Annotated in this window: 198 protein-coding genes and 1 tRNA gene (1 of these 199 cut by a window edge); 64 read left to right on the forward strand and 135 right to left on the reverse strand. The window is 46.6% G+C overall.

Annotated elements, in window-relative coordinates; genetic code table 11:
- Window positions 1–384: 384 nt before the first annotated feature.
- Both groL and EKG39_RS13905 read right to left on the reverse strand, forming a co-directional pair.
- Entirely contained in the window at window positions 385–2037 is a 1653-nt protein-coding gene (gene groL, locus EKG39_RS13900; protein ID WP_126506357.1) for a chaperonin GroEL, read from the reverse strand.
- 100 nt (window positions 2038–2137) lie between these two features.
- Window positions 2138–2428, reverse strand: a complete 291-nt coding sequence (locus tag EKG39_RS13905) for a co-chaperone GroES (protein WP_012140990.1) — start codon at window positions 2426–2428, stop codon at window positions 2138–2140.
- Between the two features lie 231 nt (window positions 2429–2659).
- Between EKG39_RS13905 and EKG39_RS13910 the strand changes: the two genes are divergently transcribed.
- From EKG39_RS13910 to EKG39_RS13930, 5 genes are all read left to right on the forward strand, one after another.
- Window positions 2660–4015, forward strand: a complete 1356-nt coding sequence (locus EKG39_RS13910) for an MATE family efflux transporter (protein WP_126506358.1) — start codon at window positions 2660–2662, stop codon at window positions 4013–4015.
- 233 nt (window positions 4016–4248) lie between these two features.
- Window positions 4249–4905 (forward strand): Qnr family pentapeptide repeat protein, encoded by a 657-nt coding sequence (locus EKG39_RS13915; protein ID WP_126506359.1) that lies wholly within the window; start codon window positions 4249–4251, stop codon window positions 4903–4905.
- 240 nt (window positions 4906–5145) lie between these two features.
- Entirely contained in the window at window positions 5146–5544 is a 399-nt protein-coding gene (locus EKG39_RS13920) for a c-type cytochrome domain-containing protein (RefSeq protein WP_126506360.1), read from the forward strand.
- A 209-nt stretch (window positions 5545–5753) separates the two neighbouring features.
- Complete coding sequence (locus tag EKG39_RS13925) at window positions 5754–6296, forward strand: hypothetical protein (RefSeq protein WP_185817608.1); 543 nt, start codon at window positions 5754–5756, stop codon at window positions 6294–6296.
- Window positions 6297–6357: 61 nt separating this feature from the next.
- Window positions 6358–6717, forward strand: a complete 360-nt coding sequence (locus EKG39_RS13930; RefSeq protein WP_126506361.1) for a hypothetical protein — start codon at window positions 6358–6360, stop codon at window positions 6715–6717.
- A 98-nt stretch (window positions 6718–6815) separates the two neighbouring features.
- On the opposite strand, the gene EKG39_RS13935 is transcribed toward EKG39_RS13930, so the two are convergent.
- Together EKG39_RS13935 and EKG39_RS23415 are read right to left on the reverse strand one after the other, a co-directional pair.
- A complete protein-coding gene (locus EKG39_RS13935; RefSeq protein WP_126506362.1) occupies window positions 6816–7106 on the reverse strand; it encodes a hypothetical protein in 291 nt (96 codons plus the stop codon).
- A gap of 894 nt (window positions 7107–8000) precedes the next feature.
- Window positions 8001–8168 (reverse strand): hypothetical protein, encoded by a 168-nt coding sequence (locus EKG39_RS23415; RefSeq protein ID WP_185817609.1) that lies wholly within the window; start codon window positions 8166–8168, stop codon window positions 8001–8003.
- A 230-nt stretch (window positions 8169–8398) separates the two neighbouring features.
- Here EKG39_RS23415 and EKG39_RS13940 point away from each other — a divergent pair, with 230 nt between their 5' ends.
- Complete coding sequence (locus EKG39_RS13940; protein WP_012140981.1) at window positions 8399–8944, forward strand: helix-turn-helix domain-containing protein; 546 nt, start codon at window positions 8399–8401, stop codon at window positions 8942–8944.
- Between the two features lie 426 nt (window positions 8945–9370).
- Here EKG39_RS13940 and EKG39_RS13945 read toward each other — a convergent pair whose 3' ends face one another.
- The gene (locus tag EKG39_RS13945) at window positions 9371–10318 is read right to left on the reverse strand and encodes a LysR family transcriptional regulator (RefSeq protein WP_012140980.1); all 948 of its coding nucleotides are present in this window, start codon (window positions 10316–10318) and stop codon (window positions 9371–9373) included.
- A 265-nt stretch (window positions 10319–10583) separates the two neighbouring features.
- On the opposite strand from EKG39_RS13945, the gene EKG39_RS13950 reads away from it, so the two are divergent.
- Window positions 10584–11663 carry an efflux RND transporter periplasmic adaptor subunit gene (locus tag EKG39_RS13950; protein ID WP_126506363.1) on the forward strand — a complete coding sequence of 360 codons (1080 nt, stop codon included), beginning with the start codon at window positions 10584–10586 and terminating at the stop codon, window positions 11661–11663.
- Window positions 11664–11731: 68 nt separating this feature from the next.
- Entirely contained in the window at window positions 11732–14809 is a 3078-nt protein-coding gene (locus EKG39_RS13955; RefSeq protein ID WP_126506364.1) for an efflux RND transporter permease subunit, read from the forward strand.
- 133 nt (window positions 14810–14942) lie between these two features.
- Here EKG39_RS13955 and EKG39_RS13960 read toward each other — a convergent pair whose 3' ends face one another.
- The 3 genes from EKG39_RS13960 to EKG39_RS13970 form a co-directional block, all read right to left on the reverse strand.
- Complete coding sequence (locus EKG39_RS13960) at window positions 14943–17351, reverse strand: zinc-dependent metalloprotease (RefSeq protein WP_126506365.1); 2409 nt, start codon at window positions 17349–17351, stop codon at window positions 14943–14945.
- 223 nt (window positions 17352–17574) lie between these two features.
- Window positions 17575–21270, reverse strand: a complete 3696-nt coding sequence (locus EKG39_RS13965; protein ID WP_126506366.1) for a response regulator — start codon at window positions 21268–21270, stop codon at window positions 17575–17577.
- Window positions 21271–21952: 682 nt separating this feature from the next.
- Entirely contained in the window at window positions 21953–23347 is a 1395-nt protein-coding gene (locus tag EKG39_RS13970; RefSeq protein ID WP_126506367.1) for a PhoH family protein, read from the reverse strand.
- Window positions 23348–23890: 543 nt separating this feature from the next.
- Here EKG39_RS13970 and rapA point away from each other — a divergent pair.
- Together rapA and EKG39_RS13980 are read left to right on the forward strand one after the other, a co-directional pair.
- Entirely contained in the window at window positions 23891–26797 is a 2907-nt protein-coding gene (gene rapA / locus EKG39_RS13975; protein WP_126506368.1) for an RNA polymerase-associated protein RapA, read from the forward strand.
- A gap of 123 nt (window positions 26798–26920) precedes the next feature.
- Window positions 26921–27814, forward strand: coding sequence for a DUF3530 family protein (locus tag EKG39_RS13980; protein ID WP_126506369.1), 894 nt, complete (start codon window positions 26921–26923; stop codon window positions 27812–27814).
- A 25-nt stretch (window positions 27815–27839) separates the two neighbouring features.
- Here the strand turns inward: EKG39_RS13980 and EKG39_RS13985 are convergent, their stop codons facing one another.
- Window positions 27840–28712: a crotonase/enoyl-CoA hydratase family protein gene (locus EKG39_RS13985; protein WP_126506370.1), complete on the reverse strand. Its 873-nt coding sequence runs from the start codon at window positions 28710–28712 to the stop codon at window positions 27840–27842.
- A 410-nt stretch (window positions 28713–29122) separates the two neighbouring features.
- Between EKG39_RS13985 and EKG39_RS13990 the strand changes: the two genes are divergently transcribed.
- Window positions 29123–30118, forward strand: a complete 996-nt coding sequence (locus EKG39_RS13990) for a response regulator (protein WP_126506371.1) — start codon at window positions 29123–29125, stop codon at window positions 30116–30118.
- Between the two features lie 14 nt (window positions 30119–30132).
- A complete protein-coding gene (locus EKG39_RS13995) occupies window positions 30133–31104 on the forward strand; it encodes a GGDEF domain-containing protein (RefSeq protein ID WP_126506372.1) in 972 nt (323 codons plus the stop codon).
- Window positions 31105–31198: 94 nt separating this feature from the next.
- On the opposite strand, the gene rraB is transcribed toward EKG39_RS13995, so the two are convergent.
- The 6 genes from rraB to EKG39_RS23650 form a co-directional block, all read right to left on the reverse strand.
- Window positions 31199–31609 carry a ribonuclease E inhibitor RraB gene (gene rraB, locus EKG39_RS14000; RefSeq protein ID WP_126506373.1) on the reverse strand — a complete coding sequence of 137 codons (411 nt, stop codon included), beginning with the start codon at window positions 31607–31609 and terminating at the stop codon, window positions 31199–31201.
- A gap of 103 nt (window positions 31610–31712) precedes the next feature.
- Window positions 31713–32435 carry a 1-acylglycerol-3-phosphate O-acyltransferase gene (locus EKG39_RS14005; RefSeq protein WP_126506374.1) on the reverse strand — a complete coding sequence of 241 codons (723 nt, stop codon included), beginning with the start codon at window positions 32433–32435 and terminating at the stop codon, window positions 31713–31715.
- A gap of 242 nt (window positions 32436–32677) precedes the next feature.
- Window positions 32678–33487, reverse strand: a complete 810-nt coding sequence (locus tag EKG39_RS14010; protein ID WP_126506375.1) for a metal ABC transporter permease — start codon at window positions 33485–33487, stop codon at window positions 32678–32680.
- Between the two features lie 107 nt (window positions 33488–33594).
- Window positions 33595–34509, reverse strand: coding sequence for a metal ABC transporter solute-binding protein, Zn/Mn family (locus tag EKG39_RS14015; protein WP_185817610.1), 915 nt, complete (start codon window positions 34507–34509; stop codon window positions 33595–33597).
- Window positions 34493–35680, reverse strand: coding sequence for a hypothetical protein (locus tag EKG39_RS14020; RefSeq protein WP_126506376.1), 1188 nt, complete (start codon window positions 35678–35680; stop codon window positions 34493–34495). Before EKG39_RS14020 ends, EKG39_RS14015 begins: the two co-directional genes overlap by 17 nt.
- Before the next feature lie 104 nt (window positions 35681–35784).
- The gene (locus EKG39_RS23650; RefSeq protein WP_126506377.1) at window positions 35785–36090 is read right to left on the reverse strand and encodes an ABC-type zinc uptake system zinc chaperone; all 306 of its coding nucleotides are present in this window, start codon (window positions 36088–36090) and stop codon (window positions 35785–35787) included.
- Window positions 36091–36366: 276 nt separating this feature from the next.
- Between EKG39_RS23650 and EKG39_RS23750 the strand changes: the two genes are divergently transcribed.
- Window positions 36367–36492, forward strand: coding sequence for a hypothetical protein (locus EKG39_RS23750; RefSeq protein ID WP_263053380.1), 126 nt, complete (start codon window positions 36367–36369; stop codon window positions 36490–36492).
- 254 nt (window positions 36493–36746) lie between these two features.
- Here the strand turns inward: EKG39_RS23750 and EKG39_RS14030 are convergent, their stop codons facing one another.
- Window positions 36747–37082: a hypothetical protein gene (locus EKG39_RS14030; RefSeq protein ID WP_126506378.1), complete on the reverse strand. Its 336-nt coding sequence runs from the start codon at window positions 37080–37082 to the stop codon at window positions 36747–36749.
- A 192-nt stretch (window positions 37083–37274) separates the two neighbouring features.
- Between EKG39_RS14030 and EKG39_RS14035 the strand changes: the two genes are divergently transcribed.
- Entirely contained in the window at window positions 37275–38915 is a 1641-nt protein-coding gene (locus EKG39_RS14035; protein ID WP_126506379.1) for a mechanosensitive ion channel family protein, read from the forward strand.
- 47 nt (window positions 38916–38962) lie between these two features.
- Here EKG39_RS14035 and EKG39_RS14040 read toward each other — a convergent pair whose 3' ends face one another.
- The 4 genes from EKG39_RS14040 to EKG39_RS14055 form a co-directional block, all read right to left on the reverse strand.
- Window positions 38963–40675 carry a formate--tetrahydrofolate ligase gene (locus EKG39_RS14040; protein ID WP_126506380.1) on the reverse strand — a complete coding sequence of 571 codons (1713 nt, stop codon included), beginning with the start codon at window positions 40673–40675 and terminating at the stop codon, window positions 38963–38965.
- Between the two features lie 266 nt (window positions 40676–40941).
- Window positions 40942–41775, reverse strand: a complete 834-nt coding sequence (locus EKG39_RS14045; RefSeq protein WP_185817617.1) for a MaoC family dehydratase — start codon at window positions 41773–41775, stop codon at window positions 40942–40944.
- A gap of 326 nt (window positions 41776–42101) precedes the next feature.
- The gene (locus EKG39_RS14050; RefSeq protein WP_126506382.1) at window positions 42102–42731 is read right to left on the reverse strand and encodes a chemoreceptor glutamine deamidase CheD; all 630 of its coding nucleotides are present in this window, start codon (window positions 42729–42731) and stop codon (window positions 42102–42104) included.
- Window positions 42732–42886: 155 nt separating this feature from the next.
- Entirely contained in the window at window positions 42887–43768 is an 882-nt protein-coding gene (locus EKG39_RS14055; protein WP_126506383.1) for a TraB/GumN family protein, read from the reverse strand.
- A gap of 55 nt (window positions 43769–43823) precedes the next feature.
- Here EKG39_RS14055 and EKG39_RS14060 point away from each other — a divergent pair, with 55 nt between their 5' ends.
- A complete protein-coding gene (locus EKG39_RS14060) occupies window positions 43824–44135 on the forward strand; it encodes a prephenate dehydrogenase (RefSeq protein ID WP_126506384.1) in 312 nt (103 codons plus the stop codon).
- A 168-nt stretch (window positions 44136–44303) separates the two neighbouring features.
- Here EKG39_RS14060 and EKG39_RS14065 read toward each other — a convergent pair whose 3' ends face one another.
- Entirely contained in the window at window positions 44304–44828 is a 525-nt protein-coding gene (locus EKG39_RS14065; protein ID WP_126506385.1) for a DUF3016 domain-containing protein, read from the reverse strand.
- Window positions 44829–45237: 409 nt separating this feature from the next.
- On the opposite strand from EKG39_RS14065, the gene EKG39_RS14070 reads away from it, so the two are divergent.
- From EKG39_RS14070 to EKG39_RS14080, 3 genes are all read left to right on the forward strand, one after another.
- Complete coding sequence (locus tag EKG39_RS14070; RefSeq protein WP_126506386.1) at window positions 45238–45543, forward strand: hypothetical protein; 306 nt, start codon at window positions 45238–45240, stop codon at window positions 45541–45543.
- Between the two features lie 175 nt (window positions 45544–45718).
- A complete protein-coding gene (locus EKG39_RS14075) occupies window positions 45719–46012 on the forward strand; it encodes a hypothetical protein (RefSeq protein WP_126506387.1) in 294 nt (97 codons plus the stop codon).
- 416 nt (window positions 46013–46428) lie between these two features.
- A complete protein-coding gene (locus EKG39_RS14080) occupies window positions 46429–46740 on the forward strand; it encodes a hypothetical protein (protein WP_126506388.1) in 312 nt (103 codons plus the stop codon).
- A gap of 91 nt (window positions 46741–46831) precedes the next feature.
- Here EKG39_RS14080 and EKG39_RS14085 read toward each other — a convergent pair whose 3' ends face one another.
- Complete coding sequence (locus tag EKG39_RS14085) at window positions 46832–47341, reverse strand: DUF4240 domain-containing protein (protein WP_126506389.1); 510 nt, start codon at window positions 47339–47341, stop codon at window positions 46832–46834.
- A gap of 125 nt (window positions 47342–47466) precedes the next feature.
- On the opposite strand from EKG39_RS14085, the gene EKG39_RS14090 reads away from it, so the two are divergent.
- The 5 genes from EKG39_RS14090 to EKG39_RS23420 all read left to right on the forward strand — a co-directional run bounded on the left by EKG39_RS14090 (window position 47467) and on the right by EKG39_RS23420 (window position 50881).
- Window positions 47467–47859 carry a hypothetical protein gene (locus tag EKG39_RS14090; protein WP_126506390.1) on the forward strand — a complete coding sequence of 131 codons (393 nt, stop codon included), beginning with the start codon at window positions 47467–47469 and terminating at the stop codon, window positions 47857–47859.
- Window positions 47860–47956: 97 nt separating this feature from the next.
- A complete protein-coding gene (locus EKG39_RS14095) occupies window positions 47957–48754 on the forward strand; it encodes a response regulator (RefSeq protein WP_126506391.1) in 798 nt (265 codons plus the stop codon).
- Window positions 48755–49013: 259 nt separating this feature from the next.
- Complete coding sequence (locus EKG39_RS14100; protein WP_126506392.1) at window positions 49014–49286, forward strand: HU family DNA-binding protein; 273 nt, start codon at window positions 49014–49016, stop codon at window positions 49284–49286.
- A 274-nt stretch (window positions 49287–49560) separates the two neighbouring features.
- Window positions 49561–50253, forward strand: a complete 693-nt coding sequence (locus tag EKG39_RS14105) for a TorF family putative porin (RefSeq protein WP_126506393.1) — start codon at window positions 49561–49563, stop codon at window positions 50251–50253.
- A 454-nt stretch (window positions 50254–50707) separates the two neighbouring features.
- Window positions 50708–50881 (forward strand): hypothetical protein, encoded by a 174-nt coding sequence (locus EKG39_RS23420; protein WP_185817611.1) that lies wholly within the window; start codon window positions 50708–50710, stop codon window positions 50879–50881.
- A gap of 277 nt (window positions 50882–51158) precedes the next feature.
- On the opposite strand, the gene EKG39_RS14110 is transcribed toward EKG39_RS23420, so the two are convergent.
- The 4 genes from EKG39_RS14110 to EKG39_RS14125 are packed head-to-tail and all read right to left on the reverse strand — an operon-like array spanning window position 51159 to window position 55880.
- Window positions 51159–52265: a hypothetical protein gene (locus tag EKG39_RS14110; protein ID WP_246028502.1), complete on the reverse strand. Its 1107-nt coding sequence runs from the start codon at window positions 52263–52265 to the stop codon at window positions 51159–51161.
- A gap of 16 nt (window positions 52266–52281) precedes the next feature.
- Complete coding sequence (locus EKG39_RS14115; protein WP_126506395.1) at window positions 52282–52617, reverse strand: cytochrome c3 family protein; 336 nt, start codon at window positions 52615–52617, stop codon at window positions 52282–52284.
- Window positions 52617–54122, reverse strand: a complete 1506-nt coding sequence (locus tag EKG39_RS14120) for a flavocytochrome c (RefSeq protein WP_126506396.1) — start codon at window positions 54120–54122, stop codon at window positions 52617–52619. Before EKG39_RS14120 ends, EKG39_RS14115 begins: the two co-directional genes overlap by 1 nt.
- A 57-nt stretch (window positions 54123–54179) precedes the next feature.
- Window positions 54180–55880 (reverse strand): aromatic amino acid lyase, encoded by a 1701-nt coding sequence (locus tag EKG39_RS14125; RefSeq protein ID WP_126506397.1) that lies wholly within the window; start codon window positions 55878–55880, stop codon window positions 54180–54182.
- A gap of 259 nt (window positions 55881–56139) precedes the next feature.
- On the opposite strand from EKG39_RS14125, the gene EKG39_RS14130 reads away from it, so the two are divergent.
- Complete coding sequence (locus EKG39_RS14130) at window positions 56140–56973, forward strand: LysR family transcriptional regulator (RefSeq protein WP_126506398.1); 834 nt, start codon at window positions 56140–56142, stop codon at window positions 56971–56973.
- 90 nt (window positions 56974–57063) lie between these two features.
- Here EKG39_RS14130 and EKG39_RS14135 read toward each other — a convergent pair whose 3' ends face one another.
- The 4 genes from EKG39_RS14135 to EKG39_RS14150 all read right to left on the reverse strand — a co-directional run bounded on the left by EKG39_RS14135 (window position 57064) and on the right by EKG39_RS14150 (window position 62238).
- Window positions 57064–57324: a hypothetical protein gene (locus EKG39_RS14135; protein ID WP_246028503.1), complete on the reverse strand. Its 261-nt coding sequence runs from the start codon at window positions 57322–57324 to the stop codon at window positions 57064–57066.
- A gap of 125 nt (window positions 57325–57449) precedes the next feature.
- Window positions 57450–59015 (reverse strand): FGGY-family carbohydrate kinase, encoded by a 1566-nt coding sequence (locus EKG39_RS14140; protein WP_126506400.1) that lies wholly within the window; start codon window positions 59013–59015, stop codon window positions 57450–57452.
- Window positions 59012–60583, reverse strand: a complete 1572-nt coding sequence (locus EKG39_RS14145; RefSeq protein ID WP_126506401.1) for a glycerol-3-phosphate dehydrogenase/oxidase — start codon at window positions 60581–60583, stop codon at window positions 59012–59014. Before EKG39_RS14145 ends, EKG39_RS14140 begins: the two co-directional genes overlap by 4 nt.
- Window positions 60580–62238, reverse strand: coding sequence for an FAD-binding oxidoreductase (locus EKG39_RS14150; protein ID WP_126506402.1), 1659 nt, complete (start codon window positions 62236–62238; stop codon window positions 60580–60582). Before EKG39_RS14150 ends, EKG39_RS14145 begins: the two co-directional genes overlap by 4 nt.
- A gap of 92 nt (window positions 62239–62330) precedes the next feature.
- On the opposite strand from EKG39_RS14150, the gene EKG39_RS14155 reads away from it, so the two are divergent.
- Entirely contained in the window at window positions 62331–63416 is a 1086-nt protein-coding gene (locus EKG39_RS14155) for an AraC family transcriptional regulator (RefSeq protein WP_126506403.1), read from the forward strand.
- A 63-nt stretch (window positions 63417–63479) separates the two neighbouring features.
- Here the strand turns inward: EKG39_RS14155 and EKG39_RS14160 are convergent, their stop codons facing one another.
- From EKG39_RS14160 to EKG39_RS23755, 7 genes are all read right to left on the reverse strand, one after another.
- A complete protein-coding gene (locus EKG39_RS14160; protein ID WP_126506404.1) occupies window positions 63480–64940 on the reverse strand; it encodes a methyl-accepting chemotaxis protein in 1461 nt (486 codons plus the stop codon).
- Window positions 64941–65108: 168 nt separating this feature from the next.
- Entirely contained in the window at window positions 65109–65672 is a 564-nt protein-coding gene (locus tag EKG39_RS14165; RefSeq protein ID WP_126506405.1) for a chalcone isomerase family protein, read from the reverse strand.
- A 101-nt stretch (window positions 65673–65773) separates the two neighbouring features.
- The gene (locus tag EKG39_RS14170) at window positions 65774–66631 is read right to left on the reverse strand and encodes a hypothetical protein (protein WP_126506406.1); all 858 of its coding nucleotides are present in this window, start codon (window positions 66629–66631) and stop codon (window positions 65774–65776) included.
- Between the two features lie 137 nt (window positions 66632–66768).
- Window positions 66769–67947 (reverse strand): DUF5692 family protein, encoded by a 1179-nt coding sequence (locus EKG39_RS14175; protein WP_246028504.1) that lies wholly within the window; start codon window positions 67945–67947, stop codon window positions 66769–66771.
- Between the two features lie 68 nt (window positions 67948–68015).
- Window positions 68016–68924, reverse strand: coding sequence for a hypothetical protein (locus EKG39_RS14180; RefSeq protein WP_126506407.1), 909 nt, complete (start codon window positions 68922–68924; stop codon window positions 68016–68018).
- Window positions 68925–69935: 1011 nt separating this feature from the next.
- Window positions 69936–71315 carry an alanine/glycine:cation symporter family protein gene (locus tag EKG39_RS14185; protein ID WP_126506408.1) on the reverse strand — a complete coding sequence of 460 codons (1380 nt, stop codon included), beginning with the start codon at window positions 71313–71315 and terminating at the stop codon, window positions 69936–69938.
- An 841-nt stretch (window positions 71316–72156) separates the two neighbouring features.
- Window positions 72157–72279, reverse strand: coding sequence for a hypothetical protein (locus EKG39_RS23755; protein WP_012140932.1), 123 nt, complete (start codon window positions 72277–72279; stop codon window positions 72157–72159).
- Between the two features lie 588 nt (window positions 72280–72867).
- Between EKG39_RS23755 and EKG39_RS14195 the strand changes: the two genes are divergently transcribed.
- Window positions 72868–74295 (forward strand): hypothetical protein, encoded by a 1428-nt coding sequence (locus EKG39_RS14195; RefSeq protein WP_126506410.1) that lies wholly within the window; start codon window positions 72868–72870, stop codon window positions 74293–74295.
- A gap of 492 nt (window positions 74296–74787) precedes the next feature.
- Window positions 74788–76665, forward strand: coding sequence for a GGDEF domain-containing protein (locus EKG39_RS14200; protein ID WP_126506411.1), 1878 nt, complete (start codon window positions 74788–74790; stop codon window positions 76663–76665).
- A 185-nt stretch (window positions 76666–76850) separates the two neighbouring features.
- Here EKG39_RS14200 and EKG39_RS14205 read toward each other — a convergent pair whose 3' ends face one another.
- From EKG39_RS14205 to pmbA, 7 genes are all read right to left on the reverse strand, one after another.
- Window positions 76851–77342 (reverse strand): GNAT family N-acetyltransferase, encoded by a 492-nt coding sequence (locus EKG39_RS14205; RefSeq protein ID WP_126506412.1) that lies wholly within the window; start codon window positions 77340–77342, stop codon window positions 76851–76853.
- A gap of 870 nt (window positions 77343–78212) precedes the next feature.
- On the reverse strand, window positions 78213–79490 hold the full coding sequence (gene arsJ / locus EKG39_RS14210; RefSeq protein WP_126506413.1) for an organoarsenical effux MFS transporter ArsJ: 1278 nt from the start codon (window positions 79488–79490) through the stop codon (window positions 78213–78215).
- A 140-nt stretch (window positions 79491–79630) separates the two neighbouring features.
- Entirely contained in the window at window positions 79631–80641 is a 1011-nt protein-coding gene (locus EKG39_RS14215; protein WP_126506414.1) for an ArsJ-associated glyceraldehyde-3-phosphate dehydrogenase, read from the reverse strand.
- A gap of 98 nt (window positions 80642–80739) precedes the next feature.
- The gene (gene arsB, locus EKG39_RS14220) at window positions 80740–81786 is read right to left on the reverse strand and encodes an ACR3 family arsenite efflux transporter (RefSeq protein WP_126506415.1); all 1047 of its coding nucleotides are present in this window, start codon (window positions 81784–81786) and stop codon (window positions 80740–80742) included.
- Between the two features lie 202 nt (window positions 81787–81988).
- Complete coding sequence (locus EKG39_RS14225; protein ID WP_126506416.1) at window positions 81989–82333, reverse strand: metalloregulator ArsR/SmtB family transcription factor; 345 nt, start codon at window positions 82331–82333, stop codon at window positions 81989–81991.
- 266 nt (window positions 82334–82599) lie between these two features.
- Window positions 82600–83100, reverse strand: coding sequence for a type II secretion system protein (locus EKG39_RS14230; protein WP_126506417.1), 501 nt, complete (start codon window positions 83098–83100; stop codon window positions 82600–82602).
- A 155-nt stretch (window positions 83101–83255) separates the two neighbouring features.
- Window positions 83256–84596: a metalloprotease PmbA gene (gene pmbA / locus EKG39_RS14235; RefSeq protein ID WP_126506418.1), complete on the reverse strand. Its 1341-nt coding sequence runs from the start codon at window positions 84594–84596 to the stop codon at window positions 83256–83258.
- Window positions 84597–84827: 231 nt separating this feature from the next.
- Here pmbA and yjgA point away from each other — a divergent pair, with 231 nt between their 5' ends.
- On the forward strand, window positions 84828–85367 hold the full coding sequence (gene yjgA, locus EKG39_RS14240; protein WP_126506419.1) for a ribosome biogenesis factor YjgA: 540 nt from the start codon (window positions 84828–84830) through the stop codon (window positions 85365–85367).
- An 85-nt stretch (window positions 85368–85452) separates the two neighbouring features.
- The gene (locus EKG39_RS14245) at window positions 85453–88065 is read left to right on the forward strand and encodes an Ig-like domain-containing protein (protein WP_126506420.1); all 2613 of its coding nucleotides are present in this window, start codon (window positions 85453–85455) and stop codon (window positions 88063–88065) included.
- A gap of 225 nt (window positions 88066–88290) precedes the next feature.
- Here EKG39_RS14245 and EKG39_RS14250 read toward each other — a convergent pair whose 3' ends face one another.
- The 36 genes from EKG39_RS14250 to EKG39_RS14425 all read right to left on the reverse strand — a co-directional run bounded on the left by EKG39_RS14250 (window position 88291) and on the right by EKG39_RS14425 (window position 133270).
- Window positions 88291–89442, reverse strand: coding sequence for an ABC transporter permease (locus EKG39_RS14250; protein WP_126506421.1), 1152 nt, complete (start codon window positions 89440–89442; stop codon window positions 88291–88293).
- Window positions 89439–90602 carry an ABC transporter permease gene (locus tag EKG39_RS14255; RefSeq protein ID WP_126506422.1) on the reverse strand — a complete coding sequence of 388 codons (1164 nt, stop codon included), beginning with the start codon at window positions 90600–90602 and terminating at the stop codon, window positions 89439–89441. The genes EKG39_RS14250 and EKG39_RS14255 overlap by 4 nt, the downstream gene beginning before the upstream one ends.
- 18 nt (window positions 90603–90620) lie before the next feature.
- On the reverse strand, window positions 90621–91592 hold the full coding sequence (locus EKG39_RS14260) for an HlyD family secretion protein (protein ID WP_126506423.1): 972 nt from the start codon (window positions 91590–91592) through the stop codon (window positions 90621–90623).
- A complete protein-coding gene (locus tag EKG39_RS14265) occupies window positions 91582–93003 on the reverse strand; it encodes a TolC family protein (protein WP_126506424.1) in 1422 nt (473 codons plus the stop codon). Before EKG39_RS14265 ends, EKG39_RS14260 begins: the two co-directional genes overlap by 11 nt.
- A 135-nt stretch (window positions 93004–93138) precedes the next feature.
- A complete protein-coding gene (gene tldD, locus EKG39_RS14270) occupies window positions 93139–94587 on the reverse strand; it encodes a metalloprotease TldD (protein WP_126506425.1) in 1449 nt (482 codons plus the stop codon).
- 81 nt (window positions 94588–94668) lie between these two features.
- Window positions 94669–95514: a carbon-nitrogen hydrolase family protein gene (locus EKG39_RS14275; RefSeq protein ID WP_126506426.1), complete on the reverse strand. Its 846-nt coding sequence runs from the start codon at window positions 95512–95514 to the stop codon at window positions 94669–94671.
- The gene (locus tag EKG39_RS14280) at window positions 95438–99784 is read right to left on the reverse strand and encodes a YhdP family protein (protein WP_126506427.1); all 4347 of its coding nucleotides are present in this window, start codon (window positions 99782–99784) and stop codon (window positions 95438–95440) included. Before EKG39_RS14280 ends, EKG39_RS14275 begins: the two co-directional genes overlap by 77 nt.
- Window positions 99784–101292: a ribonuclease G gene (rng, locus tag EKG39_RS14285; protein ID WP_185817613.1), complete on the reverse strand. Its 1509-nt coding sequence runs from the start codon at window positions 101290–101292 to the stop codon at window positions 99784–99786. The genes EKG39_RS14280 and rng overlap by 1 nt, the downstream gene beginning before the upstream one ends.
- Before the next feature lie 103 nt (window positions 101293–101395).
- The gene (locus EKG39_RS14290) at window positions 101396–101992 is read right to left on the reverse strand and encodes a Maf family protein (RefSeq protein ID WP_126506429.1); all 597 of its coding nucleotides are present in this window, start codon (window positions 101990–101992) and stop codon (window positions 101396–101398) included.
- Between the two features lies 1 nt (window position 101993).
- Window positions 101994–102482, reverse strand: a complete 489-nt coding sequence (mreD, locus tag EKG39_RS14295) for a rod shape-determining protein MreD (RefSeq protein ID WP_126506430.1) — start codon at window positions 102480–102482, stop codon at window positions 101994–101996.
- A complete protein-coding gene (gene mreC, locus EKG39_RS14300; RefSeq protein WP_126506431.1) occupies window positions 102479–103384 on the reverse strand; it encodes a rod shape-determining protein MreC in 906 nt (301 codons plus the stop codon). Before mreC ends, mreD begins: the two co-directional genes overlap by 4 nt.
- 138 nt (window positions 103385–103522) lie before the next feature.
- Window positions 103523–104572, reverse strand: coding sequence for a rod shape-determining protein (locus tag EKG39_RS14305; protein ID WP_126506432.1), 1050 nt, complete (start codon window positions 104570–104572; stop codon window positions 103523–103525).
- 216 nt (window positions 104573–104788) lie between these two features.
- Complete coding sequence (locus tag EKG39_RS14310; protein WP_126506433.1) at window positions 104789–109120, reverse strand: DUF6701 domain-containing protein; 4332 nt, start codon at window positions 109118–109120, stop codon at window positions 104789–104791.
- Between the two features lie 633 nt (window positions 109121–109753).
- Entirely contained in the window at window positions 109754–112384 is a 2631-nt protein-coding gene (locus EKG39_RS14315; RefSeq protein ID WP_246028505.1) for a DUF6701 domain-containing protein, read from the reverse strand.
- Window positions 112377–112850, reverse strand: a complete 474-nt coding sequence (locus EKG39_RS14320; protein ID WP_126506569.1) for an MSHA biogenesis protein MshP — start codon at window positions 112848–112850, stop codon at window positions 112377–112379. The genes EKG39_RS14315 and EKG39_RS14320 overlap by 8 nt, the downstream gene beginning before the upstream one ends.
- A 64-nt stretch (window positions 112851–112914) precedes the next feature.
- Window positions 112915–113745, reverse strand: a complete 831-nt coding sequence (locus EKG39_RS14325) for a PilW family protein (protein ID WP_126506434.1) — start codon at window positions 113743–113745, stop codon at window positions 112915–112917.
- Window positions 113745–114341 (reverse strand): type II secretion system protein, encoded by a 597-nt coding sequence (locus EKG39_RS14330; RefSeq protein ID WP_126506435.1) that lies wholly within the window; start codon window positions 114339–114341, stop codon window positions 113745–113747. Before EKG39_RS14330 ends, EKG39_RS14325 begins: the two co-directional genes overlap by 1 nt.
- A complete protein-coding gene (locus EKG39_RS14335) occupies window positions 114331–114792 on the reverse strand; it encodes a pilus assembly FimT family protein (protein WP_126506436.1) in 462 nt (153 codons plus the stop codon). Before EKG39_RS14335 ends, EKG39_RS14330 begins: the two co-directional genes overlap by 11 nt.
- A 251-nt stretch (window positions 114793–115043) precedes the next feature.
- On the reverse strand, window positions 115044–115568 hold the full coding sequence (locus EKG39_RS23760; protein WP_126506571.1) for a prepilin-type N-terminal cleavage/methylation domain-containing protein: 525 nt from the start codon (window positions 115566–115568) through the stop codon (window positions 115044–115046).
- Window positions 115569–115575: 7 nt separating this feature from the next.
- A complete protein-coding gene (locus EKG39_RS14345; protein WP_126506437.1) occupies window positions 115576–116097 on the reverse strand; it encodes a prepilin-type N-terminal cleavage/methylation domain-containing protein in 522 nt (173 codons plus the stop codon).
- A gap of 169 nt (window positions 116098–116266) precedes the next feature.
- Window positions 116267–116905, reverse strand: coding sequence for a type II secretion system protein (locus tag EKG39_RS14350; RefSeq protein WP_246028506.1), 639 nt, complete (start codon window positions 116903–116905; stop codon window positions 116267–116269).
- Between the two features lie 89 nt (window positions 116906–116994).
- Entirely contained in the window at window positions 116995–117516 is a 522-nt protein-coding gene (locus EKG39_RS14355; protein ID WP_126506439.1) for a hypothetical protein, read from the reverse strand.
- 129 nt (window positions 117517–117645) lie between these two features.
- Complete coding sequence (locus tag EKG39_RS14360) at window positions 117646–118866, reverse strand: type II secretion system F family protein (RefSeq protein ID WP_126506440.1); 1221 nt, start codon at window positions 118864–118866, stop codon at window positions 117646–117648.
- Window positions 118867–118957: 91 nt separating this feature from the next.
- Complete coding sequence (locus EKG39_RS14365) at window positions 118958–120712, reverse strand: GspE/PulE family protein (RefSeq protein WP_126506441.1); 1755 nt, start codon at window positions 120710–120712, stop codon at window positions 118958–118960.
- Window positions 120709–121944: a tetratricopeptide repeat protein gene (locus EKG39_RS14370; protein WP_126506442.1), complete on the reverse strand. Its 1236-nt coding sequence runs from the start codon at window positions 121942–121944 to the stop codon at window positions 120709–120711. Before EKG39_RS14370 ends, EKG39_RS14365 begins: the two co-directional genes overlap by 4 nt.
- Window positions 121941–122849, reverse strand: coding sequence for an ExeA family protein (locus EKG39_RS14375; protein ID WP_126506443.1), 909 nt, complete (start codon window positions 122847–122849; stop codon window positions 121941–121943). Before EKG39_RS14375 ends, EKG39_RS14370 begins: the two co-directional genes overlap by 4 nt.
- Before the next feature lie 3 nt (window positions 122850–122852).
- Window positions 122853–124550 carry a pilus (MSHA type) biogenesis protein MshL gene (gene mshL / locus EKG39_RS14380; RefSeq protein WP_126506444.1) on the reverse strand — a complete coding sequence of 566 codons (1698 nt, stop codon included), beginning with the start codon at window positions 124548–124550 and terminating at the stop codon, window positions 122853–122855.
- Window positions 124547–124897 carry an MSHA biogenesis protein MshK gene (locus EKG39_RS14385; protein WP_126506445.1) on the reverse strand — a complete coding sequence of 117 codons (351 nt, stop codon included), beginning with the start codon at window positions 124895–124897 and terminating at the stop codon, window positions 124547–124549. The genes mshL and EKG39_RS14385 overlap by 4 nt, the downstream gene beginning before the upstream one ends.
- Window positions 124884–125534: a type 4a pilus biogenesis protein PilO gene (gene pilO, locus EKG39_RS14390; protein ID WP_126506446.1), complete on the reverse strand. Its 651-nt coding sequence runs from the start codon at window positions 125532–125534 to the stop codon at window positions 124884–124886. Before pilO ends, EKG39_RS14385 begins: the two co-directional genes overlap by 14 nt.
- Complete coding sequence (locus EKG39_RS14395; RefSeq protein WP_126506447.1) at window positions 125531–126142, reverse strand: PilN domain-containing protein; 612 nt, start codon at window positions 126140–126142, stop codon at window positions 125531–125533. The genes pilO and EKG39_RS14395 overlap by 4 nt, the downstream gene beginning before the upstream one ends.
- A complete protein-coding gene (locus EKG39_RS14400; protein WP_126506448.1) occupies window positions 126142–127053 on the reverse strand; it encodes an MSHA biogenesis protein MshI in 912 nt (303 codons plus the stop codon). The genes EKG39_RS14395 and EKG39_RS14400 overlap by 1 nt, the downstream gene beginning before the upstream one ends.
- A gap of 350 nt (window positions 127054–127403) precedes the next feature.
- Window positions 127404–129314 carry an RNase E specificity factor CsrD gene (gene csrD / locus EKG39_RS14405; RefSeq protein WP_126506449.1) on the reverse strand — a complete coding sequence of 637 codons (1911 nt, stop codon included), beginning with the start codon at window positions 129312–129314 and terminating at the stop codon, window positions 127404–127406.
- A 283-nt stretch (window positions 129315–129597) separates the two neighbouring features.
- The gene (locus tag EKG39_RS14410; protein WP_126506450.1) at window positions 129598–130845 is read right to left on the reverse strand and encodes a malic enzyme-like NAD(P)-binding protein; all 1248 of its coding nucleotides are present in this window, start codon (window positions 130843–130845) and stop codon (window positions 129598–129600) included.
- Window positions 130846–131012: 167 nt separating this feature from the next.
- Window positions 131013–131873, reverse strand: coding sequence for a thermonuclease family protein (locus EKG39_RS14415; protein ID WP_126506451.1), 861 nt, complete (start codon window positions 131871–131873; stop codon window positions 131013–131015).
- 130 nt (window positions 131874–132003) lie between these two features.
- Window positions 132004–132216: a 50S ribosomal protein L31 gene (gene rpmE / locus EKG39_RS14420; protein ID WP_126506452.1), complete on the reverse strand. Its 213-nt coding sequence runs from the start codon at window positions 132214–132216 to the stop codon at window positions 132004–132006.
- A 238-nt stretch (window positions 132217–132454) separates the two neighbouring features.
- The gene (locus EKG39_RS14425) at window positions 132455–133270 is read right to left on the reverse strand and encodes a LysM peptidoglycan-binding domain-containing protein (protein WP_126506453.1); all 816 of its coding nucleotides are present in this window, start codon (window positions 133268–133270) and stop codon (window positions 132455–132457) included.
- An 86-nt stretch (window positions 133271–133356) separates the two neighbouring features.
- Here EKG39_RS14425 and priA point away from each other — a divergent pair, with 86 nt between their 5' ends.
- The 9 genes from priA to EKG39_RS14470 all read left to right on the forward strand — a co-directional run bounded on the left by priA (window position 133357) and on the right by EKG39_RS14470 (window position 146283).
- On the forward strand, window positions 133357–135552 hold the full coding sequence (gene priA / locus EKG39_RS14430; protein WP_126506573.1) for a primosomal protein N': 2196 nt from the start codon (window positions 133357–133359) through the stop codon (window positions 135550–135552).
- A 168-nt stretch (window positions 135553–135720) separates the two neighbouring features.
- Window positions 135721–137466, forward strand: a complete 1746-nt coding sequence (gene argS / locus EKG39_RS14435) for an arginine--tRNA ligase (RefSeq protein ID WP_126506454.1) — start codon at window positions 135721–135723, stop codon at window positions 137464–137466.
- 113 nt (window positions 137467–137579) lie between these two features.
- Window positions 137580–138146 carry an SPOR domain-containing protein gene (locus EKG39_RS14440; protein ID WP_126506455.1) on the forward strand — a complete coding sequence of 189 codons (567 nt, stop codon included), beginning with the start codon at window positions 137580–137582 and terminating at the stop codon, window positions 138144–138146.
- A gap of 263 nt (window positions 138147–138409) precedes the next feature.
- Window positions 138410–138934, forward strand: coding sequence for an ATP-dependent protease subunit HslV (hslV, locus tag EKG39_RS14445; protein WP_126506456.1), 525 nt, complete (start codon window positions 138410–138412; stop codon window positions 138932–138934).
- Between the two features lie 73 nt (window positions 138935–139007).
- Window positions 139008–140333 (forward strand): ATP-dependent protease ATPase subunit HslU, encoded by a 1326-nt coding sequence (gene hslU, locus EKG39_RS14450; protein ID WP_126506457.1) that lies wholly within the window; start codon window positions 139008–139010, stop codon window positions 140331–140333.
- Window positions 140334–140581: 248 nt separating this feature from the next.
- Window positions 140582–142615 (forward strand): methyl-accepting chemotaxis protein, encoded by a 2034-nt coding sequence (locus EKG39_RS14455; protein WP_126506458.1) that lies wholly within the window; start codon window positions 140582–140584, stop codon window positions 142613–142615.
- A gap of 150 nt (window positions 142616–142765) precedes the next feature.
- The gene (locus EKG39_RS14460) at window positions 142766–143158 is read left to right on the forward strand and encodes a gamma-butyrobetaine hydroxylase family protein (protein ID WP_126506459.1); all 393 of its coding nucleotides are present in this window, start codon (window positions 142766–142768) and stop codon (window positions 143156–143158) included.
- Window positions 143159–143551: 393 nt separating this feature from the next.
- A complete protein-coding gene (locus tag EKG39_RS14465) occupies window positions 143552–145408 on the forward strand; it encodes a cytochrome c3 family protein (protein ID WP_126506460.1) in 1857 nt (618 codons plus the stop codon).
- Between the two features lie 71 nt (window positions 145409–145479).
- A complete protein-coding gene (locus tag EKG39_RS14470) occupies window positions 145480–146283 on the forward strand; it encodes a response regulator transcription factor (RefSeq protein ID WP_126506461.1) in 804 nt (267 codons plus the stop codon).
- A 105-nt stretch (window positions 146284–146388) separates the two neighbouring features.
- On the opposite strand, the gene EKG39_RS14475 is transcribed toward EKG39_RS14470, so the two are convergent.
- On the reverse strand, window positions 146389–147324 hold the full coding sequence (locus tag EKG39_RS14475) for a carbon-nitrogen hydrolase family protein (RefSeq protein ID WP_126506575.1): 936 nt from the start codon (window positions 147322–147324) through the stop codon (window positions 146389–146391).
- 223 nt (window positions 147325–147547) lie between these two features.
- On the opposite strand from EKG39_RS14475, the gene EKG39_RS14480 reads away from it, so the two are divergent.
- A complete protein-coding gene (locus EKG39_RS14480; protein WP_342775530.1) occupies window positions 147548–148735 on the forward strand; it encodes a methyl-accepting chemotaxis protein in 1188 nt (395 codons plus the stop codon).
- 155 nt (window positions 148736–148890) lie between these two features.
- On the opposite strand, the gene EKG39_RS23425 is transcribed toward EKG39_RS14480, so the two are convergent.
- Complete coding sequence (locus tag EKG39_RS23425; protein WP_185817615.1) at window positions 148891–149061, reverse strand: hypothetical protein; 171 nt, start codon at window positions 149059–149061, stop codon at window positions 148891–148893.
- Window positions 149062–149139: 78 nt separating this feature from the next.
- Between EKG39_RS23425 and EKG39_RS14485 the strand changes: the two genes are divergently transcribed.
- A complete protein-coding gene (locus EKG39_RS14485; protein WP_126506462.1) occupies window positions 149140–149616 on the forward strand; it encodes a DUF3859 domain-containing protein in 477 nt (158 codons plus the stop codon).
- A 219-nt stretch (window positions 149617–149835) separates the two neighbouring features.
- On the opposite strand, the gene EKG39_RS14490 is transcribed toward EKG39_RS14485, so the two are convergent.
- Window positions 149836–150801, reverse strand: a complete 966-nt coding sequence (locus EKG39_RS14490; RefSeq protein WP_126506463.1) for a LysR family transcriptional regulator — start codon at window positions 150799–150801, stop codon at window positions 149836–149838.
- 478 nt (window positions 150802–151279) lie between these two features.
- Here EKG39_RS14490 and EKG39_RS14495 point away from each other — a divergent pair, with 478 nt between their 5' ends.
- From EKG39_RS14495 to EKG39_RS14515, 5 genes are all read left to right on the forward strand, one after another.
- The gene (locus EKG39_RS14495; RefSeq protein ID WP_126506464.1) at window positions 151280–151768 is read left to right on the forward strand and encodes a DUF2726 domain-containing protein; all 489 of its coding nucleotides are present in this window, start codon (window positions 151280–151282) and stop codon (window positions 151766–151768) included.
- 231 nt (window positions 151769–151999) lie between these two features.
- Complete coding sequence (locus EKG39_RS14500; RefSeq protein ID WP_246028509.1) at window positions 152000–152320, forward strand: cytochrome c3 family protein; 321 nt, start codon at window positions 152000–152002, stop codon at window positions 152318–152320.
- 12 nt (window positions 152321–152332) lie between these two features.
- A complete protein-coding gene (locus EKG39_RS14505) occupies window positions 152333–153022 on the forward strand; it encodes a 4Fe-4S dicluster domain-containing protein (protein WP_126506466.1) in 690 nt (229 codons plus the stop codon).
- The gene (gene nrfD / locus EKG39_RS14510) at window positions 153019–153960 is read left to right on the forward strand and encodes a cytochrome c nitrite reductase subunit NrfD (protein WP_126506467.1); all 942 of its coding nucleotides are present in this window, start codon (window positions 153019–153021) and stop codon (window positions 153958–153960) included. The genes EKG39_RS14505 and nrfD (EKG39_RS14510) overlap by 4 nt, the downstream gene beginning before the upstream one ends.
- 22 nt (window positions 153961–153982) lie before the next feature.
- The gene (locus tag EKG39_RS14515) at window positions 153983–154273 is read left to right on the forward strand and encodes a cytochrome c3 family protein (protein WP_126506468.1); all 291 of its coding nucleotides are present in this window, start codon (window positions 153983–153985) and stop codon (window positions 154271–154273) included.
- A 741-nt stretch (window positions 154274–155014) separates the two neighbouring features.
- Here EKG39_RS14515 and EKG39_RS14520 read toward each other — a convergent pair.
- Together EKG39_RS14520 and EKG39_RS14525 are read right to left on the reverse strand one after the other, a co-directional pair.
- A complete protein-coding gene (locus EKG39_RS14520; protein WP_126506469.1) occupies window positions 155015–155551 on the reverse strand; it encodes a hypothetical protein in 537 nt (178 codons plus the stop codon).
- Window positions 155552–155561: 10 nt separating this feature from the next.
- A complete protein-coding gene (locus tag EKG39_RS14525) occupies window positions 155562–156485 on the reverse strand; it encodes a C-GCAxxG-C-C family protein (RefSeq protein WP_126506470.1) in 924 nt (307 codons plus the stop codon).
- 190 nt (window positions 156486–156675) lie between these two features.
- Here EKG39_RS14525 and EKG39_RS23890 point away from each other — a divergent pair, with 190 nt between their 5' ends.
- Window positions 156676–156861, forward strand: coding sequence for a transposase (locus EKG39_RS23890; protein ID WP_425470178.1), 186 nt, complete (start codon window positions 156676–156678; stop codon window positions 156859–156861).
- Window positions 156862–157378: 517 nt separating this feature from the next.
- Here EKG39_RS23890 and EKG39_RS14535 read toward each other — a convergent pair.
- From EKG39_RS14535 to EKG39_RS14545, 3 genes are all read right to left on the reverse strand, one after another.
- Entirely contained in the window at window positions 157379–158323 is a 945-nt protein-coding gene (locus EKG39_RS14535; protein WP_126506471.1) for a LysR family transcriptional regulator, read from the reverse strand.
- A gap of 675 nt (window positions 158324–158998) precedes the next feature.
- A tRNA-Ser gene (locus tag EKG39_RS14540) sits at window positions 158999–159089 on the reverse strand.
- A gap of 175 nt (window positions 159090–159264) precedes the next feature.
- Window positions 159265–160467: an aromatic amino acid transport family protein gene (locus tag EKG39_RS14545; protein ID WP_126506472.1), complete on the reverse strand. Its 1203-nt coding sequence runs from the start codon at window positions 160465–160467 to the stop codon at window positions 159265–159267.
- Window positions 160468–160827: 360 nt separating this feature from the next.
- Here EKG39_RS14545 and EKG39_RS14550 point away from each other — a divergent pair, with 360 nt between their 5' ends.
- Window positions 160828–161328: a TlpA family protein disulfide reductase gene (locus EKG39_RS14550; protein ID WP_126506473.1), complete on the forward strand. Its 501-nt coding sequence runs from the start codon at window positions 160828–160830 to the stop codon at window positions 161326–161328.
- A gap of 39 nt (window positions 161329–161367) precedes the next feature.
- On the opposite strand, the gene EKG39_RS14555 is transcribed toward EKG39_RS14550, so the two are convergent.
- Window positions 161368–161592: a hypothetical protein gene (locus EKG39_RS14555; RefSeq protein ID WP_126506474.1), complete on the reverse strand. Its 225-nt coding sequence runs from the start codon at window positions 161590–161592 to the stop codon at window positions 161368–161370.
- 90 nt (window positions 161593–161682) lie between these two features.
- Complete coding sequence (locus EKG39_RS14560) at window positions 161683–163131, reverse strand: aminotransferase-like domain-containing protein (RefSeq protein WP_126506475.1); 1449 nt, start codon at window positions 163129–163131, stop codon at window positions 161683–161685.
- A gap of 164 nt (window positions 163132–163295) precedes the next feature.
- Between EKG39_RS14560 and EKG39_RS14565 the strand changes: the two genes are divergently transcribed.
- Window positions 163296–163829 (forward strand): GNAT family N-acetyltransferase, encoded by a 534-nt coding sequence (locus tag EKG39_RS14565; RefSeq protein ID WP_126506476.1) that lies wholly within the window; start codon window positions 163296–163298, stop codon window positions 163827–163829.
- Entirely contained in the window at window positions 163826–164398 is a 573-nt protein-coding gene (locus EKG39_RS14570) for a GNAT family N-acetyltransferase (protein ID WP_126506477.1), read from the forward strand. Before EKG39_RS14565 ends, EKG39_RS14570 begins: the two co-directional genes overlap by 4 nt.
- 95 nt (window positions 164399–164493) lie before the next feature.
- Here EKG39_RS14570 and EKG39_RS14575 read toward each other — a convergent pair whose 3' ends face one another.
- Window positions 164494–165474, reverse strand: coding sequence for a chemotaxis protein (locus EKG39_RS14575; RefSeq protein WP_126506478.1), 981 nt, complete (start codon window positions 165472–165474; stop codon window positions 164494–164496).
- Between the two features lie 290 nt (window positions 165475–165764).
- The gene (locus EKG39_RS14580; protein WP_126506479.1) at window positions 165765–166256 is read right to left on the reverse strand and encodes a hypothetical protein; all 492 of its coding nucleotides are present in this window, start codon (window positions 166254–166256) and stop codon (window positions 165765–165767) included.
- Window positions 166257–166459: 203 nt separating this feature from the next.
- Between EKG39_RS14580 and ubiD the strand changes: the two genes are divergently transcribed.
- Window positions 166460–167941, forward strand: a complete 1482-nt coding sequence (gene ubiD, locus EKG39_RS14585; protein WP_126506480.1) for a 4-hydroxy-3-polyprenylbenzoate decarboxylase — start codon at window positions 166460–166462, stop codon at window positions 167939–167941.
- A 73-nt stretch (window positions 167942–168014) separates the two neighbouring features.
- Entirely contained in the window at window positions 168015–168725 is a 711-nt protein-coding gene (gene fre / locus EKG39_RS14590; RefSeq protein WP_126506481.1) for an NAD(P)H-flavin reductase, read from the forward strand.
- 154 nt (window positions 168726–168879) lie between these two features.
- On the opposite strand, the gene EKG39_RS14595 is transcribed toward fre, so the two are convergent.
- The 22 genes from EKG39_RS14595 to EKG39_RS14700 form a co-directional block, all read right to left on the reverse strand.
- A complete protein-coding gene (locus EKG39_RS14595) occupies window positions 168880–170163 on the reverse strand; it encodes a winged helix-turn-helix domain-containing protein (protein WP_126506482.1) in 1284 nt (427 codons plus the stop codon).
- A 281-nt stretch (window positions 170164–170444) separates the two neighbouring features.
- Complete coding sequence (locus tag EKG39_RS14600; protein WP_126506483.1) at window positions 170445–171275, reverse strand: ABC transporter permease; 831 nt, start codon at window positions 171273–171275, stop codon at window positions 170445–170447.
- Window position 171276: 1 nt separating this feature from the next.
- Window positions 171277–172179: an ABC transporter ATP-binding protein gene (locus EKG39_RS14605; protein WP_126506484.1), complete on the reverse strand. Its 903-nt coding sequence runs from the start codon at window positions 172177–172179 to the stop codon at window positions 171277–171279.
- 26 nt (window positions 172180–172205) lie between these two features.
- Window positions 172206–173495, reverse strand: coding sequence for a nitrous oxide reductase family maturation protein NosD (gene nosD, locus EKG39_RS14610; RefSeq protein WP_126506485.1), 1290 nt, complete (start codon window positions 173493–173495; stop codon window positions 172206–172208).
- 6 nt (window positions 173496–173501) lie between these two features.
- Window positions 173502–173990: a nitrous oxide reductase accessory protein NosL gene (locus tag EKG39_RS14615; RefSeq protein WP_126506486.1), complete on the reverse strand. Its 489-nt coding sequence runs from the start codon at window positions 173988–173990 to the stop codon at window positions 173502–173504.
- A gap of 170 nt (window positions 173991–174160) precedes the next feature.
- A complete protein-coding gene (gene nrfD, locus EKG39_RS14620) occupies window positions 174161–175108 on the reverse strand; it encodes an NrfD/PsrC family molybdoenzyme membrane anchor subunit (RefSeq protein WP_126506487.1) in 948 nt (315 codons plus the stop codon).
- A gap of 2 nt (window positions 175109–175110) precedes the next feature.
- Window positions 175111–175821 carry a 4Fe-4S dicluster domain-containing protein gene (locus EKG39_RS14625; RefSeq protein WP_126506488.1) on the reverse strand — a complete coding sequence of 237 codons (711 nt, stop codon included), beginning with the start codon at window positions 175819–175821 and terminating at the stop codon, window positions 175111–175113.
- Window positions 175822–175884: 63 nt separating this feature from the next.
- A complete protein-coding gene (locus EKG39_RS14630; protein WP_126506489.1) occupies window positions 175885–176607 on the reverse strand; it encodes a tetratricopeptide repeat protein in 723 nt (240 codons plus the stop codon).
- A 60-nt stretch (window positions 176608–176667) separates the two neighbouring features.
- Window positions 176668–177459 (reverse strand): FKBP-type peptidyl-prolyl cis-trans isomerase, encoded by a 792-nt coding sequence (locus EKG39_RS14635; protein ID WP_126506490.1) that lies wholly within the window; start codon window positions 177457–177459, stop codon window positions 176668–176670.
- 62 nt (window positions 177460–177521) lie between these two features.
- Complete coding sequence (locus tag EKG39_RS14640; RefSeq protein WP_126506491.1) at window positions 177522–177950, reverse strand: rhodanese-like domain-containing protein; 429 nt, start codon at window positions 177948–177950, stop codon at window positions 177522–177524.
- A 78-nt stretch (window positions 177951–178028) separates the two neighbouring features.
- Window positions 178029–180059, reverse strand: a complete 2031-nt coding sequence (locus EKG39_RS14645) for a multiheme c-type cytochrome (RefSeq protein ID WP_126506492.1) — start codon at window positions 180057–180059, stop codon at window positions 178029–178031.
- Window positions 180060–180666: 607 nt separating this feature from the next.
- Window positions 180667–181950 carry a winged helix-turn-helix domain-containing protein gene (locus tag EKG39_RS14650; protein ID WP_126506493.1) on the reverse strand — a complete coding sequence of 428 codons (1284 nt, stop codon included), beginning with the start codon at window positions 181948–181950 and terminating at the stop codon, window positions 180667–180669.
- Window positions 181951–182242: 292 nt separating this feature from the next.
- Window positions 182243–183082 (reverse strand): ABC transporter permease, encoded by an 840-nt coding sequence (locus EKG39_RS14655; protein WP_126506494.1) that lies wholly within the window; start codon window positions 183080–183082, stop codon window positions 182243–182245.
- A 10-nt stretch (window positions 183083–183092) separates the two neighbouring features.
- The gene (locus EKG39_RS14660) at window positions 183093–184001 is read right to left on the reverse strand and encodes an ABC transporter ATP-binding protein (RefSeq protein ID WP_126506495.1); all 909 of its coding nucleotides are present in this window, start codon (window positions 183999–184001) and stop codon (window positions 183093–183095) included.
- Between the two features lie 7 nt (window positions 184002–184008).
- Entirely contained in the window at window positions 184009–185256 is a 1248-nt protein-coding gene (gene nosD, locus EKG39_RS14665) for a nitrous oxide reductase family maturation protein NosD (RefSeq protein WP_425470179.1), read from the reverse strand.
- A 119-nt stretch (window positions 185257–185375) separates the two neighbouring features.
- The gene (locus tag EKG39_RS14670) at window positions 185376–185864 is read right to left on the reverse strand and encodes a nitrous oxide reductase accessory protein NosL (RefSeq protein WP_126506497.1); all 489 of its coding nucleotides are present in this window, start codon (window positions 185862–185864) and stop codon (window positions 185376–185378) included.
- A 230-nt stretch (window positions 185865–186094) separates the two neighbouring features.
- Window positions 186095–187042, reverse strand: a complete 948-nt coding sequence (gene nrfD / locus EKG39_RS14675; RefSeq protein ID WP_126506498.1) for an NrfD/PsrC family molybdoenzyme membrane anchor subunit — start codon at window positions 187040–187042, stop codon at window positions 186095–186097.
- A gap of 2 nt (window positions 187043–187044) precedes the next feature.
- On the reverse strand, window positions 187045–187749 hold the full coding sequence (locus EKG39_RS14680) for a 4Fe-4S dicluster domain-containing protein (protein WP_126506499.1): 705 nt from the start codon (window positions 187747–187749) through the stop codon (window positions 187045–187047).
- 52 nt (window positions 187750–187801) lie between these two features.
- On the reverse strand, window positions 187802–188509 hold the full coding sequence (locus tag EKG39_RS14685) for a tetratricopeptide repeat protein (RefSeq protein WP_126506500.1): 708 nt from the start codon (window positions 188507–188509) through the stop codon (window positions 187802–187804).
- A gap of 33 nt (window positions 188510–188542) precedes the next feature.
- Window positions 188543–189331, reverse strand: coding sequence for an FKBP-type peptidyl-prolyl cis-trans isomerase (locus EKG39_RS14690; RefSeq protein ID WP_126506501.1), 789 nt, complete (start codon window positions 189329–189331; stop codon window positions 188543–188545).
- 53 nt (window positions 189332–189384) lie between these two features.
- Window positions 189385–189813, reverse strand: a complete 429-nt coding sequence (locus tag EKG39_RS14695) for a rhodanese-like domain-containing protein (protein WP_126506502.1) — start codon at window positions 189811–189813, stop codon at window positions 189385–189387.
- Window positions 189814–189879: 66 nt separating this feature from the next.
- Window positions 189880–191919 (reverse strand): cytochrome c3 family protein, encoded by a 2040-nt coding sequence (locus EKG39_RS14700; protein WP_126506503.1) that lies wholly within the window; start codon window positions 191917–191919, stop codon window positions 189880–189882.
- Window positions 191920–192468: 549 nt separating this feature from the next.
- Between EKG39_RS14700 and EKG39_RS14705 the strand changes: the two genes are divergently transcribed.
- The 3 genes from EKG39_RS14705 to EKG39_RS14715 are packed head-to-tail and all read left to right on the forward strand — an operon-like array spanning window position 192469 to window position 195429.
- A complete protein-coding gene (locus EKG39_RS14705; protein WP_126506504.1) occupies window positions 192469–194439 on the forward strand; it encodes a heme lyase CcmF/NrfE family subunit in 1971 nt (656 codons plus the stop codon).
- A 47-nt stretch (window positions 194440–194486) separates the two neighbouring features.
- Complete coding sequence (locus EKG39_RS14710; protein ID WP_246028507.1) at window positions 194487–194858, forward strand: cytochrome c-type biogenesis protein; 372 nt, start codon at window positions 194487–194489, stop codon at window positions 194856–194858.
- Entirely contained in the window at window positions 194851–195429 is a 579-nt protein-coding gene (locus tag EKG39_RS14715) for a TlpA family protein disulfide reductase (protein WP_126506506.1), read from the forward strand. The genes EKG39_RS14710 and EKG39_RS14715 overlap by 8 nt, the downstream gene beginning before the upstream one ends.
- A 144-nt stretch (window positions 195430–195573) precedes the next feature.
- Here the strand turns inward: EKG39_RS14715 and EKG39_RS14720 are convergent, their stop codons facing one another.
- Window positions 195574–195786, reverse strand: a complete 213-nt coding sequence (locus tag EKG39_RS14720) for a helix-turn-helix domain-containing protein (RefSeq protein ID WP_126506507.1) — start codon at window positions 195784–195786, stop codon at window positions 195574–195576.
- A gap of 18 nt (window positions 195787–195804) precedes the next feature.
- On the reverse strand, window positions 195805–196320 hold the full coding sequence (locus EKG39_RS14725) for a DUF2975 domain-containing protein (protein WP_126506508.1): 516 nt from the start codon (window positions 196318–196320) through the stop codon (window positions 195805–195807).
- A gap of 186 nt (window positions 196321–196506) precedes the next feature.
- Here EKG39_RS14725 and EKG39_RS14730 point away from each other — a divergent pair, with 186 nt between their 5' ends.
- Window positions 196507–198573 (forward strand): S9 family peptidase, encoded by a 2067-nt coding sequence (locus EKG39_RS14730; RefSeq protein ID WP_126506509.1) that lies wholly within the window; start codon window positions 196507–196509, stop codon window positions 198571–198573.
- A 48-nt stretch (window positions 198574–198621) separates the two neighbouring features.
- Here EKG39_RS14730 and nhaC read toward each other — a convergent pair whose 3' ends face one another.
- Window positions 198622–200139, reverse strand: coding sequence for a Na+/H+ antiporter NhaC (gene nhaC, locus EKG39_RS14735; RefSeq protein WP_185817616.1), 1518 nt, complete (start codon window positions 200137–200139; stop codon window positions 198622–198624).
- Window positions 200140–200587: 448 nt separating this feature from the next.
- On the opposite strand from nhaC, the gene EKG39_RS14740 reads away from it, so the two are divergent.
- Window positions 200588–201166, forward strand: coding sequence for a nucleoside triphosphate pyrophosphohydrolase family protein (locus tag EKG39_RS14740; RefSeq protein WP_126506510.1), 579 nt, complete (start codon window positions 200588–200590; stop codon window positions 201164–201166).
- Between the two features lie 262 nt (window positions 201167–201428).
- Here EKG39_RS14740 and EKG39_RS14745 read toward each other — a convergent pair whose 3' ends face one another.
- The 8 genes from EKG39_RS14745 to EKG39_RS14780 form a co-directional block, all read right to left on the reverse strand.
- Window positions 201429–202541, reverse strand: a complete 1113-nt coding sequence (locus EKG39_RS14745) for a hypothetical protein (protein ID WP_126506511.1) — start codon at window positions 202539–202541, stop codon at window positions 201429–201431.
- 212 nt (window positions 202542–202753) lie between these two features.
- The gene (gene ubiA, locus EKG39_RS14750; protein ID WP_126506512.1) at window positions 202754–203614 is read right to left on the reverse strand and encodes a 4-hydroxybenzoate octaprenyltransferase; all 861 of its coding nucleotides are present in this window, start codon (window positions 203612–203614) and stop codon (window positions 202754–202756) included.
- An 83-nt stretch (window positions 203615–203697) separates the two neighbouring features.
- Window positions 203698–205863, reverse strand: coding sequence for a DNA helicase II (uvrD, locus tag EKG39_RS14755; protein WP_126506513.1), 2166 nt, complete (start codon window positions 205861–205863; stop codon window positions 203698–203700).
- A 271-nt stretch (window positions 205864–206134) separates the two neighbouring features.
- Window positions 206135–206488, reverse strand: a complete 354-nt coding sequence (locus tag EKG39_RS14760) for a RidA family protein (RefSeq protein ID WP_126506514.1) — start codon at window positions 206486–206488, stop codon at window positions 206135–206137.
- Window positions 206489–206658: 170 nt separating this feature from the next.
- On the reverse strand, window positions 206659–207105 hold the full coding sequence (locus tag EKG39_RS14765; protein WP_126506515.1) for a hypothetical protein: 447 nt from the start codon (window positions 207103–207105) through the stop codon (window positions 206659–206661).
- Between the two features lie 122 nt (window positions 207106–207227).
- On the reverse strand, window positions 207228–208163 hold the full coding sequence (locus EKG39_RS14770; RefSeq protein ID WP_126506516.1) for an SPFH domain-containing protein: 936 nt from the start codon (window positions 208161–208163) through the stop codon (window positions 207228–207230).
- A complete protein-coding gene (locus EKG39_RS14775; protein ID WP_126506517.1) occupies window positions 208160–209107 on the reverse strand; it encodes an SPFH domain-containing protein in 948 nt (315 codons plus the stop codon). Before EKG39_RS14775 ends, EKG39_RS14770 begins: the two co-directional genes overlap by 4 nt.
- Before the next feature lie 211 nt (window positions 209108–209318).
- Window positions 209319–209774 carry an NfeD family protein gene (locus EKG39_RS14780; RefSeq protein ID WP_126506518.1) on the reverse strand — a complete coding sequence of 152 codons (456 nt, stop codon included), beginning with the start codon at window positions 209772–209774 and terminating at the stop codon, window positions 209319–209321.
- A gap of 446 nt (window positions 209775–210220) precedes the next feature.
- On the opposite strand from EKG39_RS14780, the gene EKG39_RS14785 reads away from it, so the two are divergent.
- Window positions 210221–210973, forward strand: a complete 753-nt coding sequence (locus tag EKG39_RS14785; RefSeq protein ID WP_126506519.1) for an outer membrane protein OmpK — start codon at window positions 210221–210223, stop codon at window positions 210971–210973.
- A 116-nt stretch (window positions 210974–211089) separates the two neighbouring features.
- On the opposite strand, the gene udp is transcribed toward EKG39_RS14785, so the two are convergent.
- Window positions 211090–211848 carry a uridine phosphorylase gene (gene udp / locus EKG39_RS14790; RefSeq protein ID WP_126506520.1) on the reverse strand — a complete coding sequence of 253 codons (759 nt, stop codon included), beginning with the start codon at window positions 211846–211848 and terminating at the stop codon, window positions 211090–211092.
- A 449-nt stretch (window positions 211849–212297) separates the two neighbouring features.
- Between udp and EKG39_RS14795 the strand changes: the two genes are divergently transcribed.
- Complete coding sequence (locus tag EKG39_RS14795) at window positions 212298–212519, forward strand: HP1242/YdcH family protein (RefSeq protein WP_126506521.1); 222 nt, start codon at window positions 212298–212300, stop codon at window positions 212517–212519.
- A 78-nt stretch (window positions 212520–212597) separates the two neighbouring features.
- Here the strand turns inward: EKG39_RS14795 and EKG39_RS14800 are convergent, their stop codons facing one another.
- Complete coding sequence (locus EKG39_RS14800) at window positions 212598–213062, reverse strand: hypothetical protein (RefSeq protein WP_126506522.1); 465 nt, start codon at window positions 213060–213062, stop codon at window positions 212598–212600.
- 220 nt (window positions 213063–213282) lie between these two features.
- Between EKG39_RS14800 and EKG39_RS14805 the strand changes: the two genes are divergently transcribed.
- Window positions 213283–214116 carry a mechanosensitive ion channel family protein gene (locus EKG39_RS14805; RefSeq protein ID WP_126506523.1) on the forward strand — a complete coding sequence of 278 codons (834 nt, stop codon included), beginning with the start codon at window positions 213283–213285 and terminating at the stop codon, window positions 214114–214116.
- A gap of 70 nt (window positions 214117–214186) precedes the next feature.
- Here the strand turns inward: EKG39_RS14805 and EKG39_RS14810 are convergent, their stop codons facing one another.
- The gene (locus EKG39_RS14810; protein ID WP_126506524.1) at window positions 214187–215125 is read right to left on the reverse strand and encodes a radical SAM protein; all 939 of its coding nucleotides are present in this window, start codon (window positions 215123–215125) and stop codon (window positions 214187–214189) included.
- 267 nt (window positions 215126–215392) lie between these two features.
- Here EKG39_RS14810 and EKG39_RS14815 point away from each other — a divergent pair, with 267 nt between their 5' ends.
- Window positions 215393–215638, forward strand: coding sequence for a hypothetical protein (locus tag EKG39_RS14815; protein WP_126506525.1), 246 nt, complete (start codon window positions 215393–215395; stop codon window positions 215636–215638).
- Between the two features lie 85 nt (window positions 215639–215723).
- Here EKG39_RS14815 and EKG39_RS14820 read toward each other — a convergent pair whose 3' ends face one another.
- The 3 genes from EKG39_RS14820 to EKG39_RS14830 all read right to left on the reverse strand — a co-directional run bounded on the left by EKG39_RS14820 (window position 215724) and on the right by EKG39_RS14830 (window position 218972).
- A complete protein-coding gene (locus EKG39_RS14820) occupies window positions 215724–216191 on the reverse strand; it encodes a GNAT family N-acetyltransferase (protein ID WP_126506526.1) in 468 nt (155 codons plus the stop codon).
- Window positions 216192–216317: 126 nt separating this feature from the next.
- Window positions 216318–217910, reverse strand: a complete 1593-nt coding sequence (locus EKG39_RS14825; protein WP_425470177.1) for a DHA2 family efflux MFS transporter permease subunit — start codon at window positions 217908–217910, stop codon at window positions 216318–216320.
- Between the two features lie 3 nt (window positions 217911–217913).
- Window positions 217914–218972 (reverse strand): HlyD family secretion protein, encoded by a 1059-nt coding sequence (locus EKG39_RS14830; RefSeq protein ID WP_126506527.1) that lies wholly within the window; start codon window positions 218970–218972, stop codon window positions 217914–217916.
- A 97-nt stretch (window positions 218973–219069) separates the two neighbouring features.
- Between EKG39_RS14830 and EKG39_RS14835 the strand changes: the two genes are divergently transcribed.
- The 3 genes from EKG39_RS14835 (at window position 219070) to EKG39_RS14845 (ending at window position 222270) form a co-directional block, all read left to right on the forward strand.
- A complete protein-coding gene (locus EKG39_RS14835; protein ID WP_126506528.1) occupies window positions 219070–219999 on the forward strand; it encodes a LysR family transcriptional regulator in 930 nt (309 codons plus the stop codon).
- A 114-nt stretch (window positions 220000–220113) separates the two neighbouring features.
- The gene (locus EKG39_RS14840) at window positions 220114–220842 is read left to right on the forward strand and encodes a YebC/PmpR family DNA-binding transcriptional regulator (protein ID WP_126506529.1); all 729 of its coding nucleotides are present in this window, start codon (window positions 220114–220116) and stop codon (window positions 220840–220842) included.
- Window positions 220843–221226: 384 nt separating this feature from the next.
- Window positions 221227–222270 (forward strand): DUF4382 domain-containing protein, encoded by a 1044-nt coding sequence (locus tag EKG39_RS14845; protein WP_126506530.1) that lies wholly within the window; start codon window positions 221227–221229, stop codon window positions 222268–222270.
- A gap of 85 nt (window positions 222271–222355) precedes the next feature.
- Here the strand turns inward: EKG39_RS14845 and EKG39_RS14850 are convergent, their stop codons facing one another.
- The 4 genes from EKG39_RS14850 to zntR form a co-directional block, all read right to left on the reverse strand.
- On the reverse strand, window positions 222356–224335 hold the full coding sequence (locus tag EKG39_RS14850; protein ID WP_126506531.1) for a S9 family peptidase: 1980 nt from the start codon (window positions 224333–224335) through the stop codon (window positions 222356–222358).
- 340 nt (window positions 224336–224675) lie between these two features.
- Window positions 224676–226523 carry a multiheme c-type cytochrome gene (locus EKG39_RS14855; RefSeq protein ID WP_126506532.1) on the reverse strand — a complete coding sequence of 616 codons (1848 nt, stop codon included), beginning with the start codon at window positions 226521–226523 and terminating at the stop codon, window positions 224676–224678.
- A 526-nt stretch (window positions 226524–227049) separates the two neighbouring features.
- Window positions 227050–228351, reverse strand: coding sequence for an SO_0444 family Cu/Zn efflux transporter (locus EKG39_RS14860; RefSeq protein WP_126506533.1), 1302 nt, complete (start codon window positions 228349–228351; stop codon window positions 227050–227052).
- 2 nt (window positions 228352–228353) lie between these two features.
- Entirely contained in the window at window positions 228354–228833 is a 480-nt protein-coding gene (zntR, locus tag EKG39_RS14865; protein ID WP_126506534.1) for a Zn(2+)-responsive transcriptional regulator, read from the reverse strand.
- Window positions 228834–229259: 426 nt separating this feature from the next.
- Between zntR and purH the strand changes: the two genes are divergently transcribed.
- A protein-coding gene (gene purH / locus EKG39_RS14870) for a bifunctional phosphoribosylaminoimidazolecarboxamide formyltransferase/IMP cyclohydrolase (protein WP_126506535.1) crosses the window boundary here: on the forward strand, window positions 229260–230686 show its 5' portion. Its footprint extends 178 nt past the window's final position; the window shows 1427 of its 1605 coding nt (coding positions 1–1427); it begins with the start codon at window positions 229260–229262; its stop codon lies beyond the right edge, outside the window.

Raw genomic sequence — 230686 nt, forward strand, 5'->3', positions numbered from 1 at the left:
AGAGCATACAAGGATAAGAAGTTGAGGTTAGTAAAGGCGCATTGGCAAGCTGCGATACAGTCACTACTGGATTTAGTCAGGGATCCACAAGCATGCTATTAAATTCGTGGGGATCCCACAGGGTCAGAGTAAATTTAACTAAAAGCTAGATTCCGGCTAAGAGCATCGCCGGGATGACGGCAAAGAAAAAGCCCCGATATCGTTAGATATCGGGGCTTTACTATTCTTTTTCAAGAAGTTCGGTTCTAAGCTTTTGAGCTACAGACCAACATAACCATCTAACGCAGGAAAAATCGCTTTAGAGCAAGGCTTCTTGCCACGACGTTTAGCTTTCTTAAACGAGTGGCAAGGTAACGCCGCTATAAACGATTTTAACCAGTTAGATTACATCATGCCGCCCATACCGCCCATACCACCCATTCCGCCCATGCCACCCATATCAGGTGCACCAGCCGCTTCTTGTGGAACTTCACCAACCATAGCTTCGGTAGTGATCATAAGACCTGCGATAGACGCTGCGAACTGTAGCGCGCTACGGGTTACTTTAGTTGGATCAAGGATCCCCATCTCCAACATGTCACCGTAAGTGTCGTTACCCGCGTTGTAACCGTAGTTACCAGAGCCGTTCTTCACGTTGTTAGCAACAACTGAACCCTCTTCACCCGCGTTAGTCGCGATTTGACGAAGTGGTGCTTCCATAGCGCGTAGTGCGATAACCACACCGTGCTTCTGGTCTTCGTTGATAACGGAAACGTCACCAATCTTGCTGGCAACACGTACCAGAGCAACACCACCACCGGCAACCACACCCTCTTCAACAGCGGCGCGAGTCGCGTGTAGTGCATCTTCTACGCGAGCCTTCTTCTCTTTCATTTCAACTTCAGTCGCAGCACCGACCTTGATAACGGCTACGCCACCAGCAAGTTTAGCCATACGCTCTTGAAGCTTCTCTTTGTCGTAGTCTGACGTTGACTCTTCAGCCTGGATCTTGATCTGTGCAACACGTGCTGAGATCTGCTCCTGCTCACCGGTACCGTCGATGATAGTGGTGTCATCTTTAGTGATGATAACGCGCTTAGCCGTACCCAGATCTTCCAGGGTCGCTTTCTCAAGCTCTAGACCAATCTCTTCGGCGATAACAGTACCACCAGTCAGGATTGCGATATCTTGTAGCATAGCCTTGCGACGGTCACCGAAACCTGGCGCCTTAACGGCTGCAACTTTAACGATACCACGCATGTTGTTCACAACCAGTGTCGCTAATGCTTCACCTTCAACGTCTTCGGCAACGATAAGCAATGGCTTACCTGTTTTAGCCAGACCTTCAAGGATAGGTAGTAGTTCACGGATGTTAGACACTTTCTTGTCAACAAGCAGGATGAACGGGCTTTCCAGCTCAACACTGCCAGTCTCTGGCTTGTTGATGAAGTATGGAGATAGGTAACCGCGGTCGAACTGCATACCTTCAACGACGTCCAACTCGTTTTCAAGAGCCTGACCTTCTTCAACTGTGATCACACCCTCTTTACCGACTTTTTCCATCGCTGTTGCGATGATTTCACCGATAGTCTCGTCAGAGTTAGCCGAGATAGTACCAACCTGAGCGATAGCGTTAGTGTCTGCACACTCTTGAGAAAGTGTCTTTAGCTCGGCAACAGCAGCAACAACCGCCTTGTCGATACCGCGCTTAAGATCCATTGGGTTCATGCCAGCGGCAACGGCTTTAAGGCCTTCAGTAACGATAGACTGAGCAAGAACGGTAGCGGTAGTGGTACCGTCACCGGCAGCATCGTTGGCTTTAGAAGCAACTTCTTTAACCATCTGTGCGCCCATGTTTTCGAACTTGTCTTCAAGTTCGATCTCTTTGGCCACTGACACACCATCTTTAGTGATTAGTGGAGCACCGAAGCTCTTGTCCAGAACGACGTTACGACCCTTAGGGCCTAAGGTTACTCGAACTGCGTTTGCCAGTACGTTAACGCCTGCAAGCATTTTTACGCGTGCATCGTTACCAAATAATACTTCTTTAGCTGCCATCTTTTATTGTCCTTTAAATTCTTTTTAAATTACCTATGCGTTATCGTCATCTAAGCTCGAGCAACGCATCAGCATTGGAAAAATGTCTAAACGAAGTGATTTAGCTCACTACAGCCATTAGATCAGATTCTGAAAGGATCAGAACTTCTTCACCATCAATTTTTTCTTTCTTCACGCCGTAACCTTCGTTGAAGATAACGATGTCACCCACTTTTACGTCTAGTGGCTGTACAGAACCATTTTCAAGAATTCGGCCATTGCCTACTGCAAGAACTTCACCGCGTGATGACTGCTCGGCTGCACTACCTGTAAGTACGATGCCACCAGCTGACTTTGATTCAACTTCAGAACGCTTAACTATGACGCGGTCATGTAATGGACGAATATTCATCTATGGATGCTCCTAATGATTTTTTAGCCCAACAAAGGTTGGCATTTTTATTAAGTTCGACAATAATTTACGCATAAATTATTGTCGCTTGATGTTCGATATATGGGGGTCAAAGCGCCCAGATCCAAGGCCTTTACAAAAAAAATGTCATTTTTTTTAACTCCGGTTTATAAAAGCAGACTCAATCCTGATAGAATTGCCCTCCTTCTGTAGACTAGGCAAGACTTCCCCATGAAAGACAGACACGGGCTGCTTACACAGCCAATTGGTCGTGTACTGCTAAATATGAGCCTCCCAAACCTGATCGGTATCTTAACCGTTCTGGGGTTCAGCCTCGTCGACACTTTTTTTATCAGCCAGCTAGGCACAGAGTCTCTGGCTGCGATCAGTTTTACTTTCCCGGTAACCTTAGTGATATCCAGCATAGCCATAGGTATAGGTGCCGGAGTATCGACTAATCTGGGCCGGCTTATCGGCAGCGGACAGGCACCGAAAGCTAAGGTGTTTTTACATGACTCGCTGCTGCTGACCTTCTTTTTAACCGCATTTATCTCCCTGCTGGGTAGTCTGTGCATCGGCCCGCTGTTTACTCTGCTCGGTGCCAATCAATCCAGCTTGCCTTTGATCTATGATTACATGTTTATCTGGTATTTTGGGGCCCCTATCTTAGTGCTGCTCATGGTAGGGAATCAGGGGCTGCGTGCCACCGGCGATACCCACTCTCCGGCACAGATAATGATGCTGGCGGCTCTGATAAACCTGATATTAGATCCCTTATTGATTTTCGGAATAGGACCTTTCCCACGCTTAGAGATCCAAGGCGCAGCCATTGCCAGCGTGATCTCCTGGGTCGTGGCCCTGTCGCTGTCGAGTTACCTCTTGATATTCAAGCGCCATCTGGTGGAGTTCGCAGCGCTTAATCTGAGCAGACTCAGATGTAACTGGAAGCAGTTGGCTCATATCGCTCAGCCTGCCGCCTTGATGAACCTGTTAAATCCACTGGCTAATGCCATGATCATGGCCATGTTGGCGCGTATCGATCATGGTGCGGTTGCCGCCTTCGGTGCAGGTACAAGACTCGAGTCGGTACTCTTGATCGTCGTGATGGCACTCTCCTCCAGCCTGGTGCCCTTTATCGCACAGAATCTTGGAGCCGGACAGACCGAGCGCGCACGTCAGGCGCTGCTGTTATCGCTACGCTTTGTGCTGGTATTTCAAACCTTGCTGTATCTGCCCTTATGGTTTTTTGCCGAGCCTATCGCACATATTTTCAGTAGTGACCCTCAAGTCATCGAGTGGTTAACCTTCTATATCTTAATGCTGCCGGCCGCCTACGGTCCGCTCGGTATCGTGATTCTGATGGCGACCTCACTCAACGCCTATCACAGGCCCATGTGCTCGCTGGTACTCAATGTGTGTCGGCTATTTTTGATCATGTTGCCGTTAGCCGCATTGGGCTCCTATTTAGGTGGGGTAAAAGGCCTGCTATTGGCATTGCCGATAACGAACACCGTCATGGGTATCGCCTGCTATATTCTGGCTACTAAGGTATCTGAACCCGAAAAGAGCCCTCAGCACTCTGAGTAGAGCCCCCAACCGAAGTAAGCACTAACGATTCGTGCCCTCAGCACGAGCCTTCAGCAACTTGTAGAAATAAGAAGCAAAGAGCCATCAGCGGCTTTTATAGAGAGCTTTCAGCGCAGAGCCCTCAGCGACTTTTGGAAACAAAGAGCCCTCAGCGGCATTAATAGAGAGCCCTCAGCGAATTGTAAAGGGTAAAATAGAGAGCCTTCAGCAGCTTTTAACGAATAAGGAAGATCATGCAGGCTACAAACCAAACTTTCATCGACAGCAATTTCAGTGAAGACGATCTGCAGGATGCCATATTCGAACGTTGCGAGTTTTACCGCTGTGACTTCAGCCGCGCCGATCTCAGTGATGCCAGCTTCATCAACTGTAAGTTTATCGAGCAGGGCGAAACCCAGGCTTGCCGTTTCAACTACGCCACCTTAACCAATGCCAGCTTCAAACACTGCAACCTGAGCATGGCAATTTTCACCGGCGCCAAATGCTTCGGCATCGAGCTTAGAGAGTGCAATCTGCAAGGCGCCGACTTCGCTCGGGCCAGCTTTGCCAATCACATAACCCATAAGACCTTCTTCTGCTCTGCGTTTATCACCGCCTGTAATCTGGCCTATGCCAACCTGGAGAGTGCCTTACTGGAAAAGTGTGAGCTGATGGACAATCGCTGGCATGGCGCCACCCTTATCGGAGCATCGATGAAGGGCTCAGATCTCAGTGGCGGCGAGTTCTCGTCATCCCAATGGGGCACCTTCGAACTTGAGGGCTGTAACCTATGTAGGGTAGAGCTGGAGGGGCTGGATCCCCGTAATGTCAAACTTGAGGGAGTCATGATAAACCAATGGCAGCAGGAACAACTGCTAAGCCCCTTAGGCCTTATCGTCACGCCGGATTAGCCTTGAGGGGCGAGGAAGCCAGGAATCGAGAAACGAGGAGTGGCTAGCTCCTAATCCCTCGGGATCTCGAACCTTCTCCGTAACCTTCTCTTGCCACTGAGTTTCTCATTCCAGCTGTATATTAGGGACAATTGTTAAACCGGAAAGATAATCCAGATATCGCCAACTATACTGATAGATAGAGTTCATCACAGTGCTGTAGTGATTGTAACTGATTTGGTATGAGTACAGGAGGCGAAAATGTCCATTAAGAAAGGCTGTATCCTATCCGCACTTATCCTGCCGGCGCTGCTAACCGGTTGCGAACGCCCCGTCAGCTTTGAGAGTGACGTCATGCCGATACTTCAGGCCTCATGTGTCAGCTGCCACTCAGGTTCCGGTGAGGGCATACAGCTGACCGAGTTGAATCTTACCAGCTATGGACAGGTCATGCAGGGCACAAAGCTGGGAGAGATCGTCGTACCGGGAAGCGCCGCCTCCAGCACACTTTATCTGGTAATAGACCATAAGGTGGACACTAAGATTCAGATGCCCCCTCACCATGATGATAAATTCCCTCAGGGAGAGGGGAAACCACTGAGTACAGAGCAGATAGCGGCAATCAAGCGCTGGATCGACGAAGGCGCGAAGAATAACTAGTCATCTATCGCCAGCTCATCAATTTAGTACCTACAGGTTTATGTGTTCATCACTTAACTGTTTTACTCTCTTTGACCTTTCAGTGGCCACATTCACGCTATGTTAGTGGCCACTATCTTCTTGCTATGATGCTTGTCAGCGGCACGATGGCTGAGTTACATTATTTCTCTGTATGTAATTATCCCCCCCCACTATAGAGGACCCGACGAATGATGAGAGCCTCAGCCAAAACTGCCGCCGCTTTTATATTGTCCTTCGCCTGCTTGCTGCCGTTACAGGCGTTTGCCGGCATATCAATTACCTCCTATCTGTCGGCGCAAGAACCTGTCTTCTCAACACCTAAGACGGTCTCAAAAGAGGCTGAGCTCTTAAGCGAAGAGCTCTTAAGCGAAGAGCTCTTAAGCGAAGAGCTCTTAAGCGAAGAGCTCTTAAGCGAAGAGCTCTTAAGTGAAGAGTATAAGATTGGCGTCATGGTTAAGGCACTGTCCCGGGCTATCGCCTCACCAGATGCGCCGGATTCGCTACAAATCATTACCCGATACGGCACCGATTCGCGATATTATGTGATGATTCGAGGCTGGTTAGTTCAGGAGCTATCGGGGGTGCAGAGTCAGCTCGACGCCACCAAGGACCATAAAACCAAGGGCCATAAAACCAATGACCATAAAACCAAAGACGATAGTGCCAAGACAGCACTGATTGAAAGAGTCTCATTTTTAACAAAGGCTATTCGCCGCATCGATCTGGAATGATTTACCTTTAGATATCACGTCAAAAGTTAAGATTTTTACGTCTAAAGCTAAGAGAATAAACATGAACAAAGCTATTAAGGCCGCCCTTATCTCGGCCTTTGTCTGCCCCGGCGGCGGTCACTTTTACCTGAAGCAATACACTACTGGCACACTGATCTCAGTCGCTATGCTTGGTGGATTGCTATATCTGCTCAATCAGGCCGTAGAGAGGGCGCATCAGATATCGGATAAGATATTGAGCGGTGAACTCCCACTGGATCTTAACGTCATCTATCCGCTGATAACGCAAGCGCCCGCCCCTTCGCAGGCGAGTATGATAAACATAGCCACTTGTGTGTTTTTCATCGCCTGGTTCATAGGAGTAGTAGACTCCTATCGGGTGGGTCGTGGCATGGATAAAAAAGCAGTCAGAAATTCATGATCTCTGACTGCTTCATCTTTGTAGGCTCATCGCTCTCTGGTTACATCAAGACTATCTATTAACTATTAGCGACTAACCATTAGCAGTTAGCCTTCCTTTCAGAATGCTGCAGTTTTAGAGAAGTCGTGCTGTGTCGATGGCTTAGGTTTAGTCTCAACAGCGGACCGGTTTTTAGAAAAATCATATTGGCTTGTCGCAGCCAAAGTTTTAGAGAAGTCATGTTGCGACGATCCGCGTTGCAATTGATTGCCTGTCGCAGGCTTATTTTGAGAGAAATCATAACTTGCCTTGGCCGCATTCGTCTTCGAGAAGTCGGGCTTCTCGGCGAAAGCAGACGCGGAAGCAAACACGAGTAGGGCAGATAAGGTCACGCTGGTTAACATCTTCATATAGAACTCCAATCTTTTTGACCACAAATGATTAACATACAGCTTAAATTAAATTACATCATCAGTGAACAAATGAATCAAATATTATGCAAATTGATACATACCTGTATGATAATCAGGTATAGACGTAGAGGAAACTGCTCACTTTTTAGCTAATAAAAACAGCAGCTAACCTCAGAATCAGGTTGGAGTTAAGCTATTGGAGGACGATAAACAGGTGAGGAGTCTGTCGTTTGGGCAGACCAGAGCGCCACACTATTTTGCGGGCTCCTGCCGGGTCGGTACTTTGTTAATGAAGGCTCGATAAATATACCGGTTAAAGACACACAGTGGCTAACACAGTGACCGCTCGCCAACATGGTACATGCCTCTGCACATTTAAACCCACTAAAGTCAGCCAAGCTTTGATTAGAACCGCTTGAATCAGAAGTGCTTTGATTTGATCCGCTTGAAATAGCGGAGCTGAGATAGATGGAGCTTGGTTGAAGAGAACCTGAAGTTAAGGACGTTGAATTGTCTAAGGTATCTGAAGAGCTAAGTATCACCTTCTCCCCGGTAGTATCAATTGTATGTAACAGGTCATGCATAGCCAAAGCCGGAGAGATAAAATTCTGCCCAACTAAGGTTATCAATAGCAGTACTTGCACGATACGTTGAATCACAAGCGAACACTCAGGCCTTTCAATTAAATTTAGCTACATAATATTTATCGACATATCTCTAGACCCGCAATAGCGTGATTAGTTGCAGCAGTGACGATTTTTATCTCCCTGATTAATATCCAAGTGCATCACTCACTAAATAGTTCTTCAGACATAAAAAAACGCCTTACTCCACGAGTAAGGCGTTTATAAATTTCAACTTGCCGAATAGACTTCGGCAGAGAGAATCAACTTACAGATCGCAAGTCTTCTCTTCAAGAATTAGGTTCGCTTCAACGGCATCGATCGCTTTTTGATCGTGATCGTTAGCAGGGCAACCACAAGCGTGCTCACTTGTTGCGTGAAGACGAGCCTGTTCGATGTGCCACTGTGCTACTTTCAAATGCTGATCTACGTTCATTTTATAACTCCGGAAAAATGATGATATATGAATTCTGGCGCTAAAATATCATCGCCAGATGGAGAGATACAAGCCCTGCCGGGGGTAAAATGCTAAATTATCAGAAATATGTTTTAATATTAGAATTCCGTTCGAGATGATGTTGATATCTTAGCTATAAGCCATGAGGAGCGAGCTTAAAACTTAAAACTTAAAACTTAAAACTTAAAATCTGAACACAAGGAATCACCATGGCCAACCCCATCAACGAAGGTATCAAGCGCCTGCGTGCCCAGCATAAGCTGACTCAAATAGAGCTGGCCGAGATGGCCGGGATCCCCCGAGCGACTCTTGCCAATATGGAGGGGGCTAACAGCAATCCCAGTATCAGCGTCGTGATGAAGGTCGCTCAGGCACTTGGAGTCACGGTCGACGACCTGATCACCCGCAGACAATCTGTGCATGTCACTAAGGTCGAAAGAAAGGATATGCCGGTATCTCATCAACACGACGGCAAGTTTATCAGTACCCGCACCAGCCCCATCAGCACCCAAAACCTGCAGATCAATGATGTGATCATGATGCCCGGCTGCAACACCAAAGGTGTGCCCCATCCCGAAGGCAGCCATGAACTATTTCTCTGTCTGGAGGGCACTGCCACTTTAGAGGTTCAGGGAGAGATGTTCGAGATTGAGGCGGGAAATCTCACCTATTTTAAGGGTCACCTTCCCCACCAGTACGGCAACGCCAGTTTAAAACCAGTTCATGCCGTTGTTGTCGTATTTATGCAGAAGTAAGTGGCTCAAACCTGTTCATGACATAATCGTGTTATTTATGCTGAAGTAAGTGGCTCAAACCTGTGCATGACATAATCGTGTTATTTATGCTGAAGTAAGTGGCTCAAACCTGTGCATGACATAGTCGTGTTATTTATGCAGAAGTAAGTGGCTCAAACCTGTGCATGACATAGTCGTGTTATTTATGCAGAAGTAAGTGGCTCAAACCTGTGCATGACATAATAGTGTTATTTATGCAGAAGTAAGTGGCTCAAACCTGTGCATGACATAATCGTGTTATTTATGCTGAAGTAAGTGGCTCAAACCTGTGCATGACATAATCGTGTTATTTATGCTGAAGTAAGTGGCTCAAACCTGTGCATGACATAGTCGTGTTATTTATGCAGAAGTAAGCGCCTGGAGTAACCTTGAGTTATAAACATATATTTATCCATGCCAAGACTTGATTGCCCCCCGCAATCTCTCTTCTCTGCCGCAGCCTCTGCCTGAGTTACAACGCTCAAGCGCGGCCATCATATGGTCGATAAATCGCTGACTCGCTAAGCTGATAAAACGTCTGGAGGGATACACCAGGTAGCACTTGCCGATATAGGGCTCTACATCCTCAAACAGCATAGTCAGCTCACCCCGCTCAACATACTCATGAGTCGCCTCTATGGGCAGGAAGGCGATCCCGCGGCCACTTAAGGTCGCTTGTAAACAAAGCTCAATGCTATTGAGGCACAAATTGCCTTTCACCGCTATGGTCCTATCATTACCGAACGGAACTTCATTGAAGATCCGACCATTAGGGTAGCGAAACAGGATTGAGTTGTGGTTCGAAAGTTCTTCCGGAAGGACTGGCGTGCCAGCCTTTGCCAGATACTCAGGGCTGGCGACAAAATGCAGCACTTCACTGAGCATCTCCCTTGCCACCATCTCATTTTCGTTAAATGCGTCCTCAACCATAAAGGCCAGATCGATTTTGTTACGGATCATATCCTGAGGCTCGGTACTGACAATCAGCTCGACGGTTAGATCCGGGTTGTGATCCATAAACTCAAAGATACCAGTAACGATATCCTGTAACTGAGGTACCGGGAAAATGAGGATACGCAGGTGACCTCCAATCTCGGCCTCTGTATCGGTGAGTTCCACCATGGTCTGTTCAAGATCACCGAGAATTGACTGGGTCTTATCGTAGAAGTGACTTCCCGAAGCCGTTAGCGTCATGGAGCGACTCTGACGATGAAATAACTTCACCTTCAGATCATCCTCTAGCGTTTGCAGGCGACGACTCACGGTCGACTTGGGAAGATTCAGCAGATCTGCCGCGTCCACCAGGCTGCCTGTTTCTACGATGCGGTGAAACAGGGAAATATCTTCAGTTTTCATAACTCACTCTCACATTCATATTCACACTCAATGTCACTGTCACACATTCAGTCACTCATTGGCTGCAGGCATAACCACTATCCCGATCAGATAGTCCAAATTGATAACCCGGAACGATCATGCACATGGTTAGGTTTTACAATCAAGAATAGATAGTTTCAATTTATGGAACTGATGATTCCATACATTCCCATTTTCTTCAATATTAGATACTGCTATCTTAGCGGCAATTGATACACTCTGTCGCAAATATGGAACTCGCTTTATGAAGCATCTACAAAAAACACTCATCACTCTAATGACCACAGCAATACTTGCCGGCTGCAGCGCAGAGTCTACCGAGGTTGCCCCGCAACCGATAAGACCGGTGAAGTTGTTGGAAGTCACAGATGTTAATGCCGCTTCTATCCGGGATTTTCCGGCAAAAATAGCCGCCACTAAACAGGCCGATCTTGCCTTCAGAGTATCTGGTCAACTGATTGACTTCACTCTGGTAGAGGGCCAGCAAGTCAAGAAAGGCACAACCTTAGCGCGTCTGGATGACAGAGATGCCCGCAACACCTTGCTTAACCGCGAAGCCGATCATGAACTGGCGACTGCCGACTATAAGCGTAAGGGCGAGCTTCTGCGTCGCGAACTGATCTCTCAGGCCGATTATGATCTGGCCAAGGCTCAGCTAAAGTCTGCCACAGCGGCCCTTGCCAATGCCCGTGACCAATTAAGCTACACCCGATTAACAGCCCCCTATGATGGCACCGTCGCTAAGATCACTATGGATAATTTCCAGATGGTTCAGGCAAACCAGCCGGTTTTAGTGTTACAAAAAGATCGTAATATCGATGTGGTCATTCAGGTACCTGAGTCTATGGCGGGCCGCGCCATTAAATTTAACCCAAACGCCGAGTTTCAGCCTGAGGTGCGTTTCAGTACCCAGCCCGATTTAAGCTACAAGGTAAGCCTGAAGGAACACGCGACCCAGGTCACTCCTGGCACTCAGAGCTATGAAGTGGTGTATACCCTTCCAAGACCCACACAGATTAACGTACTTCCGGGTATGAGTGCGGAGCTGACATTAGACCTCTCATCAGGCAATGAACTAAGCAAAACTGTCGTTCCTGCAAGTGCGGTAATGAAGCGCGATCTCGATGGTGAGAATATCGTCTGGATCTACCATGACGATACCGGCAAGGTGATGCCTCAAATCGTCACCTTAGGCCGTGTGACAACAGATGGGGTCGAAATTCTACAAGGATTATCCTTAGGCGATCAATTCGTTGTCGCTGGCGTGCAATACCTGTCGGCCGAACAAACCGTGAAACCACTCCGCTGGCAACGTGGGGTGTAATAGCTCCCGGTATTGCCTCTATCCTCTCAAAATTTAATTAATCGCTTTCGCCTGCAAGGATTTAACCTGTGAATTTCGCTCAATACTCAATCGAACATAAAGTTGTCAGCTGGATGTTTGCCCTGCTACTGCTCGTTGGGGGCAGTATCTCATTTCTTGGCCTTGGCCAGCTCGAATTCCCCGAGTTCACCCTCAAGCAGGCACTTGTGGTCACCGCTTACCCCGGAGCCTCCCCCGAACAGGTGGAGGAGGAGGTCACTCTTGCCCTGGAAGACGCTATTCAACAGCTCGATGCCGTCAAACATATCACCTCGGTGAACAGTGCCGGCCTGTCTCAAATAGAGGTAGAGGTAGAAGACCATTACGATGCGACAGAGCTACCACAGGTATGGGATGAGCTCCGCCGTAAGGTCAACGACAAGATAAGTGAGTTACCTCCCGGGGTAATGACCCCCAGCGTCATCGATGATTTCGGTGATGTTTACGGTATCTTGCTTAACGTCACAGGTGATGGCTACACGAGTCGTGAACTGCAAAACTATGCCGACTTTCTAAGACGTGAATTGGTACTGGTCGATGGCGTAAAAAAGGTCAATATTGCCGGAAAAATTACCGAACAGGTTGTTGTTGAGATATCACAGCAAAAGCTCAATGCCTTAGGTCTTGACCAAGACTATATCTATAGCCTGATCAACAGCCAAAACGTCGTGTCTAACGCTGGCAGCATCCGGGTCGGCGATAACCGTATCCGTATCCATCCAACCGGTGAGTTTAATCAGGTTAAGCAGATGGAACGTCTGCTTATCAGCGCACCGGGCAGCACTAAGCTTATCTACCTTGGCGATATTGCTAAGATCTATAAAGATAACGATGAAACGCCAAAAGATATCTATCACGGTAATGGCGAGGCGGCGCTATCGGTTGGTATTGCATTTTCCGGCGGCGTGAACGTGGTCGATGTAGGTGCAGCTATCAACCAAAGGCTTGCAGAACTTGATAATCAACGCCCTATCGGACTGGAGCTGGTTACAGTCTATGACCAGAGTAAGATGGTTGACCAAACTGTCTCAGGCTTCTTAGTCAATCTGGCAGAATCTATTGCCATCGTGATCGGCGTACTGCTGATATTTATGGGAGTGCGGGCGGGCCTGCTGATGGGGCTGGTGCTGCTACTGACTATATTAGGCACCTTTATCGTGATGAATGTGCTCAATATCGAGCTACAGATCATCTCGCTGGGCGCGCTGATCATAGCCCTGGGTATGTTGGTAGATAACGCCATCGTGGTTACCGAAGGGATCCTTATCGGCATAAAACGCGGTCAATCCCGACTGGAAACAGCCAAAGAGGTGGTGTCACAGACTCAGTGGCCACTACTGGGTGCCACTGTTATCGCCATCCTTGCCTTCGCGCCTATTGGCTTGTCCAACACGGCAACCGGTGAGTTCTGTGTATCCCTGTTCCAGGTACTGCTGATCTCTCTGTTTATCAGCTGGATCACCGCCATGACACTGACCCCGTTTTTCTGTCACCTGATGTTTAAAGACGGTGAAGCCAGCATTGATGAAAATGACGACCCTTACAAGGGCTGGATATTTCAGTTATACCGTGGTGCCTTAAACCTGGCGATGCGTTTTCGCGCCATCACCATACTTATGGTTATCGCCGCCCTGATTGCCTCGGTAATGGGATTCGGACATGTAAAAAATGTCTTCTTCCCCGCCTCGAATACACCTATGTTCTTTGTCGATGTGTGGATGCCTGAGGGCACAGATATTAAGGCAACCGAGCACCTGCTCGGACGCATCGAACAAGACTTGATGCAGCAGCAAGAGGTCCATGATATCGGCTTGGTCAATCTGACCAGCGTGATAGGTCAAGGGGGACAAAGGTTTGTGCTCTCCTATGCTCCGGAGAAAGGCTATAGTGCCTACGGTCAGCTGTTAATTGAGATGACAGATCTCACCACCTTGAATCAATATATGCGCACTCTGGAGCGGGAGCTCAGCCTCAAGTATCCGGAAGCTGAATATCGCTTCAAATATATGGAAAATGGACCAAGTCCGGCGGCTAAGATAGAGGCACGCTTCTATGGTGAAGATCCAAAAGTGCTGCGCCAGCTGGCGACTCAGGCCGAAGCTATCTTAGATGCTGAGCCGACAGCCGTGGGCGTCAGACATAGCTGGCGCAATCAGGTGACCCTCATTCGTCCGCAGCTTGCACTGGCTCAGGCACGTGAAACCGGGATCAGCAAGCAAGATCTCGATAACTCTCTGCTGGTTAACTTCAGTGGTAAGCAAGTGGGTGTCTATCGTGAAAACAGCCATCTGTTGCCAATCATTGCCAGGGCGCCAGCCGAAGAGCGTTTAGATGCGGACAGTCTGTGGAAGCTGCAGGTCTGGAGCTCGGAGAACAATGTATTTGTACCGGCAACTCAAGTCGTGTCTGAGTTCACCACCGAATGGGAAAACCCGCTCATCATGCGTCGTGACAGAAAACGTATGCTGGCCGTGTATGCCGACCCGATCAATGGCACCGATGAGACTGCCGACTCGGTATTTCGAAAAATCAGAGCCGATATTGAAGCCATCGAGCTTCCAAGTGGCTATGAGTTGGAGTGGGGCGGCGAGTTTGAAACCGCCGGCGAGGCTCAGGTCTCGGTATTCAGCTCAATTCCTATGGGTTATCTGGCAATGTTTCTAATCACGGTACTGTTGTTTAACTCGGTGCGCCAGCCATTGGTTATCTGGTTTACCGTGCCACTATCACTCATAGGTGTAGTATCAGGACTATTGCTGTTCGATGCACCATTTAGCTTTATGGCCCTGCTCGGCCTGTTGAGTCTTACGGGGATGATCATCAAGAATGGCATAGTGTTGGTTGACCAGATTAATCTGGAGTTGAGTCAGGGCAAGGAGGCTTATCTTGCTGTCATTGACTCATCGGTCAGCCGCGTACGCCCCGTGCTGATGGCTGCCATCACGACCATGCTGGGTATGTTACCGCTGCTGAGTGATGCCTTCTTCGGCTCCATGGCGATCACCATCATCTTTGGCTTAGGCTTTGCCTCGGTATTGACGCTTATCGTATTGCCGGTGACTTACACATTGGCATTTAGAATTCCCTATCCACGTCGAGGAGGTTAATGAGGTCTGATTAATTAACAAGAAAGCTTGATGAATTGATAGCTTGACAATTTGATAAAAAATGCTTCCCGGCACTCCCGGCTCGCTGATGCGAGTCGGGATTTTTATTTCACCGGTTAACTTTGCAGATCATCTAGATAGGCGATCCCGGTGGCATCTTAAGTGGCTTAGGAATGAGTTTCACCTTAGCGTCTTTAAGTCCCCTCTCCACCCCATCGGCTAACCAGGCAAAATGTGCCGCCTCATAGGCACTGGCACGTTTAACTTTGCGTTTAAGTTGCTTAAGGGTATAACGCAATCTATCGGCAACTTGTGCCTTAACTTCCGGGCGAGTCCGCTCATCATGGTATGCCGATAACAGCTCATCTATGATGACGCTATTGACGCGCATCCAGACTCCCAGCTTACTCCCTGTGGGAATATCCGCGTACAGGGTGCTGCCGAGCAACTTGTCTACGATAGCGGGAACCGAAAGCTGCTCCTCCCTGTCATTCAGGTAGGCCTGATTCACCCGATTTAACCGCTCGGATGCCAGAAGTTGCTGTACGGTATGACGGCTCAATACTTCGGCCATCCCCATAGGATCGCTTATGACTCCCAGGCCGGAATCGAAACTTTCCCGACTGCGATTATAGTTGCCCGATTTAGGCACTAAGGCTTCCTGCAAGGGTTGAGAGATTGCCAGCGCCGATGGTTGCAGAGTTTGTACCAAAGCATCCAGCGCACTTTTCTGCAGCTGTGGAGCAAGGTAATGCCAGGACTCACCGTCCATGCCATCATAATAATTGTAATCGGTACCACCGATAAACTTAGCCGCTGCAGCTATCTGATAACGAGTCAGCAAGTAGACCGGCACAAAGGTGTCACTAAGCTCTCCCATCGGCTGCTTAGCTAACAGCGCCAGATTTGAAAAATCCTCAATCGCCTGTGCCCGCACCTTACCGAGTCGGATCAGCTCGGCGACGGGATCGCTACCGTTATCCCAGAGACTCGCATAGGCATGGCTTGCCCCCTTAGCGCGGGAATCCGCCTCCCCGATAAAACGTAGACCATCCAGTTGCACCTTTTTCATTAGTGCCGAAAGCTGAGTCGACGCTTCAACTTCATCGGCAAACTCGCCGTAGCCGTACTCGACGATAAAGGTGTCCCAGGCACCAAGTCCAGTACCATAGGGAGCCGAAATGTCGATTTTACCTCCCTGCAGGGTCGCCTGTGGATGGGGGTAATCCATCACAGACGCATTGTCATTACTCGAGGCGGCGAAGTTATGATCGAATCCAAGAGTATGTCCTACCTCGTGGGCCGCAAGCTGACGTATTCGAGCCAGAGAGAGTGACATAGCCGCTTCATCGGCCGCCGCTCTGTCTTCCCAACCCGCCGTTAAGCCACGAGCGATGAGGTGATCCTGACGTACGCGTTGACTGCCGAGAGTGACATGTCCCTTGATGATCTCACCGGTTCTGGGATCGGCCACTGCCGAGCCGTAAGACCAGCCACGGGTTGCCCTATGTACCCACTGGATCACGTTGTAACGCACATCCTGGGGATCGGCATCCTCGGGAAGCAGTTCAACTTTGAAACCATTGATAAATCCTGCCTGTGTAAACGCCTCTTCCCACCAGCTTGCCCCCTCTAACAGGGCACTACGGATCGGCTCCGGCACACCGGGATCCAAGTAGTAAGTGATAGGCTTAACTACTTCGCTGGGCGCATCCCCAGGGGTCACCTTCTGCAACCTATGGCGCAAGAGGTGATGCTGACGAATATCCTCATCAACCTCACTGCCATGATCGAGATACTCATCCGAGAGATAACCACTCATGGGATGATAATCACGGGCGGTATAGCCCTCTTCAGGCAGCGCGATAAATGAATAACGCAGGCGCACCGACATATGTTTGCCATCTGGGGTAACCTGAGCGACATACTCTCCGGCTTTTTTGCTGTTAAATGAAAGCAGCACATCGACGTCGCTGTTACGCTCGAAGGACTTGACCCCTTCGGGTAAAATAACCGACCGCGCCTTGTCGAGCTGGTAACTGCCCTGCTTTGTCTGCTCCAGAGTCTCGGCTATTCCGTGGAGATCGCTCACAACCAACTCATTGATCGATACCAGATCCCTCTTACCGTCAATCACCTTCCCACGCCACAGAACAGACTCGGCGAACGCCTCTTTAACGGCTCTTTGCTCGGCACTGTTATCTGTACTGGCCCGATATTGAGTATTGAGTTGCTTAAGTAGCAGGTAAGGCCCGTGGCGCTCGAACTGCACCATTCGCGTATAACCCAGCTGGCCGCGATCGAGTCCGATATCGTTAGAACCGACCCCCTGGGGTAAGCTGGTCAGCAACAGAAAGGGCTGATTAAGCTTGTTAGCCTCCAGATATAACTCACCGTCGGCTTTAGAGTAAAAGAGATTGATAAAACCTTTGGCTGACTGGCTCTTTTTAATGATGGTGGCGGTATTTGTCGGCGCGGCAATAACGTTGGCGGCAGGGATAGACATAAGTGCAATTGCCAAGGCGATGTTATAGGGCTTCATTTGCTCTCCTTGAAAGGGGGACTACAGCTTAAATACTTTTAGTTCTTGTTGTTGGCTGCAGAGATGAAATGTTGATGAATAAAACGAGCTTAAACTGCTCGCGAGTCAGTCTCAAGTGCAAATAATTCAATGACTACCGCCGATGGAAATAACACTATCTCCATCAGCGGATAAATCTCCCGATGCGAGCAAGAATTTGCCTTTCAGGATACAAGTTTGCTAATTAATTTTTCTCATTTATCCAATGACTTAATGTATCAAATAATTCATTAAGCACGATTGGCTTGGTTATGTGCGCATTCATTCCGGCCGACAAACTCTTCTCTCTGTCACCTGACATAGCATGTGCAGTCATGGCGATAATAGGCAACTCAGTCGAACTGTAGTGCTTACGCAGCTCTTTCGTTGCCGTCAACCCGTCCATTACCGGCATCTGGATATCCATAAGCACGGCATCAAACGCTTTATCTTCGATCATATCGATAGCGATCTGACCATTTTCGGCCACATCCACCTCATAACCCGCACTCTTAAGTAGCTCAGTGGCAACCTGCTGGTTAATAAAGTTATCTTCGACTAACAAGACCTTGCCGGCGTGCTCGTCTACTTCCTCTTCCGGCAACTCGGCAACCGGGTTGAGTTTTGGTTCATCGGCAAAGGCCGAGATGATCTCATCGAATAGTGCCGATGCTTTAAATGGCTTTTGCAACATGGCGAAAATATTCGACTTCTCAACATCTTTTTGCAGGGGTTCGGCCGCGTATGCCGTCATCATGATGACGATAGGACGCTTATCTAATCGACCATCGGCAACCATACGATCCAGCTCTTCTATCACAGCGATCCCGTCCATCTCCGGCATCATCCAGTCAAGCAGTAACAGATCCACCGAAGATCTGCCTAGCTTGTAGATAGCCTCTGAGCCACTCGCCGCCGTGTCCACCTCGAAGTGGAAATCTTGCATAACCGAAGAGTAGATCTGCAGTGCAGTCGGATTATCATCCACCACTAAGGTCTTAAGATTGCCTAATTTTTCAGGAACGATCATTGGCTTAACTTCTGCCTCTTCGGCGATCTCGAAGCTAATGGTAAAGCTGAAGGTACTGCCAACCCCCATCTCACTCTGAACCTGCATCTTACCGCCCATCATAGACACCAGATGCTTACTGATAGATAGACCCAGCCCCGTACCACCATACTTTCTGGTGGTAGAACCATCGGCCTGAGCGAAGGCATCAAACAGGCTGGCCTGTTGCTCTTTACTGATACCAATACCGGTATCGCGCACCCAAAACTTAAGGGTGATTCTATGGTCGCGTTCGCCCACATCCTCACAGCCAAGCTCAATCTCACCACTCTGGGTAAACTTAACCGCGTTAGAGAGCATGTTGATCAGAACCTGACCCAGACGCAGGGGATCCCCTTCCAGAATAAGTCCTGCCGTCACCGGCGCATAGAGCAGTAGTTCAACACCTTTTTGCTGCGCTTTTAAGGCATTGAGATCGAGTGCATGATCCAATACCTTGTCCAGCGGGAACCCGACTCGCTCCAACTCTAATTTACCCGCTTCAATTTTAGAGAAGTCGAGAATGTCATTGATAATTCGCAGCAGTGATTGCGCCGAGAACCCGGCCTTATCCAGATAATCTTCCTGCTGTGGCGTCAGCGACGTGCGCTGAGCGAGCTGGAGCATACCGATAATCGCGTTCATAGGGGTACGAATTTCATGACTCATATTAGCCAGGAATTCACTCTTATAGAGGTTAGCGGACTCGGCATCTTGCTTCGCTTCCAGCATGGCCACTTCGTTACTCTTATGGCGGGTAATGTCTTTATGGGTTCCCACCATACGTTTAGGTTGGCTATCGACAGTAAACTCGACCACTCGACCACGTGAGAGCACCCAGTGGTACTGACCACTCTTACCACGCATTCTGAACTCGATATCGTAGGCACCGATAGGATCTGCCAGGTACTGGTCACGATACTCTTCGACACGGATACGGTCATCGGGATGAATCAACTCATCTAAGGTTGAAACCAACGCGGGGAACTCATTACTCTTGTAGCCCAACATAGAGTAGTAGGCCGGATTACAGATGATCTGCTCAGAGTCTAAGTACCAGTCCCATAATCCATCTTCTACCGCATCCATGGCCAGATGATAACGCTCTTCAGACAACCTTAACTGCTCGGCCGACTCATATTCCCGGGTCACATCACGCCATACGGCAATCAAGCCCAGCAATTCGCCACGTCGATTATAAAAAGGCAGTTTCAGGGTATCGAGCAGTACCGGCTTGCCCGCCAGCTCGACTTTCTCCTGATAACGTAGCGGCGTTCGTTCAGACAGCACTCGCTCATCTTCGGCCTTAATCCGCACCGACTGCTCATCGGTCGTCAGCCTGATGCTCTCCTGCCCTATCATCTCACTCTCGGTGTAGCCCAGCATGCGCTCGGCAGACTTGTTGCAGCCTAAGTATTTGCCCTCTTTATCCTTAAACACAATCGCTTCAGGAATGGAGTCGAACAGCGAACGTAGTAGTGCGTATTCTCGTTCACGCCGCTCGGTGGTCTCTTTTAGCCTCTCGGTACGACGCGCCACCAGCTTATCCAGGCGACGGTTCTGCTCCGCCAGGTGCCTCGTGTACTGCTGGTTTTCTTCGAAAATGCGACTCACCAGCAGGAACCAGGGCTCCCAGCCCGGAGTGATGGTCTCAGGTGGCTTTCTCGGCTCCTGGGAACAACCTTCGAGGTGAGTCAGCAGGCGGGAGGCGGGGTTCACGAAAGAGCGCCGCGTTTGCCAGTGAACTATGGTGACCAGGATCGACAGCGCGAGTACCACCAAGATAAAGGTCAGCTCCAGTTTCTCCCAGGAATCCATGAAGAGCTCGTCTTCATCTTGCAGGTATAGCAAACGCCAGGGGGTATTCTGTAATGCCACCGAGTGGATATAGTAACCATTGCGGATTATCCCTTCATGGGCATCGAATAGTTCAGATTCCGGTATCGAGTGAAGCTCGGACGGGATCTTCTGGCTGATATGAAATACACGGCTGATATTTGTCGCATCATTACCGTTATGGGAGAGAATATTGTTGTTCTGATCCAGCAAGATAACCGTACCGGGCATCTTAAAATAGAGCCTGATCTGTTTAGACAGTGATGCCAGCGTCATATCCAGATTAATGGAGCCGATAAACTCATCCTGCAGATAGATGGGCACACCAACTGTCGTCAATAACCCTTTATCGGTCGGATCGACATAAGCCGGACTCCAGAACACGCTGCGCTGTGGGTTCATCGCCGGTGTAGCTAACTGAAACTGGTTCTTGTTGAGTAGCTCTTCCCTGAATCTTTGCTCATCCGATGGCCAGGGAAAATAGGACATGATACGGCGCTTAGAGATGTAATAGATCGACGAGGCTTTGGGCGCGGCCTCTGTCGCAACGGGAAAAGAGAGTGACAGTTCAAACAGCATCTCCAGCTCTTGATAAAACTTGTCACTGCGGCCGTTGAGCGACCCCGCTCCGGTGATACGCCCCATGTTGGTAAACGGTTCACCGGTTTTGGCATAACTGGGCTCTAAGGTAAAGAACTGCCCGCTCTCATTGAATTTTTCATACTGAGGCAATCTGTCGGTACGAACGAGTTCGCCCAGCCGCAAATGATCGACCGCCACGTTCTTGAGGCTTTTTACCGCGCGTATACTGGACTCGAGCAGCAGGTCGATTTGAAGAACGTGACGTTCAACTTGCTCCTCTCTCATCTCCATCAGGTGCGTTTTTTCTCGCTCGAAGAAAAACCATGCCGTAACCAACGCCATGATGATGACACCTATATAGGTATAAAAAACAGCACGATTATAGTTTTTCTGTATCGGCGACTTCAGTTGAAGATCCTGCTCAGTCGGTTTCATTCATGACCCTTGAATAAAGCGATATCTCCCCGGCATCTCCCGCCAGGGCCATATGAATTCATTAACTATACCCAAGCTACTTCAAAATGCTCGTTTCAGAGCTCCCGTAGGATAACTGAACAAGGCAGTGATGAAGAGAATGGTTATTCCCTTTTCAATATCACTAACGCAGTGCAGGGATTCTACGGAAGCTCCCGAAGGGCAAGCCGAGAAGCAACCTTCCTCTGCATTCTTTATTTATAAGAAAAAATATTGAATTAGAATGACTAGTACTGCAATTTCATGAAGACCACCACGGATGGTGGAAATGTCGTTAATGCAGGAGCAACTAACGACCTTCAACTCTGTCACTTCTCGACATGCTGAATTCTGCATTTCGAGGTTGTTTGAGTATATATAGTATCAGGAAGATAGCGGGTTGGAATACATTATATTAGTATAAAAAGCTAACCCAGGTCAGATAAACGACTTTTCGCAAACGAAGGCCTTACAGTTTGATACAGAGGTGATTAGAGTTTTAATGGCATGAAATCGGAGTGTTCATTAGCTTAAGTCACATTTGTTGCAGAATTTGCCTAAAAACAGGCATTCTAAAAATTCAAACTTATTCATATAGATAAAGCCCGGATTATCCCCGGGCCTCATTGGTTTTACATCAGACAGAAAACATTCATGTTCGACGCTACAAGTTTTCCTCGGCAAACTCGGCCAGACGTGAACGCACGACACCATTGAGATAGATATTGGCGCTGCCGTCGAAGTCTTTAAACCGCTCGACAATATAGGTTAACCCGGATGTGACCGCAGATAGATAGTTGGTATCGATCTGAGCCAGGTTACCGCTACAGATGAGCTTAGTGCCCTCTCCCATTCGGGTGATCATGGTTTTAATCTGCGACGCTGTCAGATTTTGACACTCATCCAGCAGCACCACCGAATTCTGGATAGAACGCCCCCGCATAAAGTTGATCGATTTAAACTGAATATTCGCCTTATCCATGATGTAATTCATACTGCCGCTGGGGTTAACATCGTTCTTGTGCAGCACCTCCAGGGTATCGGTAATTGCCGCGAGCCAGGGAGCCATCTTCTCCTCCTCGGTTCCGGGCAAGAAACCTATGGACTCGGCAATTTCCGGTGTATTACGGGTCACAATAACCTTTTCATACATGCCCCGCTCTACGACCAACTCCAATGCTGCGGCCATAGCTAATAATGTCTTACCACAGCCCGCCGGACCGGTCAGAATGACCAGATCGATATCGGGATCGAGCAGCGCCTGCAGGGCCATGCCCTGATAGATATTCTTGGGCCTTATCCCCCATGCATCGAGATTCATGAGTCTGTCTTTACCGAGATCCAGTAATTTCAGGTTCTTGTCATCACGTTCGACCACTCGGCCACAAAAGTTCGAATCTTCATCTAAAAGATATTGATTGCTATAGAAGTTTTCATCACCCACCTCGGCAGCCGGAACGGTATGGTAGGTGTGCCGGCCATGGGTTTCGGTTGAGACGTGCTCCTTTCTCTCCCAAAAATCGCCACTGAAATTATGAAAGCCTTTGGTTAAGAAACGAATATCATCGATCAACTGATCGGTACGATAATCTTCAACCAGTATGATCCCGGCACCCTTGGCTTTGAGGCGCATATTGATATCTTTCGTCACCAGGACAACGGTGCGAGGATGATGGAGTTTTTGCAGGTGTAACGCCGTGTTGATTATACGGTTGTCGTTATTGTTTAAGGGAAGTGATGATTCGGTCAGTTCGAGTTGATGATCGGGGAAGATAGCGAGTGTACCGCTGGCGTCGCCATGATCTTCTCGCCGGGGAAGTTTAACGCCCTGTACTATCTCCTCTGGAGTCGTTTTGCCACCTAGAATATCTTCGAGTGCTCTAATCGCCACCCGGGCATCTCTACTTACATCTCGTTTTCTATCTTTTATCTGATCCAGCTCTTCCAGAACTGTCATCGGGACCACTACATCATGCTCTTTAAATGAATAGATAGCTAAAGGTTCATGTAGTAATACATTGGTATCCAGTACAAACAACTTTCTGTCGTCTTGTTCCATGGCGCCTCCATAATTTCTATCGGTCTGATGTTTGGATCTTTGCAGCTGCTCCTGTGTGAACGGTATAACCAACAAGTAAGAATAAACTGTCGGTGAATGTAGCGATTTAAAGCTATCACCTGAATCCATACTGACACCAATACAGTAACGCATCAATCACTTACTTAGAACTTTCTATAATTTATAGCCCCTTGGTTATACCCAAGCCGTAGGCTGGTTTTCACAGCATAACGGCCAGTCCACCTGACTCAGGTTCAAGCTTAGCGTCAGTAATTCAGGCGGCTGTAACTCGTTTTTAATTGAGCAATAAGTACAAAAAACTTGCTACACTTAATGCCAGATGCCCCTCGCCCTGCGGGAGTTGGTCCGCTTGCCATGACTGCATCAGCACGACTGAAAAGGACTTGTTCCGAAACAAGGAGCATTAGCCCTAAAAGCTAGCCGATTTAGTTCAAGCGACCGGGCCTTGAGCCTTGCACTTTGAGGGAGTTTGGGTAAAAATACGCGCCCCTCGAGATTCACCCTGTAGATGAGAAATAAGTAATGCCCTTTTCCTTAGGTCAACGCTGGATAAGTGATACCGAATCTGAACTCGGTTTAGGTACAGTAGTCGCGCTGGAAGGCCGTATGGTCACCCTGATGTTTCCGGCAACGGATGAGAATAGATTATTCTCACGCACCGATGCTCCCTTAACTCGTGTTATTTTTAATCCGGGCGATAAAGCAGAAAGCCACGAAGGCTGGAGCCTGACCGTTAGTGAAGTCGAGGAGAAAGATAACCTCATTATCTATCATGGCATTCATAGCGAAACCGGTGAGCAGGCGAGTCTGAGAGAGACCTTGCTTAGCCATAACATACGTTTCAATAAGCCACAAGATAGACTCTTTGCCGGACAAATTGATCGCCTCGAACGTTTCGGCGTCCGCTATCAATGCCAGTTATTAAGACACAAGTTAGCGACCTCTGACCTTCTTGGCTTACAGGGCCCAAGAGTCGGTCTAATCCCTCATCAGCAGTGGATTGCCCATGAAGTCGGACGCCGTTTTGCCCCACGGGTATTGCTGGCCGATGAGGTAGGACTGGGTAAGACGATTGAAGCAGGCCTGATTATTCATCAGCAACTGCTTACCGGTCGCGCAGAACGCATTTTGGTAATCGTTCCCGATACACTACGCCATCAATGGCTGGTCGAAATGCTGCGTCGGTTTAACCTCAAATTCTCAGTCTTCGATGAAGACAGATGCATCGAAGCTTATGCCGATAATGATAACCCTTTCTATACCGAACAACTGGTTATCTGTTCACTCGAACTTCTGCGTAAAAAGAAACGCTTAGAGCAAGCCTTAGATGCCGACTGGGATCTGATGGTTGTCGATGAAGCTCATCACCTTGAGTGGACCGAAGATGCACCTAGCCGTGCTTATCGTGTCGTAGAGGCACTCAGTGAAGTCGTCCCGGGCGTACTTCTGTTGACTGCGACTCCGGATCAATTAGGTCATCAGAGTCACTTTGCCCGTTTACGTTTGTTGGACCCGGATCGTTTCTACGACTATGAGGCCTTCCTTAAAGAAGAGAGCAGCTATAAAGATGTTGCCAGTGCTGCCGACGCCCTTGCCAGCGGCAAAAAACTACCCGACGAGGCCATCAATAGCCTGACAGAGCTACTGTCAGAGAAAGATATCACGCCTAGTATCAATGTGATTCAGGCGACAGATATCGATCCCGATCAACAGCAGGATGCCCGCGATGAACTATTGCAGGAGTTACTGGACAGACACGGTACCGGCCGCGTCCTGTACCGTAACAGCCGAGCCTCGGTAAAAGGCTTCCCGACCCGTATCTTCAATGCCTACCCTCAGGCTATGCCATCTCAATATGTCACAGCCGCGCGCGTCGGTGCCATGATGAATGGCCATCTCGATACTCAGGGTAAAGTCAAACAAGCACTGAGCCCCGAAAAAATCTATCAGGATTTTGACAGCAGCAGTGCCAGTTGGTGGAAGTTCGACCCTAGGGTCGATTGGCTCATCAATTTCCTGAAAGAAAATCGCAGAAAGAAGGTGCTGATCATTGCCAGTCAGGCAGAGACGGCCCTCAGCCTCGAAGAAGCATTGCGTACCCGTGAAGGTATTCAAACGACTGTATTCCATGAAGGCATGTCTATCATTGAACGCGATAAGGCGGGAGCCTACTTTGCTCAGGAAACCGGTGGTGCTCAGGCTCTTATCTGTAGCGAAATTGGTTCGGAAGGTCGTAACTTCCAATTTGCCAGCCAGCTTATTTTGTTCGATCTGCCACTCAACCCGGATCTGCTCGAGCAACGTATCGGTCGTCTGGATCGTATCGGTCAGAACAATGATGTCGAGATCCACGTACCTTATCTCGAAAAAACGGCTCAAGAGTGCTTGATGCAGTGGTACCACAAAGGTCTTAACGCATTTGAGCAGACTTGTCCGAGTGGACATATTCTCTTCAGTGAGTTTTCAGAGCCTTTGCTAGATGTGCTGATTAATCAAGATGATGATTCGCTCACCGAGCTGCTTAATCATACCCAGACTCGATACAAAGAGTTGAAGGCTGTGATGGAGCAAGGTCGGGACAAGCTACTTGAGATTAACTCACATGGTGGCGAACGTGCGAACAAGTTAGTGCAAAGCCTGGCCGCCCGAGATGAAGATACTCAGCTTATCGGCTCAGTCATACGCTTGTGGGATGTTATCGGCGTCGAGCAGGAGGATTGCGGTGAAAACGCTATCGTCTTGAATCCGAGTGAACACATGATGTTCCCAACCTATCCGGGACTGCCCGAAGATGGCATCACAGTCACCTTCGACAGAGAGATGGCATTGTCGCGAGACGATATTGCACTAATCACTCAAGAGCACCCGATAGTCCAGACAGGGCTGGATCTGATCACTTCATCTGAGACGGGTACCACCAGTGTTGCCGTGTTAAAGAACAAGGCACTACCGGCCGGAACCATCTTCCTTGAGCTGATCTACATGGCCGATGCTTCGGCGCCTAAGTCCAGCCAGTTATACCGTTACCTGCCGCCAACCCCGGTACGTATCTTACTGGATAAGAACGGTAATAACCTGTCTGACAATGTCACCTATGAGAGCTTTAACAAGCAGCTCAGTGCGGTGAACCGTCATATAGCCAGCAAGCTAGTGAATGCGTCGCAGACGATTTTACATCCTCTGTTTGCCAAGGGTGAAGAGTTTGCCGAGGTAGAGCTAAATCTGTTAGCCGAGAGTGCCAGAGCCAAGATGACCTCTCAGCTCACTCTTGAGTTAGAGCGTCTCGAAGCCCTTAAAGCGGTGAACCCAAACATCCGTGATGAAGAGCTTGAACACATACGTGAGCAGATGAATGAACTCAACGGATACCTGGATGGCTGTCTGTTACAGCTCGATGCGATTCGCTTGGTGCTAGTAAGCCACGCTTAAGCTCAGGTACTAGGCGCTAGGTTTTAGGACCTAGAGCCTAGTTTCCGTTTCCTGAATTCTAGGACCTTCTTTTCCAACCTGTTATACTTGCTCTATCCCAGATTAACATTCAGTTCGGTCTCTATGAGTCTTATCCGCCTGTTTTCCTTCCGCTTTATGCTTATCTCTTTGGCTATTTCTACTGTATCTTCAACTATTTTTTCTACTGCATGGGCAGAAGATGCTGAAAGAGTATCGAAATATGACTACCTTCCCAGTGACGAAGTGATCTCAATCGATGTCGGTGAGCAAAAGTCTGAAGTGCTTATTCGCTCCTGGATAGGTAAGAAAAAACTGGGAGCGGCTATCATGTTTGCCAATACCGGCATGGATGCAGATGCGGCAGGATTGCAGGCATTTTTACGACGGGAATTAACTCATACGGGCTGGGCGACAATCTCGATAACCCCGCCCAACAGTGTTATGACACCCAATTTCGCTACCACCCCAGAGGAGGTCGCCAAGGCAGGGGAAGGCAAAGCGATCCAAAAGAGCAGTGAGCCCACCCAACAGTTCACCGAGGAAGATTGGCAAAAAATCAGAGAAAAGCAGGAACTGTTTGTCGTTACCTCGATGGACCAGCTCGATGCCTTGGGTAAACCCTACTCGGGAAAACGTATACTCATCACGACGGCTCAGGGCGCGGGCCTGACTATCTCACTCCTCAGTAAGAATAAGCTGCCAAAACCCGATATTTTAGTCGTTATCAACCCATTTATGCGTCAAACAGGTGAGAATCAGGCCCTCCCTAAATTGCTGGCAGAGTTAGATATCCCTGTACTCGATATTCAATCTAGGGATGGGCACAGGGCCTCTCTGGACACGGTAAAGATGAGGCGTGAGCTTTCTCCCCATAACTCACCCTACCGATATAGCCAGCAGCTGATGTCGCTGAACCTGAATCAGGAGACCGCCTGGCAAACCTGTCTGGAACTGATCGAAGGCTTTGCTCAACGAATTAACAAGGCATACCCTTAAAGAAAGTTATGCCTGTCCACTGAGCTTACCACCATGCCTGCCGTTGCTTGTACTCTGGCTTACTGCCCGGCTCTGGTTTACTACTAGAATCTGGTTTACTGTCAGACTCTTTTTTACCACCAAGTTTGGCTTTATGAGACTGTCTTTTTGCCGCAATGATCCGGTTTTGCCCTAAGAGTAGCCTGATCTGACTGATAGATTCACGTGACAGTAAACTTCGGACACTCGCGCCCCAGCTTCGGTTAATGCTCATCTTAATCGCGGCATTGGCATCCGGAGATGTATTGGCGATCTCATTGGCGAGGGTCAAGGCCCTTTGCATGGGATCGCTGTCGACCTCAGTGATCAAGCCTTTATTGAGAGACTCACGAGCCGACATAATTTTAGCGGTCATGGTTAAGAGCAGAGCCTGATCTTTACCGACCAACTCTCGCAGGGATACCAGACCTGCCATATCAGGCACTAAGCCCCACTTAGCCTCCATGATCGATAATTTAGTCTCTTCGGCTGCGATACGAATATCGGCGCCGAGTGCGATCTGCATTCCCCCACCAAAGCAGCACCCCTCTAACACGGCGATCACTGGAATAGGTAAATTTCGCCAACCAAAGGAGACTCTTTGGGCCAAGTTAGCATTGCCTGGTAGCCACTTAAACAGTAGCTTGACTGGTTGAATTGGCGATTGAATAACACTTTTTACATCGAGTCCTGAGCTGAAGTTTCCGCCAGCTCCCGATAAGATCACGACTCTAACCTTGAGATCTTTTCTCAAATCAGAGATAACATCGTCTAACTCCTTAAACATAATGAAGTTAAGCGCGTTGTATTTATCGGGTCGGTTTATAACGACCTGTGCCACTCCATTGTCTATATGTAACTCAATATACTTCCTTGCCATCGCATCCTCTCTAGCTCAAACTGGTCTGTCCAGATTTCAAGGTTAACATATTTGGAATATTTAACTAATAGCGTTAACATGCAGGGAAAATTTGACTCCAGTCAAATAAATGGCACTCTGATTTACTATTTGCATACAGAGTGATAGACAATGGTCAGATAGGTTTACCATGAATCGATAAAGCCCGAATATATTCAAGGCCTAAGAGGTATCTGTCGGGGCTTTCGTGGAATAGAGCCATAAAACACAGCAATAGTCTCGCCGAACACTTCACATTGAAATAGTTCGAAAAGAGTTGAGCCTCAAAAAAATTACAATAAATACTGCCCCATAATTCATCATTTGAACAACCTAGTTCAATAATAAGTGTTATCTTGAATATATGAGCAAATTAGGATGTTAAAAGAATAATGCCAATCCCAGTACTCATATGCGATGACTCTGCACTGGCCAGAAAGCAGATGGCCCGAACACTTCCCAAAGAATGGGATGTCGAAATCACCTTTGCCAACAATGGTGCCGAAGGCATCGAGGCTATTCGTGCCGGTAAAGGCGAAGTGGTCTTTCTCGACCTCAATATGCCAGTAATGGATGGCTATGAGGTGCTGCAAACCATCCAACAGGAAGACCTTCCAGCCCTAGTCATTGTGGTTTCCGGCGATATTCAAATCAAAGCCCATGAGCGAGTCAAAGCTCTGGGTGCTCTGGACTTTATTCAAAAACCAGTTAGCGCCGATGCCATCAGTAATATTCTGCAGGAATACGGCATACTCACCATAGCTCTGGGGGAGGAGGCGGCCGATACTCCCATGATCGAAGTCGATCTTAGGGATGCCTGTCAGGAGGTCGCAAATGTCGCCATGGGACGCGCGGCGGATCTTCTGGCAAAACTACTCGATGTATTTGTACTATTACCCATTCCCAACGTAAATGTGCTCGAAGTCAGTGAGCTAACCATGACACTCAAGGCCACCGAGGAGCGCAGTACCGTTTCGGCGCTGTGTCAGGGCTTTATCGGTGCAGGGGTGGCGGGTGAAGCCTTGTTACTGTTTCATGACTCTTCATTTAAAGACATGGCGAAGTTGATGGGACTGGCGAACCCCGAAGATAGAAATACCGAAGTCGAGGTGATGATTGATACCGGTAACGTCCTTATCGGAGCATTCCTGAACGGTATATCTGAACAGTTGCATATGAAGTTCAGTCAGAGTCACCCGGTCGTGCTGGGACGTCACTGCACGGTCAATGACCTGATCCATGATAACTCAGAAAAATGGTCACGCACTCTGGCAATGGAGATCAATTACCGCATCGAAGATCATGATATCCAATGCGATCTTCTTTTGCTGTTTACCGAAGACTCACTACCGACGCTTAATTTTAAGCTCGGTTACCTGTTTGAATAAGTTGGACCAATCATATGTCATATGACCAAAGCGCAATGAACGAACTCCACTGGTTGATAGATATGGTTCAAACCATTGAAGTAGGCTTAGTGGTATTAGATAGAAATTTTGATATTCAGCTTTGGAATGGCTTTATGGAGAACCACAGTGGTGTTTCTCCTAACTCCATTAAGGGCAGCAATCTGTTCGAGCAGTTTGACTACCTTCCGGCATCTTGGCTAAAACAGAAGATGGAATCGGTTTTCCTGCTTAAGAATCGCGCCTTTATCAGTTGGGAACAACGACCCTACGTGTTTAAGTTTAAAAACTATCGTCCAATCACAGGCAGAGCTGACTTCATGTACCAGAATGTCACTCTACTCCCGCTGTCATCGTTGACCGGGCAGATCACCCATATCAGTTTGATAGTCTATGACGTGACCGATGTTGCCATCAATAAGCTACAGCTAAAAGCAGCCAACGAACGTTTAGAGCACCTGAGCCAGACCGATGGTCTAACTCAGCTACATAACAGACGTCATTGGCAGATGTGTATGCAAAAAGAGTTCGACCGACATACCCGTTACGGTGATAAAACCAGCCTGGTCATGTTTGATATCGACCACTTCAAGAAGATCAATGACAACTATGGCCATCTGGCGGGTGATAAAGTTATTCAACATATCTCCCATCTGCTGAAACTATCTTTGCGTGAAACCGATTGTGCCGGTCGGTATGGAGGAGAAGAGTTCTCTGTGGTACTGGCTAATACTTGTGCCAAGGATGCACTTAACTTTGCGGATAGGTTGCGGAAGAAAATTGAAAAATCAGAGCTTGTTTTCGAAGGGAATTCGATAAAAGTCACGGTGAGTATGGGGATCTGTGATATTAGTGATCAACTTGAAAACAGCGGCCAATGGTTAGCCAACGCCGATCAGGCATTGTATAAAGCCAAAGAGTCCGGACGAAATAATTGCGTCATTTTCGATCAGGATTCTACTCTGTAAGCTCGCTGAAAAAGAACTCTAATAAAACACTGCCCAATAAAAATGCCCATCACAGATGGGCATTTTTATTATATGAAGTAGGTTTCATTCTCGATCAATGAACAGGTTTTTCCTCAAGCTCTTCATCGTCGTCAACATACTCTTCACCATCTTCACCGATGAAGTAAGTTCCCCAGCCATCATAATCAACTTTCTGCTTCGCAGCTAACACGAGTAGAGCTTCACAGGCTTTATCTAACATCTCAACTTCAAGCTTATGATGGGCGATGGCATCGAAACAGAAGATAACAGATCCATCTTCGAGCTCCATCTCTTCGGCATCATTTACCTCAAAACCCGCTTTAAAAGCATCAACCGCCGCTTTCTCCAGGCGATCGAAGTTAGTCGATGAAAAGTGATGCTCGATTGTGTACTCAGCATCAGGCTTAGAACCATCATCTAAGATAGCCGTAACGATCTCCAGATTTTCCTGCTTCTGTGCCTTAAGTAAACGATCAACTGACATGGATAACTCCCAATAAAAATTCTGGTGTGATTATACGCAACACAATTGAAAATGCGAGATACACTTGCCTATTTGGCGACATGCTTAACCCGCCGAGTTCAGGTTACTTAGCCATTAAGGCCGTAGCTTCCAGGTTGAGTTGAGTCAGTCTGGCCGACATCATTGTATGGATCCTGGATGAAAGCTCTTTGACTTGAGATTTTGCTAATCCTTTCGTTTCGATAGGATCCATCATCTCTATGATAACAACGCCATTGTTCCAGCGATTAAGTTTTATATGGCCTTGGTTAGAAGCAAGCACAGGCACCATAGAAACCCCAGCTTCTATGGCGGTGTGGAAGGCACCCGACTTAAATGGTAACAGGCCTTTGCCTCGAGAACGCGTTCCTTCGGGGAAAATCCAGATAGAGAGACACTTCTCTTTAATCTTTTTCGCCGTTTGAGCCATGGTGTCGAAGGCTCGGCTACGATTCTTTCTGTCGATCAAGATATTACCGGACAACCAGTAGATCTGACCAAAAAATGGTACCCAGGCTAAGCTTTTTTTACCTAAGCTCACAGTCCCTTTCGGCACTGCCGCAGTATGAGTGAACATATCGAAATTATTTTGATGATTAGCAAGAAAGACACAAGGTTCTTCGGTTTTTACTTCCGGTTTACGAACGATCACCTTGATGCCTAATACCGGCGCAGCAAAGGAAAATATTTTAGCGAACATGTGTACATTGTCTCGATGGCGCGGTCTGATTAAACAGAAAAGGCCACCAAAAACAAATGATAGCAGTAACATGACTGCTAAAATCAACGATCTGAGGATTAAAAGCACAACTAACTCCCTTGATATCAGTGGTGACAGTATAGCCAGCAAGGTGGTACGACTCAATATATTGTTTACATATGTAGACTGAGACGGCGTAATTTGCACCTAACCGGAACTAAGGTTTAACCTGGAAAATCTTTCAGTCGAAATAAGGCTAAATTTTAATTCCGATTAGACTTCACACCAGTCACTGAGACTATATAAGCTCAAGCTTAATCCTGGTTTAACAGCGCACGATTAACTTTGGTTTAGTTCTGGTTTTTTTCGAATTGAACCTCATCCGAACCACCGCTATGTTTCGGCTTTAATAGCCCCAACACCAGCCTGAACAATATGGCACTGACGGCAAGAGTTGCGACTATCGCCGCTCCGCTTGGCAGATCGAAGCTCGCCGATAGCACTAAGCCGAAGATATACCCGGTTAGTCCCACCAGATAAGCCGCCACTAAACGGTATTTACTGCCAAACTTATTAACCGCCAGTGCGGGTAATATAAGGGTACTGAACACCAAGTAAACTCCGACCAGTTCGACAGACAGGGTGATAACCAGAGCAAACATGATATAGAACCCACTTCCCTCAAGCAGTCGGGGTCTAAAGTAGATCGCAGCCAACACGATTGCCGAGACAGAAGCGGGAAGGATAAGTTGAGACCAGTTAACCCAGAGGATCTGACCAGACATCAACTGTTTCAGCATCTCTGCGCCATGGGGATCATTAGACAACATCAGCATCGCAGCTACAGCAGCGAGTACATAAAAACATCCTATGATGGCTTCCAGCTCATCGGCCATTCGTTTAGATAACCAGGCGATAAAAGCCGCTCCAGCTAGTGCAAACAGGGCAGGCATCCAGATATTTGAGAAGGGGAGATGCTCAATATCATGATTCAGGTGAGCGACAATTGCCCCCAGAGCAGCCACTTGAGCAATAGCCAGATCGATGAAAATGATGCCACGTTTTAACACCTGCTGTCCGAGGACAACATGGGTAGATAACACCAGTACTCCGGCAGCGAAAGCCGGTAATAAAATCGAGAGAAGATCGAGATCAAACATAACTGATTCTCTTTGATTGAAATCATTCGTATATAGAGAGAAAAATCGACACCTCTGTCTCAAATATGATCCAGAGGTGTCGATATCTTGAACTAAAACAAGCCTATTTACTTGCTCTTAACACCCAACAACAGATCTAACACACTGTCATAGAGGCTAAACAGATCTTGGCTCTGCTCATTTCCCCCCACCGACATAGGTAAGACCTGAACGGGAAGGTTCGCTCTTTCACCTAACCAGTTGGCACCGCGCTCATCCTGATAAGATGCCACGACAATAGCCATGATATCTCCGGCTTCGGTGCGCTTAAGCAGGCTTGCCAGATGACTGCTGCTTGGCGGCAGACCAGGTTTAGGCTCCAGATCGGCGACCTGCTCTATCCCAACCCAGCTGAACAGATAGCGAAAGCTTGAGTGGTAAGCGATCACTTTCTTGCCTCGCAGAGAAGCAGCCTTTGCTTCCCATACCGGTATCGCATCACTCCATCTCTTACTGAAGTCAGTCAGCGACTTTTGATATTCGGCTTTCGAGTCCGGATCCAGCTGAATCAGCTTATCCGTTAATGCCTGTGCAACCTTTAACACACGCTGCGGAGAAAAGTGCAGGTGCGGATTCCCCTGGGCATGTACATCTCCCATGCTACGATCGACAGACTCGAGCTTGTCTAATGTCGCCACCTGTTCCGCGGCAAAGAAGAGTCCCAGATCGGTCGAGCGAACCTTGGCATTAGAAGATTTCATCTGCAACATGGGCAACCAACCCACCTCGAGATCGGCGCCGGCACAAACCGCAAGATCCGCCTGGCGCATCTTGGCGATAAGGCTAGGCCTGGCTTGCACCTGATGTGGGTCCTGCATCGCCGTAGTCGCAGAGTAGATCTTAGCGTCGGGGGCTAGCTCTTTTGCGAGCGCACCATATTCTGGCTCACAGGCAAAAATATTCAGCCCGGCACTCGCAACACTGGAGTAACTTGCCATCAAGGCAAGCGCGGATATTTTAATCAGATTAGAATTGATGCGCACCGTGAGCCCCCAGAGTCATAACATATTGAAGAGTGATGACGTTATCATCTTCGATACCGTCGAAGTTAGTGCCTTTCTGGTTAGTATACTGCAAACGCACGGTAGAGAAGTGGCTGTGATGCCAGGCCAAGCTGACCTCACTCTCTTTCAGTTTCTGACCATGGAAGTGATCGCCATGCATCTCCTGAGTATCGACTTCACCATAACGTACACCCGCTGACCAGTTAGGAGAGAACTGGTAAACACCGCTGAGATACCAACCCTGCTGATCATCGACACTTTGCTCCGACAGGTGCTCATCTGCATGGACCGCCGGAGTAAAATCAGTCACCTTAAAGTACTCACCGCTGACTGTAAGATGCTGATATTTATAGTTACCATTCGGCGCCCATTTATAGACGAAATCGGCAATGTAGGTATTCTCACCGGTATAGTTAGCACTGTGGCTGTGATCATGACCATGGTCCTCATCACTATGCTCTTCGTGCTCCTCATGCTCGTCAGCGGTCAAGCGGCCATTTTCATTTCGCATATAGCTCAAACCTGCCTGCCAGGAACCGTTGGCGCCGATATCTCCACCTAACTTGGTATAAGCAGTATAGATGCCCAAATCCTTGAATTCACGCTCGCCGTGCTCATCCTCAGCACGCATATTGTCACCCTTGAAGGCTTCGATGCCCATGGCCCAATAGATATCTGTCGGCGCGACGTAAGTTAGACGAACACCGTCATCAAAATAGTGACTGCCCAAAAACGCGCGGTAAGCGGCTGGTCGATCGGAAAAGGCATCCGTATGTACATGTTGGTTGTTCAGGTATCCCACATCAGACAGGAAGCGACCCGCACGAACAGAGAAGCCGCCTGGCATACCGAGTGTCTGAATAAAGGCCTCTTCCAGACCCAGTTCAGTTTCACCGTCATGCATCTCAACCACGGCGGTCAATTTGCCATAAAACATATCATCGATGTTGGCGCTCATCGCCAGCTCGGTATGGCCTAAACCAAACCCTTCAACACGCTCCGCCATAGGACGCTCGGTATTTTGATAGTAGCCATCGAGGACGGCACTGATCGCAGGGTTGGTTAATGATGGGTCCTGTGCAAAAGCTGAAGTCGAAAACAGGGCACAAGCGGCGGCCACGAATGTGATGCGATTATTTAAAACGGTCATTTATTTCTCCAAAATACAGCAAAATCCCCCGCCTCTATTTTTGGGCAGGTGAACAAAATCAAAACGCTCAATAATCAAAATGGATTATTTGAGACTGTAAACTTCTATGAATTGAGTTTGATTGAGTGCTGAACCGGAGGGGCTCGACTTCGAAAGACGTTAACGTGCGCAGCGCGGTACCCGCAGGCTTGATAGTTAACAACTTCAAAGGTTGGAACTGAGACAGGAAAATTGAAAAGGCTGCTTGGCAGTAACTTATTTAACTGATGTTGATGAAAACAGAGGGTACAGTGACCCTGAGCGCCATCATCAATATGCTGAACACTATGGGCTGAAGCGGCAAACGACAGGCAGATCAATATGGCTGATAGCCAAATTGCAACTCCTCGTCTTACGCTACTTATCACCATAAAAATGCCCAAAGATAATTTTATTAAAACTTAATACCAACAGATCGCGCTCAAGTTTATGCAAACAGAAGGTTAAGTCAAGTTACCGTTTTAATATAAATGGCAACTATTGATACAATTAATGTAAGAAAAGGTAAGTTGCTCTCTACAGGAAGGTGATCCAGATCGATTGTTTTCGGCAAACAATTAATACTGACTTAAGCTGTACAGACTAATATTGCATCAGATACATTGATAACAGATGCTAAAATATACCCATCAGGGGAGTTAACGACCATGTTAGAATTCTTTCGCGAAAACTTTAAAATGATCCTTTGGACCTCAATTTTCTTCATTGCCGTTGGCGGTGGGATCTACTACGTCGAAGCGGCCTTAGAAGCACAGGTTCAGGTGATCGACTAAATTTAGTACTCTGCTAACGCTCACCTTTGGGTGACTGGCACCTCTGAGTGATAGCATGAATGTTCAGGTGGTTGTTCGAATATCGGCTATGCTGATAACGGCAACGACCTGAGTCATCTTATAGATTTGCCCTTGCCTCCACTTAAAACCTAAGCCTTTGTAGCAGAAAGCCAACTCCCTTAGAGCACATCTATCCCGACTCGGCTCGCAGCCGCTTGATTCAATTTAGAGAAATCTAGATTACATCTGCCCGGCTAACGATACTTACGCCTGTGTTCACTGTCATCGACAACTTCCCTTTCTGGGGCTTCGGTGACTTTCAGGTGATCCATCATATGGCTAACCAGTAAAATCATAGCCGAAAAAATTGCGACCGCGGTGGTAACGTTACGAAGTTCCGGAGTGAAATACCCATAGACTAAGGCGGCGAGACCGACATAAAACCCCAAAATTTTCAAACGAGATAGGGTTGGACTCTTACCTAACCAAGCCTCACAGTGGGGACACTGGATCTGAGAGTTTAGACCTTTACCTCGTTGATTTTTAACCTGGTCGACACCAAAAGGCTGACTACAGTGGGTACACAACACGTGTTGAGCCTCTACTTCTTACAAAAATTCGATGCGTGAGTCTAACAGAATCTTTATCAAAAATACGGTTTCCAGCTCGCCTAGGTTAGCCATTCATTTCAATAACTGATAATGAAAATTAGCGTTCTCAATTTACAGTAACGCTATCAACGTAATATTATAAGCGCCTACAAAAGGAACAGGAATTTACCTATGTATCGCATACTCTCTCTGGTGATGCTCGCAATAGTCGGGCTCAGCGGCATGCCTTCGCAAGCCCAAACCCCAACACCACCCACAACAGAACCCTCGGTTGAAGCCAAGACAAAAGCCAGTGAACTCTCTTCACTGCAGGATTCGATCACCCAAGACGTCAACCGCCTCAAACTGACGAAAGGGGAACTAACCAGCTTCACCGAATACAGAATCAAGAAAAATGCGCAGTTGTTGCACCTCAAGATCCAGGAGTTGATGGATGAGCCCCCTCTAAACAGCAAACTATTACTTCCGCTGGTTCGGGAACATCTGGAGTTCATCAATCGGGTAGATATCTATTACACAAACGACATTAAGCAGCTGAGAAGTGAACTTGGTAAAGATAATGACGCCGAGATCATGATGCAACTATCGCTCAGAGAGAGAGAGCGAGATGTACAATTGGAAGCAAAACTCGACACCCTCAAATGGGCAGAAAAGTTAGCGATAAATACAGGCGAACAGGCTGACCTCCTTACCCAAACACTGGTTAAGCGTGCGGATAAGCTCAATAGCCTGGTTCAATACACGCAAGAGAAGCTCCAGGTCGCAGTGAGCGAGGCAAGCCTTGCTGGCAGTGATGTTAGCTCGGAGCAGACTCTACTGGTCACTCAGCTCAACGAGAGACTGGCTCAGAGCAGCTCCAGCTTAGCCGTCGCTATCGGTCTGCTCGACATAGTGGGGCAGGACACCGCCGAATTAAAACAGACTCTGTTCAGTACTTCCGGGGACATCACTCAGGATGTGTTGAATATTGATGTCGCGTCCAGCCTGATTGAGCAGTGGTTTACCGCTGCTAAGACTCAGGCCATAGACAATGGACCCGGTGTCATATTTAAGCTGTTTATCTTCGTATTGATTCTGTTTGTCGCCAACCTGGCGGGTAAACTGGCTCAGAAAATCGTTAAGAAAACGGTGAGCAACTCCAAGCTGCAATTCAGCCTTCTTCTGCAGGAGTTCTTTATCTCATTATCGGGTAAGGCCGTATTCACCTTAGGTGTACTGATTGCCCTTTCTCAATTGGGGATAGAGCTCGGCCCTCTTCTTGCCGGTTTCGGTGTTGCCGGTGTGATTATTGGTTTTGCACTTCAGGACACACTATCGAACTTTGCCTCGGGAATGATGATCCTGATTTATCGCCCCTATGACGTCGGCGATCTAATCAATGCTGCAGGCGTGACGGGTAAGGTTAGCCATATGAGTCTGGTGTCGACCACTATTAAGACCTTAGATAACCAGAGATTGATTATTCCCAATAATAAGATCTGGGGCGATACCATCAACAACATCACGGTTGAACATCAAAGACGTGTTGATATGACCTTTGGTATTGGCTACAGCGATGATATTGAAAAAGCAGAACGGGTAATGAATGCGATCTTACTCGAACACCCTAAGGTGCTTAAAAACCCTGAGCCTATCGTTAAATTACACACATTAGGTGAATCTTCGGTAGATTTCGTTGTGCGCCCTTGGGCTAAGCCGGAAGATTATTGGGAAGTTTATTGGGATGTGACCCGCACCGTGAAGATGCGTTTCGATGCCGAGAACATCAGCATTCCATTCCCACAGCGCGATGTTCATATTTATCAGAACTAACACACTGTAGCATGAGTTCCTAGGACCTAGGCCCTAGGAACTTTTTTCTAAGCTAATCCAACTATCTCATCGTCTTGGTTAATATCCACATTCAGATATCCAGGCTTGATACCCAGTCCGGGCATTGTCATCACTTTACCGACTAAGGCTGTGATAAAGCCCGCTCCGGCATTAACTTTAAGTTGAGTGATAGGCAGTTCGAAATCGGTTGGAACACCTTTAACCTTAGGTTCATGGCTTATCGATAACGGGGTCTTTGCCACACACACTGCCAGGTTGTCCAACCCCATAGATTTGATATCTTGCAGCTGACTTTCGGCATCGATTGACAATTTTATCCCTGAGGCGCCATACCCCGCCTCGGCGATGGTAAGTAGTTTCGATTCTATACTCGAATCGAGCTGGTATAGGAATTTAAAATCAGACTTCTGCTCTGTTGCGCTGACAACGACTCTGGCCAATGCCTCTGCGCCTTTCGCTCCCTGACTGAAACCATCACAAATCTCACAGCCAAAAGCCGAAGTTTGTAGCACCTTGGCTTTAAGCCATGTCAGCTCCTCAAAGGTATCGGTTGGAAAGCGGTTAATCGCCACGACAACCGGAGCGCCATATTGACTCACGTTATCGATATGCCATTTCAGGTTAGCAAAGCCTGCTTGTAGACGCGCCATGTCGGGCTGATTGATATCATTTTGTGAATCTATACCCGAGTTGGCTTTCAGGGCTTTTAATGTCACCACGACAACGGCGGCATCGGGCGTCTTACCCGATACACGCGCCTTGATATTACAGAATTTTTCGAACCCCATATCGGATCCAAAACCACCTTCAGTCACCACGATATCGGCAAGTTTCAAGGCTATTCTGTCGGCGATAATCGATGAGTTACCGTGAGCAATATTGGCAAAGGGACCGGCATGAATAAGGCAAGGATCACCCGTTAATGTCTGCATAAGCGTAGGCTCTATCGCATCACTCATGATCACCGTCATAGCTCCGGCAACACCTAAGGTTTCAGCGGTTATCGGTTGCCCTTGGGTATCAAGTGCAAGCACGAGCTTTCCTATACGCCTGCGCATATCTTTTAAGTCCAGACTCAAAGCCAATATTGCCATCAGCTCTGAAGCGGCGGTAATATCAAACCCAGAGTCATGTATAGGGCCGTTATTGTCTCCGTATCCTACGGTAATATTTCTTAAACTGCGTTCATTATGGTCCACCACCCGGCGCCAGAAGATCTTCTCCGGATCGATATTAAGAGGCACTTGCCCCGACAGCTCTCGGTATTCCTCGGCCGTCATTCTGGACTCATGAAATAACCTGGCATCGATCGCAGCTGCGGCCAAGTTGTGGGCACTGCTCACGGCATGAATATCACCGGTCAGATGCAGATTCAACTCCTCCATCGGAACCACCTGGGAGTAACCGCCACCAGCAGCCCCACCTTTAATGCCAAAAACTGGTCCCATACTGGGCTGGCGAATACAGGCGCAGGCTTTCTTGCCCAGAGCATTTAACCCCTGAGTTAAACCTATACTGGTAACTGTTTTTCCTTCACCAAATGGTGTGGGTGTCACGGCCGTGACTACCACTAACTTTCCCTCTAAGTTGTCATCTAGGCGCTTAAGAATCGATAGCTTTACTTTAGCTTTAGCGTCGCCAAAGGGGACAAGTTCGGATGAGGTAATGCCGAATTGCTCTGCGATTTGGGTAATGGGTCGATGCTTGGTTTGACGAGAGATCTCAATATCTGTCAGCATTCTAATGTTCCCCTTTTTTAATAATATGTAGGATAGTTCTAGGTAGAATAAAATATGCGCCCCGAATATAGGGGATCTACGACGTGAGCTAAATAGCTGACTTTGAAATGCCTTACTTATTTAAGCTTTTATGAATCTAAATCAAGAAATGTGTCTCCGCTCGTTAGTGAGAGGTGACGTAAATGTAGTGAAGTGTAAAAAATAAAAGGCGCATTCACGCCTTTCATCATTCATTCTGATAAGAGCTATCTGATAAAAACTTAGGCCTAAAGAAACCTAAGCTCTCCGGAGAGATGTGGGCGGCGTCCGCGGGCATCTCTCAATTCAAACACTAAATTATCTTCGTTAATTTCGGCAGAAAAGCTCACATCGGAAGGCATGAAAAGTGGCAGCTTAAAAGCGACATCCACAGTGCAGGGACGATCGCCAATCTGAGTCATCATCTGTGCAATACAGCGGGCTTTAGACCACATGCCATGAGCCAGTACCCGGTCGAAACCAAACCGCTTAGAGAGCACCGGATGCAGGTGAATCAGATTGTAATCACCGGAAGCCTTCGCATAACGGCGTCCGAGATCATCGGACAAAGACCAGGCTTGGGGCGTTTCCCATGCCATGCCATTCCCTTTAGGCGGGCGAACACGGCGCGTGGCACCTTCGATACGATACAGGTAAGTCGATAATGACTCCCACACCAATTCACCATCGACGAAAGCACGGGAGACTAAATCAAATTCAAGTCCGGAATCAGTGACTTGACTATCGGTCAACTCGCACTCGAAATTGAATTTCTCATCGACATTGGCAGCTCTGTGCAAGGTGATGCTGTTTCTAAGGTGTATCATGCCAAGCAGTGGAAAGGTGATAGCCTGATGGGTAAAAATCACCGCATGCAGACGGAATGCCATCACATAGAGATAGGTCAGAGGTAATGTTTTACCATCGAAGTCGAAACCACATACAGAGGCATATTGCTCAACTTTTTCCCGAGACAGGCATACGCCTGAACTACTGACCTGGATTTTCGGTAATGCTTGTTCATTCCAGCCCGGCTTACGACCAAAGAAGATCTTGCGATACAAGGAGAACAGCGAAGGCATCGCCTTTAATTCAATCGAATACTCTTTTTCCACGCTTACCGAACCTTTCAAATTTCAAATCACCAAACGATATCAAGCGAGCGATTATACCCAAACAGAGTGAGTTTGTCCTTAGTTCCGACATTATGTGACCAGAAAGCGGATGTAACACCTGTGACTAACAGGCGTGCAAAATAAGCAGAACAACGAATTAAAGGCAATGATACAAATTCGTTACTCAGGACTCATCAATCAGATTGCAGTTTCCAAACTACGAGACTCTGGTTACGTGACTCTGATTACTAGACTCAAATTTCGAGGATAGGGTTACGAAGCGTGGGATGAATCTAATCAAATAACTCGACCTGATTATCTTCCTGCTCTGTGACAATACCTTTGAGATAGACCTTCTCCTCAGTCATCATCTGAGCGATTCTATCCGGCGACATGCGTTTCAGTAACACCTTACCGCTGTTGGGGTGAAAAAGTACTTTTCTCGGCCAGGGACCGCCTAAGTCCTCTGTTTCTATAGGGATATCTTCCAGCGCCAGGTAGTTTTTTACAAACTCAATATTAGATTGGCCGACATTAAGCACCGAAGTTCTTGTCATCTGTGCGCCGCCGAAAATTTTTGCCTTTAATCGGTGACGTTGACCCCCCGAGGTTAAGATACCATTGATTAACTGCTCCATCGCCAGATTCCCGTATCGACAGGAGTAACTGGTTAATTGGTGCCAATCTTCATGGAGCTCTCTTTCCGGAAGAAGAAAGTGGTTTAAACCGCCAATACCTAAGAGTGGATCCCAGATACAGGCCGCCACACAAGATCCGAGCCGGGTAAATATATATTCATCGTGGGAAGTTATATAAAAGGCTCCGGGATCTACTCTGGCAATCACTTTACTGTGTTTGTTGTCCCAGTTTCTCGGGATCGCCTCAAAGCCAGTTCGTGGCGGTGGTATCGCGACAGCTTGCATTCAGCCTCCCTGCTGTAGAAAGAATACTATTAAACACTGAACCTAAGCACTAAACCGATGAAGTCGTTTAAGTACACAGGCCAGCTTTCAGAGTATAGTCAGTTCCTCTTCAAGCTGCCTGTTATTTACCTGAAGCACGTAGCGCAGACAGCAATTTAATTGCAACTCTGTTGCCAGCAATTTGTGGTCTCAGCACCATGCTTTTGCATCTCAAGCACCATGCTTCGGTCACCGACAACATGCCCGGCTCCAACAGCTATAAACATAGGCTGTGGTGTGGCAGGGTCGAGCATGAGTTCTCTTATTCTTGCCGCCATGTCGATGTTTCTTTGCCATAAAATCTTCTCGAGCAACTGTTTATCGTCTCCATCAGACATCTGCCCCTCCATCAGCTCGGCAAGATGAAGTTCATCTCCTGTACGCCATGAGCTAATCAGGCCATGCATATCTTCATCGGGTCCCTCGATGGCCTCTTTAACCATGCTCCATTGAGTCTTATCATCGAATGAAGCCATAAGTTGAAACTGAAATTCGGTACTTTCCAACTCCAAAACAGGCCGCCCTTTGTTCTTTGAGATCAATACCTGTTCGACCCCATATACAGCGCTGTAACCCAAGGCTTCAAATCGGGCCATTCCCAGCTGCATCGACTGCAACCAAGGGGCGTAACCACTTAACGCTGCACACTCTCTGGCCCTTCTTTGACAATAACTATCGAGCACAGCCTGAGTCTCAATATCGATAGGCGCTTGGCCTACTCCGTACTTTCTGATCAGTGTGGCAATATCCGCGCTGGCCGCATCAGCTTCGACCACCAGGGACTCTGCCGAATCAAACAGAGATTCAATTTGATCAGGCATGGGATAAAAGTTTGCCTTACCCACATGAATCGAACCCAGCAGGTAGGACACCTTCCCCCTGTATTCAATTTTATAAAATGGTGGTGTATCCAGTGGCGCCGCCTGAGCACCAACTAGCCCCATAGCCATAAACATACATACCAATGCAACTAATCGCTTCAGTTGACTTGTTGCCATCTGCTTCGCCCCTTATAATCCCGACAATTAAAATTTATGTAAATGAGAGGCTGTTATGCCACACACACGTGTTATTGAACAACTGAAAGACAACTTACAAACAGCCTATCGCAAATCGATCGATGCCGACGGTAAGTTAGATGAATTAAAAAAAGCCGGTCACGTAAAATTTAATACCATCTTTACTCAAGAAGAGGGCTTCAGCACAAACAGCAACCGCTTCCGCCCCTATGTTCAAGAGCTTGCAGATGAACTGGACAAGATGCCGACCGATGCAGAAAAACTACCCGCGGCTTTAGAAAAATTTGTCCGTAAACTTGGTGTATTGCTGCAAACCCTGCAAGCGTTTAAAGAGCAATCAAAGTAAACTGTGAAATCCACGGGTGATTCGGTTACCTGACCATCATTTTAGCACCCTAGTGTTCTTGCTGTTTTGTTTATGATGATAACGGTAATCGACAAAAAAAGGCTAAACAAGCAGTCAGCTCATTTAGCCTTTTTAAACAACCCAATGACAGAATCGCTTAACTGTCCATTACAATTTAGGTTCGACCGTCTTTTTCAGCCAGTCAGCAAGCATTTTTGACTCGTATCTCATCGGCTTATCACTCGCACGTCCGACTCTTTGCATAAAGCCCATGTCGGTCAATTTCTCATCACCAGCCATAATAACCTTGTCTCCTTCGAGAATTTTATAGCTAAAAGTGATACGTGGAGGGTAGAGCTCTTCAACTAAGCGAATATCATTCATTGTGGCACCAAATGTAGGCCTGACATCCCCGGCAAGATCGAGATCAGTCACCAGCATCTCAAGCTTTTGCTCGCTCTTTAATGTTTTACCCGCCTCTTTATTCAAGTTCTTGGTCAGGAGCTCAAACGTTCTTTTTTCATAGCGGGATTGAATATCACCGACGGCTTTCACATCACGAAAGTTCTTAGGCTCTTGCCACTCAATTTTGACCATCCCTTGCTCGGTCACAGGATTCTCAACAATTTCATCTGCTGCAATTGCAGCAGTGGAAGTTAATACTCCCGCTAATAAGATGTAGGTTAACTTCATATGAGCCTCCTAAGGCTGAACTCGGATGTTTATAGCTAAATCTTTGTGACTGCCACAAATGTCGATATTAATATGGCACTCTTACGGTGCTGGTTTAATATACAAAACCTATCCTGAATATGGGCTTAATGCAAAAGAATTAATGCCTATCCAACTGTATAGCACACTATTGAAAATAGACCGTATCCCTCGCGATTTGTTCTCATCAATACCGGAAAAAACTGTATCAATACTTATCATGGCCAGATATATGATACCAACAAGGAAAGAGTCTTAAGGAGTACGCACTTCATCAATCACAGCCTTGAATTAGTTTGCCAAAAATACTCTGGGTAGCTCACTTTCTTATACCGGTTGGTATCACTTGGGTATAGAATATCCGCTCCTTCTATACAGGGCTGTTTCATAAATGAAAAACTCTCTACCCATTATCTTTGTTGTTACCCTTTTCATGACCCTTGGGCTCACGCTCTATCTGATTAACCAATCCGAAGCGTCTGATGAACCGGAAACCTGGTCCTCTTTTGTCTATACCAATGGCTATAATTCAGGTCGATATAAAAAGGTCGATGATTTCGAGGACTACCCCTCGTGCAGAGACTATTCATTAGAGAAGTCAGCAGAGAACGGACAAGCTCCATGGGAATGTGGTTTAAGGTGCCGTTTTGACTCTAGCCGCCAAGGGTTCCAATGCGAGACGATGGAAAATGAGTAGATGAAACGGTGTTAAATGCTGGTTCAGAGTAGCCAGCGTTATGTTTACGGCATTTTTATAACAAGAGATCACCACAGTTTCACTACCAATTCAGCAAATATTCAAGTTTCCGATGTTAATATCCCGCTTCCATATTTCGGAGGGCATCCCTCATTATGTGTATAGGAGCAACACTATGACATTTCGCATAAAAAACACCTTAATTATCAGCATCTTTACCTTCCCACTTTTGATGGGTGTTGGTGTGAGTGCAAACGCAAGCGAACTTATAAGTATTGAGGAGAGCGCAACGTCTGCCGATGAAATACTGTCACAATATGAAGCTCTCGCAGAAGATATGAGCGCAGATAAACAGTTAGAAGCTATTGAGAATCAACTCAAAGATGAAGAGCTTAACCTATTACAACCAATCTGCAGCGAATACAGTATCGACCTGAATACGGGCGAGGAAGTCTGTGTAGGGCAGTAATTGATGCATTAAATATAGAGAGGCTATATGGCCTCTCTTATATATAAGGCAAATTAAGTTAGCCATTCCCCCTCTTCGTTCGTCTCACCTTCAAGAATATAGATTCTGAAACAAGTTCAGAATGACGACTCAGGCTCGAGCATTCAAAACAGCGTGCAAAGAAGCATTCGCGGCCAGAGCCGCTTCTAAACCAGTTCATCTCTAACTCCAGCAATAATTGGTACTTCAAGCTCCAGACTCCAAAACTGTTCGTTTTTCATTCAGCTTAGGTACATCTTTTACCGGGTAATATACGCATTAATTAATCAAGACTAATAGCCTTAGGATGACACCTCTTATCCATATTTGTTGAAAGAGACAGGATCAAGAGAAAACGGTTCCATTATGGTCACAACTTCAAAATCTGGAGATTATTTATGAGCCACTCAATCACACAAACCAAGATCGCATTTTCAGGAAAGGTCGCCTTCATCGCTGCCTTGCTAATCGCAAGCGCATTTGTCGGGCAGGCAAAAGCAGATGAATTGACGCCAACAGAACAGGCTGCTGTGAATCACCACTTAGAGATTTTAGCCACACAACAGAGTAAATCAGAAAACTCTTTGATTGAGAGCCAGCAAGATGAATTTGATCTCGAATTGTCGACGGCTGAGGAGCAGTTTATGGATAAGACCTGTGATGACAACGGAATGCACTACGACAATGATGCCGAGGTCTGTTACGAATAACTATCGGATAAAAAAAAGAATCTATCAAAAGCGAGGATATCCTCGCTTTTTGTCTAATAACAGTAGATATAATACCAATTGGTAAAGCAGGCTAAAACGGAAATGTCTCACTCAATTGAGGATAGGTAGCTTTAAGTTGCTTCTTCTTGGTCGAGAACTTCTTTCCCTGAGGAGTCGCCATTCCCGAAGGTACGAAAGGTAACTCCCCATCCGTTCTCTCTTCAAAAATTTGTCCGGCTATCAGGTCATATTCATCTAAAAATGGATAAGCATAGCCATCTTTTTCCGGCCATTGAACAAGCTGTCCAAGATCATCCGGGTTAAGAACAACTTTGTCGTACCACTCTTTACCTAATGAGATAAGAAAACATCTGAACTCAGCAAAGGCATACTCTGAATCACACCCGGTAATGATATAGGCGGCTCCCCATACCGACCAGGAATATGACCGACGCATCTGTTGTCCAAAGAACTTATCAAACTCAATAAGCTGCTCATCACTAAGGGCCTCAAGTTTACCCTTTAAATTCTCGGCTAAACTGATCTGGTCTTGGTCAGATGTCGTTCTCGTTACTAGCTGCCAAAATTCTGTTTCGGTCATAAAACTCTCACTTTGTTTTCCTCACGCTATTCTAATCTATATCAGTTTGATTTTGACTCTTAACTCTGATTTTTTTACACTCGCCGGTCATTAACTCTACTAACGCGCTACCAAAGAGACACTCAATGAAAAAGCCTACTCCCGCACTCTCTATCATCATGTTGCTGTATGCGATCTTTGCCATTATCGCTATTTGGCGTGCGCTGAGCATTCAAGCCATAGACCTGTTCTCATTAGGCGTGATCCCTGTGCTGGTTGGATTGGCGATGAGAACCAGCTGGGCTGGTATCGCATTTAAAGTCTATCTTTTCATTCAGACATTAGGCTTAGCCGCGCTTGCAGGGGCCGCCATCATCGCTTATCAAATAACACCTGAAGATGTGAAGGTGGTGATCAATAATCAAGAGATCCCAGTACCATTAATCGCAGTCTCTGGTGTACTTCTATTAGCCTTTCAGTTTTGGGTCGCCTTCTCTAAAACAACAAAAGCATATCTGGTCAGTGGCACTACAGAATAAAGACGACCAGAGCCGGTGTGAACGGTGGGAAGTTGTTGCTAAGATGTTGTCTTTAGAGTAGTTTAGCCGCCACATACTAATAATAAGAATCGAGACTATGAGCACATTATTGCCTAGTGAGCTTTCAATACTTCTTGTAGAGCCTTCTGATACCCAGAGAAAAATTATCTGTAGCAGGTTAACCCATGAAGGCATCAGCAATATTCAAACCGCAACGAGTCTAACTGAAGCCCAAACTATCATTAGTCGCCATCATCCCGACCTAGTTGCCAGTGCCATGCATTTCGAAGATGGCACAGCATTAGATCTACTGAAACAGTTAAAAGAGACTGATGAATACAGAGACATTCAATTTATGCTGGTTTCGAGTGAATGCCGCCGTGAACAGCTTGAGGTTTATAGGCAGTCAGGCGTGGTTTCCATTCTTCCTAAGCCATTCTCATCTGAACACTTAGGTAAAGCCCTCAATGCCACAATCGACCTCTTAAGCCAAGATGAGCTCGATCTCAATCACTTCGATGTACATAACCTGAGAGTCCTTGTTGTCGATGACAGCAAGATGGCTCGAAATATCATCAGACGAACAATTTCAAATTTAGGCCTTCAGTTGATCACCGAGGCCGAAGATGGTGCGGAAGCCATCGAAATAATGAAATTGAATATGTTTGACTTAGTGATCACAGATTACAATATGCCCAGTGTCGATGGCTTAGCCTTGACCCAATTTATTCGTAATCATAGTCAGCAATCTCATATCCCTATACTTATGGTTTCCTCGGAGGCAAATGATACCCACCTCAGTAATGTATCTCAGGCAGGCGTCAATGCCCTTTGTGATAAACCCTTTGAACCTCAACTTGTTAAACAGATTCTCTATCAACTGCTCGATGAGTGACCACAAAACAGGGATTTAAAGAGAGGCAGCGGATAGCTAATTCCCCAGGAAAGCAGCTGAACGGCTCGGTAGAATGCTTGTTCATTAGTCCAACAAGTATGAATTGATCTATTTTTAGACAAATATTGACCTCAAAGGGCAATTCTGAGCGCTAAAGCACTTTTAATATGCCATGGCTTATGGCATGTTAGGTCCAGCGATTACTAAGTAATTAATGTGATTGGTATAATTAAATCTACGGAAAGAAGAGACTATTCAAATGAATAAGACTGAACTTGTTGCAAAAATGGCTGAGAATGCGGAACTGACTAAAGCAGAAGCTGCACGCGCACTGAAATCTTTTGAAGAGACTGTCACCGAAGCGATGAAAAATGGTGATAAGATCTCAATCGTTGGTTTTGGTTCTTTCGAAACTTCTAATCGTGCTGCACGCACTGGTCGCAACCCTCAAACGGGTAAAGAGATCCAAATCCCAGCAGCAACCGTTCCAAAATTTAAAGCTGGTAAGACTCTGAAAGATAGCGTTAACTAATCACGCTTTTTCATTGTTTATAAATAAAAACCTCCTTATGGAGGTTTTTTTGTATCCGCTTATCGAAACACTCTCCGCGCCCCATTCGGCTGCTATGCACTACTCGAGTGCATCTCCTGCTCCAATAATAACCATCTCACTCGCCACTCTAGAGTAAGCAAATATTAATCCATTGATAATATTGATAAAAAAACATGGCACAAGATTAGCAATCCTTTATAAAGCAGTAATAAAAAACAAAGATGAACTTACAGCTCAATGAAAGGGGATGAATATGAAACAAGCACTCAGATCTACCGTAATCCTGGTCTCAGGCCTATTAATGGCCTTTTGCGCCAATGCAAGTGTCACAGCTAATATCGGCGCCAGCTCTAACTACCTTTGGCGAGGAGTCACTCAGACTCAAGACGCTGTCGCCGTTCAAGCCGGCATCGATTATGAGCATGATAGCGGACTCTACTTAGGCACATGGGCTTCGAATGTAGATTTTGGTGATGATACGAGCTATGAAATTGATTTCTATGTTGGCTATGCTGGTTCAATAGGTGAAGACTTTGGTTACGATGTCAGCTATCTCTATTATGCCTACCCTGACAGCGACAGCAGTGTAGACTTCGGAGAGATCACGGCGGCATTAAGCTGGAAATGGTTCTCGGTAAGTTACTCCCAGATAGCCAATGCCGACAGTGATGTCGCATCAGATCCACTGGATGAAAAAGATCTCTCCTATATCCAGGCAGGTTTTTCATTCCCTTTCTCGGACACCTTAAGCTTAGATCTGCATTACGGCTACTCATCCGGCGATGTGAGTACCGCCTGGTTTGATGTCGACAACTACGCCGATTATTCACTCTCGCTGAATAAGGATACCGATATCGGCACTGTCTCCTTTATGGTGAGTGATACCGATCTCGACCAAGATGATCCCAAAGTGATCTTGGGGTACAGCTATAGCTTCGATCTATAACTTCGGGCTATATAACATCTAAACGAATTAACCCAGCAAATTGGTGTAGCGACCTGCTGTTGTTGAAAAACACCTTAAGCTAATACCAGAATTTCAATTTGTGATCTCAAGCTAGATGCGTCATCGCTAAAATAGCGATAGCGCATCTACAAAACATTTTTAATCCACTGATATATAGTAACATTTTATTCCTCATGGTTAGAAAGAAATCAAAAAGTTAGTTTTTTACTCTTCTACAGATAATGTTAAATCGATCTCACTTTTCCTCACAAGAGCCTGATATCTTTCTCATCAGCGCTTACTAATGTTTCCGACTCACCCGAGTTAACGTCTTAAGCTATAGCGCTTTTTTGTTGTTCTTTACATTAACTTTCTGACACCCGTAACGGTGTCATTTCTTAATCAATGGCACCTATTAAAATGCCATAAGTATTTCACAAGAGAGGAGTTGGTTATGGCTCAGATTATTGACCTTGTGCCCAACGATGCAGAGATAGAAGCGATGACGGCCCCAAAAAATCAACGGGCCGCCGATGATCTAAAACACAGACGTGAAGTAAAAAAACGCTTGGAAGAGCGACTCGCTGCAGCAGCACTTCAGCGAGCCATAGGCAGAGACTTTTATTAATCTGCTTACTACGACTTGAATCTAGGATTCTCCCCCTGGATTCAAGCTTATTTTACTCAGCAGCCCCTCAAACATCCTTTTGTAGTCAAGTGTAGTGAACTCCACCAGACTTCAATCATTACACACTCATCACCCCAGCTAATATCTGTATAAACATCTTAGATTTGTCTGCACCTGTGTTTCTGGGATACTGGTATTTTGATGAATTCAGCCCCGCCTGAAAGAGATGAAGGAGATTTACAGACGGGGTGATTATTCAGGGTAAAGCTAAGGACTCCTAAAAGTAATACCCGAAGTTAATATTGACCCGATAATCCCAATCATCACCAATCTCAGGCAGGCCAACGTGATCGTTGTTCGCTGTCGAGAAGGTCATGTTCTTACCGGCGATAAGATCAACCATGGTATAAGTTGGGCCTGCGGCAATTGCCATACCAGTTACATTCTGAAAGCTATTATCATAAGAGTCGTCTTCAACATCGGGAGTCAGTAAGCCAAAATCGTTATAGAACTTAACGCTGCCCCAGTCCGTAGCCATGGTTTTTGCTACGTTAAAGTTATAGATCTGGCCCTTAGCCGAAACTTCATACTGCCAGCCAACAACGGACACGCCGATCTTGTTTTCGTCTTCAGCATCTGCAGCATCAAATTCATAGTGCATAGCCTGCATCTGAACGTTCCAGGAACCGAAGTTACCATTTAAGTGAGCAGCAAGAGCAAAGCGGTCGCCTGTATTGCCAGTCCCGCTGTTATATATCTGACCATACTGCCCCGATGCACCGACCGTAACCCCGCTGAACGTCTGGGTATGGCGCAGGTTGAACTGATTAGTTTCTTCATTGTTGTACTCAGTCCCGTTGATAGTGCCTGTGAACAAATCTGCGGCGTATCTGGCGTTATTGCTAGCACCATATTCAGGACTCTTGAAGAAGGCAACGTCTGTCTGCATTCCACCTGTCTTGTAGACAGCTTTTACGCCAACATCGCGGTCATCTTCAAAGCCAAGGTAGTAAGGCAAGCCCATCCACCAAGAGTTTGATATGTAGCCATGGTTTCCGAAAGGAACATGGGTTACACCGGCCTGGATCTGCAACTCAGGTGACATGTCATAGGTCGCGTAACCTAAAATCAGATAGTCTGTACTATTGTTCAGTCGGTACTCGGAGGCAAAACCCCAGTTGCCGCTCTGACCGCTTGCTGTCAGCGATAGTGTGTCAAACGCGATATCGCCAAGCTTATCTTTTGATGACTCGCTGTAGTCGATGTAGCTGTAATTAACACGTACAGAACCGCCAATGTTGAGGTTTTCATTTATTTCCGCAGCCCCCGCAGGGACTGCAAGTACTGCTAGCAGGGACGCAGCAATCGCAGTAAATTTTGTCATAGTTTTGCCTATATTTTTATTTTAGGTTTGGAAATTCAACGATATGGCACTCTGAGCAAATAGCTCGTGAGGCTTTATGCTCTGAATGACAGGCTGTACACTCAAGCAGGTCTTCATAGTGGTGTGAACTGTGTGGGTTTTTATCCCAACGATTTGGATCTGTCGGGATCTCGCTCATCCCACCATGACATTCAATGCACGTTTCAGCCTCCGGACGCTGAAACTTACCTTTGGTTGTGTGGCAAGTACGGCAATCTAACGCATCCTCGTGATGAGGTTTCATGGTGTTGGCAGCATTAGCACCGAAAGAGAGTAGCATTACAGCAGCGGCTGCGATTAAAGAGGTTTTCATTACGCATTCGCCTTATATTTTGCAGCAGTACGACCTGCGATTTGACCAAACACTAAACCGTCAATTGACGAACAACCGCCCAGACGATCCATACCGTGAACACCACCAGCAATCTCACCCGCAGCGAATAACCCTTTGATCGGCTCACATGTCGTTGCATCGATGACCTGTGCATCTGGAGTAATCGCAACACCACCCATGCAGTAGTGCAGTACAGGTGACAAGCGGAATGAGTAGAACGGCGCTTTTAGCTCGGTTTTTACGTCCAATGGTTTGTTGAATGGGTCCGGTGCGCCTTTTACGATCTCATTCCAATCAGCGATAGTCTGTGTCAATGTTGCTTCGTCAACGCCGTGGCGCTTTGCCAGCTCGGCTACTGAGTCAGACTTCTTCACCGCACCGTCGCGATAAGCCGCATGAAACCCTTCAGCATGCTCGGTAGTTTCTTCACTGCAGAACGTAAATGGATAGTTTGGCGTCTCTTTGGTGCCTTTCTGCATCACAACTAATTCAGCTTCTGAACGGGTGCGACGAGATGAAAGCTCATTCACAAAACGTTTACCCGTCTTAGGGTCTACGGCAATCCCTTCACTGAAGGCATAATCAGAGAAGAAAGAACCCGGGCCTGCCGGGCGTTCATCTGGTGACCCCCATGGCCCTAACTGGTACATGTCTAACATAACCGGCAATGAACCCGCTGCCAGTAACGACTTAATCATGTCAGCCGTAGCACCCGACTGAGCAGTGGTTCTCAGGTCTGCATAAACCGGCATAGTGGTCTTCACGAACTGCTTGTCGCTGCCCCAGCCACCTGATGCAATCACTACACCGTGGCGTGATTTGTAGGTTAACTCTTTAGCAAACTTTCCTGTCCTAGAATCGAAGTCCGTTTGAACGGCAACACCGCTAACGCCGCTGTCGTCGCTGATGATCGCCGACACGTTTGTACGGTTCTGGAACTTAATACCTTTCTCAAGTAGATGCTTGTGCATAGGTACTACGATTCCACCGCCCGATGCGTTCGATGGGATGTGTCCTCTTGGCGCGCTGTGACTACCAAGGCGGAGCAGTTTATCTTTGAATTCAACACCACAGTCCATCATCATGTCGTAGGCTGTGCTGGCTTGGGTTGCCATCGTCATTGCAAGCTCAGGGTGGTTGAACCCACGGCCTACTTTAACCATGTCTTGCACCAATAGTTCTGCTGAGTCTTCGATGCCATGTTTCTCTTGTAGCTTGGTACCTGGCATACACACGATGCCACCACAGATAGCTGACGCGCCACCGTAGGCAATCATCTTCTCGATAATTAAGATGTTTTTCAGTCCCGCTTTATTCGCCGAGTAGGCCGCGGATAATCCAGCGAATCCACTACCTACAATGATAAGGTCATACACTTCGTCGAATGACATCTTCTCTTTTTTGTCGGCACTGGCAGCATGAGCCATACCTAACGTTGCCACAGGCAATATCGCCGCAGCCTTTAATAAGTCTCTACGTTTCATAATTTCTCTCTCGGGAAAGCTCCCCCCTCGATGAAGTAGAGGGGGGTTAAAGAACGATTACTCGTATAGTGATTCCAGCTGAAAGTTCTTGATGAACTGGACGCCGTTGTTGATATCTCTGGTGTAGGCTCTGTCTTTATCTACGAATGGAACAACTTTGCGGTAGGCTTTAAGCAGACGCTTGGTACCTTCGCCCAGCTCGTAGCCCTGCTCGTCTCTGCGCATTTGAGCCCCCTGAGTCATATGCAAGACTTCAAAAGATAAGATCTCAGCCCCCACGTTAGCCATCTGACGTAAGCGGTCCGCCGTTAGGTTGACGTTGCTATACATCTCCTCGATACCACCAGAGGTTGGCATACCGTAAAGCGTCACGTTATTGGTCAACGACATAGCTTCTGCATAAAGACCGACCATCGGCTGGCCAATGTTAGCAAAACCATCACCATGGACACCGTTAGTCACATTAGACTTAGCAGACAGATACTTACTCATATGGGTACGACGTGAGTCATCAACCTGCATGATTCTCCATCCCGAACCATGTAACAGATGTGCCATCGCCTTTATGGTACTTTCTGTTTGTAAGGCTATCTGAGTGAAATCAAAGGCTGAGTTCGAGTTGATGTAATCGCGTTTGGCACCGCTGGGGTCGACAGCATAATGCTTAACGACCGGAGTATCTGAATACCAAAGGTCACTCTTACCGGCAATCGTCACAAGAGGGTTATCTGACGTATGGTTAATTTGAATATTAACCAAATCCTTAAGGCGATCCATCTCATTCAATGCTGTCGCCAGAGTCCAGTGAGCACTACGAAATGATAGTGCATCTTGTAAACCACGCTGATCATTCTTATCCCACAGATAAGACCCCTTCAATGATAAAAGTATCGCTTCGGCAGCTTCATGTCCTTTCGGCATCCCCTTTCCCTCGACAGAATGCCACAGGAATGGGCTGACATTGCCATTAAGCGTTTCAAGGCCTGCAGCAATCAGATAGGGAGAGTAGTTGATGATCTTATCGGCCTTTTGCATCGCGTCGACCAGGATCGCCATAGAGACGTTAGCATTCGATAAGATTGAGATCCCATCCAGACCAAAAGGACGGAATTTTTTCATCCCAAGCGCTTTCAACACCTCCTTTGAGTCTCTTCGCTCACCCTTATAGTTAATGTCCCACTCACCCATAAGCGCTAAGCCGATATGAGTCGGCCAGGCTAAATCGTTTAACCCCATAGAGCCGCGACTAGGTATAAGTGGATTAGCATCGTTATTCACAAGCTGTATGAACGCATTGGCGGCGTCAGTCGTCATGCCAGTAAGCCCTGCAGCCATCTGGTTCAAGCGAATAATCATCGACATTTTAACGATATCATTGGCCAGGAATGGACCAACCCCAGCCGCTTGTATACGCATTTGACGCTCATTGAACGCGATGGATGCGCTTCTCATTGGCTCTTTAGTGACGTCACCGTTAACTACCTGTTGATCCTTGAGTTCACCAAAATTTACGTTAAGCCCATAAACCGTTTTACCATGTTTAGTGGCATCGATAGATATGTCATATGATTTCTTAATACGACTCCAGCCCGCTTTAGATATTCGAACATCGTTCCCAGGCTGTGCAGCTTCCCGAAGCGTCTCTACTGTCAGACTCTTACCATCCAAGGTAAATGTTTCGGCATAGCTGGCCGGAGCCATTAGAACGGCACCAATCAACACTGGTAGCGTGCGTGTAATCAACTTGCTCTTTGTCATCATCAAACCCTTTTCTTGCTTCTCATTAATTCTGCCGAGAATAATATTGGGAGGTGGACTAAGTTTATGTGATAAAAGTCTGGTATACCGACGCATAACTACAGCTTATACCTGACAGGGTGACAGAAGTTTGAACCGAGTCAGCCTAATAGCAAGCGGTTAGAGTCATAATCACAATTTCGAACCAATTGATAATTCCATTGGTATTTTGATGGAACTCACGCTTTTAACAAAACAATGACATAAGAAATACAATCACATGCTAAAGAACACAAAAATCCACTATTTCTACTACGCTGCTAAGTATTCATCTTTCTCCAAGGCAGCTGAATTTATGCAGGTTTCACAACCAGGTGTAAGCTCAAAAATCATCGCATTAGAAAAAGAGATAGGGATAAAGCTGTTTGAACGAGACAAGCATGGTGTCCACCTCACCAAAAAAGGGGCTGTCTTGTATGCCGAAGTCGAAAAGGCAATAAAGTCCTTTGAAAATATCGAACAGGGGATCAGAAGGATTAAGGGTAAGGCATTAATTAAGATAGCCACTCAGCCACGACTTTATGAAAAGTACCTTGAACCTAAGTTAACTAAAGAATTCCTGTCTGAGTTCTTTATGCAGATCAGTACCGGAGAGTTGACTACGATTAAAAACTGGATGGATTCAGGCGAGGTCGACGTAGTGATAACCGAAGGTATATTCAACGACCACCCCGTTTTCGAACACGCTGTTGAGCTGGATAACCTTCAATTTTACTGGGCAAAAAAGACAAATACAGAGTTCACTTCTCCCATCCCCACCTTCGTTCATTCAGATATCTGGAATCATTGGCACGACCTGAGTCAGTGCATGCCTGAGGGCGCAGATTATAAGCAGATAATGATCATCGATACCCCTGACTTTTCATCAAAACTCATCGAGAGAGGCATTGGGATTGGCCTACTCCCCGAACAGATGATACTGAAAAATGAAAATTTAGAAAAATGCGAAGGCCCAACTTCAGGTACTGTTGACGGCCCCATAGCGGTATACATAAACAGGGAGAAGTCTGCCGAGCTGGACGAATGTGATATCGTCAACAGAATCATGTCATAGACGCTAATTGCACTTTGCCGTACAGACAAAGTGCAATAAAAAACACAACAGATACCACTTTGTCTTTATTTAATAAATGGCTAGCATTTGCTATTTCCGGCGAGTTTGTTTAACCCATTGTATGACATAGAGCAGCAGGTAGAGTACTGTAACTATGAGCGCAGCATACATGAATGTAGGCACAAACCAGCTCGAAGCCGTATCAAAAACAAAATTCCAATTGGTACCATTCTTATCATGAAAGATACCGCCCGGGTTTTCGACCCACTCCCATACCAGAATAATTAATGTCACCAAAACTGATACCAGAGCGCCTATCACCAATCCAAAGGAGCAAAAGTTATATTTCATATCAGAGAGTTTCAATTTTTCACTTCCATTTATCCCTTAGATTTATCATCTGATTTAGCCAATATAACCTAACAAGGCACAATCCCCTTACTAAAAGTCAAAACGCCCACTCTGACGACCGGGCTTTATTCAGGGTAGCCCGTGATATCTCTGATCTTAGAGTAAAGAGGTTGCAGCTTCTTATAGATATTGAGATAGACCTCACCGTAGAGTCGCTGATACATCTTATAATGCTCATCGTCGGGCTCGAAGCGTTTGCCCTGATGCACCATGGCCTTAATTGCACTGTCGAAATCAGGATGCAAGCCCAGTCCTACCGCGGCATCGATGGCGGCGCCCAGTCCCGAAGTCTCCACCGTATGAGCCCTTACCGTGGTTAGACCGAACACATCGGCGGCAATCTGCATGGCCGCATCGCTCTGGGCACCGCCACCGGAGACCCTGAGCTCTTTTATTTTGCAGCCACTGCGCTTTTCGATGGCCTCAAGCCCCTCTTTAAGGCCGAACGCCAACCCCTCCAATATCGCCCGATACAGATGGGCCCGGGTATGAATATCACCGAAACCTATCACGGCGCCCTTAGCTTCAGGACCCGGTTGCTTAACACCAGGCCCCCAATAGGGCTGAAGCATCAAGCCCATGGAACCGGGGGGCACGGTATTGACCAACTCATCGAACAGCGCTTCGGCCTCTATTCCCGCCTCATCCGCTTTTGCCTTCTCGATATGCGCAAACTGCTCCTTAAACCAACTCACCATCCAGAAGCCCCGATATAACATCACCTCACTGCAGTAAGAACCGGCAATGGCTGACGGATAAGGCGGGAGAAAGCGCACCGCCTCAACATAACGCTTCATGGTGACATTTATGGTCGCGGTAGTACCAAAACTCAGGCAACCCACATCTGAGTGTTGACCGCCAGAGCCTAAGACCTCACATGCCTTGTCCGCCGCAGCGGCTATCACAGGTAATCCCTCCGGGATCCCGGTCAATGCACTAGCCTGAGCCGTGATCTCACCGATCCGATCGCCGGGATCCACCAGAGGCAACAGCTGATCTTCTCTCACATTCAGCGCTCGCCACTTCCAATCCCATTTTTTCGCCCACCTGTGCTTCTTATAATCGAATGGAAGATAGCCCACCTGGGAGCCCGATGAATCGAGCCACTCGCCGGTCAATCTATGATGAAAAAAGCCCGACAGAAAGGTAAATTTATAGGTTTTATCCCATAGCTCTCGCCTGGCCTGATAGAGCCAGTTAGGCTGTGCCCGGCTTCGAAAGGTGTTGATGGTTTCCTCAAGCCCCATCATTTTAAACAGCGGATCCCAGAAACCTCCCAGGCTCTTTTCTGGTTCGGCTTTACGCTGATCGAGCCATAAAATGGCGTCATGCAGTGGGTTGCCTTCGCTGTCCAGTGGCAGCATAGTGCCGCGCTGTGTGGTCACTGACATGCCTCTGATCCTGGTTTTATCTATCCCCTGAGCCCAGAGTGACTGGCAGGCCTGACACAACTTATCCCAGTAATATTCGCCACTCTGCTCACACCAACCAGACTGTGGTGACACGTAGGGAACAAGCTTCACCTGAGATTTGGCGACCAATTGCCCCTGTAGATCGAAGATCAATGCACGCACACTCTGAGTGCCATTATCGATAGCCAGTAGGTAGCCGTTATCTTTTTCATTCATCATAGACTGTCTGTACTTAGTAAGTTGTCTGTGTTTGGCAGAGAGTAGTATTTCGAAAAGATCTGCTCAAACCTGAGCCACTCCTGCTCAGCCTGTGACTGAGACCAGTTCAGTGATTGGCAGCACAGCGCGAGAATTTGCTCGCGATACTTTATGATGCCATCTCCTAACAATAATCCCAAACGGGTACGTCGCAGCAGGAGATCATCGAGATGCACCACACTCTCATGGGCCAGCGACCACTCCAGCTCACGCCACTGGCAGCGGCTTATGCCGATCTGCTGATTGTTTTTCATCTCAGAAATGCGTGTCGCAAAATGGCCAAAATACCCAATGAGCCGCTTGTCCGCATAACCCGTAGCAGGTTGACTGAACTTAGCCTGTTTAAGATCGCTCAACAGATCGGGAAATTGAGTCTTGATACTCTCCAATACCTCTTTTGACATCAGATGATAACCGGTGAGTTTGCCCCCGGTGACTGAGACAAGGCCGGGTTTAGACCAGATAACATGTTCACGGGACTCCTTAGAGGGTGCCGTATCGGTGGATGCGCTCAATATCGGCCTGATACCACTCCAGCAACTGATCACATCCTCCTCATCAATATCTTTATCAGGAAAATAGTGCCGGGCCAGTTGCAGCAGATAATCTACTTCGGTTGCAGATATTCCCGGCTCAGTTTCGACCCCCTGCTTATGATCAAGATCCGTTGTGCCGATCACAGTGCAGCCCTGCCATGGATAGATATAGACGGGGCGTTTATCTATGGGGTGAAAGAAGGTGATGCATGCAGAGACAGGAAGTCGCTCGAAAGGCAGTACCAGATGGCTGCCTCTCAACGGCCTGAGCAAGCCTTTCTCAAGTGGATGAAGCAGTGATGCCCAGCTACCGGTCGCATTGATGACGCACTTGGCGCCTATCTTATGCTTACCCTCGTCAAGCTTGAGTTCGATCCCCGAGACCCCACTCTCTGACTCGATGAGTCCTGTGACTTTGGCGTAATTAAGCGCCTGCCCCCCGGCGAGCACTCCATCCTGAAGCAGGCGCAACACTAAACGGGCATCATCGGTAACCCCATCGGCAAACAGACTCACCCCGGCTACCCCATCGAAAGAGAGATCTGACATCCAGGTTCGGGCTTTCTCGAGTGTAAGAGGCTTATGGTAATCACATCCGGCGAGTTTATCGTAGACTGACAGCACCCGCTTAAACAACGCCGCCGAAGGGAAATCCCCCTCCCGATGCAACATCATATAGGGCATAAGTTCCACCAAGCCCGGCAGCTCGGCAAGCAGAGCCTCCCTCTGTCTGGCCGTATCCCGCGTCATTCGCAATTGGCCACCAGCCAGATAACGTAGTCCACCATGGACCATCTTAGATGAGCGGCTCGATGTGCCCCATGAAAAATCCTGCTGCTCGACGAGCAGCACCTTTAATCCTTGGTTCGCAGCCAGGTGAAATATTCCCGCCCCGGTGATCCCGCCGCCGATCACGACAAGATCGTACTCACAGGCTTGTTCGGCGGCGAACGCCTGACGAGCAAGGGCTGATGCCTGACTCAGGGTATTCATTGTTCTTTCTCAGTGTGAGTCATCGGAGCATCCGCAGGCTTAGCCTTAAACAGCTTACCCGGATTCAACTGTTTATCGGGATCGAAGTAGTCGAAGCAGGTCTGCAGGGACGCCATCACATGCTCGCCTTTCTCCTTTGTAAGGTAGGGGGCGTGATCGCTGCCGACGCCATGCTGATGGCTGATGGTGCCGTTACTTTCCACGATCATCTTCGATGTCGTAGATTTCAGCTTCTGCCAGCGGCGGTAGGTTTCATCATAGCTATCCGCGACAGGAAACAGGTATGTGGTATAGATACTGGCGCCATCGCCATAGAGATGAGACAGGTGCGAGAATACATGTACCTTAGAGTCAAATTCGGTTAATCCATCTCGCAGACTATGCTCTATCTTGGTTGTCAGAGACTCGATATTCGACCAGTTCGTCGCCGTCTCCAGAGTATCGATGGCATAGCCCATCTGCCACAGCGTCTCCCTGAGATAGGGGAAGCTAAACCGCTTTTGAGCCCACTTCTTGCCCAGACGCTGCCCGGTATTAACCCCTTTGAACCGACGCAACACCTGCTTGAGTCGCTTATAGTTTTGTTTGTTGGCCTCTTTGTCTCCCGTAACGCCGTAGACCAACATACATTTCCCCTCACCGACGCCCTTGAGTGAGAGCAGGCGATTCAACCAGCTTCGCTGAGTCTCAGTCGCCGACAGAAATAGTTGAGTATGCGTCTCTTCGCTATTGCTGACCCGCAGCATAGACAGAGGTAGCTTTTGCTGAATGATCTCCCGGGCACAGTCGATGCCACTTCGCCAATCGGGCATAAAGGCCACACCGAAAAACTCCTCTTCGGCGACGCGGGTGACCCTCACCTTAGCCTCGGTCAGGATCCCCAGGTGCCCTTCCGAACCCAGCACCAACTGACGCCAGTCCGGCCCCGCCGATGATGCCGGCAAGGTTGGGATATCCACCGTGCCATTGAAAGTTTCTATCTCTCCACCCGCAAACAGATTTTCGATACGACCGTAACCCAGTGATTGCTGCCCGCTGGAGCGTGTCACTACCCAGCCGCCCAATGTAGACAGCTCGAAGGATTGAGGAAAATGCCCCAGAGTATAACCATGTGCCTGAAGTTGAGCCTCCAGGAAAGGTCCCTTCACCCCGGCGCCGAAGGTGGCGATCTGATCCACCCTGTCCAGTTCGAGGAGCCGATTCATCTTAGTCAGAGAGACGGTGATAACGGGCTTGTCTGACAGGCACGGCGTGATATGCCCCACCACAGATGTTCCACCCCCATAGGGAATAAGCTGCCAGCCATTCGCTTTTGCCTCTTTCATCAGGATGCGAATATCTTCACCGGATGTTGGAAACGCGACGGCATCGGGAAATACGCCAAACTCGCCACTCTTCATGGCCAGCCAATCGGGGAGACTCTGCCCACGGGCGTGGCGCAAGCGGATCTCTGCGTCGGTGGAATATAGCTGGCTGTCATTGAGTCTGGAATCGGGCACCTTATCGATCACCCGCGCCAGTGTCGACACCCCCAGAGGTTTAACCTTTCCAAGCTTCAGGCTGATAAAAGCCGCACCATCTGGTGACAGCTCCATGCGCTTTTCTCTGTCGCCCCAACCATTCCAATTTCGATTATCTTGCTGTGACTTGTCCATATTTCACCAACCCGGTTGCATCTATATTAGTTTATCCTACAATGTCACCATGGTTTGTCAGTGACAAATATGGACAAATATGAGTAAATTTTATGATAAAGAGACAGGCTAACCGCTCGTTAGGGACAACCTCAATTCCCCCGGTACAGCAGTTTTTGCAAGCGGGCAGGCACTGTAAAATTGACGTCTCTGCTGCATTAGTGCGTGCAGACATCGAACTATCGCAGCTTTATAAAGTCGATGGCAGGCTCAGCGGTGAGCAGTTCCAGCATCTGCTCCACTATCTTATCGAGCAGTCGAAACATCCACTTTTTGGTCTCTATAGCGCCCGATTTATCCAGCCGGATCGATTCTATATCTTAGGCCAGATAGGTCTTCATTCGACGGATCTGTCTCAGGCTTTGAAGGAGGCGATGCCATTAGAGAAGTTGGTCGGAGACATGGGGGTCACCGAAATCAGAGAGCATAGCGACGGCATCAAGATGGTCTGGCACTGCCAATACAGTCACCCGCTGGTGATCCCTCATCTTATCGATAATGTGCTCGCCTCCTGGGTCAACTTTGCCCGTTTCCTGCTCGCGGACAATCAGGCAAGGCCGCGAGCTATTCAGCTGCAAAGGGATAAGCCCTCCCAGGCCGAAGTGAAACAATATGAACAGCTCTTCGGCTGCCCGGTGCATTTCGCTCAAAAGGATAACGCCATAGTGATAGACAAGGCGCTACTGAGCCGCTCACTTCCCGGTGGAAACCTGAAACGATTGAGTCAGTTAAAGATAAGCGCCAACTTAAGGTTGAATAACATCGGTGATGTCGACGATCTGGAGTTAAAAACCGCCAGAGTAATACGCCAACTCCTGCCCCAGGGGAAAATTCAACGGGAGCTGGTTGGCAGCCACCTGCATATGGCCGGCAGGAGTCTGCAAAGACACTTAATTAAACAGGGGAGCAGTTACCAGACGTTACTGGATCAGATCCGCCATGAGATGGCAGATTACTGGCTCACCTGCAGTGAACTATCTATGGATGAGATAGCACTGCAACTGGGCTTCAGTGATGCCAGAGTCTTTTTTCGTGCCTACAAACTCTGGACCGGACACACGCCGGGTGTAACACGAATTGGCGCGTCGGGCGAAGATCCCGGAAGCGAAGAACGAGTATCCCGGCTCCTCAGCCACTAGCAAGCCTTAGTACCCGGATAAATTCGCTCCTCACTTTACGGAATGACGTAAAAATTCGTTTGTCTATGCCTCGGTCTTAGAGAGCATGGCGAGCCTGAGACCGTTGGCAAGGGTCTTCAATGTGTCGACCTGCTCCGTAAGCTGTTGACCCTGAGTCGCTACCGACTCAGATACCTGATTAGTCTGCACCACACTGTTGGCCACCTCGGCGCTGGCCGAATTCAACTCCTGCACCGCCTGAACCTGATGCACCATGGTATCGGCCAACTGATTGACGTCTGTGACCGTCTCACTTACCTGCTCTATGATGCCGGACAGCTCGGTGGCCGTCGCCTGTATCACCACCTGACCATGGTTGACCTCCTGTTTACTGAGATCCAGCAAGGCCCTAATTTCCACAGCCGATGCATTACTCTTTGCCGACAGTTCACGCACCTGCTCGGCGACGACGGCGAAGCCTCGCCCGTGCTCCCCGGCTCTGGCCGCCTCGATAGCAGCATTCAAGGCCAGAAGGTTGGTCTGATCCGCTACCGAGGTGATTAAGCCCGCTACCGACATGATTTTTTCATTACTGATTAATATTTTATCGATCGCATCGGTTGACGCTGCCAGCGATTCGGCACTGCTCTGCGCCTGGCGGTTAATCACCTCGCTGCGCGCTCTCATCTCTGTCACGAAGCGCTCAGATTGCTCCATGTCCGATGTCATTCTTAAAAGCTGCTGGCTCATCTGTTCGGCCGCACTCGCCTGAGACTCACAGTTTTGATTGAGGTTATTGACCTGTTGATGCAGATCCAGCGACTGACTCTCAAGCTCATCGGCCACCACAGAGAGTTGACCCGCATTATCACCCGCCTTGTCTAACACCTCAGATAGCTGCAACTCTCCCAGTTGAGCCCTTTCGGCCGTAGCTAAGGTGTCAAATTGTGCCTTCTCTGCGGCGTTCATCGCCTTGTTGCGTTGTTTAGCGGTAAAGCCTTGGGCGACCACGATGACCAGCAGCGGCATTAATAGCCCCGACCAGGTCTCGGTTGCCAGCGCGGACGGTGAAAGCGCCATCTGAGGCATAGCGATGCCATTCAGTGCATTCGCCACCATCCATGACGAGAAAAGAATAACCCCAAGGCTCCAGAGCGTTGCCATCAAGAGCTTAGCAGTAAGAAAAAAAGAGATGATCAACACCGGGATCCACAGGGTTTGAGTCGAGCTCAATACCCCTCCTCCCTGATAGATCATATTCAGTGCATGTATCACCATGCCAAAAAAACCGACGTTAAGAGCCAACACCGGCATACGGGCAAAGCGCACTATCGCCCCGGCTAAAAGCTCGGCGCCGATAAGAAGAAATGAGGTATAGATAAGGAGAGTGTGATCGTGTTGCAGCCATTTGAAAAGGCTATAGAGGCCGGTAAAAAGTGAGAGTAAGGTAAAGAACATCAAGGTATCGACGAAGCGTAACTGCTCCGCTCGCCATTGATGAGATTGGGGCATAAACATCGCCCGCCAAATTGCCAGTGGCGTCATATCACCATATCCTCCGGGCTTTTACCCCGTAATGAGCACAAACAAATCACGATGAAAAGTGAGACTATTTAAGAGACTTTCATGGCAGATGAGCAGCTGGGGGACACAGAAACTCCCCATCGCCATGAAACACCTTTTCAACCCTGAATAAGGTGGTCTCTCAATACTTTAGCCTTCAAGCATATCCTCTTTCAGGCCTTTATCTGTCGGGTTCTTACCTAACCAGATGGCCATAACGGCCTTACGGAAGGTTTCGCCACGAGTCACAGACAACTGCTTACCATTTTTATAGCTGATGACCCCTTCACCGGGCACGCTCAGCAGGGTAAATTGATCTCCCTCTTTAATTGGCTCTTCAAAGGTTGCGATAAACTCTGTGATACTCTCCTGGATCGAAGCAGGATCGCCATCTGTCGCACGATCGAAGCCTTCATTCATGGCATCGGTCATCTTCTCCGATGTGATCATACCTGAGGTGATATTCAGACGAATTGCCGCAGGTTGATCGCTATCGATAACCTTCGAGGCCTGATCGACCTGACCTACGGTGAAAAGAGAACCCACATAGAGGTCGATAAAAAACTTACTGCGAACGCCTGCGCCATTAAAGCTAAGCACCTTATCCTGCAAGGTGATGCTGTCGGGAAGGTTTACGCCGGAGATCTCGCTGCCAGCGACTGCGTTGCCACAGGCAAAGAGCATAGTACCGAGTACGAGTGCACGTTTAATCATGTAAGACTCCTGATAAAGTATTAATAATTAACAATAGATAAAACTGCCAATACATGGATGCAGGCAATGCATCGGCAGTATCAAAACTGATTGATGAGTAATTAGAACGCGTGGTTATACTCAATCCAGTAGCTATCATCGGTGCTATCGCTGTTATCAGTCTTATAGTTAACACGTACGTTTTGACGCTTGTTCATCTGGTAGGCCACCGAGATCTCACCGGAGAAGCTCGCCATCTGTAGTCCACCATCCATGATGTCATCGCTCCAGGATTTACCTTGTATCTCCTCTGTATATGAAGTGCTTAGCAGTGCCCAAAAGTTATCGTTGAAGGCATAACGCGCATAGACCATACCGGTCAGAATCAATGAAGGAACGTCGATGCCACTACTCGATACTGCAGTACTTCCCGCCATGTCAGGTGGAAGAATTTGTGACATATTATCTTCAATAACAACACCACCTGCGTACAAGATAGGCCAGATATAGAAGTTATCGGTTACAGGAATCGTCATTACCGGACCGGCTTGAACTACGGCCATGCTGCCGTAGAAAGGATGATCAGCCAAAATCGCATCGATAGACCAACCAGTACCGTTAGTAGTATTGATGGTACCGTAACGAAGACGATATGAACGCTTGCTGGTTTCATCGTTAAATGTCGGCACCATACCATATTCAGGATGCTGCACCATGCCAGTGAACTGAGGAGACTTATCCCCTTCATTCAAGATATTTTTGGCTTCGAAAATGATGCCTGTCTTCTGGCCAGAATTTGCGGTCTTTTCAGACAGCATCAACTGTCCCTTGAGGTTGGCACCTTCACTACCGTATGAAGCACCGATAGAGGTGTATACGTCGGTTGGGTTCGACATATCGATATCGGCGTCATCGGCCGCATAGGTTAAACCTGATGTCATTGAAGCAAGAATAGCAATGCTAAGAATACGCTTTTTCATAGTAACTCCATCATATTTATAATATTTTTAATAAATTATTTTAAAAAACAGTGTATCGTCCAAACGGGTTTACTCTGAGGGTTGCCCCTCTCAGCGCCATCGGTTGGTCTACCGACAGCACTGGCTATGGTTAATCTTTATGCGCTGGCTACCGCCTGACGCTGTCTGAATTTCTTACTGAAGAAGACGTAGGCATAGATGCCGTTGATGATGAAACTGGCTGCACCAGCCGCCAACATCAGCTCATCGTTACGTGGCATAGGCACTACGTTGCTTTCGTACATAAACGGACAGCTGAAGTAGTACATGAATGAACCCGCCAGGGTGAATGCACGCGCCTGTAACCAGGTGCCTTTCTTAATAAAGAGTGAAGGCAGGGTCGCTGCAATCAGAACCATCATCTGAGCGGTAGCTGAGCCCGGGAAGTTCAGATAGACAAATACGATATTCCAGACGTCATAGGCGATAATCCAGAAGGTAGTCATAGCAGGCCAGATCATATCTTGCTGCTTACTCTTATCGGCATGGATCATTGCCCAACCGGCTAAGGTGATAATTGAGAGCACACCACCGATAGCGTTAAGAATGTTAGCCATATTGCCCATGCTAAAGTCTTGCATTACCGCTTCTGAGATATTGATTGCAAGGAAGGCTCCGGCACCAAACTTGGCCCACTTCATATCCCCAACCTTGGTAAAACGGATCAGCGTAAACAGTGCCGCCGCGCCGACAACCGAGTAGAGCTTGACCCACTTAAACCAGTAAGAGATCTCATAGCTTGACCATAATGGAATTAATACAATCGGCAGAGCGAACCATAAGACATAGTTACTCCACTTGAAGTGGCGGCAAAGCTCGTTCAGTGCCATCAAACCAATGAGTACAAAAAGGACGTGAGCGAATGCACGGTACTTGTACCACTTGTGAATATTGAAGCCGTCACCATCGAGGGAGAAACGTATCTCCTCACTATCGACAAACGCCATGGATGCGCCATCGAAGTCGGTGATTTCGTCACCGGTGAGACTCTCGATCATTACCGAGTCACCATTGAGACTCCACTTCTGAGTCTCTGTCTTGTTAAAGCCACCAGACTGCTTGGTTACCTCAACATTATTGTCTGCATTGAACTCCAATCGATAAAACAGGCTACCTTCGCCGGGTTTACCATCACGGGTACCTTGCCATACCTCGCCCTGAAGTTTGTCGGCTCCGCCATCTTGACTCTGTATGGGTTCGGCCATTGCAACTGACCCCCAACACATCATCAATAACGCCAGCATCGCGGTATAGATACTTCTCGCCCTGAGTTTCATATCAACTACTCTCTCTATGAATTTGGTATCGGATACCTACCCATTAGGTATCCGATGTGACCTTTCGATCAGGCTGTAGTTAGCTTGCTCTCGTCATTCAACTTGGTGTCTGAATAATCTGAGATGAGCGGTGGTGGAGACTTCTCTCCAAATGGAGGTTCGTTGGTTTCACTCTTATTCTTAGTCTTGAAGTACCAGATAACGAACGGAATATGCATAGCCAGGTTAATCGCCCCCCAGTAGTAGACCACGCTGTCGCTGGCCCAACTCGAAGAGTCCATAATCGGAGTGAAGATGTCGCCGTTTGCACGAACAAGAATGTGGAACGCCAGGGTGTAGACTCGAGCGATGATATAAAGCTCGGGACGCCCCTTGATGATTGGGTAAAGCTCAGCAGCCATCAGGATACAGAATGAGCTGGCGAAGAAGCCTGGGTTCTCACCGAATACGAATGCCAGGTTCCAGGTGGTGTAGAGGAAGTTCCATGCCGCAGTTGAATAGAACAACAGGTCATTAGGCTTATCACGGCCTATCACCCAGTACAGACGCTTACCGTTCTTATAACGTGGGAACGGAATCGTGATACATAAGATGACACCACAGATAGCGTTGAAGTAGTTGGCGGTGGCGAAATCTTTAGCCGTCGCTTCAGCAATATTGAGGAAAAGTACCATGTAGAGCACTTTCAACACCCAGTCACCGCGGAAAAACGCGAGGAATTTGTTTGGGTTATCATGGTATAGCCAGGCAATTCTGGCGCCACCTACGACAATAGCAGTGGGGATAAGAACGCTGACCGTCTTAACCCAACGGAACCATCCATCAAGGTTGTCTGCCCATAGAGGCGCAGTTAAAAGGGACAGCAGCCAAAATGCGGCTGTCATTCTTGGTGCACGGCGCATGCCTTCCACCAAAACGAGCAAAAACACAATATATCCAGTCATCGAAACGACATATTGCCAGACAGGAATGTCCATAATGCCTCCAGGTACGAGTTATCTATCGATTCAGAACGTTTACCCTTCAGCAGCGCAAACATTCAATTAAAATGTTTATTTAAACAAACTCTTAAATTACATTAGAGTTAAAGCTCTAACTTAGAGCATTTACTCTAAATTAGAGTCTTTACTCTAAATCCGAAGTTAGTCGATAGTTTTGATCTAGATCATTTAAATGTTGCGTTTCAGTTACCCATAGGTGTGATTTCGAACGTATATGTGATGAAGATATCAAGATTCAGTAAATGGCACTCTGGCGAGAAAAAAAGCAATTAAGTGGTACGGCTGTTGCAGTTATAAGCAAGGGGATTAATAAAATTTGCGGGGAATTACTTTTAACATCACTGACATGGACTATGGTGAGAAGTGATTTCTGGTATAACACTCAACACAAAGGCATGATTTAAATAGCTTTAGCCGAAAGAAACAGAAAAAGAGATATAATATCAAACACATTTTGAGGTGAGCCACTACCTATCAATTATCTTGATCTTCAACCAGAGCACCTTCCACCAAGATGTTACAAACCTAGCCTAAAATACGTTATAACGTGACCATATATGAGCTGGAGCTGGAGCTACACCCAATCAGATCAGAGTCATATTGTCTGAATATTTGAAGAGCAATGACGGAAAACAAAAAAACATTACATCTCGATAACAAGAGACTTTAGATACTGTGAGTAATAGCGAGTCTATGATCCATATATCCTACTCCTGCGACACTTTATGTTTCCCTCCCAGATCATGCCTAAACAGGCTTAATGGATAAACTAAACATTGCCCCCCTTTAATAAAGATCATCCAAGCCGTCGTGCTTCGCGAAGACGAGATAAGTAACATGCGCTTCGATGCACTACGGCTTATCGACTCCATATTAATAGGTAGTAGCATCGCCTCGTGAATACTCAATAAACGACCCGATTTTCAGACAATAAAAAAGCGCCTCGCGGCGCTTTTACTCTTTATTAAACCAGATAACAGTTAACTTTTAGGCCTCGGCTTTCGCCTTGGCTTCATCTTCACGCTTCTTGATAAAATATTCACGGGTCAGACTAAACACCACAGGGCTTAGCAGCGCCAGCGCGATAAGGTTAGGAATAGCCATCATAGCGTTCAATGTATCGGCCAGTAACCAGATGAAGTCCAGTGAACTCACGGCGCCCAGCGGCACCACTATTATCCAAAGCACTCTGAAAGGCTTGACGGCTTTAACACCCAACAGATACTGGACACACTTCTCACTGTAGACGCTCCAACCTAAGATAGTCGTAAAGGCAAAAACTGACAGGGCTACGGCAACGACGTAGTTCCCCATTGGCAGGGCCGTCGAGAAGGCAAGCGAGGTTAGTGCAGCGCCATTCTCACCCGATGTCCAGGCTCCCGATACGATAATCGCCAGACCGGTAATACTACAGACAATTAGGGTATCGATAAATGTACCCAACATGGCAACTAAGCCTTGAGCCACTGGATTATTGGTCTGAGCAGAGGCGTGAGCGATCGGCGCACTACCCAGACCCGCTTCATTCGAGAATACACCACGGGCCACACCAAAACGGATCGCTGCCCAAACCGCAGCACCGGCGAAGCCACCTTGCGCCGCAACCGGGTTAAATGCGCTATGCACTATCATAGCGATAGCATCAGGAATAGCGGCGGCATTAACGGCCAACACGGCCAGGCCTGCAGTAATATAAAACAGCGTCATCAAGGGAACCAGCTTACCGGCCACATCGGCAATACGCTTGATTCCACCTACCAGCACAGCTCCTACCAACACCATCAGAACGACACCTGTCACCCAGGTCGGTACGCCGAAGTTACTGCTCAGTGCATCGGCAACCGAATTCGACTGCACAGTATTACCGATACCGAAACCGGCAAAGGAGCCAAATAGCGCGAAAGCGGTACCCAACCAGGCCCACTTACTTCCTAGACCGTTCTTGATGTAATACATGGGACCACCGATGTGGTTACCATTATCATCTACTTCACGGTACTTCACCGCCAATACCGCCTCGGCAAACTTGGTTGCCATGCCGACCAGCGCCGTACACCACATCCAAAACAGCGCGCCCGGTCCACCGATAAAGATGGCGGTAGCCACACCCGCGATATTACCCGTACCGATAGTGGCTGAGAGGGAGGTCATTAAGGCGTTAAAGGGGCTGATCTCCCCCTCCATGGTCTTATCTTTATCGGGGATCCTACCCGACCAGAGCAGTTTAAAGCCGGTTCCCAGCTTCAGGATTGGCATCAACTTCAAGCCAACCGAGAGGAACAGACCCACACCCAAGATCATGACCAGCATGGGGGTACCCCAAACGAAGCCATTGATCATACTTACAAATTCAGTAATTCCTTCCATTCAAACCTCGTCGACGCTTTATCATTATTGTTATATTCATTCCGTGATCTAATGCCCGGAATTTGTTGATTGCATCTCAGAGTACAACGAAAAGTGTACAAAATGAAAGCAAGAGTAAGGTTCTGCCATTTTTTGTAGTAAATAGTTATGCTTGATAGTTGTGGTTGATAGTTATAGTTGATAGTTGTCATTAGTGGCTGATTGGTAGGGATAATTGAAAGTCTCGCCTTCATGACTACCTATAGCCTGCGGCTTGTGCCATGCAGAGATGCATAAATGTCGTGGTGGCAGGATGCCAATAAACGATCTGGATGTGCAAACACGTCTTCGACACGGTGAATAGAAACCTTAGGTTTCTGAGTATATGAACGAGAGGCATGGATATCGCTCGAAAAGTTTCACCCTGTAAAACCTCACCATGAAACCGAAGGTCTCAGCCATGTTTACACTAGGGGAATAATCTCTTCGATTGGAGTTTATGCGTAACGGTTAGCTAAATTTTGAAGAAATGAAGTTAAGTCTAATGCTTTAGCTTAAGAGGATTGAATTGGGGGAGGATTGATTTGGAGAGAGCACAAGCGACTAACAGAAGGGCTAACCCGAAGTTAGCCCGACTCGACTTTTCACATTTGCCACATTTACCACATTTACCACATTTACCATGTTTGCCATGTTTGCCATGTTTGCCATGTTTGCCATGTTTGCCATGGCAATTGCCGGCAGACAGTAACAGAGACTCTTCGCTAGCTTTTAACTAGCGTTCCAATAACTATTTACGAACTCCTCACTCGCTCCTCACTAAAAAAAGAGTTTCGCGAATGGAGAGTCGCAGAAGAGAGGATTACTTTACGTTATCCAACAGGCCTCTGGATTCCTTTTTCGCATGTTTTGCCATACGTTTCTCTTTGGCCGTTTTCTGTGGCTGTTTCTTGCCTTCTTTACGAATACTTTTACCTTTACTCATATCTTGCTCCTGTGAATATTTGGGCGCCTTAGCTGGGCCAATCACGTAAGCTTAGTCATCTTGAACAAGCACATTGATGTCCGGATTAAGCGAGTTTACAGGTTACAGATCAATTAGGTATGAAATCTGATACCTCCTCGATCTTCCTACAACAGTATTATTTTAACACCTTTCGACTCCCCGCCCCACGAAGCCAATAGACCAGATAAACCTAAACAAGGCAGCCCCTAGACTTGGATAATCTATAGCCAGTTTTGAGGTGGTGCCAAGTGGTGAAGTCAAAGTCGAACTGACACGATGAGAGCCACAATGATGTAGAGATTGTTATCTTCGATTTGGAATGTTGAGAAAGCCTACTGGTATTGCTTAAGGTGGATTAACAAAAAATAGATTAGTAAGTGCCTGCTAACTCCAGAAGTTTCGATTAAAGAGCATCCACCCAACCGAATACTTATTTTAAGTGTGATCTGACCTCATAAACTCGCTGTATTTTTGATTTGGATTAAGTAACCAGTAGATAGCTCAATAACATAGCTAAAATTTGAGCGATAATGTTCAGCCACGGAGAGATAACTTTAGGTGACAAAAATGACAAAAATAACTCGCTTAATTATGATATGGATAGCCATAACCATGATGGGTGGTTGCGCAGTAAATGCTTCTAAAGACATGGGGCAAGAATTTAGGGCAAGTGAATCATCGCTCTTAGACAGTACTAAAGCAAAATTACTTTTATGGCGTAATGCTCGATTTATAAATGGCGGTGTCTACTCTGCTTTTTTCATCAATGACCAAAGAGTTGCAGAGTTTCGTAGCGGTTTGGTTGAAGTAGAATTAGAGCCAGGCAGTCACACAATTACCTTCGTTATACCATCCAACTACGTTGAATTATCTCAGACACCATCAGAAATAACTGACAGTCAATTTGTTTGTAACCTCAAGGCTGATTTTGACGCTGGAAATGTCTATAGCCTTTATTTTGATGAATCCCTCAGAAACCCAAACTTACCACGTGGCTGCCGTAGGTTAAGCGGGATTATTGATGGTGTCCATCCAGATGCTTATGGACAGACCGTCTATCAAACCGATGTGGCACTCATTATGAAACCTAGTGAAGTAATTGAGCATGCTAGACAGGAAAAGGCCACGTCGATTTCAGAGAAATCACATATTGAAAAAATTGCAGCAGTTACCAGCACCACCGGGGTAAGTACTAATAACATTGGGGTAACCACTGAGCTAGTCTCCCCTCTTACAAATGATACAGACCCAAGCACCGGTACAACTTTTAAAAGTGAATCACATCTGCCAGCAAGTGCGACACCGGACATATCAACCAAACCAACATCTTCACAGGGGAAGCATGAGCCTGTCGCTGCGCCAGAGAGTACAAAAGAACCAGAGAAAACTAAGCAACCAGCAAACTTAGCACCTGTTGTGGACTCTAATTCCATTACTGACGGCGGATACCAATGGAAGCAAACCCAAACGGAACTGAATAAACTCCCCGAAGTTCTTCGCGGAGGGTACCAATTATACAATGAGCTATTTTTCTATCCGGAAGGATACTTTTTACGCTTATCTTGGCGCTTGAATCCAAACAGCAACAAACAGGAAAATGGGTCGATAAAGAGTGGAGCTTGGAAAGTTAACAGCGATAAGCTGCGTACTCAAGAATACCTTTGGTCTCGTGGTAATCGATATGCGTATCGTGAAAATGTTTATCAAATAAATTCTGACCAGCTAGTACTCATATCCAATACTGTCTACCATATCGCTGATACTTCTAGTGGCAGTATAGGTCAGGCTGAAAAATACCCGAATGATAAGAATATCTGGGTAGCGACTAAAGGGGATGGTCCACGATTGTTCCACGAATATCTAAATGGTGAATTCAGTCAATACATAGGCGAAGAGACACGCAGACGTCTTAGTATTGAGCATGCAAAAGAAAAAGCGATCAGTCCGACTAAGTGGAAAGGGGACAACGCGATTCAACCTTGGGAAAACAGATAACTGTGGCAGTTTATTTCGGCTGATAGCAATCATAGACATTCCGCACTCCGGAATGTCTACAGCTCTGCTTTTTGTCACATACGTGACCACATTCAATCATTGCAAGGTGATCACTGCTAGCTTTTCATAACTTAAGCATTTCACAAGTATTTGCTTGTCCTTTCTCCTTCAATATTTCAATACATTGATCGTTAGGATGATAATGATTAATCCAAAAATAATTTCTAACAAATAATCTGTAAATTTCTGTACATCTTTCTAAATTAAATCAATTAAAACCAGTACTCAAACCCATAAATATAGTTTTTTATACTGTTATAAGCACTAATTACAAAATAAAAACGGGCCAATATGTTGCTAACTAAAAACAAACAATCTTTCTGACCACACTTACAATTAATGTAACTTTAAATCAACGTTTTAGCTTTAAATAATTACCATGTCGGTCTAGAATCGATATACTCCAAAAGGAGTATTAGCTGGAGGCTAAACATGTTTTTTTTACTGATGAAAAAGTGGCTGACTTGGTTGGGCTGCGTACTTTTCGTTTTTAGTACAAATGGATTTGCTAGTGATACGTTAACTGAATTAGAACGTGCAGCCAAAGCGGTTAGCCCGGCTGACGGTATCGAGTTGTTGAATAAGTTTGATCTAAAAAACAGCAAACTTGAAGCAGAGCAACAAGCTAAAGTGCACTTTCTCTATGGCCAGCTTTATGAGAAAACCCGTCAACTCGATCAATCAATCGACAGTTATGACAAAGGCATTGAATTAGTTAGATACCTGCCGATTACTGATGTGCTTATCGATAGTCATTTAGAACGTTCATTTGCGATATATTTGCAATCCAACGACCCAGCGGCATATTGCATCGATAGAAAAAAAGCCCTTGTTTATGCTCGCCAACACCACAATTCCGAATTACTTGCTAAGACCTTAACTCAAAATGCTTTTTGCTTTATCGAACCCACTTCGATACCTAAAGGGATTGCCTTGCTCGATGAAGCTATGGCCATTGTCGATAAAAACAACCTTAATGCAAACCGTAAAGCGCTGATTTATAACGCAACAGGTAGCTTATATCGCAAAGCTGGACTACATCGACGTGGTTATGACAGTTTTGAAAAAGCTTATCAAACATGGCAAAGCATTAATGACATTGAAGACATGTTTAATATGCAATACAACATGTTAAGTGAGGCGATTAGTCTAGGGCATTGGGATAAGGCAAATCAAAGTGTTAAAGCACAATTTTCTTTGGCAGGCATATCTACAGGCGATAATGATATGTTGTTTTTTTCGCACTTAAATGCTGGTCGTGTAGCATTGCGAACGTATGATTATGATAAGGCTGTTTTTCATTTAGAAAAGGCTGTTTCACTTAATCATACAACTCAAGAAAAATATTTTATTAGCAGTAACTACCTCTATTTAGGCCTAGCTTATATGCGAAGTGGTGAGGCTGTAAAAGCCGCTGATATGGCGCGAATCTTTAAACAAGATAAGAGCTTTGCTGCAAACCAAAAAGCGATGTTGCTCCAAGCTGATGCCATCATTGCACTTGATGATCATGACCCTGTTAGTGCTCTGAATAAGCTATTTCAAGTGATAGATATAGAAAGAGAGATTAACCAAAGTGTGATTGATAATGAGGTGATCAGGTCATCGCTCGATCATAACTCTGCATTGGCTGAGTTTGAAAATGAACTGCTGGGTAATCGTTTAGCCATTAATGAGTTGAGTTTAGCTTCTGTCAAAGATAAAGAGCGGATTAATGAGCTTAAGTTGAGTTTGTTTTTTGTTGTCGTCACCGTGCTATTTTGCATTGTACTACTTTTACTAATCTCACGTAGAACGCTTAAAGTGCGTGCGCAAACCGACTTTTTAACTGGGCTTGCCAATAGGGGACATACCTTCAAAAAAGGCCAAAAAATCATTGGGAAAACCATTAAAAAGCAACAACCAGCGTCAGTAATTATGTTTGATATTGATAACTTTAAATCTATTAATGATCGTTATGGACATCATATCGGTGATTTAGCGATAAAAGCGGTCTCCAAACGAGCCAGAAGATGGCTTAAGAAGCATGATTTAGTGGGCAGGATCGGCGGTGAAGAGTTTTTAATTGTGCTTGAAAACACCCCACAAACAGAAGCTTATAATATTGCAGACCGACTTAGACAAAGCATAGAGGAACAATTTTTTCAATTTGATGATGTGACTATCGAGTTTACCATTAGTTTAGGTGTCGCAACGTTAAATGAACATACAACAACCTTATTAGGGCTGATGAAACAAGCGGATGATGCGCTGTATCGAGCGAAATTCTCAGGTAAAAATAAGGTTTATTTAGCGGCTGAATGTGCTTAATGCATTCGAATTAAGCCGAGTTGAGATGTCTTGGTTCAGTAAGGCTCTACTTACTGGCTCAAAAGCATGCGCATTAAGGCTATTAGCTAGATCATATTTTGCATTTCGCTGCATAACCATGAAGGTACAAGCTTCAACAAGCTAGCTAACTTAGCCTAAACCAAAAATGGAAAACAAGTTCATTGCTAACTTGTAGAACCCTTTTCTTTCGTTTCCAACGTTTTTTGCATTGGAACACAATCTAAGCTTATGCCTCTCGGTGAGTGGTAAGTTGAGATCTCATCACCTATAAACCCGCATCGACGATAGAATGAAGCCGCATTGAGCGTAGACTCAAGTTTTAATGAACTAAGCCCCTTCTCTAAAGCCAGGCTTTCAAGAAAGGCAACCATCAATCTGGCAGCACCTTTACCGAAAAACTCAGGCTCAACGAAAATAGCATCTAGCATCCCGGTTTCAATCGTTAACTTGCCACTCCCTATTACCTGCCCATCACTCTCTGAGACATAAAATGAGTTTACGATATCGGTAATTAAACTCTCTGACACGCCACCTTTCGTCCAAAGTGATAGTTGCTCCGCACTATAATATCCCGAACACTCTTCAAGAATAGCCCGGCTTCTCAGATCATAAACAGCTTGAGCATCACTCTCAACCGCCTTTCTAATCAAAACCATCAAACCACCTTATGCTCGATATGGCCCATATTGCCCGCCTAAGCGGTGCAATAATGTTTGGTTATAATTAGCGAGGAACGAGCGTAAACCAAGCGTTTTACATCCGTTTTTGAGGTGTTTTCTAGATAGATTATGCTCCCAATTGATAAATAACTGCGGCACAACTAAATACAAATATAACAATAGACAATATCAATAGAACCTTGCCATAAGTAATTGCCTTTGATCCTTTATGTACGCTCCAATTACTCAACACATATGTATTTGGCGCTGGATATTGAGACACATAAATTGCCTTTATGGCATTCAAGATAGAAGTAAAACTGAATGTAACTATGGTGATCCATGATAGTGAAGTTATCACTGGCCACACTTGATCAAAAGGCAACAAAAACAATGAAATGGCAACAACAAAGAATATAGATGAAATTACAATTAAATAGCGAGTCACTGAAATAACTTTATATTCTGAATGTGATACTTTCATAGCTACCTACAGCTTATTAAGCATGAATTAAGACAAATACTCCATATACTGTAGTTCTGGTCGCGGAGCACAACTTATTCACAATGATTTTAGTAACCTATCAGTATGCTTTCAATGAAGCAATTACCACTTTTCCTAGAAAAATCGAGAGTTCAAATAATCGAAGAGAGAAACTTTTTGTAAGTCATCCGGTGGAAGTGAGATCGAGGACTTCGATTTCAGGGATGAAATCGCAGAGCGCCCAAGGATGGGTTTACAGCGTACCGAGAGATTACTTACACATAAGCACGCTGCAAGCGATAGATCCCCATGAAGGTTCGACCTTCAACAAACCTGCCAGACGCAAAAACAAAAAACGCTACCGGCCTTCATTCCAAGGCCGCCTACCTCTTTGGTAAGTAGACGCTAATCGCCACAGTCATGGCTAAGAAAACCGATGAGATCCACAAACAGGCCTCCAGCCCCGCGACCTGATAGACCCAGCCTGACAATATGGTGCCCAACAAACGACCCATGGCGTTGGCCATATAATAGAATCCCACATCGAGGGACACGCCATCGTCGCTGGCATAGCTGACAATCAGGTAACTGTGTAGGGAGGAGTTAATTGCAAACACGCCGCCGAAGAGCAGTAAACCTGATATGAGGACTAACTGAGGCGAGCTAGAGGCACTCATAAAGAGCGCGATCACTGCCGGGATCGCAGTTAATAAGCTCGCCCAGAGCAGCGCCGAACGACCATCGGGCACCTTAGAGTGATCATTCTGAAGGCCTCCTATATTACGCTGACGGCTTCCAATATTACGCTGACGGCTCCCGGTAATTCGCGGGGCCAGCGTCTGGATCCCGCCATAGGCGATCACCCACAGCGCCAGGAAGCCACCTACATAGTAGTGATCCCAGCCAAATTGACTGGCCAGATAGACCGGCAGAGCCACCACGAACCAGACATCTCTGGCCGCAAACAGAAACAGTCTTGCGGCGGATAAGATGTTGATGCTGCGACTCTTGGAGAAAATTTCACTGAACTTAGGTTTGATCTTGGCTTTACCCAGGTCTTTCTTAAGCTTCACTATGCTAAAGAGCCAGACCAGGACGAGTACTGCGGCCATTATCCCAATGGCTCCGGTGAAACCGAATAAGGATAGCAATGCACCACCTAAGAAGAAGCCTGCCCCCTTGAGGGCATTCTTAGAACCGGTGAGGCGTGCCACCCATATATAGAGTTTCTCCTGCTCACCATTTCCGTACTGACCAGAAGTGACCAGCAACTTAATCGAGCTCTTGGCACTCATCTTATTGAGATCTTTAGCTATACCGGACAGACCCTGTGCGGCCATGACCCAGGCTATGGTCAGCATAGAAGTGGGCACGAGCAGCATGGCCAGGGCGAGCACTTGCATACCAAGCCCCAGGTTCATGGTGCGATTCAGCCCTAGGCACGCCCCCAGATAGCCACCGACTAAGTTAGTGACGACACCGAAGATCTCATAGAAGAGAAACAACATGGCTATCGCCAGCGGCGAGTAACCGAGCTGATGAAAGTGCAATACCACCAGCATACGCAGCGCACCATCGGTGAGGGTAAACACCCAGTAGTTACCGGTCACGATCAAGTATTGTCTGACCTGCTCCGGCAATGCCTTAATACTGGCTAACATAACTCTCCTGAGTTCGAGGGGGTAGTTTCGAGGTTCGAGCAAAAAATTAAGCCTGTAAAGCTACAATCGAAAAGCCGCTATCGTAGCTTTCTTCGCCCTGTCTTGAGCTTAAGGCTTATTACTTACGACTTAAAACTCGTTCAACCTTTATCTGAGAGCCCGACCATGCGTGCGAGTTCCGCCGTGCGATTTGCATAGCCCCACTCGTTGTCATACCAGACATAGAGCTTCACCTGAGTGCCGTTAACCACCATGGTCGACGGCGCGTCTATGATGCTGGATCTTGGGTCGGTCTTATAATCCACTGAAACCAATGGTCGCTCCTCATAGCCCAGAATACCTTTCAACTCCCCCTCGGCGGCCTGTTTAAGCAGGGCGTTTATCTCCTCTTCTGTAGTGGCATGCTCCAGCTCGAATACACAGTCGGTTATCGACGCATTTGCCAGCGGTACACGCACCGCGTGGCCATTAAGCTTACCCTTAAGCGCGGGGAAGATATGGGTGATGGCGGTTGCCGATCCGGTAGTGGTTGGAATAAGGCTCAGGCCACATGCCCTTGCACGGCGCAGATCTTTATGGGGGGCATCGAGAATCGTCTGAGTATTGGTGATGTCATGGATAGTAGTCATGGACCCATGCTTGATACCAATCGTTTCATGTATCACTTTTACCACAGGTGCCAGACAGTTAGTGGTACAGGAAGCAGCCGTCACAATTGGATGAATAGCCTTATCATAGAGATGATGATTTACCCCCATGACCACATTCAACACTCCCTCCTCCTTGACCGGAGCCGTCACCACCACCCGCTTCACGCCCTGATCTAAATAGGCCTGCAGTAGTGCCTTAGTTTTCATGACACCCGAGGCTTCGATAACCAGATCGCAGCCGGACCAGTCGGTGTCGCCAATATGCGAATCTTGAGTCGTGGCGATGCGTTTATCACCGATAAGTATTTCGCTCTCTTCACCTGTAGCCTCATGGTGCCAGCGACCATGAATCGAGTCGAATGTCAGCAGGTGCGCCAGTGTCGCTGCATCACCTGCGGGGTCATTGATCTGCACAAACTCAACATCATCCCAATCCCAGGCGGCGCGAAGCGCTAAGCGTCCCATGCGGCCGAAACCATTGATACCTATCTTGATACTCATATTAAACCCTTAAATGTTATCTTCTCGCGTTCAGAGTGTGACGTGCTCTCCGCTGCCGGACTCTTCTCAACCTGGCTAGCCAATCTATGACACCCTGCTTATGAAACCGCAGTATGTTCAGCTGTGTCATCTTCAAATTGTGCTCTATGACGATTGACAAATGCCACCAGTGACAGCATCACGGGTACCTCTACCAATACCCCGACAACAGTTGCCAATGCCGCCCCTGAGTGTAGTCCAAACAGTGAGATGGCGACCGCCACCGCAAGCTCGAAAAAGTTAGAGGTCGCAATCATACAAGCCGGAGCCGCCACCTTATGGGACAACTTAAGTTTTTTAGCCGCGTAGTAGGCGATAAAAAATATGCCGTAGGTCTGGATAAGCAGAGGAATGGCAATCAGCAGAATGTTTTGTGGCTCATTGAGGATAGTCTCGGCCTGAAAGCCAAACAGCAGGACAACCGTCGCCAGCAGGCCTACAATCGACCAGGGCTTCAGGTTACCCACAAAGCGGGCAAGGGACTCGGGGTCACCATCGGACTCCAGCTTCCTGCGGGTCAATACCCCGGCAACTAACGGCAGAACCACATAGAGAAATACCGACGAGAGCAGAGTCTCCCAAGGCACTTGAATATCACTGACCCCAAGCAAAAAGGCACAGATAGGGGCGAAGGCAACCACCATGATAAGGTCATTAACAGATACCTGCACCAAGGTATAGTTGGGATCGCCCTTCGTTAGCTGACTCCAGACAAACACCATGGCGGTACAGGGGGCAACACCGAGTAAGATCATACCGGCGATATATTCGGTCGCCGTTTGTGGGTCAACCCACTCGACAAACAATACCTTAAAGAACAGCCAACCCAGCAGCGCCATGGTAAATGGTTTAATTAACCAGTTAACCACCAGCGTCAGTACCAAGCCTTTAGGGCTTTTTCTCACATCTTTGACGGCCGCGAAGTCTATCTGCACCATCATAGGGTAGATCATCACCCAGATAAGCACGGCAATGACTAAATTTACGTGCGCGTATTCAACCGCGGCAACGAGGGCAAACACATCCGGCATCAGGTTACCTAAGATCACCCCAAGGACAATTGCCAGTCCAACCCATACACTCAGATAACGCTCAAACAGTCCCATAATTTCTATCTCTCTTAATCTTGTATCTCATCTCGCGACACTAATGTCAGCAGGCTCTTACTTAAAGCTTACGGCTTACGGCTTAGGGCTTAAGGCTAATAGCTATCTGCTTCTTGAGGCTTCGCGGCTAAAGCCGCTCCTACACCTAGTGGACCTAAGCCGTAGCTTTTAGCTTTGAGCTTTTAGCTCGTGGCTCGCAACTCTAACTGCAACTCTTAACACGCTCGGGTCTGTCACCCATCTTATTTAAGCGGGACAGCTCCTCCTCGATCAAGGCTCGATTAGCCGAGCAGGTTTCGTCGATAACCCGATTGATCCATGTCGGGAGTGTCGGGTTCAAACGATAAAAGACCCACTGGCCCTGACGCCTGTCAGTAAGCAGGCCAAATTTTCTTAGTTGAGCCAGATGCCTGGAAACTTTTGGCTGGCTCTCTTCCAACGCCTGCATTAACTCACAGACGCAGAGCTCCTGCTCAGCCTGGATAAGGAGCAGACTGCGTAATCGGGTTTCATCACTCAGGGCTTTAAATAGATCTAATGCGGTCATATGTACTCTCAAAAAGCTACTCTCAAAAAACTACTCTAAAAAACTAATGTGAAAAAATTAATGTCAGAAAACTGATGTCAGAAAATGCGTCTTAAAAATAAAAGACAACAATATGTGGATAAGCATATATACGATTATCCATATATTCAAGGGTGTTTTTTAATTTTCTGATAAGAATTTTAAAGGTGGTGGTATAACCGTATGTTAATCAAGGGGGCCTCTGTAGCTGGGGCAATGATCATTTGGAAAAATAACTAAAAAGAAAACTAGCAGCCGCTCGTCTCTATGGTTAACTGATATTCCCCACCAACTTCTATCGCCTGTTGATACCTTACCCAACAATTCTGATTGTCGTTGGAGTAGCCCCGGGGCATAAAATAGAGGCCGATGTTGCTGCCACTAGTGCGATTTCGCCAGATCCAATCATATTCGTCGGGATCGACAAACCCGGCTTCACCAAACTCAGCTTCGAGCAATTTTGACCAGGTTGAGCTAAATTCGGCTTTAGGGTAACCATAGACGCTTTTTACTGTCACATTACCCAGATCGACATCGACTTCACTGTTTTGCTCTAATCCTTGTATCAATGCCTTGGAATGGAGCAGAAGCACTTCGGAGGCCACAGCAGCTTTCATTCCCTGTACTGTCGAGATACGCGCGTCATTTTGTAAATTAATAAACTTAGGCGCCGCTGTCACAGCAAGTATGCCCAGGATGATGATAACCACCACGAGCTCTATAAGAGTAAAACCTGAAGACCTGTTCATATGAACTCCTTACCGATATCCTATAAAAGATCATCCCGGTACTCTGCTCTCACAAACAAGACTCTCCTCTATAGAAGAGTCGATATTAAACAACGTGTCGGGAACCAGCTTTAAATCGAATTCAGCCGATCTCCCGGACAGTTATTTTCGGTCAGTTAATTACCCGCGATTTTCATATCGCTGAGTAAAATACCACCGGTACGTATCGATGAACGCAGATCGCGATCTTTACTCACCGCAACAATATTTTGGTACATATCTTTCAGGTTACCCGCTATGGTGATCTCCTCAACAGGATATAGAATCACACCGTTTTCAACGTAAAAACCTGCAGCGCCGCGAGAATAATCACCTGTAACCGCATTAACGCCTTGACCCATCACCTCAGTCACAATTAGGCCGGTTCCCATCTCTTTGACCAGCTCATCGAACGTCTGGCCCGTATGCGACAGCGTCCAGTTGTAGATACCGCCGGCATGACCGGTATTTTTCAGCCCCAGTTTACGGGCCGAATAGCTGGTTAGCAGGTAGGTCGATAAAATACCGCTATCGATAATATGCCTCTCTTGAGTCGCGACGCCTTCACTGTCGTAATTTGCGCTGGCTAACGCCCCTTTCAAATGAGGTTGCTCTTCGATACTGAACCAGTCAGGGAACAACTTAGTATCGATAGAGTCGAGCAGGAAGCTCGACTTTCTGTATAAACTGCTACCACTGATCGCACCGACCAGATGACTGATTAGGCCCGTCGCAATTTCCGGTGCCAACAACACAGGCAACTCTGTCGTGGCAATTTTTCTGCTACCCAAACGACTCAGGGTCTTCTCGGAGGCTTTTCTGCCTACCTCTTCAGGCGACAACAGATCTCCAAACTTTCTCGCGATCGTGTAATCATAATCACGTTGCATATTGCCATCGGTTTCACCAATAACCACACAGCTCAGGCTGTAGCGAGAGCTTGAGTAGCCATGAAGGAAACCATGACTATTACCATAAACCTTCAGGCCGGTGTGAGCATTGGCACTGGCACCGTCTGAATTAGTGATCCGGCTATCGACACTCAAGGCCGCCTCTTCAGAACGCGCCGCCAAATCGGTCAGCTCATCGGCAGATATATCCTGGGGATGGAATAGATCCAGATCCGGAAACTCGGTCGCCATTAGCTCTGCTTCGGCTAAACCATTATAGGGATCGGACGAGGTAAATTTGGCAATATCATCGGCGGCTTTTACCGCTTGCTTAATAGCATCCGGACTCAGATCTGAAGTGGATGAACTTCCCTTACAACCATCACGGAACAGGGTAATACCTAGCGCACCATCTTTGTTAAACTCAACCGTTTCGACTTCCTTCAGCCGAGTAGAAACCGATAAGCCTTGTTGTTTACTTATGGCAACTTCAGCAGCCGTTGTCCCCAGTTCTTTTGCATAATCAAGGGCCATAGATACGGCGTCTTTTAATGAATTCAATTCAATGTCAGTGCTAGGTGTAGTCACAAATCTGCTCTTTTGTTATCTGGAATACCTTAAGCATAACAAACCCAATTCCCAATCACATTAAATAACTGCCGAAGCCCGCTCTGTGCCGGTTAATTAGAGTAAGTGAAGCGGATGCCGATGATATAGGACCAGGATACCTAAGCTCATCACAGTATCTGATAGGAAGAGATAGGCGATTTTCTCCTGAAATGTTATTATTAACTCAGTTTATGTAAGAGATTTTTTTAAATGAAAATAGTCGGTGATTCAGAACACTTTAAACAGCCCTTTGACCATGATGAAGAATATGTCAGCAGAGCTGAAACAAAACGTGAAATAGCGATTTACCAAGAACTTGGTACCAAGCTGGTTGCATTGAGTAAAAGTCAAATTGTTAAGTTAGATTTGGATGAACTTTTATTTGATAATGTAATGAAAACAAAGACGATTAAAATCAATACTGAAGCCTATCGTCGTCAGTTACAGTTTATTGGCAAGATCATGCGCAATGTCGATATTGAAGCATTACAGCTCGATATTAAGAATGTGCTGAATCAAAACAGTAACGAAAGCGCGAAGCTTAATGTTGCCGAGAAACTGAAAGAGCAACTGCTCACTGAGGGCGATACTGCCGTTCAAAACCTGCTCGAGAAGCACCCTCAATTAGAGAGACAGAAGTTACGTCAACTTATCCGTCAGTCAAAGAAAGAGCTGGATAAGAAACCCGACGAGGCTTCAAAATCTTCAATCGAGCTGGTCAAATACTTACGAAGTGAGATATCTGAATAACCTGCTGACTCAGTAAAGTTAATCAATATTAAAAACTCTAACTGTATTTCGTTTATGCCCTTTTTGCGTCACAAGGATGTTGCTTATGCGACTGATAAAAACTGCTTTTGCCCTCCCTTTATCCCTGTTGCTTCTATCTTCGCTGGGGGGCTGTAATGGCTCTTCCGATGATAGCGGTGGAGAGAATACCGGCGAGTACGCCCTCTCACTGAGCTATAAAACGGTTGTCGACGGCAAATGCGCCGAAGCGACCAACGAGTTGAGTTTTGCCAATAACGCCAGTATCTGTGCTGTGGCTAAGCTAACTCAGGGAGGCAGTAACAGTAATGGTGGTTTAATCAGTTTCAGTGCAAGTCTGGGCGAGCTGACGCCAGCAACTAAGCTGACTAACAGTTCAGGGATTGCCGAAGTCATATTGGGTAATGCTCAGGCCTCACTAGGCGCCGGAACGCTGACCGCACAATTCGATACCAAGTCGGCAGATAATAATATCCTTGCTGTTACTCGTAACTATGAGTTTATCGACAGTGGCATTCCGGATGAAGATACCCCTAAGATCAGCGCCAGCATCATTAACGGTGCAGCTACTGTCACTCAGTTTAAGGTCGACGAAACAGTACAGCTTCAGGCACAGTTCTTAGACAGCTCAAGCCAGGGCATCGCTCAGCAGATTGTCACCTTTAGCGCGGGAAGCACCACACTCAATCCGAACACGGCGCTCACTAACGAGCAGGGCATTGCACAGGTCAGTTACACTCCATCGGAGGGTGAACTAGGTGCAGCCAGCCTGAACGTCTCTTTGAGCTATAAAGATCAAGGCTATCAGGTAAGCAGTCTGTATGAAGTGCTCCCAGCCAATGCGATTGGTGATGACGGCGTCCTTAAACTGGGACACTTTGATGCTAACAATAATTTCATTGAAGATGAGCTGGGCACTACGCTTACTCTGGTCGATGGTAAATATCGTATCAGCGCGGGTGGTAGTTTCGGCATTACGGCAACCTTAGTCAGCATGGCCGACGACGGCAGCATTAGCCGGGTACAGACCCCCTCATCGATAAGCTTTAGCTCCGATTGTGTTACCAGCAATAACGCTAGCCTGGATACCCCGGTCACGACACTATCGGGTAGCGCCAGTTCAACTTTCCAGGATACCAGCTGTAGCGGTAACAGCGAACGTGACGATCAGATAATTGCGACGACTCAGGCGGGTAATCAGACCCTGACTGCTAACCTGCCATTCACCCTGGAGCGTCAAACGCTGGCCAGCTTGAGCTTCGTATCGGCAGAGCCTAAAAATATCCGTATCAAGGGCGCAGGCGGCACCGGCAGCACAGAATCCTCTCTGGTAACCTTTAAGGTCACAAGCTCTAACGGCCAGCCTGCAGCGCAGCAGGCCGTTAAATTTACTCTCGACACTGTCGTCGGTGGATTAAGCTTCTCAAACGGCGCGGCCATCACCGAGAGCCTGACGAACTCACAGGGTGTGGCTAGTATTCGCGTTCTGGCCGGCACCATGCCGACCCCGGTACGTGTCCTTGCCTCGGCTACCGATAGTGACACAGGTGATACCATCACCAGCCAGTCTGAGCAGCTAACCGTCAACACCGGCCTGCCGCAACAGCTGGGCTTCAGTATATCGACCAGCATGTTTAACCCGGAAGCCGGTGATTTTAACGGTGAGAAGGTTACCCTTACCGCTTTCGCTTCTGATAGCTTCGGTAACCCGGCACCCGATGACACCACCATCAACTTTACCAGCGAAGGTGGCCAGATAGTTCCCAGCTGTTTAACCGTTAACGGCAGCTGTAGCGTCGAGTGGACATCGGCGAACCCAAGGGTTCCGGATCATCGCATCACAGTGCTGGCTTATGCGCTGGGACATGAGACCTTCTTCGATACTAACGGCAACAACATCTTCGATGATAAAGATGGTTCTGTTATTCAGAATGCTTGTCTTGCGAGTGATGGCTCTCCGGTCACATGCTCGGGCAATGGGATGGATATAGAGACTTACCATTCTAATGGCTTTAGCGACTTAGGCGATGCCTTCCGTGACGATGATGAAAGCTTTAAGCATTCTGAAGGTGAAAAATATTTCAATACTGAAAACAGTAATAAATACGAAGAGGGAGATGAAATGTTTAACGGCCCTCAATGCGAAGGTCTGCAGTGCGGTACAGAACAAGCTAATAAGACCTATATCCGTAAGGCGTTGGTTATGACCATGTCAGGCTCTACTGCTAACTTCATCATCTTACAGAGTGGAACCGTTGTTTATAATCCGGCTAAGGGCATAAATTCACTGGGTGAATTGGAGATCGCAAATGGAGGCTCCGCCTCTTTGAGTATCAGATTCTTCGATAGTGCCTATCAGATCATGCCAGCTAATACTTCGTTGGATGTTGAAAGTACTGAAGGTGAGTTAATATTTAACCCGTTTACGGTTCCTAATACTACTTATGGTTGCCAGATCAAAGGGGCATCCCAGTTAGACCTAAATGGTAAAGCTATTCCATTATGTGATATCTCATTAGGTAAAGAGGATGGAGTTTATGGTAGCTCAACTGGCTTTAGCCTCATCAATAATATTGAAGCGGGTGAGCCGGATAAAAGTGCCTTTATTACCATAGATGTCAAAACACCAAAAGGAATTGAGTCAGGCATGAGCTTCAATATCTTGCTAAAAGGCTCCTGATAAAACCCTCAACCTATTTCAGTACAAAACATGCCGATCAAAAAAGCCCACTCAGATAGTTAATCTGAGTGAGCTTTCTTGTGTCTAGAACGATCGGATTAATGACTTTTACTTACGGCTTATCACTATCCGCTTCTCGAAGCTTCGCGGCTAAAGCCGCTCCTACACCTCGCGGCTGGTAGCTCGTAGCTTAAAACTTACAACTTACAACTTACAACTGACGACTTAAAACTTCTCGCAGTTCGGCTCTCGCTTCAAGCGCTTATTAACCCCATAGAGGGCTAACATGAAGAAGAGTGCGAACAAGCCCCACAGATGAAGCCATAGAGGCATGATGCTGGCCCATGAAGCGCCCATCTGGTTGAGCTGTAGCATACCGATAATCGCCGGTACAGCCGGGATGATGGTGGAGATCCAGATCAGAGGGTCGGGGATCAACTCCAGCGGCCACACAAATCCGGAAACGAAGAGGATCGGCATAGAGATCAACAGCAGTACCTGAGTCGGCAGATCCCGTCTGGTGAACAGGCAGCTAAACGCTATACCGGTAACGGCTGTCGATAGCAAAAATGGCAGCAGGAATAGCGCCACCTGCCCCAAAGTGGCCTGTACGCTGACCCCGTACCAGTAATAGCAATGCCCCACATACAGACTGGTAAACAGGGTGTAGATGAGGAAGAAGACACTGATACGTCCGCTAATCAGCATCAGGGGTGAAACCCTGCGCCAGTAGCCCTGGTTTTGCCACTGGCCTGCCCCCAAGATGCCGGTACCTATCAAGAGCGTTTGATGGAGCACCAGAAGCAGTACGCCAGGCACCACATAGGGAGTGTATCCCAGACTCGGATTGAAGGCGGGCACACTGTTAAGCTTCACCGCATTCAGGCTTCGCTCAGCGGCCTTGGCATTCTCTCCATGGGCCAGCAGACTCACAAGCTGCACATATTTACCCGCATCCAGCCCCACAGAAACCAAGCCTTCTACCACGGCGGAATAGATCAAAAAGTAGTTGGCATCGCCGCCGTAGCTTAAAGTCGCCCCTCGCCCCAACATCAGATCTTTCCTGAATCCATGGGGGATCACCAGTAAGCCATTGGCTCTGCCGGACTCTATCCAGCTTTGAGCCGTTTCGATAGTGTTAACCTGGCCGGTCACGGTAATTTTGGGGCTGGCATCGGCGTGTCTTATCAAACGGCGGCTCAGAGACGAACCATCATGATCGATGACCACTAACATCTGCTCGGTCGGCACCTGGTTCAGATAGGGCAGAGGATAGAGCACGGAATAAAACAGGACACCACCAAACAGGGTAATAGCGATCGCCTTATCCGTGACGATTGCACGTAGATCTGCCAATAAAAATTGCCAAAAAGTCATTTGACGGCCTCCGGGGACAGAGATTGTTCTGCCATGTGTGCACGCTTGACTCTGGTAGCCAGAAAGACAATCACGGGGATCAGAAACAGGAATCCCCAATAGTTAATCAATTGATCGGCTAGGGTATCCCAACCCTGCCCATAACTGACCACGCCGACATGGGTGTCGATGTAGTGGCTCGATGGCATCAACTTACGCCACAGCTGAGCCAGCACGGGCATATCCAGGGTAGGAAAAGTGATCCCCATAAAAGGAAATGCCGGTGCAAAGAGTGCGGTGCAAAAACTGACCACCCTGGCACAATCCTGTAGCAGGAAGAAGATCACCAGAACCAGCAACCAGACGGCCAGTAACATGGCGACCTGAGCCACCAGCAACAGTCCGAAATCTCCCGCCAGAGGAAGGTTCAGGAACTGATATAAGATGGCGAGAATGAAGCGCCCCTGCAGTACGATCAAGGGGGTATAGACAAGCATCTTGGCAAACAGCACACGCCTCGTTCCCAGGCAGAACCATTCACTCATGGTATTGAGCCGTAACTCACGATTGAGGCTATTGGCAAACACCAACATGGCGAGCAGCTGTCCCAGCGCAAGCAGAACAGGCGGTACCAAAAAGCCGATATAGTTGCTGTTGGAGTTATACAGTGCGGTCGTCTGGCTGGTCACCGGGCGAAGATTGATCTTCGCCTGAGCCTTAGGCACGCCAAGCGCCAGCTGTTTCTTATTCGCCACATGCAGCAGTCCATCGGACAGGCTGAGCTGGATCTGGCTCGAAAGCAACTTGCCCACCAAGAGGAATTGACTGTTATAGCGTATCTCAACCGTCGGGCTATGCCCCGTAAGCAGATCCCGCTTCAAACGGTGCGGCAGCACCACCAACGCATACACTTCACCTTGAGTCATCGCTCGTTTTGCGCTGGCGATATCCTGATAACCGATTGTCTCAGCCGCCGGGTTAGCCTGAATACGCCTTGCTAACATGCGGCTCAACTGACTCTGGTCGTGATCGACAATCGCCACCGGCAGTTGTCTGGGCATACCCGCACTGAACAGCCACCATAAAGAGATGATGCCCAGAATAGGGATATAGGTAACGAGTGCAAACTGCCAGGGATCATTCCACAGGGCCTTCAGTTCACGCCGTATCAGACTTTTCATTGAAGTCGGCACGTGAACTTATTGCGCCATTAAGGCTGTCATGCCAACTCTGAGATCGGGAATGGTCTTCACCGGGCGAAGCTCCATCTCGAAGGTACGCATATCGAAGTCATGGCCGCTCTCGGTGGCACGCCAGGTAGCGAACTCTCCCATCACGCTGATATGAGTGATTGAAAACTCATACTCTCCCCCCAGGGCCGGAATAAAGATGAGATGCTTCTGGCCCATCTTGAAATCTTTGAGCTGATCTTCACGAACCTGAAACACAGCCCAGGAATCGTCCATATCGATGACACTCACCACAGGAAATCCGCTTGGGGCAAGTTCACCGGGCTGCAGCAGTACTTCGCTAATTTCACCTGACTTGGGTGCGCGCATCTGACTATCGGCTAAGATTGCACTCACCTCATTCACCGCGCCTTCCGCCATGCGGGCGTTACCTGCGGCGGCCGCCTTTGTCTCTTCACGGGCTCCTTCGCTTGCCATCTCATACATTGCCAGAGCGGCTTGCTCGGTATACTTGGAGGCTTGCCATTGAGTGAACGCTTCATCGCGCTTCTGTCTTGCAAGCACACCTTCGACAAACAGTACTTCGACTCTATCGTAAGTGGTCTTGGCCAATGTGGCCGCCGCTTTCGCCTTCAGCCACTGCTCTTTCGACGCCATCACCTGCTGCTTGCGTGCACCGGTATCGGCTTCCAGCTGCATCGCCTGTGCCGCGTCTCTGCCACCTTCCGCCTGCATCAACTTTGCACTCAGCTCGGGGCTGTCGATGGCAAATAACAGATCGCCGGCTTCAACTTTATCGCCGCGACGCACTAACACCTGCTCTACCCGACCCGGTACTTTCGAAGAGATATTGTATTCTCTCGCCTCAACCTGTCCCTGTATGCGCTCATCCTGAGGTGTATAGGCCAGCTTTAAGCCATAAGCTAAAGCTCCAACCAGGCCGATAATTGCCACAACCCCAATAATACGATTAGCCTGCATTGTTACTCTCCTGCATCGCGATATTAGTATGCTTACTAACGCTACGACCTAAAAATTCTTCTAATTGACCGCTGATGGCCATGAGTCTGGCATACGCCTGAATATAACGATATTTAGCACCTAGCTGCTGTGTTTCTACCGCAGTAAGCTTTAATTCTGCATCGACCTTATCGATGGAGGTCGAAAGCCCCTGACGAAAAGCCAGGTCTCTCAGACGCTTGTTCTCTTGTGCCAGACTAAGGGAGGTCTCCAGTGACAATACCTCTTCCTGTGCCTGTAACAGCTGACGGTAACTTTGATCCAGTAGCAGGCTCAGATCTTGCCGGGTCTGCGCCTTGGTATATCTGGCCTGAAGCAAGGCACTCTTAGCCGCCTGTACTTTGCCACTGCGTCCGTCTCGACTCAGTAGCGGCACTTTAACTCCAACGCCGAGCATCCAGTCGGGTTCCATCTTAGAAAACAGGCTATCATCTTCATACAGGGTGTAATTGCCATAGAGGAATACCGTAGGGTGATACTTACCTTTTTCCAGATCGATCAATCCATTGGCCTGCTCCTCTTTCGCTTCGAGCAGTTTCAGCGCAGGGTGTTGAACCATAGTAAGCTGACTAAGGTGCGGCAGAGAGGGGGCGTCGGCGAGCATAAACAACCTGGATGTCGTATCAACTTCACGCTCATGCAGCATACGGGATAGGGCTATGACTGCCATCTCCGCCTGACGTTGAGCGCTGGTAAAGTTCACCTTGGCGTTTTCCAGTGCTACTTGCGCATTGAGTCGTTCGACTTTCGCTATCTGTCCCTGCTCTTCGAGTTTCTGTGCATGGCTGGCATGCTCTTCCAGAGAAGAAACCAATTCACCACGGGTCTGAGCTAGTGACTGAGTCACCGCAACGCCATAGTAGCGATCCACCAGTTGAATAAAGAGATCCCGGGTAGAGAGCTGTAACTGCTGCTCTTTTTCTATCACATGTGCGGCATGTATTCCCTGAGCCGCTGAGATCTTGCCTCCCGTATAGATGGGCCACATGGCCTGGAGACTGGAGCGGAAGATATCCTGTTCGGTAAATGGGGTAACGAACATAGAGCTTGGAATACCGGCGAGTGCACCACCGATAGACGGCGGCAGTGTACTGGGATCCATAGAGGCAAGAGGGTTAAGATCGTTAAGGTCTAACTCGATCGGCTTTTCGAGTCGGGTATAACTACCGTTGAGACTAATTGAGGGAAGGTAAAGATCTTTTCCGGCTTCATGCTCGGCCTCGGCGCGATTAACTTCCTGAGCACCGGCCTGCAACTTATCGCTCACCGTCAACAGCTGTTGCCAAGCTTGAGAGAACCCCATCTCTTTCGCCCCAGCCGTGAAAGGCCCTAGTGCCGCCAGCGACAATAAGGCTATATGTGAAAACTTCATCCCCTTTCCTCTACACTCGACCTAGAGTGTTTACTCTAAATTCCTTGGCGAATGTTAACATTTTTTAAGCAGCAAGAGTAGGAGCCAGCTCTTAAAAGCTAAAGCCGGGCACCTACTTTCAGCTCATGGATAAGATTAAGCGGTTCCGCCGACCGTCAAGCTGTCTAGCTTCAATGAAGGCTGACCCACACCGACCGGCACGCTCTGGCCATCTTTACCACAGACGCCAACACCTTGATCTAATGCGAGATCGTTACCTACCATAGAGATCTGTCCCATGGCCTCGGGGCCGTTACCTATCAAGGTTGCTCCCTTAATCGCCTGAGTCACTTCACCATCTTCAATCAGGTAAGCTTCAGAGGCCGAGAAGACAAACTTGCCCGAGGTGATATCCACCTGACCACCACCGAAGTTAGGCGCATAGATCCCATTTTTTACCGACTTGATAATCTCTTGAGGATCACTGTCACCCGCTTCCATATAGGTGTTAGTCATTCTGGGCATAGGTAAGTGCGCATAGGATTCACGGCGGCCGTTACCTGTAGTTGACTCGCCCATCAAGCGGGCATTGAGCTTGTCTTGCATATAGCCCTTTAAGATCCCATCTTCAATCAGGACTGTCTTCTGGGTTGCAACGCCTTCATCATCGATGCTAAGAGAGCCGCGACGGTTTGGTATGGTGCCGTCATCGACGACTGTGACTAATTCTGAGGCGACCTGCTGACCGACAAGCCCGCTAAATGCACTGCTCCCCTTACGGTTAAAGTCACCCTCCAGTCCGTGACCGACGGCTTCATGAAGCAAGACTCCCGGCCATCCGGCGCCGAGTACAACCGGCAACTGTCCGGCAGGAGCATCGATGGCATTGAGGTTAACCGATGCCTGACGAACCGCTTCGCGAGCAAAGGAGAAGCAAGCAGGTAAGCCCGCATCATCGTTGTTCATCAAGACTTCATAACCATGACGTCCACCACCGCCGCTGGCACCACGCTCACGTTTACCCTCATCTTCTAAGATCACGCTACAGTTGAATCGAACCAGAGGACGAATATCGGCGGCAAGCGTACCATCGCTGGCTGCGACTAAGATCTCTTCATGCACTCCCGAGAGGCTGACTACCACTTGAATGATACGGCTATCGAGACTGCGAATATAAGCATCGGCCTGCTTCAGAAGCTCAATCTTCTTCATCTCTTCCATCGCCGCAATCGGATCTGCACTCTGATAGAGGGCTTTCACCTCTTGTTGCTTCCAGGCCTGTACCGATTCGCTCTTTCCTGCGACGGCAATGCTACGCGCAGCTTCGGCAGAGGCTTTGAGCGCCGCAGGTGTGATCTCATCGGCATAGGCAAATCCGGTTTTCTCACCGGTAATAGCACGCACGCCGACGCCACGTTCTATGTGGAAACTGCCCTCTTTTACTATGCCATCTTCTAATACCCAAGACTCATGGCGGCTTCCCTGAAAGTAGAGGTCGGAAAAATCGACATTGTGCTGATGAATCGAATTGAGGTAGCCCTGCAGATCATTCAGTGACTGTCCATCTTGCAGTAAGCTTGCTTCTACTTGAGTTAAAAATGGCATTAATAGTTCTCTCTTCTTGCTCTGTTGAGCTTAATCACGCTTAATCTTTATAAGAAGATCTCAGAAACAGTCCCCAAGATCTTATTTAATTTGTTGTAATTGAGGCGATGAAAAACGGTTATGCTGCTGTACCGGCATCTGGCTTCTAATTTGTGTAAGTTCACTTTTATCCAGTGACGCCTGAACCCAGCCACAACCAGTCATTTTCTCCGCCTTAATCCGTCCCCAGGGATCGACAATCATACTCTGCCCCCAGGTTTCCCGGCTCCCCTGATTATGCTGGCCCCATTGAGCGGCTGCCAAAACAAAGCATTGTGTCTCGATCGCTCTGGCCTGAATCAAAGGCTGCCAATGTGCGGCGCCCGTCACCTTAGTAAACGCGGCAGGCAAGGCAATGATCTCGGCTCCCGCCAGTCTCATCGCCCTAAACAGATCCGGAAAACGCAGATCGTAACATATCGCTAACCCTAACTTACCAAAGGGGGTGTCGATTACACTAATTTTCTCACCTGGGCAGAAGGCATCACTCTCACGATACTCCTTTGTACCATCGGAAACATCGACATCGAACAGATGCAGCTTATCGTACTCACCTAAGACTTTACCTGCACAGTCAAACAGATAAGTACGACTATAAACCCGTTTATCATCCGCAAGCACCGGGATAGTACCGGCAACAAGGTAAACATTAAATTTTCGAGCAAGATCTGACATCGCTGTTTTCAGCGGGTTTTCTTCAGAGCAAGAATTAAGCGCGTACTCACCTTGCTGGCTCTCAGGTCCACCGAACAGTAAGCAGCACTCGGGTAACACCACGAGTTGTTCCTCCCCCGGAGTTCGGGGCAGAAGACTAAGCTGCGACTCGATATACTGTAGATTTTCCGATATGTCGCGACTGCTTTGGCACTGTAACAGGCTGATCTGCATCTATTGTTTCCTTTGGTGTACGGAGCTTATCTTCAGAGCCTTCATTGCTGGCAGGAGGATAAGCGTCCTTTGTCTCCTTAAAGTCTGGCATCTCAATCACTTTTGGTGCAAGAATTTCAACTCCGGATTCGGTAATTGTTGCAGGAGCAGAAGACTCAGCCGCCGATTGTTTGTTCTGTTTCGGGCCACTATCCACCAGTGGCTCCATAGCTGCCTTCTGAACACCGGACTCAGCAGTATCGGCTCCCTGACTCTCTTGCCCTTGTTTTTCAGCAGGTTGTTTATTATCAGGCTGTTTATCAACAGGCAGGTCCTCTGTTGCGCGAGGCAGTGCAGACTCAGGGATCTCTATCTCTTTACTCTTGCGCTCCAGCTCTTCGAGTTTAGGCTCTGACATGGTTCCGGTTAGTCTGAACCTTAGCTCAGTGATCACTTCAATGACAGGCTCGAGTACTTTAGTCAGGGCAAAAGCCCCCAGGCCTAGCGTCCAACCACCCGTGGTGAGCAACACAACCGTAGGCACGCTTGAGGCAAGTTGAGGCACGAAGCGAATATCGTAATTCAGACTCTCGGTAACTAAGTCAGTGTAACCCCTGACCTTCATATTTCCGGCAACGGCATCCATCTCGGTATCACGGGTTTTAATGACTCCGTTATCTATCTCCAGAGTACCGGTAAACGAGTTAAAGTAGAGGCCTTTACCGAATACATCGGAGAAATCGAGAGATAACTTTCTCAGCAGTGAATCCAGACTAAACAGCGAGAAGATTCTGGCTCCTTTATCACTGACTTCAGACAGGTGTCCTTTACCCAGTTCAAAGTTTATCTTGCCATTGAGCGACTCGAGTGAGAACGCATAGGGGGCTCCCTGCCAGGAGATATTAGCGTCGATCTCAACCGGCGCATCTTTTAAGCCCGGATCCATATCGAGAATGGATGATAATGCATCAAATTTTGTCGCGTCTAACTTCACGTCAAACTCGGTGATATTTTCGCCTTCACCGTTCTTCCATGCCCCTTTTCCGCTCAGCTTCACCTCAGGCGTGGTCAAAGAGAGAGTTTGGATCTGATAGTGCCCCTCTTTGGGCGTCCCTTGCAGTACCAAGTGGCCTAAAGGCTTTCCATATAGACGAAAATCATCGACATCTAATGCCAGTGGCGGCAGGTTATTCAGTACAGTACCGGGCTTAAAATCAGCCTTAGCTTCATCTTTCACTTCAGGCGCAATATGAAACTTTTTAGCAACCATCTTCAAGCCCTGAGTCGACCAGTCAGGATAGAAATCTATCCTGCCATCAAACTCGTTCGACTGAGCCTCGAAACGCCATAAATGCTCGACAGGCTTAGCGGTCATGGTCAATTCAGATAGAGTTTGTCCCATTAAATTCAGATCGGCAATCTCAGCATCGATGCTGATAAGAGGAGGAAAAAAGCCTCTGGTTTGCTCTTCCTGAAGTGATGCATTCGATTCGCTACCAGTCTCAATCTCAGCCTCGGTTTCAATTTCTGGCACAGATTTAGTTTCAGACTCGGGCACAACCGGAGCAACGCTGGACTCTGAAGTTTCAGAGGAGATAAAGTTTGTGATAACGGGTAACCAGGGGGAGAATTCAGTTTGAGCAATATCCAACTGCAGATGCCCCTGGTCTCTCTTTAGTTGATCGCCCGGTTTAAATAGCCGTCCCAGAAGAAGATCGAAATGATCTAATTGATCACCCGACTCGAGATCGAACCCTCCCCAGAACTCCATCTGATTGCCCAGCTTGATCCCCAGAGAGGACTGTTTATTGTCGCCTATCAGTTCGGCTGATAGCCTGCGATTCTCATCGATGGCTTTAGCAAACGGTGGGGGAAGCGTCAGCTCGGTGCCAAGCAGATCACTATTCACCTGCGCCTGAATGCGATAGCCGGTCTGATCAAAAATAAGCGTCATGGCCCCATCCCAGCTCACCTCACCGGAATAGAAGTCCATTAAGGGGTTATCAAGCTCGGCCGGGAGTTCAGCAAGCTGCCAAACGCCCTTCAGGTCCAGGTTCAAGCCGTAATTGTCACGCACCTTCTCTGTGTCAAAGCTCAGGGATATCGGTTGTTGGTATAACAGCGCGGAGATATCTTTGCCCTTTACCACCTCATTAACGAAGCTAACCTGCCCTGTCACTCCGTCGAGCTGTACCCCTGGTTCGGTGATATATACCGGCGTGTTGTCGAAGTTCACTAAGCCACGGATCTGCTCCTCCTCGCCATCATAGAGAGGAATGGACAGATCCAGAGTGGCGGTAACATCGCCCTGCACCTGAACCACTTCCAATGTAGAGCCGACAGACTCTGCCAGAGGGGAGGCTTGAATAACCTCTGTTGCGGCAACACCTTGGGTTGCCAGCTCGGCATCGATCTCCAGCAAAGAGCGGGCGCCCAATTCAGGAATACTGATCCCGGCACCATCGACGACAACATCTAAGAGATCGCCTCTATCAATAGTGAGAACCATGCGGGCGTTTTCAAACAGAGCGGACAGCTCCAGAGAGGTTACCGCCGGCCAATCGGGCTGGAACTTAAACTCAGCTTCGCTCAGGGTGAAGGCTGCCTGAAAGATCCCGGAATGATCCTTGTATGGATATTGATTCAATGGACCATGCCATACCACTCTGGCATCTTGGGTATTACCCGCAACAAGCCCGGCCTCAAGGTAATCGACTAACCCGGCATCCATACCATGTAGCGGAAAGTAATTGCCCACATCGGCGACATCTTTGATCTTCACATCCGCTAGAAGTGCAAGATGAGTGTCACCTGCAAAGCCCATTTTCAGGGAAGCGTCTAAGCCAATATCTTCATTGCTGAATTGAAGGTGAGGAAGGGTTAGCTCACTATATTTAGTATTAAACTTAGCATCGAAAGCGGTGCCACTTAGCACTATAGGTTCTTTGAATGCCGTACCGAAATCTAAGGTATAGGTTTGCTCAGGGGCGCTGAAATAGAGTGAATCGCCATTCCAGGCAAGCTGGAGAGTTAATGGTTTACTGCCCGGTATGCTCTCAAATCTTTGCCATTGTAGCTGATTAATATCCAGCGAGGCTTGAGGCTGCAGATCACCATCCAGAGAGAATCTAATATCATCCAGATAGCCCAGGGGGTTTACTGACTGCCAGGTTTTCAGAACAGATAGGTCGACCGTCGGCACCAAAGGCAGAAGAGGTAACAGGGTACTGGTGTCTAATCGATTCAGATAGGCATATAGCTGCTCATCTCGTTTTTCTGCAACAAAGTTTAGCTCAGGCCAGGGGTGTTCATTGGTCTCAAATTCGAGTGCTCTGCTACTTAGCTGCCAACCTCTATCGGTAGGGAGCCACTCAAACTGCCCCCCTTTAATTTCAAAATGTTGCACTTCATTACTTAACTGCCACTCGAGCCAGCTGGGCTCAAACTGGACGAGTCCGGATTCGATCGAGCGATTCCCCAGGCTCAACCAGGCCTGCAGGTTCACTACACCTTCGAGAGGCAATTTACTTTTTTTGTCATAGGGGTTCGTTTGTCTGGAGGCCCATTCACCGAGATCCAAAGAGCTAGCCGCGAGATAAACCTGCCCTTTAAGGCTATCGGGCCGGAAACCATTGCCATCGATCTCAAGTGAGAGAGAGAGCTGCTCAACCTCGGAAGCTTTCTCATCCAGGTAGACCTTGCCCTTGCCCTGATGTTTGCCGCCCATGTTTTGCCATCTCAGATCCTTGATATAGATAGGGCTGAAATCATGACTCTTGCTGAGTAGCTGTAATCTGGCTTCTGTTATCGAAAAGTGTTCTAACTGCTCCAGCAGGAGTCGATATAACCAATCGGTATCGGTATAGGTTTCTGTCGCCGCAGATGAGGGATCAGCCTGATTGAGTTTATCGATATCGAGCCCAACCTGGACACCTTCGAAAATAACATTCTCAATCTGAGGGCTGGTCGTCATCAAACTCTCCCAGAAGTCGAGCTTGACATGGACATCACGAATTATCAGGGTAAACGGCAAGCGTTCCTGAGGGGGAAGTACTAAGTCTTTCACCTTCAGGGCAGGACCAAAGGCCTGCCACTCGGCATTTAGCTCTCCGACATCGACCTGAACCTGGTACTGTTCTTCAATATATTTGACCAGCTCCTGTCTGACCTCAGCAAGCTGGGGCAGGAGCCCCCGAAAGAGACTCACAGCCAAGGCAAACAGCACCAATATGATCGCTAGTATTTGCCAGCAGAAACGGCTGAACTTACGGGGACAGAATTGACGAGACACTACATTATTACCACATCAAACTTGTTTTGCGCATACATAGGTTCATTTTGGAAACGAACACGTTTTCCTATATACACCCCCAACTCTGCGACCAGATGCCCCTCCTCACCCGTCAGGCTGTTAAAGACGCCAGGCGAGCAATAGACTAAGAATTCATCGGCATCGTAGCTACGATCTAATCGAATGATCTCTCTGAATATTTCATAAGAGACAGTTTCAACGGTTTTCAAACTGCCGGTGCCATAGCAGGCAGGGCACTCTCCGCATAACACGTGCTCTAAACTCTCTCGAGTTCGTTTACGGGTCATCTCCACCAAACCAAGACCGGAGAAACCACTGATATTGGTTTTAACCCTGTCGGCAGACAAGGCAAGCTCCAAACTAGCAAGGACACGCTTCTGATGCTCAGTTTTCAGCATATCGATGAAGTCGATAATGATGATACCACCCAGGTTACGCAATCTGAGTTGACGCGCGATAGCATGTGTCGCTTCGAGGTTGGTATTGAAGATGGTCTCTTCGAGATTTCTGTGACCAACGAAAGCACCGGTATTGATGTCTACAGTGGTCATCGCTTCGGTTTGATCTATGATGAGATAACCACCGGATTTCAGCTCAACTTTACGGCCTAGGGCCCGTTGTACTTCATTCTCAACATCATAAAGATCGAAGATTGGCACCGGACCATTGTAGTGCTCAATCTTATCGGCAATCTCAGGCATAAACTCTTCAGAGAATGCGTGTAACTCTTCGAATGTCTGGCTCGAATCTACCTGGATCTGATCTAATTCGGTACCAACAAAATCACGCACGATACGAACCGGCAGGGCCAGATCCTGATAAAGCAGCGACACGCCTCTGCGTTTACGGCGCTCACTCACCCGCCCCCAAACGCGGCGAAGAAAAGCGGCATCCTGAACCAGCTCCTGCTCGCCGGCACTTTCTGCGGCAGTACGAATAATAAATCCGCCGTCCTCATCGACAAAAGGTTCAGTCAATCCCTTGAGACGTGAACGAACCTCTTCTGATTCGATTCGCTGAGACACACCTACATGGCTTGAGCCGGGCATAAAGACCAGGTAGCGGGAGGGGAGCGTAATATCGGTTGTCAGGCGGGCTCCTTTGGTACCCAGAGGGTCTTTCACCACCTGGACCATAATATCTTGCCCTTGACGAACTAACTCATTGATATCTCGGACGACAAAATTGCCCTTTTCAACATCGGCAACACATTCGGTATGGGGAACTATATCTGATGCATGCAAAAATGCTGCCTTATCCAGGCCAATATCGACAAACGCTGCCTGCATACCCGGCAGTACCCGACTGACCTTGCCCTTATAGATATTGCCGACCAAACCGCGTTTCATCCGTCTTTCGATATGGACTTCCTGCAGCACGCCATGCTCTACCAAAGCGACACGAGCCTCGGTCGGCGTCACATTGATCAATAGTTCAGAACCAATCTTTCGCTGTACTCTGTTTCTGACGTTGCGACTCATATTCATACTCACTTTAAATTGGGTTCTAAACTACGGACTTCGAGCTACAGAACAGTTCTCTCTACTCGCCACTTTCTTCGCAGTTTCTTTAGCTCGCAGCTGCCGTTAACTAAATAATCTTCATCTCTTTGAGCAACTCACGGGTCTCTACCATAGGTAAGCCCACTACGGCTGAATAGCTGCCCTCTATGCGCTCCACAAAGCTGCCACCTAATGCCTGGATCCCATAGGCTCCGGCCTTATCCATAGGCTCGCCAGTGGCAATATAGGCCAGGATATCTTGCTCATCGAGCTTACAAAACTGGACTTTGGTCTCGACCAGACGCGTTATTGTCGTCTTACCATCGGTTAAGGCCACCGCCGTCATCACGCTGTGAAACTGTCCCGACAACTCGGTTAACATCTTCAAGGCATCGGCTTCATCGACGGGCTTACCCAGTATCTGCTCACCTAACACCACTATAGTATCAGAACCTAGTACCACAGGAGTTTTCAGATTATCACATAGAGCTAAACCAGCCTCGGCTTTCTCTACCGCCAGGCGAGAAACAAACACTTGCGGTGATTCACCCGCCTGATGGGTTTCGTCGATATCGGCAGAGAGCGTATCGAAGCTGAACCCGGGCTTTGAAAAACCGAGTTGTGCCAGTAACTCTTTACGACGCGGGGAGCCAGAGGCTAATAGTAATCGAGCTGAAACAGTCATTTTATCTCACCTTATATAAACGTCTGATACGACGTAAGATCCAAAATACCCAGGGCCAGATAATAAGGCTGGAAATGGCGGGCAAAAAGAGACTCACATCGAATGTGGCGGTTCCGACCACAAATTGAACCCAAAAGATGACCAGATGATGTAAACAGATCAAACTGGAGATCATCAGTGCCTGCTGCCACATGGGGAAGTTACGTAAACGCTGAAAATGCAACACCACCACATAGACGACTAAGGAGATCGATAAAGCTCGGATCCCCAGATGGGCCCCCAACATGATGTCGAGCAGCACCCCTAAGATCCAGGCTGATAAAATATTATATCTATGGGGCAGTGCCATCGCCCAATAGATGATGACCAGCAATAACCAGTCGGGACGCCACGGCTCAACAAGATCCGGCAGTGGCATGATTTGGAATAACATGGCGACCAGAAAGCTCAGCCATACCACCCAGCGACCATTGGCAATATGCATACTCATTGGCTCACCTCAGAGGTTTCAGACTTAGATTCTGGGGTATTTTCACTGCTTGAATCTGTGTTCAAACTCTTTTCCTGCTCATCGGGTAGGGTTCCATCGGGCCAGATCAGCAAGAGATAGCGAATCCTATCGAGCGCGGCTAACGGTTGAGCTGTCACATTGGCATAGCTTTGTCCGTCATCTTTAACCACACTCATTACACGGGCCACGGGATATCCTTCCGGAAAACGATTACCCAGTCCAGATGAGACTAAGAGATCACCAACCCTGATATCTGTACTCTTAGAGACATAACTCAGTTCGAGCTCATCGAGTACACCTGTGCCTTTCACAACCAGGCGTACGTCATTACGCGTGACTCTTACGGGGATGCCGTGAGTAACATCGGAGATCAGCAGTACCCGACTGGTTAACTCATTAACCTCCACCACCTGTCCCACCACACCTTGGGCGTCAACAACGGGTTGACCAACGAACACGCCGCTCATGGCACCATGATTGAGCACAACATATTGATGATAGGGATCACTGGCAACTTCCATCACCTCGGCGACGACCTTCTTCGAATCCATATGTACGGGAGAACCCAGCAGAGCACGTAATCGATCATTTTCCTGTCTGAGGTGCTCGAAACGCTGCAGTCGCTCGCTCATCAGAAGCTGCTGCCTCAGTAGTTCTTTGTTCTGCTTTGCCAACATATTTCGCGTCGCGAGACTCTCGGCCGACCAATCCAGGAGTGCACCGGGAACGTTAGCCACATATTGAAGAGGACTCAGAACTGATGAAACGGATTTACGAACGGGGTCGAGACGGTTGTTAGCCACGATGAGGATCACCGACAAAATAATTGCCAGTGTCAGTCTGAATTGGTTAGAAATACCACGTGCAAAAATGGGCTTCATAAAAAACTATAAAATGGTTTCGAAATGCTAATCAGCATTAAAAGGGGTCATAAAACAATATCAGGTCTTCACAACCTGCAACGATAATGAGGAACAGAAAAAAACAAGGCGGTTAAACACCGCCTTGTTCATACCAAATTAGTTTTCTTCGGAGAAGAGGTCACCACCATGCATGTCGATCATCTCCAGCGCCTTACCGCCGCCACGAGCAACACAGGTTAATGGGTCATCGGCAACCATCACAGGAATACCCGTCTCTTGCATTAACAGACGGTCCAGATCGCGAATTAATGCGCCACCACCGGTTAATACCATACCGCGCTCAGAGATATCTGACGCCAGTTCTGGCGGAGACTGCTCGAGGGCAACCATAACGGCACTAACGATGCCCGATAACGGCTCTTGCAATGCTTCGAGGATCTCGTTGCTGTTGAGTGTAAAGCTACGCGGTACACCTTCGGCTAAGTTACGGCCGCGCACTTCGATCTCGAGTACTTCATCACCCGGATAAGCGGTACCGATAGTATGCTTGATACGCTCGGCGGTCGCTTCACCGATCAGGCTGCCGTAGTTACGACGAACATAGTTGATGATCGCATCATCGAACTTATCACCACCGATACGAACTGAAGATGAATACACCACACCGTTGAGTGAGATAATTGCCACTTCGGTAGTACCGCCACCAATATCGACAACCATAGAACCTGTCGCTTCAGATACCGGCAGACCGGCACCGATCGCTGCAGCCATTGGCTCTTCGATCAAGTAAACCTCACGAGCGCCAGCGCCCATTGCAGATTCACGAATAGCACGACGCTCGACCTGAGTTGCACCTACAGGCACACAAACCAGTACTCGAGGGCTTGGACGGAACACGCTGTTGTTATGCACTTGCTTGATAAAGTGCTGCAGCATCTTCTCTGTCACGTAGAAATCGGCGATCACGCCGTCTTTCATTGGACGGATAGCCTGGATATTGCCCGGAGTACGACCCAACATCTGCTTAGCTTCTGTACCTACAGCCGCCACGGACTTCTGTCCGCCACTTCCTCGTTCGCCACGAATTGCAACAACAGAAGGTTCGTTTAGTACGATTCCCTCTTCGCGAACGTAAATTAAAGTGTTAGCCGTACCCAAATCGATCGAAAGATCGTTAGAAAAAATGCCACGCAGCTTCTTGAACATGTAACCAGCCTGTCTCTGTGGAGTCGGAAAAAGAAAAATCAGGTAACTCTATCAACGACACCCTGATGACACAAGGGCGATGAGGTTAACATTTGCTAATGAAGCGGTTTTTTTTAAAATATCATGCCAAAGGGGAGATTTAATCACTCTGTTTCACGAAATCGCTCCTCAAAAGCAAATCTAGAGCCTAGACCCTAGATTCTCAGGACTTAGAACCTAATTAACTTCATGCCAGTAGATCACCTTGTCATGGCCTCGATAAGTACCGAAGAAGGCCGAAGCTCGCGGATCATAGAGATCGTTTTGCTTATCGCCATCAAAGTTCCAGTACCACTTGAGCCAGTTTGGCACGTCAAGCGGCGCGGTGCTCTGACCACGGTATCTATTGGGTGCCGCGACTAAGGATTGCCACAGGAGATCGAATCGCCCTTGCACAAATTTAGCACCAACAAGCGTTCCGGTTCCATTGGAGCGGGTCACTCGCTGAGTATTTTCCAGTGCCGGGCTATACACCACTCCCGTTGCTGGCAGTGCAGGGGTAGTGACTGTGGTACAGCTATCCAGGCTGTTGACCGCCCACTGAGTGCCACTCCAATACTCCGCTGTCACCGGCATTCTTAAGCTATCAGTTTCTGGACCATAGGCATTTTCCAACATGATACGACCGTGTCGATAATGCTGAGTAGATACTTGTTTAGCATCACAGCTGTCTGATATATAACAAACATCGGTTGTACCCGCATTCATGTCGGGTGAGGCTATCTTTACGCCATCTTTATCAACCATCTGCAATCCTATCGCCATCGCGGTATAGGGGCCATCAATTGCACTGCCTAAGAGACGAGTAAACGAAATATCACTATTTACAGCCTGTATACCTTTATCATCTTTATCCCAGCTCAAGGCTGTTAATCCTTTAATCCTGGCTTGATAATCGGCGCCTGCATTACTGTTCTCGCCAACTAAAAGTGCCTTTCCTGAACCAAAATCACCATAATAATTTTGTGTCGTGACACCGCTTAGATTTCTTGCCCTGATTTTCATCATTAACGATACCGGCTCATCCATATAGCTAAATGGGGCTGCTCCTTTGTTACATGCCGCGAGCATGCTTTCTTCATAGACTTTAAAATCATTAGGGTAGAAGCGGCCAACAGGTTTACTCTCTGCTGCTGAAATATTGATTTTCTCGCCCAGATAACCATTTGGTGGCGTCGCAGTTAAGGTAAATACGCCCACCTCGCCAATTGACTGTTCAACCCCGTTCAGGTTATCTGCCTTGGCTTTATGGTCATATGTTTTTAACCCAAGCTCGCCTAAAACACCATGTTCAGGTTGCTTCAATGTATGTCCAAGGGTGATACCTTCCTGAACATAGTTTGGTGTCGTCGAGTTATTACAGTAGTCCGTGTCGCCATCTGTTTCCCAAGCCATGCCTTGAATTGAGGTGTTGAAAGTTTCCCCGGAAATTTTAAACTTGGGACAGGTATTGTTACCTACAGTGCATACCGTTTCCGGCTTAATACAAAGCCCGACGGGATATCGCACGGTATTATCAGAGCCTTCCATAACAAGGCCTTCATCGTCTTCACCTGCAGGGGCAGTGTATTTAGCATGAATGGCAATCTTACCCGCATCGGGGTAGTTCAATTCGAACTCGGCTTTACCTTCATCGTTGAAAGTTAACGAAAGTGGAGTGGGATTTAAGGAGCTTGTGCCAATATTATCCCCGTTAACTGACGCCGGGCTTCCTGAGGTGATCTCGGCAGGAGTAGGGCTTATATATTCACTCCAGAAGTTAACATCTCTAGTGGTGGAGGTGCTGCCAAATGCGGGGACGCATTGAGTACTGGCATGACTTTTTTTAACTGCGGAGATCTCAATATTTTTCTGAGGCTTGTTAGCAAGGTAATTATCAATATTGACGATGAAGCCCGCCTCTGCAAAATACAATGAGCAAGCGGTATTGTCGACTAAATTACCATCTATATAACATCGATATGGACCCGTAGGTGATGTGGTACCAAGCCCTATAGTCGTTGACTTGCCTTCACCATGCCAAAGCAGGGTATCGGTTTCACCGGTAAAGGTGACATCGCTATATTTATCTGTGCCTTTAATCAGCTCAACTGATGAAGTAACCGAGCTTAAGGTGCTGCAGTCATCGTTAGCACATGACTTGATGGTAATAGTTTTTGCCGTGCAGCTTAGTGCACCGGAAGTAAACTGAATACGATAGTGATTAGTCGCAGGCACTTCATGCGGCGCTTCGAAGGCGAAGTAACCGACATTTTCAATCATATGACGACGTTCATCATCAAATTGTTGATCTTCATCGACAGCGAAGCTCAGGGTATTATTGAACTTGTCGGTTCTGCAGCGCCTTAACCAGCCACCATCGCCACCTTCGCGGCTGTTCTTATTCGCTATGGTGTAGGGCAGACTCGGATAGATGTTTTGCAAGCCATTGGTATACTTACACTGCTGAGACAGATCCCCTGAACGGTCGTTGTTTTTAGCATAGCCAAATTCATATTTTTTATTCTTGCCATCAATGAGCATCACACCCGAGCCCAGACCAGCAACATAACCAAGGGTTTCATGACTATTAATTGAGCCACTCACCTCTGAACCCTCGATTGCGATATCGAAGCCGCTGCCACTATCGTCGACATCATCTATCACTGCGGTGATAAAGCGGTTGTTTGTTCTTGAGAGCGTCTGTCCCAACATGGCAGGCTTGGCACCGAAACTATGTTTGAAAGTCACACTCTCATAACCTTCTTCCGGGCCAGAGAAATTTTTCCCCTGATACTTTTTGGTCGATACCTTGCCCGCCTGCAGCGCCTTTCCCTTCTCAAGAAAGCGGTAACCCGTTTCCATCACGAAATAATCGAACTCCGGCATCGCCTTAGATGTAGTGTTATTATTCGGCGGGTTCTCTACTGTAATGATGGCTCCTGTACTTGAACTCGATGAAACCCTGAGTGTCGACGGACCATCGTTATTCGCGTTGACGCCATCGATGGTCGGCATCACCATTATCATCGGCGCACTCGCATAACTCTTATCGAAAGTGAACGATGCGCTGCCGTTAGTACCTAACTCAACCCGGCCAAATTCAAACTGAGGGAATGGGCAGGTGAGATAGGCACTCTCTGGTACCTTTGTCAGGCTCGATGCGGAAGGCCTCTGCCAATAGAGATGATAACCCTCTCCACCGGTGGCCTCATGAAAACGCATCTCAATCTTATGGGCGCCTTTTTCCAGTGAAATGTTTCCGGTCTCACAAGGCCAACCACACTGCGCATGACGGTCATAGAAACCAACGACCACCTGATCATCGATAAGTAACTCTATAGCATCGTCACCATCTATTCCAAAAGTGTACTTACCGGTCTCAGGCGCATTAATATATCCCTCGAAAATACCGGTGTAATAATCCCCCTGGCTGGCATGAGGATTAATACTGACACCATAACCCTCCACTCTTGAAACTATCGACTCACCTAACTGCTCTTGAGTATTCTTAACCGTTGCAATCAGCTCATTAAACTCATCATGATCGGCAGGACTCGTCTCTACCCCCGGCTGCCAATTACGGGCATCATAGGTTCGATAGGTTATACCCGAAACATTATTTTGCTCTGCTGGACACTGAGCAGGAATTGAGGGATAAACAGGTTCGATGTTACAGTCCGGCACAACATCAATACGTGAAGCATTATTATCAAAGTCAACCCAACCTTCATCAGCGATGCTAATATAATCCGAGGTAATAGCCCCCTCGACTCTTGCGCCATCACTAAAAATCAGCTTACCTTCAGAGACAATGTGACCTCGTAAGTAGGAATCCGTAGCCAAATCGATATCTGAATAGCCATAAATCAAAAACAGTTCAGAACCGTAGGACAATAGACTGTTATCCAGCACATAATGATTCTTAACAAAGAAACTAACTGTGCCATCTGATGGAAACTTAACCTCGACGTCATCAGAGATTTGTAGATCTTCAATCCAGTATTGGCCAGGAGCTAGATCTAATGTTCCATCTTGAACATTTAACGACTTGATTTTATATATTCCATCATTGTCGTTAGCGCTAAATCTTAAGGTGTGATAATAGCGATTTGACGAAATAGACGCATACTCACCTTCAGGTACATTAATGATGTAGTTCTCAGCGTTAGAGGGGCCGATATTTTGATTACTACTGGAAGTACAACGCGCAAACGGAATTCTGTCATCAGGCAGTTCAGCAGAGTAATATCCAGCCCTACATTCCTTAGGCCTCCCATTACGATGAACACAAGCAGAACGCTGATAATCAAACACCGAATGGGATGGCAACTTACGATTACTCGGAGGATTGTAAAGCTTTGAGCCACTATGAAGAATAACCTGACCTCGGCTAGTGTATGAGTTTACCCCCTCGATAAAAGTATCACTCCAGTCCGCCATAACCGTAGGCGACAGCAGGAATAAAACTAACAGGACAAAAGATCGCACCAGTTTAAAAATATTAATATGTTTTTGGTTAACTATCATTTTATATAATCTAGCCACGAAATTCTGCCTCCACCCGGCGACAAACCAACCGCTTATCCGCTTTATCACCAATGTGATTAGCCCAAATGCAAGATGCTGTAATGCCCCTAGCCCGATTACTTAGGTCACTAAGATAGGTAAGAAAAATGCGATAGATGAAACTCGATTCTTTAAACTGAAAATTAGGCATAACAGACTTAGATACAAAGGATGAAAAGGTTATAAGCTCACTGTAAAAATGAATCTGGAAACAGGGAGTTAATAATAGAGAGCTTATAAATAAAGCATTCAGAACCAGAGAGCCTCATGGAGACGGGAACTGAATGTGACTTCGGGTTTCCGCCAAATCGCTGAGGCTGAATAGTAGGAAGCAATCAGAATTAATTGCTGACAGATAGCTGTGCACCAGTGATAACTCCGCAAAAAGCAAATTTCGGCGAAATATTATCACTTAGTGCCATGTAAGAATCAGAAAAGTAAGGCTAAAATTAGAGCATAAACTCAATTTGTTAACTGGATCACGAAAATGAGACTTAACAGGTTGAGCAACATACCTTTTTGCGGTGATTTCGCCTTCAATTCTGAACGAAATTGAGATTGTTAACCCTATGTAACTCATAGAGATAGAAAGGATTAAAGCACCTCACGCCACTGTATAACGCGATCATGACCTCTATAAGTTCCGAAGAAGGCGCTGGCTCTTGGATCGGACAAGGCCCCATCACTGTTCCAATTCCAATACCATTGTAACCAAGCCGGTACGGCAAGCGGCGCGGTGACCTGACCTCGGTAGCGATTGGGAGTAGCGATTAAAGAATGCCATAGTAGCTCAAATCGTCCCATTGAAAAGTCGCTGTCCGGTACAGTGTTTGTCCCTCCCGCTCGAGTCACAGATTGAGGGGAAATCAATGCAGGGTTATATGTCACATCGGTTGCTGGAAGCGCCGCTGAGGCAATATCGGTGCAGCTGTCTAAGGTATTAACCACCCACTGAGCGCCATCCCAATACTCTGCTGTCACGGGCATCCTTATCGTATCAGTTTCGGGACCATAGGCGTTCTCCAACACGATACGGCCGTGTCGATAATGCTGGGTAGATATCTGCTTCGCATTACAGCTGTCAGAAATAGAGCAGTCATCAACTGTGCCCGCATTCATATCCGGTGAGGCTATCAAGACGCCATCTTTATCACTCATCTGTACACCGATCGCCATCGAGGCATAGGGACCATCGAGATTGCTATCAAGCAAGCGAGTGAATTGAATATCACTCTCTATGGCCTGCACACCTTGGTCGTCTTTTTCCCAATTCAATTCCGTTAAGCCGGTAAGCCGTGATCGGTAATCACCCCCTGCATTACTATTTTCAGCGACTAGCAGTGCTGTGCCTGATGCGAAGTCCACGGTATCATCTTTGAAATAGTTTCGTGTTGTAACGCCGCTGAGATTCCTCGCCCTGATCTTCATCATCAGCGGAGTCGGTTCGTCCATGTAGGTAAATGCGGTAACTCCGGTGCCACATGTCGCAAGCATGCTCTCTTCATAAAGCTCAAAATCTTGAGGATAGAAGCGACCAACAGGTTCGCTTTCCGCCGAGGGAATATTGATGCTCTCCCCAAGATAACCATTCGGCGGTGTTGCGGTTAAGGTAAATACACCCACCTCGCCGATAGACTGTTCAAACCCATTAAGACTATTTGCCTTAGCGACATGGTCATATGAACTTAGCCCTAATTCGCCCAAGGCGCCGTCCACAGGTTGCTTCAATGCGTGTCCCAGGGCTATACCTGCCTGAACATAGTTTGGTGTTGTCGAGGAGTAATTACAATAATCTGTGTCGCTATTCAGCTGCCACGCCATCGCCTGTATTGAGGTATTGAAGGTTTCACCGGCTATTTTAAACTTGGGACAGGTATCATCACCTGCAGAGCATACCGTTTCCGGCTTAATACATAGTCCGACAGGGTAACGCACCGTACTATCTGAGCCCTCCATAACCAAGCCCTCATCCTCTTCACCGGCAGGGGCAGTGTATTTGGCATGGATGGCAATCTTCCCCGCGTCAGGGTAATTCAATTCGAACTCGGCTTTACCCTCACCGTTAAAAGTTAACGTTCGTGGAGTGGGATTTAAGGCGCTTGTACCAATATTAGTGCCATTAACCAAGGCCGAGCTTCCTGTGACGATCGCAGCAGGAGACGGGCTTATATATTCACTCCAAAAGTTAACCTCTTTGGTGGTATCTGCAAATGCCGGTACACATTGAAGCGAGTTATCACTTTTTCTTACCGCGGAGATCGCTATATTTTCCTGAGGCTTGTTAGAAAGATAGTTATCGATACTGACGATAAAACCCGACTCTGCAAAGTTCAGTGAGCAAGCGCTATTATCGACTAAATTACCATCTATATAACAGCGATATGGACCCACAGGCGATGTGGCACCAAGCCCTATCGTCGTCAGCCCACCTTCGCCATGCCAAAGTTGAGTGTCTGTTTCACCGGTAAAACTGACATCGCTATATTTCACCCCATCTTTGGTGAGCTCAACACTTGATGGAAGTGGTGATGAACTAGAACAATCATCGTTGGCACATGACTTGATTGTAATGGACTTTGCTGTGCAGCTCAGTGCATCTGATGAAAACTCGATACGGTAATGGTTTAAGTCTGGCTTTGGCCCTGGGATACACATACCACCAAAGTCAGCATTGTCTATCGCATCCTCATCGAAGACGAAATCACCGTTGCCACCTACTCCGGCACTGCCACCAGCCGCTAAGCCACCCGTTACAGAGCCGTTTCCGGTTAGCGAAACATTTCCAGCCACATAGATAATGCCATTAATGTGGTTGTGGCCGGCAATAGTGAGATCACTACCTACATAGATAATTAGATCTTCGGCTTTACCATAGGTATTTAAGCTAACACCACTCAAAGACACCCGATCAAAATAGAGCCTAGCGGTGGTGCCGTTAGTGGTAATGTGATTGACAAGAGAAGGACCGCCTCCGTGAAAATCACCTTCACTAAAGCTGTAGTCTCCTGGTAAAAAATGGCCTGATGTGCTGTTATCACAACCCCTCTTTCTAGTACAGCTTAGATCCCCAAGAGGAGGACCGATATTCGCTGGTGGTGTTAAGCCATTTTCACCATGATCCCCTGTCGGTGGGTCGGTAAAGATATCACTACAATAGGGAACGGCTATCGCCAATGCCGGGAACAGCAACGCGAGACTGAGCACTATTTTAAAAATTCTAATCACGGGCTTCGACCTCCACCCGGCGGTTAACGCGCAAGCAGCTGCTATCATCACCGGTGCAATTTCCCGTCTCGCAGGTCGCCGTACTGGTGATCCGGTAACTGTTTACGCTACCTACTGTATTAATTACACAAGTCAGAACGACTTCGCATCCATGAAAGCCCGGCACGCTCGGCGGTGACCACTTAGCTTTCACATTGGTACAAGATGCTGCGGTAGCATCGGTCGCAGTTAGCGGGAACAGCTCTGCCAGCGCATTATCGGCGCCTGAGTTAGCGGCGAAGAGGGCGCGGGTGCCCCACACCTCGAGACTTACCTGCTTATCGGCATCTTCGAGCACATTGATTAGTGCGGCCGACATCAGGAACATCACTGTGATAACAAAGATACCTATCACCAGCGCGCTGCCCTGCTCTCTTACCAGAGAGTGAGAAAATCCTGAAAATGGTCTGTTAGCGCTATGATCCAGCCTAACAGCTCTGTGATTCAGTCTATTCACTCTATAATTCTTTCTATAATTCTTTCTATAATAGCTAGGGGACATTGACCACCTGCACCTGGTGCTGATATTGAAACTCCTGACCATTGACCATAAATTTCGGCGTTAACTGTACCACTGCGTTATTGGTTAAGCTGCCGGGAGTATAGCTGATTGGCCATGTGCCTGTACCAGTAACCACACCTTCTGCCATCAACACTCCATCTCCCATCTTCGCCGGAGTGGGCTGCGTCGTATTAAACATGTTATAGCCGCTGTAGCGCCTGACTTCACCATTGCTAGCGAAACAGTAACTCACGGCGTCGTGTATCATAAAGAAACGATTTTTCGGAGAGGCCTCGCTGAAGCGCATAGCCAACTCCTGAGTCGCAGAACCGAAAGTCACGGTATTTGTTGCCGCGTCATACTCTTTAATCCTCAACAGGCGGCCTTCGGTAGCGGTGGATGAGGCCGAGTAGATGTGAGCCGGTGTCAGAGGATAGACCAACATACGATGAGCAGTGTTTATTCCCATTGCCGGCGTGATTATAATTCCGGTCTTGCTGGCCGCCTCGGGGGCGATAGGCAGATCTATATAGGAGGCACTGCTCTGAATTGGCACAAATTCGATGCATTGAACTGTTGCTGTATTGCTCACACGCAAACTGTTTGGCACGGCGTTTCTGATCTCGCGGGTCATACGCTCTACGGCGAAACGACTCTGACTGAGCACCTGATCCACCGAGGTCGATTCGACGAAGATGCGGGTACCTAAGATCACGAAACTACTAACCCCCAGCACTAAGATGCCTAAGATGATGATCACCATTACCATCTCAACCAGAGTAAAACCGGCGCTCTTGCCTAGCTGTCTTAAGCCCGACATCAGTAGTTACTCCTGACCGCATTGTAGACGATCTGCTCGCCGCTTGGCGTCGTCACGGTAACCGTTATCAATTTACGGTTCAGATCCGGATGTTCGTGATAGGTAACGGCTACCGCCATCAGGTAATTAGGGTAGCGGCTGGCGTAAGTATCTGCATTAACTCCAGTTGTTACGGCGGCATTCAGCATCAAGCTGTTCTGATTCAAGCCATCATAATCATCGACATCATTATAACTGTTACGGTTCTCACCAATATCAGGGCCAAGATTCCCCTGAGTGGTACAGGCTAAACCTGCTGGCAGACCCAGATCGGATCTTGGTTCAGCGCCACACGCCGGCACACCACCGTTGGGGTTGGTGTTTTGATCGTAGCGTTTACCCCAGATCTCATTCATCACCGAGTGGGCCAGCTCGGCTGAGCGCACCCTGTGCAGGGTCTCTGCGGCGCGATCGGCCTGGGGGAATAGCATACTAGTCAACATGACCAGAGCGATACTCAGCACCACCATTCCAACCACAAGCTCGACTAAGGTAAAACCCTTTGTTTTCACAAGAGCTCCCGCTCGCTTTGTTATCGAGAGTGAGTTAACGGCCATGAATATACCCCTGACTCTCAATATTGATGGTCAAGGTCTCATCGGCGATAACCTTGATACAGGCTCCGCTGCAGCCCAAGCTAGCGATCCCCTGTCTGTCGAAATTAACCTTGAAGCTTTTTGAACTGTCACTATCTAATTCCAGGCTGGCGCGCCCTTCAAATGTTTGCTTGGTCTCGCTCAGCTTAGCAGTGCCAGTGCAAGTCGTATTATCAAACCCCTGCAGTTGATAGCCGGTCGTGTCTACGGCGATATGGTAGCAGTAGTCTTGATTATTCATCGCCAACAACTGCGCCTTTCGAAGCTCAGATACAAATTCGTCTCGCAGGGTGAATGCACTGGAGCTGGTCATCAGGCGCGGCAATACCACCACTGAGAGAATGGCAATTAATATGATGGTGGTAACCAGCTCTACCAAGGTAAAGCCGCTTTGTGGCAACACTCTTCGCATTCAGTATCCGGGAAACTCTAAGGTTTAAGGTTTAAGTTTTAAGCTGTAAGTTCTTAGCTCCTAGCTCCTAGCTCCTAGCTCCTAGCTCCTAGCTCCTAGCTCCTAGCTCCTAGCTCCTAGCTCCTAGCTCCTAGCTCCTAGCTCCTAGCTCCAGTGTCCAACAACTTAATAAGTATGGCAAATAAATATAAGATTTAGATGTTTAGATACAAAAAAGGCCTGCTAGGCAGGCCTTTTATTAAGAACTATTTTTAGCAATCATCATCAGTGACAACATATGTAGGAGTCGCTGTAGTTGATGTTGCAGGAGTATAAGTCACATAACATTTGTTTGTAGCCGCGGTTGTATTACCGAAGCGAGCAGATCCGGCTTGATAAAGTTGAGCTGATTTCGCTCCATCATCGCCTTCAGCAATATACCAATCAACAGTGTCATCTTCATCATTACTGATATTCAAATCCATAGCATTTATTAATTCAGCAGCTGTTGATTGCAAGTAACCATAATTAGTTGCAGCAGGATTTTCTGTACCGATGTTGACCGAGCCTGTTGTTGAAGCATCTGCCGAACCTTTCGTCTCCTCCCCTGATATAGCGGCCTTTGAATAAACAAGAGAGTTAGCACCTTGAATAGCGCCTTTCATGCCATCAAGTGTTGACTTACGTGCATCTGACTGCAGATTTATAAACTTAGGTGCGGCGGTTACAGCCAAAATACCCAAGATAATAATAACCACTACCAACTCAATTAAAGTAAAGCCTTTCTGTCTCTGAATTTTCATATTAACAACCTGTATCTACGATTACATATGTTGGAGTCGTTGTTGACGTCGCTTCTGTATATGTTAGTTGACATGTATCACTATCATTTGGCGCGCCACGCTGATAAATAACCATTGTGCCAGGAGCATTTACTTTACCTGCCGTTACGGTATAGATCCAATCACCAGTTCCATCTTGAGGTGATTTTTCTAATGAGAAAGTAGCATCTACAGCCTTAGAAAAGTCAGTCTCAGTTGCAAGCAGATATCCGTACAAGGTTTTTACATTAATAACTGCCGTTTCTGTTCCAATATTGACATCAGTACCGGTAAAAGTACTACTTTTTTCTTTTCCATCTAGCGCCGCTTTAGCGAATACCAGGCCGTTCGCGCCTTGAATTGCACCTTTCACTCCCTGAAGGGCTGATTGACGTGCATCGCTCTGAAGATTAATAAATTTTGGCGCCGCCGTGACGGCTAAGATACCTAATATGATGATAACGACCACTAATTCGATTAGTGTAAAACCATTTTGTCTTTTCACAGTCTTGACCTTTATGTTTGCGAGTTCAGTAATAATTTCTATTACTATTCACTTCAATAACTATTAACTTCAATAACTATCTACTTAAAATATCTATCTACTTCAAATAGCTAGATTCACTTCTAGAACTACTTCAGGCTGTACTTCAGGCTGCTGTGCAGCATGAAACCTATTCATTGGTAAAGGTTACCACGGTGCCGGTACCGGCATTATATGCGATCCCGTTACCAATATTTAAATCAGGTGCAGGACTTGCAATCCCGTTATTGGCATTAAGTGCTAACGATGCTACCTGATGGTAAACACACAGGTCTAGGCCACCAACATTTACGCCGTTATTAGCAATCGCACTCCCGCCAGAACCACCTAATACACGAACTGTGTACCTTGCCTTTCTTGCATCGGCATTAAAAAGAACATTTCTGGGTGCGCTCTGAAGAACATATTGAAATACTTCCTGACAAGAAGCGTGCGTCATGGTTGTCGCTCCGGTGTTGCCACTACCTGTTTTATCAGCACTTGTTACCATTCCTGTTGGATACCCGAAACGTGTATCGAGAGACAGTGTAGTCCCGTCCAGTACGACGTTGCTATTATTGCGGCCATCCACTTCCCACTGGGCCCTTACAAAGCCAACAGCCGTGGCCAAGCCACCTGTAACGCCTTCTAAGCTGGCATCTTCGGCATCTTCGGTGACATTGAGAAACCGTGGAATTGCGGTCGCGGCTAACAGGCCCAAGATCACAATCACAATCACAAGTTCAATTAACGAGAAACCTTGCTGTTTCAGATTTGTTCTACTCTGCATTCGATCTTTTACCCGCATATATCACCCCATGTCTAATTTTACAATTCTATCAGTTCGCCAAATTTTAGAAACCCATGAATTTGCTATATTTACTCTTTCGTCAAAAAAATAACGCGCCCGGTTGTTAGCTGATAACTTAATCGATCTGAATTATTAGCAATATAACTACAAACATCTCCTTCAGAGTTGAGCTGCGTTACAATATGTTGCTCAACAGGCCCTCTACCTAACAATTGACGCCAAAGCAGCTTACAGCCCACTGAATCGGCTACATCGGGCAGAGGCCAGCCACCATGGCTCATTTTTACCAGATTATTCCCTTCACTAGTTTGCCCTTCAATATCGAGCGGTTCCAGCTCCCCAAAACCTAAGGTATCCCACTCTAGTTTCATCTCGGGTGGTCGGCCCTTGGCCAGCCACTGCGCCTTGACCATGGCCAGAATATTGAGCATCTTGGTGTGGTCAACTCTCAGCCCCTGGGCACTTATTTTATCGACAGAGCCGAAATAGCGGAATCCTAATATACTAAGCAATGTGAGTAGCAAAACGATAGCTATCACCTTGCCAAACATCTGCAGCAACTCACCGTCGGCTTGCTGTTGGCTCTGCATAATTAGCAGCCTCCCTTAACCAAATTCAGCAAAGCTAGCTACCGCCTTTAACGACATTGAACATATCCCACCATAAAGCCAGGTAGATACCCTGTTCACTTGAGTCAATGCCGATTCTTCGTATCATTATCAGCTACCGCCTTTGACGACGTTGAGCATATCCCACATAGGTAAATATATACCCAATGCTAATATAAGCACGATCCCTGCCACAAATCCGATCAGGATAGGTTCTAACTTGGCGGTGAGGTTTTTCAGGTCGTAATCGACCTCCCCTTCATAGAAATCCGCGGCGTCGTTGAGCAACTGATCTATCTGTCCCGTCTCTTCGCCCACGGCAACCATCTGTAGTACCAGAGGGGTGAACAATTGGCTCTGATTTGAGACCCTGAGCATAGAGTCACCAGACTCGATACCACGGCGCATGCCCACGATTCGGTCGTGCATATAGGCATTATCGACCGCATCGGCGACCAAACTGAGTGCCTGAGTCATAGGCACGCCAGCGCTCAGCATCATGGAGAAACTTCGGCAATAGCGTGACAGAGTCGAACGTTCGATGATGCTACCGACGGCCGGAATATGCAGCTTCCAACTGTCCCACTGTTTCTCCCCTTTCTCTGTGCTGTGCCAGTAACGAATACCGATAAATGTGCCGATGAGGCCAACCAGCATCGCAGGCCAATAGTTAACAAACAGGTTGGATGTGCCGATAAGCACCTTCGTCGCCCAAGGGAGATCGGCTCCGAAACGAGAGAACATCTCGGCAAATTTAGGGATCACCATGATATTGAGGATCACCATGGCCAGCGCGATGGCAATTAATACGAAGATGGGGTAGCGCATCGCCGCCTTGATCCGTCGACGGGTCTCCTGCTCTCGCTCGATATAACCCGACAATTGAATAAAGGCGTCTTCCAGCTTACCGGTATTCTCACCGACATGGACCATAGAGACAAAAAGCGGATCGAATACATCGGGGTGATGATTCATCGCCGATGACAGTGGTCTGCCCGAGGTCAGCTGCTCTGATATATCATTCAGCGCATCTCGCATTCGCTGTGAGTGTGTCGTTTCCGAGAGTCCTGCAATCGCTCTGAGGATCGGGATCCCCGATCGGGTCAGGGAATACATCTGTCTGGAGAAGATCTGCAGCTCATCTAAGGAAACCTTGCCCTTAAACAGAGAAACAAGGGAGAACTCTCGCTTCTCCTTGGCTTCATTGAGCTCTAATGGTATCACCGCTCGTGACATCAACTGATCGGCAGCCGCACTCTCAGAGGCCGCATCGACCATTCCGGTCACCTGCTGCCCCTGTGCATCCCGCCCACGATATTTATAGGTAGCCATAAGCTTTTACCATGTTCAATTATTCTCTATTACTCTCAGACACTGCTTCTAAAATCATAAATCCGTTTTCCTTTAACGGCATTTTATCCAGTTAAAGCTCAGTTCCTTGGGGCTGTCTCATGGACACCGGAGACTCGTTGTCATTGAGATCCTCTACCAGTTTGGACACCTCTTCGATGGTTGTCATCCCTTCGGCTAAATACTTAAAGGCTGAAACGGCTAAAGGAGTAAAGTTAGGGCTTAGGTATGCTGCACGGGCAAAGTCCTGGGGATTACCTGTACGCATGGCATCGATCATCGCCTCATCGAGCTCTAGGATCTCAAAGACACCAATTCGTCCCCGGTAACCGCTACCGTTACAACTTTGACAGCCCGATCCAATTCTGAATTTAGCCTGTGAAAAATCATCCTGGCTCGTGCTATTTAGCCACGCCCGATCCTGAGCCGACAGTTCATAATCTCTGGCGCAGTTTTGACATACCCGCCTCACCAGACGCTGGGCAATAATCACCCTCAGAGCACTGGCAACCAGATAACTCGCGGCACCCATATCAAGCAAACGTAACGCACTGGTCACAGCATCATTGGTGTGCAGAGTCGACAGTACAAAGTGACCGGTCAAGGCACCTCGCAGTCCAATCTCTACGGTCTCTTGATCTCGCATCTCACCGACCATGATGATATCCGGATCCTGACGCAAGGTGGTTCTCAGTACGTTAGAGAAGTTTAGGCCAATCTTATGGTTAACTTGTACCTGGTTAATTCTGGGGAGTTGATACTCCACCGGGTCTTCGACCGTAATAATCTTGCGGTCTGCGGTGTTGAGCTCACTCAAGACACCATACAAGGTGGTAGTTTTACCGCTACCCGTTGGCCCGGTTACCAGCAACATGCCATGGGGGCGTTTTATCTGCTTACGTACCCTATCCAAAATCTCCGGTGGCATGCCCGTTTCGTTCAGGGTCAACAGGCCTGCCGATTGATCCAACAGACGCATCACCACCGACTCACCGTGGTAAATCGGCATAGTCGACATACGAACATCTATCTGATGACCTTTAATCTCCATATGAAAACGGCCATCCTGTGGCAAACGCTTCTCAGAGATATCCAGGCCCGCCATCAATTTAAGCCTTAACACTAAGGCCGCGGCGATACTCGCCTCCGGCAGAATATTTTCGTGCAGCTGGCCATCGATACGCTGCCTGATGCGCAGCACCTTGTCACCGGGCTCGATATGAATATCTGATGCACGCATCTGCACCGCATCTTCGAATATCGACTGCAGCAACCTAACAACTGTGGTTTCGTTATCGCTGTCGCTATCGGTTAAGCTCGCGAGATCGAATTGATCATCGGCGGCATATTCCTCTTCGAGCTTACCGGCGATTTGAGCAATTTCATCGGTTCTGCGGTAGATATTATCGAAGGCATCGAGCAGCTGACTCTCGGTCACCACCGCGATCTCTAACCTTTTAGGGGTGAGTAAAACCTCGAGATTATCCATCGCCTGAAGATCGGCAGGGTCGCTCATGGCCACCAAGGCGCTATCGCCATTATCTTCTACGACAAGCGCACGGAAACGACGCGCCTGAACCTCGGGTAACAGGTTAACAACCTCCGGAGGAATTGGTTTTTTACTGATATCGATAAAAGGGATGTGCAGCTGTTGAGACAGAAACCTGAGTAGCTGCTCTTCGGAGATACTATTGAGATCGATCAGGGTACGTCCCAGCTTCTTGCCGGTGCTTCGCTGCTCGGTCAGAGCCTCCATTAGCTGAGGCTCGCTGATGATCTGCTCCTGAACGAGGAGATCACCCAGACGCATCTTTAACTTTGGTTTCACTCAATCTCTCCTAACTGCGCCAATCTGTTTTCAATATAGTCCAATGCCTGAGCCGATAACCCCTTGCGAGGCACAGACTTGTATAAGACAGCCTGTTTGTAGGCATCTTTAGCCGCACTATACTTTTTCTGTGCATCCAGTGAGTAGGCTAATCCCATCCACCATTTGGCCTGATTAGCCTCCACACCGAGTAAGTTACGATAACCCTGCTCTGCTAATACAAAGTCGCTGATCTCTTGCGCCAGACTACTCTGTTCGACCCACTTCTGTCTTGCCAGCAAGCTGCTATCGGGGATCAGACTAAGGGTGGACAAGGCTTGTTCCTTGTTCCCCGATGCCTGCTGAACGCGAGCGAGCAGCAGGACATAATCAAACTCTGCGGGAAACTGGCTGATCCCTTGCTTTAAGAGTTCGGCGGAAAGATCCAGCCTGCCTTTACCATAATATAACGCGGCCAGTTGCTTTCTTGCCTGATGCAGTTTGGGATTGAGTGCGAGGGCTTCGATGTAATAAATAATGGCATCATTTTGCCCTCCCTGCCGCTCCGCTTCGGTCGCCAACGTGAGCCTCTTCTGTGCTAACTGTTCATCAGACAGTTTCACTTCTGTCACTGCCATTGAGCCATTACGACTTGAGCGAGCCGCTGGCGCTTCGCCTTTAACTGCCTGCGATACAGGGGCAGAAGCCGCGATCTGTTTTTTGCCGGTTATGGCAGCTTGTTCTTCTATTACGGTTACCACTTGTTGATCGTCGGTAATCGGCTTGGCTACAAATTCGGCTTTCGAGCCACTCTCAGTCTCAGACCTAAGTTCTTGTTCGGCAGTGGAGGTCTCTTTGGTTAGTGGTTGCTCACTCTTGCCTGCAACACCAGCATCAATCGAAGGTTCAGCCACTGGCGTAAGTTCAGGCTCATTTAATGTGCCGGTCTTATTTTCAGTTGCCGTATTTTCAGCAACCTTGTTATCAACGGCCCTGTTTTCTGTAGACTGTATATCTGCAACAGGAGTATCAATCGTGAGTACTTCGCTATCGTCAGACACCTTAGCGTTTAATCGATCCCAACTGAAAACGATACCTGACACTAAGACAAAGGAGACGAGCCCCAATAATATCCAGGGAAGTTTTGAAGGCGTGGCACTTTGATATTGCACCGGTGCCACATTCAAATTTTCCAGTTCGTGAGACTGTTGGCGCTTATCTAAATCTTTAAGCATGGTATTGATCACACTCATGATACGCCTCCATAAAACAGATGAAGCCCTGCACCCGCCAACATTGACATCATGCCAAAGCCCGTAAACCATAACCACTTAGCTTGAAAACCCAGTTTCGTATCCTCTGTATCCACAATTGCAGCCTTCACATGCCGATATTCGACCCTGTGTGACCCCTCTCCAAAGCTGAGCAATAGTGCTTTATGAGCCAAAATATTAATCAATCTGGGGATCCCCTTAGATGCCTTGGCCAGCAGGCGTGTATCCCTATGGGTAAACAAGGGCTTGCCCACTCTGCCGGCAACCGACAATCGATGCTGCACATAAGCATCGGCTTCATCTAAGGTCAAGGGTCTCAGGCTGTAACTAAAGGTGATCCTCTGTCTTAATTGACGAAAATTGTGCAAGCTCAACCTCTGATTCAGCTCTGGCTGAGCAAAAAGCACCACCTGCAATAGCTTACGGCTCTCAGTTTCCAAGTTGGTAAACAGACGCAATGCCTCGAGACTTTCATCGGGCAGAGCTTGCGCCTCATCGAGTACTAATACAATGGAGTGACCATGGGCACACAAAGCCAGCAGCTGTTGCTGGATCAGCCCCGTAAGTTGCATCTGGTCGATATCGGCAGAATATTTAAGCCCTAACTCGAGGGCCACAGCCCACCTGAGCTCGGCGGGAGAAAGATAGGGGTTGGGCAAGTAGGCGCAATGAAATCGTTTGGGAAGTTCATTGATCAACTTTCGACAGATAAGGGTTTTACCTGTCCCCACCTCACCGGTAACTTTAATGAAGCCTTCACCGGTTTGTAGCGCAGTCTGAAGTACCTGTAACGCCTCGACATGAGGCGCTAGTCCGAAGAAAAACTCGGTATTGGGGGTCAGCGAAAAAGGAGTTTCCGCTAACCCGAAGTGATCCAGATACAAAACTTACTGCCCTTGTCCGCTTGCATCTTCTTCCGGATACCAGCGATCCAATAGTGCCTTGGATTTTTGTAACTCTTTTTTCCAGGTGTCGGCGCCGACAACGGTTGGCTTAAGTAAGATAACAAGCTCTGTTTTCTTCAGTGACTTTGACCTGTTGGTGAACAGTTCGCCAACCAGAGGAATATCGCCAAGGAGTGGCACCTTAGATTCAACCTCTATGTTCTCACTCTTCATCAGACCACCGATAACCACTACATCACCGGTTTTAGCCTTAATCACAGTGTCGGATTCACGAATATCACTCTGAGCCAACGGTAGTTCAAGGGAGCTATTCGAAATCTTAACGACTTTAGTCTGCTCTTTAATATCGATAACCGAGGGGTGAATATGCAATAAGATATTGCCTTCACCATCAATTTGCGGAGTAACATCCAGTGCGATGCCCGAGAAAAATGGCGTTAACTCAACTTCCGGTGTCGTCACAGGTGTTGTTCCGGCAACCGTCGTCGATGACACATCGGTCACGAAGTATTCATCGGTACCGACTTTTATCACCGCTTTTTGGTTATTTGAAGCCGTTACTCTGGGACTCGAAAGCACATCGACATCACCCTGAGTATCGAGCAGGTTGATCATGGTAGTGAAATTAGACCCCTTGATGTTTAACGAGGTCACACCGCCGATGGCATTGGTAATAGCATCACCCAAACCTTCGGTATTCTTGCTGGTGCCGAAGGTGATATCGGTATTACCAACATGGCCCAGAACGTTATCCCATTGGATCCCCTGCTGATAACCATCAGAGAGGGTGACTTCTAAAATCTTCGCTTCCAGGATGACCTGACGCTGCAGATGAGTTTCAGCGGTTTGTAGGAAGGTACGCACCTGTCTTAATTCGTTAGGATAACCACGAACCGTCACTAAGCCGGCTTGTGGCGTTACAACCACCTGACGCCCGCCAGCAGTACTGCCCACAATCGAGACCAATGTCTTCTCTAACTCACCCCAAAAATCTGTCTTTGTCGTAGAGCGAATGAATGTGCCATTGGTTGTGTCATTACTACTATTGTTGCCGTTCGAGTCGGAGTTATTATTCGAGGAGTTACTGTTGCTGTTGCTGTTATTGCTATTGTTGCTGCCACTCGAATTTGAGTCGTTACTATCGGATATACGACCCGAGTTAACCGAGGTCAACGACAATCCCTGGCGTTCCATATACAGGTAGTTCAGCGGAAACGTTTCCGTGCGCATGCCCGATGGGAAAATGCGTAAAATTCTGCCTTCACGGCTGACTTCATAACCATAGATATCTTCCACGACCTGAAGTGCCTCACTGAGCGTAACCCCCTTCAGCGAGAGAGAAATCGTCCCGGACACGCCCGGGTGAACGGCAACACTCAGGGGAGAACCTTGCACCAGACTCGGGAAAAAGACCTTTGCATCGACATCATTAGCCGATACATCGAAACGACGCTCCGCTCTCACCACCGGAGACAAGCCACTGAGTAGCTCTTTCGATGCCAACTCTTTTTGAATAGCATCGGGCATGACAGCAGGAGGTGGTGTCGTGGTTTTGTTCTGCTCAGCTTGTACCGAATCAGACAAAACTTGCTTCGATTCTATCGGCTGTGGCCTGTCTGTTGTTTGGCAGGCTGCCAACAAAAGCGCTATCAGAGGCGTAATAATGTTAATCGCTCTCATTTGAATTTATTTCCCTTTGTCTCTGTTATTGCTTGGTACATTTTCAATTTACGTCCATCGGCCAAGGACACCGAACTTGAGTCTATTCTAACTATTTTCACACCCTGCACCCTATCACCTAAGACAAAGATCTTATTGTTGATCACAGCATGAGATGAGGTTTTACCCTTCACTATACTATTAAGAATCAAAGCATTGGCTTGGCCAGACGCTCTGGCGTCAGTAATCACTGCACCTCTTCCTGGCCGTGTTGGGTCACGTAATGTTTCAGCATGGACAGTGCTCGTCAGTAGCACCAGCAATGACACTAATACTGAAAAGAGTGAGCTCGCCTTAATTTGCAACACTGATGAAGTCCTTATTGACACTTATGGTGTAAAGCTCCAAAACGACACTGGCGCCTGGATACTCTTCAACCTTGTAATCCATCTGTTTCCAGTAGAGCTTGTTAGGCATACTTTCAACGGCTTCGATAAACTTTAACAATGAGAAATAATCCCCCTCTAATGTGAGACGGATACCATGGCTATATAGGTTCGTTTTCTTCTCATCATCGAGAGCCAGGAGCGGTGTCGGTGCAATGGACTTAAACTCCTGCAACTTTATACCCGTCACCTTGCCTAATAACTGACTCAAGAGGGTAGGCATATGATCCGCAGGGATCATATCGACCATCTGGAATGACAGCTGCTCGTCGAGATCTGCACTCTGCTGCCTGAGAACCTGAAGGCGGTTATTGTACTCATCATTGGGATCTTGAGCTAAGCGTTGCTCATATAGTTCAATCTGTTGCAGCGATATTTTATTTTCTGCGGCGATCACCGTTATCTGTTTAGACAGGGAACTATATTTCATTAACAGAGACTCGAGCGGTAGGTAGCAAAGCATACCTATCACGATAAAAGCAGCCGTTGCCACCATCACCCTTTCACGTTGACTCAACAGATCGAAGCGCTCACCCAATGCTTGCCATCTCTGCTTCATTGATTATTCTCCACACTCTCGCCCGCTTTGCTGGTCAGGGTAAATGCTAATGGCTTGCCCTCTCCACGGCTCATTGTCATCGAAGCAAATGCATGCCCCTTAAGCGTGTCGGTTAATTTCAGGCGATCGACCCAAAGTGGCACACTGTGAGGCGCGGAGCTAAAACCTTCGAAAATAAAGCTATTATTATCAACCTGAATCCTGCTGAGCCAAATATTGCTATTGGCAACACGAGCGAGATCTTTCATCAGAGGTGAATAGCCATGACTGGTCAAGGCTTCTCTCTGGCTCAACTCTCCGAGTAGCATACGTTTCAGCTCCACCTGTTGAGACAGAAGATCGACTTCATCGACAAGCGCCGAATCCGGTGCACGATTAGCCAGCGCGGTCTCAAGATCTTGCTTCTGGTTATCCAGCTGACGTTTTTGCATACTCAGCTCTGCTTTGTCGGTTTCAAGAGCAGAGACTAAGGCATAACTAGCACCACATGCGATGGTGAACAGGCCAACCAAAACCAACAACACCAGAGTAAGGTGATTAAATGATAACCTCAGTTCAGGTGGTAAAAGTGAAGCAGAAAAGAGATTAACCCTGGTCTTCATCGTCATTAATTAACACCTCTTTCTGCCGACTCATCCCGATTAAACTCATCCAGAGCCAAGGCCGCCATCTTCGCCTCAACAGAGTCGGCTTCAACCGTATTAACCTTTTGGTTAAAGTTAGCGCTAACCAGTTCGGTAAGTTTTCCGACATGACCATTGATCAATAGCTCAATCGATACCACAGGAGCCTGGCGCAATTGACTCTCAAAATAATCCATGGATCTCTGTAGCTCCAGGCTGAGATTATCGGCCAGGCCAAATGCAAGATCCTCGGCGCTCACACTATCGAGCTGATTAAACCCCCTCACACGTCGCTGCATAAATAATTCGCCCTGCCTGATAACAGTCAACAACAACTCCTGACCAGAGGTGTGACTCAATACCAGTCTCGCCTGAGCCTCTTCGGTGAATAGGTTAGTAACCGCCATCTCTTCAATATTTATTCCCACGACCTCCATATCGTGATCTTGCGCCGCTAACACTAAGGCACTCAAACTCGCCTTTTCAACTACGACAACATTTAATTTGGTATTACCCGGTAATGGAGGCTCGAAGTAATCCAGGTGAATATCGGTAACAGGCTGGCTAACCATATCTTTAACCGACCAAAGCAGTGCCTGTGTCATCTCTTCAGATTCGACATTGGGCTTGTCGACTAATAGAAGCTGATAAAAAGCGGAGCACAAGGTTATCTGAACCTGAGCAGGCTCAAATTGCTTTGCTATAAGTGCAAAGACCCCTGACCAATTAGTACCGTCGAACACAAATTCATAGGTATCTTTATGCTCATCAGCATTTTCGGAATCATCAATGGCTCGATAAACAACAAGCTTATCAAGACAGACATAGATGCCAATTTTGATTTTTGAATTAGATTTCTGCCAGAAAGCCAATCTGCTAAAAAGACTCTTTCCCATCAAAGAATGCCTATAATCCCTTTACCCATTAGCCCGATGTGTATCTAAAGTTGAGATTGTCCGGAAACAATTGCAACTAGTTTGCCTACACAAGTAGCTCCCCTTGTATTAAACATACACGGGGAGCGTCAATTTTCTTACGCTCATTGTAACGACTAATCTTATAATTTTATAGAAAAAACACCGACTGATTAACTGGTATATAGGTTTAAAGTAGGCTTGTTATTGGTAGATCACAAGCCATGCACATGCAATAAACCAGATAGCAACGCAAATAGAACCAAAACAACAGTCCTGTTTACGCTAATTAAATGTAGCTTTACGGACACAGTCACCTGCTTTGCCTCAAACTAGATCTCTTCAATAGGGTCACTGAAGATACTCCCTTGCCCGGCACTCACCCCTAAAATCTTCAAGGTTTGCCACTCCTCAAATGACTCTACGCCATCGGCAAAAACCTGAACATCGGTGCGATATAAACCACCGATCAAACTACGGACAAACAATTGATTTTCCTGTCTCAGATGAATCTGACGAACGATTGAACGATGCAGTTTAATCAGGTCGAAATGACACTCTTGAATATATTGAGTACTCACAACCTCTTGCCCCACCCGGTCGACACAGAGGCTCGCCCCCATCTTTCTGATCATATCCAGATGGTCTTTTAGCTGCTCTCTATGATGGACGACAATATCTTCATTGACTTCGAATATCAGCCTGGAGGTCAGGTGTCGATATTCGAGCAAGGTAGTTTTAAGCCAGCGAATAAAGGCGCGACTTAACAGGGTATCCAGACTCAAATTCACACTGTATCTGGTGGTGGTATCGCTGCGGTCATTGAGAAGATCAAACAGCACGGTCTCGATAACCTGCCTCTCAAACTGAGGCGTCAGGCCACACTTAATCGCCATAGGGATATAGAGGGTCGCCCTGATTAAGTTATCCTGATTATCGCGGATACGACTCGATATCTCGAAATGATGCGTCTCCATATCGCTATCAACGACGGGCTGAGAGAAAACGACCAGCCGCCGGTTAACGAGGGCATATTCGAGGAAGCTTCGCCAACGAACAGACCCCTTGGCAAACTCTTCGTCTACGGCCCCTTTATCATACATAAACCAACCACTGGAACCTTGAAATTGAGCCGCTCTCAGTGCCCGCTCAGACTCGTCCAGCAACTGCTCTTTACTCTCACCCACCTTAAAATAGGCAACACCAATATGGTAAAAATCATCACTATTTTGTGTTGTCGGCAGCGCCTGACTTAAACAGACCTTAAGCAGTTTAACTGCTAATTTTTCGGCATCTTTCAAGGAGATCTGTGGGACAACGATGGCGAACTGATTATAAGAACGTCGGGCAAAGATACTGTTCGCTTGTGTATCTAAAATCTGATTAATATCATTGATGGTCTGCAGCAGCAGTGCATCTATCGACTCATCGGCAACCTCTTGCTGCAAAAGATCGAGATCTTCCATCTCCAGCAGAAACATCACTCCGGGAGCCATCATTCCACGATCATTACTTAGTGCATCTAAGCGGTTCTTCAAAAACAATCGGTTACCAATCCCGGTTTCAGGATCGAGAAAGGTATTTGAACGAATAAATTGATCGAACCTCGCCCTCTGCTTTTGAGCGTCATCGAGTTCGAGCAGCATATGAGTCAAGGCTCGATTGATCATTCTGGGCTTACCATGCCCTTTCTCGGCGAGTGCCTGCTCATATTCATTGTTCAAAATAAGTTTACTTCGAGCGGCTAAATCTTCGATACCCACCAGCTGAACAGACAACCATTGATGTCCAAATCGGACAAAAAACGCAACTGATATGATGCCACCAGAAAGGATAAGCAGTTCATACCAACTCAAGTCATACATTTGAAACGGCTGGGGGAGAGTCATAGAGAGCTTAAGATGTCGATCTTTTATCAGCACGCTCTCGTAGGTCACATGGCCTTTATCGGCAGCATCAGCTTGGTACTCATAGACAACTTGACCATTTTCCAGCAGTTGAAATTTTGACGCCTTATAGGCAGCCAAAATAGAAGGCAGCCAGGAGGATAGATCTCTGTCACTGTCGTGCTCGTAATGATGCACAAGCATAGACTCGATCTCTGACACCTTTTGTTGCTGAAACTTATAGGTCAGCTGTGCAAAACTTACCAAGGCGGTAAGTAAGAATATAAAAGCCACTGCGGCAAGAGACAGTAGCCAAAATCCGGTCAGTTTTCTCGTTAAAAGTCGTGTTAGTTTCATAATCCGCTTTCCTGCAGAATTTATTATTATTAATTTCAGAAATATGGATTCAGCTGGTCACGTTAAGTGTTAACTTTTAGTTAACGCCTAAAATCCCACAATACAAACAAATTCCGTTCTTCACAACGATAATTATCTGTCGCGGCTCGGTAGCCAAAGTTAAAGATTTCGGTCAATGAAACTTCAGACCTTGTATTAAACAGTATTTTTCAGATAGTTATGTCTTATTAGTAAAAAAACAAAAAGGGGCCCTAAAGGCCCCTTTCAGTCTAAAACGGAAAAATTAAAGCATGTAATTATCCGGCAAAGTTTCGATTGCTGCGACACCTGAATCGATGGCAGCCTGGGCCACCGCTTTAGCAACATTAGAAAGCAAGCGTGGATCCATTGGTTTAGGGATCACATAATCGGGACCAAAGCTTAATTCACTGACATCCGGATAAGCCGCTAAGACCGAAGCCGGAACTTCCTCTTTAGCCAGTGCCGCAATGGCATTGACCGCAGCTATCTTCATTTCATCGTTAATTTTCGACGCTCTGACGTCTAACGCGCCACGGAAAATGAATGGGAAACAAAGAACATTGTTAACCTGGTTAGGGTAATCACTACGGCCTGTACCCATTATCAGATCTTTACGGACATCGTGTGCGATCTCGGGCCTAATCTCAGGATCCGGGTTTGAACAAGCAAAGATAACCGGCTTATCTGCCATTAAAGCAACATCTTCGGCAGCCAGTACATCCGGGCCCGACAGGCCTAAGAACGCATCGGCGCCTTTAATCACTTCTTGCAGGGTGCGCTTATCGGTATTATTGGCAAACAATGCCTTATACTCATTGATATCTTCACGACGAGTATGAATAACGCCTTTTCTGTCAAGCATATAGACATTTTCACGCTGAACGCCACACTTAACCAGCATTGTCATACACGCGATAGCCGCAGCCCCGGCGCCCATACAGACAAAGATCGCCTTCTCTATCTCTTTTCCCTGAATTTCAAGTGCGTTGATCATACCCGCCGCAGTGACGATGGCAGTACCATGTTGATCATCATGGAACACAGGTACACTGCAGCGCTCAATCAAAGCCTTCTCAATTTCAAAACATTCTGGGGCTTTGATATCTTCAAGGTTAATACCACCGAACGTATCGGCAATGGCTTCAACGGTATTGATAAACTCTTCGGCTGTACGATGTTTAACTTCGATGTCAGTCGCATCAATATTAGCAAAATGCTTAAATAGCAATGCCTTGCCTTCCATAACCGGCTTAGAAGCTAATGGCCCCAAATTGCCTAATCCCAAAATAGCGGTACCATTTGAGATAACAGCTACGGTATTGCCCTTCGCCGTATAACGATAAGCATCATCAGGATTAGCTGCGATTTCACGTACAGGCTCTGCAACACCTGGGCTATACGCAAGTGCGAGATCCATACTGGTTTCTGCTGGTTTAGTCAGGCAAACAGCTGTTTTACCTGGTACTGGGAATTCATGATAATCGAGGGCTTGTTGACGAAGATCTGACATTTTTTTAATCCTGAAAATGCGACAAGTTAACTTTTCATAGGGCCTGCAATCTCCCGACTCTTTAGGCATTAAAAGATGAAGGGGACTGGTTGGGCTAAGATACTAGAAATGACACACTTTTTAAACATAAGATTAGGAAAATTCAGCCGAAGTTAGTAAGTATTGCTCTAAGGTCTATTTTGCAAACTTATCTGCGAAGGATGACTGCTGATCAACTGCCACTTTTTGTAGGAATAATACAACGAACCTCGGACGATTACTGGGCTTTCAAGCAAGTTAAGGTTCAAAATGTTGCTAAATTTACCAGATTCCGCTCTAGGTATGCCGACATAAAATTTTTCATCTAAAATAAGCCACAAATATTGGCCTTTTCTTTCATATCCGGTAACGACCCCTTTGACCTCGCCCCATCGATTACGATCTTCCCTGCCTAACTCGTCAACCGTCTTAGCGCGATAATCAGGATGTGACCATAACCCCAGCTTCTTATCCCTGGCAGTTAACTCGATCAGGTTTAAACACTGCCAAAAATAATCATTCTGATAAACCCGGGTCGTAGCGAGGCCTTGGCTTAATAGAAGCTCCTGAAGATGCTCGCCACTCTCGGTATAAACATAGGCCAAAGTGCGGCCATAGGGATCCAGTTTCTTTTGATCGAAGGATAAGTTTAATACCTGACCAGGTTTGAGATGTTTCTGCAGAAAGTGTCGCGCTTCTTTAGCGTATGGCTGTGACAGTTCTGACGATTTAAAATCGATTTCCGGCGAATCGACGCCAATCAGGCGTACCAGACGCCCATCTGTCAACGTGAGGGTATCGCCATCATTAACATATTCAAGTTCAACCTGCTCATCATAATAGGTGGGAGCACATAAGGCGGACGTCATCACGGCGCTCTGCTCTTTACTCTCCTGTTGAGCTAGCTTTGCCTGCGCTGCTTGAGTCGTAGATGAGAAGCTGAGGATGAGGGACAGAAAAAGCATGCTAGTCAATGACTTCGAGGAAGACAGCAATTGAAATGCATTCATGTGATCTCCTTATGACCAGGCCCGATATTCCTTAGCTTGGGCGCAATAAAAGCTGAATACAGAATAACAAAAAAGGCGCCATAAAGGCGCCTTTTCAAAATTCATTGTAGAAATACTTTTAAAGTAAAAGTTACTTCTTACCAAGAGCACCGAAGCGCTTGTTGAACTTGTCGATACGTCCACCAGTGTCCACAACTTTCTGTGTACCAGTGTAGAATGGGTGACATGCACCACATACGTCCAAGTGCAGAGCTTTACCTGCAGTTGAATTTACTTTAATTACGTTACCACAAGTACAAGTTGCAGTGATTTCTGCATATTCAGGGTGAATACCTGGTTTCATTTGGATTACCTCTAAGTTGAAGGCCATGTCGCTCTCCCAACCCGAAGTCGGACACCACATGAAGTTAATAAAATATTAGGCGCGAGATAATACAGGATGTGGAAAAGAGATACAAGAGAAAAAGCAGGGCTGGGAGTCAACAAAAAGGAGGCGCTGAATAAAACGCAGTAGCTATAACCCCTTGGGTCTTCTCCCCCGAAATAAGACTTTTTCTGTGACTTATAATTTTACTCTGAATTTATAACTTTTCGTAGATTCTTTTTGCCGTCCTATTATCTCTATATTTCTCTTTCAGCGACACCGATGGACAGTGCAAGATAACATCGGCTCTCAGACCACTAATCTCGCCTTTATTGAAAGCCTTAGGGTTGGCCTCGAAGATAGCAAGAATGGCACCATAAGTACCCATCTCCCACTCTTGACTGTATTGAGTACCAATTCCCCACAGGGTCTGATTGCCGCCATACTCGAGCACGCAATTATCTTCCGTTAAATCCACAACCTTTGAGTCGTTACTTGTCTGCATTGCCAGCAACACGGCTGAGGCTGGCTTTGCTTTTTTAGTACTAACGACCACATCTGATTTGAATTCAGCTTTTTGCTCAACCTGCTTCTGCTTTGTCTTAGATTTAGATTCTGGTTTAAGTTCTGATTTAGCTTTAGTCTTATCGCTAATCCCCTTTGCTATCTGCTCATCACTGAACAGAGGCAAGGTTTTAACCAGATGCCACTGATTCACCCGGTACTCCTTGACGATTAACTGCGCCGAAGGATCGACCACATCGTCGACTCCTGTCAGGAGCAACATAAAGTTATTGATAGGTTTAACCATTAAACGCTCATCGCCGCTACTCTGGCGAACAATAAACTGCATCTTATCCAGATTTTCATGCCCGGAGACAATGTTCACCCTTAACTTAGGGTAATCACCTAAACCGAACAGTTGTTGATTAATACTCACATGAGAAATTTGAGCATGAGCAAAGCTAGCCCCGAGAAATTGGACGCTTATCATGAGAAATGAAAACACTGCGATTTGGATAATTCTTGTCATTGGATCTCTCCGTCTATAGATAAGAGTAGCCCTTGACCGACAGGCTGGGTACACTTGCTGTATCCATTGATAAATCTTGTCACCCTATGCCCCTGTTTGTCGAGGTTGCCTTGCCTGTGCCTATGCGGCAAGCCTTCAGTTATAAAGTACCTGAGTCCATTTCAACCCTTCCTAAAAAAGGGATGAGAGTTAAAGTACCCTTTGGTCGTCAGCAATTAATCGGTTTGGTCACGGGTATTTCCGATACCTGTAACTTAGCACCTCAGCAGATAAAATCTATTATCGAACTGTTAGATGAGAAACCGCTGCTACCTGATTCACTTTATAAACTAACCGCTTGGGCTGCAAGATATTACTTTTGTAGCTTAGGTCAAATGCTCTCGCAAGCCATTCCTGTCGCCTTGCGTAAGGGAGCTGAGGTTTCATCAAACACCACCACTTTCTGGCACCTGACCGGGGCCGGCAGTTCTGCATCACTCGATACCCTGAAACGTGCTCCCGCACAGAAAAAAGTCATGGAGCATCTGCTTAAGGGGGAGCTGACTCAAGATGAAGTCACCAGTTTAGCCCTGAGTAAATCAGCGCTGAAGGCCCTTCAGGAGAGAACATGGATAACCCGGGATGAGCGAGTCAACACTATCGACCTTTCCTGGCGAGATAAACTTGAGCTTGATGAAGACCCCTTAACGCTCAATCCGGAACAAGCCATCGCCGTTGCTACGCTCAACCAGCAAGCCGGCTATCACTGCACTCTACTCGAAGGTATTACGGGATCCGGTAAGACTGAGGTCTATCTGGCCCTGCTTGAATCAGTACTCAGTAAGGGCAGACAGGCACTGATCTTAGTTCCCGAGATAGGCTTAACGCCACAAACGATCAGTCGTTTCAAAAGCCGATTCAAGGTGCAGGTCGCCGTTATTCATTCCGGGCTAACCGATAATCAAAGGTTAGCGGCATGGCAACAGGCAAAATCCGGCGAGGCGGCGATCATTATCGGCACACGCTCAGCCCTATTTACTCCTATGGCTTTTCCGGGAGTCATAATTCTGGATGAGGAACATGACTCCAGCTTTAAGCAGCAGGAAGGCGTGGGTTACCATGCCCGGGATCTCGCTGTGATGCGGGGGCATTTAGAAGATATTCCAGTCCTGCTCGGCACCGCGACCCCCTCCCTCGAGAGCCTGCAAAATGCACTCAATGGCCGCTACAAACACCTTGAGCTGGGCCAAAGAGCGGGCAATGCAGAGAAAGTACGTCAGGGCATCATAGATATCAGCAACCAGCCCCTGAACACCGGCCTTTCCCATGCTCTGCTCAATGAGATGCGTATTCATCTCGATGCGGGTAACCAGGTCCTGTTATTTCTGAACCGAAGAGGCTTCGCTCCTGCGCTACTTTGCCATGAGTGTGGTCACCTCCATGAATGTGACCGGTGTGATGCTTTTTTCACCGTGCATCAGTCACTGGGCGAGATCCGTTGTCATCACTGTGGAAATCAATACGCCATTCCAAAACAGTGCCATAACTGTGGCAGCACCATGTTGATGGGGCAAGGGGTTGGCACAGAGCAACTGGCTAATGTTCTGGAGAAAGAGTTCCCGAAATACCCTGTGGTTCGAATCGATCGCGATACCACAAGCCGGAAGGGCTCTCTGGAAGCACATCTCAATGCCATACATAAAGGCGAGTATAAGATCCTCGTCGGCACACAGATGCTGGCAAAAGGACACCATTTCCCCGATGTGACCCTGGTAGGTTTATTAGATGTCGATGGTGCCCTGTTCAGTGCCGACTTCAGGGCACCTGAACGGTTCGGCCAACTTTATACTCAGGTATCGGGCCGGGCCGGAAGGGCCAGAAAGCCGGGTACAGTGTTGATGCAAACTCATCAGGCCGATAACCCGGTGTTACGGGAATTAATGCATAAAGGCTATGGCGAATTTGCTCGTGGTCAACTCAATGAACGTAAGCAAGCCTTGCTACCGCCGGCCTGGCATATGTTGTTAATCCGCGCCGAGGCACATCAGGCCATAGACGCCGACAACTTTTTATCCCAGGTTGCCGAACTCTTACCGCAGAACGAGGAGAGTGAGGTTATCGGACCTATGCCCGCCCCTATGGATAAGAAGGCGGGAAAATACCGCCGACATCTTATTTTCCAGACCAAGTCGCGCAATCAATTACAGAGTGCATTCGAACATGCCTTGCCTCAGATAGAGTCTCTGCCTTTGGCGAAACGGTGTCGATGGAGCTTAGACAGAGACCCGCAAGATCTGCTCTAATCGAATGCTTTACCGACTTTTGCCAAGCCAATGATGGTCAATCGGTCACTTTTAAGTTAAAAAAAGCCATAAAAGTGATTTCGAAGATAGCAATTGACCATCACTAGCGGCTAAAATGTGCGGTTATCCCTAAATCTTTTTATCATTAGTAAGTGCCAATTAACGCCAATGAAATCACATATTCAATCTTTACTCATACAAGCCCTAGACGCCCTTAAACAACAGGGTGTGATCCCAACTGATTTTGAAGCTCGCGTTCAGGTAGACCGAACTAAAGATAAGACTCACGGTGATTTCGCGACTAACCTGGCGATGATGCTCACTAAAGTTGCCCGTAAGAATCCAAGAGAACTCGCACAGCAGATCATCGACAGTCTGCCGGAAGATAGCCAGGTAGCAAAAGTTGAAATAGCCGGGCCCGGTTTTATTAACTTTTTCATCGATGAGAATGCCCTCGCTACTCAGCTAATGACAGCATTAAATGATGACCACTTAGGCATTCAATTGCCTGAGCCACAAACCGTGGTTGTCGATTACTCCTCACCAAACTTAGCCAAAGAGATGCACGTAGGTCACCTGCGTTCAACAATTATTGGTGACAGTGTGGTGCGCGCACTCGAATTCCAGGGCCACAATGTCATTCGTCAAAACCACGTCGGCGATTGGGGCACTCAATTCGGTATGCTACTGGCTTACATGGAAGAGTTACGTGCTCAAAATGGTGAACAGGCACAGATGGAACTATCGGATCTGGAGACCTTCTACCGCGCAGCGAAAGTTCGTTTCGATGAATCTGAAGAGTTTGCAACCCGTGCTCGTAAGCTTGTGGTTTCACTGCAGTCTGGCGATGAGTATTGCAATAAACTCTGGCGTGAGTTTAACGACATTTCACTCAGCCATTGTCATGACGTCTATGAGCGCTTAGGAGTTAGCCTGACACGTAAAGATGTCCGTGGCGAAAGTACCTATAATGACGACCTGCAGCAGGTAGTTAAAGATCTCGATGCTAAGGGCCTGCTGTCTGAGAGTAATGGCGCTAAAGTCGTGTTCCAGGATGAGTTCAAAACCAAAGACGGTGACCCTCTACCTGTAATCATCCAAAAGGCAGACGGCGGCTACCTGTATGCCACCAGTGATATGGCAGCGATGCGTTACCGCTCAAATGTATTGAAAGCCGATCGCGCACTCTATTTTGTCGATCTTCGTCAGGGACTGCATTTCCAGCAGGTATTTAAACTCGCCCGAACTGCAGAGTTTATTAATCCGGATATGAGCCTGGAGCACATGGGCTTCGGCACCATGAATGGCGATGATGGTCGTCCGTTTAAAACCCGTTCAGGTGGTGTTGTAAAATTGGTTGACCTGCTAACTGAAGCCGACACCCGAGCACTCGAACTGGTTCGAAGCAAGAACCCGGATATGGATCAGGCCGAACTGGAAAAGATTGCCAAAGTGGTTGGGATCAGCTCGGTTAAATACGCCGATCTTTCCAAGAACCGCGCCAGCGATTATATCTTCAGCTTCGAGCAGATGCTCAGCTTCGAAGGCAACACGGCACCTTACCTCCTGTATGCTTACACGCGAGTCGCGGGCATCTTTAAACGTGCCGCAGATATCGACCTTAGCGATGCAAAAATGCAGCTGGATCATGATAAAGAGAAGGAACTGGGTAACAAATTAGCTCAGTTTGGTGAAGTTCTGTCTCGCATGGTCACCAAAGGTCAGCCCCACGCGTTATGTGGCTACCTGTTTGAATTGGCTGGTGCTTTCTCTAGTTTTTACGAAGCTTGTCCGGTACTTGCAGCAGAATCTGAAGAGCAGAAGAAGAGTCGCTTACTCCTGTCTCAGCTCACGGCGAAGACACTCAAGCAAGGCCTGGACCTGCTTGGTATCGAAACGCTGGATCGCATGTAATCTAGCTTTTATGACCTAAACAATGCCGGGGTAAAATCTTAAATTAAGATAGCTCCCGGCATTGAAGCCATATACAAAACAGAACAGATCAGAAATAACGGTATTACTATTCAATGACAAATCGCGACTACGCCAATAGAAAGCCGGCCAAAGGTAAAGGCAAAACAGCACGAAGAGGTAAGCAAGCGCCTGCACCCAGACGCTTTCCTGTTCTTTTATTGCTTATTACCGTCAGCCTGCTCGGTGGATTTGGATACTTCCTATGGAGCATCAACGACAGTGCAGAAACAACTGCTCCCGTCGTTGTCGAGCAGCCCAAGAAGACTGTCGTAAAAAAAGATCCCAACGCACTCCCTCCGAAGCCAAAAGAGGAGTGGACCTATCAGCAAGAGCTTGAAAATAAGAAAGTTGAAGTCGATATACCGGAAAAAACGGCACCAACTCGACCGTATCAGATGCAGTGTGGTTCATTCAGAACTCAATCTCAGGCTGAACAGATGAAAGCAGTTATTGCTTTTCAGGGCTTATCCGCCAATGTGCGTAAGGTTAAGGGTACAACAGGCGATTGGTACAAGGTTAGCTTAGGTCCGTACGATCGTAAGCGACTGGCTGAGAAACACCGTCACATCCTGCAGGGCGCCGGTATCAACGGTTGTATCATTTTATACTGGGAAGGGTGATCCCAACCAGATCTATATCGATTAGACACGTTACTGCGTAGCCGATAGGCGGGTAATACCAATTGGTATAAAGCCCTGATTGACGCTACGCTTTCAGGTAAAGACGGTTCCTTGCGGGCTAATAGATAAAACCAACCCAATAAAACCATCGATGTTTTCCTCTTTTACACTCCTCTTCCTTGATATTTGACTAACCTCCCCCCATATATCTTCTATCACCCACTGACGAGTATCGACTCGACAGTTTGAGAAGAGGAAACATCGTGACCACAATCGTATCAGTTCGCCGTAATAACCAGGTCGTCATCGCTGGAGATGGCCAAGTATCACTTGGTAATACCGTGATGAAAGGTAACGCCAGAAAAGTTCGTCGCCTTTATCATAATAAAGTCCTGGCTGGTTTTGCTGGCGGCACCGCCGATGCTTTTACCCTATTCGAACGTTTCGAAGCAAAATTAGAGATGCATCAGGGTCATCTGATGAAAGCCGCCGTTGAGATGGCAAAGGACTGGCGTAGCGATAAGATGCTACGTAAGCTTGAAGCCCTGCTTGCGGTTGCCGATGACACATGCTCATTAATCATTACCGGTAACGGTGATGTCGTCCAACCGGAAAGCGATCTTATCGCTATCGGCTCCGGGGGCAACTTTGCCCAATCGGCCGCAACTGCACTACTCGAAAATACTGAACTTAGCGCGTTAGAGATTGCTGAAAAATCGCTAACCATTGCCGGTGATATCTGCGTGTTCACCAACCAGTTCAAAACAATCGAAGAATTAAATTACTGATCGAGTGCCGCTCAACTTGAACCACAAGCAGCGGCGCACGCTCAACACTGATGCTAATGCATGAGGAAAGAATATGTCTGAAATGACCCCACGTGAGATTGTCCATGAATTAGACTCTCACATTATTGGCCAACACGATGCAAAACGTTCGGTGGCTATCGCCCTGCGTAACCGCTGGCGTCGTATGCAACTCGATGTCGATTTCCGCCAGGAAGTGACCCCAAAGAATATCTTAATGATAGGCCCTACCGGTGTCGGTAAAACAGAGATCGCCCGCCGCCTGGCTAAATTGGCAAAGGCGCCGTTTATCAAGGTCGAAGCCACTAAGTTCACCGAAGTGGGCTACGTCGGCAAAGAAGTGGAACAGATCATTCGCGATCTAACCGATTCAGCGATTAAGATGACCCGTGAAGAACAGATGAAGAAGTGCAAATTCAAAGCCGAAGAGGCTGCCGAAGAGCGCATTCTCGACGCACTTCTACCTAAGCCTAAAGAAGATTGGGACAACGAAAAGCCAGATGATTCGGCCACTCGTCAGATCTTCCGTAAAAAGCTTCGTGAAGGTCAGCTGGACGACAAAGAGATCGAAATTGACGTTGCTGCACCTCAGGTCGGTATCGAAATCATGTCTCCTCCGGGCATGGAAGAGATGACAAACCAGCTACAGAGTATGTTCCAAAATATGGGACCCGGTGACAGCAAGCGTCGTAAGATGCCAATCAAAGAAGCTTACAAGCTTATGATTGAAGAGGAAGCTGCAAAACTCGTCAATCAAGATGACATGAAAGAACAGGCTATCGAACTGGTTGAGCAGCACGGTATCGTCTTCTTGGATGAGATCGATAAGATCTGTAAGCGTGGTGAGTCTTCAGGTCCGGATGTATCACGTGAAGGCGTACAGCGTGACCTACTGCCTTTAGTTGAAGGTTGCACGGTCAACACAAAACACGGCATGGTTAAAACTGACCATATCTTGTTTATCGCCTCCGGTGCATTCCAGATGTCTAAACCGTCAGACTTAATCCCTGAGTTGCAGGGCCGTTTGCCGATTCGTGTCGAGCTCAGCGCCCTGACCGCCGATGACTTCAAGCGTATCTTAATCGAGCCTCATGCCTCACTCACTGAACAGCACGTTGCTATGATGGGCACCGAAGATGTTAAAATTGAGTTCACCGAAGATGGTATCGAGAGCATCGCCCAAGCCGCATGGCAAGTAAACGAGCGTACCGAAAATATCGGGGCCCGTCGTCTTCATACTGTGATGGAGCGTCTGATGGAAGAACTATCCTATGATGCGTCTGACAAGTCCGGTAGCACCTTCGTTATCGATGCTGAATATGTCAGCAGCCACTTAGATAACTTAATACAAGATGAAGATCTAAGCCGCTTTATCCTGTAAGGCAGATATCGCAAAGAGTCACGAGTTGAAGCACAAACGCTTCGCTCGTGACTTTTTATTATCTACGACTCAATACTCCTCATTACAACTCAATAGCCCTCGCCAAATCATCAGCTCTCCCCAACATCAGTTCAAATGGCTACATTCAGATCAATATAACCATACTAAATGTAAGTGAACTCTATCGGCTCAACTATAATTTAGTTCAGTGAGAATGTGTTGGTGCGTCCGGCAGCTAGGAACTATATATGAATGCCATCTTGAATTTGACAGTGAGGCTAAAACTACTACTGGGCTTTGGTTTGGTTATCGCAATTTTCATCATAAGTTCGAGCATAGTGTATATGCAGCTGCAAGACATCAACACCACACAAAGCCGGCTGCTAGAGCTCAGGACGCCCACTGTACAGGCCGGAATGAATCTTGAAGGCGCCATCACCCAAACTTTATCAGGCCTGAGGGGTTACCTTATTCTTGGCGGCGATCCAAGCAAGGCTAAACTATTCATGGACGAACGAGCCCAGGGCTGGGATAAATTAGAGCAATCCCTCATGAGTCTGGAGGGGTTCGCAAAAAATTGGACCGTGCCCAGAAACATAGAGCGGCTCAAAGAGATGAAAACAATTATCGGCCAGTTTAAGCAAGCACAACAACAAATTGAGGATATCGCTCATACAGATAAAAACATCCCCTCTTTCGATATTCTCCTCACTAAAGCGGCACCTACGGCGGCCAGAACCCTGACCGCGCTAACCGCTATCATAGAGGGTGAAATGGCTAATCCGAGTAATATCGAACACAAGGTATTCCTCAAAACCTTAGCCGACAGCCGCGCTGCATTTGCAATGGGCTTAGCCAATATTCGGGCTTACTTACTTTCCGGTGATCTTAAGTTCAAAAACAACTATTTAGAGTTAAAAGAAAGAAGCGACAACTTAATGCTGACTCTCGAAAGCTCAATTGAATTGATGTCGGTCGAGCAAAGAAAGCAGTGGGATATTTTTAAGCAGGCCAGAAGCGAGTTTGCCCCCTATGTAATCCAGATGTTTGGTTCTCGTTCCAGCGCCGAGTGGAACCAGGCTAACCATTGGCTAGGTACATTAGCGGCACCTAGAGCCCGTAAGATAAAGAGTATTCTGGAAGAGATGCGGATCTCTCAGGCAAACCTGTTTAAAGCCGATCAGCAAAGCCTTACCGAAGCCAGTGACACATTGAACTTTGTCTTACTCCTGTCCGGCATGCTAACGATCATTTTCGGTGGTGTTATCGCAGTTGCTATCAGTCAATCTGTAACCCGGCCACTGGGTGGTGAACCGACTGAAATGGTCGACATTGCCAACAGCATAGCCGAAGGAGACCTGACCTTAAGCTTTACCCATGCCGCCAATGCGAAGGGCCTGTATCTGTCTATGTATAAGATGCACGCCAAGCTCAAAGAGTTAGTCAGCAACATAGCCGGTGCAGCCGAACAGTTAACCGATACTGCCGTTCAAACTTCGGGGATGTCTGAGCAGACCAATAACAATGTTCAGGAACAGTTCCAGCAGACTGAGTTAGTTGCCACCGCCGTTGAGGAGATGACTGTCACAGTCAATGAAGTTAGCCTCAACGCCTCTAACTGCCTCAGCGTGATACAGGAGTCTGAAACAACCATCAAGGAGGGGCAGGAAAATGTCCTGCAAACGGTCGGTAATGTTGAAAAGCTCTCAGGCGATATCAACGACGCAACAGAGGTAATACTATCTCTGCAGGAGAAGAGCGCCCAAATTAATTCGGTCTCCGAGGTGATAGGCAGTATTGCCGAGCAGACTAACCTGCTGGCCTTAAATGCCGCTATCGAAGCAGCGAGGGCTGGAGAGCAGGGACGAGGGTTTGCCGTGGTAGCAGATGAAGTCAGGGCACTCGCCTCCAAGACCCAGGAGTCCATATCGAGTATTAACTCCGTGATTCTGTCACTCCAGCAAAGTGCTGATGAAGCAGCCACGGCAATGCAGTCCAGCCAAAACAGTGCAGAAAACACCATCTCTGAAGCGAGGAGTTCCGGTGAGTCGCTCTCAAAAATAGCCGAGTCGAGTCAGCAGATTGTCGATATGGCGAGTCAGATATCCGTAGCGTCAGAGGAGCAAGCAAGCGTGACCTTAGATATCAGTCAAAACGTACAGATGATCAGAAGCGGAGCAGAGCAGACATCGATTGGTGCATCCGAGATGGTTAAGACCAGTGAGCAGCTGTCGGCCCAGGCTAGCAAATTGAAATCTATGGTTGCCTCATTTCGTTATTAATAACAATCCTACTAAATATCCCATGGGGTCACACAAACCTGACCCTATTCCGGATTAGCATTATCTTTTGACCGAAATTCAGGACTTTTTACCTCGAAAGCGCTACCCTGTCTGCACGTTTAATTTGAAGATACGACGACAACTGCAACTATGACGAATCCTGAATCACCTATGGTTACCGCCCTTAAGCTTAAACGTAAATCACGCCAGCTCGAGATCACCTTCGATACGGGTGAAACGTTTCAGCTCAGCTGTGAGATGTTACGTGTCTACTCCCCCTCGGCCGAAGTGCATGGACATGGCAACCCGGTATTGGTCACCCACAAGAAAAACGTCAACATTAAAGCGCTGACGCCTGTTGGCAACTATGCAGTGAAAATCACCTTCGATGATGGTCATGACACTGGCTTGTTCTCATGGAAGATATTGCACGATCTCGCCGCTAACCAAGTCGAACTATGGGAAAATTATCTCGCCAGACTGCGCGCAGCTAAAGCTAGCCGCGAGCCGTTAATTGATATGGCGGTTAAATACTATAAATAGTGCAGGGGCCAGCCCTCGACTAAGCAGATAAGGCTCTGATGTTAAATAGATACAGAGCCTTATAGACAAACACAACCTAAGACTCACCAGCTCCTTCTCCCTTTCTTTTGTTGATTTGTCTAACTGGCTACTCCTTGGTTAACCGCAATACATTTCACTCACATCATACTCGCCCCCACATTGAGTTAATCCACCTTCTTCCTTATTTGTAAGACATAGCAAAATCACTCACAGAGAGAAATCGCCATACCCATATGGCAAAAATCAGATGAAAAAACGCTTCTAAAGGGATCTTAATCACAGCGAGTTTCGACACTGTCATTTCTACTAGTGATGGCGACCAGATACACCTCCTATTCTTATCGGACTTATTAGAACAACAAGGAATAGATGATGAAACGCAATTCCATTATAGCGGTGTTAGCCCTTAGTTTTGCCCTCGGTGGCTGTGGCAGCGATGACTCCCCCACCCCGGAGCCACCGATCCCGCCGGAGCCGCCGATTGTAAAGCCGGATTATGTTTTTGGTGGCCCTACTGAAGATGAGCAAAAGCTAAACAAGGTGATTCAGTTTGCTATTGTAAAAGGATTCAGCCCACTCGATGATTCTGACGCAGCCAAGAAGAGTAATGCAAAGAGTTACTCCAGTGGTCATGAGATAGAAGGTGTGCTCGAGTCTAAAATGGTTGCAGATGCGGCAAAATTGGGACTCAAGGTTGATTACCTGCTGCCACCTACGGCCATCAACATGTCAGGTGTAAAGATCGACTCTATCCGCCCGGATATCTTTCAGGATGGCCGTGGTTCTGTGATGGATCTACTGCTATGGGCAGCCAAGAAATATAACCTCGACATCGAATATGAAAAAGATGAAAACCTCAAGACTCACTTTATCACCTCGATCGAAGGCATCACCGGCCTGCCGGAAGTGGTAGATCAAGATAATCTGGGTAAAACCGAAGGGCAAGGCTGGAAGTACCTTGTAGGACCTAGTATTTGGGAACATAAGAAAGAGGGCAGCTACGAAACCGATCACTACTACTACAAGGAGGAGGAGATCTATTTCCGTATGGATCACCACCCACTTAAGAACGAGATGAGTATCGTTCTGGTTGCCGCACAGCCTGGTGAGATGGATATTCGTAAGAAGAAATACCAGAAAGAGATGGACCGTTTAGCCGAGAATGGTGGCAAGGTGATCATCCCGGAAATCGTCATCGACTTTAAACCAGCTAAAACCACGGAAACAGGCGAAATCCTTATTCCGAATCAACGCGCGGTATTTAAAGATATCGAGGTCACTCCCCATAACCTCAGATCCGACATCTATAAAGAGGGAACCATAACCGAGCTTGATGCCTGGCTATCTCTGGTCGAACAGCGCCCCGATCTGAAGATTGATTGGTCCTACTGGCCACGTTTGAGTACCAATTCAAATGTTCAGGGCTATGTTGCGACGGCGATCAGCTTTAACGGCCGCGATGATGTGGGCAATATTGTTAACGAACGATATACTAACAACGGCTCTTGCGGATTCGTTCACCACACAGGTGAGTGGGAAAACTATATGGACTCAGGCGCCCAAAATGGTCTCTATCAGTGGGTGATGTGTTCAGCCAGAACCGACATGGGCGGCGATGAATATCGTAAAGCCTGTTATGGCCAGATCCCCGGGATCCTTGGCTATCGTGCCCGCCACTACGGTGAAGGTGAGCAATTTGAAAACCATAACCCTAAGGGGCGTGGTTATATGAAGTTTGGTTTGCCTTTCGGTGGTAACGATCCACACCTGACCGGTGATGCCATGATCATCTATGGCCCAGAATATATCAACTATATTGGTGCCGCCTTCGGCAATGGTTACGGTAACCAAGAGTCGACTTCTGGTTGCGATGCCGAAGCGCCAGAGATCGATCCGACTCGGATCAAAGATATCAGCCAGGCCAGAGCACCATTAACACCGTCTCACTTTGGCTGGAAAATACCAGACTGTACGACCTGCCACAATGCCGCCAACAGCCATGTAACTCAGGAAATGGCGCCATGGGAATGCGCTGAGTGTCATGGAAATAATGGTGCACCTGATAGTCATGGCGAGCTACTGACCTGTGGTTTCTGCCATGCCAAGACCTTAACAAAACACGGCGATGCTTACTCGACCAAAGATGATTACTACAGTGAGCAAACCAATTTTAAAGAGCCTGAAAGCTGCTTGACTTGCCATGTAGAAAAACAGGAAGGCACTCAGTAATTCATACCTTATACCGATTGGTATTAATCAGAGGAAGGTAACCCCTTCCTCTCGATAGAAGAGGAGTCGTTATGTCTGCACAACAAAGTGAGCTGGTCTGTAACAGGATCATCGAGAACTTTCTGGAAAAACTACAACCCTTCGGCCTTGATCGGTTTTACTATTGCATCATTCCGGATGAACTATCAAATGTTTGCATAGTTCCCGATGAACAGGCAAATACTCAAAACAGCGACAGCAACGAAGAGCTTCATTTCGCAAAGATGATCGATCTAAAGAAGATGCGTTTCGCCGTCGCCTCAGATCCTGAAATACTGAAATTTCGGGAGGAGTTTCTACATCGCTTCGCCAGAAGTGATGAGGGATACCAGCTATCCGGCCCCTCAATCAGAAAACGATACAACCCCTATATATGGCCGGAAAACACCATGCCGGAGCGACGAAAGAAGAGCTTCGAACAGCTACTTAACCTACACAAAATACGGACCAGAATGAGCTTTTATCACCCGGTTAAAGATAAAAAAGGTTGGATAGGGATCTGTAACCTCTTCTCCTGTAATGGCCGGGAAGAAATTATCGGCAACATGTCATCTGCTTCAAATGAGCTGGAGACGCTGCTCAGGGAGTTCGCCGAAACATTTAACGCCTTAGCATTTAAGACCATCAACCCTATCTCTAACTTCAGAGTATTATCCCCAACCTGCGTAGAGATACTCTCGTTAGTGGCACAGGGCTGCTCGAGTGAAGAGGTTGGCAAACAACTCTATATGAGCGAACGGGGCGTCAACTATCACATCGATAGAGCAAGAGTAATTTTAACCGCCAGAAACCGCACCAATCTGGTCAGTAAGGCTTATCAGAGTGGGTTATTATAGTTTGATATTCTTAACCGCTAAGCGGTTAGCGATGAGATAGAGCCCTGGATAGCGACCCTATATTCTCGTATCAGACACACTCATACATGAGTGTTTCCGGGTAAGCTATCTGAACTTAATTGAGCTCTGAACCTGGGTATTCACCTCGAGAGTGAAAATATCGGGTCTGGAATAGTGCCCCGCCACATCCAACGCTCTTTTGGATGTTGCCACAGCTGTTGAGTCGATCTCGGCGTACAGTATGCCTTTCTCTTGTCTCATAGGTCCCGCAACAATTTCACCACCCGGAGCGACAACAACCGAATCTCCAGGATTGATCCATTCATCACTCTCCGGGTAGAGCTTATCTTTATCGGGGAAATCATCGGGGAGATCGCTATGCTCGAGTACGACTCCACTACATATGACCCAGCAACGCCCCTCTCTGGCGATATGCTGCATTGTGCCTATCCACCCCTCACCGCTGTCATAGGTAGGCGCGACATAGATTTCAACCCCTTGAGAGTACAAGGTATACCTGGCCAGAGGCATATAGTTTTCCCAACATAGCAGAGTCGAAAGCCTACCAAGGGGTGAATCGACAACTTTCAAACTGGAGCCATCTCCGAACCCCCATACCATACGCTCGGGATTAGTTGGCATCAGTTTTCTATGGCGATTGATTAGCTTGCCGTCACTGCCGATAATCACCACGGTATTATATAAGGTTGCACGACTGTGTGACCCATCACGTTCATTCATGCCGCAAATAACCGTAACTTTATTTGCCCGTGCGGCATTACAAAGCGGGTCAAGCTCACCGGCCTCAATATCGACGGCACTATGGAGTAACCTGGTGTGCAGGGCTTCATTGGTTCCCCAATCTCCACCGGGGCGAAGCCGCCAGATCCAGGCTGGATACCCGGCGATAAATGCCTCAGGAAATACCACCAACTCGGCACCTGCCGATGTAGCCTCTTCAATCAATATCACCGCTTTCTCTATTGTGGCATCGCGATCCAGCAATATCGGAGACTCTTGTACGATGGCGATCTTAGGCATAGTCACAACCTTATTCATTCAGATGATTTCACTACCTGGCATGCTTTACTCTCATGCTCAAGTAGTCTCAAAGCGAAGAAAATTAATCCTCTCTTAAAGCTAGTTGAACTCTAATATATCGCCAGAATTTAGGAGGTGCATATGAAGGTCCCGGTCAGACATAGGTCCGATTGTCATTCCGTGATGAATTTAGCGAGAATTAATTCAGAAATGATTGATCCAAATGATGATAATCGCCTGTTGGCGGTTAAGTAAAAATGTCGCCATGTGCCATACTGTCAGCAGCTATCTATTAGTGGGGTTAAGAATGCTATTCAATAACGGACTAAAAAAAGAAAATGCGATTCTAAAACAACAACTTCAAGAAATGAAGGAGCAGCACGATACGGAGATTAAGGAGCTTGTCGAAGAGCTAAAAAGAAAGGATATTGAACATAATAAATTACATCAAGAGCAACAGCTCGACGCCACTCTGATAACGAGCAACCTTAGAGGCGGGAGAATGTTGGAAACCATTCGCACCGGACTCGCAAATAGTGCTGAAGAGCTGATCCATGAAAATGAAGCACTCAAGCAACTCGATGAAATGTTTGCCCAAACCCATACCGCACTGGAGCAGCTCAAAACCCGCGCCCAAAAAATAAGTGAACAAACCGATACCACGATGAACTCAGCAACGGCTTTAGACGAAACGGCTAAATCAATAGGTCAGCTTATCGTCGCGATTCAGGAGATTTCATCGCAGACGAACCTACTTGCGCTTAATGCAGCAATTGAGGCTGCACGTGCAGGTGAAGCCGGACGAGGCTTTGCTGTCGTTGCCGATGAGGTGCGCACCCTGGCAGGGAAAGCCCACGAAGCTAGTGATCAGATTGAGAGCTTAGTTAATCGTGTCTTAAGCCAGACCCAAGAGATAAAAACATCAATTAGTGAAAACCAACTGTATGCAGCTGATATATCAGCATCTTCTGAGCAGATAGATGTCGTCGTCAATGAAGTACTATCCAAGTCTCAACACATGCAGAAAGTTATCCATATAGCGACTGCGCGTTCGTTCCTCGATACCGTCAAACTCGACCATGCGGTATGGAAAAACAACGTCTATAGCTATCTTGAGCAACGGGACTATCAAGCCCAGGTGAATAAGCATACCGAATGTCGCTTAGGTAAGTGGTATTTCGAGGGCGCAGGAGCCGAGCAGTATAGCCACCTGCCAAGCTTTAATGGCTTAAATCCGCCTCATCAACTGGTTCATGACTCCGGGCGTAATGCGATAAAAGCGGGTCAAGATAGTGATCAACAAGCATTAATTAAACACGTTGAAGCGATGGAGGATGCCAGTGAGGGCGTCGTTCACTCTATAGACCGCCTGCTCGGCGAAGTCACCAATGAGCAACGCAGGACTTCATAAAAGTGAGCAATTAGGTACAACCGCAGACTAGTCGCTATTGAATCTAAATGGCCATATTTTAAACTGCCAGAATCTAAACGGTCAGTACAATGATACCGGCCGTTTTTAATCGTCCTTGATTAAAGCGGCCATGAGTAAGCCATAATCACTGACGATTAATCTTGCTTCTCAATGGTTACCTCAAACCGTTTGGCATCACCAGCAAACCACTTTTGTACGTAAATAGTACCCATTATTGGCGCCTGGCCAGATTCAGGGACCTCTTGATATCGCACACTATTCTTGGTCTCTTTTTCATATTCAAACGTTACGGTTTTCTTAGTCACTGCTTTCTCTCACTGTTGACGCATACTTATCTGAAGATTTTGATAAACTATCATGCCAACCACTCAAATGCAGCCATCATGTCCAAACTCAAACCTGACGTTAACATTATCCATAGCGGGATTTTCACTAAGTGGAACGAGCAAAGTGACAAGCTGCCAAGGTTAACCAAGGCCACGGTTCACGTTCCCGCCGAGGTAGACATTGAATTTGGCTTTATCGCGCAGATCAAAAAAGCTAAAAACCAAAAACTCAGGTATTGCATCTACCATCCTGATATCCCTGATGAAAACGGTAATATCAGGCCACCATTCGATGGGGAGGTTTACGTCAAAGAGAATGACTGGAAATTCTATCTGGGCGATACCATCTGGGCACCGGAACATAACAAGGTCGGCAAGTGGCGCATGACATTAGAGCTGAAGGGGAAAGTCATTGCCGAGAAGACCTTTAAAGTTCACTTGAACGATGAGCTTCCGCTGCAAGCAAATAAGAGTATTCAAATGGATGATGACGCAGAGAAGATTGCATCATTCTGGAAAAGAAGAGGCTGTTAGCCACTCTTCGAATGGCTCAGGTTCAGGCTCGAAAAAGGCAGAGGGATAACATCCTTGCTCTTACCCTTTAGCTGAAAGAGGTGGCCCTAAATATTCATGTCACAAACCAATTATTTAGACCTAACAATTTAGCTCAATCTAGAGACAACCAAATAGCAATAGGCGAAGTGATTAAAACACTAGTGACCTAATTTTAGTCAACAGAAACCCTTTCTACAGTTAATTCAAAGTGGAATGAACTAAAGATTTAATGGCATCGACTAACCATGGTAGATTTGGCTTCTGATTATTCCTATTATACACGAGGTAAAGTGTTGGAATATTTAAGTTAGAATAGAAATGTTCTACCTCAACTTTCGATAACCTGCAAGCATGAAAATCAGGCATACTATTAATCACATTATAAATAGAGCTAAATGGTAGTAGTGCTACGGCATTTCTTTCACGCAAGCAATCAAATAAACTATATGCCCCACACACTTCAACCTCTACATCTAACTGAATATTATTTTGTGTACAGTATTCCTGAAATTGGCTACGACTCTGAACTACAGATCCAATATTACAATCAACGTATGGATAGTTTGCGATTGAATTAAGATTAATATTTTGCTTTAACAATGGGTGATTATGGTCACAAATCAAGTATATAGAGTCAAGCTTAGCAAGTGGAATAGATATCAAATTCTTATCAAAAGAATCAACCACATCATCACTATCACTACTGCATATCCCAAAATCAGTTTTTCCCGATATCACGTCATCTATAGAAGAACGTCCCCATTGAGAGATATTGAAGCTTATATTTTCCTTTCCACTATGAATCATAGACAAGAGCAACTTTGGGAAGGGAAATGAGATAATGTCAGGAGCGGAAATCTCAAAATGATAAAGATCATCATTTGTTACTCCGCAGTTAATTTTTTGCAGTTCTGAGCAGCATACTAAAATTTTTTTTGCTACCGGGTAAACCTTATCAGCAAATTCATTGGGGATTAACCCGTGCTTTTTTCTAATGAAAAGTTCGTTACCTAACACCTCTCGAGTATGCTTAAGACATCTACTCACCTTAGGTGCCGAAATATTTAGTTTGATAGAAACCTTTGTAACAGACTTCTTTTCATAAAGATTTACAAGAATATTTATACTTAACAAATCCAGGTTGCTAAAGGAAATACTATTCATAAGGTGTCCAGCAATAGAAAATAACAATTCAATATTACATCCATTTAAAATTACTTTCTTAAAAAATATAAAAAAACAACGATCTCATCACATCACTAAGATTCCCACAATATGCATAGCATTTATTCACATATAGCATCAACCTGTTATAAAATTTGTTTTTCAAAAAATAAAACCCGACAAAACAAAAAGATAGACTGAACACTGCAATTTATCAGGTTCGCTTCATAATAGTGTTATTTAATTCAACCTTAATCTTGCCACTCCTTAATAACAGTTATTCAATGTTTACATTAAGTATTTGTAGGCCGTGCATTTGTAAAATGCGTATTTTACAAATATGTCAGACATTGCAGATAATAATCACCACCGACCTTCAAAATGGCAACATTGATCTAAATCAATGTTAATAGTTGAAACGAAGTGAATAATTGACTCGCAAAACAAGCAAACACACTTTAATTTGGAGGTTTACATTATGAACGCAACAGTAATACTTAATTATGCATTCATTTACTTTGTATTATTTCTAGTCGTACCATCCGTCATTGTTATATTCACAATGACATGTATTAAGTTTTTCAAATCAGAAGCAATTGAAACTGAAGAGATCGATATTGAATTAAGCCCTAAAAAAACAAAAGCTAAGTATTCAGAACTTATGTCAAAGCTAAATGAAATAGCAAGAGAAAAATACAACGTATTATATGGAGCATCTTTGGATAGCATTCTTGAGGTAAAAAGCAATAGAAATGCCCATGAAAACCTTAAAAATTGCCATTTGGACTATGTGATACTTGACGAAAAATCATCAGTAAAACTGGTCATCACAGACCCTGAACATAACACACCGGAAAATAGTGACTTTATCGATTCATCTCTAGCTAAAGTTGGTGTGAATGTTATCCATATATCTGATAACAAGCAATGTGACGATTTACTAGTAAGGGAGTTGTTGGTTGCTTAATATTGATCAGTACTAAACAGCATTGATTTAGTACTGTTAATTAATGTTTTAAACAGCCAATTTGTGCAATGAGATTTCATTATGTCTAGATTAAAAAACATATTAACAATTTCGATATTAACTTTGACTACATTTATTTTAAGCCCATCATCTACTTCTTATGCAAATACGCTTAACTTAACAATAAACACCAATAAGCAATGCATGATGTGCCATAAGAAAAATGGAAAAATGTTCGGCGCTCATTCTAGCAACTCATTAGAGTTACGTTGCCAAAATTGCCACAGAGAAAAAGAAGGTCACCCAAGGAAAAGATCAAGCCTAATCAAATTTAGTGACGATTCACTCAGCACTGCTGAAGAGCAAACCGCAGTTTGCACTACATGTCATAACTCCGATGATTTAACCGAAGTAGATTGGACTCATGCAGTTCACTCAAACAAGGTTAATTGTGCTAAGTGCCATCAATTACACACTGAGACAGATCCAGTTATTGCAATTTCAACAGATGATCGCCGTCAGCTATGCGTTAACTGCCATGAAAGCCGATAACCAGGGGGATATATGGAAAATAAAAGAAGACTCTTTTTAAAATGTGCTTGTGCTACAGCGGTCGGAGCGGTTGGATCAACAAAGCTTATAGCTGCCCAATCAGATACTAGAGCAGATGATACCGAAGCCGAGGTCAATTACGCACTCATTCATGATGAAACTAAGTGCATTGGTTGCGAAGTGTGTGTTGATGCCTGTCGTGAAACGAACAATGTCCCCGAAGGTGTAAGTAGATTAGAAATAGTTAAAACTGGTCCATTTGGTGAATATCCTGATCAGTACTTTAGTTTCTCTCGCAAATCATGTCAGCAATGTGATGGAACTCCCTGTGTCAATGTCTGCCCGACAGGGGCTGCGTACAAAGATCCTAAAACAGGCATTGTCTCAGTAGACAGTTGGAAATGTGTTGGATGTATGTACTGCATTGCCGCATGTCCATATCAAATCCGCTTTATCAATCCGGTTACTAAAGCCGCTGATAAATGTGATTTCTGTAAAGAAACTCGTCTTAAAGAAGGAAAGTCACCTGCTTGCGTCGCTGCTTGCCCAACAAAAGCGCTTGTCTTTGGCAACCTAAAAGATCCTGATTCTGAAATTGTTAAGGTTCTAAAAACGACACCAAATTATCGAAGCAAAACAGATCTGGGAACTCGTCCAAAACTATTCCGTATTGCAGCAAAAGATGGGGAAATAAAGCTATGAATCCATTTCATTTTGATAGCCTTGTTTGGCATTGGCCTATCGCAATCTACCTTTTTTTAGCAGGTATATCGGCCGGGGCTATTTGTTTCGCCGTATTACTGAAGCACTTTAAATTAGGTAAAAATGCTTACAAATCAAGTTTTGTTCAAGCAGCTTGTCTACTTGCACCACTAGCTGTATTTGCCGGTCTTGGCATACTCGTTCTCGATTTAACTAAGCCATTTGATTTCTGGAAAATTTTAGTATTTTACAATCCAACTTCAATTATGTCTGTTGGAGTTGCAGTGCTAATGATTTACCAAGTAGCCTTATTTTCATGGTTAGCTTGTTTATTTAAAGAGCCAATATCCAATTGGTGTGACCATCGCTGGCCGTTGATAGATAGAATATTAAATATATTAGATAAGCATGAGCCTAGCATCACAGGGTTACTAGTGATGTTAGCCCTATCTTTAGGTGCTTATACTGGCTTTTTACTTTCTGCATTGACCACTTTTCCTATGCTCAACAATCCTGTACTACCTATGTTATTTCTTGTTTCTGGTATTTCTTCAGGGGCAGCGGGAACCTTGTTAGGTGGATTACTCCTCAAGGGGAATCCTGATAGTAAAGAAGTCCATTTTATTCATCATATTGAAATACCAATCATTTTACTTGAACTGGTTCTGCTTTTTACCTTCTTCATTGGTTTGATTATATCTGGCGGACAGAGCCAAGTTGCGGCATTTACGGCCCTCGGAGAAGGTTTCTGGGGATGGATATTCTGGGCAGGGATCATTGTAATAGGCTTAACACTACCGCTCGCCTTCAATTTATTTATGACAGCCTCCTCTAAACGAAAACTATCATATGTTGCTATTACAGCTAGCTGCAGCTTATTGGGCGTTTTACTGCTGCGTAACTTCATTCTTTACACCGGACAAATGACTGTCGCATAAACCAATATCAGGAGTTTATTACATGCTTAGAATTTTTGGATTAACATTCCTATTAATATTATCAGGTTACGTACTTGCAGAACCAATAGCAGATACCCATGCTGAAATGAGTGGTTGTGAATCTTGTCATATTAACGGTGAACCATCTGATGACATGGTTCATGAAAATAGTTCATGTGTTGAGTGTCATGGCCCTTTGAGTGACTTTGCTGACGAAACGCATCAAGGGCACCATGATGTTTTAGAATGCAGTAACTGTCATCTTGCTCACGATGAAGTGACACCTAGTGATTCTTGCGTTAATTGTCACTAATAATGGTGATTTATTAACGTGCAATGAATGAATTAATTAGCCATACCTCATCATGGCTAATTAATTTCGTTGAAGTGTTACCCTTTCATTTCAGCGAGTTCACAGGGAAGTTATTGGGCAGGTAGCCACATTAAATTTACAAGATTAATAGTCGTTATTAATTGTTGTACCCAACCTCCAAATGGGTTCGTCACTCTATTCTGTAGAGTGACATTTTTATTTTTAGCATTAGAACTAGGCTACCCACTGATGCTCAGTCAGCTACCTTCAAAATCAAGAACTTAATACTCCATAGAATGAAATTGCTTTTTGACTCAGAATTAAGCTTAATTTCATTAATCTGCCAATCTAATGAAGCCTGGAGTTTGCAATGCGTCACTCCCTTAAACTTCCAACTTTGGGTATCGCGCAGGCGTATCAAGATCGCCGACCACTCTCTTCTTAGGTAAATACGCTTCTAACTGATGGATAGGCTGCCCGAACAGCCAACACACTTATCATCATCAGGATCCGGGAGGACTTCGATAAACTAACCAGTCAAACCAAATGTCCACTGGCGAAGGTATCTGGCAATCGAAATCATCGAGTCTAACGATACATCCTAAGCAACTAAAATTAAAAAGAAAACCACTCATTACACAATAAATATAATCACCAAAATAAAAAACCACCGCTCCGAGGAACGGTGGTTTCAGTTACATTAACTTATTGAAGGTTTAGTTATTTCTGGTTTACTTTGCGCTAACTCGCCGGTAACCAAAAATGTTTGCCTATGGGTTTTACTATTTCTGGTTTGCTTTGCGCTAACGCGCCAGCAACCATAACAGATAGCCTTAAGGTTTGAGTCTCCATATTGAAGACAGGTTGACTGGCAGGAGTGAAGGTATAAGATCCCGGACTCACTTCGACCAGTGTATCTATACAGTCAGACTCTTCTGCATCGCAGCCAAATTTAGATGCATTATGCCAGGGCATGCTAAACGCCGAAGTGATCGCGGAAGGCATACTCAGGTACATTATCTCGAAATCGCTACCAGCATCAGTTACCACCTGACTATCAGCATCGGTCAAGGTAAAGGCGATGGCGAAACTTTGAGGATCAACCGACCCAATGACTACTCTAATCTCGTTAGCCTGATCTATGGTGACACTGGCTGGTGCAGGATCGACCGGCTCTACCGGAACAACTGGATCAATTGGCTCAACGCTCACATCATCATCGGAACTACAGGCAGACAACAGCAGTGCCAGGGATGCGGTTATAAGTAATTTACGCATAAGAATTCCCTTAGTTGTGGCAAGTGCTACAAGTCGCATCCGCGTGCATGCCAGTCAGACCGGACGTAACATCATGTGGTGCGTGACAGGTCTGACATTCCATATAGGAATTCACATCCGAACCAATGTAGGTATCAGGCTCACGCTTGGTGCCAGTATGGCAACCGGAACAGTCATCATTGCCTTGAGCATGTATCTCAAACTTAGGATCGGTTGCTAGCTCGCCTTTGAGCGCAAGGTTTAAAAATTCGACCGTCTTGAATGCTATTTCTGCCGTTACCTGAGCACAACGCTCATACTTGGCTTTATGCTTCCCACCAAGCTTACTCGTGGCAGACCAGTGTGAGACCGAGGTGTGACATAAGATGGAGCCGGCGACCGACTGGCCAATCATATCAGCTGTTAACAACTCACCAGCATCATTGTGCATAATCGGCGCACCGATATAATTCAGAAACTTATCATCGCCACGAGGCATAGGAGTCTTTTCATAGTAGCGGTTGACAGCACTGATAACCTGGAACTGATCGACACCGCCCAGTATGTTAATAATCATAGCCGCGGCATTGACGCAGCCACAAATAGAACCCCACCCTTTAACGCCGGAGCCACCATAGACAGTGATATTGGTTGGGATGGCGGCAAAATTACAGGCATCCTCATGCCCTTGAGCGGCAAGCTCCTTAACTACGGCATTGAATACACCATACATACAACCACCACGAAAATAGCCTTCATAGGCACGTTTGGCGACTGCAAAAGGATCCAGCTCAATATATCCCAGTAAGTTATCTGCCAAATCTTTGCCATCACTCCCCAAACCTATGGCGCCATCAACCGGACAAGTATCAGCGGCGAACACGGCGGGTGAGACTGCGGCCGCACCGGCAAAACCAACAATTTTTCCCATCGCCTGACGTCTATCTAAATTCATAATCATCTCTCCAGTTATTGAAATTCTGCAATTCAACATAGTGACAAATTGCATTTCCCAATTATAAATATCTTAAAAAACAACAACTTAGCGTTTTTCCTACGAAAAGATAATAGCCCTAAAGCAAAATTCAAATTGTGATCGACAAAACGTTTACAAACAAAATTTCAACAATTTTGATAACTAAATTATCAAGCAGGTCTGCCAAGAATATGGCATTTCAGAGGTAACCTATTACAACTGGAAAGGTAAGTTCGGTGGTATGGAAGAGTTAAATATTAGGTACTTATGCGACCTGAAGATTTTAAGGGGATGTTTGCAGACATCAGTTTGGAACATTAAATCCCCAAAGATCATGTTGGAAAATATCTCATAAGCAAATCGTTGGGATCAATCTTGCGTTATCAGTCTGGTCGTTGCCTGGATGACCCCGTTATTGCCACGTAAGAAACACGTCGGAAAATATCCGGAATACGGAGGGGGATCAAGCTCTTTCAAACCCGCATAAGCTCGGAAAAGTTATGCAACCATAAACGTGTATAGCACGTGTATTGCTAGCTTAAATTGAGCTTGAGGCGTAAGGACAAGAAGCATCGGCTTAATCCCCCTTACCGTTAGTGGTATCTGACGCGGTGAATCCATATCAGCCGATGAACTTCATGTGTAACAATTTACAGTGCGGCCACATGATTCACTTGAAAATCTAACTCCTTGGAAAGATTTGGCGAGCAAGAAACAGGGAGAAAACTCAATTTTCAGGTGTTTTGGTACACGGAAGGCAACGATATGGCTTTAACTGACATTCAGGCATTGCAAATAGGAGTGACCTCTAAGCTTGGAAAGCCTATGGGACAGAGCGGCCTGGAGGATAATTTACTCAACAAAGACTAATATCACTGGTTATCATTAGAAAAATGCTCCCGCAACTTCTCGGTCAACTTCAATGCTAAAATATCATCGCTAGAGTCATTTGCCAGTAAATAGTATTTATGTTCTTTGTAGGTGGATGTCTCACTAAACAAGTTAGTTGATAATTCAGTAATGTCGAGGAACTCAAGCTCCGCTCTTTCTTGCAGAGTATGAAGAAAAACAGATCCTGCCACCAATCCTACACTGTCACCAAGTTCGAGATAATCAAGAAGCAGTCTCATGTCAGAAATTTTTAGTGCAACGGTGATTGGGATTTTTTTCTGGTAGGCAATCTTATCGATACGGGGCATTTTCTGCTCGTCTAAAGCATAATTTGATATGGCTACTTTATATTTGAGAATACTCTCTAATGTGATTTTAGAATTGAAGACAGGGTGCCCTTTCTTTGCGACCAAGAAATAGCGGCCTATTTCTCCTATTTCATACTGGGTGATGCCGTCCGCTTGGGCTGGGTTGACAGCTATACAATAATCAAAGACGCCGTTAACCAATTTTTTCTGAAAGTCTGATGCAATTGTGTGTAGTTCGAAAGAAAACTGAGCCCCTTCACCGTTAGTAATTTGATTCAAGCAGTCAAAAATTATGTTATGAAAATTCCCCTGAGCAGCAACATTAACCGCCTTATTTTCTGCTACAGTGATCTCCATGGTGTGAGCCAGAGAGCGAAAGTTCGCGACTAACGTTTTGGCTAGGGGGTAGAGTCTGTCAGCCAGATGATTTGGTTTCATGCCATGCTGCTGTCTAATAAAAAGTTCATTTTCAAAAATATGACGAAGGGACGTCAATGTTCGGCTTACTTTTGACTGGGTTATCGCTAACTTTGAGGCTGCAGCGGTTCCACTCTTTTGTTCATAAAGCTCTACAAATACGGATAATGTAAAGGAATCAAGGTGATCAATTTTTTTCATGAGTGTATTCCGGAAATATTTTTTGCTGCATGCGCCATACTTTAACTGCAGTTAAAGTATGGTGCCATCGTTTCAAATCACACTTTGCAAATATAGTAATCGACTTTCTTTTACCCACAAATTAGAAGAATCATTTGCAATTCATGCATAACACAATCAAAAAGACTTTTCCCCCTAATCGTACTCATACCGTCTCTTTGATTATTAATGCACTTAAAACGTAAACCTTATCGGCAGGTACTTCCCCCAAGTGAACGTGTCACCTATATCTACTTTGCACTGAAATAGATGGCGAAGGGATAGCATTCTTTTTTATAAGAAGCGCTTGGGACTTCATCTGACTCTCGATGAAAGATCGGGGCGGAGGGATAGCTGACTTTACTCTCCACTATCACAAGCAGAGAGGAACCCTAGGGTTCTGAATCGAACATACGAAAAAGGGCTACTCTTTCGAGTAGCCCTTCATCTGAATGTGGCACCGGGATAGCTGATTCAAACAATAGGAACCCTAGGGTTCTAAATTGAATATACGAAAAAGCCCCAAGCACTCTTTGTTATAAGAAGTGCTTGGGGCTTCATCTGAATGGGTTACAAACCCCACTTTTCTACTTATCTCAGGACGGGACACTGAAACGAAAAAAGGCTCATCAAATGATGAGCCTTTTTTCTTTAATGTGGCGGAGGGATAGGGATTTGAACCCTAGATGGGCTACAAACCCATGCCGGTTTTCAAGACCGGTGCATTCGACCACTCTGCCATCCCTCCGAACGCCGCTGATAATAGGGATACTTGAGTTCAATGTAAAGCCCCATATGAACTAAATGACTAAAAAAACATCCTTTAAAACAAATTAATGCCTGATTAGCCACTTTTTAGACAATTACGCCTTACAGTCGATGAATATCCTCATTTATCGGCTAACCAGCCAACGGCAGGATACCTAGCCAACCGCAGGTAAAGCATCAAACATCTGCAACAATTGCACTGTCATGATTAAAATACCTGCTAATGTTACCAATGCCAGCCCCAGTGCCCCGCCCTTAACTCGATAGCCACCTAGCCCGACTTGACGGCGCTGGGTCGATACCATAGCCACAGGCAGAAAGATCGCCAGCACCACCAACGCAAATGCCGCGTAACCTAAAGCTGCGATAAACCCTTGTGGGTAAAACATAGCAAACCCCAATGGTGGCATAAAAGTCACCAGGGCGACCTGAACCCTATGGCCTGGCTTCGCGCTGCGCTTCAACAGGTCTGATATAAAATCATACAAGCCTAAACTGACACCGAGAAATGAGGTCGCCAGTGCGAGATCGGCAAATATCGATACCGTGTTCGCTATCATAGGGTCATGCAGCAGGCGACTCAGAGAACCAATGAATCCATTGAGGCTTTGACTCCCCATCAAATCATTTTGTGTCAGGACCCCCTGACTGGCCAGCATCCATAACAGGTAAACCGCCAGTGGCAGTGCCGAGCCCACCACAATGATCCACCTTAATGCCTTAGTATCCTTTCCTAAGTAACGCACGATAGATGGAATTGAGCCATGAAAACCAAACGAGGTAAAAATCACCGGCAATGAGGCTAATACCAGTCCTTGATGCACTGGCAGCGCCACTAAGTTATCGACAGAGATATGAGGTAATAGCAGAAACAACATCAAGACTAAGGCAATTAATTTCAAAGAGAATAAGCTGCGGTTAATCATATCGACAGAGCGAGTACCTATCGCCACCACGGTACCAATTAACACGGTGAAGAGTATCGCCCCCAACTGCATAGGGATATCCAGCTCAAACCAGCTTGTGAGCTTACTATGGATCTGCTCACCACCGCCGGCAATATAGGCGGCACACAAAGCATAAAACAGAAACATCATCGAAAAACTGGCAATAAGCTGCCCTTTTCTGCCGAGCAGTTTATACGCCAGGGTGTGCAGGGTCGCATCGGCGGGGGCAAACTGGTGCACTTCAATCATCAGTAATGCGGTATAGGTCATAAGAGACCAGATCAGAAACATAATAATACTGGCTACGCCAAAACCTAAACCCGAGGAGGCAAGGGGCAGGGCTAACATACCCGCACCTATGGTCGTGCCGGCAATGATAAGCATGCTGCCGAAGATTTTACTTTTATTCATTTATGGTGTTCCACAATAGAGAAAATGTATCCGGAACAGGCGCTGTACCGTGGCCAATGTCCGAAAAATAGATGGAATTGCCACAATGGTGTGATCAAAATGAGGGGGGATTAATATGAACCTCTATCTACGCCATTGTGGCTATAGATAGTAGTAAGTATTGCTAAGTGTTAATGACACGTTATTACCCTTGATAATCACTGTTAATCAATAACTTAATAAACAGAATGGAGTGTAGAACTTCTACCTTAGTTTTTCCTCATACATCTGTCAACAGTGAACAATTGTTTATACATGAAAGTAGAATTTTGATAGGTTATTCCGATTAGTATTACTCACTGTTAAATAAATGGATATCCAATGAAACAGCTAGCTGCAATATTTATGCTCACTATGGCGCTCACAATTACAGGTTGTGCCAGCTCTGTTTCTGAGGCGGATAAAATTGAATACCTGACCTATGTCAGCGCCGGGGAATCCGTACCTGTCAAAAAATTCACCGATTCTCAAGGAAATAACATTGATCTTACTGAGTCAGAAAATGCCAAGTTATTGGTACTGTTTGCGACCTGGTGTCCCGATTCTCAACGAGCGATGAAAGCACTACAGGCATCTGATCTTATTTTAGATCCTAATCTGGATATCATAGGTATAGGCCGCGAAGAGAACAAAGAGGCATTAGATAAGTTTGCCAATGAATATCAAATAAACTTCCCATTAGTCGCCGATAGTGACCGTAGCATCTACGCCAAGTTTGCCAACGCAGGGGTCCCACGACTCATCTTGCTCGATGGCGAGAATCACATAGTAAAAACAATCATAGCCGAGGGCGACAATCCTTTAGCCCAAGTTCAGTGGTAGAGTTCATGCTTGACCATATATGACATTGAACTGACAGCTCTAATGATCAACCTGTATCTCCAGCGGACAGGTCTGATTGGTAAATAGCACCTTGAAATGAACTTGCTTTATGGTTCGGTATTGACAGATAAGTACCGAACCTTCGGCTTCTGACTTAATCAGTTGCGCGGTTACGGCTGTTTGGGTGGATGCAAAGGCTGGGCTTATTGAGAAAATAAGGCTACTGGCTAAGATAATAGATCTGTTCATTAATTTCTTTATCATTCAGTCTTTCCTAAGAGTCAAAAATTAGCGGTAATACGCTTTATGTTATTCACTCTAGCATCACGAGCTGAACCTCTACTTAACAACTACTTAGACTGCCCTCCCCGAATTAGCGCCTTCAATATAATCCCTAATGATCTCCCCAAGACGAAGTACACCCGACTCCATCTTTTCGTCCCAGGGCAAGGCATAGGTGATCCTGAAATAATCATCATAACTATGATTGAATGAAAACATCGCTCCCGGTGCGATAGATAGCTTAGATTCGATAACCTTAGCCCATAAGGCTTCACTGGAGAGCCCACCGGGCAACTTAAACCATAAACAGGGGCCACCATCGGGCTGACTCATATAGAGAGACTCCCCGAGCACAGGTGTCAGCAAGTTTATAGACTTTTGGTAATTGCAGCGGATCTGTTCCCTGAGTTTAAAGAGCAACTTTTGATATTTCCCCGAACCGAGTAGATTCGAGACCATATGCTGTAAAGCCATACCAGGCTCCTCGGCCACCGTTTGCTTAGCGAACTGACAAGCATCGAAAGTATTAATACACAAGAGGTAACCTAAACTGATTGAAGGTGAGATCGTATCGTAAAAATCACCGATACTTATCACCTTGCAGGCGGTCGACTCGTTAACCAGGCTGGCAATAGTGGCGGGGCGAATGCCACCGAAATAGAGCTCACTGCGATCATACTCTATCAAGGTAACATGATGAGCTGCAGCCCAATCGATCAGCGCGAGTTTATCCTCGTTCGATAACAGACGTCCGGTAGGATCGGCAAAGCTGGGATTAACAAGATAAGTGTCGAACGGCTGGGTTTCATAGGCTTGAGAGAGTAGTGCAAGTTCATCCTCATATTTCCCCTGCATGGGCACCTCAATGACATCGGCATTAAACTGTTTCAATATGGCCTGAAAATAGAAAGAGACAGGAGACTCTACCGCTACGGTTTTTCCTATTGCCTGTGCCGCAGTCAAGGCTAATAGCAGTCCCTCCTGCCGGCCATTTGTCACCAGCACCTGCTGCAGTGAAAACACCTGACCGCTACGAAGCAGATGACGACAGATCTCCTCTCTTAGCTCGGCAATACCTTCGATAGGATCTTGCATCATCAACTTATATGGACGATGTTTCAACACTTGCCTATGAAGGCGGTTAAGTACCAACTCATTATCGATAACTGTGCTGGGTGCCGTACAGGAAAGCGGTAGAATATCGGGATCATTGAATGAGTATTGCACTGCACTGGCTAAATCCTGCCCCGCATGACCCCTATTCACTTTACATCCATAGTCGGGCTGCAGAAGACCCCGCCTCGGGCTGACAAAGTAGCCCCGCTTGGGCTTGGCATAGATCCAACCCAATCTCTCAAGCTCATGATAAGCCTGAATCACGGTGGACACGCCGACTTCGTTCATTTTTGCACATTCACGCACCGAGTGAAGCTTCCCTCCTCCCTCTTGATCCGAAACAACACCAAGCTCAATGGAACGGATCACCTCATCTACAATTTTGCGATACTTGAACTGGGCCATGAATTGAACACTCTTAAGCTAACTGTATTGGGTTTTATTTACACAAACTGTATCTGTTTTGGTTTTCACTATCCAGATAAAGTAAAAACCAATACAAGAGTGAATAAAAAAACTCATACAAAAGCTAATGCAAAAGCTAACCGAACAAAAAAGGTAGGAGTGACATGAGCCGTATAATTATCGAGACCGACCGACTCATTATCCGTGAGTTTAATCTTAACGATGCCGCAGCCGTACTCCATTTCAATGCCCCGGAAGAGGTCAACCGTTACACGGGAGATTCCGGCATGTGTGAATGTCTGCAGGATGCAGAAGCTATCATCCGCGATATCTGGCTAGTCGAGTATGGCAAGTTTGGCTTTGGTCGCTGGGCGGTGGTACTGAAAGAAACAGGCAAGGTAATAGGCTTTTGCGGATTTAAGAACGAAACTCGTATCGGGGCCGTCGATATCGGTTACCGCTTTCACCCGGATCATTGGGGCAAGGGCTACGCAACCGAATCGAATATGGCATGTGTCGACTATGCCAGACAAGAGATGAAGTTAGATCGAGTAGTCGGTGACGCCGTAGCCGAAAACCAAGCCTCGATCAATGTGCTGCTCAAGTTGGGAATGAGCTTCGAAAAGCAGTATCTGGAAGATCAATTTACCGTCAATCGTTATCAGATGTTCCTCAAGAGCGGAAAGAGTCCCCGATGAACAGATTTCCAACACTGAGCAGCGAGAGACTCGTGTTAAATGAGACCACCGCAGACGATGCTCAGGCTGTATTTGAGTTGTTTTCCGATAAACGGGTTACCGAATATTACGATTTAGATGTTTTCGATTCTATCGGGCAGGCATTGGATTTAATTGAGGGCGACAGTAGGAAGGCCTTAGATAATCAGATGCTGAGATGGGCGGTGCGTGAAAAATCATCGGAGGACTATATAGGGAGCTATATCGGCGGCTGCGGCATCAATCGATTCGAACCGGATCGTCACGTTGCCGTCATCGGCTATGAGTTTAGCCGGGCATTTTGGGGAAAAGGTTATGCAACCGAGGCGATAACTTCTGTTATCGAGTTTGCATTTTCAAGTTCCTGCCCGTCAACAGTTAACCGTATCGAAGCCTATACCATGATGGGCAACCTTGCCTCTGAGTCCCTACTGCTCAAACTCGGATTCAAAGCCGAGGGTATACTGAGGGAGCATAGCTTTTGGAAAGGTCGATATCATGACCTGACACTATTTTCGTTATTAAAAAAAGACCATATAGCTCAACAATAACGAAGTAAAACCATGGGGCGGTTGCTGAAAACCAGCCTACAACAGGCCCGTTACCGCCACTCTAAACGTTTAAATTTAAAGTACAAAACCAGGAGTTAACCACCGAGCACATAACCATCCATCATTCCGACCATACGGCCGATCTCTGGTTTAGTTATGGTGTCGTTTGCCCCGAGTTGCAGCGCCTTACTGCGGTTATCCTCACTCATCAGTGACGAAAACATCACGATAGGCATCTTGCTATAAGCACTGGTATCACGCAGACGCTTCACTAAGTGCATCCCATCCATTCTCGGCATCTCTACATCGGTAATAATCGCACTGACAAAATCATCTACCGAAGCGCCCTCATCAAGGGCTAAGCGCTCATACTCCAGCAACATCTCGAGGGCATCACCGCCATCTTTCGCCGTGATAATGTTATATCCGGCCGATCTCAATGTACTTTCAATCATCTTACGAATAAATGCAGAGTCGTCGACAACCAATATGGTCTTGGCTTCGCGCTTCGCGAGCATGGTATCGTTGATAATGACACTCTTATCCTGCAGCACATCATACTTATCCATGCTCAATTCCGGATTGATATCCGCGATGATCTTCTCAAAATCCAGCACCATAATCAGGTGCCCCTCCCGCCTGACAACAGCAACGACACAATCTTGTTCCCCTGCCTCTAAAAACTGACTGGGGGATTCAACCTGTTCCCATGACACCCGATGAATACTGCGAACACTATCGATCAAAAAACCATTAATCATCTTGTTAAAGTCGGTGACGATCACAACCTTATGAGTCAAATCATCCTGAGTCGGGATCCCAAGCCACCCAGCCAGATCCACCAAGGGGATCAAGATATCTCTTAAGGAGAAAACGCCCACCATGTGCGGCTGAGCATTTGGATAATCGGATGTGCTCGGCACCAAAATAACTTCCCGCACCTTAGCCACGTTAATGCCGTAATGACATACTTTATAGCCGCCATCGGGAAGTAACTTGTGTAGATGAAACTCGATAATTTCGAGCTCGTTAGTTCCGCTCTCGGTAAGGATCTCAGATTTTTTCAAGTCATTCATAAGCGGCACTCAGGCAAACACTGGCAATGAAAAATTGAGGGACAATTATGAGTATAGGAAAGAAATGACGCTTTATCTGTTCTCGACAGTTCCAGGCTACGCTTTCAGTAAGCTTTGTAGCTAGTAAGCGAAGACGAAGCTAGTAATCAAATAGAGGAGTTAAGGGAATGAGTAAGCGCTCAAGACCAGCATATGAATCTAAAAGCAACATAGCCGATGGCTGATAACCGACTACGCTGTTTTTAAGTAAGAAGGATAATCCTTATCAGAACCAGCTATTTCAAGACTAGTTACTTCAACTCTCGATAGGTCTCGCTGCTCCAGTCGAACACATACTCGACCCCCTGCCACTCATAGATGGTGCGGCCATCTTTTTGCATGACACGGGCATTTGCGGGCAGGCTCTTCAGGCCTGATGCATATTGCACACTGGTGGTCACCCGCTGTGGTGGTGCTATGACCTTAGGCTCTGGACGCTTATACTCTCTACGATCGTAGCGATAAGGATAGCCCCAATTGTTACGCCAGTAAGGACGATACCATGGTCTGTTCCAGTAGTAGCCGTGATTATTCCAGTAAGGTGAACCAGTGCTTACTCCAACACCCCAACGCCAACCACTGTTGTAGTTTGGATAGTGGTGACCCCAGCTACTGCTCCAGCTAGGCTGTATCCAGACATTACTGCTCCAATTGAAACGATCTGAGGCTTGTACGCTCAGGCTGGAAAGAGATAACAAGCCAGACAAGATAATTGCCTGACCAACACCAGAAAATCTACTCACTTTGTCTCCCTCCACACTCGATCTTTCATCAGGACAAAACTAGACTCTATCTCCATATTACTCCTATTTACAGCAAGAAGTAATTTACCTCTATCTTATCTATTTGCTGTCTCCTGATAAATAATCCTAAGCAGTTAAACATGTGTACTAAAAATGGTATAGTGCGCGCCATATCACATTTTAATAGCAGCGAGTAATTCCACATGAGTTTTAAGGATTTACGCAGTTTTATAAGCCACCTGGAAGCGAATGGTGAACTTAAACGTATCAGCCACCCGGTCGATCCCCATCTTGAGATGACAGAGATCGCCGATCGTGTGTTGCGCGCCAAGGGCCCGGCTCTGCTGTTTGAAAACCCGGTTGGCAACGAGATGCCCGTATTGGCAAACTTATTTGGCACACCGAAACGCGTCGCCATGGCACTGGGTAAAGAAGATCCCATCGCACTGAGAGAAGTGGGTGAGCTACTGGCATTCCTTAAGGAGCCTGAGCCACCACGAGGCTTTAAAGACGCCATTTCCAAGATCCCTATGTTCAAGCAAGCCTTGAATATGCCGCCGAAAACGGTTCGAAACGCCCCCTGTCAGGAAGTAATAAAAACCGGCAGTGATGTCGATCTGACCAAACTACCTATTCAGCACTGCTGGCCCGGTGATGTCGCTCCTCTGGTAACCTGGGGACTGACCATCACTAAGGGACCACGTCAGAAACGGCAGAACCTCGGGATCTACCGTCAACAGTTGCTCGGTAAAGATAAACTGATCATGCGTTGGCTCGATCACCGTGGGGGTGCGCTAGATTTTAAAGATTTTAAAGAGAAATTCCCCGGTGAACGTTACCCGGTTGTGGTCGCACTCGGCAGCGATCCCGTGACCATCTTAGGCGCCGTGACTCCGGTACCCGACTCGATGAGCGAATATGCCTTCGCGGGGCTTTTACGTGGTGAGCGCACCGATGTTTGCAAGGCCGTGAGCTGTGATCTGGAAGTTCCCGCCACCAGCGAGATCATCTTAGAAGGTTATATCGATCCCGAAGAGATGGCCGAAGAGGGTCCCTATGGTGACCATACCGGTTACTACAACGAGACCGACTCTTTCCCTGTCTTTACCGTGACTCATATTACACACCGAAAAGACGCTATCTATCATAGCACTTACACCGGCCGTCCACCTGATGAGCCAGCCATGTTAGGCGTGGCATTGAATGAAGTCTTCGTGCCGATTCTGCGCAAGCAGTACCCTGAAATTATCGACTTCTACCTACCGCCCGAAGGCTGTTCATACCGCATGGCGGTGATCTCGATACGTAAACAGTACCCAGGCCACGCAAAACGAGTGATGATGGGCGCCTGGTCTTTCCTGCGTCAGTTTATGTATACCAAGTTTATCGTCGTCGTCGATGAAGATGTTAACTGCCGTGACTGGAATGATGTGATCTGGGCCATTACCACACGCATGGATCCAAAACGCGATACTGTCATGATAGAAAACACCCCTATCGATTATCTCGACTTTGCGTCTCCCGTTGCAGGCTTAGGCTCGAAAATGGGAATGGATGCCACCAACAAGTGGGAAGGCGAAACCGATCGTGAATGGGGTACTCCAATCGTGATGGATGAAGCCGTAAAACAAAGAATCGATACCATCTGGGACGACTTGGGCATAGACGATGCCCCTACCCTATAATTGATATTTATTTATAGAATTTAGCTAAACGATTATTGCAAGCCTCCACAGAGGGGCATTAAAAGGACGTTAGATGAAAACGATTCGCTGTAAGATAGAACAAGTCACCCCGTTTAATGAGGCGGTTTTTCAGATCATTCTAAAGCCTGAAACAGCTTTTGACTTTAAGGCTGGGCAGTATCTTTGCGTCGTTATGGGTGAAAATGACAAACGTCCATTCTCCATTGCTTCCGCGCCCGATGCCGAACATATTGAGCTGCATATCGGGGCGGCTGTGAGTGAGAGCTACCCGATGCAGGTTGTAGACCGCATGAAAGAGTGTTTACAAAACAACGCCGCAATTGAGATTGAAGTGCCTGGCGGTGATGCTCACCTGCGTCATGAAAGTAAACGTCCACGCCTCATGATTGCAGGCGGCACCGGCTTCTCCTATATCAAGAGTATCGTTGAACATCAGATAGCATTAGATCTGCAGGTGGAAACAACTTTCTACTGGGGCTGTCGAACTCAGGATGCCATGTATTACGAGACTATCGCACGGGAATGGCATGATGCTCATCCATGGATGCATTTTGTACCTGTCGTAGAACAGGCCGATGATGACTGGAAGGGAAAGCAAGCTAACCTTCTGGACCAGATAAAGACAGACTTTGTCAGCCTCAATGGCTATGACATCTATATTGCAGGTCGTTTCGATATGGTGGGTACGGCGCGGGAGCTGTTCCGCACTATGGGACTAGAGGAGAATCACCTCTACGGCGATGCCTTCGCGTTTATTAAGTAATACCAATCGGTATAAAAGCGTTACGAGAACGCTTTGCTACGAGAAAAGAGCAGCTGCTTTTTTCTCGTAGGGCATAGCCCGAACTCGCAGGCTCTTTTCAGCCGCCCTCGAACCTAAAATCTGGTGTCTTTCTTAGATTTTCCTAGGACCTTCTTTACAGCTTCACTTTATCATACTCATACCAGGCAACCAGATTGCCCAAAATTGGTACGATCCACACAGCCGTGTCCTTATCTTTATAGACCCGATAGAAATAGAGGTCCTCTTCCACAATCTCATGCTTTCTTATTTCACGATAAAAATGCATCGCGGAAGAGCTCACCTTATCAGGTTTTATCAGCTCTTTCTGGGCAACCCTGACATGAAAAACATCGACATCCATGCCGTTAATCTGCTCTTGGTACTGCTTAAACTTACCCTTTATCTTGTATTTAATCGGCGTGGTTGCGCACTCTTCATCTGTGATACAAGCAGCAGAATAGAACTTACCAGAGTCTTCTCCCTCATAAATGAGCGACAAGCTGATATCGGATCTAACCAACATATTTCCCTGAACCGGGTAGTAAACATCGGCATGATAATGATGTTCAACAAACCCGCTGGTTCCCGGCTCGGTAAGAGGAATGATGACCCTGTTATAGCGGATCCTTTGCTCCATCTTTTTGGTTAACGCCGCAAAGTTTTTCATATTTAACCCGGCTGGGGTCAAATCGATCGCTGTAATGTTGATCAAACCCTTGCCGGAACAGCTTTTGTCATCGGCATCGGGGCACACGGCCATAGAGTAGTAATTACCATCGGTAAGCGCGAACCCATTAAACTTGCTCAAATTAGTTAAGTGGTTCACTTCAGGTGCCAGATGTTTCTGCCACATAGATGGGTGCAGGTGTGCGACATTATCTTTATACAACAACTGAACATCTTGCTTAACGCCACCGATATTCAGCTCGATAGACTTATCTGCATTCCAACTAGCGGTGTCTTTTACCACCCCATGGTAATCACTGAAATACCAGATAGACAGACCAATCATTAACGCTATGAGTATGCCACTGAACTTAACCAGCAACGATACATCTACGATAGCCGCACGCACAGACTCGGGATCGTTAACCGCAAGCATCTTAATATGAGAACGGGTAGACACATTCAACTGATAACCACGCCCGGCAATCGTTCTCAACATCACTTCAGGATAGGCTTCAAGCTTCTTTCTTAGAGTACTGATACACTGAGTTAACGATGTAGCTGCAACCACGCGATCGGGCCAGCCTGCGGAGAGAAGGTCTTCTTTAGAACAAACGGAGCCAGAAGAAAGTAATAGCAGATGTAAGACAGCGGACTCTGACACTGTCAATGTCACGGTCATATTATTAGCATGATCAACTAATTGCTTAGCTTCTTCATCTAACTCCAAATAAGGAGTAATTTTTAGCACCTTGAACCTCTATGAATCAATTAACATCAATGAGTTAGCAATGAACTTAGTGATAGTTTACTTAATAAATTACTTGAAGAATGTGATTGTACCCCAAAATCAAATCAGATATAAAATATCAAGACGCCTACGTTCACATATATAGCATTTAATCGTTTACACAAAGACAACAAGGCAAGCCTAAAACTCATTTTACCCAAGGCAAAAATAACCTTTACCAAAGCTAAGCTTATTGAGCGTTCCAAGCCATTTTACATCTGTTAATCCAACAAGATAATTCATTATAACTGCCTACGTCTAAAGACAAAGTTGGCAACAAACATTAAACCAAAAACCCACAAAGACATCACAAAGTAGAGTGCCGCTTTTCCCCAATCCGATGCAGATAATATTGCAAGGCTGCCGCTGCCCGCATCGGTACCGATAAGATTCATTGCGCGATACAGATCCGTAGGATTCAATGCAATTAAGACATTGATAATGTACTGATTGACGAACGTTATGTCGGCAACTAATAGCGTCAACAACAAGAGATCATAGATGAGCACGAACAGAAACCAAACAAACAGAACCGTCGCAACCGCCTTGGCTTTTTCCGTCGCTGTTAAGCTGACAATATAGCCCAATAAAATAAAGGTGATCGCGAGTAAGATACTGGTCAAAATAAACTGACTGAACTGACCTAACGTGGCGGCAACATCATAGTTTTCACCGAATAGAAGCAAGAGCACTGCTGTCAGCCCAAAAGCGAAACTGATAGTAAAGCTCATTATCACACCATGCCCGATAAGCTTACCCGATAAAATTTGAAATCTGGACAGTGGATAGGAGAGCAGTAACAGTAGAGTCCCGGACTCATCCTCGCCAACGAAGGCATCGTAACTGACTAACATCGCCGCTAAAGGAATAATAAATACAGAAATTGTGGACAGACTCGATATCAAGGCGTCCAATTCCGGCAACGACAATTGGCCAACAACCGCACTACCTGCAAACGTAACACTAAGAGACAGGAGTAAAAAAATAAGAGAGATAAAGATTACCCATCGATTCCTCAGGCTATCCCGGATCTCTTTTTTAGCGATGACCAATACTGGTGAGTGTAATAACATGTTAGCTAACGACCCCAATCTGAGTACATTTTTTCATATGGAAATGATAGATCTCGGCTAAGCCGGGTTCCTTCAAGGCAAAATCAAACAGACCACACTCAGACGTTAAAAATTGCACCACATCTTGCTTGCTTTCCCTATCCAGCAATAGCGCATCATCGGTATAAAGTGAGGCCAGCCGCTCGCTGTCATTAACCAGCGCGGCTAATGAAGGAGAGGTTAACCTTGTCTTTAACCGGCTCTCATATCTGAGTTCACTGAGATTTCCTGATGCCAGACACCGCCCCTGACCTAAAATAAGGGCGGTATCGATATTGTTTTCAATGAGTGATAGCTCATGGGTGCAGACAATCACTGCACACCCGAGCCGCTTAAGTTCATCAATTTTTCCATAGAGAAATTGAGAGGCGACAGGGTCCAGCCCGACAGTTGGCTCATCGAGCAGCAATAATTCCGGCTCACAGAGAATAGCCTGAGCAAAGCCTAACCTTTGCTTCATTCCTTTAGAGTAGGTTTTTAATGCCCGATCTTTGGCATAACCTAAACCAAACTCCTCAATCAACTCACAGACTCTGTTTTTTCCTACGCCCTTGAGTTCAGCGAAGTAGGTTAGAATTTCCTCTCCGGTCAACTTGTCGTAAAAACTTACATTTTCAGGAAGGTAGCCTAACTTCAAGGTTGAGCGATTGGTGTTTTTTCTGATATTTCGCCCTAATATCTGTATCTCACCTCCGGTAGGCGTTATCAAACCGAGCAAGATCTTTATCAGAGTCGACTTACCGGCACCGTTATGACCGAGCAGTGCCATCGTTTGACCTTGTTTCATTTCGAAACTCACATCGTCAAGCGCGACACTCGAGCCAAAATTGTGGCTGATATTTCTGGCAGAAACAGCAGTATTCATCTTACCTCCTGAGTAACCTTCAACGTTCAATGAGAAACACCAAATTCGAAATCGAATGGGGGGCTAAAATTCAATAGTGGATAGCTATCTATGATGCCGCTGGGCTCACCAATCTCAAACTGTCTCTGTACCCATCTAAGCACCATCACTATAGGGCTCCCCATCAAAAAGTTAGCTTCCGGATAGAGCCAGAATAGCCTATCGATATTATCATTTGGCCGATAGGAACTATTGCCAATACCATCAGAGTTGTGATCCCAGCCCAGGTATCCGCTCCAGTAGTTACCACGCCCATCTTTACTCCACTCCAGTAGCTTATCGCCCACATATTTAACCTGACTGAAGTTATCGAAAAATTGATTTTCGTAGACCAGATTACCCTCGCCGCCCATGGCCATATAGAAACCGATATCGCAATGGGCAAAACGATTTCCGACCACCCGATTATCTCTGGCACCATAGATGAAGATCCCCTTTCCCTCTTTACCCTGAATGGGGTTTTCGGCTGGATTATGGATCTGCTCGACTCGATTACCCTCAACGACCGAATCTTGGGTCATATTAAGCAAGATGCCAAAGTCGACGGCGTCCCAAACCTGATTACTGTGCAGATGGATCTGCTTTGAACTCATCAGAGCGTATCCCCCATCGACACGATAACTTTGATTACCGAAGGCTTCATCCATGCTGGAGTACATATAGTGAATGCCGTACTGCTGATCGAAAAAGCGGTTAGAGAATACTTTGCTATGACTTCCCGATTCTATATAGACACCATCGCGAACTTGAGAGATGGCATTACTCCACACCTCTGCCCCGATCACATGGTCGAGATGGATGCCATCACCCCGATCGAGTTTAAACAGCGAAGCGTTGCCGGTGATGATGTTGTCATTAATCTTGATTCGATTTAGCGCTTCGGCTCTGATCCCGAAACCATCGCCGGATAGCCAGTTATTATTGATGCTGACATCATCGCTGCCCTGTATCACCAAGATCCCCGAGTCTCGCTCGTAGTGATCGTTTCCCCAGTGCCGAATAGTGAGACCCGAAATCTCTACACCTGAGGCGTGGATAGTGATAGCACTTCCCTCTCCCTGAGCATCGATAATGCTATCGCCACGGCTGGAAAGAGAGAGAGAACGGTCGATGTCGAACCGGCCTTCATATAGACCAGGACTGAGTATGATGTGATCGCCCGGCTTGGCATTTTCTAACTCTAACCTGAGGCTGTTGGCGTCAAATACCTTGATACTTCCGGCCTGAGAGAGGCCGGAGAAACCAAGAACAACTGCCAAAATACAGATGCGGATCATAGGCGGTTACCCGCCGGCGAGTAGCTCGAGGGTGATCTGTTCATAGCCTAATACGGCTCCCCCGAACTCTTTAGCAAATTGAACGGCCCCCTCTTCGGTGGCAAACGAGGCGACGGCAGGCCCCATCACAGCTTTTCTGCTCGTCCCATACACATACCAGGCCTGAGTCGCATCAATAAAGTACTTATCATCCGGATGTGCCCACTCGGTTGCAGACATATCATGGACCATAAGCGCGGAGATCTGACGCTGATTCTCCGCCTGAAGAGAGAAATTGAACATATCTCTGGTCGAGCAAAACTTAGGAACTATCTCTTCACCTTTTAGGTGTAATTGGCCCTTAGGACCCGGGTATTTCGTTATCATCATGCCACACAGGTGACAACGCTCATGATCATGAATAGCTTGAGCCTCTATAGACTTAGTAATGGCATCACCTCGGCTACATGCAAAAAGAACTGGGATAACCAACAAGATGAGAATAAGTTTTTTCATACATTGTCCAACTCGATAAGAAGTGATGGGGTAACACTCAACACCTTATCGATACCTTGCAGGGAAAAAGCGATAAGGCGTGAGTCGGTATAGCTGTAACTGTTTACGCTACTCCCGATACAAACCTTGCAGGGCGGCGTATCAGGAGTGAGGGCAATTACAGTTCCGGGTTAAATCGCAAAATTCTGACCGGCATAGATGATAAATAACCGCAGGCACATCATGCCAGTGACAGCACATACACCTGATGCATAGAAGGCTTGCGCTGAGTGACTAAAACGCTTACTCGTTGCAAAATTAAGTAATAGTGGGCCACAAAATCCTACCCCTACAACCCCAAGCCAAAATACACCGGCCCAGTCACCTACATGGAAGGCTGAGAACGCGCTTTGCATACCTGCATTACCGGTAAACAGAGACATAGCAATCATAAAGATAAACAGGATCTCGGCTGCCATGATTGGCCATTCAGCACCATGTAGAAGCTTCATATCTTGGCTGTGCATCTCTTCCTTAAACATTGAAACAGCCAGCATTTTTGCACTTGCTGCACCGGCTGAAATACCAGACGCAATAAATAGTGCCGGCAGAACAGAGGTATTAATGATAGGGAAGCGGATCAAAGCAGAGATCAAGAATCCGGTATACGCACACACCGCCATAGCCAGAATCAGTACTGCAACCTCACACGGGCGACGCACTCCTTTTAGCTTCTCAATCACTGGTAGTAATATGCCCAATGCAGGGATTTTACGGATCTCATCTTCGAAAGCGAGCAAGGTGATTAAGGCAACCAGCGGAATATACGCAGTCAGTGCAATAACACCTATCGACATCACTGAGTTAAGGTTGTAGTAAACCAGTATCCGCCAGAAGAACAGTGGATTGGTCAAATCTAAAACCAGACACAACATACCTAAGCTGATGGTCACAAACGAGATCAGTGCAGCCGCCTTATAGAAAGGTGTATTTTCCGTCTGGCCTTTATAGAAACGAATAAATATCGCTGTAGCTATCGCACCACCCGATATCCCTGCAAAGAACAGGTATACCGCAATTGGCCAGGGCCAGGCGATACCATCAGACAGCCCCATAGTGAATTCCATTGAACCGTCCATCTCTATACCCCCAGCTTAACAATAGGTATGTATCTAAGACTTGGCTCGGTACCAAATCCAGGCTTCATACGCACAGAATCCTTTACCCTTAGCAACTTACTGACATAGGATGTCGGATCCTTGATATCACCAAAGATCAATGCGTCATAACGGCACTTCTGAACACAGGCCGGTAGCTCGCCAATCGCCAGTTTGCTATGTAGACAAAAATCGCAGTTATCGGCGACATCGGTCTCTTTATTGATAAAGCGTGCATCGTAAGGACAAGCACCGATACAGTATTTACAACCTGCACATTTGCTCGCATCCATAGTCACGATGCCGGTTTTCTCATCTCTGTGGGCCGCACCAGTTGGGCATACGGTGACACACGGAGCATTCTTACACTGCTGACACGACACTCGGACGAACTTACGTTCACAACCACATTCAGTTGTCTTACCGCAGTGTGGACAAGGCTGCCCTTCCAGCCCACCAGAATGTTGCTCCAACAACAATCTAGACTTACCTTCAGGTAAGTTGTTAGCTAAATTACAGGCCTCCTTACACTCACCACAGCCAGTACACTTATTTTGATCAAACACCATCGCATAATGGGGCTTGTTTGCATCTGACTCCTTCTCTTTGACCGAACTGCACCCTAAGGGCGCTATTATCAAAGAGCTGGCCCCTAAGCATTTAAGGAACCTCCGTCTCTCTATATTTTCACTCACAGCATCCTCCATCTATCAGCTATTTTGCTGATCTGTTTTATATTTATTCGGTTTAACGTGACTCTACTCAGATGCAGTCACTGAACGATTAGCTATTTTTTGCTCGGCTCTTAAAATTGCATTATTAATTGAGTCTCTATTAAAGCTTTGGCTATCACTCTTGAGTAACAACTCCCACTGCTTAATGGCTTCTTCAAAATCTCCATTAAGGTATGCATGAGTGGCCAGTAGTAATCTGGACTGGAATTCATATTCATCGATGGCGAGAGCTCTGGCGATAACGAGATCGATATCTAGACTTATCACTCGGTTATCCCGGTAATACATGGCATTGGCTTTCATGCCTAAAATGCCTGCATCATCGCCCGTTAACTTGAGTAGTTCATCGAAGGTTTTCACTGAATCTGAATAAAGCCCACCATCGGCATAAGATTGAGCCAAATTTAATAATGCAATTTCATTGTTTGGTTGCTCATTAACTGTTTTTGCATTTTTATTGATATCTGCGGTGATCAGGTAATCAATATGTTCATCTAGGATCCCTTTATCCCAGTCACTGAAGTGACCCAGTTGTGAGTAAAGCGATACGCTCGTAAAAAGGAGCACTATGGATAGCAGCACAGGTATCTTTATGTCTAAAGAAGACGTAATCACTTCGCTATCACATGCGTTTGACTGCTTCGCAATATGAATGACCCCTTGATTGTGACACCGGAGATGATGCCGCCAAATCAGCGCTATAAAAGCACAAAGTGTTACCCCGATACCGATAGCAAGACTATTCATAGTGACTCTCTAAAAACGAATTAAACATGTCGAATTTCTGTAATTGAAATCCTGTTATTGTTAGTGGGCTTTGCCCGTTCCCATCATTCCTCCCATACCCATTCCGCTTAGCCCCATACCGTGAGAATTCTCACCAGGCTCTTCAACTTTGACTAACTCGACTTCAAAAACTAATGTGGAGCTCGGCGGAATAATGCCAACTTGTTTTTCGCCGTAGGCCAGTTCAGACGGTATAGAAAACTTGAAGGTAGAGCCCTGTGGCATCAGGGTGATCCCCTCTTGCCATCCTTCAATAACACTCATCAACGCAAAGCGATTCGGCTCATCACGTTCATAGGAGTTATCAAATTCGGTGCCGTCAATTAACAGCCCCTTATAGTGAACCGTTACCACATCTTCAGGGTTCGCCTTACGCCCCTCTCCCATAGTGATGACTTCGTATTGCAGACCAGACTCTGTGACCGTAACCTTGTCACTCTTCTTGTTGTTGGCAAGGTATGTGCTACCTTCGGTCATGTTCTTAAGGGCAATTCGGGCATCCTCTGCCTCACGGGCTGCATTTAACTGTTCGGCACGCTGGTTGAGAAAAGTTAACACCTCTTCATCCGTGTATTTCTGCTCCCCTTTAAGCGCATCGATCACGCCTTTCACCACTAGATCGACATCGACCTCGGCACCTAACTGTGTTTGGCTGTATATCTGACTGGAAACATACTTACCCAATGAAGCACCTATGCTATAGGACTGTTTTTGCACATCTGTGGAGGTATCGTCAGCGGCGATGCTGTAACCAGATACAAACAGAGAGAGACCAGTGATCACAGCAAGGGAACTTTTAGTAAATTTTTTCATATCAATTTTCTCTTAAATTAGTCAAACATCTTTAATTCTGAGCTTTACTGCAGATCCATCTGTTATGGTCTTTCCGTCACTCTGTTAGATAAACGCCACCCATATATTCCGTCATACATATGTCTTACTCCGGTATAACCCAGTTTCATCACGGCTCTTGCCGCTATTTCACTGGCGTTACACAGACGGTTGGCACAGTAAAAAACCATGACCGTATCTTTGTTCTGAGGAAGTAGCTTTTTCCAATCTTTCACGTTGAAATAGATAGCACCTGGAATAAATCCCTCGGCCCAAAGCTCAAGCGTATTAACATCAAAAAAGTAGACCCCCTCTTTACCCACCAGCGTTTCCGCTTCCATCATGGAGATAGGGTTAAGTTGATGCTCATAGACCTTAGCTGGGCCAAAGTCTGAACCACTTCCTGCAAAACAACTTGTAGTACTCAAGAGTAAAGCGATTGAAACTATGATTTGACCAAGTGCTTTCTTCATATTTTTATCTCTTGTTTACCTCGGTACCTCTAATCCGCTGAGGTACCGGGGTAGGTTTTGCTAATGAGTCAGCAAGCCTTATTTAGCCGCGTAACCCGTTCCATCTAAGATGTTTTGCGCTTGTGTTACATAAGTAAGTGCAGCATCCAGACGCTTCTGGCTGTAACGGAAACCGTGTACACCCCAAGAGCCATCTTTAGTGATCAGGTCAACGGTCTCTTGTGCTTTCTCGGCTAGCATCAGTACCTGAGTCTTGTCTTCAACAGACAGCTTAGTGACTTCGAGTAGCTGGTCGATACGCTCAAGCGCTTGCTCAACCTTGGCATGCACCTCTTTAACCGGCGTCTGCCACTTCATCACTTCACCGTAGATCTCTTTCTGATCTTCGTAATGTAAGCCAACTTCAAGCTCAGACTGGAACTGACTGTGACAACCTTTGTTCTCAACTACATCGTGATCAGAGATTGCGGTACGTGCACAAGACCACATAAGATCTAAGTAGTTACGTCCCTCTTCGTTCTTAGCAACGGTCCAACCCTTAACGCCTTCTGGTCCACCGGTACGTGGCTTTCCTTCTGGTGGGTTAAGTGTCTTACGAGTTGGGTCGACATCGATCTTCCACATGTGTGACTTACGAACGGCGTCGAAGCCAGCTTGATCAGGGAACTGCATCGCCTTGAAGTTCTCACAGCTACCCATGTTAGGCATGTGACAGCTTTGACACGTCTGCTCGCTATGGCTATCTGTGTTGCTCGCGATTAACGTTTGAGCTTCGTGACAATCTTTACAGTCTTTCTTAAGCTTTGGCTTAGTGAAACCTGACTTCCAATCGCCATCGGTGACTTCGTGCGGATCGTGACAGGTAGTACAACGCATGCCTTTCTCGTAGTGCTCAGAGTTATACATCTGAGAACCTTCGGTACCACAAGATGGACATAGTGACTTCATCTTCACGCCGAAGGCATACTCGCCCTTCTCTTGTGCTTGAGGCGTGTCGGCTAAGGTATCGTCATACTGGAAACGCTGGTGACAACGCTCACAGTTAGACTGCATGCCACCGGTACCACCATCTAAGTGACCACCTGCGCCATGACACTCTTCACAGGCAATACCTTTGCTGATGGTGTGCTTACGTAGCTCTTCAGGATTACCTAAGGCATCGAAGTACTCTTGCTTGCTTTGGAAGTCGAACTTGAAGGTATGACAAACTTCACAGTAAGAACTCGCTGGTTGGAACAGCATGGCTTCACGGTATTTCGCACCGTATGAGCTCATCCCCTTCTGATGTGAACCCGAAGCGCCGAAGGCTTCAAGTGTTGTAGGGAAGGCAGGAATAACGTCGTTAATCTTCTTCGCCATCTCAGGTGTTAACCACTCTGCCCAACCACGAGAGAACTGGTTAGCACCGGCAACCATCTTACCCGTACCATCTTTAAGCAGACCGCCTTCGATATGATAGGTACCACGCACCATCCATGCATCGATAAAACCATACTTAGTACGAGGTGTACCTACGGTTGCATAGATAGCATCTGGAGTAATACCGTCTGGCAAGATAGAGGTATCTTTTGTCTCATACATGGTTTGTTCAAGATCGTTATCGACCTCAGGGTGATCACCTGGGAAACGAATTGTTTTAGCATGACGCGAACGCTGCCACTTCTCATATTGAGTCGCATGACATTCGGCACACTTTTCAGGACCTACGAAGTTATTTGGATAATCAAGAATTGATTTAGCACCGAGGCGATACTGTACCGCTCGAGGCGTTCCTACACGCTTAGAGTATTTAGGGCTGTGGCCGGTATCGAGATATTCCTCGCCACGATCACTGATGTGGTAATCACCGACCAGATTTCCCGCTTCCTGGTATTTAAACATCGGATGATTTTCAAAAAGGAAATCGAACAACTCCTCCTCTTGCACAATGTAATCGTGCAGCGTTTTCACGCCATTGATCTTCTCTGTTCCCTGGTAATTAGCAATCGACTCTTTAGCCGTTTTTCCCATTTGAGGTATGCTGTCATACTTTCCGGCAGCGTTCGCATTGGCAATGGCACCAAAACAAAACAGCACACTTAAGGCTACCTTGTGTTTCCATCGTCTCATCATTCACTCCTACTTATCATTGTTTTATTTTTCATGTTTTTGGCATGTCTTTATAAACATGCTTTTTTGAATCTAACCGTTCACCGATTGACCTAAACAACTGAGCAACACCTATTTTCCAGATAAAAAACAGTAAAAATTTGCTTCAAAGCACACTAAAAAAAACATCAGGTTCAATCAGATGTAAAACCAATATTTACAATTAAATTCAGTAGGTTAAACATTTCAAAAAATATCATTTTAGAAATAAAAGTCGTTCTTTTAGTTCTGTTTAGGGTCAAAAAATGATGAAGAAGTGAGCAAAATCTTGAGTGGGTCACAATAAGGTATTGAAGTGAGAGAGCAGGCAGAGTATCTGAGAAGGAATAAAACCGGGATGTGAATAATACCAATCGGTATAACCTGTCACGGGACGAGTACGCTAGCTGAGGAAGGAATGTAAAGCTAGCCCTGCTTTGGGCATGTAATCTGCCTCAGTGGCTTGTAAAGAGGCTGAGAGAGATGTGGACATAACCGCCTTGCGGAAGAAACGAAACGACCAAATACAAAAAAGCCCGTAATCTATACGGGCTTCAACTGACAGGGTAGGAATCGTACCAAATAGGTATTAGATATCGACCTTGTCATATTTGTACCATGCCGTAACCTGACCGAATAGAGGTGTGATCCATACCGCGGTCTTATCATTCTGATATATACGGAAGAAGTAGAGCTCTTCATCCTTAATATCGCGCTTTCTCAGATCACGATAAAAGGGAACCGCCGAGGCATTGAGTCTCTCGGGTTTAATCAGATCTTTCTGCTGTACGCTCACCTGAAAAGCATCGACTTTGAGATCATCAATTGTCTCGCTGTATTGCTTAAACTTGCCCCTTATCTTGTACTTTATCGGCGTTGTCAGACAATCCTCGTCGGTAATACAGGTCGAAGAGTGAAACTCACCCGTATTGTCCGAATCATAGATGAGAGACATACTGATATCAGACCTGATCAGCAACTCCCCCTTCACTGGAAAATAGACATCGGCATGATAGTGATGCTCGATAAGCGCCCCGACACCCTCTTCGCTCTCAGGCAACATGATTCGGTTGTAGCGAATCCTCTGCTCCATCTTTTTCGACAACTCGGCAAAATCTTTCATATTTAAGCCAGCTGGCTCAGAGTCGACGGAGGTGATATTGATTAATCCGTTTCCGGAGCACAGCTCTTTATCATCGCCCGGACAGATGGCCATCGAGTAATTTGTACCATCAGTGGCTACAAATGCATTAAAACCCGGGTAGGAGGTAAGGTAATTACCATCAGAATCGAGATGCTTTTCCCACATGGATGGATGGAGGTGAGGAGCGCCATCTTTATAAAGCAGCTGCGCATCTCCGGTGATCCCGCCAATTTTAAGCTCAACCTGCTTATCGGCGCTCCAAAGAGACAAGCTCTTATTTACCTTGTGGTAATCACTAGAGTACCAGGCGAGTAAAACCAAAAATAACGCAAACAAAATACCCGAAATTTTTACCACCAGTGAGACATCGACAATAGCTGCTCGCATAGACTCGGCATCATTAACGGCCAACATTTTCACATGAGATTGTGTCGATATATGCAGCTGATATCCACGACGAGCAATCGTTTTGAGTTGCACCTCTCTATAGGGATCGAGTTTCTTACGCAGCGTACTGATACACTGAGTTAAGGATGTTGCTGCAACCACGCGATCGGGCCAACCGGCACTGAGCAGCTCATCTTTAGAGCAGACAGAGTTGGAAGAGAGTAGCAGGCGATTCAGCACCGCAGACTCAGAGAATGTCAGGCTAATATTCTTGCCATTTACGTGATCAACTAAATGATTGGCTTCTGTATCTAACTCCAGATAAGGAGTGATTTTTAACACCATTAACCCCTACTATTTCTCTATGCTTATTGCGTTATTTGTCACTTTAACAACACTCTAAATTTTACAATTATGCAATCGAGGAGAATGTGATAATTCACTCATAATTTGTAGTGTGCGTCCCCCTATTTAAAGGTAATGTTCACAAATTTAGAATTTAATGATATTCAAGGTTAAAAGCAGGTGAATACGCTCGAAACTCTAACCGAAAATAAATCCATTATCGCGCATAGTTACAATCGGTTATTGCCATTAAATTTTAGGTTAAGCCGTTGTCACTTTTCATGCTGAATCAAAGGCGTTTACGCTTAAAAACACCATGAGAGATCCAACTTAACACCGCTATCCATGACAACATCAAGGCATACGTCCCCGCTAACCCCCAATCGCTCTGAGAGATCATCGCAAGACTCCCTCTCGCGTCTCCCCCATCGATAGCCATCAGGTTAATGGCCCGATAGAGATCGGTCGGACTTAACGCAATTAATATATTCACGACATATTGATTCACGAAAGAGAGATCTGAAACCAAAATCGTCAGTAATAACAGATCATAGATAAGTACAAACAGAAACCACACCAAGAGCAGACAGCCCACCGCCTTGGCCTTCTCAGTGCTTTTAAGACTGACGATGTAACTGAATAAAATAAAGGTCAAGGCCAACAAGTTACTACTTAGCAGGAACTGAGCAAATGCAGCTATTAACTCAGAAGCTTGATATTGCTCACCGATTAGCAGTAACAGTATTGCCGTCAGCCCGAAGGAAAAACCGGTTGCCAACAGCATAACAGTCATGTGCCCGAGTAATTTCCCACAGAGGATTTGCGATCGAGTCAGAGGGTAGGAGAGCAGCAGGAGCAGAGTTCCGGACTCATCTTCACCGACGAAGCTATCATAGCTGAGTAAGATTGCCGCTAAAGGGATGATAAATACCGATATGGTCGACAGGCTACTCATCAAGCTGGCTAGATCCGGAAGGTAGAGACTTCCGGTTACTGCACTACCGGCAAAAGTCACACTCAAAGAGAGTAGCAAAAAGATGCTACCCATGAAGCCCATCCAATGATTTCGGGAGCAATCACATATCTCTTTAGCGGCGATAATCAAAACGGGAGATGTTAGTTTGTTCATATACACTCTATTATTGCTGTGCTGACTGATCCACAAGGGGATGCATCATCAAATCATGATAAATATCTTCGAGCTTTGGCTTATGTAAGGTGAAATCGAAGATCTGACACTGTGATACTAAATACTTAATCATTTGTTGCTTTTGAGCCGACTCTACCTGTAAGCGGCCATCGATAAAAAAGCGCCTCAAGTAGTGATCACGCTCAACCCATGAAGCCAGTTCGGCGAACTCAATCCCGGTCTTAATCGAACTGCCGGCACTCAGCTCAGAGCTTGTTCCCAGCGCCAGTCGCCTCCCTTTAGACATTATCAAAGCGGTATCCATATGAGACTCGACAAGCGAGAGTTCATGAGTACTCACTACTACAGCGCATCCAGCCTGTTTCAGCTGATTGATTTTTCCATAGAGAAATTTAGAAGCTTGAGGATCCAGTCCGACAGTGGGCTCATCGAGTAACAAGATGCCCGGCTCAGATAATATGGCCTGTGCCACACCCAAGCGTTGTTTCATCCCTTTCGAATAGGTCTTAAGCTGTCTGTCCTGAGCATAACCAAGCCCAAACTCATCGATAAGATCGGCGACACGAGTTGGACGCACTCGCTTAAGGGCCGCAAAGTAGTTCAACACCTCCCTACCGGTTAGCTTGTCGTAAAAACTAACATCTTCAGGCAGGTAACCCAGATTAATTTTATGCTTATGGTGAGATAATTTCCCCTGCGAGCCCATAATATTTACAGAACCTGAGCTGGGTGTGATTAACCCAAGTATAATTTTGATTAAACTGGATTTTCCGGCACCATTATGACCCAGAAGCGCCATTGTCTGCCCGGATTCAACCTCAAAACTGACTCCGTCTAAGGCGGTAAAGTCATCGTATTTGAGGCCAATATCGGTCAGCTTTATCGGAATTTCATTCATAACAACCTCACAACTCCATATCGGCAGAGATCAGGGGGAAACTATCCACAATGCCATTAGGCTCTGTGAACTCAAATTGGCTTTGTACCCATCTAAGCAGAGCCACCACAGGGCTATTCATTAAGAAACCAGCTTCAGGATAAAGCCAAAAAAGCTTATCTAAGCCGTCATTGGGTCGGTATGAGTTGTCGGCAATGCCATCCCTGTTACTGTCCCAGCCCATATAACCACTCCAGTAATTACCTCTGTTATCATTACTCCACTCCAGAAGTTGATCCCCGACATACTTAACTTGAGTTCTGTTATTCACAAAGTGGTTGCCATAGACAAGGTTGCCCTCTCCCCCCATTGCCATATAGATACCTATATCACTGGTTGTAAAGAGGTTATGCTTGATTTCATTATCTAAGGCACCATAAACAAAGATCCCTTTGCCCTCATTTCCAAGCTCAACTTTTCCTTGAGGGTTATGTGCTTCCGATACCCGATTCGCGGATACGTTCGAGTTATGGGTCATGTTGAGTAATACCCCGAATTCTCTGGCTCCACTGACGCGATTACGATATAGATTGATATCTTCTGAACTCATCAAGGCATAGCCACCATCGACATTCATCGCCTCATTGCCGTAGGCCTCATCATGCTTGGAATACATATAATGAATACCGTATTGTTGCTCGGAGAATCGATTATCAATCACCAGGCTGCGCTTCCCTTCCTCGATATAAACTCCGTCTCTGACATGGAAGATTTGATTGCCTTCGATCACCGGCGACTCAACCCTCTTGAGATAGATACCATCGCCTCTGTCTAATTTATACCGCTCGGGGTCTCCGGAGATGATATTGTCAGAGACGGTAATATTCGCCGAGTTTTCGGCACAAACACCGAAACCGCCACCGGTTAACCGGTTAGATTCGACTCTCGCTCGATTAGCAAAATCCTGGATTAAGATGGCGGAGTCTCGCTCGTAAAGATCGGCTCCCCAATTCTGGATCTCAAGGTTCTTAATAGTCACATCGGAAGCGAAGATGATGATGGCACTACCTCTGCCCTGCGCATCGATGACGGCACCCTTCTCCCCCGCTAATGTGATCCCATGGTGGATCTCAAACTGCCCCGGATAGATTCCGGCGCGCAGTAAAATTGAGTCTCCCCGGCGGGACTCTGCTAAAAGTGCCTTAAGTTCTTCGGAATCGCTAACACTGTAGGTCGCAGCAAAACTCACCGAAGAGAAGAGCAGGGCTGACAGCATAAACAGGCATAAAGTCACAAGCGCAAACAAGAGTTTGAAGCCATGACATTGACACCTATGTCTGAGCATTTGACGAAGAAGGGCATTTTTCACGATATTTATCATCGAATTACTGTCTGTTACTCGCCGGATAGCAGGGCAATATCGACCTGTTCGAACGGAAGAACGGCGCCGCCATACTCTTGGGCAAACTTCACGGCCTGAGATTCACTCTTAAAACTGGCAACTGCAGGTCCCATGACCGCTTTTTTACTGGTACCGTATACATACCAAGCCGCTTTGGCATCGATAAAGGCATCATCACTCGGGTGATCCCAATCCGTCGACCCCATATCATGAACAAATAACGCAGAAATCTGGCGCTTATTTTCGGCCTGCAGTGAAAAGTTAAACATATCTCGGGTAGAGCAAAACTTAGGTACAACCGATTGCCCTTTCAGATGAACTTGCCCCTTAGGACCCGGGTATTTAGTGATCATCATCCCGCACAGGTGACATCGTTCATGCTTTTCAATTGCTTCGGCTTTAACTTGTTGAACATCTGCAGCGCCTTGAGTACAGGCGAAGAGCGTTGGGATCAGGAATAATGTACAGATTAACTTTTTCATATTGTCTCCAATGATGCTTTCAGGCCAAGCTCCTGTTACAACCTTGCAGGGGCGATTCAACAGGAGCCGGCTTACTCACAGCTAGTCTCATTTAATCAATAATGGCTCATGCAAATAGGGATTCACCACATCGAAAGATACGCTTAGGGGAACGCACTCCGATGGAAAACTCACTATTATTTCCAATTAATATTGACCAGCAAAACACCTTAGTTCAGATGTATAGGTAACTAAATGCCATGGTTTTGGCCGGCGTAGATGATAAATAAACGCAGACACATCATGCCGGTAACCGCACACATACCAGACATATAAAGCGCCTTAGCCGAATGGCTGAATGCTTTACCTGTTGCAAAGTTCAAGAACAGTGGGCCGACAAAGCCAATTCCGACAATACCAATCCAGAAGACACTCGCCCAGGTACCACTATGAAAAGCAGCAAAGGCACTTTGCATACCTGCATTACCTGTAAACAGAGACATAGCAATCATAAAGATAAACAGGATTTCGGCAGCCATAATTGGCCACTCAATACCATGCAAAATCTTCATGTCGCTGCTGTGTACCTCCTCTTTAAACAGACCAACAGCCAACATTTTTGCAGCTGCAGCACCGGCAGAAAGGCCCGATGCAACAAAAAGTGCCGGCAATACCGAGGTGTTGATAATTGGGAAGCGAATTAACGCCGAAATCAGGAAGCCGGTGTAGGCACACACAGACAGCGCAAGCACCAATACCACTCTCTCTGACGGGACACGTACTCCACGCAACTTAGCGATGACAGGCAACAGAAAATGCAACGCAGGAAATGCCCTGATCTCATCTTCCATTGCAAACAGCGTCACCAGGGCAACTAACGGTATATAAGCCGATAACGCAATCACACCAATAGACATGACAGAGTTAAGGTTATAGAAGACAAGTATTCGCCAGAAAAACAGCGGGTTAGTCAAGTCTAATACCAGACATAACATTCCCAGTGATATCGTTACCAGCGACAGTAAAGATGCCGCTTTCAGAAATGCTGTATTCTCAGTTTGCTGCTTATAGAATCGGATAAACAGTGCAACAGAGAGTGCACCACCAGAGATCCCAGCAAAAAACAGATAAACAGCAATCGGCCAAGGCCAGGCAATCCCTTGAGATAGCCCCATGGTAAATTCAATACTACCGTCCATTATTACACTCCTAACTTAACTATGGGTATGTAGCGCAAACTAGGCTCAGTTCCGAAGCCAGGCTTCATTCGAACTGCATCTTTCACTCTGAGCAACTTACTTACATAGGAGTTTGGATCATTGAGATCACCAAAAATTAATGCATCGTACCGACAAGCTTGAACACAGGCAGGCAGTTCACCCTTAGACAGTTTTGAGTTCAAACAAAAATCGCAGTTATCAGCAACATCAGTTTCTTTGTTGATAAAGCGGGCATCATATGGACAAGCACCGATACAGTATTTACAACCTGCACACTTACTTGCATCCATAGTGACGATGCCGGTTTTCTCATCTCGATGCGCTGCACCCGTTGGACACACAGTGACACAGGGAGCGTTCTTACACTGCTGACAAGAAACTCGAACATATTTACGTTCACAATCACATTCAAGTTTTCCGCAATGAGGGCACTTCTCGCCCACAACGCCACCGGACTGCTGTTCAAGCAGGAGCCGTGATTTACCTTCAGGTAAATTATTTGCAGTGGTACAGGCAAGCTTACACTCACCGCATCCGGTACACTTATTTTGGTCGAACACCATTGTGTAGTGGGGTTTATTACTCTCCCCATCCTCTTTGACAGAGCTACACCCTAGCGGTGCAATAATCAAAGAGCTGGCTCCTAAACACTTAAGGAACCTCCGCCTCTCTAAATTTTCACTCACAGCATCCTCCGATATTCGCCATTAGACGAACTATATTTTTTATTAATTCAAATCATTTTCTAGCGATTAACTTTTTCTTTGCATTATCAATCGCAAACTCAATTGCATTTCTATTAAATGACTGCTTAGTATTTTTTAATAAAATTTGCCAGTGTTCTATGGCAATTTGATAGTCTTGATCTATATAGGCATCATTAGCTAATAACACTCTAGTGTTGAAATCATACTGATATAAAGCTAGCGCACTTTTAGTCAGCAGTTTAACTTCACTAGTCATAGAACGATGGTTCATATAATAAAGTGCTGTCGCTTTTAACCCGATAACCTCGGCATCATCACCCATATAGTTCAACAACTCATCTAAAGCCTCAATAGCCTCAAGGTATAGGCCTCCATCCATTGATACTTTAGCCAAGCCCATGAGCACAAATTTATCGTTCGGATGCTCATCGGCCTGTTTTCTTGCTCTGTTTATTTCCGCAGCGAGTAAATAATCGACATTAGTATCGGCTCTGGCTAAATCAATTTCGTTGTAACGACCTAAATATGAATAGATAGTAACAACACTGATAAGAACAGTAGCATTTAACAACAGTACAAATGCAAAACTGGAGCCATTATACTTAGTTCGATTAGAGTCAAACTCATCATAACTACCAAAAAATGGCGTATATTTAATTCTATATAAAGTGTGATGACCAAAAAATGTCATTAACAATAATATACAAACAATAACAATACTAATTAGTAATATATTCATAATGGCGACTCTCTTTAACTGCGATAGTGGTGCTTATTTATGTGGATTAGCACCCATCATGCCACCCATGCCCATACCACTGAGGCCCATGCCATGAGAGTTTTCACCGGGTGCTTCAACCTTGATGAGCTCAACTTCAAAAACTAACGCAGAGTTGGGAGATATCATGCCAACTTGGCGCTCCCCGTAGGCAAGGTCAGAAGGGATATTGAACTTATACTTAGCCCCCTCCTTCATCAACTGCAGCCCCTCTTGCCAACCTTCAATCACAGTTACCAGTGAAAACCGATTCGCTTCATCACGTGTGTATGAGTTGTCAAACTCAGTTCCATCAATGAGGTAACCTTTATAGTGAACAGTAACGACATCATTAGCTTGTGGCTTTGCACCACTGCCCAGATTAATGATTTCATACTGTAGACCGGAGTCAGTAGTTCTCACATCTGCACTTTTTTTGTTTTCGGCCAAAAACTTCTCACCGGCAACTAAGTTTTTAAGTGCAAGATCTTTATCTCTCTCTTCCTTAGCCGTATTTAACTGCTCGGATCGAATATTGAGGTAAGAGACAATATCTTCATTAGATAATTTTGACTTGCCTTTCAATGCATCAAGCAGCCCCTCTACGACGATATCAACATCGACCTCAGCGCCGAGCTGTGTCTGACTATATAATTGGCTGGAAATATAATTACCAAAAGATGCGCCGATACTATATGACTCTTTATTACTGTCGGCCAGCAACTCTGCCTCGGCCATGCATGGCACAGATAAAAATACTGGCAAACAAGAAATTGCAAGGATACTTTTTTTAAACATTTTCATAAATCACTCTATATAATTAATATTTAACTGGACTCGGTGAAACAACATCTGATTTATGGCCTTTCTGTTTGTCGGTTTGACAATCTCCAGCCATAAATACCGTCAGGCATCTGTCTAACACCGGTATAACCTAGCTTCATTACAGCTCTCGCTGCTATTTCACTTGCATTGCATAGACGGTTCGCACAATAAAAAATCATCTCTGTATCTTTATTTTTTGGCAGTAACTTTTTCCAGTCTCGGACATTAAAATAGATAGCACCCGGAATATATCCCTCTGCCCACAGCTCTAATGTATTAACATCAAAAAAGTAAACTCCCTTCTTTCCAACTAATGTCTCAGCTTCCATCATGGTGATGGTATTTAATTGGAACTCATGATGTTTAGCCGGAGCCATTTCCGAACCTCCACCAGCAAAAACATTCGAAGATAGTGCAGTTGAAAAGAAAGTTAAAAAAATTATTCCAAGTACTTTATTCATAATGATTCTCATATTTGCTTCGATCACTTCTACTCATAAAAATGATCGAAGCTTGTAACAACTCAGTTAGTAGTTAGCTTTGGCTGAGTAGCCAATACCGTCCAAAATTTTCTGAGCCTGTGTAACGTAAGTCAGTGCAGCATCGAGACGCTTCTGGCTGTAACGGAAGCCGTGTACTCCCCAAGAACCATCTTTCTTAATTAGATCGACTGTCTCTTGCGCCTTCTCAGCTAACATCAACACTTGGGTCTTCTCTTCAGTTGGAAGCTTAGTAACCTCAAGAAGCTGGTCGATACGAACAAGCGCCTGCTCAACCTCTGCATACACCTCTTTAACCGGTGTCTGCCACTTCATCACTTCACCGTAGATCTCCATCTGATCGTTATAATGCATGCCAGTTTCAAGCTCAGACTGGAATGGGCTGTGACACCCCTTGTTCTCAACATTGTCATGATCAGAGACTGAAGTACGAGCACATGACCACATAAGATCCAGGTAGTTATGATCTTCTTCGTTCTTGGCTACAGTCCAACCCTTAACAGCCGAGTCACGTGGCTTACCTTCAGGTGGATTTAGTGTCTTGCGTTTTGGATGAATATCAATTTTCCACATATGCGATTTACGAACAGCGTCGAAACCAGCCATATCCGGGAACTGAACCGCAGTGAAGTTTTCACAGCTACCCATTGCAGGCATGTGACAACTCTGACAGGTTTGGTTGCTATGAGTATCGGTATTGTCGACGATAGTCGCTTGCGCCTCGTGACAATCAACACAATCTTTCTTCAACTTAGGCTTAGTGAAACCAGATAAGAAGTCACCATCTGTCACTTCATGTGGATCATGACAAGTCGTACAACGCATACCTTTCTCGTAGTGAGCAGAAGCAAACATCTGTGAACCTTCGGTACCACAAGATGGACAAGCAGACTTCATCTTCACGCCAAAGGCGTACTCCATCTTCTCTTGTCCCTTCTCTGTATCCGCCAACTCATCGACGAAGTTGAAGCGCTGATGACAACGTTCACAGTTAGACTGCATACCGCCGGTACCGCCGTCCAGGTGACCACCCGCGCCATGACACTCTTCACAAGAGATACCTTTAGAGATTGTGTGCTCTTGTAGCTTCTTGCTATCACCAAGAGCATCGAAAAACTCTTGCTTAGATTGAAAGTCGAACTTGTAGGTATGGCACATTTCACAATATGAGCTACCAGGTTGGAACAACATCTCTTTCTCGTACTTAGCACCGTAAGAGCTCATGCCCCACTGGTGAGAACCTGAAGCACCAAAATCTTCAATCGTTGTTGGGAACTCAGGGATAACCTTGTTGATCTTCTTAGCCATCTCTGGAGTTAACCACTCGGCCCAGCCACGTGAGAACTGGTTAGCACCTGCAACCATCTTACCTGTACCTTCAGAGAGCAGACCATCACGGATATGATAAGTACCACGCACTAAGTAGCTATCTAGTAGGCCATATTTAGTACGAGGGGTACCAATAATCGCATAGACATCATCTGGCTGAATTCCATCTGGAAGCATCCCCGCTTCACTACCATAAAGGCGCGCGCTTAGATCACCATTTGGTACTTCTTTGTCGGTAATTTCACTTGGGAAACGAACCACGTTAGCATGGCGAGAACGCTGCCACTTCTCATACTGAACCGCGTGACACTCACCACACTTCTCCGGGCCAACAAAATTGTTTGGGAAATCAAGTGTCGATTTTGCCCCCAGACGATATTGAACCGCACTAGGGCGACCGACACGTTCACTATATTTTGGTGAATTACCCGTATCGAAATACTCTTCACCACGATCACTAATATGATATTCACCAATGAGGTTGCCCTCTTCGTGATATTTAAACATCGGGTGATTCTGAAATAGAAAGTCAAACAACTCACTTTCTTGAACAACATAATCGTGAAGTGACTTAACACCTTTAGTTTCTTCTGTTCCTTGGTAATTAGCAATTGCTGCCTTTGCTGACTCGCCCATTTCAGGAACGCTATTATATTTACCACCAGCGGCATTGACATTCGCTGCTGCGGTGAAACAAAACAGCAAACCTGCGGCTGTTTTTAGTTTCCAGTTTTTCATCATCTCTCCTAGTTTTCATCGTTTTGTTATCATTCAACTAAGCAGCTCACTTGTTTAGCCGAACAACTAAAACAATTGAGTTGAGGCCATTTTCCATATTTATTTGACAAAAAATATGGATGACAGCAAGAAATGAGACACGGCAAAAAACAGACAGTAAAAAACTTATAAAAACAGAGCAAAAACAACGAGTTACAAGCAACTGCAAGTACTGTTTTTCAGTTATTGAGACCGGCATTTAGATCTAAAAGGATCTAAAAAAGGCCTGCTGACATGTGAAAAGATATGAGGTTAACGACTGAGTTCAATAAAGGCTTACAAGGTCACATAATCTATGATCAATATAACCTACCCTAAACGCGATTTAACCAAACAGCTTTATCTATGAATACACTTTATGATTTAGTCATGTTTTAAGCGGTAACTGTTGGAGTTAAAATTACTAGACAATTAACTTTAACCACATCTATTAAGATTAATATTAAAGCACTTTTACAAACAGGATAGATTCTACACAAAAAGTCTATCTGGAATAGAGAGTTAATTAAGATGATCCCAGAACTCGGACTTATACTTCTTATTATCAGTACAGTATCATCTCTGCTGCTTGCAGTTATTCCACTCGTTGCCTTACATACTAAAAACCATTACCTTTTTAGCTATGTAAAAACATTAACTGGATTAATGACATTTACCATTACGGCTTCTATTCTTTGTCTGCTCATCTCGTTTATTACCGATGACTTCTCCGTCGCCTATGTTGCCAACCATTCCAACACACAACTGGCCCTACTCTATAAAGTCGCAGCAGTCTGGGGCAGCCATGAAGGCTCTATGCTGTTTTGGGTTGTCGCTATTGCCATTTGGGGTTGCATCATCGTCTTCTCCTCCAAATATCGAGACCGCTTATTTATCGGCAGGTTGATCGCAATATTAGCCGCTGTGATCGCCGGCTTTAACCTGTTTATGCTGTTCACTTCGAACCCCTTTGCCAGGTTACTGCCAAACTTTCCGATAGAGGGTCGGGATCTTAATCCCATACTGCAAGACATAGGATTAATCTTTCACCCACCGCTCCTGTTTCTTGGCTATGTCGGCCTCACGGTTACCTTCGCCGCAGCTATTGCGGGTCTGCTAGGTGGTAAGCTGACCCGCACACACGCAAGCTACCTGCGTCCCTGGGCCCTGCTGGCATGGGTATTTCTAACGGGTGGCAACGCCTTCGGTTCATGGTGGGCGTATAACGAACTTGGCTGGGGAGGATGGTGGTTCTGGGATCCGGTAGAAAACGCCTCTTTCATTCCATGGCTGGTCGCAACAGCATTACTACACTCTGTGGTATTGAGTCACAGACGCGACAGCTTTAAGGTGACCACCCTGCTCCTGTGTCTGTTGGCCTTTTCACTGAGTCTATTGGGTACTTTCCTTGTACGTTCGGGCATCGTGCAGTCGGTGCACGCTTTCGCATCCGATCCCACCAGAGGGATGTCGATTCTGTTTCTGCTCGGCGTATTTGTATGTGGCGCCTTAACCCTTTTCGCCCTAAAGGCTAATCAGATTAAATCTGAGTTGAATTTTACTCTGGTATCGAGAGATAGCGTTATATTACTGGGAAATATTGTCTTAGTGGTCGCGGCCATATCCGTGTTACTCGGCACCTTCTATCCACTGCTGTTTGAGCTGCTCGATATTGGCACCCTGTCCGTTGGCGCCCCCTACTTTAACAGTATCTTCATCCCGCTCACTTTCATCGCAGTGCTATTGATGGGCGTGGCTCCTCTTATCTCATGGCGAAGGGAGAAGTTCTCGGCGCTGAGACCCTTAACCATTCTCTTTATCATATCCCTCGCCATCGCCGAAGCCCTGAGTATGCTGACAGGCTCAGGCTTTAATATCTGGCTATTTCTCGGGACAACATCGGCCACATGGTTGCTTCTCTGCTTAAGCTATCTGCTATTTCGTTTACGCCATCAGGGAATAGAGAGCTTAGCTCGAAAATCTGCGATGATTATCGCTCACCTGGGGGTTGCCATCAGCATAATAGGTGCCACATCGGTTTCAAATTTTGAACAGCAGGAACTGCTGAGAATGGGGCCGGCGCAAGGCAAGGTAGTTGCCGGCTATACCTTCGTGTATGAAGATACGGTCAAGGTCGATGCTAAGAGCTATACCGCTATTCAGGCTAATATCCGCGTGACAGATGCCGATGATATTTTTATCGGCTACATCACACCTCAACGCCAGACTTTCAAGACCAATGCCATGGAAGTGTCCAAGGCTGGCATTATGCGTAATATCTTCAGGGATCTTTATGTCTCCAGCGGTCTACAACTCAGTGATACCGAATATCTCATTCGCATTAGCTATAAACCCCTTGCCTGCTGGATCTGGTTAGGTGGACTCTTGATGATGTTGGGTGGAACCATAGCGGCTCTTACCGGCCTATATCGCCTGCGGGAACAGAAAAGGGACTCTTCAAACAGCAGCCTCCTTGCCGCCACCATGGGAGGAGTAGCGTGATGCGGGCTCTTATTTTGATACTTATGATAAGCCTGAGTGCGAGCGTAATGGCCTCTGCACCTGGGAAGAACAGCTATACCCAAGATCAGATCCGGGATCTCGGCTTTGAAATTTCCCATGAACTGCGCTGCCCCATGTCGATAAATCAAAACCTGTTTGATTCACAAGCCCCCATTGCCAATGAACTAAAGGCTCAGATTTTCCTCATGTTGGATCAAGGCGAGTCTAAACAGGCCATTATCGAATTTCTGGTTCAACGCTACGGTGAAAAAATTAAGTATCAGCCCAGTTTCTCCGCGGCAACGGCCATTCTCTGGTTTGGCCCACTCTTTCTTCTGCTGGCAATTATCGCCACCGCCGCGGTGCTTATCCGTGAGCAACACAAACATCAAAGAACTAATGGTAACTCCTATGAATAAGACACTTATACTAACCTGCTTATTGGCTTTCACCTCTGTATTCATCCCAGCCGTTGCTAAGTCTAATAAAGTCTACAACACCGGGGAGCCCATCATTAAGCCAATGATCATGTCTCGTTTTATTGAGATGCAATCGGCCAGAGAAGTACCCGACGTCACCTTTATCGATACCGAAGGTGGTGAGGTCAATCTCAAACAATATAAGGGTAAGGTGGTGATGGTTAACCTGTGGGCAACCTGGTGTGCCCCCTGCATCAAAGAGATCCCGCAGATGGAGAATATCCGTCAAACCAACATCGACAAGGATCTGGTCGTACTGCCGATCTCCATCGATGAGGAGACAGATAAAGTGAAACCTTTTCTGGCCCGTCATGGACTGGCCCATTATAAGACCTGGCTGGATCCCAATAAGGATATCGATCAGGTCATGCCGGCAGACGTTGTCCCCGCGACCTATGTGTTCGATGGTTCGGGGAATCTCATCGGTTTTCTGCGGGGATATCTGGATTGGGGGGATGAAGATGTACAACCTTATCTGGAAAAGCTTGTCGCCAAATACGCTAAACGCTAAAACGTGACAGGAACTGAGATAACGAAAAGAGATAACTAACCCTTTAAGGCTTATAAAAATTTCATTGCTCCCGTCCGGCTTGTTTCCCCTATTTTTTACCGGACGGATTTTTTTCAGATATTAAGACAGAACCCGGACTTCTGCTTACTCAGATGCTTTTCGATACTCCAGAATATCTCCGGGCTGACACTCCAGATAGTCACAAATACTCGCCAGAGTTTCAAAACGCACCCCCTTTACCTTGCCGCGTTTAAGCAAGGAGAGATTAGCTTCGGTGATCCCTATCGCCTTGGCCAACTCTTTCGAGCTGACTTTACGAACCGCCATCATGACATCTAAATTTACGATAATTTCCATGATTTAAATTTCCACGACCTAGATAAACTCTCTGTTCTCGGCTTCGAGCTCTCTCGCCGCTTTAAGCAGGTAAACAATTAACAGCATTAATAAAATTGTAGTGACATCACCAAAATCTATCGTCAATTGTATGCTGGTATGTTCAAAGAATTGTTTATGGTAGTAGCCCGTTCCCAGATGCTGGATGATCTCCGTCCCGAAGTCGAATACCTTTAACCATACCAACCACAGATAACAGCGCATCGCCTCATGGCCGAAAAATTGTCCCTGTTGATAATGGCTGAGCAACTTCTGTAACCAATAAACCCCAACCAATAGTATGATAAACAGCGGAGACTGGAGCCCTAAGAGTATACCTCTGCTCGCTCGGTCATCCTGCCAGAGTTCATGAAACAGGTGACTGGCCCCAAAGCGAATATCGCCATTGACGAAGAAACTGTATCCCAGATAAACCATCATGATTGCTGTCGCAATCAAAACCAGCAATCTAAAAAAACCGCTGACCTTCATTAGCTTCTGCATATTGGCATTCATTGTTTCTGTTTTCCTCACCCGTGAATTACACCGATTATACCAGACAGAAACATTTGGTTGTAAATTAATATTTAATTATCGTTTTACAATAATTATTTTATGTATTAGTTTAATTAGCAATTCATGGATAACTGATTTGTTGATAAGACAAATAGGCATCTGAGCTGTTATTTAAAGGAATGAACGATGAAGACACATAAGATTTTACCTAGCGTACTCTCGACAGCGCTCGCCGCTAGCTTATTTATAACAGGCTGCTCGCAGACCCCTTCACCAACAAACTTGTCAGATCGAGCCACTACCCAAGATCAAAGTCAGCAAGTTCAACTGCTACCTGTTGAAGCCTTTTTCAACGAGCAAGGGATCAGTGGACTCAAGAGCTCCAGTGACGGAAAATGGTTAGCCTTTTTCAAAGAGTATCAGGGAGCCAGAAATATCTACCTGATGGCAGCAGGTTCCAGTCTGGAAGAAGCATATCCGATAACTCACTCGAAAGAGCCGATCGACAGCTTTCGTTGGTCAAGCGATGCCAGTGAGATCTTCTTCCTTAAAGATACCGGTGGTAATGAAAATACCCAGATCTATAAACTCTCTCTGGATACGAGCCAGATTAAACCTGTCCCGAACATCACTGCGCTCACCAGTAATGCAGACATCAGATATGACCTGCTCAAACAACCCAAAGATAAGCCCAACACTTTGGTTGTCATGTCGAATCAAGATAATCCTCAGCAGATGGATCTCTTTCGTCTGAATATCGATTCCGCAAAAATAACCAATATTTTTTTTAACACCTACGGCTTCTCTTCCATAGAGACAAACCAACTAGGCATTCCTGTACTCGGCACCAGCAGTAACCCCGACAATACTTCCGATCTCTACGCCAAAATTGCTGGGAAATGGACGAGTCTGATCAAGACCCAATTTGGTGAAGACATAGATATTCTCAGCTTCGATGAAGATACCAACTTGGCCTATCTTCGTGCCAACATCCAAGGACGAGACAAGCTACAACTGTTACGGCTCAATATGACCACAGGTAAAATCGTCACTCTACATCAAGATCCGCTGGATGAATCTGATGTTTATGATGTGCTCTTTAACGATGAAGGCGCACCACTTGCCGTCTCCTATTATGGCGGTCGTTTACGCACTTACCCGCTGGATGATACCTTTGCTGGCAACTGGCAAAAAATTAACGACCACTTCACTCAAGATGTGGAGATAACCATCACAGATAGAAACGAGAAAACCGGTCTGTGGCAGCTACATATCGCCAGTGATGTCGATATGGGAAGCGACTATCGCTTTGATGCCAATACTGGACTCGTGAGCCTTTTGCTTGAGCAAGAAGCATCGATTAGCCCTGAGCTGCTATCAAAACGTCAATCCATCACCTACCAGGCTCGCGATGATGTGAATATACAGGCCTACCTGACTCTACCTAAGGGTCAGAGCAAAAATTTACCCACTATCGTACTGCCCCATGGTGGCCCCTGGTCTCGAGACTACTGGACCTTGAGTTCCGGCTATTTCAACCCAATTGCACAGCTACTGGCAAACCGCGGCTATGCAGTATTACAACCTAATTTTCGAGCTTCGACGGGTTTTGGTAAGCGCTTCCTGAATTCAGGTAACAAAAACTGGGGCACAGGCAGCATGCAGGACGATCTGACCGATGGGGCGCATTATCTCATCAAGGAAGGCATCGCCGATAAACAGCGTTTAGGGATCATGGGCGCATCTTATGGTGGCTATGCAGCTCTTGCCGGTGCGACCTTCACTCCCGATCTGTACCAGGCAGTGATCTCCTATGTCGGCCCCTCGAGTCTCATTACATTACTGGAATCATTTCCGCCACATTTCCGTCCCTACCTGGGTCAGTTTTACAGTGCGGTAGGCGATCCAGAGATCGACACGGACAGAGTAGATATGAAGGCTCGCTCTCCTATCAATTTCGTCGATAACATCAAGGCCCCCTTGATGTTAGTTCAGGGAGCAAATGACCCCAGGGTGACTCAAATTGAATCCGATAATATCGCCCGGGTGATGTATAACCGCAGTCTGCCGGTTGAATACATCCTGGCAAAAGATGAGGGCCATGGCTTCCGTAAGCGGGATAATAAATTAGCTTACATAGTGGCCATGGAGCAGTTCTTCGGTGAGCATCTTGGCGGCCGTATCGATAACGGGGTGACTCCCACTCTTAACGCCCATCTAGATACGCTAAAGGTTGATGTAAGCCGGCTATAATTTAACAAGTTTCTGGAACCTAGATCCCTAGGTTCCAGGAATCTTCTCTTACGCAATCACCTCTTGCGCTTCACTCCCCTCCTCTAACTTCTCTATCTTGAAGTTGAAGTAAGCGTAACTGGCACTGATCAACGGACAGACAAGGTTAAAGAAGGCATAAGGCAGATAAGCAATTGTCGCGACCCCTAAGGTGCTGGCCATATAGGCACCACAGGTATTCCAGGGAACCAGAGGACTGGTGATCGTCGCCGAATCTTCCAGAGCACGGCTCAAATTAACGGGCGCTAAGCCTCGTTTGGTGTACTCCACCTTGAGCATGCGACCCGGCAGTAAGATAGCGATAAACTGATCACCGGTGATCAAGTTAGCCCCGATACAGCTGGCCAGAGTCGTGATGATTAAGCTACTGCTCGAGGTCACCACCCCCAAGATACTCTGCAAAATACGTTTCAGCAGTCCGGTGCGCTCCATGACCCCGCCAAAGGCCATGGCACAGAGGATTAACCAAACTGTATTAACCATGCTGCTCATGCCACCCCGGCTGAGTAGACTATCAAGCACAGTATCGCCAGTATTGGCCGTATAGCCGTCGAACATTGCAATCCAGATCCCTTTTACCAATGCAATTGCCGGCACTAAACTGTCATCGCCGACAAAAGCAATAATATTGTCAAACTGAAAAGCGGCTGCACAGGCGGCTCCGGCAAAGGTACCCAAGATCACCGTGGGAAATGCAGGCACTTTCTTATAAGCCAGTCCTAAAACCACCAACAGAGGCAAGAGCAGGTGCACGCCAGGTTCATATTGAGATTGTAGGATATTCAGGGTCGCTTCAAGATCGCTACTGCCTCCAGCGCTCTGGGTGCTAAAGCCTAAGATAACGAAGCCTATCAAGGCGATGATAATGCTCGGCGTCGTCGTCCACACCATATGTCTGATATGACTGAACAGATCCGTACCCGCCACGGCAGGCGCCAGGTTAGTGGTGTCTGACATGGGTGACATCTTATCGCCAAAGTAAGCACCACTTATAATGGCACCGGCGGTGATCTCGACACTTAGCCCCATGGCTCCGGCGATACCAATCAAGGCTATACCTAAGGTGCCCGCCACGGTCCATGAACTACCGATACTGATAGCCACCACGGCGCAAAGTAAACAGGATGCGGCATAGAAGTATTCGGGATTAAGTACCTTCATACCATAGAAGATCATCGTCGGCACCGTACCAGCTAAGATCCAGGTACCAATTAAGGAACCCACCGAGAATAAAATCAGTAATGCACCCGTCGCCATAGAGACGCTGTGTACTATCCCCGCCTCCATCTCTTTCCAGCTATAACCATTTTTAGCGCCAATCACCAAGGCGATACAGGCTGCCATAATAAGGGCTATTTGGTTTGCTCCCGAGGAGCTATCCGACGAGAAGAGATACACGGCCGTCGTTAGCATAGCGACCAAAGCAATAATGGGAGTTAACGCATCGAGCAGACTAGCGGGTTTATGTTGAGGTGTATCAGTCGGTGCATCAGACGGCGATTGCCGGGGCTCATTGGTTGAGGTCATCACGTGTTCCTTATTATTGTTTTTATCTCGCTTTGGAGCGTAATTGACTTGCCGTAAGACCCACTCTTGCGGTGGCAGCTCTCAGGCTAAGGCTAACCATGGTTACACAAAATTAACATTAACGTCCATATTCGTTACATTAGCTGATTTACAGCCTGCTCCCGCCTTTAAGCCATGCAAGACTAAAAATGCACCATAAAAGTCAAATCCCAACTAGTTATGCAGCTAAACAGGATAAGATAACCAAACAGAGCAGAAGAAAAGAATTGATTATTTTTGCCAACCAATTTGCAAATAGAGTTTTACTTACTTCTAATAACAAGCATATGAGGCGGATATGGATGCAAAGCCGGCCACTCGATTCCCCCTTTCCTTTATCCCCCCAGTAAATTAAAATTGCGCCACTCAAATTAACAGATACCAAAGCTCAGGCTTCAAGGCATATTCAATGAAACTCACTGCACTCTCTCAGCCACTTTACGATCACCTTTACCGTGATATCCTCCAGTTCCGCTCAACCTTCGATCTGCCAAGCGAAGATGAAACCACATTGGATGACAAGGCTGACACTCTGCACACTTCATTGGCTATAGAAGAGCTGACTGAACTTGCCGAAGCCGATAGCCGCATCGAGCAGGCAGATGCCATCGTTGACTCTGTTTATGTCCTTATGGGCCGCTTAGTTCATCTGGGTGCTACTCAGCTAAGCGATCGCATCGAGATCAGCTACGTAATCGACCTGCTGTTACATGTCGCCAAGAACCGCGAAATCGATTTCGTGACCTGCTGGGATGAAGTTCACTCGAGCAACATGAGTAAGGTGTGTCGTAACGAGCAGGAATTAACTGAAACTATCGAGTTCTACGCCAAGCAAGGCGTCGAGATTGTCGGCAGTCAGAAAGGTGACTTCATCATCGCTAAGTGCGCTAAAGATGTAGACATGGCGGGTAAAGTCGTACGCCAGGGTAAAGTATTGAAATCGGTTTACTACCGACCAGCAGATCTGGCTAAGCTAGTGAAAGCTTAGGTTGTTCATTTCTGTTTGGTTAGTTTGAAGCTTTCCAGCTTTTAGTTAATTTCTGATTTACTTGAATCAACGAACCAAAACTTAAAAAGCACTTCAAATGAAGTGCTTTTTTGTTTTCAATTTTTACGATACTCGTGTTTGGTTACTGAGTTGAAAACCAATACTTCATCGGTACTTATTACCTGTGAGAGCCTGGAAACTCGATACTCGTGACTCGTGACTAGTGACTAGTGACTAGTAGCTCATGACTCGCAGCCATCCTTCAGGAGGTCAACTCTGCCGGTATATCTGCGTCCCCCTCGAATACCTCCTGCGAAACACTCTCTTGCCTCGATGGGGTTAACTCAGCTCTGCGAACCTCAAGCTCTCTCTCATCTAAGATATCAAAAATAAGATCCGCTAACGCTTTCGGCTTATCGACGTTCATGGCAATGGCTTTTACCTCTTCGGGAAGCCAGCCTAAACCGCCAAAATAGGTCTGAGGGTTCTTGAACTTGATTATGATATTACTGCTCTCCCCCTGTCCAAAATTAATGACTCCGGTGCGATTTTCACATGGCGGCGGACCGACCATAACCCGTTGAATATGTTCGAATTTGACAACGCTAAACCCCCACACACTATTATTGATAATCAACTGGTCGCCATGTCGATAAACAGAAAAGTGTCTGGAAACTCTATAATTTGCGGTAATGAGTATTAAGCCATACATGATAAAGCTCGAGACGATAATCGCCGTTAACTCACTCCAGGGCTGAATGACTACATAACTCGCACCAGCCAGCAGAACAGTTGCACAGGCAAGCAACAGCCAATGCCAACGAGAGGCTGATAGCAAGTTGATATGTGTAACTGAGGGAAGATGTTTGCGGGAGAATCGGGGAATGGCATAAAACCAACTTGCAGGCTCCATGGCTAGCGCTAAAGCCAGCGAGCGCTTACGCTCATCCTCTTGTCCGAATTGCTCCAGTATGCTCACTCTGGGATCGCCCGATAGGTTGCGAGCTTGCCATAGGGCTTTGACTATACTCACCATCAAGAAAAGCTCTATTCCCAACAGCACGGCGATAATGGGGAACCTTAACCAGATAATAAATTCTAAATGACTAGCAATTTCAACAGGAAAACTCAATCGCGCCATCAAGCAACTAAGGCTGACGATCAACAGCAACTTCCATAACTTCTGCTTACCCAACTTGATAATGCATAACCAGTAGAGCAGAGGAAGAAACACAAAATAGAGGGCCGCAAACGCAGTTGTTAGCAGTTGCCCATTAGAGACCTCAAGTGTCTCGGGTAAAAATTGAAAACCTGAAGCGTAACAAAGAATAGCCACACTCAAGAATAACAATCTTAACTTCACGACCTGCCTCATCGAAGGCTCCCTGTGAAATATTGTATTTATGTTGCAATACAATATCCGATTTTTGCTATTAACCCAAGTATATTTCGATTAAATCTCGAACGGAATGGAGGCTAACTTATTGAAAGTGATAGTTACAGATGAAATATTGGAGGTAAAGATAGCGAGCAGTAAGAAAGAGAAGCCAGACCATCAGGCCTCTCTTAATTTAGATAAACCACGAATCAAATCAGGTAGTCGACACCGAGGGCGATAAATAGCGAAAAGCCAGCCCAGTTGTTGTTGAGAAAAGCTTTAAAACAGGGGGCGCGTTCACGTTCATGGATAAGCTTTTGTTGGTACATGCTAAATCCTACGAAGGTGATGATACCGAGTCCATAGACTAAACCACGATCCGCCGCCCAGCCAGCCGTGACAAAACAAGCCAACGCCGCAAGTTGAAATAAGCCGATGATCTGCCGGTCATACTTGCCAAACAAGATAGCCGTCGACTTAATCCCTACCTTAAGGTCATCCTCTCTATCGACCATGGCGTACATGGTGTCATAGGCCACCGTCCAGCACCAATTCGCGGCAAACAGCCACCAGGCTTCGGCTGGAACCTCACCGGTTTGCGCCGCATAGGCCATAGGAATAGACCAGCTCCATACCACACCGAGAAACATCTGCGGCATATTGGTAAAGCGCTTAGTGAAGGGATAGATAATGGTCAAGATGATGCCAACGACAGAGAGCTTGACCACCAGCGGGTTGAGCATCAAGACCAATCCAAAGGCGAAAAGTCCCAGGACGGCAAACAGAATCAGTGCCTCTCTTCCCGTCACTTCGCCACTGGCAAGCGGCCTCGACTTAGTGCGATCGACATGAGCGTCGAGATCACGATCGGCATAATCATTGATAATACAGCCACATGCTCTCATCACTACGACACCGAAAATAAAGATCGCCAGCACCTTCAGATCCGGCATACCACCAGCAGCTAACAACAAGGCCATCAGACACGGCCATAGCAATAATAAGGTGCCAATGGGGCGATCCATACGGGCTAAACGCAAATAAACGTCTAATTTATCCCTTAAACTCATTTCGAGGCTCTCCTAATACCACTTTGGCCTTTAATCAATTATCACGCCATTATGACTGACGCGCGCCAGCATTCAAATGGTTTCTAACAAGTCTCGAGCCGCGCATAGGCGACAACCAACCATTTACTGCCAACATCGAGAAAGTTAACTTGGACCCGGGCTTGAGGACCACTACCTTCGGTACTGGTAACCTTGCCCTCACCAAACTTAGGGTGCATCACACCTTGGCCAATCTTAAAGCCGGTATCATTAACAACCGTACTTCTAGAGAACGAGGTGGTAGCCCTTTGTGGTGCGGTCACTTGGGTCTTAAGGCGGATCTCCTCAACATGCTCAGTTGGGATCTCCTTGATAAAACGTGATGGTCTGGCAAAGTTTTCACGACCGTAAATGCGGCGGGTTTCGGCGTAGGTGATATAGAGCTTCTCCATCGCACGAGTCATGCCCACATAGCAAAGGCGTCGCTCTTCATCGAGTCTGTCGCCTTCATCCATGGCCATCTGGCTCGGGAATATTCCCTCCTCGACTCCGGACATAAATACCACAGGGAACTCCAGCCCTTTGGCCGAATGCAGTGTCATCAGCTGAACCGCATCGGTAAAGGCATCGGCCTGCCCTTCGCCCGCCTCTAGCGCGGCATGGGACAGGAAGGCATTGAGCTCGCCCATATCTTCACTGTCTTCGGGCATGATAAAGGTACGGGCGGCAGTCACGAGTTCGTCCAGGTTTTCGACACGCGATCGCGCCTTCTCACCCTTCTCCGCTTCGTACATCGCCTTTAGGCCAGACTCTCTGATCACATGATCTGTGGTGCGATGCAATGTCATCTCATCTGTGTCTTGCTGCATCTCAACGATGAGATCCATAAAGCCACGTACCGCATTGGCAGCACGGCCGCTCAATAGCTTCTCTTCGAGAGCGCGCAAACAGGTCTGCCACAGGGTTAACTCCTGCTGACGGGCGGTTGAACGCAGGATATCCAGCGTCCTGCCACCTATGCCACGTGTCGGTGTGTTAACCACACGCTCGAAGGCAGCATCATCGTCTTTGTTATTGATAAGCCTCAGGTAGCTCATCGCATCTTTAATCTCCTGACGCTCGAAAAAGCGCAGACCACCATAGATCCGATAGGCTAAGCCTTTATGAAGCAGGGCCTCTTCGAGTACACGAGACTGAGCGTTGGAGCGATAGAGGATGGCGCAACTACTGAGATCGCCTCCCATATCATGCCAATCGTTAATTCTGCCGACAATAAAGCGCGCCTCATCCATCTCATTGAATGCACAATACAGAGAGATCTGCTCACCATCTTTATCTTCGGTCCAGAGCTTCTTACCCAATCGCTCAGGATTGTTGGCAATGAGTTCGTTGGACGCTTTCAGGATATGACCCGTCGAACGATAGTTTTGCTCCAGACGTATGGTTTCAGCCTTAGGGAAATCTTCGAGGAACTTATGTAAGTTCTCTACCTGGGCCCCACGCCAGCCATAGATAGACTGATCGTCATCACCGACTATCATCACGTTGGCGCCATCACCCGCAAGCACGCGGATCCAGGCATACTGGATGGCGTTGGTGTCCTGAAACTCGTCGACGAGAATGTTCTTAAATCTGTCCTGATAGTGCTGTAACACATGGGGCTTATTGAGCCACAGCTCATGGGCGCGCAGTAAGATCTCGGCGAAATCGACTAATCCGGCTCGATCGCAAGACTCCTGATAGACCTGATAGATCTGCAGCAAGTTTTGCTCGATAGGAAAACCACCCGCATCGATATGCTTAGGACGTAATCCCTGATCTTTCTTACCATTGATATAGCCCTGAGCCTGACGAGGCGGATACTGCTTCTCATCAAGATGAAGGCTTTTAAGAATGCGTTTGATTAGCCTTAGTTGATCGTCTGAGTCGATGATCTGAAAGGTTTGAGGCAAGTTGGCATCTTGATAGTGGGTACGAAGCAGGCGATGAGCCAAGCCGTGGAAGGTACCGATCCACATGCGCCCCATGTTACTGCCGCTGACTTTTTCCACACGTTCACGCATTTCGGCGGCCGCTTTATTGGTAAAAGTCACCGCTAAAATAGAATATGGACTCTGCTGTTCAACCTGCATAAGCCAGGCAATTCTGTGGGTTAGCACCCGAGTCTTGCCACTGCCGGCGCCCGCCAATACCAACATGCTGGATTGTGGTGCCCCTACAGCTTCACGCTGCTTGTCATTCAGGCCGTCTAGTAAAGAAGATACGTCCATTCTTGCCTCCAAAAAATCGAGGAGGCAGTATAGCAGGTGCGGGGGATGAGATCCTAGATACCTAGAGAAGGACGCGGCCCTGCCGCTAAGCAGACGCCAACGGGCTGGCTAATCGACGCAGCTCTGTAAAAGCTAAGACGACACGTGCTATTTGAAAGCAGAAGCGGGTCACTGATGTTTCAATTCAGGGCTAAGCCCGTCGAACAGGCATCGCCGTCCGCGTAGCGATAGGCCTAAGGCCGTCATCTTAGCTTTACCCGAGCTTCTCCTATTAAACCTTCTCTGCCGCCACCACAGAGATCTCAACCAGCAAGGCTTCTCTTGCCATCTTAGCCGCAACGCAGGCACGCGCTGGAGCATGACCTTCTGGTACCCAGGCATCCCACACCGCGTTCATCTCGGCAAAGTAAGACATATCTTTGACATAGATAGTCGCCGATAAGATGTGCTCTCTGTCGCTGCCGGCTTGTTCCAGTAAGACATCAACTTTGTCGAGCATAGTTTGAGTCTGCTCTGTAATACCTTGCTCGGCATCCTTACAAACCTGACCACATAAGTAGATGGTGCCGTTATGTTTAACGATACGGCTCATACGTGCGCCGGTTTCAATACGTTCTATAGTCATGCTTGTCCCAATTCATTTTTTGAGGGAAGTTCAATGGGAGGAATAGTAACGTCCGAAAGAGTTTTAAGCGAGTGACTTCGACTCATAGTCGAAGCAGTTTGAATCAGGCCAGTGAAGAAACGCCTTTGAATAAAGACGTTGCTCTGCATGCTATGCGCTGTCAGCTATATTCAATGGGGTTGATAGAGCTTAATCCTATCAATAATCCTGTCTCTATCTTCCAGTGAAAAACACCTCAAATCACATGATATTTTTTTGTTTTCACCGCTTATGAAGCACATATCCCTCAATGGGAAACGAATAGAACCGGGCATTTTAACTTTGGTGATCTGCTGCCAGCTCAACTCCCGCTGTTTACCCCTGGATTGGTACTTTACCCCAAGATGGTTCACCTCAAGTTCTTGTCGCCAGGGGCGATGACGCAAATTCAGATACACCAAAGAGATGAGTTCTGAGCACAAAACCCCAATAAAGCTCCAAACGGCCACTTTCATAACCGGAATATTTGCTGCCTCACCGCTGGCAAGCCTGGCTCCTAATGCTGCACTCAATGCAAGATAAAGATTCTGGCTTATCGAGTACCACCCATACTGAAAAGGTGTTTGGCTTATTTTCATCAAAGAACTCCATCTCGAGAGCAGGCTAGCTTTCCTTAAATACAATCCTTAAATACAATCCTTAAATACGATCTTTAAATACGACCCTTAAAAGATTGGCCTGCTCTAACCTACACTCCTGCTCAGGACTTATTCTCTTCAAGACCTATGCTGTCCATCCAGTGATCGAAATCCATCATGTTCCCAGGCAGTACCACTCTGCTGGCACCACAGCTCAAACCATCGAGTTGCTTAAGATATTGAGCACCCAGTTGCATACGAACCACATTCTTCCCACCGGGGGCGGCGATAACGGTAGCCATGAGTTCGATAGACTCGGCGGTGGCCTTGGCAATAGTTAAGATCTCTTCACCTTTACCTTCGGCTTCATTGATAAGCTTTTGCATCTCACCTTCCGAGAGGTTTATCATCTCGGCTTTAATACCTTCTGAGCGATTGATCTTACTCTGCTTATCACCTTCACTCTTGGCCAGCAGTGCACGGCGCTCACGTTCGGCGTTCACCTGCATCTCCATGGCATTTTTCACCGTTTCCGGCGGAGTGATATTTTTTATCTCATAACGATGCACGCGAATGCCCCACATGGCGCCAGCCTGATCGAGAACTTCGACCACCTTGGCACTGATCACGTCACGCTCTTCGAAGGTACGGTCGAGATCCAGAGTTCCGATAACAGAGCGGGTCGTAGTCTGAGCCAGCTGTATCGCGGCGTAGCGGTAGTCAGTCACGCCATAGCTGGCTTTCACCGGATCCACGACAGAGATATAGATAACACCATCGACTTCGACATTCACTTCATCGCTGGAGAAACACTCCTGTGGAGGAACATCGATAGTCTCCTCTTTAAGATCGTGAATGTAAGATACCTTATCAACAAAGGGCACTAAGGCATGAAAACCTGCATCTAATGTCGAATGATATTTACCAAGACGCTCTACGATATAAGCCGATTTAGTCGGTACTAAACGAATCGATTGAAACAGCTTAATAATAAAGATCGCAAAGATAAGCGCCCAAATTCCCAACACGATTAGATCTGTATTAATTCCTGCGATCATGAGCGACCTCCTTTCACATGATTTGAACTTGCTGAGCCGCTACTCACAGCATGAGTCACCTGCTCCATACCTTCGAAGAAACCTTCAAGCTTTGCCATCTCAGCAGGAACAACGGAAATTTCAGCTTCATTGAGTATTTTGCCTACCTGACCGATAAACTGCTCCTTTAGCTGCATATTCATCGCTTCATTGCCACCATCAAGTGCCAGTGCGGTAGAAACAAGTTCCATCCCCTCGGCTTTCGCCTTGGCAATGATGCTGATCTCTTGCGCGGTACCTTTAGCCTCGTTGATGCGTTTTTGCTTCTGGCCCTCGGAGATATTGATCGCCTCTTGGCGTTCCCCCTCGGAAAGGTTAATCATCGCGGCTTTCTCTGCATTCGCTAAGGTGATCTCCGCACGCTTACTCCGCTCGGCTTCCATCTGCTTCTCGAGTGTGTGTATCACCTTACGAGATGGTGTGATGTTTTTTATCTCATAACGCAGTACCTTAATTCCCCATGGATCTGAGGCCTTATCGATCTCTCTTACTATTGATTCATTGAGTGACTCCCGCTCTGAGAAGGTCTGACTCAGGGACAATTTACCGATCTCGGAGCGCATAGTCGTTTGCGCCAGATTCACCGCCGCGAGACGGTAATTTTCGATACCATAGCTCGCCAATTTGCCGTCCATCACCTTGAGATAGACTAAACCATCGACCTCGAGCTGAGTGTTATCTTTCGAGATACAACTCTGTGGCGGTACGTCTAATACCTGCTCACGGATCTCATGCTTATAGGCCACGCGATCGAAGAAGGGAATAAGAAAATGAAAACCGGGCTTAAGCACAGTCCGAAACTTACCTAAACGTTCGATCACATTGACCTCACGCATAGGCACGATTAACAACAGCTTATAGAGAATAAAAAAGACAAACAGGACAAAGATTGTAAATACAAACATAGATTCCTTCCTTAACTTAAACTAACTGCACTTATAGCTAACTGCACTTATAGCTAACAGTGCACTAAACTCTGAGCAAAAAAACAGGGCTCATCAAGCTCATTGATTCAGACGACTCAAACTAAATGAATCAAACTAAACTAATCACCCCAAACGAATTAAGCCTGAGGGTTTTGATCTATTTCAATCAGGCAGAATGACTCATGCCTAATTACTCAGGACAGGGTTCGACAACCAGAGCAATATTATCCCGGCAGATGATCCTTACGCGGGTACCTGCTGCAATTTCGCTACCATCACCCAGTGCAGACCATTCGGTCCCCTGAAATTCGATGCGCCCCTGATGTTGCGCCGGACCGATAGTCTCTTTCACGATGGCCGTCTGATTATAGATATCCAGTTCTTCATCGGTATTACCAACGTGAGAATCTCCACCGACCAGTTTTTGTGTCAGCTGCCTGAAACTTAACAACAAGACAATAGAAACGATAAACCAGAGTGTGAGGCTTTGCACTATTCCTTCGACTAATCCGATAGCCAGTGCAGATGCGACAACCAGACAGGCACCACCGAGCAAGATGACTATTCCCCCGGGAATAATGATCTCCGCCAGCATCAATGCCAGTCCAATGCAGCCCCAGATAATGATGGGATTTGATAACTCCATATTTCCCCCTGAAATGTGAGTATCCGTCAAAACACTATATCAGTTGTTTCTGCCCCTCGCGACATAATATGTCAAAAATCGTTTCAATAACATTATAAAACCTATTTGAAGCAGATAGTTATTACATTTATAGCAAACCAAAATTTTCAGTATCCTATCACCAAATGAATACCCAGCTCATTAAGCTTATCTCCCGCTCCATAACGAGAAAGCTGATTTAACACACATTTATGCCAATTTATCTCAAAACAGCAACAAACCCTTTGAACAATAGTGCCTTTATGAATATATTCTCCGCCCTATGAGATGGGTGCTCAGCGGTCATCTCAATTTAGCTTCGCCGTACCCTTGGCGATCGATATTTTCAACAATCAATAAAGCAACTCAGAGTGCAAAGATTGTCACAGATAGCGGCCCGATGGCTGCATTAATAAAAAGGTAACGAGATGAACAAAAAATGGCTTTTACTCGCACTTCTCGCCGCACCACAGGCGATGGCCGATGATATGATTCACTGGTGGGATGCCAGCGTGACCGCGTTATACGGTGATAATTACGATCTGGCGCCTTCTGATAAACAAACCACTTTCACCTTCGAAACTGCCGGCGCATGGCAATATGGTGATTGGTTTGCGTTTCAGGATCTGATCTATTTTAACGGTTCGAACGTCAGCAGTGACAGCACAACCTACGGCGAGATCTCGACTCGACTCAGTGCCGGTAAAATTTTAGGCAAAGAGATCGGTTTTGGCCCTGTCACCGACCTGTCTCTGGCTATGACCTTCGAAGAGGGTGAAGGGCCGGTTAAGAGCTTCCTGTACGGTCTGGGCATGGATATTTCTATCCCTTACTTTAGCTACTTTCAGCTCAACACCTATCGACGTGATGCCATCAGCAGTGGCAACATCAGTGATGGTTGGCAGTTAACTCCCGCCTTTAGAATGGACTTTCCTGTTGGCAATTCGAACATAGTATTCGATGGCTTCTTTGACTGGGTATTCTCCGCCGATAACCAAGGCTATGAAGAGAACTTTCACTTCAACCCTCAGCTGAAATATGATCTGGGTGCTGTCATCTTCGGTAGCCACAAGAAAAACAAATTTCTTGTCGGTGTCGAGTACGATTACTGGAAGAACAAGTACGGTGTAAAAGGAGTCGATCAAAACACCTACTCGGTTATAGCTAAGTATCACTTCTAATCGGCATTTTTGGATAATTAGCTTTATCCATCAGTCCTGATTGAGATGTCAGATCAAAAAAGGCGCCCCAGGCGCCTTTTTATTAACTTATATCGATCGATATTAAACCTGCCGATTTAAGCCAGAAGTTTCTTCGCTGCTGCAACGACGATAGAAACTGCACTCACTTCAGTTTTCTTCATCGTAGCTTCATCAGGGATCTCTTGCTGTGTACGGTTTACAATCACACCGGCAACACATGCCGCACGCCAACCTTGCGAAGCACACATGGTAAATAGCGTCGAAGATTCCATCTCGTAGTTAAGAACCCCAAGGTCCTGCCACTCTTGCATCATCCCTCTGTACTGACGCGTTACACGACCAGAAACGGTATCGTAACGATCTTGACCAGGATAGAAAGTATCTGAAGAAGCTGTAATACCGATGTGTGGCTCCAGGCCTGCATCACGGGTTGCTTCAACCATAGCTGTAGTACATTCGAAGTTAGCAACGGCTGGGTACTCCATAGGAGCAAAGTGCAGACTTGCGCCATCGAGACGAACCGAAGCTTGAGTTACGATAACATCACCAACATTCACTTGAGGCTGGATAGCGCCGGTGGTACCGACACGCAGGAAGGTTGTCACACCTAGCTGAGCTAACTCTTCAACTGCGATAGAGGTCGATGGTCCGCCAATACCGGTAGAACATATAACAACAGCTTTGCCGTCGATATAGGCAAGGTAACTTGTATATTCACGATGGCTGGCCAGGAACGTAGCGCCTTCCATCAACTCAGCAATACGCTTAACACGCTCAGGATCACCAGGCACAATCGCCAAGTTCGCCCCATCCAACATTTTTTTGGTCAATCCCAAATGAAATACATCTGACATTATGAAAACCCCTTTCAATTTTGATAAAAAAATTCTTCTGTTTGCGACTTTAACCTAGTATCGAAGCCAAAAAGGTTAGCAAGATCACACTTTGTTGGGCGACAGGTAAATGTTTTGCTGTAATGCAGTTACTAAAACGATTCATCTGCATTAACAAACTGCATCGCTTAAGAAGTCCTTAATCACTCACAGATTTAGATCGAGACACATCTTGATTCAGTACCAGTATAGGCGGCTTTGAAAAATAAGGAGTTATACCTGACCTAATAACTTTTACATCCTCAGTTCTCAGGCACTTCCATAGTTCTCAGGCACTTTCATTTAGTGCGTTACGCCAGACAAAGCAGATATTTATTATGAGTGTTCAATTGTTGACCTCTATCACATTTGGTCGGTAAAAATCGCGCTAATTTAGAGATAAACAAAATAAAACGGAGGAGATCACAACTATGTTTCCGGAATACAGAGAGCTCATCACCAAACTAAAAAGCGAAGACGCACACTTCCTGAAGAAGTTTAATAAGCATAATGCGTTGGATGATGAAATTAAGGAGTTAGAGCAACATAGTTCCAGTGGCTTTACCAATGAGGTTCATGAGCTCAAGATAAAAAAGCTACATCTTAAGGAGGAGTTACACACGATTTTAAAGAAATCACCACAACTTATTTAGCGTGCAGGAATAATACTAGATATAAAAATGGGCAATTAAGCCCATTTTTTTATCTGTTTAACGAGATAAAGTATCTATCTACCTCAACGCCTTAATGAGTTCAGCACTGGAGTCGAAGGTACTCACACTCATCACTTTTAAACCGTCTAACTTGATCAAGGTTGCCTGATCTTTTTCAGAAGGCAACAAACGTGTCGTTTCCCCCTCTCTGTCCAATGCCATGGAAAACGGCAGATCTTTCATTTGAGGAATAGCGACAAACTTAGCAATCAAGGAGGGCATACCACTGATGTCCGCGACATAAACTAACTTATCCGATGTTTGTTTTTGCTCTGCTGTCAGCACTTCCAGTGCCTCTTTGATAATATCTCCGCCTTTCATATTACGACTAAAAAGTAAGGTCCGGGTTTCTTCAGAAACAGCTATTTTATTTTCAAACTGATCCAGAAGCTCTATCTGAGAAACCAGATCACCTTCAACATAAGATGATGCCTGAGCAAAGCTGGTTAACAGAGTACAGATAACGAATAACAGAGTTCGCATGCTTTAATTCCTAGCTAGGTCTTGAGTTCATTAAACATTAACTTAGTCCGCTTAAAACCACATTAAAATTATGGACAATTCATGATCCTCTTCACGCAGAATCGACCTCGAGAAATAAACTTAAAAATCTGCCCTAAAAATGCAACAGTTTTGCTACCAAAGTAGCTAAAATTCAGTAAGCTATTCACTATAAAAATGATGTTATTTAAAGGCCGATACCATGAAGGAAGATCAACTCGCACAAGAGCTTGAGCAACTGCAAAATGTCTATACACTGATCACTGAGTTTCTGGTTCAATACAGTTTTCGCCTTGTGGGCGCACTACTTATTTTCCTTATCGGCCTTTGGCTCGCCTCCAAGGTCGCGAAACTGGTCACGAGACAGTTCGAAAAACACAATATCGACATAACACTAAGCAACTTTGTCAGTAACTTAGTACGAATTATTATTGTTGCCATGGTCGCCATCATAGCACTGGGAAAACTGGGGATAAGCGTCACACCTATGATTGCAGCCATTGGTGCGGCGTCCTTGGGTGCAGGGCTCGCGATTCAGGGGATGCTCTCTAACTATGCCGCCGGTATCACCATCATAGTTACTCGCCCTTTTATAATAGGTAATACCATCACAGTTAAAGAGGTCACCGGTGTAGTGCAGGATATCCATCTGGGTTTAACGGTACTGACTAACGAGGAGGGGGAGCAGATCAGCATCCCTAACAAGCACATTGTCGGAGAGATACTACACAACTCCTTTGCGAACAAACTCGTAGAAACAAAATTCAACATTAACTATCAGTCGGATCCTGAGGAGGTGGTAGCCCTGGCCACTCAAGTACTGGCCGAGAGCCAGCAGGTCAATCAGGACAAGCCACCTCATATCGGTATAAATGGTTTTAACACTGTCGGCATCGAGATAGGTATTCGATATTGGGTACCCACCCAAAGCTATTACCAAAATAAATACCAAACTAACTTAGCGATATATAAGGCGTTACATACGGCAGGAATCGAGATCCCATGCCCGGTCAGAGAAGTTCATATAGAGAGATAACTTACTTAGTTCTGTCAATGTGACCTAAATCTTGCTCTAAAGAGGTCAGAGCAAGATTTAACAACAAGGACTAGAGCCCCCGCTGCCACTCCTGCCTTAAACCGCTCGACAGTGGCTTAGTCATGGCCTGTTCTACTTGAGCTATTAACTTGTCCTTGTCTTTACCTAAAGTCCCTTTCAACACGAGGTAATTTGAAGCGTGGTCCGAGCGAAAAATCGTTTTATCCAGTTCGAGGTGCTTCAACAGGGTGTGCATCTCGACGAATAAACCATGTTGGTCCGGCAGCTGAAAATTCCCGTCGAAGCTTTTATCCATGCGTTCCGTCCCCATAGGCAGCGTGACCACCAATGTAGAGAGATACTCCGGCTGAGCGGCGTTCATTAATTTAGCCGAGTTGATGGCGTGTTGCTGCGATAAGCCAGTGCCGCCGAGTCCATTTAAAATCATCACCGAAGATTTGATGCCTGCCGCTTTTATCTTTTTCAGTGCGACCAGTGACGAGTCAAAACTTTCGCCTTTTTCGATACGGCGCAGCACTTCATCATCACCACTCTCGCAACCAATATACAGCAGTGATAAACCAAGCTCCTTCAGTCTGGTCAACTCCTCAACCGTCTTATTCTTAAGGTTTCTTGGCAGACAGTAGCTACTGATCCGGGTGACGCCGGGCAGGTGCTCACGGATCAACAAACAGATGGCTTCCAGTCTGTCAAAGGGCAGGCTCATCGCATCCCCATCGGCGAGAAACACCCGATGAACCGCGCCACCAGTTTCTGCAACTGCAATAATATCCGCAGCAATCTTATCCAGCTTCTGCGCCCTGAAGCGTTTCTGCGGCGCGGTATACATGTCGCAAAAGGCACAACGATTCCAACTGCAACCGTTAGTAACCTGCAGGATAAGTGACTTCCATTCCGATGGGGGACGAAACAAAGGCTCAATATAATTCAAAGGCTGACACTCCTTAATATCCCTAATAAAGGGCAAGCTATAATCTGCACCATACATTCACAGCCGTAAACATAGTGGTTTCAAATTGGCTCAAAGGTTAACACTCACTAATAAAGAAAAAAACGATGAATTGTGAACCAAGTCTCATGTTTTAAAATCAACTACTCATAAATAGATAGGTTTTGATCTAGTGCAATTTTTATTCAATTTTTTTTGCTAAAGTGCACCCATTCAGAGTTTGTAACACTTTGGCAAACTCACGCTTCCCATCTGGGAAGTGAAGAAAACAGGCGCATCGGCCTACATACGTAAAGAATAATAATTATGCAAATAGCACAACAACTGAAAGACAGAAGAGGGACTGATCTGCATCATGACGTTCATTGGGACTCTATGACCGCAGAGCAGAAAATTGCTCTCTATAACCTGCACCGATTTGGTTATCGGCTGTTGTTTGTTCGCCATATGCATTCTGGACCTTTGGCTGTGATCTCTCAACAAAACCATCTGGCGACGATAAGTTCCCATGGTGAAGTTGATTACAGAACAGATATCCAACTAAGGGACTAATCTCAACGAATTCGTTGGGTGATTTCTCAAAAAGGAGCGCTGAAAAGTGCTCCTTTTATTTATTATGGTCTCCCGAAAACAGATATTAAATATCAGCTTCACCAGATTGGTATAGCATATCCAGATGCGGGATCCCATCTTCCAGATAAACTTCAGAGACTGGTTCAAAACCTAGCTTTTGATAGAATGCCTTGAGGTATTCCTGTCCGCCTAACTGAATGTTTTTCTCGGGCCACAGTTCTTGTGTCACTCTGATCGCCTCACTCATCAATGAGTGTGCGACCCCGGCTCCTCTGGCTTGCTCGGCTACAACCACTCGCCCGATGCTGGCATCGGCATAGCTGACTCCGGGTGCGAGTAATCGAGCATAAGCCACGATCTCCCCCGCATCATTTCGCCCCAGCAGATGACGGGTTTCACTATGGCGGTCTTTTTCATCTAATTCAGGATAGGGACAGTTTTGCTCAACCACAAAAATATCGACCCTAAGCTTTAGTAACTCGTACAGCTCATCTACCGAAAGCACATTAAATGTCAGAACGCTCCACTGCATATCATCTCCCTTATTGAATGATTAAAGAATATAAAAATAAAGAGTAAAAAGCAGTGTAACACCACTAAGGAGAAAGAGGTGTTCCTAACGGTGGAGTTCGTCAGATAACTGGCCATGACCAAGCGTTTAATCGCTGCGCTTCCTTATCGAGAGCACGGCGACTACGGCGATGAGCAATAAACATGAGATAATGAAGAACACATCATTATAGGCACTGATATAGGCCTGCTGCGTCATTGTCTGCCCCAAAAGCGCATTGGCCTGCGCCGCAGCGGTAACAGGGTCGGACCCCGCCTGAGTGAAAACATTAGCCGTCTGCATCAGATAATCATTGGCTATAGGGCTCACGGCCGGCAAGGTCTCTTTAATATGAGCCAGATGTTCTCTGGAGAGGTTATCGGTCAAGGTGGACACCAAGGCGATACCAAATGCCCCCCCTAAATTACGCATCACATTGAGTACCGTTGAGGCCGAAGCATTCTCATGGGGCTTGATATGCATGGTCGCGATAATACCTATAGGCACAAGGATGAACGGCTGACCCAATGCCCGGACAATTTGTGATGCAATCATCTGCTCGCCGGCATAGTCGGCAGTCATATGGCTGTTCATGTAATAGCTCAGCGAAAACATCAAGAAGCCAAACGCAGCCAGATAACGGCCATCGAAGCGCTCTACCAATTTAGGCACTAGGGGCAACACCAATAGCTGGGGAAACCCCATCCACATAATCACCTCACCAATTTCCAGCGGGCTATAATCATGGATCTGTGACAAGTAGAGAGGGATCATATAGATAGCACCGAACAGCGCCATCCCTAATAAAAAATAGGCCACGGTCGAGATAGCGAAATCTCTCTGCCCCAGCAACCTTAGATTGACGAGAGGCTCACTCTTTTTGAGCTGAATATAGATAAACAAGGCTATGTTTATCACGGCAATAATCGATAGATATTGAATCAGTTCAGAGCCAAACCAATCTTTACGGTTGCCCTCTTCCAGCACCACCTCTAAACAGCCCATTCCTATGGCCATGGTGACGATACCGGACAGGTCCACATTCTTTAGCTTTTCCCAGATAACAGGTTTTCGTTCCAAACCATAGGCCAGCATAGCCATGACGATTAGCCCTGGTGGAACATTGATGTAAAACAGGTAATGCCAACTAAACTGCTCGGTTAACCAGCCTCCTAACGTGGGTCCAATCGATGGAGCAAAAGTGGCCGTAATGCCAAACAACGCCATCCCCACGGCACGCTTTTCATCGGGAAGAAATTCGAGTATTAAACGAAATGCCAAGGGAATAAGTGCGCCACCGAAGAACCCCTGCATCGCGCGAAACGCGATCATCGACTCCAGGTTCCATGAGATTGAACATAACAATGAAGCGAAGATGAAGGCCGACGTCGTCCATAGCAAGTAACGGCGCACCGACAAGCCCTGACTTAACCACCCGGACAGAGGAATAGCTATCATCTCTGCGACCAGATAAGCCGTCGCTATCCATGAGCCCTCTTCCAGAGTCGCACCTAAGCTCCCCTGTATCTCTTTCATCGATGCATTGGTGATCTGAATATCCAAGATCGCCATAAATGCACCAATCAGGCCTCCAATTACCGCTATCCAAGCCCGGCGACTACCACGTTCATAACCCTGTGGTCTTGCCTCAGTAGAGAGACTAACATCGCGATTCACTTCCGCATTAGCGATAGCACTCACCTGTTAATGACCTGTGTTGGCAGCAAGTGCGTTATCTAATGGCAAGGTCGTGGTATCGACCTTCACGATGGCACTCAAGCCAGGAACGAGCCTCTCTCTCTCCTCACCGAGTTCCAGACGGATCCTCACCGGAATACGCTGAACGATCTTGGTAAAATTCCCCGTCGCATTTTCGGCGGGTAACAGACTAAATTTGGCACCGGATGCCGGTGAAAGGCTATCGATAACACCTGTAAAGGTTTTGTCGGGAAACGCATCGAGATTAACCTGAACCGACTGGCCGGGCTGCATATGCTGGATCTGGGTCTCTTTGAAGTTGGCCGTGATCCAAACAGCCCCATCCGGTACCAAACTGTAAAGTGCCTGCCCGGGTTGAACGTATTGCCCCTTCATGGCTCCGCGCTTACCTATCACGCCAGAAAACGGCGCCCTGACTTGTGTATCTGCTAACTGAATTCTGGCAAGCTCTAACCCTGCCCCCGCCTTCACGACATTCGCATCGGCCTGTAATAGTTGCGCATTAAATACTGCAAGCTCCCGTTGCTTTGCAACCAGGGCCGCATTAGCCTCATCAAGATGTGCTACAGACGACTCGAAACTCGCCTGCATCTGATCTACGTCATCTTGAGAGCTGTAATTTTTCACCTTTAACTTCTTCGAACGGCTCAGCTGTTGCTCCGCCCGCAACCGATCCGACCCGGCCGCAGCAACCCCAGCCTGAGCCTGAGAGATCAGCGCATGTTGCAGCTCGACTTTAGCGGAGAGTGTTTGCAATTCAGCCTGTGAACTATCGAGTTCAGCCTGACTCTGGGCTAACTTAGCCTCATATTGGTTATCTTCTAACTGAGCCAATAACTGACCGGCTTTGACATGCTGGTTATCTGTGATGTCTGTCATCACGACATAGCCGGGCACCTTGACGCTGATATGGGAGATATCTGCTTCCACATAGGCATTATCGGTCGACTCGAAGAAACGAACCTGCGTCCACCAGTAATAAGCGCCACCAGCAAAGGCTGCAAATATCAGTGGCACCACAATGAATAATTTACTCTTGGACATACATGACTCCTTGATTAGAGCCCTATAGTCTACTACTGTCTCCTTTAGTTTATTAGATAGTTTAAAATCAACCTACTGTTTCACAGGTGTAACAATCATGGATCTTAATCGTGTTCAGATGTTTGCTCAGGTCGTCGAACAGGGCAGTTTTACCGGAGCAGCAAAAGCCTTAGGATTAACTAAAGCAACGGTTAGCCGAAAAATTGCCGAGTTAGAGGCCGATGCCGGTGTGCAACTCCTGTTTCGTACCACAAGGTCGCTAAAACTCACCGAAGCGGGTTCGGCCTATTACAATCGTGTTCATCAAATTCTTATCGATCTAAAAAATGCCGAGGATCAACTCAGTGCCAGTCAGCAGTTGATCAAGGGAAAACTGAAAATTGTCTGCCCTATCGAAATGGGTCAGCTTTTTTTTGGCAGGATCTTCGCGAGATTTTTAAAACAATATCCGGATATCTCCATCGAAGCAGAGCTGAGTAACCGCAAGGTAGATGTCATCGAAGAGGGAATAGATGTCCTGTTTCAAATCACCAGCAGCTCCGATACCCGCCTGCAGACATACTCACTGCTCAATACCAGCAAGACCTTAATGGCGAGCCCCGAGTATCTGGCACAATACGGCACACCGCAGACCCCACAAGACCTCAACAAACATAGGGCGGTCAAGCTAGAGTCGGCACACATTGACGGCAGCTGGACCCTCTTTGATGGGAAGGAGTGGGTCACTGTCGACCCCGAAGCTCAACTCGCCGTGAATAATGTCACCCTCGCCAGAGAGGCTGCGATAGAGGGCTTAGGGATCACCTCGGTGCCAACCTTGATAGCCCAGCAAGCCATTGATGAAAGCCTGCTCATTCCGCTTCTGGAAGATTTCCCCATGGCACAGACAAAGATCACCATGAGCCTACCCCAGCGCGCTTACCTGCCCAGAAAGTATCGTGTCTTTATCGAGTTTATCTATCGGACGATGAGCGAAAATCCCGATAATCATCTGCTGGAAATCCCTGACTTTGTCTCGTTAGAGTGAGTTTTTCGGGCTTAAAATCAAAGATTCTTAAATTAAAAAGCTCATCCCTGCAAAAATAATGATAAAGCTGCTAACATTGCAGGCAATTTTTTAAGCTTAATGAGATAGAGCAAGATGGGAAGAGCATACCAGAACAAGAAAGAATCCATGGCTAAAACGGCTGGTCAGAAAACCAGAATATATTCTCGCTATGGTAAAGAGATATACGTTTGCGCTAAAAATGGTGGTTTCGATCCTGACGGCAACCTCCCGCTACGCCAGTTGATCGCCAAGGCTAAGAAAGATCAGGTACCGGCTCACGTTATCGAACGTGCTATCGAAAAAGCCAAGGGTGGCGGTGGTGAAGATTATGAAACAGCACGTTACGAAGGCTTTGGTCCTGGTGGCTGCATGGTCATTGTCGATTGCCTAACCGACAACGTCAAACGCACCTTTACAGAAGTACGTCAGGCATTCGTAAAGAATGATGCCAAACTGGGTGGCCCGGGCACCGCCGGTCATATGTTCGATCATCAAGCCATTTTCGTTTTCAAAGGTGAAGATGAAGAAGAAGTGCTTGAGATGTTGATGATGGCCGATGTTGACGTGACAGATGTCGAAGTCGAAGATGGCATGATCAGTGTTTATGCGCCTAATACCGAGTTTTACAAGACTAAGACAGCATTGAACGAAGCTATGCCTGAAGTCGAATTCGTGGTTGAAGAGATCACCTTCGTTCCACAAACTATGACTGACATTAACGATCCTGAAGTGATCGAGCAGTTAGAGAAATTCCTGGCGGCCCTGGAAAATTGTGATGATGTGCAAAACGTCTACCACAACGCTGAGTTTGCACAAGAGTAAACTCGATAACTAAATCAATAAAGCTCAGCCGCAATATGAAGCATTGCAGCTGAGCTTTTTTATTGCATAAATTTCCCCACCATTTAATATTTCCACAATCAGCAGTAACAAAATAATGACCAGCAATCTCAAGCTGAAAGCCTGATACACAGTGAGATTAGGCTTTAATCAAGTTAAAGATTTTTTACCGCAAGCCCTTCACTTGTTGAGTTCAATAACATTCAACGATAAAGACACGCATTAGGTGGACTTTTACCTCAGCGTTCCTATCATTATATGAGAGGGATTTATCATGCTAATGGATGAGAGTACCGATTTGCAGACATCAAAAATAACAACAACTGCTCTGCAGCTTTTAATGTTCTAAAACTCAATAGGTAACCTATGAAACATACTAAGACAATACTCGCTGTAACCCTGACGAGTTTGCTTACAGCATGTGGGGGCAGCGATGATAACTCGACCCCGCCTCTCCCTGAATCCGGTGTCTTTAATCTGGGTGTGTCGGATAACCCCGCCGATGCAAAAATAGTTAACATCGCATTTAAGCAAGTCGTCCTGAAGAATGATGAAGGCTCTATCTCATTTGATGCCATAGAGGGGGGTGGACTCAAGCATATCGATCTGCTTACGGTACAAGGAGCCGAGGTCGCAACACTCATCAGTGGTGAATCGGTTCCGGTAGGTGAGTACCAGATGTGTATCTATATGCAGAAGAATGAAACTGCAGATGAAAACAGTTCTTATGTTCAGACCGCCGATGGCACCGCCGGACTTACCACCAACAGCAACGGCTCCTGTGGCGGCGTTGGCGCCGAAGATGAGGACACGGGTCGGCTGTTCTTAAATAAAACCTTTACCATCGAAGAGGGAAGCAATACCTTCGTTGCCGAGTTCAATCTGGCCAAAGGCCTGCAGGCCCCTCACGGTAATAAAGATTACTGGACATTGAAACCCACATCTGTGCAGTTGGTCAATGCCGCTGAGATAGGCGGGATTTCCGGGCAGATAAGCTCTGCTACTTTCTCTGACTGTCAGTCAGCAGCTGTCGATTTAGGCCTGCCAGATGAATATAGTCCGGCGGTTTACCTCTACCCGATAAATACAGCATTGATTAACATGGCCGACTTCAGAGCAGAAAATGAGCCTTACCTGCAGACCGAGGTCGCTCCCCTTGCTTCTGCGAGAGTTAATCCCATTCTGGACGCTGACGAGAATGAGATAGGTCAGGGATATGAGTTTGGCTTCCTCGATGCAGGCATGTATAGCTTAGGCTATACCTGTGTCGCTCAACAAGATGACTCAGATGAGAATGACATAGATAAGATCCCCCCCTTCTTTTTCAATGCCGATGAGCAGCTGGTTGAAGTAACACTAGGAGAAACCATCACGCGTCACTTCCCTGAAACATTTGACCCGGAGGCTTAATAAAAGGTTTAAGCCGGGATTAAGCTAAACACAAATAAGGCACTCGATTGAGTGCCTTATCTATTTATTGGGATGAATATCAGGCCTACTTGGTCGCCACCCGTTCTCCCGGATTTTTCAGCCCAGTGCCTTTAAGGTAGGTATCTAAAAACTTCACATAGGCTTCCGATGCAGTAATACGGTTATTTTTCTTACTAAAACCATGCCCCTCGTCATCGAATACCACATATTCCACCGGCACCCCATTTTGCTTAACCTTTTCCACCAACTCATCACTCTCGATTTTAAGTACACGAGGATCATTAGCCCCCTGGATCACCATCAAGGGCTTAGTGATATTTTGGGCGTGAAACAGGGGAGAAATGGCCCTGTGACGCTCAGCATCTGTCGCCGGATCGCCCATTTCATCGTAAAGTGCTTTCTTAAATGACTCCCACCAAGGTGGAATCGACTCGAGCGTACGCACCCAGTTGGTGACACCGAAGATATCGATACCCACCTTAAATTCCTCCGGCTCGAAGGCTAAGGCAGCGGCTGTCATGTAGCCACCATAACTCCCGCCCATGATGCCAATCTTATCTGCATCGACCCAACCTAATCCTTGGAGATACTTTTTCCCGTAGACGATATCTTGCAGATCGTTCTCACCATGATTTTTATCATCAAGATGGAAGAAGGTTTTACCGTAACCTGAACTGCCACGATTATTGACCGCAAATACCGCGTAGCCATGATTCACCAGGTGTTGGCGCATCGCGCTGTATCCGGTGCGGCTCTGACCACCGGGTCCACCATGAACAAATACAACGGCTGGGCGCTTATTCTCTACGCTCGCTCCCTTAGGCTTAAACAGTAAACCCGGCACTTCTAATCCATCGAAGCTGTTGAAGCGTACCACTTCACTCGCGACTAAGTCTTGAGGGCTAATCTTAGGGTTCAGTGCTTGAGTAAGCAGCCTTGCCGAGCCGCTGTCCATCTTCCAGACGAAGAGGTTAGAGGGTGAGGTATCTGAATTGATATAGAATGACAGAGTCTTTTCATCTTTAGAGAAATTGACACTGCGCAGGTCGCCAGCCGGCAATTTAGGTAGGCTCACCTGCTCGCCCGATTCGGTATCTAAGATGCTGATCCGGGTGCTGGCATCGGCATTGACGCCACTGACACGATATCTTCCCGATTCAGAGAAGTAGACAAAGCTAACATTCCAATCATCTTTCACCGCTAAAGCATGATCGTCACTGGCGATATTGTATTGCCAAACCTGTGAAAACTCCCCCTTGGCATCGGTGCTGTAATACAGGGACTTACTGTCGGAAGAGAAGGTCATAGGACTGTAATTAGCCGGGTCTTGATGCTCACTGATCAGCGTTGGCTTTTGGGTTCGTGTTCTGAAATCCAACAGGTATGTATCGCTATCCCTGTTGGTATGTGTTTTCGCTAATGACAGGAAATGCCCATCCGGTGACACTTCCGATATATCGAAACCCTGCTCATTTTTAAAGACTAAAGTGCGCATATATGTTTTTGCATCATAACGGTAGAGATCCATAAACTTAGGATCCCGCTCGTTAGTGGTCGCATAAAAGAACTCGCCATCATTGGTAAAATTGACGAAGTTAGCACGGGTATTTTCACTGTTTGTCAGGTCCGTGATAGTTCCATCTATCTCACGGACAAACAGGTGATAGAGCTCATTTCCGCCCTCATCCTGAGTCAGCAATACGCGATCATCATTAGGAAACCAGGATATCGGATAGGTGGTGTCTTTAAAGTTGGTCAGAGCCACTTTATCACCGGAGGCAACATCCATCTTATAAAGATTAAAGATCCCGGTTTCATCGGATCCCATCAAGATGGAACGCCCATCTGCCGAAAAGGAGGAACCAAAATAGGTTGTGGTTTCGAAGAAGGTCTTAGCATCATATTTCTGTACTGATGTCTGCACTGCCGATGGCTCATTAGCCACAAGTTCATTCGAGTTTTTAGCTGTATTTGAACAAGCTGTTAGACCTAAACCTAAGGTTACGGCTAGCGCTAGCGCACTAAGGTGAAGAGACGTTTTCATATTTCCCTCTTTAATTATCCCAAATATTTGGTTAGTCAAAAATCCATATACTTCACATCATAAATAACCCTGACAATCCTCAATCAGGACTAAACAAGTTGGATATAACCTAGAGGAAAATGAACATAAAGGCGAACAATACCAATTTCACTGAATTTATGACCATTCAAAATGTGTAAACTTCAGGCAACAAAAAGGGCCCCGAGGGGCCCTTGGCTAACTGAACACTCATCTGGTCTGTCACATCGATATCTAGTGTCTTAAAACAGCGGCCTGCAGGGGAACCGTGTATAAATGCAATATCTAACGAAGGCCATCCTCAAATGAAAGTCCATTTAACTTAGCGCTCGAACAGGTGGAACTTCTCGATACCGTAAGACTTACCCTCTGCGTGACAAGTTGCACATGATTCATTAGTCGGGGTTAAATACCACTCGTCACCTAAATCTGTAGTTAACGTGTTAATCTCGCCACCATTACTCATCATGTGATTTTTTGCCTGCTCATCGTTATGACAAGCGAAACAGTTTGCAGTAATTTGACTCGTGACTACACCATCTGAGCCGCCATTGAATGATTTAGAAGGCATGTATTGATTTGGCATCTCATAAAGGTCGACCACACCATCGTGACAGGCGACACAGTTAACCGCATCGAGCGCCGCTGCCGAGTTATATACTTTTTCACCATCAATTATTTTGTAACTGCCTTCACCCCAGTGTTTACCGTGGATCATAGGACCAAAACCTGGTCCCGAATAACCCGATCTTCTGTCCTTACCAGTATAGTGGCACGACAAACAGCTCATACCGCCGTCTGCAAACCCACCGGATTTATGGAACTCACCATGAGTATTATGGCAAGTGGTGCAACTTTCTGATGTAACATTGAAGCGGCGTGTATCTTCACTACCATCGGCAAACAGTGCAGGCGACTTACTACTGATGATCACTTTATCACTTTCATTTGGTGCAAATGTCACTCGAGAAAGAGCCATAAGGCCAGTCGCATCTCCCTCGGGAGTGATATAAGTTGTACAGTATTCACGACTGCCATCTTCATTGTCAGTGGAACTTGAGGTTCCTGATGCGGTATCTGTGATATTGCCATGCAACTTCATAAAACTCATGCTAATGGCGATTTCGCCAGACTCGACCATCTCGCCAATATTAAGCTGGATCTCATCTTCATCTGCGGTATTAAAAAGAGATAGTGTCGTACAGCTTAAACCTCCCTTTAACTCTGGTGTTGTTGTGACTGTATAGTTGATTTCATCTATAGTCTGCTGCTTTGGCATTTGGGTATGCAAAGAGCGGAAGTCCTGATCTGCGGCGAATGCGTTCATATTTACAGGAACGGTAACGCCCGCTTCGATATGACAATCCAGACAAGTATCTGTTGTATAAACTTGTGTTATCGGCTCTGCATGACAGGTATAGCAGTTAGAGGGAGCGAAACCGCCCTCGAACTGCTGATGATTAATATGACCTATTTTTTGCAGGCTATTCTTAGCATAACCACCGGTATTCAATGAATTACCGCTGTCATCTACATCACGAGGGACGTGGTTATGACATGCCATACAGCCGGCAACCAAGTCCGTTTCGCCTTCAGCATTTATTGCCGTATAACTCGAGTGCTTAATTGAGGAGGCTAAGAAGTCCACGTGACAGCTCTGACAAGTGGCTGTGGATGTGGTGTGAATATTCTCGGTCTTATCGACCACAATATAACGCGACTTAGCGATATTATCGCCACCACCAACGGCAAGACGAATAAGACCTTCGGTGCCCGCGTTCACCGCAGCCATAGGGGCAATAAATTCATAGCGACCATCTTCAGTCATTGTGAGGCTGGCACCTTCTGTGGAAACATTGGCACTCCCACCTACTGAGCCGTCGCGGCTACGCTGGATCCCTTTCTCAGTTAACGCCGCCACTTCTGCGCTCGCCTGCTCGAGTCCGGTGATCAAGACCCCCTCTTCATTGGTGATCTCAAACTCGAATCGAACCAACCCCTCCTCGAGGGTGTGAGACAGCATCTCAACATTGGTGACTTGAGAATCCCCTACCGTTGGCGGTGGCGGTGTGGTGCCATCTTCGCCATCTTTACCGTCACTTCCACAGGCACTTAAGCCCATCGCTCCAGCCACAACCAAGGCCAGATAACGTTTATTTAGTACTTTCATCGCCACTCCCGAATCTTACTTTTTTAATTGCGATCTGCTCGCCCCTATAAATACATTAACGTTTGTAGGGATATAATTTTTAAAAAGAGAGTAAATTATTGAGCCGAGTCAAAGGAGTAGAGCCGAAAAATCAGGATGGTAACTAAACAGTAAACAGGTGTTCCATGAAGGTAAACAGTGTATATAAAACAAACAAACAAAGAGGAGAAGCCTGGGTAACATTAAACACATTTGTTTCAATTAACGTACGATTAAAACAAACTTAATCCTTAACCCCGAAAAATATTAATATACTGAATAGTAAGACTTTAACCAATAACCAACTTTAGCCCACCCTAATTTAACTCTTTAAAGTTCACAATAAGAAATAGCAATAATCAAACACCATAACTTGAAGCTAACCGGGTCTGACAGTTCGGCTACCAGGCTATTCAGTAGTATCGGCCATATAAAAAATACTTACAGGACAGCGGCCATAAAAAAGGGCCTATCAAGGCCCTCTCTCATAAAACTATTTACTCTAAACTTAAGAGCAGCAATCCCTTCGCCACCAGTTTTTTGGCAGCTTCTCGAGTAATACTTTGAGCATCAGTATCGCCAGAACCACACCAGATGTGTACACCACTACAGATGGCAGAAGGTTGTGCTGTTCACCGATTTGCGGCATAACTTCAAAGCCAAAGGTAGCAACCAGATAATTAACCAAGATACCGGATAGCAGCGCAACACCTAATACTCCACCGAGATAGCCAAATAGCGCTCGTTTCCCTAGCTCCTTAGTCACCACACCTAAGGTGGCGATATTGGTAGCAGGGCCCGCGAGCATAAACACCAGCACTGCACCGGGGGAAACACCAGCCAAGAGTAATCCCGCAGCGATAGGTGTCGATGCAGTGGCACAGATATACATTGGGATAGAGATGAGTACCATCACTAACATAGCTAAGATGCCATCTCCCCATTTAGCCATAAAGTCCCCCGGCACATATGTCTGTACCAGAGCAGCGAAGAATAAACCGATTAATAACCAGACCGTAGTGTCACGCACCAGGTCCGTTGCAGCAAAATGTAACCCCTTGCCGATACGATTGATAACCGAAGTGCCTTTCAGCTCAGTAGCGACGTCTTTGGTCGATTCACAGCAGCTTTCATTCTCGCCATTCACTTCATTCGTTTGTGAGCTACAGCATGAAGCTTTCGGCGCTTCAATTTTTGCCTTACTGCTACAACACGACGAAACTTCAGGCTCCTCAGCTTTTGTCTTACTGCTACAACAAGTTGTAGATGCAGGCTTTACGCTACTTAATAAAGGCTCAGCAGCAGCCATAGGTGTCATGTTCACCGCTTTCTTGCTCGCTTCATTCTTACTGCCACAGCAAGAACTACTCACCTCACCGCTTTCTTTTACTTTTGGTTGAGTTTCTGCAGGAATATCATCATCTCGTCCAACCAACAGGCCTGCCACTATCGCGCTGATAACGGCCGCGATAGGTCTGACAATTGCCATGAAGGGGCCAAGTAATACATAAGATACTGTCACCGAATCGACACCTGTCTCTGGAGTGGAGACTAAGAATGAGGTTGTCGCAGCTTTAGATGCACCGGATCGTCTCAAGCCAACCGCAGCAGGGATAACGCCACAGGAACATAAAGGTAAAGGAGCACCCAGTACCGCAGCTTTTACCGTAGTCTTAAACCCATGTCCGCCGAGCTGTTTTTGCATCCATGCCATAGGCACAAACATTTTCAGCATGCCTGCTAATACGAGACCCAGCAATAACCAGGGGGCTGAATCTAAAAACAGGTCAATAAAATTTGCTAACAACATACCTAACCCTTACTTTGACAATTTTTTGTATACTGTGATTTATCATGATGATGAGCGTGATTTTCACACTTAATGTTATCGGTGTTTGACTCTAGTGCTTCTAAGATAGAGCAATGCTCGGCACTCTCTGGCCCTCCACAACAGGCATCAGACAGACGCTGCAGCGATACTTGAAAGTGGTTTAGCTCGGAAATTTTTTCATTCACTTGAGCCAACTTGCTATCCACCAAGCCTTTTACATCGGCGCATGCCCAGTTGGATTTGTCTAACTCTATAGAGAGAAGCTCGGTGATCTCGGCTAAGGTAAAGCCGACCGCCTTGGCTCTTAATATAAAGCGCAATCGTTCCGCATCACTCTCATTGTATAAACGGTAACCTGAATCACTGCGCGACGAAGGTGCCAACAAGCCATGCTTTTCATAGAATCTTAATGTGTCGGCCTTCACTTCACATAGCTTAGCCAGCTCGCCAATTCGATACATATATCGCCCCTATCTATCACTAAATCTATGGCCACACTCTATGACCACAATGAGCCTTGAATATTACAGAGTATAAACCTTGGAGTTTAATCTAAGGTCAAGGGTTATAGTGCGATAAGTTTGACTCTATGTTCCATTTAAATAAACAGAGTGTGAGGCTCAGCACAAATCAGCCGTCCTCATAAACAGTACGACTACAAAACGATTCCCTTATCAGAGAGGTTGTTCTCAAAAGCGTATTGTGAAATCGCACAGAAAAAAACAGCCTAGGGATACTTTTTACGTTAAAATACGCGCGCTACGAAGCGGGAGCGACTAAGAAGCTAGAATTGAGGGGCTTTTGGAAAGCGGTTAAGCATTATAATCTATGGTGCTGTTCTGTTTTCCGAAAGATCCTTAAAATAACTACTGGACCCTGTACCCAAAATGAATAATGCCAGACCCATTCGTCGCGCGCTGTTAAGCGTTTCAGATAAAACCGGAATCCTTGAGTTTGCAAAATCTCTACACGCTCAAGGCGTAGAACTGCTATCTACTGGTGGCACCGCCCGCCTTTTGGCTGATAACGGTGTGCCTGTCATTGAAGTATCGGATCATACCGGACATCCAGAAATTATGGATGGTCGTGTTAAGACCCTGCACCCCAAAGTGCATGGCGGTATCTTAGCGCGTCGCGGTATCGACGAACTCGTCATGGAACAAAACAACATCAAGCCTATCGATCTGGTTGCCGTCAATCTGTATCCATTTGCAGAAACTGTGGCACAAGAGGGCTGCACTCTGGCCGATGCCGTCGAGAATATCGATATCGGCGGTCCAACTATGGTTCGCTCTACAGCAAAAAACCATAAAGACACCACTATCATAGTCAACGCGCATGATTACGATCGCGTTATTGCAGAGATGAATGCTAATGAAGGCAGCACGACGCTGGAGACTCGGTTCGATTTAGCTATCGCCGCGTTCGAGCATACTGCAGCTTATGACGGCATGATCGCCAACTACTTCGGAACCATGGTACCGGCACACAGTAAAGACGAGTGCCATGAAGACTCTAAATTCCCACGTACCTACAATACTCAGCTGGTAAAGAAGCAAGATCTGCGTTACGGCGAAAACAGCCACCAGACAGCCGCTTTCTATGTCGATACCCCCTCTCTTAACGGTCTGGGCGATGAAGCTTCTGTAGCCACAGCCATTCAGCTACAAGGTAAGGCACTGTCTTACAACAACATCGCCGATACCGATTCAGCACTCGAGTGCGTGAAAGAGTTCAGCGAGCCGGCTTGTGTCATCGTTAAGCACGCTAACCCATGTGGTGTCGCGATTGGTGAAAACCTACTCGATGCATATAACCGTGCCTTCCAAACCGATCCAACATCGGCCTTCGGTGGCATCATAGCTTTCAACGGTGAGCTCGATGCGGCAACGGCCAGTGCGATTGTTGAACGCCAATTTGTCGAAGTGATCATCGCACCGAAAGTGAGCCAAGCCGCTCGCGATATCGTGGCCGCTAAAGCCAACGTTCGTCTACTTGAGTGTGGCGAGTGGAACACAAAGACCACTAGCCTAGATTATAAACGCGTCAACGGTGGACTACTTATCCAGGACAGAGACCAGGGCATGGTCGGCCTGGATGACGTGAAAGTGGTTTCTAAGCGTCAACCCACCGAAGCCGAGATGAAAGATCTGATGTTCTGCTGGAAAGTGGCTAAGTTCGTTAAATCAAACGCCATTGTTTACGCTAAAAATAGCATGACTATCGGTGTGGGTGCAGGCCAGATGAGCCGCGTATACAGCGCGAAAGTGGCTGGTATTAAGGCTGCCGATGAAGGGCTGGAAGTCCAAGACTC

The sequence above is a fragment of the Shewanella atlantica genome (assembly GCF_003966265.1).
In the GTDB taxonomy this organism is placed as follows: Bacteria; Pseudomonadota; Gammaproteobacteria; order Enterobacterales; family Shewanellaceae; genus Shewanella; species Shewanella atlantica.

Bases quoted from the DNA above. Each gene is read 5' to 3' on its own strand.
- groL (WP_126506357.1), bottom strand. From the start codon at position 2,037: ATGGCAGCTAAAGAAGTATTATTTGGTAACGATGCACGCGTAAAAATG.
- EKG39_RS13905 (WP_012140990.1), bottom strand. From the start codon at position 2,428: ATGAATATTCGTCCATTACATGACCGCGTCATAGTTAAGCGTTCTGAA.
- EKG39_RS13910 (WP_126506358.1), top strand. From the start codon at position 2,660: ATGAAAGACAGACACGGGCTGCTTACACAGCCAATTGGTCGTGTACTG.
- EKG39_RS13915 (WP_126506359.1), top strand. From the start codon at position 4,249: ATGCAGGCTACAAACCAAACTTTCATCGACAGCAATTTCAGTGAAGAC.
- EKG39_RS13920 (WP_126506360.1), top strand. From the start codon at position 5,146: ATGTCCATTAAGAAAGGCTGTATCCTATCCGCACTTATCCTGCCGGCG.
- EKG39_RS13925 (WP_185817608.1), top strand. From the start codon at position 5,754: ATGATGAGAGCCTCAGCCAAAACTGCCGCCGCTTTTATATTGTCCTTC.
- EKG39_RS13930 (WP_126506361.1), top strand. From the start codon at position 6,358: ATGAACAAAGCTATTAAGGCCGCCCTTATCTCGGCCTTTGTCTGCCCC.
- EKG39_RS13935 (WP_126506362.1), bottom strand. From the start codon at position 7,106: ATGAAGATGTTAACCAGCGTGACCTTATCTGCCCTACTCGTGTTTGCT.
- EKG39_RS23415 (WP_185817609.1), bottom strand. From the start codon at position 8,168: ATGAACGTAGATCAGCATTTGAAAGTAGCACAGTGGCACATCGAACAG.
- EKG39_RS13940 (WP_012140981.1), top strand. From the start codon at position 8,399: ATGGCCAACCCCATCAACGAAGGTATCAAGCGCCTGCGTGCCCAGCAT.
- EKG39_RS13945 (WP_012140980.1), bottom strand. From the start codon at position 10,318: ATGAAAACTGAAGATATTTCCCTGTTTCACCGCATCGTAGAAACAGGC.
- EKG39_RS13950 (WP_126506363.1), top strand. From the start codon at position 10,584: ATGAAGCATCTACAAAAAACACTCATCACTCTAATGACCACAGCAATA.
- EKG39_RS13960 (WP_126506365.1), bottom strand. From the start codon at position 17,351: ATGAAGCCCTATAACATCGCCTTGGCAATTGCACTTATGTCTATCCCT.
- EKG39_RS13965 (WP_126506366.1), bottom strand. From the start codon at position 21,270: ATGAAACCGACTGAGCAGGATCTTCAACTGAAGTCGCCGATACAGAAA.
- EKG39_RS13970 (WP_126506367.1), bottom strand. From the start codon at position 23,347: ATGGAACAAGACGACAGAAAGTTGTTTGTACTGGATACCAATGTATTA.
- rapA (WP_126506368.1), top strand. From the start codon at position 23,891: ATGCCCTTTTCCTTAGGTCAACGCTGGATAAGTGATACCGAATCTGAA.
- EKG39_RS13980 (WP_126506369.1), top strand. From the start codon at position 26,921: ATGAGTCTTATCCGCCTGTTTTCCTTCCGCTTTATGCTTATCTCTTTG.
- EKG39_RS13985 (WP_126506370.1), bottom strand. From the start codon at position 28,712: ATGGCAAGGAAGTATATTGAGTTACATATAGACAATGGAGTGGCACAG.
- EKG39_RS13990 (WP_126506371.1), top strand. From the start codon at position 29,123: ATGCCAATCCCAGTACTCATATGCGATGACTCTGCACTGGCCAGAAAG.
- EKG39_RS13995 (WP_126506372.1), top strand. From the start codon at position 30,133: ATGTCATATGACCAAAGCGCAATGAACGAACTCCACTGGTTGATAGAT.
- rraB (WP_126506373.1), bottom strand. From the start codon at position 31,609: ATGTCAGTTGATCGTTTACTTAAGGCACAGAAGCAGGAAAATCTGGAG.
- EKG39_RS14010 (WP_126506375.1), bottom strand. From the start codon at position 33,487: ATGTTTGATCTCGATCTTCTCTCGATTTTATTACCGGCTTTCGCTGCC.
- EKG39_RS14020 (WP_126506376.1), bottom strand. From the start codon at position 35,680: ATGACCGTTTTAAATAATCGCATCACATTCGTGGCCGCCGCTTGTGCC.
- EKG39_RS23650 (WP_126506377.1), bottom strand. From the start codon at position 36,090: ATGGTGATAAGTAGCGTAAGACGAGGAGTTGCAATTTGGCTATCAGCC.
- EKG39_RS23750 (WP_263053380.1), top strand. From the start codon at position 36,367: ATGTTAGAATTCTTTCGCGAAAACTTTAAAATGATCCTTTGGACCTCA.
- EKG39_RS14035 (WP_126506379.1), top strand. From the start codon at position 37,275: ATGTATCGCATACTCTCTCTGGTGATGCTCGCAATAGTCGGGCTCAGC.
- EKG39_RS14040 (WP_126506380.1), bottom strand. From the start codon at position 40,675: ATGCTGACAGATATTGAGATCTCTCGTCAAACCAAGCATCGACCCATT.
- EKG39_RS14045 (WP_185817617.1), bottom strand. From the start codon at position 41,775: ATGCCTTCGCTGTTCTCCTTGTATCGCAAGATCTTCTTTGGTCGTAAG.
- EKG39_RS14050 (WP_126506382.1), bottom strand. From the start codon at position 42,731: ATGCAAGCTGTCGCGATACCACCGCCACGAACTGGCTTTGAGGCGATC.
- EKG39_RS14055 (WP_126506383.1), bottom strand. From the start codon at position 43,768: ATGGCAACAAGTCAACTGAAGCGATTAGTTGCATTGGTATGTATGTTT.
- EKG39_RS14060 (WP_126506384.1), top strand. From the start codon at position 43,824: ATGCCACACACACGTGTTATTGAACAACTGAAAGACAACTTACAAACA.
- EKG39_RS14065 (WP_126506385.1), bottom strand. From the start codon at position 44,828: ATGAAGTTAACCTACATCTTATTAGCGGGAGTATTAACTTCCACTGCT.
- EKG39_RS14070 (WP_126506386.1), top strand. From the start codon at position 45,238: ATGAAAAACTCTCTACCCATTATCTTTGTTGTTACCCTTTTCATGACC.
- EKG39_RS14075 (WP_126506387.1), top strand. From the start codon at position 45,719: ATGACATTTCGCATAAAAAACACCTTAATTATCAGCATCTTTACCTTC.
- EKG39_RS14080 (WP_126506388.1), top strand. From the start codon at position 46,429: ATGAGCCACTCAATCACACAAACCAAGATCGCATTTTCAGGAAAGGTC.
- EKG39_RS14085 (WP_126506389.1), bottom strand. From the start codon at position 47,341: ATGACCGAAACAGAATTTTGGCAGCTAGTAACGAGAACGACATCTGAC.
- EKG39_RS14090 (WP_126506390.1), top strand. From the start codon at position 47,467: ATGAAAAAGCCTACTCCCGCACTCTCTATCATCATGTTGCTGTATGCG.
- EKG39_RS14095 (WP_126506391.1), top strand. From the start codon at position 47,957: ATGAGCACATTATTGCCTAGTGAGCTTTCAATACTTCTTGTAGAGCCT.
- EKG39_RS14100 (WP_126506392.1), top strand. From the start codon at position 49,014: ATGAATAAGACTGAACTTGTTGCAAAAATGGCTGAGAATGCGGAACTG.
- EKG39_RS14105 (WP_126506393.1), top strand. From the start codon at position 49,561: ATGAAACAAGCACTCAGATCTACCGTAATCCTGGTCTCAGGCCTATTA.
- EKG39_RS23420 (WP_185817611.1), top strand. From the start codon at position 50,708: ATGGCTCAGATTATTGACCTTGTGCCCAACGATGCAGAGATAGAAGCG.
- EKG39_RS14110 (WP_246028502.1), bottom strand. From the start codon at position 52,265: ATGACAAAATTTACTGCGATTGCTGCGTCCCTGCTAGCAGTACTTGCA.
- EKG39_RS14115 (WP_126506395.1), bottom strand. From the start codon at position 52,617: ATGAAAACCTCTTTAATCGCAGCCGCTGCTGTAATGCTACTCTCTTTC.
- EKG39_RS14120 (WP_126506396.1), bottom strand. From the start codon at position 54,122: ATGAAACGTAGAGACTTATTAAAGGCTGCGGCGATATTGCCTGTGGCA.
- EKG39_RS14125 (WP_126506397.1), bottom strand. From the start codon at position 55,880: ATGACAAAGAGCAAGTTGATTACACGCACGCTACCAGTGTTGATTGGT.
- EKG39_RS14130 (WP_126506398.1), top strand. From the start codon at position 56,140: ATGCTAAAGAACACAAAAATCCACTATTTCTACTACGCTGCTAAGTAT.
- EKG39_RS14135 (WP_246028503.1), bottom strand. From the start codon at position 57,324: ATGAAATATAACTTTTGCTCCTTTGGATTGGTGATAGGCGCTCTGGTA.
- EKG39_RS14140 (WP_126506400.1), bottom strand. From the start codon at position 59,015: ATGATGAATGAAAAAGATAACGGCTACCTACTGGCTATCGATAATGGC.
- EKG39_RS14145 (WP_126506401.1), bottom strand. From the start codon at position 60,583: ATGAATACCCTGAGTCAGGCATCAGCCCTTGCTCGTCAGGCGTTCGCC.
- EKG39_RS14150 (WP_126506402.1), bottom strand. From the start codon at position 62,238: ATGGACAAGTCACAGCAAGATAATCGAAATTGGAATGGTTGGGGCGAC.
- EKG39_RS14155 (WP_126506403.1), top strand. From the start codon at position 62,331: ATGATAAAGAGACAGGCTAACCGCTCGTTAGGGACAACCTCAATTCCC.
- EKG39_RS14160 (WP_126506404.1), bottom strand. From the start codon at position 64,940: ATGACGCCACTGGCAATTTGGCGGGCGATGTTTATGCCCCAATCTCAT.
- EKG39_RS14165 (WP_126506405.1), bottom strand. From the start codon at position 65,672: ATGATTAAACGTGCACTCGTACTCGGTACTATGCTCTTTGCCTGTGGC.
- EKG39_RS14170 (WP_126506406.1), bottom strand. From the start codon at position 66,631: ATGAAAAAGCGTATTCTTAGCATTGCTATTCTTGCTTCAATGACATCA.
- EKG39_RS14175 (WP_246028504.1), bottom strand. From the start codon at position 67,947: ATGAAACTCAGGGCGAGAAGTATCTATACCGCGATGCTGGCGTTATTG.
- EKG39_RS14180 (WP_126506407.1), bottom strand. From the start codon at position 68,924: ATGGACATTCCTGTCTGGCAATATGTCGTTTCGATGACTGGATATATT.
- EKG39_RS14185 (WP_126506408.1), bottom strand. From the start codon at position 71,315: ATGGAAGGAATTACTGAATTTGTAAGTATGATCAATGGCTTCGTTTGG.
- EKG39_RS23755 (WP_012140932.1), bottom strand. From the start codon at position 72,279: ATGAGTAAAGGTAAAAGTATTCGTAAAGAAGGCAAGAAACAGCCACAG.
- EKG39_RS14195 (WP_126506410.1), top strand. From the start codon at position 72,868: ATGACAAAAATAACTCGCTTAATTATGATATGGATAGCCATAACCATG.
- EKG39_RS14200 (WP_126506411.1), top strand. From the start codon at position 74,788: ATGTTTTTTTTACTGATGAAAAAGTGGCTGACTTGGTTGGGCTGCGTA.
- EKG39_RS14205 (WP_126506412.1), bottom strand. From the start codon at position 77,342: ATGGTTTTGATTAGAAAGGCGGTTGAGAGTGATGCTCAAGCTGTTTAT.
- arsJ (WP_126506413.1), bottom strand. From the start codon at position 79,490: ATGTTAGCCAGTATTAAGGCATTGCCGGAGCAGGTCAGACAATACTTG.
- EKG39_RS14215 (WP_126506414.1), bottom strand. From the start codon at position 80,641: ATGAGTATCAAGATAGGTATCAATGGTTTCGGCCGCATGGGACGCTTA.
- arsB (WP_126506415.1), bottom strand. From the start codon at position 81,786: ATGGGACTGTTTGAGCGTTATCTGAGTGTATGGGTTGGACTGGCAATT.
- EKG39_RS14225 (WP_126506416.1), bottom strand. From the start codon at position 82,333: ATGACCGCATTAGATCTATTTAAAGCCCTGAGTGATGAAACCCGATTA.
- EKG39_RS14230 (WP_126506417.1), bottom strand. From the start codon at position 83,100: ATGAACAGGTCTTCAGGTTTTACTCTTATAGAGCTCGTGGTGGTTATC.
- yjgA (WP_126506419.1), top strand. From the start codon at position 84,828: ATGAAAATAGTCGGTGATTCAGAACACTTTAAACAGCCCTTTGACCAT.
- EKG39_RS14245 (WP_126506420.1), top strand. From the start codon at position 85,453: ATGCGACTGATAAAAACTGCTTTTGCCCTCCCTTTATCCCTGTTGCTT.
- EKG39_RS14250 (WP_126506421.1), bottom strand. From the start codon at position 89,442: ATGACTTTTTGGCAATTTTTATTGGCAGATCTACGTGCAATCGTCACG.
- EKG39_RS14255 (WP_126506422.1), bottom strand. From the start codon at position 90,602: ATGAAAAGTCTGATACGGCGTGAACTGAAGGCCCTGTGGAATGATCCC.
- EKG39_RS14260 (WP_126506423.1), bottom strand. From the start codon at position 91,592: ATGCAGGCTAATCGTATTATTGGGGTTGTGGCAATTATCGGCCTGGTT.
- EKG39_RS14265 (WP_126506424.1), bottom strand. From the start codon at position 93,003: ATGAAGTTTTCACATATAGCCTTATTGTCGCTGGCGGCACTAGGGCCT.
- tldD (WP_126506425.1), bottom strand. From the start codon at position 94,587: ATGCCATTTTTAACTCAAGTAGAAGCAAGCTTACTGCAAGATGGACAG.
- EKG39_RS14275 (WP_126506426.1), bottom strand. From the start codon at position 95,514: ATGCAGATCAGCCTGTTACAGTGCCAAAGCAGTCGCGACATATCGGAA.
- rng (WP_185817613.1), bottom strand. From the start codon at position 101,292: ATGAATATGAGTCGCAACGTCAGAAACAGAGTACAGCGAAAGATTGGT.
- EKG39_RS14290 (WP_126506429.1), bottom strand. From the start codon at position 101,992: ATGACTGTTTCAGCTCGATTACTATTAGCCTCTGGCTCCCCGCGTCGT.
- mreD (WP_126506430.1), bottom strand. From the start codon at position 102,482: ATGAGTATGCATATTGCCAATGGTCGCTGGGTGGTATGGCTGAGCTTT.
- mreC (WP_126506431.1), bottom strand. From the start codon at position 103,384: ATGAAGCCCATTTTTGCACGTGGTATTTCTAACCAATTCAGACTGACA.
- EKG39_RS14305 (WP_126506432.1), bottom strand. From the start codon at position 104,572: ATGTTCAAGAAGCTGCGTGGCATTTTTTCTAACGATCTTTCGATCGAT.
- EKG39_RS14310 (WP_126506433.1), bottom strand. From the start codon at position 109,120: ATGATAGTTAACCAAAAACATATTAATATTTTTAAACTGGTGCGATCT.
- EKG39_RS14325 (WP_126506434.1), bottom strand. From the start codon at position 113,745: ATGTCGGGCTTAAGACAGCTAGGCAAGAGCGCCGGTTTTACTCTGGTT.
- EKG39_RS14330 (WP_126506435.1), bottom strand. From the start codon at position 114,341: ATGGCCGTTAACTCACTCTCGATAACAAAGCGAGCGGGAGCTCTTGTG.
- EKG39_RS14335 (WP_126506436.1), bottom strand. From the start codon at position 114,792: ATGCGAAGAGTGTTGCCACAAAGCGGCTTTACCTTGGTAGAGCTGGTT.
- EKG39_RS14350 (WP_246028506.1), bottom strand. From the start codon at position 116,905: ATGCAGAGTAGAACAAATCTGAAACAGCAAGGTTTCTCGTTAATTGAA.
- EKG39_RS14355 (WP_126506439.1), bottom strand. From the start codon at position 117,516: ATGCAGAGCCAACAGCAAGCCGACGGTGAGTTGCTGCAGATGTTTGGC.
- EKG39_RS14360 (WP_126506440.1), bottom strand. From the start codon at position 118,866: ATGGCTACCTATAAATATCGTGGGCGGGATGCACAGGGGCAGCAGGTG.
- EKG39_RS14370 (WP_126506442.1), bottom strand. From the start codon at position 121,944: ATGAGTGTGATCAATACCATGCTTAAAGATTTAGATAAGCGCCAACAG.
- mshL (WP_126506444.1), bottom strand. From the start codon at position 124,550: ATGAGAGCGATTAACATTATTACGCCTCTGATAGCGCTTTTGTTGGCA.
- pilO (WP_126506446.1), bottom strand. From the start codon at position 125,534: ATGAAGCAGAGATGGCAAGCATTGGGTGAGCGCTTCGATCTGTTGAGT.
- EKG39_RS14395 (WP_126506447.1), bottom strand. From the start codon at position 126,142: ATGACGATGAAGACCAGGGTTAATCTCTTTTCTGCTTCACTTTTACCA.
- EKG39_RS14400 (WP_126506448.1), bottom strand. From the start codon at position 127,053: ATGGGAAAGAGTCTTTTTAGCAGATTGGCTTTCTGGCAGAAATCTAAT.
- csrD (WP_126506449.1), bottom strand. From the start codon at position 129,314: ATGAAACTAACACGACTTTTAACGAGAAAACTGACCGGATTTTGGCTA.
- EKG39_RS14410 (WP_126506450.1), bottom strand. From the start codon at position 130,845: ATGTCAGATCTTCGTCAACAAGCCCTCGATTATCATGAATTCCCAGTA.
- EKG39_RS14415 (WP_126506451.1), bottom strand. From the start codon at position 131,873: ATGAATGCATTTCAATTGCTGTCTTCCTCGAAGTCATTGACTAGCATG.
- rpmE (WP_126506452.1), bottom strand. From the start codon at position 132,216: ATGAAACCAGGTATTCACCCTGAATATGCAGAAATCACTGCAACTTGT.
- EKG39_RS14425 (WP_126506453.1), bottom strand. From the start codon at position 133,270: ATGACAAGAATTATCCAAATCGCAGTGTTTTCATTTCTCATGATAAGC.
- priA (WP_126506573.1), top strand. From the start codon at position 133,357: ATGCCCCTGTTTGTCGAGGTTGCCTTGCCTGTGCCTATGCGGCAAGCC.
- argS (WP_126506454.1), top strand. From the start codon at position 135,721: ATGAAATCACATATTCAATCTTTACTCATACAAGCCCTAGACGCCCTT.
- EKG39_RS14440 (WP_126506455.1), top strand. From the start codon at position 137,580: ATGACAAATCGCGACTACGCCAATAGAAAGCCGGCCAAAGGTAAAGGC.
- hslU (WP_126506457.1), top strand. From the start codon at position 139,008: ATGTCTGAAATGACCCCACGTGAGATTGTCCATGAATTAGACTCTCAC.
- EKG39_RS14455 (WP_126506458.1), top strand. From the start codon at position 140,582: ATGAATGCCATCTTGAATTTGACAGTGAGGCTAAAACTACTACTGGGC.
- EKG39_RS14460 (WP_126506459.1), top strand. From the start codon at position 142,766: ATGACGAATCCTGAATCACCTATGGTTACCGCCCTTAAGCTTAAACGT.
- EKG39_RS14465 (WP_126506460.1), top strand. From the start codon at position 143,552: ATGAAACGCAATTCCATTATAGCGGTGTTAGCCCTTAGTTTTGCCCTC.
- EKG39_RS14470 (WP_126506461.1), top strand. From the start codon at position 145,480: ATGTCTGCACAACAAAGTGAGCTGGTCTGTAACAGGATCATCGAGAAC.
- EKG39_RS14475 (WP_126506575.1), bottom strand. From the start codon at position 147,324: ATGCCTAAGATCGCCATCGTACAAGAGTCTCCGATATTGCTGGATCGC.
- EKG39_RS14480 (WP_342775530.1), top strand. From the start codon at position 147,548: ATGATGATAATCGCCTGTTGGCGGTTAAGTAAAAATGTCGCCATGTGC.
- EKG39_RS14485 (WP_126506462.1), top strand. From the start codon at position 149,140: ATGTCCAAACTCAAACCTGACGTTAACATTATCCATAGCGGGATTTTC.
- EKG39_RS14490 (WP_126506463.1), bottom strand. From the start codon at position 150,801: ATGAATAGTATTTCCTTTAGCAACCTGGATTTGTTAAGTATAAATATT.
- EKG39_RS14495 (WP_126506464.1), top strand. From the start codon at position 151,280: ATGAACGCAACAGTAATACTTAATTATGCATTCATTTACTTTGTATTA.
- EKG39_RS14500 (WP_246028509.1), top strand. From the start codon at position 152,000: ATGTTCGGCGCTCATTCTAGCAACTCATTAGAGTTACGTTGCCAAAAT.
- EKG39_RS14505 (WP_126506466.1), top strand. From the start codon at position 152,333: ATGGAAAATAAAAGAAGACTCTTTTTAAAATGTGCTTGTGCTACAGCG.
- nrfD (WP_126506467.1), top strand. From the start codon at position 153,019: ATGAATCCATTTCATTTTGATAGCCTTGTTTGGCATTGGCCTATCGCA.
- EKG39_RS14515 (WP_126506468.1), top strand. From the start codon at position 153,983: ATGCTTAGAATTTTTGGATTAACATTCCTATTAATATTATCAGGTTAC.
- EKG39_RS14520 (WP_126506469.1), bottom strand. From the start codon at position 155,551: ATGCGTAAATTACTTATAACCGCATCCCTGGCACTGCTGTTGTCTGCC.
- EKG39_RS14525 (WP_126506470.1), bottom strand. From the start codon at position 156,485: ATGAATTTAGATAGACGTCAGGCGATGGGAAAAATTGTTGGTTTTGCC.
- EKG39_RS14535 (WP_126506471.1), bottom strand. From the start codon at position 158,323: ATGAAAAAAATTGATCACCTTGATTCCTTTACATTATCCGTATTTGTA.
- EKG39_RS14545 (WP_126506472.1), bottom strand. From the start codon at position 160,467: ATGAATAAAAGTAAAATCTTCGGCAGCATGCTTATCATTGCCGGCACG.
- EKG39_RS14550 (WP_126506473.1), top strand. From the start codon at position 160,828: ATGAAACAGCTAGCTGCAATATTTATGCTCACTATGGCGCTCACAATT.
- EKG39_RS14555 (WP_126506474.1), bottom strand. From the start codon at position 161,592: ATGATAAAGAAATTAATGAACAGATCTATTATCTTAGCCAGTAGCCTT.
- EKG39_RS14560 (WP_126506475.1), bottom strand. From the start codon at position 163,131: ATGGCCCAGTTCAAGTATCGCAAAATTGTAGATGAGGTGATCCGTTCC.
- EKG39_RS14565 (WP_126506476.1), top strand. From the start codon at position 163,296: ATGAGCCGTATAATTATCGAGACCGACCGACTCATTATCCGTGAGTTT.
- EKG39_RS14570 (WP_126506477.1), top strand. From the start codon at position 163,826: ATGAACAGATTTCCAACACTGAGCAGCGAGAGACTCGTGTTAAATGAG.
- EKG39_RS14575 (WP_126506478.1), bottom strand. From the start codon at position 165,474: ATGAATGACTTGAAAAAATCTGAGATCCTTACCGAGAGCGGAACTAAC.
- ubiD (WP_126506480.1), top strand. From the start codon at position 166,460: ATGAGTTTTAAGGATTTACGCAGTTTTATAAGCCACCTGGAAGCGAAT.
- fre (WP_126506481.1), top strand. From the start codon at position 168,015: ATGAAAACGATTCGCTGTAAGATAGAACAAGTCACCCCGTTTAATGAG.
- EKG39_RS14600 (WP_126506483.1), bottom strand. From the start codon at position 171,275: ATGTTATTACACTCACCAGTATTGGTCATCGCTAAAAAAGAGATCCGG.
- EKG39_RS14605 (WP_126506484.1), bottom strand. From the start codon at position 172,179: ATGAATACTGCTGTTTCTGCCAGAAATATCAGCCACAATTTTGGCTCG.
- nosD (WP_126506485.1), bottom strand. From the start codon at position 173,495: ATGATCCGCATCTGTATTTTGGCAGTTGTTCTTGGTTTCTCCGGCCTC.
- EKG39_RS14615 (WP_126506486.1), bottom strand. From the start codon at position 173,990: ATGAAAAAACTTATTCTCATCTTGTTGGTTATCCCAGTTCTTTTTGCA.
- nrfD (WP_126506487.1), bottom strand. From the start codon at position 175,108: ATGGACGGTTCAATGGAATTCACTATGGGGCTGTCTGATGGTATCGCC.
- EKG39_RS14630 (WP_126506489.1), bottom strand. From the start codon at position 176,607: ATGAATAGTCTTGCTATCGGTATCGGGGTAACACTTTGTGCTTTTATA.
- EKG39_RS14635 (WP_126506490.1), bottom strand. From the start codon at position 177,459: ATGAAAAAATTTACTAAAAGTTCCCTTGCTGTGATCACTGGTCTCTCT.
- EKG39_RS14640 (WP_126506491.1), bottom strand. From the start codon at position 177,950: ATGAAGAAAGCACTTGGTCAAATCATAGTTTCAATCGCTTTACTCTTG.
- EKG39_RS14645 (WP_126506492.1), bottom strand. From the start codon at position 180,059: ATGAGACGATGGAAACACAAGGTAGCCTTAAGTGTGCTGTTTTGTTTT.
- EKG39_RS14655 (WP_126506494.1), bottom strand. From the start codon at position 183,082: ATGAACAAACTAACATCTCCCGTTTTGATTATCGCCGCTAAAGAGATA.
- EKG39_RS14660 (WP_126506495.1), bottom strand. From the start codon at position 184,001: ATGAATGAAATTCCGATAAAGCTGACCGATATTGGCCTCAAATACGAT.
- nosD (WP_425470179.1), bottom strand. From the start codon at position 185,256: ATGCTGTCAGCCCTGCTCTTCTCTTCGGTGAGTTTTGCTGCGACCTAC.
- EKG39_RS14670 (WP_126506497.1), bottom strand. From the start codon at position 185,864: ATGAAAAAGTTAATCTGTACATTATTCCTGATCCCAACGCTCTTCGCC.
- nrfD (WP_126506498.1), bottom strand. From the start codon at position 187,042: ATGGACGGTAGTATTGAATTTACCATGGGGCTATCTCAAGGGATTGCC.
- EKG39_RS14685 (WP_126506500.1), bottom strand. From the start codon at position 188,509: ATGAATATATTACTAATTAGTATTGTTATTGTTTGTATATTATTGTTA.
- EKG39_RS14690 (WP_126506501.1), bottom strand. From the start codon at position 189,331: ATGAAAATGTTTAAAAAAAGTATCCTTGCAATTTCTTGTTTGCCAGTA.
- EKG39_RS14695 (WP_126506502.1), bottom strand. From the start codon at position 189,813: ATGAATAAAGTACTTGGAATAATTTTTTTAACTTTCTTTTCAACTGCA.
- EKG39_RS14700 (WP_126506503.1), bottom strand. From the start codon at position 191,919: ATGAAAAACTGGAAACTAAAAACAGCCGCAGGTTTGCTGTTTTGTTTC.
- EKG39_RS14705 (WP_126506504.1), top strand. From the start codon at position 192,469: ATGATCCCAGAACTCGGACTTATACTTCTTATTATCAGTACAGTATCA.
- EKG39_RS14710 (WP_246028507.1), top strand. From the start codon at position 194,487: ATGGCCTCTGCACCTGGGAAGAACAGCTATACCCAAGATCAGATCCGG.
- EKG39_RS14715 (WP_126506506.1), top strand. From the start codon at position 194,851: ATGAATAAGACACTTATACTAACCTGCTTATTGGCTTTCACCTCTGTA.
- EKG39_RS14720 (WP_126506507.1), bottom strand. From the start codon at position 195,786: ATGGAAATTATCGTAAATTTAGATGTCATGATGGCGGTTCGTAAAGTC.
- EKG39_RS14725 (WP_126506508.1), bottom strand. From the start codon at position 196,320: ATGAATGCCAATATGCAGAAGCTAATGAAGGTCAGCGGTTTTTTTAGA.
- EKG39_RS14730 (WP_126506509.1), top strand. From the start codon at position 196,507: ATGAAGACACATAAGATTTTACCTAGCGTACTCTCGACAGCGCTCGCC.
- nhaC (WP_185817616.1), bottom strand. From the start codon at position 200,139: ATGACCTCAACCAATGAGCCCCGGCAATCGCCGTCTGATGCACCGACT.
- EKG39_RS14740 (WP_126506510.1), top strand. From the start codon at position 200,588: ATGAAACTCACTGCACTCTCTCAGCCACTTTACGATCACCTTTACCGT.
- EKG39_RS14745 (WP_126506511.1), bottom strand. From the start codon at position 202,541: ATGAGGCAGGTCGTGAAGTTAAGATTGTTATTCTTGAGTGTGGCTATT.
- ubiA (WP_126506512.1), bottom strand. From the start codon at position 203,614: ATGAGTTTAAGGGATAAATTAGACGTTTATTTGCGTTTAGCCCGTATG.
- uvrD (WP_126506513.1), bottom strand. From the start codon at position 205,863: ATGGACGTATCTTCTTTACTAGACGGCCTGAATGACAAGCAGCGTGAA.
- EKG39_RS14760 (WP_126506514.1), bottom strand. From the start codon at position 206,488: ATGACTATAGAACGTATTGAAACCGGCGCACGTATGAGCCGTATCGTT.
- EKG39_RS14765 (WP_126506515.1), bottom strand. From the start codon at position 207,105: ATGAAAATAAGCCAAACACCTTTTCAGTATGGGTGGTACTCGATAAGC.
- EKG39_RS14770 (WP_126506516.1), bottom strand. From the start codon at position 208,163: ATGATCGCAGGAATTAATACAGATCTAATCGTGTTGGGAATTTGGGCG.
- EKG39_RS14775 (WP_126506517.1), bottom strand. From the start codon at position 209,107: ATGTTTGTATTTACAATCTTTGTCCTGTTTGTCTTTTTTATTCTCTAT.
- EKG39_RS14780 (WP_126506518.1), bottom strand. From the start codon at position 209,774: ATGGAGTTATCAAATCCCATCATTATCTGGGGCTGCATTGGACTGGCA.
- EKG39_RS14785 (WP_126506519.1), top strand. From the start codon at position 210,221: ATGAACAAAAAATGGCTTTTACTCGCACTTCTCGCCGCACCACAGGCG.
- udp (WP_126506520.1), bottom strand. From the start codon at position 211,848: ATGTCAGATGTATTTCATTTGGGATTGACCAAAAAAATGTTGGATGGG.
- EKG39_RS14795 (WP_126506521.1), top strand. From the start codon at position 212,298: ATGTTTCCGGAATACAGAGAGCTCATCACCAAACTAAAAAGCGAAGAC.
- EKG39_RS14800 (WP_126506522.1), bottom strand. From the start codon at position 213,062: ATGCGAACTCTGTTATTCGTTATCTGTACTCTGTTAACCAGCTTTGCT.
- EKG39_RS14805 (WP_126506523.1), top strand. From the start codon at position 213,283: ATGAAGGAAGATCAACTCGCACAAGAGCTTGAGCAACTGCAAAATGTC.
- EKG39_RS14810 (WP_126506524.1), bottom strand. From the start codon at position 215,125: ATGTATGGTGCAGATTATAGCTTGCCCTTTATTAGGGATATTAAGGAG.
- EKG39_RS14815 (WP_126506525.1), top strand. From the start codon at position 215,393: ATGCAAATAGCACAACAACTGAAAGACAGAAGAGGGACTGATCTGCAT.
- EKG39_RS14820 (WP_126506526.1), bottom strand. From the start codon at position 216,191: ATGCAGTGGAGCGTTCTGACATTTAATGTGCTTTCGGTAGATGAGCTG.
- EKG39_RS14830 (WP_126506527.1), bottom strand. From the start codon at position 218,972: ATGTCCAAGAGTAAATTATTCATTGTGGTGCCACTGATATTTGCAGCC.
- EKG39_RS14835 (WP_126506528.1), top strand. From the start codon at position 219,070: ATGGATCTTAATCGTGTTCAGATGTTTGCTCAGGTCGTCGAACAGGGC.
- EKG39_RS14840 (WP_126506529.1), top strand. From the start codon at position 220,114: ATGGGAAGAGCATACCAGAACAAGAAAGAATCCATGGCTAAAACGGCT.
- EKG39_RS14845 (WP_126506530.1), top strand. From the start codon at position 221,227: ATGAAACATACTAAGACAATACTCGCTGTAACCCTGACGAGTTTGCTT.
- EKG39_RS14850 (WP_126506531.1), bottom strand. From the start codon at position 224,335: ATGAAAACGTCTCTTCACCTTAGTGCGCTAGCGCTAGCCGTAACCTTA.
- EKG39_RS14855 (WP_126506532.1), bottom strand. From the start codon at position 226,523: ATGAAAGTACTAAATAAACGTTATCTGGCCTTGGTTGTGGCTGGAGCG.
- EKG39_RS14860 (WP_126506533.1), bottom strand. From the start codon at position 228,351: ATGTTGTTAGCAAATTTTATTGACCTGTTTTTAGATTCAGCCCCCTGG.
- zntR (WP_126506534.1), bottom strand. From the start codon at position 228,833: ATGTATCGAATTGGCGAGCTGGCTAAGCTATGTGAAGTGAAGGCCGAC.